This is a genomic window from Carnimonas nigrificans ATCC BAA-78 (assembly GCF_000526695.1).
Classification (GTDB): domain Bacteria; phylum Pseudomonadota; class Gammaproteobacteria; order Pseudomonadales; family Halomonadaceae; genus Carnimonas; species Carnimonas nigrificans.
Genome location: NZ_JAGO01000011.1, coordinates 115,343 through 346,028, shown reverse-complemented (window position 1 = coordinate 346,028; position 230,686 = coordinate 115,343). Strand labels below are relative to the sequence as shown.

The 230,686-nt window shown below is 56.5% G+C and carries 199 protein-coding genes, 9 tRNA genes and 1 riboswitch (2 of these 209 cut by a window edge); of the genes, 76 read left to right on the top strand and 132 right to left on the bottom strand.

Annotated features, from left to right (window positions below):
- Positions 1-648, top strand: the 3' end of a protein-coding gene (ydiJ, locus tag L881_RS0105280) for a D-2-hydroxyglutarate dehydrogenase YdiJ (RefSeq protein ID WP_025732666.1). The gene continues 2,484 nt to the left of window position 1, outside the view; the window shows 648 of its 3,132 coding nt (coding positions 2,485-3,132); its start codon lies off the left edge, out of view; the stop codon is at positions 646-648.
- Between the two features lie 6 nt (positions 649-654).
- On the opposite strand, the gene L881_RS0105275 is transcribed toward ydiJ, so the two are convergent.
- Positions 655-1,443: an SIMPL domain-containing protein gene (locus L881_RS0105275; protein ID WP_025732665.1), complete on the bottom strand. Its 789-nt coding sequence runs from the start codon at positions 1,441-1,443 to the stop codon at positions 655-657.
- Between the two features lie 307 nt (positions 1,444-1,750).
- Between L881_RS0105275 and L881_RS0105265 the strand changes: the two genes are divergently transcribed.
- From L881_RS0105265 to L881_RS0105250, 4 genes are all read left to right on the top strand, one after another.
- A tRNA-Asn gene (locus L881_RS0105265) sits at positions 1,751-1,826 on the top strand.
- Positions 1,827-1,855: 29 nt separating this feature from the next.
- A tRNA-Asn gene (locus L881_RS0105260) sits at positions 1,856-1,931 on the top strand.
- Between the two features lie 477 nt (positions 1,932-2,408).
- A complete protein-coding gene (locus tag L881_RS0105255; protein ID WP_025732663.1) occupies positions 2,409-3,632 on the top strand; it encodes an NAD(P)/FAD-dependent oxidoreductase in 1,224 nt (407 codons plus the stop codon).
- A gap of 5 nt (positions 3,633-3,637) precedes the next feature.
- Positions 3,638-4,162, top strand: a complete 525-nt coding sequence (locus tag L881_RS0105250) for an RrF2 family transcriptional regulator (protein ID WP_025732662.1) — start codon at positions 3,638-3,640, stop codon at positions 4,160-4,162.
- 250 nt (positions 4,163-4,412) lie between these two features.
- Here the strand turns inward: L881_RS0105250 and L881_RS12870 are convergent, their stop codons facing one another.
- From L881_RS12870 to L881_RS0105215, 5 genes are all read right to left on the bottom strand, one after another.
- Positions 4,413-5,573, bottom strand: a complete 1,161-nt coding sequence (locus tag L881_RS12870) for an ABC transporter ATP-binding protein (RefSeq protein ID WP_034578632.1) — start codon at positions 5,571-5,573, stop codon at positions 4,413-4,415.
- Positions 5,573-6,223: an ABC transporter permease gene (locus tag L881_RS0105240; RefSeq protein WP_025732661.1), complete on the bottom strand. Its 651-nt coding sequence runs from the start codon at positions 6,221-6,223 to the stop codon at positions 5,573-5,575. Before L881_RS0105240 ends, L881_RS12870 begins: the two co-directional genes overlap by 1 nt.
- 7 nt (positions 6,224-6,230) lie before the next feature.
- Positions 6,231-7,154 (bottom strand): glycine betaine ABC transporter substrate-binding protein, encoded by a 924-nt coding sequence (locus tag L881_RS0105235; protein ID WP_025732660.1) that lies wholly within the window; start codon positions 7,152-7,154, stop codon positions 6,231-6,233.
- Positions 7,151-7,882 (bottom strand): ABC transporter permease, encoded by a 732-nt coding sequence (locus tag L881_RS12865; RefSeq protein WP_051464797.1) that lies wholly within the window; start codon positions 7,880-7,882, stop codon positions 7,151-7,153. The genes L881_RS0105235 and L881_RS12865 overlap by 4 nt, the downstream gene beginning before the upstream one ends.
- Before the next feature lie 855 nt (positions 7,883-8,737).
- Positions 8,738-9,643 carry a LysR family transcriptional regulator gene (locus tag L881_RS0105215; protein WP_025732657.1) on the bottom strand — a complete coding sequence of 302 codons (906 nt, stop codon included), beginning with the start codon at positions 9,641-9,643 and terminating at the stop codon, positions 8,738-8,740.
- Positions 9,644-9,817: 174 nt separating this feature from the next.
- Between L881_RS0105215 and budA the strand changes: the two genes are divergently transcribed.
- From budA to lldD, 3 genes are all read left to right on the top strand, one after another.
- Positions 9,818-10,603: an acetolactate decarboxylase gene (budA, locus tag L881_RS0105210; protein ID WP_025732656.1), complete on the top strand. Its 786-nt coding sequence runs from the start codon at positions 9,818-9,820 to the stop codon at positions 10,601-10,603.
- A gap of 75 nt (positions 10,604-10,678) precedes the next feature.
- A complete protein-coding gene (gene alsS, locus L881_RS0105205; RefSeq protein WP_025732655.1) occupies positions 10,679-12,364 on the top strand; it encodes an acetolactate synthase AlsS in 1,686 nt (561 codons plus the stop codon).
- 173 nt (positions 12,365-12,537) lie between these two features.
- Positions 12,538-13,680, top strand: coding sequence for an FMN-dependent L-lactate dehydrogenase LldD (gene lldD / locus L881_RS0105200; RefSeq protein WP_025732654.1), 1,143 nt, complete (start codon positions 12,538-12,540; stop codon positions 13,678-13,680).
- Between the two features lie 291 nt (positions 13,681-13,971).
- Here lldD and L881_RS0105195 read toward each other — a convergent pair whose 3' ends face one another.
- Positions 13,972-14,295 carry an SMR family transporter gene (locus tag L881_RS0105195; RefSeq protein ID WP_034578746.1) on the bottom strand — a complete coding sequence of 108 codons (324 nt, stop codon included), beginning with the start codon at positions 14,293-14,295 and terminating at the stop codon, positions 13,972-13,974.
- Between the two features lie 5 nt (positions 14,296-14,300).
- Entirely contained in the window at positions 14,301-14,645 is a 345-nt protein-coding gene (locus L881_RS0105190; RefSeq protein ID WP_051464796.1) for a DMT family transporter, read from the bottom strand.
- Between the two features lie 119 nt (positions 14,646-14,764).
- Between L881_RS0105190 and L881_RS0105185 the strand changes: the two genes are divergently transcribed.
- Both L881_RS0105185 and L881_RS0105180 read left to right on the top strand, forming a co-directional pair.
- Entirely contained in the window at positions 14,765-15,625 is an 861-nt protein-coding gene (locus L881_RS0105185) for a LysR family transcriptional regulator (protein WP_025732651.1), read from the top strand.
- Positions 15,626-15,827: 202 nt separating this feature from the next.
- Complete coding sequence (locus L881_RS0105180; protein WP_025732650.1) at positions 15,828-18,026, top strand: OsmC domain/YcaO domain-containing protein; 2,199 nt, start codon at positions 15,828-15,830, stop codon at positions 18,024-18,026.
- 530 nt (positions 18,027-18,556) lie between these two features.
- On the opposite strand, the gene L881_RS0105170 is transcribed toward L881_RS0105180, so the two are convergent.
- Entirely contained in the window at positions 18,557-20,107 is a 1,551-nt protein-coding gene (locus L881_RS0105170) for an APC family permease (protein WP_025732648.1), read from the bottom strand.
- Between the two features lie 607 nt (positions 20,108-20,714).
- On the opposite strand from L881_RS0105170, the gene L881_RS0105160 reads away from it, so the two are divergent.
- The gene (locus tag L881_RS0105160; protein ID WP_025732647.1) at positions 20,715-22,298 is read left to right on the top strand and encodes a gamma-glutamyltransferase family protein; all 1,584 of its coding nucleotides are present in this window, start codon (positions 20,715-20,717) and stop codon (positions 22,296-22,298) included.
- 148 nt (positions 22,299-22,446) lie between these two features.
- On the top strand, positions 22,447-22,839 hold the full coding sequence (hpxZ, locus tag L881_RS0105155) for an oxalurate catabolism protein HpxZ (protein WP_025732646.1): 393 nt from the start codon (positions 22,447-22,449) through the stop codon (positions 22,837-22,839).
- Between the two features lie 170 nt (positions 22,840-23,009).
- Here the strand turns inward: hpxZ and uraH are convergent, their stop codons facing one another.
- From uraH to L881_RS0105140, 3 genes are read right to left on the bottom strand one after another with little or no spacing between them, the layout of a single operon-like run.
- Positions 23,010-23,336, bottom strand: a complete 327-nt coding sequence (uraH, locus tag L881_RS0105150; RefSeq protein ID WP_025732645.1) for a hydroxyisourate hydrolase — start codon at positions 23,334-23,336, stop codon at positions 23,010-23,012.
- On the bottom strand, positions 23,333-23,833 hold the full coding sequence (gene uraD / locus L881_RS0105145; protein ID WP_025732644.1) for a 2-oxo-4-hydroxy-4-carboxy-5-ureidoimidazoline decarboxylase: 501 nt from the start codon (positions 23,831-23,833) through the stop codon (positions 23,333-23,335). Before uraD ends, uraH begins: the two co-directional genes overlap by 4 nt.
- The gene (locus tag L881_RS0105140; protein WP_025732643.1) at positions 23,811-25,202 is read right to left on the bottom strand and encodes a nucleobase:cation symporter-2 family protein; all 1,392 of its coding nucleotides are present in this window, start codon (positions 25,200-25,202) and stop codon (positions 23,811-23,813) included. The genes uraD and L881_RS0105140 overlap by 23 nt, the downstream gene beginning before the upstream one ends.
- Before the next feature lie 357 nt (positions 25,203-25,559).
- Between L881_RS0105140 and hpxO the strand changes: the two genes are divergently transcribed.
- The 3 genes from hpxO (at position 25,560) to L881_RS0105130 (ending at position 28,363) form a co-directional block, all read left to right on the top strand.
- On the top strand, positions 25,560-26,714 hold the full coding sequence (gene hpxO / locus L881_RS0105135) for an FAD-dependent urate hydroxylase HpxO (RefSeq protein WP_025732642.1): 1,155 nt from the start codon (positions 25,560-25,562) through the stop codon (positions 26,712-26,714).
- Between the two features lie 235 nt (positions 26,715-26,949).
- The gene (locus L881_RS14045) at positions 26,950-27,084 is read left to right on the top strand and encodes a hypothetical protein (RefSeq protein WP_281172169.1); all 135 of its coding nucleotides are present in this window, start codon (positions 26,950-26,952) and stop codon (positions 27,082-27,084) included.
- Between the two features lies 1 nt (position 27,085).
- A complete protein-coding gene (locus L881_RS0105130; RefSeq protein ID WP_025732641.1) occupies positions 27,086-28,363 on the top strand; it encodes an MFS transporter in 1,278 nt (425 codons plus the stop codon).
- Positions 28,364-28,621: 258 nt separating this feature from the next.
- Here L881_RS0105130 and nhaA read toward each other — a convergent pair whose 3' ends face one another.
- Positions 28,622-29,773, bottom strand: a complete 1,152-nt coding sequence (nhaA, locus tag L881_RS0105125; RefSeq protein ID WP_034578629.1) for a Na+/H+ antiporter NhaA — start codon at positions 29,771-29,773, stop codon at positions 28,622-28,624.
- 239 nt (positions 29,774-30,012) lie between these two features.
- Here nhaA and betI point away from each other — a divergent pair, with 239 nt between their 5' ends.
- The 6 genes from betI to L881_RS0105095 all read left to right on the top strand — a co-directional run bounded on the left by betI (position 30,013) and on the right by L881_RS0105095 (position 41,882).
- Positions 30,013-30,624 (top strand): transcriptional regulator BetI, encoded by a 612-nt coding sequence (gene betI / locus L881_RS0105120; RefSeq protein WP_025732638.1) that lies wholly within the window; start codon positions 30,013-30,015, stop codon positions 30,622-30,624.
- 54 nt (positions 30,625-30,678) lie between these two features.
- Positions 30,679-32,148: a betaine-aldehyde dehydrogenase gene (gene betB / locus L881_RS0105115; RefSeq protein WP_025732637.1), complete on the top strand. Its 1,470-nt coding sequence runs from the start codon at positions 30,679-30,681 to the stop codon at positions 32,146-32,148.
- 250 nt (positions 32,149-32,398) lie between these two features.
- Positions 32,399-34,120: a choline dehydrogenase gene (gene betA, locus L881_RS0105110; RefSeq protein WP_025732636.1), complete on the top strand. Its 1,722-nt coding sequence runs from the start codon at positions 32,399-32,401 to the stop codon at positions 34,118-34,120.
- Between the two features lie 327 nt (positions 34,121-34,447).
- On the top strand, positions 34,448-35,641 hold the full coding sequence (locus tag L881_RS0105105) for an efflux RND transporter periplasmic adaptor subunit (protein ID WP_025732635.1): 1,194 nt from the start codon (positions 34,448-34,450) through the stop codon (positions 35,639-35,641).
- Positions 35,638-38,817 (top strand): efflux RND transporter permease subunit, encoded by a 3,180-nt coding sequence (locus L881_RS0105100; protein WP_025732634.1) that lies wholly within the window; start codon positions 35,638-35,640, stop codon positions 38,815-38,817. The genes L881_RS0105105 and L881_RS0105100 overlap by 4 nt, the downstream gene beginning before the upstream one ends.
- A complete protein-coding gene (locus L881_RS0105095) occupies positions 38,814-41,882 on the top strand; it encodes an efflux RND transporter permease subunit (RefSeq protein WP_025732633.1) in 3,069 nt (1,022 codons plus the stop codon). Before L881_RS0105100 ends, L881_RS0105095 begins: the two co-directional genes overlap by 4 nt.
- Positions 41,883-41,953: 71 nt before the next feature.
- Here L881_RS0105095 and L881_RS0105090 read toward each other — a convergent pair whose 3' ends face one another.
- Complete coding sequence (locus L881_RS0105090) at positions 41,954-42,535, bottom strand: hypothetical protein (protein WP_025732632.1); 582 nt, start codon at positions 42,533-42,535, stop codon at positions 41,954-41,956.
- A 195-nt stretch (positions 42,536-42,730) separates the two neighbouring features.
- On the opposite strand from L881_RS0105090, the gene L881_RS0105085 reads away from it, so the two are divergent.
- Positions 42,731-43,522, top strand: coding sequence for a glycerophosphodiester phosphodiesterase family protein (locus tag L881_RS0105085; RefSeq protein ID WP_025732631.1), 792 nt, complete (start codon positions 42,731-42,733; stop codon positions 43,520-43,522).
- 142 nt (positions 43,523-43,664) lie between these two features.
- On the opposite strand, the gene trpC is transcribed toward L881_RS0105085, so the two are convergent.
- The 3 genes from trpC to L881_RS0105070 are packed head-to-tail and all read right to left on the bottom strand — an operon-like array spanning position 43,665 to position 46,195.
- The gene (gene trpC / locus L881_RS0105080) at positions 43,665-44,462 is read right to left on the bottom strand and encodes an indole-3-glycerol phosphate synthase TrpC (protein WP_025732630.1); all 798 of its coding nucleotides are present in this window, start codon (positions 44,460-44,462) and stop codon (positions 43,665-43,667) included.
- A gap of 56 nt (positions 44,463-44,518) precedes the next feature.
- Positions 44,519-45,538 (bottom strand): anthranilate phosphoribosyltransferase, encoded by a 1,020-nt coding sequence (gene trpD / locus L881_RS0105075; RefSeq protein ID WP_025732629.1) that lies wholly within the window; start codon positions 45,536-45,538, stop codon positions 44,519-44,521.
- Positions 45,539-45,571: 33 nt separating this feature from the next.
- Positions 45,572-46,195 (bottom strand): aminodeoxychorismate/anthranilate synthase component II, encoded by a 624-nt coding sequence (locus L881_RS0105070; protein WP_025732628.1) that lies wholly within the window; start codon positions 46,193-46,195, stop codon positions 45,572-45,574.
- A 12-nt stretch (positions 46,196-46,207) separates the two neighbouring features.
- Between L881_RS0105070 and L881_RS0105065 the strand changes: the two genes are divergently transcribed.
- Together L881_RS0105065 and L881_RS0105060 are read left to right on the top strand one after the other, a co-directional pair.
- Positions 46,208-46,387: a hypothetical protein gene (locus L881_RS0105065; protein ID WP_025732627.1), complete on the top strand. Its 180-nt coding sequence runs from the start codon at positions 46,208-46,210 to the stop codon at positions 46,385-46,387.
- Positions 46,388-46,918: 531 nt separating this feature from the next.
- Positions 46,919-48,073 (top strand): porin, encoded by a 1,155-nt coding sequence (locus L881_RS0105060; RefSeq protein ID WP_025732626.1) that lies wholly within the window; start codon positions 46,919-46,921, stop codon positions 48,071-48,073.
- A 20-nt stretch (positions 48,074-48,093) separates the two neighbouring features.
- Here the strand turns inward: L881_RS0105060 and L881_RS0105055 are convergent, their stop codons facing one another.
- Together L881_RS0105055 and L881_RS0105050 are read right to left on the bottom strand one after the other, a co-directional pair.
- The gene (locus tag L881_RS0105055) at positions 48,094-49,830 is read right to left on the bottom strand and encodes an ABC transporter ATP-binding protein (protein WP_034578625.1); all 1,737 of its coding nucleotides are present in this window, start codon (positions 49,828-49,830) and stop codon (positions 48,094-48,096) included.
- Entirely contained in the window at positions 49,827-51,578 is a 1,752-nt protein-coding gene (locus L881_RS0105050) for an ABC transporter ATP-binding protein (protein WP_025732624.1), read from the bottom strand. The genes L881_RS0105055 and L881_RS0105050 overlap by 4 nt, the downstream gene beginning before the upstream one ends.
- 534 nt (positions 51,579-52,112) lie before the next feature.
- On the opposite strand from L881_RS0105050, the gene L881_RS0105045 reads away from it, so the two are divergent.
- Positions 52,113-53,774, top strand: coding sequence for an electron transfer flavoprotein-ubiquinone oxidoreductase (locus L881_RS0105045; protein ID WP_025732623.1), 1,662 nt, complete (start codon positions 52,113-52,115; stop codon positions 53,772-53,774).
- Between the two features lie 168 nt (positions 53,775-53,942).
- Here the strand turns inward: L881_RS0105045 and L881_RS0105040 are convergent, their stop codons facing one another.
- From L881_RS0105040 to L881_RS0105030, 3 genes are all read right to left on the bottom strand, one after another.
- Positions 53,943-54,617, bottom strand: a complete 675-nt coding sequence (locus L881_RS0105040) for a MarC family NAAT transporter (RefSeq protein WP_025732622.1) — start codon at positions 54,615-54,617, stop codon at positions 53,943-53,945.
- Positions 54,618-54,684: 67 nt separating this feature from the next.
- Positions 54,685-56,175 carry an anthranilate synthase component I gene (gene trpE, locus L881_RS0105035; protein WP_025732621.1) on the bottom strand — a complete coding sequence of 497 codons (1,491 nt, stop codon included), beginning with the start codon at positions 56,173-56,175 and terminating at the stop codon, positions 54,685-54,687.
- 242 nt (positions 56,176-56,417) lie between these two features.
- Complete coding sequence (locus tag L881_RS0105030) at positions 56,418-57,098, bottom strand: phosphoglycolate phosphatase (protein ID WP_025732620.1); 681 nt, start codon at positions 57,096-57,098, stop codon at positions 56,418-56,420.
- A gap of 321 nt (positions 57,099-57,419) precedes the next feature.
- On the opposite strand from L881_RS0105030, the gene L881_RS0105025 reads away from it, so the two are divergent.
- A complete protein-coding gene (locus L881_RS0105025) occupies positions 57,420-58,715 on the top strand; it encodes an NAD(P)/FAD-dependent oxidoreductase (RefSeq protein WP_025732619.1) in 1,296 nt (431 codons plus the stop codon).
- Positions 58,716-59,019: 304 nt separating this feature from the next.
- Here L881_RS0105025 and L881_RS0105020 read toward each other — a convergent pair whose 3' ends face one another.
- Positions 59,020-59,400 (bottom strand): carboxymuconolactone decarboxylase family protein, encoded by a 381-nt coding sequence (locus L881_RS0105020; RefSeq protein WP_025732618.1) that lies wholly within the window; start codon positions 59,398-59,400, stop codon positions 59,020-59,022.
- Positions 59,397-60,380 (bottom strand): aldo/keto reductase, encoded by a 984-nt coding sequence (locus L881_RS0105015; RefSeq protein ID WP_025732617.1) that lies wholly within the window; start codon positions 60,378-60,380, stop codon positions 59,397-59,399. The genes L881_RS0105020 and L881_RS0105015 overlap by 4 nt, the downstream gene beginning before the upstream one ends.
- Before the next feature lie 48 nt (positions 60,381-60,428).
- Between L881_RS0105015 and L881_RS0105010 the strand changes: the two genes are divergently transcribed.
- Positions 60,429-61,370: a LysR family transcriptional regulator gene (locus L881_RS0105010; RefSeq protein WP_025732616.1), complete on the top strand. Its 942-nt coding sequence runs from the start codon at positions 60,429-60,431 to the stop codon at positions 61,368-61,370.
- 149 nt (positions 61,371-61,519) lie between these two features.
- On the opposite strand, the gene L881_RS0105005 is transcribed toward L881_RS0105010, so the two are convergent.
- The 6 genes from L881_RS0105005 to ttcA form a co-directional block, all read right to left on the bottom strand.
- Positions 61,520-61,596 (bottom strand) — tRNA-Asp (locus tag L881_RS0105005).
- Positions 61,597-61,639: 43 nt separating this feature from the next.
- Positions 61,640-61,715: transfer RNA gene (locus L881_RS0105000), tRNA-Val, on the bottom strand.
- A 49-nt stretch (positions 61,716-61,764) separates the two neighbouring features.
- A tRNA-Asp gene (locus L881_RS0104995) sits at positions 61,765-61,841 on the bottom strand.
- Positions 61,842-61,884: 43 nt separating this feature from the next.
- Positions 61,885-61,961, bottom strand: a tRNA-Asp gene (locus L881_RS0104990).
- A gap of 68 nt (positions 61,962-62,029) precedes the next feature.
- A tRNA-Val gene (locus tag L881_RS0104985) sits at positions 62,030-62,105 on the bottom strand.
- A 138-nt stretch (positions 62,106-62,243) separates the two neighbouring features.
- Entirely contained in the window at positions 62,244-63,263 is a 1,020-nt protein-coding gene (ttcA, locus tag L881_RS0104980; protein WP_025732615.1) for a tRNA 2-thiocytidine(32) synthetase TtcA, read from the bottom strand.
- A gap of 129 nt (positions 63,264-63,392) precedes the next feature.
- Between ttcA and L881_RS0104975 the strand changes: the two genes are divergently transcribed.
- Positions 63,393-67,355, top strand: coding sequence for a hybrid sensor histidine kinase/response regulator (locus L881_RS0104975; RefSeq protein ID WP_025732614.1), 3,963 nt, complete (start codon positions 63,393-63,395; stop codon positions 67,353-67,355).
- 254 nt (positions 67,356-67,609) lie between these two features.
- Here the strand turns inward: L881_RS0104975 and L881_RS0104970 are convergent, their stop codons facing one another.
- Both L881_RS0104970 and L881_RS12860 read right to left on the bottom strand, forming a co-directional pair.
- Positions 67,610-68,272 carry a response regulator gene (locus L881_RS0104970; protein ID WP_025732613.1) on the bottom strand — a complete coding sequence of 221 codons (663 nt, stop codon included), beginning with the start codon at positions 68,270-68,272 and terminating at the stop codon, positions 67,610-67,612.
- Between the two features lie 322 nt (positions 68,273-68,594).
- Positions 68,595-69,302, bottom strand: a complete 708-nt coding sequence (locus L881_RS12860; protein ID WP_245587927.1) for a SprT family zinc-dependent metalloprotease — start codon at positions 69,300-69,302, stop codon at positions 68,595-68,597.
- Positions 69,303-69,412: 110 nt separating this feature from the next.
- Here L881_RS12860 and L881_RS0104960 point away from each other — a divergent pair, with 110 nt between their 5' ends.
- On the top strand, positions 69,413-70,093 hold the full coding sequence (locus tag L881_RS0104960) for a YecA/YgfB family protein (protein ID WP_051464795.1): 681 nt from the start codon (positions 69,413-69,415) through the stop codon (positions 70,091-70,093).
- Here L881_RS0104960 and L881_RS0104955 read toward each other — a convergent pair.
- The 5 genes from L881_RS0104955 to aceE all read right to left on the bottom strand — a co-directional run bounded on the left by L881_RS0104955 (position 70,090) and on the right by aceE (position 77,386).
- A complete protein-coding gene (locus L881_RS0104955; RefSeq protein ID WP_025732610.1) occupies positions 70,090-70,782 on the bottom strand; it encodes a class I SAM-dependent methyltransferase in 693 nt (230 codons plus the stop codon). The two genes, L881_RS0104960 and L881_RS0104955, sit on opposite strands and share 4 nt — an antisense overlap.
- 3 nt (positions 70,783-70,785) lie before the next feature.
- Complete coding sequence (gene tsaB / locus L881_RS0104950; RefSeq protein ID WP_245587926.1) at positions 70,786-71,514, bottom strand: tRNA (adenosine(37)-N6)-threonylcarbamoyltransferase complex dimerization subunit type 1 TsaB; 729 nt, start codon at positions 71,512-71,514, stop codon at positions 70,786-70,788.
- Positions 71,515-72,171, bottom strand: a complete 657-nt coding sequence (gene adk / locus L881_RS0104945) for an adenylate kinase (protein ID WP_025732608.1) — start codon at positions 72,169-72,171, stop codon at positions 71,515-71,517. It abuts the gene before it with no gap.
- A 380-nt stretch (positions 72,172-72,551) separates the two neighbouring features.
- Positions 72,552-74,627 carry a dihydrolipoyllysine-residue acetyltransferase gene (aceF, locus tag L881_RS0104940; protein WP_025732607.1) on the bottom strand — a complete coding sequence of 692 codons (2,076 nt, stop codon included), beginning with the start codon at positions 74,625-74,627 and terminating at the stop codon, positions 72,552-72,554.
- 77 nt (positions 74,628-74,704) lie between these two features.
- Positions 74,705-77,386, bottom strand: a complete 2,682-nt coding sequence (gene aceE, locus L881_RS0104935) for a pyruvate dehydrogenase (acetyl-transferring), homodimeric type (protein WP_025732606.1) — start codon at positions 77,384-77,386, stop codon at positions 74,705-74,707.
- Positions 77,387-78,017: 631 nt separating this feature from the next.
- Here aceE and L881_RS0104930 point away from each other — a divergent pair.
- Together L881_RS0104930 and ddlA are read left to right on the top strand one after the other, a co-directional pair.
- Positions 78,018-78,644 carry a glutathione S-transferase family protein gene (locus L881_RS0104930; protein ID WP_025732605.1) on the top strand — a complete coding sequence of 209 codons (627 nt, stop codon included), beginning with the start codon at positions 78,018-78,020 and terminating at the stop codon, positions 78,642-78,644.
- Between the two features lie 193 nt (positions 78,645-78,837).
- Positions 78,838-79,965, top strand: a complete 1,128-nt coding sequence (gene ddlA / locus L881_RS0104925) for a D-alanine--D-alanine ligase (protein ID WP_025732604.1) — start codon at positions 78,838-78,840, stop codon at positions 79,963-79,965.
- A 145-nt stretch (positions 79,966-80,110) separates the two neighbouring features.
- Here ddlA and L881_RS0104920 read toward each other — a convergent pair whose 3' ends face one another.
- The gene (locus L881_RS0104920; protein WP_025732603.1) at positions 80,111-80,623 is read right to left on the bottom strand and encodes a hypothetical protein; all 513 of its coding nucleotides are present in this window, start codon (positions 80,621-80,623) and stop codon (positions 80,111-80,113) included.
- A gap of 132 nt (positions 80,624-80,755) precedes the next feature.
- On the opposite strand from L881_RS0104920, the gene tsaA reads away from it, so the two are divergent.
- Entirely contained in the window at positions 80,756-81,517 is a 762-nt protein-coding gene (tsaA, locus tag L881_RS0104915) for a tRNA (N6-threonylcarbamoyladenosine(37)-N6)-methyltransferase TrmO (protein WP_025732602.1), read from the top strand.
- An 18-nt stretch (positions 81,518-81,535) separates the two neighbouring features.
- Here tsaA and L881_RS13375 read toward each other — a convergent pair whose 3' ends face one another.
- From L881_RS13375 to dapA, 5 genes are all read right to left on the bottom strand, one after another.
- Positions 81,536-82,438, bottom strand: a complete 903-nt coding sequence (locus L881_RS13375; RefSeq protein ID WP_025732601.1) for a VirK/YbjX family protein — start codon at positions 82,436-82,438, stop codon at positions 81,536-81,538.
- Positions 82,439-82,770: 332 nt separating this feature from the next.
- Positions 82,771-83,487, bottom strand: a complete 717-nt coding sequence (gene purC, locus L881_RS0104905; protein ID WP_025732600.1) for a phosphoribosylaminoimidazolesuccinocarboxamide synthase — start codon at positions 83,485-83,487, stop codon at positions 82,771-82,773.
- A 58-nt stretch (positions 83,488-83,545) separates the two neighbouring features.
- Positions 83,546-84,328 (bottom strand): MBL fold metallo-hydrolase, encoded by a 783-nt coding sequence (locus L881_RS0104900; protein ID WP_025732599.1) that lies wholly within the window; start codon positions 84,326-84,328, stop codon positions 83,546-83,548.
- Positions 84,328-84,894, bottom strand: coding sequence for a hypothetical protein (locus L881_RS12850; RefSeq protein WP_025732598.1), 567 nt, complete (start codon positions 84,892-84,894; stop codon positions 84,328-84,330). The genes L881_RS0104900 and L881_RS12850 overlap by 1 nt, the downstream gene beginning before the upstream one ends.
- Positions 84,894-85,772: a 4-hydroxy-tetrahydrodipicolinate synthase gene (gene dapA, locus L881_RS0104890; protein WP_025732597.1), complete on the bottom strand. Its 879-nt coding sequence runs from the start codon at positions 85,770-85,772 to the stop codon at positions 84,894-84,896. Before dapA ends, L881_RS12850 begins: the two co-directional genes overlap by 1 nt.
- 231 nt (positions 85,773-86,003) lie before the next feature.
- Between dapA and L881_RS0104885 the strand changes: the two genes are divergently transcribed.
- A complete protein-coding gene (locus L881_RS0104885; protein WP_025732596.1) occupies positions 86,004-86,495 on the top strand; it encodes a peroxiredoxin in 492 nt (163 codons plus the stop codon).
- A gap of 7 nt (positions 86,496-86,502) precedes the next feature.
- Here L881_RS0104885 and L881_RS0104880 read toward each other — a convergent pair whose 3' ends face one another.
- On the bottom strand, positions 86,503-86,754 hold the full coding sequence (locus tag L881_RS0104880; RefSeq protein WP_025732595.1) for a sulfurtransferase TusA family protein: 252 nt from the start codon (positions 86,752-86,754) through the stop codon (positions 86,503-86,505).
- Positions 86,755-86,996: 242 nt separating this feature from the next.
- Between L881_RS0104880 and L881_RS0104875 the strand changes: the two genes are divergently transcribed.
- Positions 86,997-88,100: an oxidoreductase gene (locus tag L881_RS0104875; RefSeq protein ID WP_025732594.1), complete on the top strand. Its 1,104-nt coding sequence runs from the start codon at positions 86,997-86,999 to the stop codon at positions 88,098-88,100.
- Positions 88,097-88,645 carry a BUD32 family EKC/KEOPS complex subunit gene (locus L881_RS0104870; protein WP_025732593.1) on the top strand — a complete coding sequence of 183 codons (549 nt, stop codon included), beginning with the start codon at positions 88,097-88,099 and terminating at the stop codon, positions 88,643-88,645. The genes L881_RS0104875 and L881_RS0104870 overlap by 4 nt, the downstream gene beginning before the upstream one ends.
- A 552-nt stretch (positions 88,646-89,197) precedes the next feature.
- Here the strand turns inward: L881_RS0104870 and L881_RS0104865 are convergent.
- The 11 genes from L881_RS0104865 to radD form a co-directional block, all read right to left on the bottom strand.
- Positions 89,198-89,273, bottom strand: a tRNA-Lys gene (locus L881_RS0104865).
- A gap of 41 nt (positions 89,274-89,314) precedes the next feature.
- Positions 89,315-89,390: transfer RNA gene (locus L881_RS0104860), tRNA-Lys, on the bottom strand.
- Between the two features lie 356 nt (positions 89,391-89,746).
- Positions 89,747-90,718, bottom strand: a complete 972-nt coding sequence (rluB, locus tag L881_RS0104855) for a 23S rRNA pseudouridine(2605) synthase RluB (RefSeq protein WP_025732592.1) — start codon at positions 90,716-90,718, stop codon at positions 89,747-89,749.
- A complete protein-coding gene (gene scpB / locus L881_RS12845; RefSeq protein ID WP_025732591.1) occupies positions 90,711-91,571 on the bottom strand; it encodes an SMC-Scp complex subunit ScpB in 861 nt (286 codons plus the stop codon). The genes rluB and scpB overlap by 8 nt, the downstream gene beginning before the upstream one ends.
- Positions 91,568-92,479, bottom strand: coding sequence for a segregation and condensation protein A (locus L881_RS0104845; RefSeq protein ID WP_025732590.1), 912 nt, complete (start codon positions 92,477-92,479; stop codon positions 91,568-91,570). Before L881_RS0104845 ends, scpB begins: the two co-directional genes overlap by 4 nt.
- A gap of 177 nt (positions 92,480-92,656) precedes the next feature.
- Complete coding sequence (gene pqqE / locus L881_RS12840) at positions 92,657-93,793, bottom strand: pyrroloquinoline quinone biosynthesis protein PqqE (RefSeq protein WP_051464794.1); 1,137 nt, start codon at positions 93,791-93,793, stop codon at positions 92,657-92,659.
- Entirely contained in the window at positions 93,793-94,074 is a 282-nt protein-coding gene (gene pqqD, locus L881_RS0104835) for a pyrroloquinoline quinone biosynthesis peptide chaperone PqqD (RefSeq protein ID WP_025732589.1), read from the bottom strand. The genes pqqE and pqqD overlap by 1 nt, the downstream gene beginning before the upstream one ends.
- Positions 94,071-94,814 (bottom strand): pyrroloquinoline-quinone synthase PqqC, encoded by a 744-nt coding sequence (gene pqqC / locus L881_RS0104830; protein ID WP_025732588.1) that lies wholly within the window; start codon positions 94,812-94,814, stop codon positions 94,071-94,073. Before pqqC ends, pqqD begins: the two co-directional genes overlap by 4 nt.
- A 71-nt stretch (positions 94,815-94,885) precedes the next feature.
- Positions 94,886-95,818, bottom strand: a complete 933-nt coding sequence (gene pqqB, locus L881_RS0104825) for a pyrroloquinoline quinone biosynthesis protein PqqB (protein ID WP_051464793.1) — start codon at positions 95,816-95,818, stop codon at positions 94,886-94,888.
- A gap of 6 nt (positions 95,819-95,824) precedes the next feature.
- Positions 95,825-95,902 (bottom strand): pyrroloquinoline quinone precursor peptide PqqA, encoded by a 78-nt coding sequence (gene pqqA / locus L881_RS14100; RefSeq protein ID WP_084055412.1) that lies wholly within the window; start codon positions 95,900-95,902, stop codon positions 95,825-95,827.
- Positions 95,903-96,039: 137 nt separating this feature from the next.
- The gene (gene radD / locus L881_RS0104820; RefSeq protein WP_084055399.1) at positions 96,040-97,929 is read right to left on the bottom strand and encodes a DNA repair helicase RadD; all 1,890 of its coding nucleotides are present in this window, start codon (positions 97,927-97,929) and stop codon (positions 96,040-96,042) included.
- A gap of 73 nt (positions 97,930-98,002) precedes the next feature.
- On the opposite strand from radD, the gene L881_RS0104815 reads away from it, so the two are divergent.
- Complete coding sequence (locus L881_RS0104815) at positions 98,003-98,485, top strand: DUF2938 family protein (protein ID WP_025732585.1); 483 nt, start codon at positions 98,003-98,005, stop codon at positions 98,483-98,485.
- Positions 98,486-98,703: 218 nt separating this feature from the next.
- Here L881_RS0104815 and purL read toward each other — a convergent pair whose 3' ends face one another.
- On the bottom strand, positions 98,704-102,630 hold the full coding sequence (gene purL / locus L881_RS0104810; protein WP_025732584.1) for a phosphoribosylformylglycinamidine synthase: 3,927 nt from the start codon (positions 102,628-102,630) through the stop codon (positions 98,704-98,706).
- A 385-nt stretch (positions 102,631-103,015) separates the two neighbouring features.
- On the opposite strand from purL, the gene L881_RS12835 reads away from it, so the two are divergent.
- Positions 103,016-103,552, top strand: a complete 537-nt coding sequence (locus tag L881_RS12835; protein ID WP_025732583.1) for a chorismate--pyruvate lyase family protein — start codon at positions 103,016-103,018, stop codon at positions 103,550-103,552.
- 161 nt (positions 103,553-103,713) lie between these two features.
- Here L881_RS12835 and tadA read toward each other — a convergent pair whose 3' ends face one another.
- Both tadA and nadE read right to left on the bottom strand, forming a co-directional pair.
- Entirely contained in the window at positions 103,714-104,184 is a 471-nt protein-coding gene (tadA, locus tag L881_RS0104800) for a tRNA adenosine(34) deaminase TadA (protein ID WP_025732582.1), read from the bottom strand.
- 16 nt (positions 104,185-104,200) lie between these two features.
- Positions 104,201-105,049, bottom strand: a complete 849-nt coding sequence (gene nadE, locus L881_RS0104795) for an ammonia-dependent NAD(+) synthetase (RefSeq protein ID WP_025732581.1) — start codon at positions 105,047-105,049, stop codon at positions 104,201-104,203.
- 318 nt (positions 105,050-105,367) lie between these two features.
- Here nadE and mqo point away from each other — a divergent pair, with 318 nt between their 5' ends.
- Positions 105,368-106,870, top strand: coding sequence for a malate dehydrogenase (quinone) (gene mqo / locus L881_RS0104790; RefSeq protein ID WP_025732580.1), 1,503 nt, complete (start codon positions 105,368-105,370; stop codon positions 106,868-106,870).
- Between the two features lie 404 nt (positions 106,871-107,274).
- Here the strand turns inward: mqo and cls are convergent, their stop codons facing one another.
- Together cls and trhO are read right to left on the bottom strand one after the other, a co-directional pair.
- Positions 107,275-108,690, bottom strand: a complete 1,416-nt coding sequence (gene cls / locus L881_RS0104785; RefSeq protein ID WP_025732579.1) for a cardiolipin synthase — start codon at positions 108,688-108,690, stop codon at positions 107,275-107,277.
- Positions 108,691-108,979: 289 nt separating this feature from the next.
- The gene (trhO, locus tag L881_RS0104780) at positions 108,980-109,927 is read right to left on the bottom strand and encodes an oxygen-dependent tRNA uridine(34) hydroxylase TrhO (RefSeq protein WP_025732578.1); all 948 of its coding nucleotides are present in this window, start codon (positions 109,925-109,927) and stop codon (positions 108,980-108,982) included.
- A gap of 417 nt (positions 109,928-110,344) precedes the next feature.
- Here trhO and mvk point away from each other — a divergent pair, with 417 nt between their 5' ends.
- From mvk to L881_RS0104755, 5 genes are all read left to right on the top strand, one after another.
- Entirely contained in the window at positions 110,345-111,349 is a 1,005-nt protein-coding gene (gene mvk, locus L881_RS0104775; RefSeq protein ID WP_084055396.1) for a mevalonate kinase, read from the top strand.
- On the top strand, positions 111,349-112,329 hold the full coding sequence (mvaD, locus tag L881_RS0104770) for a diphosphomevalonate decarboxylase (RefSeq protein ID WP_025732576.1): 981 nt from the start codon (positions 111,349-111,351) through the stop codon (positions 112,327-112,329). The genes mvk and mvaD overlap by 1 nt, the downstream gene beginning before the upstream one ends.
- 95 nt (positions 112,330-112,424) lie before the next feature.
- Positions 112,425-113,516: a phosphomevalonate kinase gene (locus tag L881_RS13860; protein WP_025732575.1), complete on the top strand. Its 1,092-nt coding sequence runs from the start codon at positions 112,425-112,427 to the stop codon at positions 113,514-113,516.
- A complete protein-coding gene (gene fni, locus L881_RS13855) occupies positions 113,513-114,574 on the top strand; it encodes a type 2 isopentenyl-diphosphate Delta-isomerase (protein WP_025732574.1) in 1,062 nt (353 codons plus the stop codon). The genes L881_RS13860 and fni overlap by 4 nt, the downstream gene beginning before the upstream one ends.
- A 63-nt stretch (positions 114,575-114,637) precedes the next feature.
- Positions 114,638-115,108, top strand: a complete 471-nt coding sequence (locus tag L881_RS0104755) for an acyl-CoA thioesterase (RefSeq protein ID WP_084055395.1) — start codon at positions 114,638-114,640, stop codon at positions 115,106-115,108.
- Between the two features lie 134 nt (positions 115,109-115,242).
- Here L881_RS0104755 and L881_RS0104745 read toward each other — a convergent pair whose 3' ends face one another.
- The 4 genes from L881_RS0104745 to L881_RS0104730 form a co-directional block, all read right to left on the bottom strand.
- Positions 115,243-116,196 carry an aldo/keto reductase gene (locus tag L881_RS0104745; protein ID WP_025732572.1) on the bottom strand — a complete coding sequence of 318 codons (954 nt, stop codon included), beginning with the start codon at positions 116,194-116,196 and terminating at the stop codon, positions 115,243-115,245.
- 179 nt (positions 116,197-116,375) lie between these two features.
- Entirely contained in the window at positions 116,376-117,350 is a 975-nt protein-coding gene (hemB, locus tag L881_RS0104740; RefSeq protein ID WP_025732571.1) for a porphobilinogen synthase, read from the bottom strand.
- A gap of 155 nt (positions 117,351-117,505) precedes the next feature.
- Positions 117,506-117,775: a DksA/TraR family C4-type zinc finger protein gene (locus tag L881_RS0104735; RefSeq protein WP_025732570.1), complete on the bottom strand. Its 270-nt coding sequence runs from the start codon at positions 117,773-117,775 to the stop codon at positions 117,506-117,508.
- A 484-nt stretch (positions 117,776-118,259) separates the two neighbouring features.
- Positions 118,260-118,787 (bottom strand): hypothetical protein, encoded by a 528-nt coding sequence (locus tag L881_RS0104730; protein WP_025732569.1) that lies wholly within the window; start codon positions 118,785-118,787, stop codon positions 118,260-118,262.
- A gap of 169 nt (positions 118,788-118,956) precedes the next feature.
- On the opposite strand from L881_RS0104730, the gene L881_RS13740 reads away from it, so the two are divergent.
- Complete coding sequence (locus L881_RS13740) at positions 118,957-119,103, top strand: hypothetical protein (RefSeq protein ID WP_156926501.1); 147 nt, start codon at positions 118,957-118,959, stop codon at positions 119,101-119,103.
- A gap of 86 nt (positions 119,104-119,189) precedes the next feature.
- Here L881_RS13740 and L881_RS0104720 read toward each other — a convergent pair whose 3' ends face one another.
- From L881_RS0104720 to L881_RS0104685, 8 genes are all read right to left on the bottom strand, one after another.
- Positions 119,190-121,400: an FUSC family protein gene (locus L881_RS0104720; protein ID WP_025732568.1), complete on the bottom strand. Its 2,211-nt coding sequence runs from the start codon at positions 121,398-121,400 to the stop codon at positions 119,190-119,192.
- 6 nt (positions 121,401-121,406) lie between these two features.
- A complete protein-coding gene (locus L881_RS0104715) occupies positions 121,407-122,339 on the bottom strand; it encodes an efflux RND transporter periplasmic adaptor subunit (RefSeq protein WP_025732567.1) in 933 nt (310 codons plus the stop codon).
- A gap of 19 nt (positions 122,340-122,358) precedes the next feature.
- Entirely contained in the window at positions 122,359-122,571 is a 213-nt protein-coding gene (locus L881_RS0104710) for a DUF1656 domain-containing protein (protein ID WP_245587925.1), read from the bottom strand.
- A gap of 103 nt (positions 122,572-122,674) precedes the next feature.
- Positions 122,675-123,538, bottom strand: coding sequence for a ProQ/FINO family protein (locus L881_RS13370; RefSeq protein ID WP_025732565.1), 864 nt, complete (start codon positions 123,536-123,538; stop codon positions 122,675-122,677).
- Positions 123,539-123,685: 147 nt separating this feature from the next.
- Positions 123,686-124,207: a dihydrofolate reductase gene (locus L881_RS0104700; RefSeq protein ID WP_025732564.1), complete on the bottom strand. Its 522-nt coding sequence runs from the start codon at positions 124,205-124,207 to the stop codon at positions 123,686-123,688.
- Positions 124,204-124,998 (bottom strand): thymidylate synthase, encoded by a 795-nt coding sequence (locus L881_RS0104695; protein ID WP_025732563.1) that lies wholly within the window; start codon positions 124,996-124,998, stop codon positions 124,204-124,206. Before L881_RS0104695 ends, L881_RS0104700 begins: the two co-directional genes overlap by 4 nt.
- Positions 124,995-125,831 (bottom strand): prolipoprotein diacylglyceryl transferase, encoded by an 837-nt coding sequence (gene lgt / locus L881_RS0104690; protein WP_025732562.1) that lies wholly within the window; start codon positions 125,829-125,831, stop codon positions 124,995-124,997. Before lgt ends, L881_RS0104695 begins: the two co-directional genes overlap by 4 nt.
- Positions 125,832-125,996: 165 nt before the next feature.
- On the bottom strand, positions 125,997-126,506 hold the full coding sequence (locus tag L881_RS0104685; protein ID WP_025732561.1) for an RNA pyrophosphohydrolase: 510 nt from the start codon (positions 126,504-126,506) through the stop codon (positions 125,997-125,999).
- A gap of 291 nt (positions 126,507-126,797) precedes the next feature.
- Here L881_RS0104685 and L881_RS0104680 point away from each other — a divergent pair, with 291 nt between their 5' ends.
- Positions 126,798-127,454: a histidinol-phosphatase gene (locus L881_RS0104680; RefSeq protein ID WP_025732560.1), complete on the top strand. Its 657-nt coding sequence runs from the start codon at positions 126,798-126,800 to the stop codon at positions 127,452-127,454.
- 158 nt (positions 127,455-127,612) lie between these two features.
- Here L881_RS0104680 and L881_RS0104675 read toward each other — a convergent pair whose 3' ends face one another.
- The 9 genes from L881_RS0104675 to L881_RS0104630 form a co-directional block, all read right to left on the bottom strand.
- Complete coding sequence (locus L881_RS0104675; protein ID WP_025732559.1) at positions 127,613-128,152, bottom strand: disulfide bond formation protein B; 540 nt, start codon at positions 128,150-128,152, stop codon at positions 127,613-127,615.
- Positions 128,153-128,252: 100 nt separating this feature from the next.
- Positions 128,253-129,848 carry a glutamate--cysteine ligase gene (gene gshA, locus L881_RS0104670; protein WP_025732558.1) on the bottom strand — a complete coding sequence of 532 codons (1,596 nt, stop codon included), beginning with the start codon at positions 129,846-129,848 and terminating at the stop codon, positions 128,253-128,255.
- 233 nt (positions 129,849-130,081) lie between these two features.
- Positions 130,082-132,457: a Tex family protein gene (locus L881_RS0104665; RefSeq protein WP_025732557.1), complete on the bottom strand. Its 2,376-nt coding sequence runs from the start codon at positions 132,455-132,457 to the stop codon at positions 130,082-130,084.
- Between the two features lie 177 nt (positions 132,458-132,634).
- Entirely contained in the window at positions 132,635-134,221 is a 1,587-nt protein-coding gene (locus L881_RS0104660) for a phosphoenolpyruvate carboxykinase (RefSeq protein WP_025732556.1), read from the bottom strand.
- Positions 134,222-134,545: 324 nt separating this feature from the next.
- On the bottom strand, positions 134,546-134,812 hold the full coding sequence (gene yfaE, locus L881_RS0104655) for a class I ribonucleotide reductase maintenance protein YfaE (RefSeq protein ID WP_025732555.1): 267 nt from the start codon (positions 134,810-134,812) through the stop codon (positions 134,546-134,548).
- Positions 134,813-134,814: 2 nt separating this feature from the next.
- Positions 134,815-135,945 carry a class Ia ribonucleoside-diphosphate reductase subunit beta gene (nrdB, locus tag L881_RS0104650; protein ID WP_025732554.1) on the bottom strand — a complete coding sequence of 377 codons (1,131 nt, stop codon included), beginning with the start codon at positions 135,943-135,945 and terminating at the stop codon, positions 134,815-134,817.
- A 48-nt stretch (positions 135,946-135,993) separates the two neighbouring features.
- Entirely contained in the window at positions 135,994-138,273 is a 2,280-nt protein-coding gene (gene nrdA, locus L881_RS0104645) for a class 1a ribonucleoside-diphosphate reductase subunit alpha (protein WP_025732553.1), read from the bottom strand.
- 460 nt (positions 138,274-138,733) lie between these two features.
- Positions 138,734-139,636, bottom strand: a complete 903-nt coding sequence (gene hslO / locus L881_RS0104635) for an Hsp33 family molecular chaperone HslO (protein ID WP_025732551.1) — start codon at positions 139,634-139,636, stop codon at positions 138,734-138,736.
- Positions 139,637-139,702: 66 nt separating this feature from the next.
- The gene (locus tag L881_RS0104630) at positions 139,703-140,092 is read right to left on the bottom strand and encodes an RNA-binding S4 domain-containing protein (RefSeq protein ID WP_025732550.1); all 390 of its coding nucleotides are present in this window, start codon (positions 140,090-140,092) and stop codon (positions 139,703-139,705) included.
- A 150-nt stretch (positions 140,093-140,242) separates the two neighbouring features.
- Between L881_RS0104630 and nudE the strand changes: the two genes are divergently transcribed.
- A complete protein-coding gene (gene nudE, locus L881_RS0104625; protein ID WP_025732549.1) occupies positions 140,243-140,806 on the top strand; it encodes an ADP compounds hydrolase NudE in 564 nt (187 codons plus the stop codon).
- A 103-nt stretch (positions 140,807-140,909) separates the two neighbouring features.
- Here the strand turns inward: nudE and ilvD are convergent, their stop codons facing one another.
- Positions 140,910-142,760 (bottom strand): dihydroxy-acid dehydratase, encoded by a 1,851-nt coding sequence (ilvD, locus tag L881_RS0104620; RefSeq protein ID WP_025732548.1) that lies wholly within the window; start codon positions 142,758-142,760, stop codon positions 140,910-140,912.
- 701 nt (positions 142,761-143,461) lie between these two features.
- Between ilvD and L881_RS0104610 the strand changes: the two genes are divergently transcribed.
- Positions 143,462-144,220 (top strand): SDR family NAD(P)-dependent oxidoreductase, encoded by a 759-nt coding sequence (locus tag L881_RS0104610; RefSeq protein WP_025732547.1) that lies wholly within the window; start codon positions 143,462-143,464, stop codon positions 144,218-144,220.
- An 82-nt stretch (positions 144,221-144,302) separates the two neighbouring features.
- Here the strand turns inward: L881_RS0104610 and lon are convergent, their stop codons facing one another.
- The 7 genes from lon to nrdR form a co-directional block, all read right to left on the bottom strand.
- Complete coding sequence (gene lon / locus L881_RS0104605; RefSeq protein ID WP_025732546.1) at positions 144,303-146,750, bottom strand: endopeptidase La; 2,448 nt, start codon at positions 146,748-146,750, stop codon at positions 144,303-144,305.
- Between the two features lie 110 nt (positions 146,751-146,860).
- Positions 146,861-147,895, bottom strand: a complete 1,035-nt coding sequence (gene thiL / locus L881_RS0104600) for a thiamine-phosphate kinase (RefSeq protein WP_025732545.1) — start codon at positions 147,893-147,895, stop codon at positions 146,861-146,863.
- A 9-nt stretch (positions 147,896-147,904) separates the two neighbouring features.
- The gene (gene nusB, locus L881_RS0104595; protein ID WP_025732544.1) at positions 147,905-148,411 is read right to left on the bottom strand and encodes a transcription antitermination factor NusB; all 507 of its coding nucleotides are present in this window, start codon (positions 148,409-148,411) and stop codon (positions 147,905-147,907) included.
- Complete coding sequence (gene ribH / locus L881_RS0104590; protein ID WP_025732543.1) at positions 148,411-148,899, bottom strand: 6,7-dimethyl-8-ribityllumazine synthase; 489 nt, start codon at positions 148,897-148,899, stop codon at positions 148,411-148,413. The genes nusB and ribH overlap by 1 nt, the downstream gene beginning before the upstream one ends.
- A 133-nt stretch (positions 148,900-149,032) precedes the next feature.
- Complete coding sequence (gene ribB, locus L881_RS0104585) at positions 149,033-150,166, bottom strand: 3,4-dihydroxy-2-butanone-4-phosphate synthase (RefSeq protein ID WP_025732542.1); 1,134 nt, start codon at positions 150,164-150,166, stop codon at positions 149,033-149,035.
- Between the two features lie 84 nt (positions 150,167-150,250).
- Complete coding sequence (gene ribD / locus L881_RS0104580) at positions 150,251-151,378, bottom strand: bifunctional diaminohydroxyphosphoribosylaminopyrimidine deaminase/5-amino-6-(5-phosphoribosylamino)uracil reductase RibD (RefSeq protein ID WP_025732541.1); 1,128 nt, start codon at positions 151,376-151,378, stop codon at positions 150,251-150,253.
- A complete protein-coding gene (gene nrdR / locus L881_RS0104575) occupies positions 151,371-151,865 on the bottom strand; it encodes a transcriptional regulator NrdR (protein WP_025732540.1) in 495 nt (164 codons plus the stop codon). Before nrdR ends, ribD begins: the two co-directional genes overlap by 8 nt.
- Before the next feature lie 349 nt (positions 151,866-152,214).
- Here nrdR and L881_RS0104570 point away from each other — a divergent pair, with 349 nt between their 5' ends.
- Positions 152,215-152,475 (top strand): hypothetical protein, encoded by a 261-nt coding sequence (locus L881_RS0104570; protein WP_025732539.1) that lies wholly within the window; start codon positions 152,215-152,217, stop codon positions 152,473-152,475.
- A 131-nt stretch (positions 152,476-152,606) separates the two neighbouring features.
- Here L881_RS0104570 and L881_RS0104565 read toward each other — a convergent pair whose 3' ends face one another.
- Positions 152,607-153,608: a TerC/Alx family metal homeostasis membrane protein gene (locus L881_RS0104565; RefSeq protein WP_025732538.1), complete on the bottom strand. Its 1,002-nt coding sequence runs from the start codon at positions 153,606-153,608 to the stop codon at positions 152,607-152,609.
- Between the two features lie 414 nt (positions 153,609-154,022).
- Here L881_RS0104565 and L881_RS0104560 point away from each other — a divergent pair, with 414 nt between their 5' ends.
- Positions 154,023-155,807 (top strand): sugar phosphorylase, encoded by a 1,785-nt coding sequence (locus L881_RS0104560; protein ID WP_025732537.1) that lies wholly within the window; start codon positions 154,023-154,025, stop codon positions 155,805-155,807.
- 114 nt (positions 155,808-155,921) lie between these two features.
- Here L881_RS0104560 and L881_RS0104555 read toward each other — a convergent pair whose 3' ends face one another.
- The 4 genes from L881_RS0104555 to L881_RS0104540 form a co-directional block, all read right to left on the bottom strand.
- Positions 155,922-157,145 carry a glycosyltransferase family protein gene (locus tag L881_RS0104555; RefSeq protein ID WP_025732536.1) on the bottom strand — a complete coding sequence of 408 codons (1,224 nt, stop codon included), beginning with the start codon at positions 157,143-157,145 and terminating at the stop codon, positions 155,922-155,924.
- A 323-nt stretch (positions 157,146-157,468) separates the two neighbouring features.
- Positions 157,469-158,272 (bottom strand): HAD-IIB family hydrolase, encoded by an 804-nt coding sequence (locus tag L881_RS0104550; RefSeq protein ID WP_025732535.1) that lies wholly within the window; start codon positions 158,270-158,272, stop codon positions 157,469-157,471.
- A 70-nt stretch (positions 158,273-158,342) separates the two neighbouring features.
- Complete coding sequence (locus L881_RS0104545; protein ID WP_034578607.1) at positions 158,343-159,410, bottom strand: glycosyltransferase; 1,068 nt, start codon at positions 159,408-159,410, stop codon at positions 158,343-158,345.
- Positions 159,411-159,470: 60 nt separating this feature from the next.
- Positions 159,471-160,148 (bottom strand): phosphotransferase, encoded by a 678-nt coding sequence (locus tag L881_RS0104540; RefSeq protein WP_051464790.1) that lies wholly within the window; start codon positions 160,146-160,148, stop codon positions 159,471-159,473.
- A gap of 176 nt (positions 160,149-160,324) precedes the next feature.
- Between L881_RS0104540 and L881_RS0104535 the strand changes: the two genes are divergently transcribed.
- A complete protein-coding gene (locus tag L881_RS0104535) occupies positions 160,325-161,362 on the top strand; it encodes an NAD-dependent epimerase (RefSeq protein ID WP_025732532.1) in 1,038 nt (345 codons plus the stop codon).
- A gap of 83 nt (positions 161,363-161,445) precedes the next feature.
- A complete protein-coding gene (locus L881_RS0104530) occupies positions 161,446-162,504 on the top strand; it encodes a glycosyltransferase family 9 protein (protein ID WP_025732531.1) in 1,059 nt (352 codons plus the stop codon).
- 299 nt (positions 162,505-162,803) lie between these two features.
- Here the strand turns inward: L881_RS0104530 and L881_RS13365 are convergent, their stop codons facing one another.
- From L881_RS13365 to glyA, 8 genes are all read right to left on the bottom strand, one after another.
- A complete protein-coding gene (locus L881_RS13365; RefSeq protein ID WP_025732529.1) occupies positions 162,804-163,721 on the bottom strand; it encodes a glycosyltransferase family 2 protein in 918 nt (305 codons plus the stop codon).
- The gene (locus tag L881_RS0104520; RefSeq protein WP_025732528.1) at positions 163,711-165,030 is read right to left on the bottom strand and encodes an O-antigen ligase family protein; all 1,320 of its coding nucleotides are present in this window, start codon (positions 165,028-165,030) and stop codon (positions 163,711-163,713) included. The genes L881_RS13365 and L881_RS0104520 overlap by 11 nt, the downstream gene beginning before the upstream one ends.
- 15 nt (positions 165,031-165,045) lie before the next feature.
- Positions 165,046-166,323, bottom strand: coding sequence for an O-antigen ligase family protein (locus L881_RS0104515; RefSeq protein ID WP_025732527.1), 1,278 nt, complete (start codon positions 166,321-166,323; stop codon positions 165,046-165,048).
- 18 nt (positions 166,324-166,341) lie between these two features.
- Positions 166,342-167,016, bottom strand: a complete 675-nt coding sequence (locus L881_RS0104510; RefSeq protein ID WP_025732526.1) for a WecB/TagA/CpsF family glycosyltransferase — start codon at positions 167,014-167,016, stop codon at positions 166,342-166,344.
- Positions 167,017-167,024: 8 nt separating this feature from the next.
- Positions 167,025-168,395: an undecaprenyl-phosphate glucose phosphotransferase gene (locus L881_RS0104505; RefSeq protein ID WP_025732525.1), complete on the bottom strand. Its 1,371-nt coding sequence runs from the start codon at positions 168,393-168,395 to the stop codon at positions 167,025-167,027.
- A 12-nt stretch (positions 168,396-168,407) separates the two neighbouring features.
- On the bottom strand, positions 168,408-169,706 hold the full coding sequence (locus tag L881_RS0104500) for a lipopolysaccharide biosynthesis protein (protein ID WP_025732524.1): 1,299 nt from the start codon (positions 169,704-169,706) through the stop codon (positions 168,408-168,410).
- Between the two features lie 12 nt (positions 169,707-169,718).
- Positions 169,719-170,453, bottom strand: coding sequence for a glycosyltransferase family 32 protein (locus L881_RS0104495; protein WP_084055393.1), 735 nt, complete (start codon positions 170,451-170,453; stop codon positions 169,719-169,721).
- A 162-nt stretch (positions 170,454-170,615) separates the two neighbouring features.
- Complete coding sequence (gene glyA / locus L881_RS0104490) at positions 170,616-171,878, bottom strand: serine hydroxymethyltransferase (protein ID WP_025732522.1); 1,263 nt, start codon at positions 171,876-171,878, stop codon at positions 170,616-170,618.
- Positions 171,879-172,230: 352 nt separating this feature from the next.
- Between glyA and L881_RS13735 the strand changes: the two genes are divergently transcribed.
- On the top strand, positions 172,231-172,530 hold the full coding sequence (locus L881_RS13735; protein ID WP_156926499.1) for a hypothetical protein: 300 nt from the start codon (positions 172,231-172,233) through the stop codon (positions 172,528-172,530).
- Between the two features lie 103 nt (positions 172,531-172,633).
- Here L881_RS13735 and L881_RS0104480 read toward each other — a convergent pair whose 3' ends face one another.
- A complete protein-coding gene (locus L881_RS0104480; protein WP_025732521.1) occupies positions 172,634-173,299 on the bottom strand; it encodes a hypothetical protein in 666 nt (221 codons plus the stop codon).
- A 175-nt stretch (positions 173,300-173,474) separates the two neighbouring features.
- Between L881_RS0104480 and L881_RS0104475 the strand changes: the two genes are divergently transcribed.
- Complete coding sequence (locus L881_RS0104475; protein WP_025732520.1) at positions 173,475-174,479, top strand: CorA family divalent cation transporter; 1,005 nt, start codon at positions 173,475-173,477, stop codon at positions 174,477-174,479.
- A 42-nt stretch (positions 174,480-174,521) separates the two neighbouring features.
- On the opposite strand, the gene L881_RS0104470 is transcribed toward L881_RS0104475, so the two are convergent.
- On the bottom strand, positions 174,522-174,797 hold the full coding sequence (locus tag L881_RS0104470) for an Rdx family protein (protein WP_025732519.1): 276 nt from the start codon (positions 174,795-174,797) through the stop codon (positions 174,522-174,524).
- A 464-nt stretch (positions 174,798-175,261) separates the two neighbouring features.
- Between L881_RS0104470 and L881_RS0104465 the strand changes: the two genes are divergently transcribed.
- Together L881_RS0104465 and ettA are read left to right on the top strand one after the other, a co-directional pair.
- Positions 175,262-175,450 carry a PA3496 family putative envelope integrity protein gene (locus tag L881_RS0104465; RefSeq protein ID WP_025732518.1) on the top strand — a complete coding sequence of 63 codons (189 nt, stop codon included), beginning with the start codon at positions 175,262-175,264 and terminating at the stop codon, positions 175,448-175,450.
- Between the two features lie 207 nt (positions 175,451-175,657).
- Positions 175,658-177,319: an energy-dependent translational throttle protein EttA gene (ettA, locus tag L881_RS0104460; protein ID WP_025732517.1), complete on the top strand. Its 1,662-nt coding sequence runs from the start codon at positions 175,658-175,660 to the stop codon at positions 177,317-177,319.
- Between the two features lie 98 nt (positions 177,320-177,417).
- Here ettA and L881_RS0104455 read toward each other — a convergent pair whose 3' ends face one another.
- The 9 genes from L881_RS0104455 to ftsB all read right to left on the bottom strand — a co-directional run bounded on the left by L881_RS0104455 (position 177,418) and on the right by ftsB (position 186,868).
- Positions 177,418-177,606 (bottom strand): hypothetical protein, encoded by a 189-nt coding sequence (locus L881_RS0104455; protein ID WP_025732516.1) that lies wholly within the window; start codon positions 177,604-177,606, stop codon positions 177,418-177,420.
- A gap of 533 nt (positions 177,607-178,139) precedes the next feature.
- Positions 178,140-179,054, bottom strand: a complete 915-nt coding sequence (lpxL, locus tag L881_RS0104450; protein ID WP_025732515.1) for an LpxL/LpxP family Kdo(2)-lipid IV(A) lauroyl/palmitoleoyl acyltransferase — start codon at positions 179,052-179,054, stop codon at positions 178,140-178,142.
- A 105-nt stretch (positions 179,055-179,159) separates the two neighbouring features.
- Positions 179,160-180,266, bottom strand: coding sequence for an alanine racemase (gene alr / locus L881_RS0104445; protein ID WP_025732514.1), 1,107 nt, complete (start codon positions 180,264-180,266; stop codon positions 179,160-179,162).
- A gap of 208 nt (positions 180,267-180,474) precedes the next feature.
- Entirely contained in the window at positions 180,475-181,929 is a 1,455-nt protein-coding gene (locus L881_RS0104440) for a TolC family outer membrane protein (protein ID WP_025732513.1), read from the bottom strand.
- 201 nt (positions 181,930-182,130) lie between these two features.
- Entirely contained in the window at positions 182,131-183,168 is a 1,038-nt protein-coding gene (rpoS, locus tag L881_RS0104430; RefSeq protein ID WP_025732512.1) for an RNA polymerase sigma factor RpoS, read from the bottom strand.
- A gap of 156 nt (positions 183,169-183,324) precedes the next feature.
- Positions 183,325-184,503, bottom strand: coding sequence for a peptidoglycan DD-metalloendopeptidase family protein (locus L881_RS12820; protein ID WP_025732511.1), 1,179 nt, complete (start codon positions 184,501-184,503; stop codon positions 183,325-183,327).
- Between the two features lie 177 nt (positions 184,504-184,680).
- On the bottom strand, positions 184,681-185,391 hold the full coding sequence (locus tag L881_RS0104420; protein ID WP_025732510.1) for a protein-L-isoaspartate(D-aspartate) O-methyltransferase: 711 nt from the start codon (positions 185,389-185,391) through the stop codon (positions 184,681-184,683).
- A gap of 80 nt (positions 185,392-185,471) precedes the next feature.
- Positions 185,472-186,503: a tRNA pseudouridine(13) synthase TruD gene (gene truD, locus L881_RS0104415; RefSeq protein ID WP_025732509.1), complete on the bottom strand. Its 1,032-nt coding sequence runs from the start codon at positions 186,501-186,503 to the stop codon at positions 185,472-185,474.
- Positions 186,503-186,868 carry a cell division protein FtsB gene (ftsB, locus tag L881_RS0104410; RefSeq protein ID WP_025732508.1) on the bottom strand — a complete coding sequence of 122 codons (366 nt, stop codon included), beginning with the start codon at positions 186,866-186,868 and terminating at the stop codon, positions 186,503-186,505. The genes truD and ftsB overlap by 1 nt, the downstream gene beginning before the upstream one ends.
- A gap of 301 nt (positions 186,869-187,169) precedes the next feature.
- Here ftsB and L881_RS0104405 point away from each other — a divergent pair, with 301 nt between their 5' ends.
- A complete protein-coding gene (locus L881_RS0104405) occupies positions 187,170-187,841 on the top strand; it encodes an NUDIX hydrolase (RefSeq protein ID WP_025732507.1) in 672 nt (223 codons plus the stop codon).
- Positions 187,838-188,518: a 2OG-Fe(II) oxygenase gene (locus L881_RS0104400; protein ID WP_051464789.1), complete on the top strand. Its 681-nt coding sequence runs from the start codon at positions 187,838-187,840 to the stop codon at positions 188,516-188,518. The genes L881_RS0104405 and L881_RS0104400 overlap by 4 nt, the downstream gene beginning before the upstream one ends.
- Before the next feature lie 107 nt (positions 188,519-188,625).
- Here L881_RS0104400 and L881_RS0104395 read toward each other — a convergent pair whose 3' ends face one another.
- From L881_RS0104395 to L881_RS0104385, 3 genes are all read right to left on the bottom strand, one after another.
- Positions 188,626-189,009: a hypothetical protein gene (locus L881_RS0104395; RefSeq protein WP_025732505.1), complete on the bottom strand. Its 384-nt coding sequence runs from the start codon at positions 189,007-189,009 to the stop codon at positions 188,626-188,628.
- 329 nt (positions 189,010-189,338) lie between these two features.
- Complete coding sequence (locus L881_RS0104390; RefSeq protein WP_156926497.1) at positions 189,339-190,778, bottom strand: MFS transporter; 1,440 nt, start codon at positions 190,776-190,778, stop codon at positions 189,339-189,341.
- Between the two features lie 281 nt (positions 190,779-191,059).
- Positions 191,060-191,545, bottom strand: a complete 486-nt coding sequence (locus tag L881_RS0104385) for a YajQ family cyclic di-GMP-binding protein (protein WP_025732503.1) — start codon at positions 191,543-191,545, stop codon at positions 191,060-191,062.
- A 333-nt stretch (positions 191,546-191,878) separates the two neighbouring features.
- Here L881_RS0104385 and L881_RS0104380 point away from each other — a divergent pair, with 333 nt between their 5' ends.
- Positions 191,879-192,259 (top strand): DUF4870 family protein, encoded by a 381-nt coding sequence (locus L881_RS0104380; protein WP_025732502.1) that lies wholly within the window; start codon positions 191,879-191,881, stop codon positions 192,257-192,259.
- Between the two features lie 88 nt (positions 192,260-192,347).
- Positions 192,348-192,480, top strand: a riboswitch (TPP riboswitch).
- A gap of 82 nt (positions 192,481-192,562) precedes the next feature.
- Positions 192,563-194,482 carry a phosphomethylpyrimidine synthase ThiC gene (gene thiC / locus L881_RS0104375; RefSeq protein ID WP_025732500.1) on the top strand — a complete coding sequence of 640 codons (1,920 nt, stop codon included), beginning with the start codon at positions 192,563-192,565 and terminating at the stop codon, positions 194,480-194,482.
- 90 nt (positions 194,483-194,572) lie between these two features.
- Here the strand turns inward: thiC and L881_RS0104370 are convergent, their stop codons facing one another.
- Both L881_RS0104370 and L881_RS0104365 read right to left on the bottom strand, forming a co-directional pair.
- The gene (locus L881_RS0104370) at positions 194,573-194,851 is read right to left on the bottom strand and encodes a glutaredoxin family protein (RefSeq protein WP_025732499.1); all 279 of its coding nucleotides are present in this window, start codon (positions 194,849-194,851) and stop codon (positions 194,573-194,575) included.
- 113 nt (positions 194,852-194,964) lie between these two features.
- A complete protein-coding gene (locus tag L881_RS0104365) occupies positions 194,965-196,395 on the bottom strand; it encodes a hypothetical protein (RefSeq protein WP_025732498.1) in 1,431 nt (476 codons plus the stop codon).
- Between the two features lie 267 nt (positions 196,396-196,662).
- Between L881_RS0104365 and L881_RS0104360 the strand changes: the two genes are divergently transcribed.
- A complete protein-coding gene (locus tag L881_RS0104360; RefSeq protein ID WP_025732497.1) occupies positions 196,663-198,084 on the top strand; it encodes a DEAD/DEAH box helicase in 1,422 nt (473 codons plus the stop codon).
- An 85-nt stretch (positions 198,085-198,169) separates the two neighbouring features.
- On the opposite strand, the gene fabV is transcribed toward L881_RS0104360, so the two are convergent.
- The 4 genes from fabV to L881_RS0104340 all read right to left on the bottom strand — a co-directional run bounded on the left by fabV (position 198,170) and on the right by L881_RS0104340 (position 203,189).
- Positions 198,170-199,375, bottom strand: a complete 1,206-nt coding sequence (gene fabV / locus L881_RS0104355) for an enoyl-ACP reductase FabV (protein ID WP_025732496.1) — start codon at positions 199,373-199,375, stop codon at positions 198,170-198,172.
- A gap of 218 nt (positions 199,376-199,593) precedes the next feature.
- The gene (locus L881_RS0104350) at positions 199,594-202,140 is read right to left on the bottom strand and encodes a mechanosensitive ion channel domain-containing protein (protein ID WP_169730593.1); all 2,547 of its coding nucleotides are present in this window, start codon (positions 202,138-202,140) and stop codon (positions 199,594-199,596) included.
- A gap of 70 nt (positions 202,141-202,210) precedes the next feature.
- Positions 202,211-202,705 (bottom strand): glutathione peroxidase, encoded by a 495-nt coding sequence (locus tag L881_RS0104345; protein ID WP_025732494.1) that lies wholly within the window; start codon positions 202,703-202,705, stop codon positions 202,211-202,213.
- 13 nt (positions 202,706-202,718) lie between these two features.
- A complete protein-coding gene (locus L881_RS0104340; RefSeq protein ID WP_245587924.1) occupies positions 202,719-203,189 on the bottom strand; it encodes an NUDIX hydrolase in 471 nt (156 codons plus the stop codon).
- A gap of 234 nt (positions 203,190-203,423) precedes the next feature.
- Between L881_RS0104340 and L881_RS0104335 the strand changes: the two genes are divergently transcribed.
- Entirely contained in the window at positions 203,424-203,717 is a 294-nt protein-coding gene (locus L881_RS0104335) for a DUF883 family protein (RefSeq protein ID WP_025732492.1), read from the top strand.
- 151 nt (positions 203,718-203,868) lie between these two features.
- Here L881_RS0104335 and L881_RS0104330 read toward each other — a convergent pair whose 3' ends face one another.
- Together L881_RS0104330 and L881_RS0104320 are read right to left on the bottom strand one after the other, a co-directional pair.
- A complete protein-coding gene (locus L881_RS0104330) occupies positions 203,869-204,693 on the bottom strand; it encodes an aldo/keto reductase (RefSeq protein ID WP_025732491.1) in 825 nt (274 codons plus the stop codon).
- 270 nt (positions 204,694-204,963) lie between these two features.
- Positions 204,964-206,085 carry a YncE family protein gene (locus tag L881_RS0104320; RefSeq protein WP_025732490.1) on the bottom strand — a complete coding sequence of 374 codons (1,122 nt, stop codon included), beginning with the start codon at positions 206,083-206,085 and terminating at the stop codon, positions 204,964-204,966.
- A 327-nt stretch (positions 206,086-206,412) separates the two neighbouring features.
- Between L881_RS0104320 and L881_RS0104315 the strand changes: the two genes are divergently transcribed.
- A complete protein-coding gene (locus L881_RS0104315; protein WP_051464787.1) occupies positions 206,413-207,405 on the top strand; it encodes an alpha/beta hydrolase in 993 nt (330 codons plus the stop codon).
- A gap of 99 nt (positions 207,406-207,504) precedes the next feature.
- Here L881_RS0104315 and L881_RS0104310 read toward each other — a convergent pair whose 3' ends face one another.
- A complete protein-coding gene (locus tag L881_RS0104310) occupies positions 207,505-208,188 on the bottom strand; it encodes a glutathione binding-like protein (RefSeq protein ID WP_025732487.1) in 684 nt (227 codons plus the stop codon).
- A 165-nt stretch (positions 208,189-208,353) separates the two neighbouring features.
- Here L881_RS0104310 and L881_RS0104305 point away from each other — a divergent pair, with 165 nt between their 5' ends.
- From L881_RS0104305 to L881_RS0104275, 7 genes are all read left to right on the top strand, one after another.
- A complete protein-coding gene (locus tag L881_RS0104305) occupies positions 208,354-209,367 on the top strand; it encodes an acyltransferase family protein (RefSeq protein ID WP_025732486.1) in 1,014 nt (337 codons plus the stop codon).
- A 45-nt stretch (positions 209,368-209,412) separates the two neighbouring features.
- A complete protein-coding gene (locus L881_RS14040; RefSeq protein WP_281172168.1) occupies positions 209,413-209,535 on the top strand; it encodes a hypothetical protein in 123 nt (40 codons plus the stop codon).
- Between the two features lie 32 nt (positions 209,536-209,567).
- Positions 209,568-211,115 (top strand): bifunctional GNAT family N-acetyltransferase/carbon-nitrogen hydrolase family protein, encoded by a 1,548-nt coding sequence (locus L881_RS0104295; protein WP_025732485.1) that lies wholly within the window; start codon positions 209,568-209,570, stop codon positions 211,113-211,115.
- Between the two features lie 354 nt (positions 211,116-211,469).
- Positions 211,470-212,240, top strand: a complete 771-nt coding sequence (locus L881_RS0104290) for an ABC transporter ATP-binding protein (protein WP_025732484.1) — start codon at positions 211,470-211,472, stop codon at positions 212,238-212,240.
- Positions 212,241-212,260: 20 nt separating this feature from the next.
- On the top strand, positions 212,261-212,986 hold the full coding sequence (locus L881_RS0104285; RefSeq protein ID WP_025732483.1) for an ABC transporter permease: 726 nt from the start codon (positions 212,261-212,263) through the stop codon (positions 212,984-212,986).
- Positions 212,986-213,714: an ABC transporter permease gene (locus L881_RS0104280; RefSeq protein ID WP_025732482.1), complete on the top strand. Its 729-nt coding sequence runs from the start codon at positions 212,986-212,988 to the stop codon at positions 213,712-213,714. Before L881_RS0104285 ends, L881_RS0104280 begins: the two co-directional genes overlap by 1 nt.
- A 105-nt stretch (positions 213,715-213,819) precedes the next feature.
- Positions 213,820-214,605: a transporter substrate-binding domain-containing protein gene (locus L881_RS0104275; protein ID WP_342664098.1), complete on the top strand. Its 786-nt coding sequence runs from the start codon at positions 213,820-213,822 to the stop codon at positions 214,603-214,605.
- 114 nt (positions 214,606-214,719) lie between these two features.
- Here the strand turns inward: L881_RS0104275 and L881_RS0104270 are convergent, their stop codons facing one another.
- From L881_RS0104270 to gap, 4 genes are all read right to left on the bottom strand, one after another.
- Complete coding sequence (locus L881_RS0104270; RefSeq protein WP_025732480.1) at positions 214,720-215,463, bottom strand: glutamine amidotransferase-related protein; 744 nt, start codon at positions 215,461-215,463, stop codon at positions 214,720-214,722.
- A 677-nt stretch (positions 215,464-216,140) separates the two neighbouring features.
- The gene (copM, locus tag L881_RS0104265) at positions 216,141-216,539 is read right to left on the bottom strand and encodes a CopM family metallochaperone (RefSeq protein WP_245587923.1); all 399 of its coding nucleotides are present in this window, start codon (positions 216,537-216,539) and stop codon (positions 216,141-216,143) included.
- A 42-nt stretch (positions 216,540-216,581) separates the two neighbouring features.
- Positions 216,582-217,529, bottom strand: a complete 948-nt coding sequence (locus tag L881_RS0104260) for a carbohydrate kinase family protein (protein ID WP_025732478.1) — start codon at positions 217,527-217,529, stop codon at positions 216,582-216,584.
- Between the two features lie 417 nt (positions 217,530-217,946).
- Positions 217,947-218,948 carry a type I glyceraldehyde-3-phosphate dehydrogenase gene (gene gap / locus L881_RS0104255; protein WP_025732477.1) on the bottom strand — a complete coding sequence of 334 codons (1,002 nt, stop codon included), beginning with the start codon at positions 218,946-218,948 and terminating at the stop codon, positions 217,947-217,949.
- 451 nt (positions 218,949-219,399) lie between these two features.
- On the opposite strand from gap, the gene glk reads away from it, so the two are divergent.
- From glk to L881_RS0104240, 3 genes are all read left to right on the top strand, one after another.
- Positions 219,400-220,362 (top strand): glucokinase, encoded by a 963-nt coding sequence (gene glk / locus L881_RS0104250; protein WP_025732476.1) that lies wholly within the window; start codon positions 219,400-219,402, stop codon positions 220,360-220,362.
- A 47-nt stretch (positions 220,363-220,409) separates the two neighbouring features.
- A complete protein-coding gene (locus L881_RS0104245) occupies positions 220,410-221,249 on the top strand; it encodes a D-hexose-6-phosphate mutarotase (protein ID WP_034578698.1) in 840 nt (279 codons plus the stop codon).
- 78 nt (positions 221,250-221,327) lie between these two features.
- Positions 221,328-222,224 (top strand): aldo/keto reductase, encoded by an 897-nt coding sequence (locus tag L881_RS0104240; RefSeq protein ID WP_025732474.1) that lies wholly within the window; start codon positions 221,328-221,330, stop codon positions 222,222-222,224.
- A gap of 479 nt (positions 222,225-222,703) precedes the next feature.
- Here L881_RS0104240 and zwf read toward each other — a convergent pair whose 3' ends face one another.
- Positions 222,704-224,179, bottom strand: coding sequence for a glucose-6-phosphate dehydrogenase (gene zwf / locus L881_RS0104235; RefSeq protein ID WP_025732473.1), 1,476 nt, complete (start codon positions 224,177-224,179; stop codon positions 222,704-222,706).
- Positions 224,180-224,474: 295 nt separating this feature from the next.
- Here zwf and hexR point away from each other — a divergent pair, with 295 nt between their 5' ends.
- The 3 genes from hexR (at position 224,475) to L881_RS0104220 (ending at position 227,887) form a co-directional block, all read left to right on the top strand.
- On the top strand, positions 224,475-225,338 hold the full coding sequence (hexR, locus tag L881_RS0104230; protein ID WP_034578602.1) for a transcriptional regulator HexR: 864 nt from the start codon (positions 224,475-224,477) through the stop codon (positions 225,336-225,338).
- A gap of 134 nt (positions 225,339-225,472) precedes the next feature.
- Entirely contained in the window at positions 225,473-226,891 is a 1,419-nt protein-coding gene (locus L881_RS0104225; RefSeq protein WP_025732471.1) for a sugar porter family MFS transporter, read from the top strand.
- A gap of 273 nt (positions 226,892-227,164) precedes the next feature.
- Complete coding sequence (locus L881_RS0104220; protein WP_156926496.1) at positions 227,165-227,887, top strand: glycosyltransferase family protein; 723 nt, start codon at positions 227,165-227,167, stop codon at positions 227,885-227,887.
- A gap of 240 nt (positions 227,888-228,127) precedes the next feature.
- Here L881_RS0104220 and L881_RS0104215 read toward each other — a convergent pair whose 3' ends face one another.
- Both L881_RS0104215 and L881_RS0104210 read right to left on the bottom strand, forming a co-directional pair.
- Positions 228,128-228,685, bottom strand: coding sequence for a DsbA family protein (locus L881_RS0104215; RefSeq protein ID WP_025732469.1), 558 nt, complete (start codon positions 228,683-228,685; stop codon positions 228,128-228,130).
- A gap of 4 nt (positions 228,686-228,689) precedes the next feature.
- On the bottom strand, positions 228,690-230,150 hold the full coding sequence (locus L881_RS0104210) for a SulP family inorganic anion transporter (protein WP_025732468.1): 1,461 nt from the start codon (positions 230,148-230,150) through the stop codon (positions 228,690-228,692).
- Positions 230,151-230,431: 281 nt separating this feature from the next.
- On the opposite strand from L881_RS0104210, the gene L881_RS12815 reads away from it, so the two are divergent.
- Positions 230,432-230,686, top strand: partial view of a hypothetical protein gene (locus L881_RS12815; RefSeq protein WP_025732467.1) — the 5' portion only. 198 nt of this gene lie beyond the right edge of the window; only the first 255 of its 453 coding nucleotides appear in the window; its start codon is at positions 230,432-230,434; its stop codon lies off the right edge, out of view.

Genomic DNA, 230,686 nt, shown 5'->3' with positions numbered 1-230,686 from the left:
GGTGCCAACGGCAAACCGATGCAGGTACACGGCTTCAGCGCCGCGTTCAAACGCACCGCCCAGCGCCAGAGTGAGCGCCTCAATGCACTGGCCGCCTGTGGTGTTGCGCTGGTCGGCATCGACCCGGCCATGACACTTACCTACCGCCAGGAATATGCCAAGGTACTGGGCGCCGATCACGCGCCGCAGGTGGCACTTCTGCAAGAGTGGCTAACCCGCTACTGCGCACAGCACGTCACGCCGCTCGATACAACAATTCTGCCACCTCGCTATCGCCTGCTGGGGCACTGCACCGAGAAGACCACAGCGCCTGGCTCCCAGGCGGCGTGGCAAAAGCTGTTTGCCGCGTTCGGATTAACCCTTGAAATTGAGGGCACCGGCTGCTGCGGCATGTCCGGCACTTATGGGCATGAAACGCGCAACAAAGAGACCTCCCGCACCATCTATGGGCTTTCATGGCAGCCCAGGGTAGAGCAGCAACAGGAAGGTGAAGTGCTGCTTGCGACAGGCTATTCATGCCGCAGCCAAACCAAGCGCTTCTCCAGCGTACAATTGAAACATCCGCTGCAAGGCTTGTTGCAGGCCATCAAGATTGCAGACCTGCCCAGCACAACAGCGGATGAATCAAAACGCCTGACAAGCGCCTGATGCTTGCTAGCGAAGTTGCCAGATAACGTGAACCGATGCCTCGCGGTTCAACTCGCCCTGACGATACTCGGGGGTTGGGGCCGACTCGCTCTTGGCGCTCGCCATGCGAGCCATCATCATGGGGGGACGTGGGCTGACATCACTGCTGGTCTCTTCAATGCTTTGCACCGGCCCCAGCTTGGCTCCCAATGCCTTCGCCATCAGCTCAGCCTTGGCTTGCGCACGTTCAAGGGCCTTGTGCAGCGCTTCGTCGTTCGCCTTGTCGGCATCTGCCAGTGAATAGTCCACACCGGAAAGATTATCGACGCCCGCCTCGGTCAGCGCATTCAGTATGGCTGGCACCTTATCGAGATCACGCACGGTAATGGTGAGGGAGCGCTCTACTCGCGTTCTGCTCATTTGCTGACGATCATCGCTATTAGCGTGCCGATAGAAGATTTCCGGCGCTACATCCAGGGAGCCTGCGGATACATCCCGGGATTTGATTCCAGCCCCTTCAATGGCCCGAATAGCCTCGCCTACCCGACCTTCCAGGCTGTCACGCGCTTGCCTCAGCGCCCTGGCATCCGTCGATGACTGCTGATCGCTTGGCTGCGGCGGCGTCCGCTCCAGCAAGCTGGCGTGAATAGTGGCAATATCAGGCACGACCTCAATGGAACCCTGCGCCTGAACGTCAATCTGACGCGGATGATCGCCGTGATCACCGGGAGGCGGCGGCGGTGCAGAGCACCCCGCTGTCAAAAGCGCGGAGGAAATTGCTACAGCGAGACAGGAACGCTGAACCCATGGGGACATGATCACTTCCTTTTCATTCAAATCAAATAACGCGCAAAGCGTCGAGACGCGAGCTTATCAGCGATTGCTATTCCAGCTAAGCACGGTACAGCGACCAAGAGAAGCAGATTTACGCGCGATTACCAAAAAGATCGTGCAGTGCGAGAGAATTGAAGCAAAAGACGCTAATCCCCATGAAAAACAGCCATTCTTCTGCACCTGAATACGCTCCAATCGCCCTTTAAACAGGACGTTACACCGCTAATTTCATTTCGACGCTTGACGTTGAAAACAGGCCAAGTATACTACGCCGCGTGCTTAAGGCTGTTCCCCGATAGCTCAGTTGGTAGAGCAAATGACTGTTAATCATTGGGTCACAGGTTCGAGTCCTGTTCGGGGAGCCAATCAGCACCGCTGCATCACACATTGATATTCCCCGATAGCTCAGTTGGTAGAGCAAATGACTGTTAATCATTGGGTCACAGGTTCGAGTCCTGTTCGGGGAGCCATTTCAGTCAGTTTCACGTACTTTCCCTGACCTTCAGCCATAGCCAAGAGAATTGCTTCTCTCATTCCGCGTGCTGATATCACTCTCCCCCCTTACTTACGTAGTTCGTAGATTTTCTGCGGTATTTCCCCTCGTTTAGCAGAATAGTTGGCACATCACTGCCAGTCTCCTTCACTTCTTCCCCGATAGCGGGAATGGTAGCGTTTATCCCGATGCCGCCACTGTCAAGAGACCTTCTCACGCCTCTGCCAGCGCCGTGATGCGATAACGGTGCAGTAGTAATGAAGATGCAGAAAGTCCGATCGTCGCGATCACGCGGCTGCTCTTCTGGCTGACCGCGATCAAACCGCCCTCCCCTATTGTGAGGCAAGTTGATTGCGCCGCTTAACTGCGACCAATATAATCGTAGTTAAGCGGCGCGACTGAAATGCCGTGCCAACACCGACGTTTTCAAGCGATCAGAACGGAAGAGATCTCCATGACCACACGTATTCTTGTTATCGGTGCCGGTTTTGCTGGCATGTGGAGCGCTCTTGGCGCTGTTCGCTTACTGGAGCAGCAGGGGCGTAACGACGTTGAAGTGGCACTGGTGGCACCGGAACCGTTTCTTCACATCCGCCCGCGCCTGTATGAAGAGCATCCGGAAGGGCTAAAGGCACCCTTGCAGGATCTGTTCAATACCGCTGGAATACGCTTTATTGCCGGACGGGTACAAACGATTGATGTTGTCGCCCAGGAAGTGAGCATCCAGGCCGGTGATGCGTCAGCACCAACCACGCTGCTGAGTTATGACCGCCTTGTGCTCGCCGCTGGCAGCCAGCTTTTCTGCCCTGCCATTCCCGGCTTGCGCGAACACTCCTTCAATATTGATCAGATTGATGCAGCCGTCAGGCTGGAAGCACATCTCAGGTCGTTGGCCGCCCAGCCTGCAAGCCAGCAGCGCAATACGGTGGTCGTGGCAGGAGCAGGCTTTACCGGACTTGAACTCGCCACTCAGCTTCCAGCCCGTCTCGCGGCAATATTTGGCGCTGCCCCCGAGTGTCGGGTGATGCTGATCGAACGTGACAACGAGGTCGGCCCAGAGCTGGGTGCAGCTCCCCGCCCCACTATTATCGAGGCGCTGACCGCACAAGGCATTAGCTGGAAAGTTGGCGCTGGCGTGACGGAAGTCAACGAGCACGGCGTTATGCTCGAAAACGGGGAGTGGATCGCCGCCAATACGGTGATCTGGACAGCGGGCGCTCGGGCCAGTGCTCTCACTGAACAGATACCGGCACAGCGCGATGAATACGGCCGCTTGCAGGTAGAGCGCAGCCTCAAGGTAACGGGTGTGGAAGCTGTTTTCGCAACGGGTGATTGTGCAAGAGCCGCCACCGATGATGAAGGACACTGCACCATGATGTCCTGCCAGCACGCCATGTTTCTGGGCCGCTCTGCTGGCTATAACGTCGTCGCTGATCTGCTTGGTCTTGACCCTTTGGCCTATTCCCAACCCAAATATGTCACCTGTCTGGCGCTGGGGCCATCCAATGCGGTTTATAGTGAAGGCTGGGGTCGGCAGGTAAAACTGACGGGCAGCAGCGCGGCAAGGCTTAAGCAGCAGATCAACACGGAGTGGATCTATCCCCCGCAGGGCAGCCGGAGCGACATACTGGCAGCCGCCGCTCCACAGCAAGACATTCCAGACGTCATCACGGAATAATCTCCATGTCTTATATGAGCGCCGGGGTCGAATATGGTTTGCATTGCCTGCTTTATCTCACCCGTTCAGATGAAAGTACCATCGAGGCCAGTGTCCGTGATGTGGCGGAACTGCAAGGAGTTCCCGGCGAATACATGGCCAAGCTCTTCACCAAACTGTCCAGAGCCGGCCTGGTCAAGGCCACGGAAGGCTTCAAGGGGGGCTTTAGACTGGCGCGACCGGCCAGCCAGATTAGCGTGCATGATGTCGTGGTAGCCATTGATGGCAGCAAGTCCCTGTTCAACTGTCGGGAAATACGCGGTCGCTGTGCCTTGTTTACCGATGGCGTCCCGAGCTGGGCCACCAGCGGAGTGTGCTCCATTCATGCGGTTATGCTGGCGGCTGAACAAGCCATGCGCGATGAACTGAAACAGCACTCCCTGAACGATCTCTCCCGACAGGTAGCGCAAAAAGCGCCTAACGCCTATGAAGAGCAAGCCATTCAATGGCTAACCGACCGCACCCGGGAGCGTCTGGGAGAGAAAAGCTGATCCAGCCAACAGATCGTTTGCCATTGTTACGAACGCGCAGCAGGCCATACCTGTAAGACAGCCCATCATCATTAAACCGCTGCGCGCCCTGTTATTCATGAAAGATACGCGCGAGGAATAGCGCTGGGCTGAACGTCGGCGCTGATAAAGGCAGACGTGTTAACTGCCTCAACATTTTGTGCGTCAGGCAGCTTTGTATAACGTCGTCAGCCGACTCGCCTCTGCTTCCCCGCCCCTTCTATACTTCCGCCTATACTTCCGCGCCTGGGGCCTTGATCGACGTTTCGCTGGCCCCATGACGAGTGCTCAGATAGGCAGCGATCGACTCCTGGGTCACTTCCCCCATGAACAAACCGTTATCATCCACTACCGGCAACCATGAGGTGTTGCACTCATACATGCGAGACAGCACCACGCGCAGGTTTTCACCGCCTTCCGCGGTAGTGGAAAACTCGCGCAGATAAGTATCAATCGGCGTGGCATCATCCACATGGCGCAGATCATGACGGCGAACAAAACCAACCCCCTTGCCCGCGGCATCCGAAATCACCAGATAGCGGCGATCCTCTTCTTCCATCCGCGCTCGCGCATCCCCCACGCGGGTGCCCAGCGGACTGGAGGGCGAATCATCGGCGGCATCACCGGCAGAGATCAACAGCAAGCGTTTCAAGGTGTGGTCGGCCCCCACGAAGGCGCGCACAAACTCATCGCTCGGATCAGCCAACAGCCGGTCGGGGTGCGCAAACTGCTTCAACTGCCCTGATCGGAATAGCGCGACCTTGTCCCCCAGCTTGATCGCCTCATCAATATCATGACTGACCATGATGACCGTCTTGCCGAGAGTGCGTTGCATTTGCAGGAATTCATCCTGAATCACGCTACGGTTGACCGGATCGACCGCGCCGAAAGGCTCATCCATCAGCAGCAGGGGCGGATCAGCGGCCAGCGCCCGAATCACACCGATACGCTGCTGCTGACCGCCTGACAGTTCACGAGGGTAGCGCGACAAATACTGACCAGGCTCCAGCGCCACCATCGCCATCAGTTCACGGGCACGCTCGCGCATGCGCTGGGCCGACCAGCCCAGCATACGAGGCACCACGGTAATGTTCTGTTCAATCGTCATGTTGGGAAACAGGCCGATCTGCTGGATCACGTAGCCCAGCGAGCGTCGCAGCTCTACCTTGTCCATCTCCGCGGTATCGTTACCGTCAATCAATACACGTCCGGAGCTTGGCTCAATCAGACGGTTGATCATTTTGAGCGTGGTGGTCTTGCCACAGCCGGAGGGGCCAAGGAAGACACACAGCTCGCCCTTCTGGACGGTCAGGCTGACGTTATCCACTGCGGGTGCCCCGCTGCCTCCCTTGGGCGTTGGAAATACCTTACTCAGCGCGTCAAGTTCAATCATTACGCAATCCCTTTGGAGGTCAGAAGACGTTGAATCAGGTTCAACACGGCATCGGTAATCACCGCCAGCAAACTTACGATCACCGCCCCGACGATCAGCAGCGGTATGTTGCTCTGCCCGATGGCGTTCAAAATCAGCAAGCCCAGCCCACCCGCGCCAATAACGGCGGCAATGGTCATTACGCCAATATTCATCACCACTGCGGTACGCACACCGGCAAGAATGACAGGCACCGCCAGCGGCAGATCGACCCGCATCAGGCGCTGCCAGAAGGTCATGCCAATGCCGCGACCTGCTTCACGAATACCTGGGTCAATACCGGCCAGCGCTACGTAGGTGTTACGCATGATGGGCAGCAGGGAGTAGAGAAAGACCGCCGTAATCGCAGGTGCCGCTCCCAGCCCCATACCGAAGGATGAATAGAGCGGCATCATGATGCCAAACAGCGCTATCGCAGGCAGCGTAATCATCACGGTGGCCGCCGTAAGTAGCGGCGTTGCCAGCCAGCGCACCCGCAGCATCAGCACGCCCAAGGGCACGCCAATCAGAATAGCCAGGCCAACCGCAATCGCCACCAGATAGATATGCTGTCCGGTCAGCGTCAGCACCTGCATCCAGTCGAGGTTTTTAAGCGTCGTCGTAAAATCCATGGGCGCCCTAGATCAATCCGTGTTTAGAAAGAAAGTCCCGTGCCACTGTATTAGCGGACTGCTGATCGACATCTACCCGCGTGTTGAGCGAACGTATGGTCTGATCGTCCAGCAGATCCGTGATCCTTTTCATTTGCGCACGAAGCTGTGGGTGCTGTTCAAGGTAATCGGCGCGCACCACAGGGGCCGCGTTATAGGCCGGGAAGAAGTGCAGATCATCGTCCAGCACCCGTAGGTTAAACGCGTTGATGCGCCCATCAGTGGTGTACACCACGCCTCCAAACGCCTGCTGATTGCGCAGCGCCAGATAGACAAGCCCCGGGTCCATCGAGCGTTTTTCTCCACGGCTGAAACCGAAGTGATACTTCTTGTCGAGGCCGGGCAAGCCATCGGCACGACCGGCGAAGTCATAATCCATCGCAAACAGCATGTATTGATCGGGATGCTCACGCGTCCACTTGGCAAATTCGCTCAAGGTGCGCAAATCACCATTTTCTTTCGCGATCTCCTCGGGCATGGCGATGGCGTAGGTGTTGTTGAAGTCGGTCGGGGCAAGCCACACCAGCCCCTGCTTGCCATCCAGTTCACTGACTCGCTTATATGACTGCTCCGAATCCAGCACTTCATCTATATGGTTGTAGGTCAGCAGGGAGGTGCCGGTATATTCCCATACCATATCGAGTTCGTTATTGAGCTGCGCCGGGCGGGAGATCGAGGTGGATAACCCCCAGGTGACATCAACGTTGTAGCCCAAATGCTGTAAATAGAGCTGCGTCATGGTGGCAAGCAAACGCTGCTCGGTAAACGATTTTGCCCCAATGCGAATATTGCCCTGATTGGCCGCCTGTGCCTGACTAAAGGAAACCGCCAGCAGCACCGCGGCCAGCGCAATACGAAGTGCGCCCTGAATCCCCTTCCTGTTGATATTCATGCCGCTTCCTCCACAGCACCATTGCCCTGGAAAGCCGTCAAACAATGAGAGATCAGCGCCGCCAGACCATCCAGCACCAGCGCCAATGCCGCCGTCGCAAAGGCCCCCAACAGCATCTGCTGAGCGTTATTAAGGTAGATACCGGGGAAAATCAGGTTGCCCAGACTGTTGGCACCAATCAGGAAGGAGATCGGCGCACTGCCTACATTGATCGCCAGCGCGATGCGAATGCCATTCATGATGACGCCCCAGGCGTTGGGCAGCTCCACCTTCAAAAGCGATTGCAGTGGGCGCATTCCCAATCCCTTGGCGGCTTCTTTCAGCGCGGGATCCACATTCCTGAGGCCCTGATAGGTGTTGCGCACGATAGGCAGCAGCGCGGCCAGCCATAGCGCCAGCACCGCTGAAATGGCGCCAATGCCGAAGAAGGCGAGCGCAATCGCCAGCACCGCCATGGGTGGCACCGTATTGGCGATATTGAACACCTGCATGAAACGCTCGGCGCTGCCTGCCATGGAGGGGCGGCTTAGCCCGACGCCAGCCGCAATCCCCACCACCAGAGCCGCCGCCATGGAGATCAGCACCAGCAGCAGATGCTGGCCGGTATAAAAGAGCAGGTCTGCGCGAAATTCAACGATAGTGGCCCAGCCGATCCACTTAAGAATCAGCCAGCAGAAGATCACAGCACACAAGATGCCACAGCCACGTCGCAATAATGTTGGGGTCATTGAATAATCCCGGATTGATGCGAAGGACGGGAAGATGACCAGCGACAGATCGCGATAGCGGAGTTATTCAAAAATTATACGTATCGCACTGATACTGACGCCTTTTCCCTCGAAAAACCTTCATTGACTGAAAGGCTTGCCTATATAAAACAGACTTCTACGGAAGAGTCAAAGCGCAAGGAAGGCTGCCAGACGGATAACCGCCTTGATCCAAAGAGAGGCTTTACAAGTAGAGAAAAACCAGCATTGTCATCTTTCTGCCATTTTTTTCTTGTACCACGCGGGGTATTTTTCGAGCTGGCGCAGTGGCTTTTCTACCTGGCGACGCTGGCTTGAAAAATGCGGTGGAATCTCCCTGCCGAACGCTATTCAAAAGCCGCCTGGCTCACCACCGCAGAGCATCAATATAACGCCTCACCTTATCAAAAAATTATATTTTTTCTTAATATTCAGTGAGATAGAAAAGATATAAACGCAACCGCTACCCATAAGACGGGTTAACAAGCGTGCGCGGCAGCCACTTGAACATCAGCTTTATTCTCTCGTTCAGCGCTCATTGGAAACAGGCCCCGGTGATGCCAACGCACATACTCGCTATCGTCGCTGAATGAAGCGTCCCCATTCAATAGCGAACAGCCCTTTTAGCGACAAGCCTGCGCGCAGAAGCACAGGCTAGAGCAGCTATTTACGACTTTAGTCTTTATAGACAATAGTCGCACACCACTCGGATCGAGCAGCAGCCGATGGCCCTCTTCTGCTTCTTTAAAAAGAGCGTCCTCTTCTCTCTTCTTCTCACTTCTACTGCCACAGAACACACTTCACCGCCTCGTGAGTCTCTGGCAACGCTATTCCTGTTTATAGCGTAGCTTCAGCACCTTCAACCGCACTGCGCTTGACCACCTCGATCAGGTTTTTGATGGTCGGCGTCTGGTCGTTGTGGCGCGTCGCCAGCACGATACTGATCGGCGGCGAATAGCCTTTGATACGTGGGTAGACCACCCCTTCGCTGCGCACCTGACAGACAGATTCAGGAATCAGGCTGATGCCAAACCCGCTCGCCACCAGATTGGGGCACGAAGGCACCTGCGGCGCCTGCTGGCTCAGCAGCGGCTCGCCTCCTGAGTGGCGGAACACACCCAGAATCAGTTCGTAGAGCGCGGGGCTTGTCCAGGGCGGCGCGGTAATCAAGGGATCATCGCGCAGATCGGCGGGGTCAACCGCCTTTTTTGCTGCCTGCGCATGTCCTTCAGGCAATACCAGCCGCAGAGCCTCCTCGGCCACCAGGGTAAAATCCAGCCCGGCATCTTCGGGCGGCAAGCGCACAAAGGCCGCATCAAGACGACTCTCGCGCACCGCTTCAATCAACGATGGAGAATCGCTTTCATGAGGAGCCAGTTCGACCTGTGGATAGCGCGCGCGAAAGGCACGCAAGGTTGTCGCGATACTGGCGTGAAACACCGCTGAAGAGGCAAACCCCAGCCGCACGCGCCCGCTGATACCGCGTGCAGCACGCTGGGCATTGGTCAAGGCTTGCTCAGCGGCATCCATGACATGTTGCGCATCAATTTGCAGGCGTTTTCCTGCCTCGGTCAGTTCAACACCACGACTGAAACGGTGAAACAGCGGCGCACCAATCTCTCCTTCCAGTTTGCGAATCTGCTGGCTGAGCGGCGGCTGAGCAATCCCGAGATGCTCAGCGGCACGGGTAAAATGCAGCGTTTCCGCCACGGCCAGAAAGTACCTAAGCTGACGAATATCCATATTAAAATAGTCTCAATATAGCAATACCAATATATTGGAATAATCACACAGGAGTTACCATAATGTACAGATCCCTCAACGGAAGGATGTTCTGAAGCACCAGTGGAACGCAGCGACGAGATTGGCTGTAGGCGCGATGTTTTAGGGCTTGCCGATAATTCTGGAGATATCTTTATGACTAACGCACCTTGTGACTGTGCCGAGCGCATTGCCGCCGCCTATCTCGCTCAGCATGATCACCCCGCCGCCTCCGATAGCGTTGAAATCTACCAGACATCACTGATGAGCGGACTGATTGCAGGCGTCTATGAAGGTGAAACAACCCTGGGCGATCTCTTCACCCATGGCGACTTTGGGCTGGGTACCTTCGACAATCTTGACGGTGAACTGATCGCCTTCGACAAGGAAGCTCACCAGTTGCGCTCGGACGGCTCTGCCAGCGCCACCACTAACGATCAGAAAACGCCGTTTGCGGTTGTGACCGAATTCAATCCCAGCGTCGAAATCACGCTGGATGAAGCCATGGACAGTGACGCCATCGAAGCGTTGATCGATCGTCTGGTGCCCTCCGAAAACCACTTCTGCGCCATTCGCATTGATGGTGATTTCGAATGGGTCAGCACGCGCACCGTGCCGCGCCAGGAGCGCCCTTACAAGCCGATGCTGGAAGCCATCGCCGAACAGCCCACCTTCGACTTCAAAGAGAGCAGCGGCACCATGATCGGTTTCCGCACGCCCTCTTATCTGCAAGGGGTTAACGTTGCAGGCTACCACATTCACTACATTACCGATCAGCGCGATGGCGGTGGCCACGTACTCAATTACAGGGTGACTCGCGGCACGCTTCAATTGAGCGTCATCAGCAAACTGCGCATTGATCTGCCGCGCACCTCCGATTTTCTTGATGCCGACCTCAACCCTGCCGACATCGACGAAGCCATTCGTCAGGCCGAAGCCTGAGTCACTGGCTCGCTCTTATCACGCATTGGCAGTCGCTCGGCGTCTGCCAATGTCCCTCATTGACAGGTATTTATCATGACTACCAACGATAAGCTCAGAAACAGCGGCGCCGATCTGGTCGTCCGCAATCTTGAAGCCCACGGCGTGCAGTGGGTGTTCGGTATCCCTGGCGCCAAGGTAGATCGCGTTTTCGACGCGCTGGAAGACTCCACGATTCACACCATTGTGGCGCGCCACGAAGCCAATGCCGCCTTTATGGCTGCCGCTGTCGGCCGACTTACAGGCAAGGCGGGTGTCGCACTGGTAACTTCAGGCCCCGGCTGCACCAACCTGACCACCGGCCTGCTGACAGCCAATACCGAAGCAGACCCCATGCTGGCACTGGGCGGCGTGGTACCGCTTCAGGATCGCCTGAAGCAGGTGCACCAAACCCTAGATACGGTCAGCCTGTTTACTCCTGTCACAAAATTCAGCGCTGAAATCACCTCACCCAATGCCATTTCGGAAGGAGTGACCAACGCCCTGCGAGCAGCGGTAAGCGACCGCCCCGGTGCCAGCTTCCTGGCACTGCCGCAGGACATCATGAACAGTGAAGGTGTCAGCGAAGAAGTGCTGGTCTCTGGCAAGATTCCGCGTCTGGGTGCCGCCAGCCGCCAGGGTATCGAGCAGGCCGCCGAGTTGCTCAACAACGCCAAACAGCCCGCCATTCTGCTTGGCATGCAGTCGAGCGAACCACGTAATGTCGCTGCCCTGCACCAGTTGCTGAACAAAACCGCTCTGCCGGTAGCGGGCACCTTCCAGGCCGCTGGCGCTATTGATATGCCGCGCCTTGAGCTATTTGCAGGTCGTGTGGGACTGTGGCCGAATCAGCCCGGTGATGAGCTTCTGAAAAACGCCGACGTGGTGCTGACCATTGGCTATAACCCGGCAGAACACGAACCATTCAAGTGGTACGCCGACGATCACAAGGTGATTCACCTTGACTCGATCCAGGCGGAAATCGACAACTACTACAACCCGGATGTAGAACTGCGCGGCGATATTGCCGAAACGCTGACCACGCTGAGTGAACAGCTCGCGCCGCATAGCATTGATGGCGCTGCCGCCGATCTGCTCAAGCGCGTGGCAGAAGAGCGCGCCAGAATCGCAGAGATTGCGCCTGCGCTGGACAATGGTCACTCAGTGCATCCACTGCGCATCGTTCACGAACTACAGCATCTGGTCGATGACAAGGTGACCATGTGTGTGGACATGGGCAGCTTCCATATCTGGATCGCGCGTTATCTCACCAGCTTCCGTGCGCGCCAGCTGCTGATTTCCAACGGCCAGCAAACCATGGGGGTAGCACTGCCGTGGGCAATCGCCGCTGCCCTGGTACGTCCCGATGAGAAAATCATCTCGGTCTCCGGCGACGGCAGCTTCATGCAGTCGAGCATGGAGCTTGAGACAGCGGTACGCCTGAACTGCAACATCATGCATGTGATCTGGGTCGATAATCACTACAACATGGTGCAGATTCAGGAAGATGATAAATATGGCCGCAGCTCAGGGGTAGAATTCGGTGCAATCGATTTCGCCGCCTACGCTGACTCCATGGGCGCCAAAGGGTTTACGGTCAACCGCCCTGACCAGCTGCACGACACTCTGGCTGCCGCCATGGCTACCCAGGGTCCCTCGGTGGTCGCTATTCCGGTAGACTATTCGGACAACGGCAAGCTGATGGCCAAAGAGGGCCTGATGAGCGAGCTGATCGAGCAGTAAACGCTACTGCCCCAGCGCAATAGTGTGTCAGTGGCCCGCCCTTGCGGGCCACTTCCCCATTACCAGAATCGACGACAGCCATAGCGCTGTTTCCCGCCTGTTCTGATAGATCGCTCTGCGTTTCTGCTCTCACGCCCTCCCATCTTCCCGCCATTTATCAAGGAAACGAACAGATGATTATTTCCAGCCCAACTGATTACCGGTTAGCGGCCAAAAAACGCCTTCCCCGCTTCTTGTTTGATTACATCGACGGCGGTGCCGTCACCGAAGGTACCATGCGCAGCAACACTGAAGCGTTGCAGGCGATTGCTCTGCGTCAGCGTGTCTTGCAGGGAGGCGGCAATCCCAACCTGGAATCAGAGATTCTCGGCAGCCAATGGAAGCTCCCCATTGCGCTTGCTCCGGTAGGCGCCACCGGTATGTACGCACGCCGTGGAGAAGTACAGGCCGCGAAAGCCGCCGAACAGGCAGGTATTCCTTATACGCTCTCAACCGTAGGGGTCTGCCCGATCGAGGAAGTGGCCGCCGGCGCGAACGGTGAGCAGTGGTCGCAGCTTTATGTTCTCAAGGACCGTGGCTATATGAAGAACTCGCTGGAGCGCGCGTGGGCAAACGGCATGAAGACGCTGGTCTTCACCGTCGATATGCCGCTGCCCGGCTCACGCTATCGCGATGCCCATTCAGGCATGTCAGGCCCCAACGCGACCATGCGCCAATACCTGCAAGCCTGCATGCACCCGCACTGGGCCATCGACGTAGGTTTGCAGGGCCGCCCACTGTCGTTTGGCAACATCGAGAAGTACACCGGTCATCGCATGACCATGAACGACTACATGGGCTTTCTTAGCAAGAACTTCGATCCATCCATCGCCTGGAGCGAGCTTGAATGGATTCGCGATAGCTGGAAAGGCAATCTGATCATTAAAGGAATTCTCGATAAAGAGGATGCCCGCGAAGCAGTACGCATGGGCGCCGACGGCATCATCGTCTCCAACCACGGAGGCCGCCAGCTCGACGGTGCCAAACCCACCGCCCACGCACTGCCCGAGATTGCCGCAACGGTTGGCGATGACCTGACCGTGCTCGCCGATTCAGGCATCCGCTCTGGCCTTGACGTAGTGCGCATGATGGCGCTGGGCGCCAAAGGCGTACTGCTGGGACGCTCCTATATCTACGCACTCGCCGCCGGTGGGCAGCAAGGCGTTAGCAATCTGCTCAGATTGATAGAAGCCGACATGAAGGTGACCATGTGCTTGATTGGTGCCAACTCCCCTGCAGAAATTACCGCTGACCGTCTGGATCAAGTGGTTCGGTAGTTTTTGTTGGAGATTGTGGGGAAGCCGTTACATTCGCCCCGAATATTCATCCGGGGCTTCTGAATACCACTGGGAGTGCAATCAGTCTCTGGATGCGTTAGCGAAAACATCTGTTTGCTGACAGCTGAAACAATAGCAGCACACTCGCCACACGTTGTCATAGTTGTAAGAGCAGCCCCCATAATCTAACCCACTCACCGCCTGAGCCGACACTTATGCAAAGACCGCCCCCAAAGGACGGTCTTATCTATTTGGTGCTCTTTTTACTATTCCGGCCAATGCGCTCTCCCCCTACCCACTAAAGCTCAGTACCCCTACTGCGGCGATCACCATGATGACACCGACCATGCTACGGGAGCTGATTTTCTGTTTGAATACGACCCTGCCCAGCAACACGGTGCCGAGAACACCGATGGCTCCCCAGGCGGAATAAGCGATCGAGATGTCGATCTCTTTCACTGCAAATCCCAGTGTGAAGAATGCTGCCCAGATCAACAGAATGGAGGCGAATCCCCAGCCAAGGCGTGAAAAGCCACGCGATTTGGCAATGCACAGGTTGGCCACAATATCCAAAAGAGCCGCCATCACCACAAATACCGCCGGTAATACGTGCATGTTCATTACTCCCCTGACGAGATCATCACAATCCCGCCTACCGCTAACAAAAATCCTGCAACCTTGGCCAAAGAGAGTGCTTCACCGAAGCCTAAAAATCCCACCAGTGCGATGAGCGCCAGCCCCAATCCTTCCCAAATGGCGTATGCCAGACCGAGAGGCAATACGCGCACGGACTGAGACAGCAGAAAATAGGAGATTGCGATGGCAGCCGCCATGATCGCGTAGCCCCACAGTGCATCTTCACGCGCGCTGAGTGTCATGAAACTGGTGCCTACCACTTCCATAATGACCGCGCTGAACAGGAACCCCCAGGCAGCGCCCGTGGAGAGGGATTTATTACTTAACATGATGACCTGCACCTTACCTTTGCTACTGAGTGCGGCGCATTATCATCGCTTATTGCTGTATATTAAAAATGGATAGTATCGATTTTATCGATGGATAAGTAAGCTCTGTGGAGAATGTTATGCGCTATTCACCGGAATCCCTTGAAGCCTTCGTCGAAGCTGCGCTACGTGGCTCCTTCTCGGCTGCGGCACGCCAGCTAGGAAAAACGCAATCCACCATCAGCACCGCCGTCGCCAATCTTGAAATCGACCTTGGCCTTACCCTCTTTGATCGCTCCCAGCGCTATCCGCGCCTCACCCCCGAGGGCCAAAAGGTACTCGGCTACGCCCAGGAGGTATTGGCCGCTGACAGCCGGCTGCGCCAGCTCAGCATTCAGCTGACCGCACGAGTCGAATCCCGCCTGACGCTCGTCTTCTCCGATGTGTTTCAGCCTGATCCCGGGTGGAAACTTCTGCATCAGTTCGGCCAGCGCTTTCCCCACACCGAGCTGGAATGGCTGGATGCAGAAGGCGGCGACGTTATCGAATACATCCTCAGTGGACGAGCACAGCTGGGGCTGCTGTCGCGTCGTGCACACTACCCTCCTGAGATAGTGATAGAGCCTCTTACCCACGCCAGTGAAGTTGCGCTCTTCGTCCATCGTGATCATCCGCTGGCCCGCAGCGAACGCCACCTGATTGCTGAACTCAATCGCCACCGCCGTATTCGGATCAGCTACCACGGTATTCCTTCTTCTGCTGGCCCCGTATGGTCGGCGTCTGACTACATTGCCGTACTTGAAATGGTGATGGCGGGGCTAGGCTGGGCGGAGCTTCCCCGTGAGCTGGTGTCACTCTATGGCGATAGCAGCCTGGTCGAACTATCGGTCAGCGGCTGGCCGCGCAACCTGCAAAGCGATGCCGTGCGTCACCGCGATGTGACTCTCGGCCCTGCGGGCTTATGGTGGCTCGACGCCTTCAAGGCGCTGGAATATAGCTGACATCAACAGTGCGGCAGGCCAATGGCTGTTGGCCTTCCTATACACGCAGGAAAGCAAACCGCGCCGCGCTCCCTTCACGATTTTCCAAACAGCCTTCAAAGCTGGATAATGACGCGCATCTCAGCCTGTGTTGCTGCCACTCATTGATTGGCGCTGCCGGCCCCACAAGGTGTCGTTCAGCAGCCAGAACATCCGAGCGCTCATGGAAATCAAGGTCAACTATCTCGACAATCTGCGTCTGGAAGCAAAATTCGACGACTTCACGGTCATCTCCGACCAGCCGATCCGCTATAAGGGCGATGGCTCGGCGCCAGGCCCGTTTGACTACTTTTTGGCATCATCGGCGATGTGTGCCGCCTACTTCGTGAAGGTGTACTGCAACGCACGCGATATCCCTACCGAGAACATTCGCCTGTCGCAGAACAACATTGTCGATCCCGAGAATCGCTACAACCAGATTTTCAAGATCCAGATCGAACTGCCGGAAGACCTTTCCGACAAGGATCGTACCGGTATTCTGCGCGCCATTGATCGTTGCACGGTCAAAAAGGTGGTTCAGACCGGCCCTGAGTTCCAGATCGAAGCCGTTGAAAATATCGACGAAGACACTCAAGCGCTGCTGATGGGCACTCCTGACAGCGGCCAGCACACCTGGATTGAAGGCAAGGATTTACCTCTCGAAGAGACCATCGCCAATATGACGCAGCTACTGGCGAATCTTGGCATGAAGATCGAGATCGCGTCGTGGCGCAACATTGTGCCCAACGTCTGGTCGCTGCATATTCGCGATGCAGCCTCACCGATGTGTTTCGCCAATGGCAAGGGCAGTACGCGCGAGAGTGCGCTGTGCTCGGCGCTGGGGGAATTTATCGAGCGCTTGAGCTGCAACTTCTTCTATAACGATCAGTTCTTCGGCGAACAGATCGCCAACAGCAGTTTTGTTCACTATCCCAACGAGCGCTGGTTCACGTTGAATGAGGATGACACCCTTCCCGAGGGGCTGCTCGATGAGCACTGCCGTGCCCTTTACAACCCGGACGGTGAGCTGCACGGATCGCAGTTGATCGACACCAACTCAGGGCGTCGCGATCGCGGCATTGTCGCGCTGCCGTTTACTCGCCACAGCGATGGCGAAACCGTGTACTTCCCTTCCAATCTGCTGGAAAACCTGTTCCTGAGTAACGGCATGAGTGCGGGCAATACGCTGCCCGAAGCTGAAGTTCAGTGTCTGTCGGAAATCTTCGAACGCGCGGTCAAACGGCAAATTCTTGAGCAGGAGCTGGCGCTGCCCGACGTGCCTCAATCTGTGCTCGACCAGTATCCCTCCATTGTGGCGGGCATTCAGGCCCTCGAAGCACAAGGCTTTCCGGTGCTGGTCAAGGACGCCTCGCTGGGCGGCCGCTACCCCGTCATGTGCGTGACGCTGATGAATCCGAAAACCGGAGGCGTTTTCGCATCGTTTGGCGCGCACCCCAGCTTTGAAGTGGCGCTTGAACGCAGCCTCACCGAGCTGATGCAGGGCCGCAGCTTTGAAGGGTTGAATGACTTCATGCCGCCGACCTTCAACTCGCAGGCGGTGATCGAGCCGAATAACTTCGTCGAGCACTTTATCGACTCATCAGGGCTGGTGTCGTGGCGCTTCTTCAGCGCTCGCGCCGATATCGAATTTGTCGAGTGGGACTTCTCCGGCAGTACCGAGCAGGAAGCCGCTACGCTGTTTGGTATCCTCGCGGAGATGGGGCTGGAAGCCTACGAATTCATCCACAGCGATCTGGGCGCACCGGTATGCCGCATCGTGGTGCCCGGCTACTCCGAGATCTATCCGATTGACGATCTGATCGAAGACAATACCAACAAGGCGCTGGCGTTCCGTGAAGATATCCTCAATCTGCACCAGTTGAGCGATGACCAGCTGGCCGACCTGCTTGAACGTCTGGAAGAGAGTGAATGCGACGAACATAGCGACATCACCACCCTGATTGGAATCGAATTCGACGACAACACTGTGTGGGGGCAGCTAACGCTGCTGGAGCTGAAGCTGTTGATCAATCTCGCGCTGGGACAGTTTGAAGACGCCCAGGAGCGCGTCGCCACCTTCCTGCAATACAATGACAACACCGTTACGCGCGGGCTTTTCTATCAGGCAATGCGCGCGGTGCTGGAAATTGCCATCGACGAATCTCTCGACTTCGATGACTATCAGCACAACCTGACGCGTATGTTTGGCGAAGAGGTCATTAACGCCGTTGTCGGCTCGATTAACGGAGATGTGCGCTTTTATGGGCTAACGCCTACCAGCATGAAGCTGGAAGGACTCGACCGTCATCAGCGTCTGCTCGATAGCTACGCCAAATTGCATCGTCACCGTGCGGGTTTGGCGGGGGCACCTTTGGCGGAATAGCGTATTTAGGGGGAATATTTCGGGAGCCTGTGCAGGGCTTCATTGTTGGCGGCTTTTTTGCTGACTCATTTGAGAGCCTACGCAGTTTTTCACTGTTCGCGTCTTTGCAAACCTGATCTTTTCTTTAAATGCGAGAGGAACCTTGTCCCTCTCGCGCTCTCCCGCTGGTAGATACGCCCCGAATGTGATGACGCTGTGCAAAAGCAGCACAGCGCACACATTCAATGGGCTGTCATCCCTTCATGGTTATCACGGTTTCCATGGATAAAGCATCAACACTGGCCAACGTCGTAATAAGGAAGGCGCGGAATCATCCGCTTGCAGAGTGGTTTTGCAAGTGGATGGCCTGACGCGCCTGACGGCTGCGGGGGTGAAGGGGGCCTGCGAGGCCCCCTTCGAAATCAATCAATAACGTGGGAAAAGATACTAACAGTGAAGCCCTGCGCAGGTTCCAGAATAAGTCACCGACAAGGACGTCATCAGCACCTTCCTGCGCAGGCTCCAGAATGGGGGAACCAGCCCCCACCCCATCAATCATGATTAATACGCGGCACCTTCAAGGCAGAAGCACTTCCCCAGTAGTAGGTAATCAGCGCAATCACCACAACGAGGATATTTTCCGCCGTTCCGGCAAGCTCTCCGCTGCCGTCGAAGGAGCCGAAGCACGACACCAGCAGCAGCGCTACGTAGTAGAACAGCAGCCACCACGCTGAGTGAATATCCCGAGCGCTTTCTGCCTTTTTAGCCCCAAACAGGGCATAGATCACCCATGCTGCGACCAGAATCGGGACCAGCACCGACACTACGTTCCATCCGCTCCAGTACAGCAGATAGGTACAGGCAATCATGGTCAACGGCGATACGACGTGGTGAAACGGCACACTAAACGGTCGCTGCATCTCCGGCATACGGGCACGGAAGGCGGCCAGACTGGTCGAGCCGGGCATATAGGTGAATACCATCGCCGAGGTACAGGCGGAAATCAGCCCACCCCACACCTGAAAATCGGAAGGCAAGGTCCAGGCGATCGAGATAATCAGCGATAGCCAAAGCGCGCCACGCGGTACGCCTGATTTTGGGTCAACCTGAGAGAATATCTTGAACAGATGACCGTTTTTGGCCCATGCAAACAGCACGCGGCTAGCGCCTGCGATATAGATATTGCCGGTACCGGCAGGCGAGATCACCGCATCGACCAGCACCAGCGAGGTCAGCCAGCCAAGCCCCAGATGAATGGCGATATCGGCATAGGGCGAACTGTACAGCGACGCCACACCATCCCAGCCTCTCTCGCTGAGTACAGAGTTCGGCACGGCACCCAGATACGCATACTGCAGCAGCAAATAGACCACGAAGCTGATGCCCAGCGCGATCATGATCGCCAGTGGAATATCCCGCTGCGGATTTCTGGCTTCACTGGCGAAATCGACCGCCTGACGAAAGCCGAGGTAGGAAAATGCAATTCCAGCACCGGTCAGCGATGAAAATATGCCATGCAGGCCACCCGGGGGCGGAGGCGCTACGGCAAGGTTATCCGCCGTGAAGTAACCAAACAGCGTCACGATCACCATCATCGGCACGATGAACTTGAAGAACGTTACCACCGTATTGACCCGCCCAAACGCCTTCACGCTCCAGTAGTTAATCAGGAAGAACAGCACCAGCAAGGCGATCTGAAACGCAAAGCCCAGCGCTGACGGTCCTCCGGATGCGGCCTGAAGTGCAGGCCACCAGGTAACGGCGTATTCACGCACCGCTTCGACTTCAACACCGGCAGTGCTGGTATAGGCAAGCAGAGAGCTTATTCCGATTACAAACCCCACCACGTTCCCGTGAGTGAAGTTGGGATAGCGGAGAAAGCCGCCCGCACGGGGCAAGGCGGCAGCAAGCTCGGCAAAGGTCAGCGCGATCAGCAAAATGATCACTGCTCCCAACAGCCAGGCCCAGCCCGCATCGGAGCCTGCCAGTGCCGCGCTTTTAGCGCCCGCAAACAACCAGCCAGAGCCTATCATTGAGCCAACGCCCAGAAGCGTTAGGTCAAGCAGCCCCAGCCTTTTCTTTAAATCACCAGACGTTTTCATGGTCACCTCTGTGCTTTTCGCTGTTATTTTTAGAACGCAGTAGGGATAGCACGGAATTTTTTATTATTATTGGTTATAAATAGCCGTGCTAAATAAATTAATGACAGATTAAACAGCACAGCGCAATCGCAGATGAGTCATCAGGCGCTACTCATTCACACGCTCATCGGCTTCAGTCACAGCGCCCCGCTTATCCGTGCCGCTCGCTACATGCTGCCAATAGCGCATGTTTTTATTCCTTTCGGCACCCGTATCATCTCCCACTGAAACTCCGTCGCCTGGCCCGCTGCCGCGAGACAAGGTGCTCGATATGGTCCGCACGCCCTCCCCTTTGCAGGAATCGCGCCACCAGTCTTGAACATGGCTCGCCGCGCTGTATTCCTTCGCAGCGGAGTCGCTACACTGCTGGCATTGGTGAAGCGCTGGAAAGGTTTTCAGGCAGGTTTGCTGGGAGGAAGTGGCGCTAAAATAATCGTTATGGCACGCATCACCAGTCGTGCAGAAGGGGCACCTTCCAAAGGCTACACGCTTAAGGGAAGGTGCTTGTGTTTGATGTGGAACAGTTTTTGCAAGCTAGAATCATCATAAAATCAGAAGGATAGCCCATATGCAGAGTAACGTGTCCACGCACGGAATGGTGGTCACTCCCCATCACTTGGCAAGCCAAAGTGCGGTTGCCGTGCTGCGGGAAGGGGGAAGTGCCATAGAGGCGATGGTGGCGGCGGCGTCAACCATCGCCGTGGTCTATCCCCACATGAACGGAATCGGCGGTGACGGCTTCTGGCTGATCGTGCCCCCCGAAGGCGATCCGATCACCATTGATGCCAGCGGTGCTGCGGGCAGTCTGGCGTCACTGGAAGCCTATGCGGATCTCACCCACATTCCCCACCGTGGGCCTCGGGCCGCGCTCACCGTCGCGGGCACTGTCAGCGGCTGGAACGAGGCACTCAACGTCTCGCAGGAGATCACCGGTAAAGCGCTGCCGCTGGCCCGTTTGCTGGAAGATGCCATTGGCTATGCCGCCGACGGCGCGCCGGTTACAGCATCGCAAGCACACGCTACCGCTGACAAGCTGGCTGAACTTCACGATATTCCGGGCTTTGCCGAGACCTTTTTGACCGATGGGCAGCCCCCTGAGATCGGCAGCCGCTTCGTGCAGCCCGAGCTGGCGGCAACGCTCAAACAGCTGGTCGAAGAAGGACTCGACAGCTTCTATCGTGGCCCGCTGGCGGAGCGGATCGCGCAGGGAATGGCGCAGCATGGCCTGCCGATCACCCTGGATGACTTGCACCGTCATGAAGCACAGCGACGCTCTCCGTTGGCGCTGCAACATTCACATGGCGAGCTGTGGAACCTCGCTCCCCCGACGCAGGGGCTGGTCTCGCTGGCGATTCTCGGTATCACCGACCGTTTGGGCCTACAGAATGCCGATGATGCCCAGACGATTCACCGCATTGTCGAAGCCACCAAACTGGCCTTTGGCCTGCGCGACGCCCATATCACCGACCCGCTACATCTTGATGTTGATATTCAGCGCCTGCTGGCTGACTCGTCGCTGGATCAGCTTGCCCAGCAGGTCGATGAGCAGCACGCCGCTCCATGGGGCGCAGGCAAAGGCCCCGGCGATACCGTGTGGATGGGGGCCATCGACAACAGCGGTCTGGCGGTTTCCTTCATTCAAAGCATCTACCATGAATTTGGTAGCGGTGTGGTGCTCCCCGACACAGGCATTGTGTGGCAGAACCGCGGCGCTTCCTTCAGCCTCGACCCCACCCATCTGCTTGCACTGGCGCCGGGCAAACAGCCCTTCCACACCCTCAACCCCGCCGCCGCGCGCCTTCATGATGGCCGCGTGATGGTGTATGGCTCCATGGGTGGCGATGGGCAGCCACAAACCCAGGCCGCCCTCTTCACCCGCTACGCTCTGCAAGGGGTGCCGCTTCAACAAAGCATTGCGCAACCGCGCTGGCTGTTGGGGCGTACCTGGGGACAAACCTCGGATTCGCTGAAGATAGAGAGCCGCCTGGCACCCGACACCATCGCCCGCTTGCAGGGTTTGGGGCATAGCGTTGAGCTACTGCCGGAGTTCAGTGAGGCAGTGGGCCACGCGGGGGCGGTGGTTCGCCACCCCAACGGTCTGCTGGAAGGCGCGTTCGATCCGCGCAGCAACGGCTCGGCAGCGGGTTTCTAGCAGCGCGTTTCATCATCAAGGTTCGGCTGTCACATCGCGCTTGGCTGACTCACGTCAGGCGCTCAATAGCCCGGCAGTCGAACCAGCTTCCCGCAAGGTGCCCGCTCAGGCGTGTATTCCTTTCATCAAAAGAGCATGGAGAGAAGCAGTGAGCAGTCAGATAACCATTAACCAGCCGCAGGTGCTGGCCGAAGTAACCGCGGCTTTTTATCGTTATGAAGAGGCGCTGGTCAGCAACGATATTGCAGTGCTGGACGAGCTGTTCTGGGAGGATGAGCACACGGTGCGGCTGGGTGCCGGAGAAAACCTTTACGGTATCGAGGCGATTCGCGCCTTTCGCAATGCACGACCAACAAAGGGGCTGGCCCGTGAATTACGCCATCCTCATATCGTCACATTTGGCGATGATATGGCCGTATGCAGTACCGAATTTACCCGGGAAGGAAGCGAACGCATTGGCCGCCAGCAGCAAACGTGGGTGCGTTTTCCCTGCGGCTGGCGAATCGTCGCCGCCCACGTTAGTCAGATGAATCAGGGGTGAGAGCAGGCAGAGCGGGCTATGGCTGAGAACAGGTAACCGCCCGCTCCTTCGTGCCTATTTCAGCAAGGGACGTGAATCAAGACCGCGCCGAATGAAATCCGAGGAGCGCCCCTCACAAACAACGGCACGCAACACCGTTAGAGGAGCGCGGATCAAGCGCCATTTCCCGCTTAGCTGCCGCGGTAGGTTGACCAGCCCCCCGGGGCGATCAAAAACGGCAGGTGATAGTGCTCATCCGCCGCGGACGACAGCACCGCATCTATCTGCGCCTGCACATACAAGGTGTCGCGCTCATGACGGGTAAACCAGTCGCCAATTTCTGCCACCAGTTGATAGCGCCCCGCTTCACACTCCCCGAACACCTGTGCGGAGATTCGCCCCTGGGCGTCAGTTGTGCTGGTGGCAACCACCTCACCTTCATGCAGCAGCGTAACAGCCACCCCTTGCGCCGGTTTGCCGGTGGAAACATCCAGAATATGGGTACTTAGTGTGCTCATTCGCCAATCGCTCCTGCCAGCCTCAATAAAGTAATTTCACGCAGTTGTGCCAAAGATTCCTTCACCTCTTCCTCTTCACTGTGGGTGAGTCGTTGCGTGAGTGCTTCCAGAATTTCCTCCCCACTACGACCTTTGGCACGAATCAGAAACACTCGGCCAAACTGCGCTTCATAGCGGGCATTGCCTTCACGAAGGCGCTCGGCGAGTGACGCATCCTGCTGATTCACCGCCGCCTGTTCCTGCCGCGACAGCGCCGCATGCGCCTGCTCGCCCGTGGGCCGCTCCCCGATGCGCGGGTGAGCGCTGAGTGCCTGATGAAGCTCGGCCTCCCCCCACTCCTGCGCACGCTGACTAGCAAAAGCCATCAGCGCCGCGTGATCCGCGTAGGGCCGCTGATCCACCACAGCCTCTGCCCATGCAGGAATGGCGACGCAGGGTTCGACAAGCTGCTGCGCATCGCTGCGCGGCAGATGATTAAAGTGATCGAGCGCGATCATCACTGCTCCTTTCTTCAGGCACCACTTCTTCCGGCGCCACAGCCTTTTTCTGTTGCGGAATAACCAGACTCAGGACAATTGCCACCAGCCCACCGCTGGCTGCCGCTGACCCTAGCAGGTTGCTGATAAATGTCGGGAAATTATCCAAAAACTCGGGAACTGAATGGATAACGAGGCCAACGCCAAAGGTCAGCGCCACGATCAGCACGTCACGGCGATCAAGCGGCGCCTGCATGATAATACGGATGCCAGCCACTGCCACACAGCCAAACATCACCATGGTTGCGCCGCCCAGCACCGGTGGCGGAATCTGACGCAACAGCTCGCCAAATGGCGGAAATAGCCCCAGAAGTACCAGGATGACGCCAATATAGCGCCCGACATAACGGCTCGCGACGCCGGTCATCTGAATAACGCCGTTGTTTTGCGCGAAGGTAGTATTCGGGAAGGCGCACAGCATGGCGGAGATCAGGCAGCTTATGCCGTCGGCCATAATGCCGCCCTTGAGCCGTGAGCGAAATTCCGCGTTACTGATCGAATGCCCCGAGATCATGCAATTGGCCGTCAGATCACCCACCGCCTCCAGCACACATACCAGCGAAATCAGCGCGATAGGCAGGAAAATCGCCCCATTGAACTGCACGCCGAAGGGAAACAGTTCAGGCAAACGAAACCAGCTATCGCCCACGCCTTCAAAGTGAAACTTGCCACTGAGCAACGCCACCAGACAGCCAGCGCCCATGCCGATCACGACCGAAGAGAGCCGTAGCCAGCTATTTTTCGCGCAGCTTAGCAGCACAATTACCGCCAATGTGCCTGCGCCCAGGGCAATGTTGCCAAGTCCTGCAAAATCCTGTGCATTCGTGCCGCCACACCAGTTCACCATGCTGACCTTGATCAGACTGATGCCGATCAGGGCAATTACGCTGCCGGTCACGACGGGGGTAAATATCCTCTTGAGCGGTTCAATGAAGCGGCTGACCACCATCGGTACCAGCGCCGCCACGGCGTTAACACCAAAAAGCATTGCCATGATGTCCTGCGGAGTGCCGCCCTGCTCCTTGATCCACAGGCCGCCGGCAATGGAGACGCCCACAAAGGCGAAACTTGGCCCCTGCATGCAGATCATCCCGGCACCGATGCCGCGTACGCGGTTGGACTGCAAGAAAGTGCCGATGCCGGAGGCGAGCAGCGACATGCTGATCAGGTAGGGCAGCCATTCACCCAGCCCCAGTGCACTGCCAATAATCAGCGGTGGCGTAATCACCCCCACCACTCCAGCCAAGACGTGCTGCAAGGCACTCAAGAAAGCGGGTAGCGGCGGAAGGCGCTGATCCAGACCATAAAGCAAGCCGTTGTTATCAGACATAATCATTCAGACCGTTGTGACCAAGCGTTACCTGTCCAGTGCACAAAGCAGGCCAGAGTGACAAGGAACGTAAAAATCGCCGTGATACGCTGAATTACTCATTTATTTTCAATGAGATAGAAAGTGAAAAATAATTATCCTTCGGAATGCCGGTTTCATCCTTCATCATGAAACCAATGTTTCAATAATATTTGATCGGAAACTTTTGACTCAAAAAAGCGCATTATCCGACGCTTTCGCACTACAAAGGTGCAAAATTAAGTGCTTTTCACCCCTGCGCCCCTTATTGGGCCGCGTTATTCAAAGCTGGTACGTAAATTGCTCTATAGCGTTACAACACATGATGAGGAGAACCCCATGAAAGCATTGGTCATTGGAGCGGGTATCGGCGGTTTGAGTGCAGCGGTAGCACTGAAAAACGCAGGCATAGCGTGTGAAGTGTATGAAGCCGTCAAGGAGATCAAGCCCGTAGGCGCGGCCATTTCCATCTGGCCCAACGGCGTGAAGTGCATGCGCCATCTGGGAATGGGGAAGATTATCGACACCCATGGCGGCCCGATGAATTTTCTCGCCTACAAGGATTACCGCAGCGCAGAGGACATGACCCAGTTCAGCCTGGCACCGCTGATCGAGCAGGCCGGCGAGCGCCCTTCTCCGGTGGTACGCAGTTTTCTGCAAGGCGATATGCTCGACTTCTGGGGGCGCGATGCCGTGCAGTTCGATAAACGGGTGACCCGCGCGGAACAGAATGAAAACGGCGTTACCGTCTGGTTTACCGACGGCACTTCGGCCCAGGGGGATATGCTGATCGCCGCTGACGGCAGCCATTCGGCGCTGCGCCCCCATGTGCTCGGTTTCACTCCCGAACGCCGCTACGCGGGCTATGTTAACTGGAACGGTCTGGTGGAGATTGATGAAGCGATTGCGCCAGCCGAGCAGTGGACCACTTTCGTCGGGGAAGGGAAGCGCGTATCGCTGATGCCGGTGGCCGATGGCCGTTTCTACTTCTTCTTTGATGTGCCGCTTCCCGCTGGTCTGGCAGAAGATCGCAGCACATTACGTGACGACCTTACCCGCTACTTCGACGGCTGGGCAGCGCCGGTGCAGCGCTTGATTGCAGCGCTCGACCCGCAAACCACCAACCGCATCGAAATCCATGACATAGAGCCATTCGAGAAGCTGGTACAGGGCAAGGTCGCGCTGCTCGGCGACGCCGCTCACAGCACCACCCCTGATATCGGGCAAGGAGGCTGTGCTGCCATGGAGGATGCCGTAGTGCTGGGCGCTTGCCTGCAAGAGCACGCGGATATTGAAACAGCGCTGCAACACTACGAACAGCAACGCTGCGAGCGCGTGCGTGATCTGGTGCTCAAGGCACGCAAGCGCTGCGATATTACTCATGGCAAGGATATGGCACTCACTCAGGCGTGGTATCAAGAGCTTCAGCAGGAGAGCGGCGAACATATTATCAGCGGCCTCTATAGCACCATTCAGGGTGGCCCATTGGGGTAACCTGCTGCACGGCCTCGCGATGTTCCGAACCCGTCGCCCCACGCCATAGCGTCGGGCGGCTGATTGTTCCCCTTCCGCCTGCGAGCGCTGTATTCCCTGGCTTCATGTTGATGATGCACGGAGCCAGGCCAGCCCGTTTTTCATCCTCAGTCGCCCCACTCTCCCTTCATGGGCTATCAGCGTTTAGTGGTGAATACGCCGTCATTGCTTGTCATGCAGATGCAGGCGTCACAAGATGAAAGTTCGTATCAGTGACAATACACCGCAGCAAGTGGCTCAGAAAGCCGTGCGGTTGATTCACTGCGAGATGGGGCTGGCGTACTTCAAGGCGTCACGGCACCTCTCGACCCGTCCTCTGGATCGGAGTTGACATGGTTGAATCCAGCGCAGCACATGCCCTTCCACCTACTTCCGTTGCTCGTGTTTCCCGTCTGTTTATTCTGCTGTATTGGCTAGCGGATATCGGCATTTTTCTCGCCGTGATGACGCCGGTCAGCATCACCATGGCGATTCGGGTCGCGGATCTGTTTCCTGACCATAAAGCGGCCTATCTGGGCATTATCCTCGGGATAGGTTCTCTGGGAGCGATGATTGCCAACCCGGTGTGCGGCTATCTGTCGGATCTGACCCGCACCCGATGGGGGCGTCGCCGCCCCTGGATACTTGGCGGCATGTGCATGGCGACACTGGCGCTCTGGGGACTGGGCGTTGCCACCTCGCTGCTCTCGCTGATTCTCTTCTGGTGTCTGGCGCAAACTGCCATTAACGCCGCACTCGCATCGCTGGTGGCCGTTATTCCCGATCAGGTGCCCAAACAGCAGCGCGGTTTTGTCTCGGCGCTACACAGCATGTCCACCACCCTTGCCATTATGGCGGGAGTGGTCGTCATCAACGTGGTCGGCACTGCGCAGGTGAGCATGTTCCTGATTCCCGCGTTGATTGGGCTGGCGTGCGCGCTGGTATTTGTGTGCTTCTTCAAGGAACCTCTGCCGGATGCCCTCCCGCCTCAAGAGCATCCGCTACTGGATATGAAGTCGGCCATTCTCAGGTTTCGGCGCCATCCCTTCTCGCACTCCGCCTTCTCTCTGGCATGGCTGAACACCTTCTTGCTGTTTTTCGGCAGCTCCATGGTGGGGGCTTATCAGGTCTATTTTCTGACCGACCGGCTAGGGTTTAACGCAGTCGAGGTAGCGCGCGGCATTTTTATCTCAACGGCGGTCACCGGTGCCTGCGTGGTGATGGCATCGTCGCTGACCGGCTGGCTATCCGACCGCATGGACCGGCGCAAACCGTTTGTGATGGGGGCGATTCTGATCTTCGCGGTGGGCGTGCTGATGCTGATTCTGACCCACAACTACTGGGGCTTTCTGCTGGCGGTTACCACTACCTCGTTAGGTTCAGCGATCTATGCCGCGGTAGATCAGGCAATGGTGATCGACGTGCTGCCTGACCATGAAACGAGCGCGGGGAAGAACATGGGGATTTTCAATATGGCGGTCATGGCACCGCAAGTGGTGTCACCCATCATAGCGCCATGGTTTTTGGATATCGGCGGTGCCGGCAACAACTTCAATGCCCTGTTTAGTGCCGCCATTGTCGTGGTACTGGCCAGTCTGGTGCCGATTTTCTGCATGAGGGGAGTGCGCTAGGGCAAGAGAAAAGGCGAGAGCGAGCACATGCCTTCTTCTACGTGCCTCCCTCGCCCGACTTCCTTGATACCGCTCCGCCTCTGCAACTTCTCAGCGGTGCGGTGTTATGCGCAGCCAGTCGTTGAGCGGCAAAATAGAATAAACCGGCTCTATCCCTCCCACGACTGACTCGATAACCAGAATTTATAGAAGACAAACAGAAACCAGCAGCACGGCAGGAAGGGGCACACAGCCTGCAGATCCCCCTTCCTGATACGTTTAGCTATCTGTTGCCGAAGCGCGACTGAAAAAGCGCAATAGTCCCCAGCCGAGCAGCCCCGAGAGCAATGAGCCGATAAAGACGCCCAAACGCGCATGCTCCTGTAGTTCAGGATGTTCAAAGGCCAGAAGGTTAACAAACAGGCTCATGGTGAAGCCGATACCACACAGCACTGCCAATGCGTATACCTGCAACCAGTTGGCCCCCTCGGGTCGTGGCGCGATACCAAACAGCGCGCAGGCCCGAATGGTCACAAAGATGCCCAGCTGCTTGCCCACAAACAGTGCCACCGCCACCCCCAGTACCACCGGTTGTGTCAGCATGGCGCCATCAAGTCCGGCTAACGATACTCCTGCATTGGCGAAGCCAAACACGGGAATAACGAGAAACCCGACCCATGGCCCCAGTCCGTGTTCAAGCTTCTCAAGGGGAGATTCCTGTTGACTGACCTTTTTGCCCTGCAGCGGAATGGTCAGTGCCAGCACCACCCCGGCCAGCGTCGCATGCACACCGGACTTGAGCACCAGCCACCACAGCACCACGCCCAGCAGCAGATAAGGAGTGAGCTTCACCACACCCAGCGCGTTGAGCAGAATCAGTACCAGCGTTACCAACCCCGCCAGCCCCAGGTAGAGCATTTCGATGTGGGCCGTATAAAAGAAGGCGATAATCACCACCGCAATCAGATCGTCGATCACAGCGATAGCGGTCAGCAACACCTTGAGCGATAGAGGCACGCGCGGCCCTGCCAGCGCCAGTACCCCCAGCGCAAAGGCAATATCAGTCGCCGTAGGAATGGCCCAACCATGCAGCCCTTCAGCGGAGCGGGCATTGAACGCCACATAGATCAAGGCGGGCACGATCACCCCACCGGCAGCCGCCAATCCTGGCAGTACCCTAAGCGACCAGCTATTGAGCTGACCGACGGCAAATTCACGCTTTACCTCCAGCCCCACGGTCAGGAAAAACAGCGCCATCAACCCATCGTTGATCCACTCTTCGATGGAAAGTCCTGCCGCATGGAATTCCAGCAGTGAATGATAGCCTTCACCCAGTGATGAGTTGGCGACGATCAGTGCTGCTAGGGCTGCTACCATCAATATGACGCCGGGGGCGCTTTCACTCTCCTTGAGTGCCGTCAATACGCGCATTAGCAAGTCATCCTTTACTTATGGCGCGGGCGCCACCACGGCGTCCCACTGGTTTATAAACAAACCATCATGGTAGCGAAAAAAAGCGGCACTTACTTCCCCCGTTGCGCTACCTGTCCCAACGTGCGCCATTTGACGAAGGAGTCTCTCGTTTTCCTTCCGTCATCTTTATTGATTGAACGTTCAATAAAAATAAACTACACTGCCTGCCATCTGAGTCGCACCATCGGGAGTGCTTCATGCCAAAGACAGGAATGGAACCGATTCGCCGCCGTCAGTTAATTGACGCCACCCTGGTCACCATCGACCACTTCGGTCTGGAAGACACCACCATTGCACGCATCGCTAAAAGTGCAGGGGTATCGGCTGGCATCATCAGCCACTACTTTGGCGGCAAGGATGGCTTGATCGAAGCGACTATGCGGGAAGTGTTGAGCCAGCTCAGCGCAGCGGTCGCCGAACGCCGCCGCATGACCGCCCCCGATGACGTTGAAGGCCATCTCAACGCCATTATTGAAGGCAACTTCGATCGCAGCCAGGTCAGCGAATCCGCCATGAAAACCTGGCTGGCATTCTGGGTGTCCAGCATGCACCGCCCGCAGCTCAAACGGCTGCAAAGCGTCAATGATCGACGCCTTTTTTCCAATTTGTGCTACCAGTTCAGCCGGTGTTTGCCGCCTGAAAAGGCACGCGACGCGGCCCGTGGTCTGGCTGCTCTAATTGACGGCCTGTGGCTGCGCGGAGCACTGATGCCGGAGCGCTTCGATATCGATGCTGCGCTCCGCATTGCGCGCCACTTCGCCTACGAACAGCTTCATTCATGTGACGGCCATTACGCGCTGGCACAGTAACGAATTCGCATTCAACGATTGACGCCGCACTCTTCATCTACCAGGAGACGTTTCATGAGCACTCTGCCGATTATTCAGCAATACATCGACGGTAAACTGGTTGACGCCACCTCAGGCAGCACCTTCGACACCGTGAACCCCGCCACCGGTGAGGTCATCGCTCAGGTGCAGGAAGCGTCCAGCGCCGACGTTGATCGCGCCGTCACCGCAGCACGCAAGGGCCAGCGGGAGTGGGCCGCCAAAACCGCCATCGAACGTGCACGTATTCTGAACCGGGCCGTGGCATTGCTGCGCGAGCGCAATGACGAGCTGGCCAAACTCGAATCCATCGACACCGGCAAGGCTCTCAGCGAAACCAGCGCGGTCGATATCGTGACAGGGGCCGATGTTCTGGAATACATGGCAGGTGCATCGCTCTCCTTTGAAGGTATTCAGCAGCCGCTGCGCAGCGACGCATTCTTCTATACCCGTCGCGAACCGATTGGCGTATGCGGTGCCATTGGTGCCTGGAACTACCCGATCCAGATCGCGCTGTGGAAGTCGGCACCTGCGCTGGCCGCGGGCAACGCGATGGTCTTCAAACCGAGTGAAGTCACGCCGCTTACCGCCATGAAGCTGGCCGAAATCTATACTGAAGCGGGCCTGCCCAACGGTGTTTTTAACGTGGTACACGGCGCAGCCGAGGTAGGCATCGCGCTGACCGATCATCCGCACATCGACAAGATTTCATTCACTGGCGAAGTCGGCACCGGCAAAAAGGTGATGTCCGCTTCTGCGGCTTCCTCACTGAAAGAAGTCACCATGGAGCTGGGCGGCAAGTCACCGCTGATCGTGTTTGCTGATGCTGATCTTGATCGCGCGGTTGAAGGTGCCATGGTGGCAAACTTCTTCTCGACCGGTCAGGTATGCACCAACGGCACCCGCGTCTTTGTCGAAAGCGCCATCAAGGAGAAGTTCGAGCAGAAAGTGCTGGAGCGTATCAAAGCACTCAAGGCAGGCGACCCGCTTGACGCTGCAACCAACTATGGCCCGCTGGTCAGCTTTGAGCATCTCGACAAGGTGCTGTCGTACTTCGATATCGCCAAACAGGATGGTGCCAAACTCCTGACCGGCGGCGAGCGCATGATTAACGGAGAACTGGCCAAGGGCGCTTATGTCGCGCCGACGGTCTATACCGATTGCAGCGATGAGATGCGTATCGTGCAGGAAGAGATCTTTGGCCCGGTCATGTCGATTCTCTCCTTCGAGAGTGAAGAAGAGGTTGTACAGCGCGCCAACAATACCACTTACGGTCTGGCGGGCGGCGTCTTCACCGAGAGCCTGAATCGCGCTCACCGCGTGATTCACCAGATCGAGGCCGGTATCTGCTGGGTCAACACCTGGGGCGAATCCCCTGCTGAAATGCCAGTAGGTGGCTACAAGCAGTCCGGCGTTGGCTTTGAAAACGGCGCTGAAACCCTCAAGCACTTCACCAAATCGAAGTCCATCCTGATAGAAATGGGTGAATTCCCCCCCGCGTTCTAAGCACGCGACCCGCGAGCCACGACAGCCTGAAAGCGTCGTTTGAACACGGCGCTTTTTTAAGCCCTCAACTGCGCCTCAACACCTAATGTGGCGCGGTGCTGTCATTCCGCTCGCGGGCACAACGCTTAAGTTCTGGCACTGCACTCTTCATGGCACTGCCCTCCCATCTTCCGGCGCAAACAGCGCCGGCCCCGACGATCTTGATGCCGTGCCTAACAAGGTGGCGGCACCTTTGACAAGGAGTTACCTGATGGCTGACCGCGAGATTCGAGAGTTCGATTACATCATCGTAGGCGCAGGTTCTGCGGGCAACGTGCTCGCTACTCGACTGACTGAAGACCCTTCGGTGACCGTATTACTGCTGGAAGCAGGCGGCCCTGACTACCGCCTGGATTTCCGCACCCAAATGCCCGCAGCGCTGGCGTATCCGCTGCAAGGCAAACGCTACAACTGGGCCTTTGAAACCGACCCTGAGCCGCACATGAACAATCGCCGCATGGAGTGCGGACGCGGCAAGGGGCTGGGCGGTTCGTCCCTGATAAACGGTATGTGCTACATCCGCGGCAACGCCATGGACCTTGATAACTGGGCGCAGCAGCCTGGCCTTGAGGACTGGAGCTATGCCGATTGCCTGCCCTACTACCGCAAGGCTGAAAGCCGCGATATAGGTGCCAATGATTACCACGGCGGCGATGGCCCGGTGTCAGTCGCCACGTCCAACGTCAACGACAACCCGCTCAACCGCGCCTTTGTAGAAGCGGGCAAGCAGGCAGGCTTTGCGGAAACCGACGATCTTAACGGTTATCGGCAGGAAGGTTTCGGCCCCATGGATCGCACCGTCACCCCGCAAGGGCGCCGTGCGGCGACCAGCCGTGGCTATCTCGACACGGCCAAACAGCGTGCCAATATCACCATCGAAACCCACGCCACTACCGACCGCGTACTGTTCGAAGGCAAGCGGGCGAGCGGCGTTGAGTATCTGCGCAACGGCACGCGCCAGCAGGTACAAGCGCGTCGTGAAGTGCTGGTATGCAGTGGTGCCATCGCCTCTCCAGCCTTGCTGCAACGTTCAGGGGTGGGCGATCCAGCGTGGCTTGCCGAGCTGGGCATTGATGTCGTGCATGAACTGCCGGGAGTAGGCAAGAATTTGCAGGATCATCTGGAAATGTATATCCAGTACGAGTGCAAGGAGCCGGTATCTCTCTACCCTGCGCTGAAACTCCAGAATCAGCCCAAAATCGGTATGGAGTGGATGCTCAAGGGCACCGGTCTTGGTGCAAGCAACCACTTCGAAGCGGGCGCCTTCACGCGTACCAATGAAGCAGAGCCATGGCCCAACGTGCAGTACCACTTCCTGCCGCTGGCGATCAGCTACAACGGCAAGAGTGCCGCTGAAACCCACGGTTTCCAGGTACATGTTGGCTCCATGCGTTCGCGCAGCCGAGGCCGCATCAAGCTGACTTCGCGCAATCCTGAGGACGCACCCAGCATTCTGTTCAACTACATGAGCGACCCACAGGACTGGGTTGAATTCCGCGACTGCATTCGTCAGGCCCGCGACATCATCAATCAGCCAGCGTTTGACAGGTTCCGTGGCCCTGAAATTGCACCAGGTGCCAGCGCACAGAGCGATGCCGAGCTGGATGAGTTTGTCAGAAGTCATGCTGAAACGGCCTATCACCCCTGTGGCTCATGCCGCATGGGCAACGACGACATGGCGGTGGTCGATGGAGAGGGGCGCGTACACGGCATTGAAGGTCTACGCGTGGTGGATGCCTCGCTGATGCCGCTGATTGTGACCGGCAACCTCAACGCTACCACCATCATGATGGCCGAGAAGATCGCTGACCGCATTCGTGGCCATGAGCCCCTCGCCAGGAGCACCGCCGACTACTTCAAGGCGGAGACTCAGGGTGAAGCCGCCAGCGATCTTGGCCCCATTCCTGGCAGAAAACTCACTTCCGCCTACTAAGACCGTGCAGGCTAGCCGGTTGTCCCCGATATCGCGCTCCTCTTTGGAGCGCGATATTTTTGCACACGAGACGACGCTGTTGCTCTTGTCACGGCGCACATTTTTCTCCCGCGCGCTGATGATTCCCTTCCCAAGTGATACGCTATAACCTTAAGTTTTAGATGATAATTGGGCAGCGTCCGCCTGAATTGCCTAAATTCTTAATTTTGAGGCGCTTTTGGAAACCGGACAGGTCTGGCACGGTCATAGTAAACGGTCAGCAGTTAAACCATGATTCCCCTCGCATTCACTAGCTGCCTTTCTGGCATGAAATGAGTTCACTCCCCTATGAGCAACAGTGTGACGAGAAAAAAACGGCTATGGCTGGTGCTGGTCATTGCAGTGCTAATCGTGATTGGCGTTGCGTGGTTCACTCATCGTGACGATAGCAGCTCAACTGCCGACAGCACCCACCAGAGCGGTGATGCCGTTTCGGCCATGGCAGCTACGCAAGAGGATTTTCCGGTCTATGTATCGGCCCTGGGCACCGTGACTTCGCTGGCCACCGTCAATGTGGTGCCGCAGGTAGAAGGTACGCTTGAGTCGATCAATGTGAATGAAGGCGATTATGTGCGGCGCGGCGATCTGATTGCCCGCATTGATGACCGCACCTCCAATGCCTCGCTGCAACAGTCGCAGGGGGAGCTGGCGCAGGCTCAGGCGCAGTTGAACAACGCACGCCAGAACCTTGAGCGCAACCGTCAGCTTTATTCCCGCGGAGCCATTTCTCGGCAGACATTTGATGATCAGCGCGATCAGGTGAACCAGTATCAGGGCACCGTTGATGCTCAGCAGGCGGCGGTCAGAAATGCCCGCGCCAATCTCAGCTATACCGCGATCACGTCTCCGGTGGATGGTGTCGTCGGGGTGCGCAATATTGATCCCGGTAACCTGGTTTCATCGGGCAGCAGCTCACCGCTGATGACCATTACCCAGCTCGACCCTATCTCGGTGGTGTTCTCGCTGCCCACCAGCTATCGCCAGAAGATCGCCACACGTCTGAAACAGGGTGTGGTGGTCAATGTGTTTGAAAGCGGTGAAAAACAGCAGCTCGCCCAGGGGCACTTGCAAAGCATCGACAGCCAGATTGACAGCGATACCAATACGCTGCGCATGCGCGCCCACTTCGAGAACGCCAATACAGCACTCTACCCCGGTCAGTTTGTCAATGTACAGGTAGAGCTGACGCGCCTTCCCAATGCCGTTGTAGTGCCTGAGACAGCGGTACAAAGCGCACAGGACGGCTCCTTCGTCTATGTGGTCGGCGAGGATAACAAGGTACAGCGACGCAAGATTGTCGAGCAGGCCACCAGCGCCGAGCGGGTTGCCATTGCCAGCGGTCTCAAGGAGGGAGAACAGGTTGTCGTTGATGGCGTTGACCGTCTGCGCGACGGCGCTACCGTGAATGTAGTGAGCCATAGCTTGCCCGGCGATCAGCAGATGACGCCGGATACTCAGGCAACCGATAGCGACGCCTCATGAATCCATCGCGGCCGTTTATTCTCAGACCTGTCGCCACATCGCTGGTGATGCTGGCGATCATGATCGCTGGCGTACTGGGCTATCGCATGCTGCCGGTCGCTTCGCTGCCGGAAGTCGAATTCCCGACCATTCAGGTGCAGACGCTTTATCCGGGTGCTGGCCCGCAGGTCATGCAGTCCAACGTAACAGCACCGCTGGAGAACGAACTGGGAGAAATCTCGGGGCTACAGGACATGAAGTCCAACAGCACCGGCGGTGCCTCGATCATTACCCTGCGCTTTTCGCTCGATACCGATATAGGTGTGGCTGAACAGGACGTGCAGGCGGCGATCAATCAGGCGCAGTCGCTGCTACCCTCCGATCTACCCATGCCCCCCGCCTACCGCAAGGTCAATCCGGCGGATTCCCCCATTTTGAGTCTGGCGATCACGTCAGACAGCCTGCCGCTGTCGAGGGTCTATGACCTGATTGATACGCGCATTGCCCAGCGCCTGAGTCAGGTGCAGGGTGTTGGCATGGTTAACCTGGAAGGTGGTAACAAGCCTGCGGTGCGGGTCGATATCGACCCACGCAAGGCTGCCTCGGCAGGCATGAGCCTTGAGGATGTGCGAGAAGCGGTCAACAACGCCAACGTCAATCTTGCCAAGGGCAGCATTTACGGACGCTACCGCACCCTAAGCATTGATGCCAACGATCAGCTCGCGTCCGCCGATGAATACCGCAATCTGATCATCAAATATCGCGATGGCGCGGCGTTGCGTCTCTCCGATGTCGCTGACGTCAGTGAGGGGGCCGAAAACCGCTATCTGTCTGCCTACGCCAATGGTCAGGAAGCGCTGATTCTAAACGTGCGGCGTCAGCCCGGTGCCAACGTTATCTCTACCGTTGACCAGATTCAGCACATGCTGCCACAGCTACCGCCCAGTGTCCATATCGAACCGCTGGCGGATCGTACCCAGACCATTCGCGCTTCGATCAAGGATGTACAGTTCGAACTGGTGCTGGCGATCGCGCTGGTTACGCTGGTAACTTTCCTGTTCCTGCGCAATCTGCGCGCCACGCTGATTCCCAGTCTGGCGGTGCCGCTCACGCTGATTGGCACCTTTGCGGCGATGTATCTGTTCGGGTTCAGTGTGAATAACCTGAGCCTGATGGCGCTGACCATTGCGACCGGCTTCGTGATCGACGATGCCATTGTGGTGCTGGAGAACATCATGCGCCACCTGGAGCGCGGCAAGTCGCCTCTGAAAGCGGCACTGGAAGGCTCCCACCAGATCGTCTTTACGGTGATCTCGCTGACCATCTCGCTGATTGCGGTGTTGATCCCTCTGCTGTTCATGCAGGATGTGATTGGCCGGCTGTTCCGGGAGTTCGCGCTCACGCTGACCTGCGCCATCGTAATCTCCGCCTTTATTTCGCTCACCCTGACGCCGATGCTGTGCGCCAAACTGCTGAAGCCTACCCGCCGCCACGCTGATCACACCACAGCACACGAAGGCGATGCTGCGCCTGAAAGCAACGATCCTCATGCACCCCAGCCAGCCGCCAGCCGTGATCCAGCGCACCAGGAGCAGGACAGCGCCAACAGCCGCATCGAGCGCGGCTACGGCAAGACACTGGGCTGGGTGCTCAACCATCAGTTTGCGACCTTGCTGGTAGCGTTGGCGGCCTTTGGGGTAACTGCCCTTCTCTACATGTCGATCTCAAAGGGCCTGTTGCCCAGTGAAGATACCGGCATGTTACAGGGCATCACCGATGCCAGCCAAAACACCTCGTTCGAGGCCATGGCGAAGCGCCAGCGGCTGCTGGCGCAGGTAGTGCAGGATGATCCGGCAGTCCAAAATGTCAGCTCGATGATCGGGATTGATGGGACCAATGCCACCCTGAATTCAGGCAGGCTGTCGATTGTGCTCAAGCCCATTGGCGAGCGTGACAATACGCAAACCGTGATGGAGCGCATCAATCTCAAGGCGCAGCAGGTTGCCGGCATCAAGCTCTATCTTCAGCCGGTACAGGAGCTGGTACTGGAGGATCAGATTGGACGCGAGCCGTTCCAGATGAGCGTAACGCATCCTGAGCGCAGCGTACTGGATAGTGAAGTCACCGCTCTGCTGGCGCGCATGAATGCGTCGGATGCGATCAGCAACGCTACTTCCGACATGCAGAACAAGGGCACCGAACTTTATCTTGACGTCAACCGCGATACCGCCAGCCGTCTCGGGGTGAGCATGAATGATATTGATGCGATCCTCTACAACGCCTTCGGCCAGCGGCTGGTATCGACGATTTTCAGTCAGTCAACGCAGTATCGCGTGGTCTTCGGCCTGAAACAGTCGCTGAGCCGCGATGCCAGTACGCTGGAACGCCTCTATCTGAGCGGTGAAAACGACAAGATGGTGCCGCTGACCTCACTGGTCACCGTCAAGGAGCGTGAAGCGCCGCTGGCGCTGACTCAGGATAACCAGCTGCCATCGGCGCAGCTCGCCTTCAACGTCGCGCCGGGCTACTCCCTCTCCGACGCCTTTACCGCCATCGACCAGGCCCGTCAGGATGCTCATCTGGACAGCGACACGCGCCTCGATTACCAAGGCTCGGCCCAGGTCTACGCCAACAACAACAGCTCGACGCTATGGCTGATTGTGGCAGCCGTGGTGGCCGCCTATATCGTGCTGGGGGTGCTGTATGAAAGTTACATCCACCCGCTGACGATCCTTTCGACCCTGCCCTCGGCAGCCATCGGTGCGCTGCTGGCCCTCAAGCTGGGCGGCATGGATCTGGGCATGGTGGGAATTATCGGGATTATTCTGCTGATCGGGATCGTCAAGAAGAACGCCATCATGATGATCGACTTTGCCCTCGATGCGCAGCGTCATCAGCATCTTCCACCACGCGAAGCGATTTTCCAGGCCGCTCGACTGCGCTTCCGGCCGATCATGATGACCACCTTCGCAGCACTGCTCGGGGCGCTGCCCTTGATGTTTGCGTCAGGCTACGGTGCCGAGTTGCGTAAACCGCTCGGCTTCTCACTGGTGGGCGGTCTGCTGGTCAGCCAGCTACTAACGCTCTACACCACGCCGGTGATCTATCTCTACTTCGAGCGGCTGTCCGACTGGTGGAAAGTCTCACGCCAGAAACCGCACGAGCAGCACGATAGTGGCGCGGGGCCATCAAGGTGAGTATCACTGCGCCCTTCATCAAGCGCCCCATCGCCACCGTTTTGCTGTCGGTGGCGCTGCTGCTGCTGGGCGGTCTGGCATGGTTCAAGCTGCCGGTGGCGCCGCTGCCCGATATGCGTATTCCTGTCATTATGGTCAACGCATCGCTGAGCGGTGCCAATCCGGACACCATGGCATCCACCGTGGCGGCACCGCTGGAGCGCTCCCTCGGGCAAATTTCCGGTATTGATCAGATCAGTTCCACCAGCGCCGAAGGCAGCACCCAGATTGTGGTGCAGTTCAAGTTCGGCAAGAACATTGATGAAGCCGCGCGAGAAGTACAGGCAGCAATCAACTCGGCGCAGGCGCTGCTGCCTTCTGCCATGCGCAGTCGCCCCAGCTATCGCAAGGTCAATCCTACTGATGCGCCGATCCTCTTGATGAGCCTAAGCTCGCCAAGGCTTTCGCAAGGCGAGCTGTATCAATTGGCCGATCGCACCATTTCACCGCGTTTGCTGCGTATCGCCGGTGTTGGTTCGATCAGCGTGGGCGGTAGCTCCTCTCCTGCCATTCGTGTGGGCGTTGATCCTTTCGCCCTGCAACATGCCGGTATCTCTCTCGATACCGTGCGCAACGTGCTGGATGATGCCAATTCCCAACAGCCCAAGGGCAATATCGACAGCGGCGATAACCGCCTGATGCTGGGCACCAATAGTCAGCTGTTTGACGCCGCTGATTATCGCTCACTGATCGTACATAGCAGCGACAATGGCCGCCGTATTCTGCATTTGGGTGATATCGCCGAAGTCAGTGACGGGGTGGAGAATCCTTACAGCGCGGGATTTTATAACCAGCGCCGCGCCGTCATTCTGGTCATCAGGCCAACGGCGGAAGCCAATATCGTCGAAACCGTCGATCAGATTCGCGCCGAACTGCCCAATGTCACCTCGCTGTTGCCGGAAGCGGCTGATCTGAATATCACCATGGATCGCTCCCCCGGCATACGCGCCTCGCTTGCTGAAACCCAGGTGACGCTAATCATCGGGGTACTGCTGGTGGTGGGGGTAATCTTCCTGTTCCTGCGTTCGCTGCGCCCTACCCTGATACCCGGCGTTGCCATTCCTCTTACCTTGATCAGTACCTTCGCCGCCATCTATATGTGCGGCTTCACCCTCAACACCATGACGCTGATGGCGCTGATTGTCTCGGTCGGGTTTGTGGTCGATGACGCCATTGTGGTGGTCGAGAACGTCGCGCGACATATCGACGATGGGCAGCCGCCCTTCGCCGCCGCACTGAAAGGCAGTGCCGAGATCAGCTTCACGGTGGTGTCGATGACGCTCTCGCTGGTCGCCGTGCTGGTGCCGGTGCTGCTGCTCCCCGATATATTAGGGCTGCTGTTTCGCTCCTTCGCTGCCACCCTGATTATCGCGCTACTGATTTCGATGGTGGTGTCGCTGACGCTGACGCCGATGATGTGCGCCTATCTCTTTGCGTCGCGCCATACCCATAAAGTGCGCCGTCCGGAGCAGTGGCTGATCTCCCTGGGAAATGCGGTACAGCGCGGCTATGCGACCACTCTGGCGATCGCGCTTAATCATCGTCGGCTGACCCTGCTGTCGCTGTTCGCGGTGATTGGCTTCAACGCTTACCTGTTCGTCGTGGTACCGAAATCCTTCGTACCGACGCAGGATACCGGGCGCATTCAGACCTCCATTCGCCCCGACCAAAGCCTCGGTTTCAGCGCAACCCGCGACAAGATTGAGCAGTTGCGTACCGTATTGCTACAGGACCCTCGCGTGGAAAATATCGCTGGCTACGTGAGTGCCGGCAGTCGTCGGGGCGGCGGTGCCAGCGCCTTCATGTCGCTATCGCTGAAGGATGATCGCGATGCCGATACGCAAACCATTGCCAACCAGTTGACTCAGCGGGTCAGCCATTTTGCCGGTATGCGGATTGCCATGTTCGCTTCACAGGATATGGGCGGCGGCAGCGGCAATGGTCAGTACGATCTGACCCTGCGCAGCGATAACGTGACGCAGCTCAATAAATACGCCGATCAGGTGACTCGCGCACTAGGCAGCATGCCGCAGCTTACTGGCGTTACCAGTGACCGCAGCGCCAACGGTCAATCCCTCAATCTGGTGGTAGACCGCGAGCGCGCCAGTGCGCTGGGGATCAGCATGCGCGATATCGACACCCTGCTCGAAAACAGCTTCGCGCAGCGTCAGGTCTCCAGCGTTTATCGCGGCACCGATCAGTACTACGTAATCATGAATGTGAAGGAAAAGTACCGCTCAACTCCGGATGCGCTCTCCCGCCAGTATTTCATTAACAGCGATGGCGAACGCATTCCGCTGACCGCCTTCGCTCATGTGGAGCGTTCGGTGTCGCCTGTTGAGGTGAATCACCTCGATCAGTTTGCATCCACCAGTATCTCGTTCAACCTGGCCGATGGCGTGGTGCTGGGCGATGCCATGAGCGCCATCAGGGCGAAGGTGAATAGCCTGATGCTGCCGGGCGATATCATCGTGGATTTCAATGGCTCGGCGTCTGACTTTGAATCGGGGACACAAGCGATGCCGTGGATACTGCTGGCAGCGCTGGCAGCGGTCTATCTGGTACTGGGCATGCTGTATGAAAGCTATATTCACCCGTTGACCATTTTATCGACGCTGCCCTCGGCGGGGGTCGGCGCACTGCTGGCGCTGCTGTGGGTCAATGAGCCGTTTTCGATGATTGCGATGATCGGCATTGTGCTGCTGATTGGCGTGGTCAAAAAGAACGCTATTCTGCTGGTGGATTTCGCTCTGAATGCCGAACGCCACTACGGAAAATCGCCCACCGAGGCGATTACCGAAGCCGCGCTGGTTCGCTTCCGTCCGATCATGATGACCACGCTGGCGGCCATTCTCGGGGCGGTGCCCCTACTGATCGGCCACGATGAAAATGCCGCCTACCGTTATCCGCTCGGAGTCACCATTGTGGGCGGGCTGATCGTTAGCCAATTGCTGACGCTTTACACCACACCCGTGGTCTATCTCTACTTTGACCGGATGCGCTATTGGTGGCGCTCAAAACGGTAACGGCACCGCTCAGTAGTGAGCGGTACGTTATCGCTGGGCGCCCAGCATAAAAGCACCCAACACAGCACGCTTCAGTGCATTACAGCAAAATGGCGTTCGGCGCGCGCAACACCTTCCACGAACTGCTGCTTAAAACGCTCGAATGTGGCGGGATCATGCTTGAAGGTGCGCACGATACGCTCGTCATCAATGGCGATGACCTCATCAAGCTGAGCCGCACTCTGCGCAGGGTGCTGCGCATTCAGCCCCACTCGCCCCGCGTCGGCAGAAGGCACATCCAGCCAGCGCGTGAAGCCCGCTGCCGAGAAAAACGGTTCAAGCTCTGGTTGCAGAGGCGCTACCCGCAGCGCAGTCGATGCGGTAATCCGCTGCACCAGCGCGGTGCCATACCCCTGATGGCGTAGTGCCGCCGGTGTTGCCAACAGCGCCAGCTCAGCGGCACGCCCCTGCTCTTCCAGAATCAAGAGCGCAACGCTTTTAAGCACACCCTCCTCGGCCAGCGCCACTACGCGCGCCGCATGGTTTGGCAACAGTTCGCTGGTGATAGCGGCAAAACGCACCAGCGGCGTTAGCCCTGCGGAAGTGCCGTAGACTTCTGCACATAGCAGCGCGACGCAATCGTCACGCCGTTGCCCGGCTGCTACCTCGATCATTCTCATCATAATTCCATCACAATAGGGTGATTAACTCGCGTGTAGCAGGCACTATAACGGGGTTGCCGCGGAAAATCAGGCACGCCTGACGGTTGCGCCAGCCTCGCGCTCTTTTTATTGTTGGCAACTACGCCAACGGCTCGCTGCTGGACGATAGGCGCGCTATCCGTTTTCACTCTATGTCAGGAAGTACCAATGCTACTGCCACGCTTGATGGGTCACCGTGGGTTCGCTGCAAGAGCGCCGGAAAATACCCTCTCAGCCCTTCGTGCGGCCGCCGAGGCCGGTATCCGCTGGGTCGAAATCGACGTTCAACTGCTGGCCGATGGCACGCCGGTTATCTGGCACGACGCCCATATGGCGCGCTGTAGCAATAGCCGCGCCTTTCTTTCTCAGGTAGGGCTTGCCGAGGCGCGCCGTTTCGATGTGGGTAGCTGGTTCTCGCCTGAATTTGCAGGTGAGCGTATCGCGACCCTGGAAGAAGCCCTCGCCACCGTCAATGAGCTGGGACTGGGCTTAAATCTTGAGATCAAGGTGAGCACCGCTCGCGACCCTCTACGCCTCACCGAAGCAGTGGTTCCTCTTCTTAACGGCGCGCTGCCGAGTGATCGACTGCTGCTCTCAAGTTTCAGCCAGGAAGCGCTCTATCGGGCGCACCGTCTCGATCCCTCGCTAAATCTTGGCATTCTTTACGATGAAAAGGTGCCGCGTGTCTGGCAGTGGGATGTCGAGCGCGTTGGCGCAGTCAGCATTCACGCCAATTGGGAAAACCTCAATCCCAATATCGTCAAGGAGATGCGCCAGAAAGGTCTTGAAGTCGTGTGCTATACCGTGAACGATCCCGAAGCCTTCTCCCCCTGGTGGGAGTGCGGGGTCAATTCCGTTATCTCGGACGACCCTACGCTGTTCAGTCAGCTCAGCGACGCTGCCGAATATCCGCAGGGGGAAGACAATGAGCACCAGCCCAGCGATCCCATTGCCGATTAAGCTACTGTTCAATCAACTATAAAAACAAGCGCCGCGCCCTTTGCACAAGACGCGGCGCTTTTACTGCTGGGCCTTGAATCATCTGCCCAACACACCAGCGAAGAACAGCGGGAACTATCCAACCACTCTATCGACGTAAGGCTTAGAAAAACAGCTCATTGAGGGCCTTGCCGGGTTCTTCTTCACGCATAAAGCGCTCGCCTACCAGAAAGGCGTTAACGTTAGCGCTGCGCAGTCTATCGACATCTTCACGGTTCATGATGCCCGACTCGGTGACCAGCGTAACGCCTTCAGGAATACGTGGCAGCAGATTGAAGGTGACATCCAGAGTGGTATCGAAGGTACGCAGATCGCGGTTATTAATGCCCACCAGATCAATATCGAGCGCCAGCGCCCGCGTCAGCTCTTCGGCATCATGCGCTTCAACCAGTACATCGAGGCCCAGCGCTACGGCGCGTTCGTGCAGCGCCGCCAGCTCACTGTCGCTCAGCGCGGCGACAATCAGCAGTACACAGTCGGCACCCAGCGCACGCGCTTCATAGAGCTGATATTCGTCAATCACGAAGTCTTTGCGCAATACCGGCAGTTGGCATGCCTCGCGCGCTTCCTGCAAATAGGCATCGCTGCCCTGGAAAAAATCAACATCGGTCAGCACCGACAGGCAGGCAGCGCCGCCTTGCTGATAACTGCGCGCAATCTCTGCGGGATCAAACGCTTCACGAATCACGCCCTTGGAAGGCGACGCCTTTTTGACTTCCGCAATAACCGCCGCCTCACCTGCGGCAATGCGCTCCCGCAATGACGCAACAAAGCCGCGTGGCGCAGGCGCTGTTTCAAGCGCCTTGATGACCTGCTCAAGCGGACGCTCTGCCTTGCGTGCGGCTACTTCTTCACGCTTGCGCGTCAGGATATTGCCAAGAACCGTGGGGATAGTGCTCATGCTTTACCTCGTTAACGCTGTCGCTGCTCTCTTCTTCACAAAAGAGAACGAGAACTTCATGAAAGAGAACGTGTGAATTCGCCCAATTGTTCAAGACGCGCCTCAGCCTTGCCCGACGCCATCACCTCAAGGGCCAGCGCCACACCCTCTTTCAGCGTAGCAACGCGATCGGCGGCATAAATGGCAGCGCCTGCATTCAGCGCCACCATATCACGCGCCGCGCCCTGCTCATTACGCAAGGCCTCCATCACGCGGGCCAGACTCTGTTCGGTATTCTCGACGCGCAGGCTATCAAGCGAGGCGCGCTCAAGGCCAAGCTGTGCAGGGGTGACGCTGTAGCGGTGCAACTCACCCTGACGCAGTTCACACACCTGTGACGGCACCGCAATCGACAGCTCATCAAGGCCATCATCGCCGGTAACGACCAAAGCGTGTTGGCTGCCCAGCTTCTGGAAAGATTCAGCAACAACCTCAAGCAGATGCGGCGAATAGACACCGATTACCTGATGCTTCACGCCCGCGGGGTTGGTCAATGGCCCCAGGATATTGAACAGCGTCTTGATGCCCAGCTCGCGGCGCGGTTGTGCAGCGTGGCGCATTGCCTGATGGTGATTGGGCGCGAACATGAAGCCGATCCCTACTTCATCAATGCAGCGCGCTACCTGTTCGGCATTCAGCGCCAGATTAACGCCCGCCTTCTCAAGCAGATCGGCACTGCCCGACGACGACGAAACGCTGCGATTGCCGTGCTTGGCGACAGGCACTCCCGCTGCCGAGATCACGAAGGCAGCCGCTGTCGAGACATTGAAAAGATTCGCGCCATCACCACCGGTGCCAACAATATCAACTGCCTGTGTCGCCTTGATGAAGACCGGCTGCATCACGTCGCGCATCGCTTGAGCAGCCGCCGAAATTTCAGTGCTGGTCTCGCGTTTGGTAGCGAGTGCCGCCAGCACCGCGCCAATTTGCGTATCGCTCAGTTCACCCGCCATCAGCTGCTGCATCACCTGATGCATGGTCGTGAAATCAAGTGACTGCCCTGCGGTCAGCCGCGCCAGCGCTTCACGTATAATCATGCTCCACCCTTTTTGATAGTACCGACCGACAGCCTACAGCGCTGCTTCTGCCACGTTGCCATCGCGGGTCGCCGAGCGCCGCTTGAGGAAATTGCCCAGCATCTCGTGGCCCTGACGCGACAGAATCGACTCCGGATGAAACTGCACGCCCTCTATTTCCAGGGTCTTATGACGCAGGCCCATCACCAGCCCCGGCGTTACATCGTTATCGGGGGTGACTGCCGTTACTTCAAGCTCACTGGGCAGCGACGCCGCCTCTACCACCAACGAGTGATAACGGGTCACTTCAAGCGGATTATCCAGCCCCTCGAAAACACCCTGGCCGGTATGTTCAATCAGCGACGTTTTGCCGTGCATGACCTGCGGCGCACGAATAACCTTGCCGCCAAACACCTGACCGATGGCCTGATGTCCAAGGCATACGCCAAGAATCGGCACCTTACCGGCAAAATGGCGAATCAGCTCCATCGAAAGGCCCGCTTCATCCGGAGAACAGGGGCCGGGGGAGATCACCAAATGGCTGAACTCAAGCGCTTCAGCCTGCTCAATCGTTACCGCATCATTGCGCAACGTTTGCACCGTAGCGCCAAGTTCGCCCAGATACTGCACGATATTGAAGGTGAAACTGTCGTAGTTATCTATCATCAAGACGTTCACAGGGATCCCCTTATGGATGTCATTGGCCCGCAGAAAGCGGTGTTTCAGGTCACGCTACCCACCTTTGCCAGCCAAAAAAATGCCGCCTCGGTGGGCGGCATCTTCTTCTATACAGGCTCTATCTCGGTACTGATAGGCAGACAAGCGAAGGCGCCGCGCTCAGGGAGCGCGCCACCAACCAAAACCGAGTGAAGAGACGTATATAATGTGCATGACGTTTATTCTGCTACCCGCGCTCACCGGCGTCAACTGTCTGTCGTTGCTGCATCGTATGGCAGCCGCAGCGACAGCGCTTCTTGTGAAGGCGCTTCACCCTGCTTCATGTTCATGCTTGGCAGCGTGCCGATCTCTCTTCGGATTTAAAAAATCTGCTCCTGCACGCGGGGTGGAATCCATCAAGAGAAGTGCCTGTTCAACTGGCCGATGATGATTGCAGCAATACCGCCCTCTGCGCCCCTCCCACTCCCCTGATCTATGAAAGATGCCCTACCCCCAACAGTTCACATCCACGCTAGCAGCGAAGAGATTGCATCCGCTTCACTACCGCGAAAACAGCAAGAAATATACGCTTCGCCCATTTGGTCATAACTGCTTAATACCAAAGGCTTAACATTCCTTGGTCTAGTGATCCTAAGTCCTATGTCATTAGAAAATCATTCAGTTAAAATTGGCCGCCCTTCGAGTGGCCAGGATAAACGCAACGTGAACCGGACTACATATTGAATGAAAACATTTAGAGCGTCGGCAGTCAGCGCGACACTACTCGGCACTGTACTGTGCGCCCCGATAGCGAACGCCGAAATCACTCTGCTGGAGCGTGATAATGGCACTCATTTGCTAAATGATCTGGAAGTCAGCGTTGGCGGCAGCGCGCGTGTTGGCTTCAGCAACAAGATGGGCAGTATTGATGATGGCGCTCGCTCCCATCGCGGCACCGACGACGGCTCACGCTTGCGCGTCAATGTGAACTATTACCTGCCCGATGACTGGCACCTGCTAGGGCGCTATGAGATGGGCACCGATATTTTCAATGATGTGGGCTGGAAGCATCACCAGACACCGGGCAAGGATAATACCACTCGCCGCAAGCTCTATTTCGGTGTTGCCAACCCCACCTACGGTACCTTCACCTTCGGTAAACAGGACAGCGTGTTCTATAACGTAGTGGGCAAGCCTACCGACAAATGGGTCATGGACATGAAGGGCCAGGGGCCAGCCAACGGTATCAGCGGCGATTACGACGGTTCGTACCGTGCGCGCGATATCTTCATGTATACCAATACCTTCGGGCCGGTACAGATTTACACCAGTGGCAACCTTGCGGATTCCGACTATCACAAGGGTAACTTTACCTATCGCCGCAAGGGTGGTGGCGCGCTCGGCGCGATCTACGCCATTGAGCCTGACCTGAAAGTGGGCACGGCCTACAGTTACAACAAGGCGGATCTGCGCAAGGATGGCAATCCCGAGAAATCGACCTGGGATCAGCAGTCATTGGGAACGTCTATCTCCTGGGCGCCAGGCAACTGGTATCTCGCTGGCATGATCGGCTACTACAAGGACTTCATTCCGGCAGATCGCGCTGGCGGGATCTCCTCGGCGGCCCTGAATCCCGACCAGTACTTCAGGGGCAATGCCCACGGCTGGGAAGGTTACGCAGGCTATACCATCCCGGTGGCAGGCGGTTGGGTGACCGGCATTCAGCCCTATATCGCAGAGAGCGCCCTTCGCTTCCAGCACTACAGCGAAACCCTCAACTACGTGGGGATGAACATCGCCTTCGCCTACGGCTTCAGCATTTCGCTTGAGCATCAGTTCAGCAACACTTCCGATCATCAGCCGGATATCAGCAAGGCGCGTCTACGCTACGACTTCTAGGCACCTTGCGACACACGCTATCAGGTATCGCTGGCGGCACTCTGCCACAGCTGCCGGTAGCGTCCTTCAGGCCGCTCAAGCAGCGCTTCGTGGCGGCCTTCTTCAGCAATCACTCCGTTCTCCATCACCAGGATATGATCCGCGTGCGCAATGGTTGCCAGCCGGTGAGCCACTACGATCAGCGTGACCTTGCCGTGCAGCGCATCCAGCGCCTTGCCCAGTTCCGCTTCGGTAGCGCTGTCGATACTCGCGGTAGCCTCATCGAGCATCAAAATGGCCGGCTTGCGCAAGAGCGCACGGGCCAGCGCCAATAGCTGCCGCTCACCACTCGACAGCGACAAACCGCGTTCCCCCAGCGGGGTATCCAGTCCCTTCGGCAAGGTAGCAACTACGTCATCAAGGCGCGCCGCACTCACCGCCTCGGCCAGCGCGTCATCTGATACTTCTAGCCCCAGCAGAATATTGTCCCGCAGCGTGGTGGAGCGCAGAAACGGCTCCTGAGGCACCACTGCAATGGTGTCACTCAACACCGCCGGCGCAATGCCGGACAGCGTGCGTCCATCAAGCAATAGCTCGCCATCACTGATCGGCTTCAATCCACACAGCACATCCAGCAGGGTCGATTTGCCGCTCCCCGTGGCCCCGACAATTCCCACGAAGGTGCCGGGCGCAATCACGGCAGAAATACCTTGCAAGGTATCCCGCGCAGCGCCCTGATGACGAAAGCGCAGCTCACGCAGCTCTAGCTGCGGCCATTCGATCGGTCTCTGATCGCGCCCTACCCTGGCAACAGGTGTTTCCAGCACATTAATCAAGCGCTGTCCCGCAACACTGGCGCGCTGATAGAGCGAGAAACGCTGGCAGATATCCATCAGCGGTTCCGAGACACGCCCCAGATAGGCAATGAAGGCGTAGAGCACGCCAATGCCAATGGCCTGATGTTCGCTTCCCAACTGGGTAATACCGAAGCCATAGATCAGCCCCGCCAGCACCAGGGTGCTCAGCAAATCAACGCCGGAACGCAGCAGCAAAGCGTTGAAGCGAACAATATTCAGCCTTAGCCGATACTGCTGCCGACCAATCCGATCGAAGCGCTCCAGAAACTGCGGCCCCTGACGGAACATCTGAATGATCGGCATGCCCTGAATGGCTTCGTTAAGCCGGGCGCTCTGCTGCGCGCGTAGCTGGCGCACTCCCATCGCGGCAGCATTGGAGAGACGCTGAAATATCCAGATCAGTACCACACCAGCCGGAATCAGCAGCGCAGACATCAGGGTCAAGCGCACATCAATCAGCGTCATGGCGATGAAAATGCCCACCAACAGCACACTGCTTTTCAATACCGAAGAGAGGAACCCTACATAGAAATCACGCATTGCATCGGTATCGCTGGTGACGCGATTGGTCAGTTCACCAATGGGCGTTGCGTCGATGCGATGCTGAGGAAGGCGCAGCAGATGGGCAAACACTCGCACACGTAAATCACGTATCGCATCCGCGGCTACCCGAGCAAACAGCACGCTTTGCCAATAGCGCCCACCGGCAGCCGCGAGCTGCGTGGTCATATAGGCCAGCGCCAATAGCACCAGCGCCTGCTGCGGAAAATAGTGCGGCACCAGATGGTGATCTATATAGAACTGCACCAGCCAGGGGCCTAGCACATCGCAGCCGGTGGCGAAGATCAGCAGGATCAGCGCTCCCCACGCGCGTCGGGGGTGCTCCTTGAGCGGCCCCAGCAGCAGATCACGAAGCTTCATGGATATGCCTCCCCGCTGCCATTGCGGCGCGTCGCCTGATGCTCCCACAGGGCAGCATAATGGCCGCGCAGGGCAAGCAACTGCGCATGACGCCCCTGCTCCACGATACGACCTTCTTCAAGCACCACAATGTGATCGGCGGGGGCCACTGCCGACAAGCGGTGGCTCACGATCACCAGCGTGCGCTCGCCATGCTGCTGGGTCAGGGTGTGCAGCAGGCGCTGCTCGGTGGTGTAATCCACCGCCGAGAGAGTATCGTCCAGCAGCAGGATGGGAGCGTCACACAGCAGCGCGCGGGCCAGCGCAATACGCTGCCGTTGACCGCCCGATAAGGTAACGCCGCGCTCGCCGATCATCGTCTCAAGCCCTTCTGGCAGCGCCCCGATATCGCTTGAGAAAGCGGCGCGATCAAGAGCTTCATACAGTTCATCAGTAGTGGCATTCGGCTTGCCCAGCCGCAGATTCTCCGCCAGCGTGGCGGCAAACAGGAAAGCATTCTGCGGTACATAGGCAAAGGCGCTGCGCAACGTATCCAGACGGTACTCCTGCAAGGCATGGCCGCCCAGCGTAATACGGTGAGTCTGCGCCTCATATTGCCGTACCAGCAGTTTCAACAGCGTTGATTTTCCGCTTCCGGTAGCGCCCACGATGCCCAGCGTGGTGCCGGCATTGATCGTAAGGTCGATATCCTGAAGCACCGCTCGCTGGGTATCGGGATAGCTAAAGTGCGGTATCGACACCGCCAGATCACTTCCCTCAAGGTGCTCAAGAGTGCCACTGTCCTTGATATCCACCTCGGCATCGAACACTTCATTCAAGCGACGAGCGCCCGCCTCCCCGCGCTGAAGCAGATTCAAGCACCAGCCAATCGCGAACATCGGCCAGATCAACTCGACCAGATAGAGGGTGAAGCTGGTGAGATTGCCAATCGTGATGGCGCCGCTCTGATAGCGCAGGGTGCCTACTATCAGCGTCAGCAGCATGGCGGCCCCCATCGTTATAAATACGATGGGATCGTAGCGAGCCTCAGCGCGCTCAACGCGATAATCCGCCTCGGAAGTAGCGCTGGCCTGCTGCGCAAATGAGGCAATTTCCGCTTCGATCAGGTCGTGATTTTTAAGCGTGCGAATGCCGGACAATGCTTCCTGACTGTGCTCGCTCAGGCGCGAAAAGTGATTAAGGGAGATCGTAAAGCGTTGCTGAACACGTTTTGCGGTCTTGTAAAAAAGCCACGCCAACAGCGGAAATGGCAGGATCGCCAGTAGCGTCAGCGGCGCATCCACGACGAGCACCATCGACACCAGCACCGCTACCAGCATCAGCGAACCATCAACGCTGGATAACACCCCTTCGCCAGCGGCCATTTCAATGGCATCGCTATCCTGGGTAGCCCGCGCCAGCAGATCGCCACTGGAGTGATGATGGAAGAACTGTGGGCTTAGGGTGAGCAGAGTGGCATAGAAGCGGCTGCGCAGCCTGACTCCCAGCGTGTAGGCAGTCCCGAACAGTAGCCGCCGCCATAAAAAGCGCGTCACATAAATTGCCAGCCCCATGACACCAATCAGCGCCACGCTTTCTGCCAACTGCGCCGCAGAGAGCTGCCGCACGCTGAGCGCATCGACGGTGCGCCCTATCCACCACGGCAACAGCATCGCGATCGTATTGGTAACGAGCAGCATCAGTACCGCCAGCGTGTAGGTGCGGCGATGTTCCAGCATAAAAGGACGAAGCAAGCGCCACAGCGACATGAAGCATTCCCAAGGTTGACATGATAAGAAGTGAAGGTAAGGAATACGCCCGCCCAGCGAGCCTGCGCTCTCCCTATCGCTCACTGTTATGCAGCGCCGCACTGCCCCGTTCCACCTTAACAAAAAAGATAGCACTGCCTGGCAGGTGTCGCGAACGCACCGCGCATTATAGGCAGAAGAGAGAGTGAAGGGATGAGAGAGATGATGGCTTCAGCTTCTCCAGCCAGTCCACCATTCACTCCGTGAGCGCTATCCACTCCCCTGCACGGCTCGCAATGCTTAAACGTAATGGCAATCAACGTTAAACTAACCGAATACATACGCAATTGTCGGCGCACTTCCCGCTTTGGCAACCTTTTATGGCAGCGTTGCTCACTGCTCCTGACGCGCTGTCAGAAAGCGGGGCTGATAGTGTTGCCACTCTGGAATGAGTGCCACCAAGCCCCTGCTATCGCTGGGCGCTGGCCTTTCACTACACAGCAGAATCACTATCCCCGTGATAGAAACGCCGCATCCGCTGGCAGGAGACACGTTATGACACAAGCGGTTGAGCGAGACGTCATGGAGTTCGACGTTGTTATTGTCGGTGCTGGCCCAAGTGGGCTGGCGGCGGCGTGTCGCTTGATGCAGAAGGCCCACGACACCCAGCAGACGCTGAGCGTGTGTGTGGTCGAGAAAGGCGCCGAGGTGGGTGCACATATTCTCTCCGGCGCAGTGTTGGAGCCACGCGCACTCAACGAACTGTTTCCCGACTGGCAAACTCGCGGCGCACCGCTATCAACGCCGGTCACTCAAGACGATGTGTATCTGCTCAATAGCAGCACCAAAGCATTCAAGGTGCCCAATGCGCTCGTACCGGCCAGCATGCACAACACTGGCGGCAACGCGCCTAACTACATAGTGAGTGCTGGCGCGCTGTGCCGTTGGCTCGCTGAGCAGGCAGAGCAGCTTGGTGTCGATATTTTCCCCGGTTTTGCGGCTCAACAGGCGATTATCGAAGACGATACCGTCAAAGGTGTACTTACTGGCGATATGGGGGTGGGCACCGATGGTCAGCCTACCGCCAACTACATGCCCGGCATGGAGCTGCGCGCCAAATACACCCTTTTTTGTGAAGGCGCACGCGGCCATATCGGCAAGCGCTTGATCGAACACTTTGAACTCGATGCGGGCTGCGACCCCCAGCATTACGGCATAGGTTTCAAGGAGCTGTGGGAAGTACCGGCCAAGCAACATTCACCCGGGCTGGTCATACACGGCTCTGGCTGGCCTCTCGCCAACAATGCCGACGGCGGCTGGTTTCTCTACCACGGCGATCAGCGTCAGGTGATGGTCGGCCTGATTGTCGATCTCAACTATCGCAACCCGTATCTGTCACCCTTCGACGAATTTCAGCGCATGAAGCACCACCCGCTGCTCAAGCGTCATCTCGAAGGCGGCACACGTCTGGCCTACGGTGCTCGCGCCATTGCCAAGGGCGGAGCCAATAGCCTTCCTGATATGGTGATGCCCGGCGCCCTGCTGCTCGGCTGCGATGCCGGTACGCTCAATTTTGCCAAGATCAAGGGGCTGCACACGGCCATGAAGTCAGGGATGGTCGCCGCCGAAAGCGTGTGTGATGCGCTTGCCGCTGGCAGCGCCGGAGGCGCTCGGCTCGATGACTTCACCCAGCGCTGGCAGCATAGCTGGGCATGGCAGGAGCTTCAGCAGCATCGCAGCTTCGGCCCCGCACTGCACAAATATGGCGCGCTGCGTGGCGGTGCCTATAACCTGCTCAATCAATGGCTGAAAGGAAGACTTCCTGCACTTCGTGACACCGCCCACGATGCAACGCTAAACCTCGCGAAAAACGCCACACAGCCTGACTATCCCAAACCGGACGGCACGTTGTCGTTCGACAAGCCCTCGTCGGTATTTCTCTCCAGCGTCAGCCACAAAGAGAATCAACCCTGCCACCTAAAGCTCGCTGATCCTGCTATTCCGATAGAGCACAATCTGCCGGAATACGCCGAACCCGCCCAGCGCTACTGCCCTGCCGGTGTTTACGAAGTGGTTCAGGGTGAGAATGGTCCACGCTTTCAGATCAACTTCCAGAACTGTATTCACTGCAAAAGCTGCGATATCAAGGACCCCGCGCGCAATATTACCTGGACTGCTCCCGAAGGCGGCGGTGGCCCCCACTACCCAGATATGTAACGCGCTGAAGGCCATGGGCGTTGTCGAACGCTCATGGTCTTGGAGATAAAAAAGCAGGGAAAAGAAAGAAGAAAAGGAAGCCGAGCAGCGGAACGAAACCACGACTTCGTTATATCTCAGGAAGGAGCCACTTACGCGCCTCTGACATATCCCGGCAAGACCGCGCTTTTATCCAGCCTGAAAATTCAGTATCGCTTCGGAAATTCCGTTAATACCGAACTGGACACCCATACCGATCAGCAGGAAGCCCACCAAACGCGAAATTGCATCAAGCCCGGACTCTCCCAGCGCCTTCATGATGACGCCAGAGCTGCGCAGTACCAGCCAATATACACCGGCCACAATCAGGATCGTCGCAAAGACGCTTAGATTCAGCGCGAGGGAGCCACGTTCCTGAGGGTTGATGCTTGAAGCCATGCTAATCACCAGCGCAATAGCCCCCGGCCCCGCTGTACCAGGCAGCGCCAATGGCACAAAAGCTATGTTGCGCACATAAGGTCTGGCCTTCTCTTCATCGCTTAGCATCGCGTGCTGAGCATCTTCCTCACTGGGCTGATCGGAAGGAAACAGCATGGTAAAGCCGATGTAGCAGACAATCAGTCCGCCCGCCAGGCGCAACCCCGGTAGAGAAATACCGAAGACGCTCATTATCAGACTGCCGCCATAAAAGCACGCCAGCAGGATAACGCCGACATAGATGGCCGACTTGAAGACCTGCCGGTTACGTTCCGCTGCGCTCAGGCCATGTCCCAGCGATAACAGCAGCGACATGCTGGTGAGCGGGTTTGCAACGGGCAGTAGCGACAGCACGCCCAGAGAAGTGTAATGAAAAAACTGGCCCACGGTAGGTACTCCCTATCAGCCCCGGCCAGCCTCTACGATGGCCGGGCCACTGGATACGGGCTAAACGCTACTCCTGCCCAAGGTTATCGAGACCCCGCTCAGCCATGGAGGCTGCTCGGAACATTGCACGACGCTTGTTCAGCGTCTCCTGCCATTCATCTTCAGGGTTGGAATCCGCGACGATACCGCCACCGGCCTGAACGTGAAGCTGGCCATCCTTGATGACGCCGGTACGAATGGCAATTGCGGTATCCATATTGCCCTGCCACGAAATATACCCCACCGCGCCGGAGTAGACCCCGCGCTTGACCGGCTCGATTTCATCAATCACTTCCAGCGCACGCACCTTGGCCGCACCTGATACAGTGCCTGCCGGGAAGGTAGCGCGCAGTACATCAATGGGGCCAAGCCCCGGCTTTATCTTGCCGGTAACGTTGGAGACGATGTGCATCACATGAGAATAGCGCTCAATGGTCATGGTATCGGTCAGTTCGACACTGCCATCAACGCTGATACGCCCCACGTCGTTGCGCCCCAGATCAATCAGCATCACATGCTCGGCGCGCTCCTTGGGATCGTTGAGCAGATCCTGCTCCAGCTCAGCATCTTCTTCAGCCGTAGCGCCGCGCTTACGGGTGCCGGCGATCGGACGCAAGGTGATCTCTTCTCCCTCAAGGCGTGCCAGAATTTCCGGCGAAGAACCCACCACATAGTGATCGCCCAGATTGAAGAAAAACATATAGGGAGAAGGATTGAGCGTGCGCAGCGAGCGATAGAGATCAAGCGGTGCGGCATCGAATGCGATGCTCATGCGCTGCGAAGGAACGCATTGCATCAGATCCCCTGCCTTGACGTACTCCTTGATGGTCTCGACAGCGCTTTTATAGCCTTCTTCAGTGAAGCTGGCGAAATAGTCGTTTTCGTCGATATCACGGCCAGTACCCGGACTTTTCAGCGACAGCGTGCGTTCGCGCAGCTGCTGTTCAAGCTCGTCGATACGACGATGCGCCTGCGCCAGTGCATCCGTGGTGGTGGGGTCTACATGGGTCAGCAGCGTTACACGTCCCGACACATTGTCGAAAATCAGTGCTTCTTCACACACCAGCAGCATGATATCGGGCACGTCGATCGGGTCAGGCTTTCTCACTCCCTGCAAGCGCGGCTCAATGTAGCGCACCGTATCGAAACCGAAATACCCCACCAGACCACCGGCAAAAATACCCGCACGCTCAGGTTCGGCCACCTTGCGACGCATTCTGAACTGATCAATCCACGCCAGCGGGTCCTCGACTTCAGTCGCACCGCCCAATTCGTTATCGACATAGTGGCGCACCTTGAAACCGCGCACTTCAATACGCTCACGGCAGGGCAAGCCAATAATCGAATAACGTCCCCACTTGTCACCACCGGTCACCGATTCGAGCAGGAAGCTCCACGGCTCGTCAGCGAGCTTCAGGTAGGTAGAAAGCGGTGTATCAAGATCAGCGAGAATTTCACGCGACACAGGAATGCGGTTATAGCCCTCAGCGGCGAGCTGAGCGAAGTGATCGGCGGTCATCATAAGGGTATCTCTTGGCAACGGTGAATAAGGCAATGGCGGTCATTGAAATAGGGCCGCCGCTCACCATCGCGTCGAATGCGTTTCACGCATTAGGCAGTACGGCTGGCAATCGCAGGACATCGGTTTCCCTATTGATCGACGAAAACATAATAAAACAGCCCGATAAGGCGAACCCAAGAGTACCGCAATCGGTGTCTGAGCACACGGCGAATCTCTGTGCCGGCACGGCTCACGGAGAATTAATCGCTGATCAGCTCGGCCAGCGAATCGACAATCCAGTCAGGCTCGCTTCGCGCGATGGGCTCGCCGTGGTTATACCCATAGCTCACCGCCAGGGTCGCTACTCCAGCCGCCTTCCCCGCACGAATATCACTGCGCGAATCTCCTACCATCAAGGCGTTATCCGCCGCGATATCGAACCGCTCCAGTACGTGCAGCAAAGGGGCTGGATCAGGCTTCTTGCGAGCTAGCGAGTCACCCCCCAGCGCCATGGCAAAATGCTCTTCAATGCCGACGGCCTTGAGCACCGGACCGACGAATTCATTCGGCTTGTTGGTCACCAGTGCCACTATGACCTTCGCCTCCTTGAGCCATTCAAGGAAACGAAGCACCCCAGGGTAAAGCCGAGAGTAGCGGCTCGGTGAATCAGCATAAGCACGAGAGAAGCGCCCCAGCACCTGGCTCAACTCAAGATCATCCACCTGCTGCTCGTCAATTTCATGGGCATCGGCGAGTGCTCGCTTCACCAGCATTTCAGTGCCGTTGCCCACCCAATGACGCGCCTTGCTCTGCCCCGGTGGCACAAGCTGGCTCTGCTCGAAAGCGGTATCGAGAGCAGCCGCCAGGTCAGGGATAGAATCGACGAGCGTGCCATCCAGATCACAGATCACGAGTTGGGTCCGGGCAAGCGCAGGGTGCATAAAGGCTCCTTGACGGCGATAGAAAACGGGTAGTGGCTCCACCCTATCACGCAAGCGGTGAATAGCCACGAGCGTGACAGCGTACCATTTGTCGCCAGGTGGAAATGGCCGAGGGTTATTTTCCTCATAAAAGGAAAGACACTTTCAATAATCAGAAGCAGATATTCCCAAAAACTCCGCAATCCGGGTGTCACGTTCAGCTACCCGACCTGCTAACATGCGATAAATTCCTGTTTAGGGTCTGTTTCCGTTTCGAATAGGCAACGAGATGGCAAGCCCCCCTGATCTTTTCATCGTTGAAGTGAATCCCGAGGAGGCAACATGGCGTTACCCCGTATCGTAGTGGTAGGCGGCGGCGCTGGTGGCATTGAGCTGGCTACCAAGCTGGGCCGCACGCTGGGCAAGCGTAACAAGGCCGACATTGTGCTGATCGACCGTAACCCTACCCATATCTGGAAACCGCTGCTGCACGAAGTGGCGGTGGGCGCCATCGACACCGAGCTGGATCAGGTTTCCTATCTTAGCCACTCGCGTGCCAACGGCTACCGTTTCCAATTGGGCAATTTGAGCGCGCTTGACCGCCAGCAGCAGAAGCTCACCCTCTCGGCCATTACCGATGAAGAGGGAGCAGAGGTGCTTCCTGAGCGTCATTTCGACTACGACTACCTGGTGCTGGCACTCGGCAGTGTCTCCAACGACTTTGGCACGCCAGGCGTAAAAGAGAACTGCTTCTTTATTGATAGCCCCCAGCAGGCCGAGCGTTTCCGTCAACAGATGCTGAATACCTTTTTGCGCACCACCGCCGACGTCAATGCCGATAATGACCTGACCGTCGCTATCGTGGGCGCTGGCGCAACAGGGGTAGAGCTGTCAGCGGAGCTTTATAACGCGATTGATATGCTTTCGAGCTACAACGCCAACGGTTTCTCACGCAGCCGCTTGAAGGTGCATATCATCGAAGCAGCCCCTCGGATGCTACCGGCTCTGGGTGAGCGCATTAGCCAGAATGTTCATCGTCAGCTTGAGTCGCTGGGCGTCAAAATCCATGTGAACACTCAGGTCGCCAAGGCCGACGAGCATGGTTTCGAAACAGCCCAAGGCGAGCGTATTGATGCCGACCTGATGGTATGGGCCGCCGGGGTGCGTGGCGCTGACCTGCTCTCAACCCTTGGGCTTTCTACCGAGCGCAACAATCAGATCAAGGTCGAGCCGTCGCTGGTCAGCATTGATGATCCCCGAATTTTTGCCATTGGTGACTGTGCAGCCTGCCCGCAGCCCAACGACAAGAGAGTGCCCCCCCGTGCTCAGGCGGCGCACCAAATGTCATCGCACCTGGTCAAAAGCTTCAAACGGCTCCTCAATGGCGGAGAACTGGCTCCCTTTGTCTACAAGGACATGGGATCGCTGGTGTCGCTGTCACGCTTCCAGACCTTCGGCACCCTGATGAACGGCTCCTCGGTGCGTGGGCTTTTTGTGGAAGGATGGCTTGCCAGAATGTCCTACTCATCGCTCTACCGCATGCACCAGATGGCGATCTACGGCTGGCTGCGCACCGGTGCCAAAGTGATTGTTGATCGTCTCAACCGCTGGCTGCGCCCCAAACTCAAACTGCATTAATCGTATTTTCGGCTGGGCAATGAAATGAAAAAGCCACTCTGGTCTAGCAGAGCGGCTTTTTTGTGGGCGTTTGGCTTCTCTCACATGCTGGAATGATATCAGCCCCCATGTTCCCTAAAGATGTTGAAGATCACATTCCAAATACGACCTGCCAAGCAACTGAATACGGAGAATTATCATCAATAGCGACTTATTATCGCTAACTGTGATTTTTCCTCGACTACGACGCAGGAAGTGTGCCTCTTATTCAGGAAACATCTTGCGGGGTATTCATCTGCTTTTCCTTATCCTATAAAGATATTTATCAAGTCGTTGCAAATGCCTTCCGTGCGGAAGCAACTGCATTAATCGCGGCAGGAATGCCTGCATAGACGGCGACCTGGTAAATAATTTCGATGATCTCCTCGCGGGAGACTCCGGTGTTGAGTGCTGCTCGCATATGAAAATCAAGCTGGCCCGGCGTGGTGCCCATGGCAGCCAGCATGGCGACGGTGAGCATTTCTCTACAAGGAAGGCTGAGCCCAGGACGTGAGACAACATCGGCAAATGCAAAGCCGAGCAGCAGTTCTATGGCATCTCTATCCAGGGCATCGAGATTATCGGCTACCTTTTCAGGGGCACCTTGTTCCAGCTGGTTTAGCAGTGCCAAGGCGCTTTCCCGCCGGCTGGAGGAGGAAGCTGTCATGTGTTTACTCCCTTCATTCCTTCAGGGGTATACCGCTCTCCCATGACAGGAAGCTGCTCAATGGCGGCTTCCAGTGCAGCACTTTCGGACTCGGATAACGTGATTGCCGAGACCTGGGCATTCTCTTCGAGATACTTCAGACGCTTTGTTCCGGGAATAGGCACAATGTGATCCCCCTTGGCCAGCAACCAGGCCAGTGCCAACTGCGCTGATGTGCATCCTTTCTCTCGGGCCATATCTGCGATGACATCAGCAATACGACGATTGGTGCCAATGGCCGATTGGGCAAAACGCGGCAAGCTGGCCCGGAAGTCACCACCTTCGAATTCTCTATCTTCCTGAAAGCGGCCGGTCAGGAATCCTCGTCCCAAAGGAGAATAGGGAACAAATCCGATACCCAACTCCTGACAGGTCGGCAAAACATCGGCCTCCACACCGCGCGTCCAGAGCGAATATTCGGTCTGAACTGCCGTGATGGGGTGAATGGCATGCGCCCGCCGAAGTGTCTCTTCACTGACTTCACAAAGTCCGATCCGGGCTATCTTGCCTTCTTTGATTAGTTCGACCAGCCCTTCCATGGTCTCTTCGATAGGATGATGAGGATCGACTCGGTGCACGTAATAAAGGTCAATCTGTTCCACGCCCAAACGTCGTAATGATGCTTCGCAACAGTGACGTGCATAAGTCGCACGGTTATTGAGATCACGTTTGTATTCGTTGGGCTTGCGAACAATCCCGAATTTGGTGGCAACCTTGATACTGGCACTGCTGTGGCGAAGAAAGTCGCCGATCAGTTGCTCATTGTGATGAGGCCCATAGATGTCGGCGGTATCAAAAAAATTGATGCCGAGTTCTACGGCTCTCGCCAATACGTTCAATGACTCCTCATCATCCCTGGGGCCATAGAATTCACTCATCCCCATACACCCTAACCCGATGGCTGATACTTCCAGATCAGCTCCTAGTGTTCTTTTCTGCATGACGGTTTTCTCCTGCGATGGTCAGCGCTACAGTGACATAATCCATTAATGAAAAAACCGGAGAAAAATAAAAACGTGGTTTCCAAAAATGAAAACAAGACGACACAAAAACTCATCTGGGATGATATCGCTGTATTTCTGGCTATCGCCCGTCACGGGACACTAAGCGCGGCCTCTCTTCGTATGGGTACGGGAATTGCCACACTCTCAAGACATATTGATCGGTTGGAGAAAGCGCTGGGCGTACCGCTGTTCCTGCGTCAGCAAAGTGGCTACACCCTTACCAGGGAAGGCTGTGACCTCATTGAAAAAGCGGAGGCAATGGAATCTGCTGCCCTCGCCCTGACATCCGATGCGCATTTCTCGGAACAGGTATCAGGGACTGTGCGGCTGGCGACGGCTGAAAATCTTGCCACCGGGCTTATTCTTCCCAATCTGACCAAATTTCAAGCGACTCATCCGAATATATTGGTAGAAGTCATCACCAATATATCCACCGTCAATATCCATCGACATGAAGCGGATTTAGCCATTCGGATGGTGAAACCTCAGCGAGGTAACGTTAGTTTTCGGCGGCTTGGCATCATGGGCTACGGCCTGTATGCCAGCATTGATTATATCCGTAGGCAATCGAGTTCAGCAGAGTATGGTAGCCATGAAAACGCTGCCTTCATTGCCTGGTCGGATATGTTCGCCCATCTTTCCGCTGCTCAATGGATAGAACGCATATTGAGGGGCAGGCGCCCTTCCCTGGTCACCACTTCACTGACCGCACAAATTTCTGCCGCAACGGCAGGGCTGGGGATGGCCGTACTACCGCACTTTGCTGCGCGGAATGCAGGGCTTGTCTGTGTTGATTCAGATATTGGCGTAGATCAACCCATTTATCTGGTTATTCAATCGGATCTGGCCCAGTCGCGCCGAACGAGAGCTGTCGCTGATTTTCTCAGTGAGCTGATTATTGATAACCGGGAAGTTCTGGAAGGCTGAGGGGTATCAAGAGCTAAACAAGGCTGCCCTTCTTCTGCCACCTCTGATGTTGTTTAGAGGCGCGTAGATACCAGGCCAACAAATTTCAGGCATAAAAAAACGCCTTGCGGCGTCTTGGGAGTAACGGAGCATTCATTTCCGTTAAAAAGTGGCGGACCGGACGAGACTCGAACTCGCGACCTCCGGCGTGACAGGCCGGCATTCTAACCAGCTGAACTACCGGTCCACTGTTTGATGGTGCTGTTCAGGCGCTCCATCACACTGATATGTGGTGGGTGGTACAGGATTCGAACCTGTGACCCCCTGCTTGTAAGGCAGGTGCTCTACCAACTGAGCTAACCACCCAATATGTAAGCTGTGCTTCATTTGACAGCGTACAAGAAGAAAGGCTGTATGGCGGACCGGACGAGACTCGAACTCGCGACCTCCGGCGTGACAGGCCGGCATTCTAACCAGCTGAACTACCGGTCCGAATCAAACAACGCTCCTTTTACTGCTCTATCACTTCACAGAATGGCGGACCGGACGAGACTCGAACTCGCGACCTCCGGCGTGACAGGCCGGCATTCTAACCAACTGAACTACCGGTCCGCAATGTACTGCGTGTGATACCACAACCCTATGAAAAAGCTCATCCCGAAGAACTTATGCTTTAACAATGGTGGGTGGTACAGGATTCGAACCTGTGACCCCCTGCTTGTAAGGCAGGTGCTCTACCAACTGAGCTAACCACCCGTTACCCGTGTCGTGTGGCTGCGCATTCTACCTATACCCCCATGAAAGTCAAACACTTTTCTTCATCAGGTTAAGACAGGATGCGCGAAGGTGATGCTTAGGCGTTTCTCGCTGCCCTGACCGCCGGAATGAACACGATCAGCGCACCACCTTCCATTCCAGCAGTTCGTTGCCGTCGCTTACCGACGTCACGTCGATACGGTCTCGCTGACGCCGTTCACGTTCGGCTTCCAGCCCCTTGAAGTCGAACAGTTCGCGGTCGCCTAGTTGCGAAGGTGCCACGTTGGTCACCGCCTTGAACATGGTCTCGATACGCCCCGGGTGAGCACGCTGCCATTCGTTCAGCATATCCTTGACGTTCTGGCGCTGCAGGTTTTCCTGACTGCCGCACAGATTGCAGGGAATAATCGGAAACTCCATGGCGCTGGCGTATTCGATAATCGCCGACTCAGGCACATAGGCCAGCGGGCGTATCACGATATGGCGACCATCGTCTGATAGCAGCTTGGGCGGCATGGCCTTGAGCGATCCACCAAAGAACATGTTGAGAAACAGCGTTTCAAGAATATCGTCACGGTGATGGCCCAGCGCAATCTTGGTCGCGCCAATTTCCTCGGCAAAGCCATACAGGGTGCCGCGTCTCAAGCGTGAGCAGAGTCCGCAGGTCGTTTTTCCTTCCGGCACCTTTTCCTTGACGATGGAATAGGTATCCCGCTCGACAATGTGAAAGCGCAGACCTGTTTCACGCAGATATTCAGGCAGCACATGCTCTGGAAAACCGGGCTGCTTTTGATCAAGATTGACCGCTATCAGCTCAAAGTTGACTGGCGCACTGCTCTGAAGATTGCGCAAAATCTCCAGCATGGTGTACGAATCCTTGCCTCCCGACAGGCACACCATGACGCGGTCGCCCTCTTCGATCATGCCGTAATCAACAATCGCGTTGCCGACCAGACGCCGCAGGCGTTTTTGCAGTTTGTTGAATTCACGTTGCCGCTTGGGCGCGTCAGCATCGCTGCCAAAGTCGGGAGTGCGTAGTGCCGGCGTCTCACTGGCAGCGTCGTTGCGCTCGTGGGAATCGAAGGTATCGCTGGAAGACTCGGCAGTGCCAGCAGCATGGCCGAGCGGCGCATCCTGCGCGGAAGCGTTGGTAGACATGGAAACTCTCTGAATATCGAGATCAAGAAATGGCGCTAATGATACCATTGGCGCCAATAAAGGGTGAAACAGGGCGTGGCTCGCAAGCGTTCATGCACGCGATATCACGCCTGTTGCAAGGGGAAAAGCATGTTTCAGGGCTGGCTATTAAGCGTTATTGCATTTTGCTATATCGCGCTGCTGTTCGTGATTGCCTGGCGCGGTGACCATCGTGCCACGGTGAGCGGTGCTGCGCGTAGAAGACCGATAGTCTATAGCCTGACGCTCGCCGTGTACTGCACCTCCTGGACGGTGTTTGGCGCGGTGGGCGATGCGGCTCACTCCTCTTACGGCATGTTCCCCATCTTTGTTGGCCCCTTGCTGGTGGCACTGCTGTTCTGGCCAGTGCTCAACAAGATGATCCGCGTTGCCAAGCTCCAGAACGTGACCTCGCTGGCCGACTTTATCGCTTCCCGCTATGGCAAGTCACAGGCGCTGGCGGCGTTTACCGGGCTAGCGGCCTTGATCGCCACCCTTCCCTATATTGCCCTGCAAATCAAAGCCATTTCGCTCAGTGTCGATATTTTCACCAACGCCAATGGGTCGCTCGATTTTTCGCTTCGAAACGACACTGCGTTCTACCTCGCACCGCTGCTGGCGCTGTTTGCCATTCTCTTCGGTACGCGCCACACCAACGCTACCGAGCACCATGAAGGCATTATCCAGGCCATTGCCTTCGAATCTATTTTCAAGCTGCTGGTGCTCTTGATTCTAGGCGCCGCGGCGGTCTGGCTGGCGTGGAATGGCAGCCACCTGTTCAGCACACCGGTCGATCCCAGCACCCTGCCCTCAACGTATTCTTCACACAATGCTGTCACTCATCACGACAGCCGTGGCAGTTGGGTACAGGTACTGCTGGCGATGGCCGCCGTGTTTTGCGTACCACGCCAATTTCACGTCACAGTGGTGGAGCATACCCACGAGGATGATGCGCGGCGCGCCCGCTGGCTCTTTCCTGGCTACATGCTGCTGGCGATGCTGTGCCTGTTGCCTCTGACCCATATCTGCCTGGCGCTGTTTGGCAACACTGCAATCGACCCCGACACCTATTTGATGATGCTACCCATCGCGATGGATAGCCATTGGCTGGGGATGCTCACCTTTATCGGCGGTTTTGCGGCCGGCAGCGGCATGGTGGTGATGGCCAGCGTCACGCTGTCGATCATGATCTCCAACGAGGTCATTATTCCGCTGCTGCTGAAGCTGGGGCATTTCGAGCGTGCCGGGCGCGGCTACACCACCTGGTTACTGCGCACACGACGCCTGATTATCGTGCTGGTGATGGCCGCCGCTTATGGCGTCTACAGCGTGATGGGCGCCAGTAGTTCGCTGGCTGATCTCGGCTGGCTATCGCTGGCGGGCCTGGCGCAGCTAACGCCTGCACTGCTGGGAGGGCTTTACTGGAAAAATGCCACTCGCCTTGGGGTCAGCATCGGGATGACGGCGGGGCTTGCCATCTGGGCCTACACCCTGCTGGTGCCATTACTGGTACACGCCCATGTACTGCCTCAACCCCTGCTCTCCGAAGGGCCTTTCGGTATTGGCTGGCTCAGCCCCATTCACCCCTTTGGGATCGCTATCTCTGCGCCGTTCACCCAGGGTGTGATGCTCTCCATAGCGGTCAACCTGTTCTGCTATATCTTTTTCTCGCAGCTTAGCCGTCCGGGCGTAGTGGAGCGCATTCAGGCATCGCTGTTTGTCGAAAGCGCCAGCGTTCAGCCAAACTTCAACCGTCCGTGGGCTGGCACCGCCACCATTGATGATCTGAAGGCGTTGTGCCAGCGCTTTCTCAGCAGCGATCAGGTCGAACGTGCCTTCAACGATTATGCCACCCGCCAGGGCGCTCCCCTGCCGCCGGGAGCACACGCCTCGATTGATGCCATCCAGTTCAGTGAGCGGCTGCTCGCGTCAGCGGTAGGCTCCTCTTCGGCGCGTATTCTGGTCAATTCGGCGCTATCCCATCGCGGCATCGAGCTTTCCGATGTAGTTTCCATCGTCGATGAAGCCTCGCAAGTGCTCGATTTCAACCGTTCACTGCTGCAATCCACGCTGGAAAACCTGCACCAGGGCATCAGTGTTGTCGATCACACTCAGCGGCTGGTGGTCTGGAACCGTCGCTATCTTCAGCTTTTCAGCTTCCCCGATAACCTGATTCGGGTGGGTACTCCCTTCGAGAAGGTCTTCCGCTATAACGCTCAGCGCGGCGAATATGGCCCTGGCGACCCTGAAGAGCACGTTGCCCAGTTGATGGAGAACCTGCACTCGGGCAAACCCCACCACTACCAGCGCTATCGCAAGGATGGCACGGTGCTCGACATTCAGGGCTACCCTATGTCGAGCGGCGGTTTTGTTTATACCTATCAGGATATTACCCAGCAGAAACGCACCGAAGAGGCGCTGATTCGCTCCGAGAGCAACATTCGCATCTACACCGATAATGTGCCCGCGCTGATCGCTTATTTCGATCCCGAGTGCCGCTATCTGTTCACCAACCGCGCCTACGAAACGGTGATGCACATCGACCGTACCGAGGTGATCGGCAAACGCGCCAATGACATCATGTCAGCGCGTGAATGGAAATCCCGCGCGCCCTGGATGCGTCGCGCACTGGCAGGAGAGCGTGTGACCTTCGAGCTATCCATGGATGATCGCGAAGGCGGCATGCGCTATATGCTGGTGACCTACACCCCTCACCTCGGCATCGGCTCGCGCGTGCTCGGCTTCTTCGCGCTCTATCAGGATATTACCGATCGCCGCCTGGCCGAAATGGCGCTCAAGGAGACCAACGAGCATCTGGAAGAGCGCGTCCGCGACCGTACCCGTGAACTCTCCTCGGTGAACGAAGCACTGCGCAATGAGAACGAAGTGCGCGCACAGGCCGAACAGGCGCTGCGGCAGGCGATGCAGATTGCTGAAAGTGCCAACGCCTCGAAAACGCGCTTCCTGGCGGCGGCAAGCCATGACTTGCTACAGCCTCTTAACGCGGCACGGCTGTTTACCTCCGCGCTGACCCAGCGCCTCAGCGAAAGCGAACATTTAAGTACACTCAACCATATCGACTCCTCGCTACAATCCGCTGAAGAGCTGCTGAGCACCCTGCTCGATATCTCCAAGCTGGATGCTGGCGCGCTGACGCCAAAACGTCGCCAGTTCAGTCTTAGCCAGGTTATTACCCCGCTGCAATCGCAGTTCGACGTAATGGCGGGCGAACGGGGGCTGGAATTCCATGTCGTGATGTCACACGCCATGATCGACTCTGACCCTCAAATGTTGCAGCGCATCATTCAGAACTTTATCTCGAACGCCCTGCGCTACACCCAACAGGGCCGTGTATTGCTGGGCTGTCGGCGTCAGGGCGACAGTATCCTGATTGAGGTCTGGGATACCGGGCCTGGCATTCCTGAGTCGAAACAGTCGGAAATCTTCCAGGAATTCCGTCGCCTCGATCAGCAATCCCGCCATCGCGAGAGCGAGAAAGGGTTGGGGCTGGGGCTATCCATCGCGGACCGTATGGCCAAGGTGCTTGAACACTCGCTCAGCCTTCGCTCCGAAGTGGGCCGCGGCACGGTATTTTCACTACGCGTGCCGTGGCTTAAAGGGGTGGTACAGAGTGAAGCTGCCGCTGAACCCAAGCGCCCTACCGCCGCCAACAAGCTGAAGGGCACCAGGGTCATTTGTATTGATAACGAAACCCTGACCCTTGAAGGCATGCGCGCGATTCTGGAAGGCTGGGAGTGCGAAGTGCATACCGCCACCACCATCGGGGGGGCCAAATCGGTGCTGCGCCACCTGCACGGCGCGCCCGATGCCATTCTGGCCGATTATCACCTCGATAATGAAGTTACCGGTTTGATGGCGCTGGATGCCCTTGATGAACGAATGGAAGGCGATGTGCCCGGCATCGTGATTACTGCCGATCGCACTGAGGAAGTCGCGGATTTGGTCAAACGGGCCGGATATCACTTGCTGAACAAGCCCGTGAAACCAGCGGCATTGAGGGCACTACTGACCCGCCTTCTGCAAGCCCAGCGTAACAAGAGCCGCCTGGGGTAGCCGCATTTATCGTGATTGCAGGTTGATTCAGCTGTGCTGCACAGAATGTCGAATCAGCCTGCAAGCGGCCAGCAATCTGAGCGCCACGGATGACTCACGCAAACAGCGGACGATGTGAATGCCAGTGATCGGCACTCCTATCGTCCGCTGTTTAATAACTCGCTGGAGAAGAGCTTTACATAGCGCCCTTCCCCACGCTCAAGAATATGCGCTGATAGCCCGTAAGCTCTTGCGCAATATCAATGCGGCGGCGGTTAGCCTTCGACCTTGGGCGGTTCCAGCTCAAGACGCTGCGCGGCGATCACAGCCTGGGTACGTGAATGAACGCCAAGCTTGCGTAGAATGGCTGTGACGTGGGCCTTGATAGTGGCTTCCGAGACATTGAGATCGTAAGCGATCTGTTTGTTCAAAAGTCCTTCATTCAGCATGTTCAGTACGCGGAACTGCTGCGGCGTCAATGAAGCGATGGCTTCTGCAAAACGAGACTCCTCCTCGTTGGCTTCACCCAGCGCATCAGCGATGTGCTCGGGCAACCACACTTCTCCATCAAGCACCGCGCGAATGGCATCACCAATAACGCTGAGCGAGGCTGACTTGGGAATAAAACCGGAGGCACCGTAATCAATGGCGCGGCGCACGACATGAGGCTCTTCGCTACCGGAAACGACCACCACAGGAATATCGGGCACCTGACCTCGCAACTGAATCAAGCCAGAGAAACCGTGCGCTCCGGGCATATGCAGATCCAGCAGAATAAGATCGGCATCGGAGTGCTGTTGGACGGCTTCGGTCGTTGCCTCCATGGTGTCTGCTTCTACGATATCTGTCTTGTCTACTACATTGGCGAGCGCCTGGGTGAGCGCAGCGCGAAACAGCGGATGATCATCGGCAACAATAAACTTTTGAGCCAGAGCCATAAGGTAATCTCCCAACATCCTGCGACGGCAGCTTTTTTATACACGCTGCTATATTAAATCAACCGATTGGCAACACTTCCCTGATGTGCTGCCACCGCCAGTATTTAGAAAGTAACGATGAATCCAATAACGCCAGCATACCCGCATCAAACACCCCAAAAGCGGCAGCCAGCGGAGCTATAGACGATTACGCGACATTGTCACTGACACTTTCGTATAGAGGCTTACACTACACCTTTTGTCGCATTAAGCCATTCAACTTTTCGCGCAGAGCATCTTAATCCATGATTACTCTGCGTTAATGCAGACAAGTAGACCACAATCAGGTGTGAGCTTCGTCTTCAATACCTGCCTTGCGTATGAAATAGAGCGATTGGCGGCAGCGTTTACAGAGATAACGACGCCCTTTGCCCACCCCATTGTGGCGACGCAGACTAAATCCGTGAAGGCGCAACTGACCGTATTCATCGCGACATCCACAGCCGTAGAGATAAGGAGCAGGGCTTGCGACACTGGTGTCGAATCGGTGCGTTACCGCAGGCGGCAATCCAAACATCACCACCATCACCCTGCGCCACTCCTTGCCATGCGGAGCGACGCGCGCCGAGATGCCGTGATACACAACCCAGTGTGCAATTTCGTGGGGCACCACTTCGTTGATAAAGATACGCGGCTGCTCGCTCAGCAGCACTTTATTGAAACGCACACCGCCACGCCCAAAATGCGCCTGCCCCGCACTTTTGCCGCGCAGATCGCCCCACACCTTCGGGTCGGGTAGTCTGGGAAACCAGCGTTGGGCATGTGCCATACAACGCCCTACCTGGCGCTCAACCTCCGCCATTAGCTCAGCAGCACTCAATTCAGCCAGCACGTCATCATCAGCCGGAGAAAAAAGCGGCGCTAACGCATCTCCAGGGTCCAGAGTTGGGATCATGCTTGATAGAATACCCTTCAGCGACAGGTGATCGGGCAATGCGAGATGTTCGCGCCGCACCGAATGACCGGGGGATGCCTCGTGTGACCGCAGCAACGTGTCTAACCGTATTGGCGCGTTCTTCGGTAGACGGCAACACACAGCCACCGCTCAACGTATCAGTAGCAACCGCTGCGCCTACTTTAATGACTCACAGGATCAACGCAATGACGCCTTCTCCCTTTTCGGAAACAGACGACGCACGCGAAATACCGCTACTCGACGATGAATCGCTCGAACAGTTCGACGAGTTTCTCGACTCGGATCAGGTGGATGCCGAAGCACTGGGCGTCTTCGAGGCACATGGCTTTCTTGTGGCGCTGGCGATCGCTCCTGAACCCGTTGATGCTGCCGTGTGGGTGTCAGTGCTGTTCAACGGTGACCCAGCCTTCAGCAATGAGGCGCAGCGCCAGCATATATTAGGACTGTGCGAAACCCTGCAACGCAATGCAACGCTTGCCTTTGAGCGCGGTTTGCTGCCCGAGCTGCCGTTCGATCCCGAGATCGAAGGTCATCCTCTTGATGCCCCTGCCGGTGAGTGGTGTGCAGGTTTTATGGAAGCGGTGTTCCTGAATGAAGAAGCCTGGTTCGGCAATGATGAAGAGCAGGCGGCTCAACTATTGCTGCCCTTCATGGCGCTGTCAGGGCTTTTCGAAGAGGAAGACCCTGATCTTGCCGAGCTGGCGAGTTCGCCACGTCGCGCCACGGAGCTTTCGAACCAGCTTGCGGAACTCTGCCTGGATCTGTTCCTGCTATTCCGTGCTCCCAAGGAAAAGAAAGGCGCGCCCTCGGCACGCCCTTCCTCCGGCGGTAATGGCCGTCAGCGCGGTAAAAAGAAAAAACGTTAATCAGCCCGCAACGACCGATGCACGTAGAGATCGTAACGGCTATTCTTCTCTAGCACGGTATGCTGGGGGAGCGGCCCCTCAATGGGCGGCGCGCCCTTGGGGCGCTTGACCACCACGCGATGGGTCGCCACCTCCAGTGCCGCCTCCAGTAACCGGGGGGCGTCATCATCACTGCCGGCCAGTTCACGGAACAGGCGCATTTCTTTTTTCACCAGCGCGCTTTTCTCGCGATGAGGAAACATCGGATCGAGATGCACCACCTGCGGTGCAACGCCGCTGGCTTCTACCATCTGCGCCAAATGACGGGTGGCATCCCCTGTTTGCAGATACATTCTGGCGGCAATGTCGCAGACATCGCTGTGCGCTCTTGCTCGCGCCAGACCTTCTTCGAGAAGCGCGGCGATTTCAGGCACGCGCTCGATCATCAGCACCTGAGCCCCCAGTGAAGCGAGCACGAAGGCATCGCGCCCGAGGCCAGCGGTAGCGTCCACAACGCTGGGGGTAACCCCCGCTTTGAACCCGCAGGCCCGCGCAATCAGCTGCCCTCGTCCGCCCCCAAAGCGACGCCGATGGCCCGCCTTGCCAGCGACGAAATCAACGTGCAAAGGATGCCCAAAAGAGGGTGGATCGCAGCACAGCACCAACCCTTCAGGGCGTTTTTCAAGCGTAAAGACAGCCGCAGCACTCATTATCTAGTCCAGCGGCCCGCGCGTTGAACGCTGGGCAACGTTGTTACGCAGATAGACCGGCTGTACCTCGGCGGGGGCATTCAATCGCTGTGCGGCCAGCTCAAGTGCCGCCAGCTGCGCAATCTCCCGCGCATCAGGCTCGACATCCTTGCTGTGCAGCACAAGTTGCTGCTGCACTTGCTCAGGCATTCGGTCGAGGTAGTTGAAACCGGCACCGATGGCCATGAAACTGCCTTCCGGCAAGCCCAAATGCTGCGGCGCAATCACTCGTTCCTGGTCAAGCGCTGTCACGCGGGGGCTGCCCGAGGCACTATCGACCGCAAAACACCCCACGTAGATTTCATCCATGCGAGCATCAAGGGCAGCACATACCTGCCCGCTTGCGCCGTCACGACAGGCCTGAAGCGCCAGCGCTGCCAGAGTAGAGATACCGATCAATGGCTTGTCAGCACCGAAGGCCAGCCCCTGTGCCGTACCCGCCGCAATACGCAGCCCTGTAAACGAACCGGGGCCAACGCCATACGCCAGGGCATCGACTTCATCAAGCGTGATGCCCGCTTCTGATAGCACCGCATCGACCATCGGCAGCAGCTTGCGCATGTGCTGGCGAGGCGCCACCTCGTAGTGTCCGGAGAGCGCGCCAGCGCAGCCCGCCTGCCCCTGCCATAACGCCACCGAACAGGCACTGGATGACGCATCCAGCGCCAACACGCGTAGTGGGCGCATGCTCATTCAGTCCTCAAGCGCCTTGACCAACTCGGCACGAATCTCTTCGAACTTGCCGACACCGTTGATGCTGCTGTATTGCGGTGCCTGCTGGGGTTCAGCGGCGGCCCAATCCCGATAGTAGCCTACCAGCGGCTCGGTTTGACGGTGGTAGTTATCGAGGCGCTTGCGCACGGTTTCGGGCTTGTCATCATCGCGCTGGATCAGCGCCTCACCGGTCACGTCATCCTGTCCCTGGGTGGCGGGAGGATTATGCTCGGTGTGATAGATGCGGCCAGAACCGGGATGCACGCGACGGCCAGAAAGACGGTCGATGATCTCTTCATCGGGCACTGAAATTTCAACGACGTGATCAATTTTTACACCAGCGTCCTTGAGGGCATCAGCCTGCGGAATAGTGCGCGGAAAGCCGTCCAGCAAGAAGCCATTGGCGGCGTCGGGCTGCGCGATGCGCTCTTTGACCAGCGCCACGATCAGGTCGTCGGAGACCAGTTTGCCTTCGTTCATTACCTGCTCGACCTGGCGACCCAGCTCGGAGCCTTCCTTGATGGCGGCACGCAGCATGTCACCGGTAGAAATCTGGGGAATAGCGAAGCGCTCGCAGATAAAGGCGGCCTGAGTACCTTTACCTGCGCCGGGGGCGCCCAACAGAATCAAACGCATGGATGCGGTCCTTGATAGATCAAATGGAATCCGGCGCTTGGCTGGCCGGACAAATGCCTGAAAACGTGTCGCCGGGCGGTTTTCCCTGTGCAGGGCAACCGCTCTGGCACCGCCTTACAAGCCTGAATAGCAGACAGTTTGCGCGACGGCTTTCGTGTAACGAAAAGCGGCCCGAAAAGGGGCCGAAGCATGTGGTGGCGTCTCGCCAACGTCACCAGAGCGATAAGTATCAGCGAAGACGCCGCCAGGGCGCCTTCACGGAATCAGGTTAGCCATCGTTCGCCAGCAAATCTCTGGCAAGACGAAAACTATACAGCGTGCAGGAAAACAACGCGACCCCCAACCCCGCTTCAACGGGCGGTGAGGGCCGCGCTGCTCGATTACAGCGTCAGACGACGAATATCGGCCAGCACCTTGGCAAGATACGCCGTAAAGCGCGCTGCATCGGCACCGTTAACCGCACGGTGATCGTAGGAGAGGCTGAGCGGCAGCATCAAGCGCGGCTTGAACTCCTTGCCATCCCACTTCGGTTTCATCTCGGAGCGTGACAGCCCCAGAATAGCCACCTCAGGTGCATTGACGATAGGTGTGAAAGCAGTACCGCCAATCGAACCAAGGCTTGAGATGGTGAAGCAGCCGCCCTGCATCTCTTCGCGCTTGAGTTTCTTCTGCTGCGCACGCTTGGCAAGATCAGCAAATTCCAACGCAATCTGGATGATGCTTTTCTTGTCGGCGTCACGCAGTACCGGCACCATCAGCCCATCAGGTGTATCCACGGCAATACCGATGTGCACATACTTCTTCCAGATGATCTTGTCGCCATCCGGATGCAGTGACACATTGAACTGCGGGAACTTGTGCAGGGTATGCGCCACCGCCTTGATCATGAAGGGCACCGGCGTCAGCTTGGCACCTTCACGGAAGGCTTCTTCCTTGACGCTCTTGCGGAACGCTTCAAGCTCGGTGATATCCGCTTCATCGAACTGCGTTACGTGAGGCACGTTGAGCCAGCTGCGATGCAGATTGGTGGCTCCTGCCTTGAGCAGACGCCCCATCGGTTTCTCTTCCACTTCACCGAAGGCGCTGAAATCCACTGCGGGAATGGGCGGAATACCGGCACCGGAAGCAGCAGGTGCCGCAGCAGCCGGTTGCGCGCCTGGGCGCCCTTTCTGGCTCATCACCTGCTTGACGTGCTGCTGAATATCTTCTTTCACTACGCGACCGCGCGGGCCGGAAGGCGTTACGTCAGCCAGATCAACGCCAAGTTCGCGCGCCATCAGACGTGCCGCCGGGCCTGCATGCACACTAGGACGCTGGTTACGCTGCTCTTCGCTAAGCGCTTCGGTGCTGGGCTCATGACCTTCACGTACCGCAGCTTGCGGTGAATGAGGTGCAGAAGGCGCTACTGGCGCAGCATTACGGGAAGGCTCGGCCTGCTCTACCGATTTCTCCGCTTGCCCTTCAGAGGCGCTCTCAGCCGCAGCAGCACCTGCTACTTCAATAAAGCCAATCAGGTCGCCCTGTTTCAGTGCATCGCCTTCTCTCACGCTGACTTCCACAACCTTGCCAGCGTAGGGGCTTGGCACATCCATGGAGGCCTTATCGGATTCAAGGGTCAGCAGCGTATCTTCTGCGGCAATCTCATCGCCAGCCGATACAGCCACCTCGATGACCGGCACCGCACCATCGCTGCCGATATCCGGAACACGTAGCTCCTTGCGCTGCGGCTCGCTGGAGGCATTCGATGAAGGCTGGTTTTCCTGCTTCGCAGAAGCCGCTTTCTCGTCACTGGCAGATGACTCGGAAGCTGCTTGCTGAGGCGCTTCTTCAGCATCAGTCGCCTGGCCACCAGCTACCTTGAGACGGCCAATCACGTCTCCGGTCGATACCTTGTCACCCTCGGCTACCGTCAGCTCAATGACCTCACCGCTGTCGGGGCTGGGGATATCCATGGACGCCTTGTCGGATTCCAGCGTAATCAGTGTCTCTTCTGCTTCCACCTGATCGCCGGCCTTCACGGCCACCTCAATGATTTCAACTGCGTCTTCGCCGATATCAGGCAGTTTGATCTCGATCTCGCGACTGCTTGCCGCTGAGGAAGAGTGGCTCGCTGCACTCGCCTCGGACGGTGCTGCTGCCGGTGCTTTCTCGGCTTCGGCTGACGCCTCGGCCTCTTGCTCTACCGTGTCGCCTTGTGTGTCGGCGGTATCGCTCTCGGCGACTGTTTCCAGCTCAAGAATAGCGTCGCCGGTGGAGACCTTGTCGCCTTCGGCCACCAGCACATGCTTGACCTTGCCGCCCTTGGGCGCCGGAATATCCATCGACGCCTTGTCGGATTCCAGCGTAATGATGGTGTCTTCTGCCGACACCTCATCACCCTCTGCTACCGAGACTTCGATAATTTCGACCGCCTCGTCGGACCCGATATCGGGTACCTTGATGATTTCGCTGCTCAAGTTCGCGCTCCTCTCATCAGCATCACGCCATAATCAATCAGCCGATGCTCACAGGCATCGGCGCTACCCAGTCTCTCTTATACGTACTGGGGATTGGGTTTGCTGACGTCGATTCCGTATTTTTCGATGGCCTGTTTGACGCTTTCACGCTCCACCTTGCCTTGATCGGCAAGCGCTTTCAGCGCCACTACCGTGACAAAGTAGCGATCCACTTCGAAGAAATGGCGCAGCTGCTCGCGGGTATCAGAGCGGCCAAAGCCATCCGTGCCGAGCACATGATAGTCGCCCGGTACCCAGGCGCGAACCGAATCTGCAAACAGCTTCATATAGTCGGTGCTGGCAACCACCGGCCCTTCACGCCCTTCAAGGCATTGGGTAACCCAAGGCTTGGCTGGCGTCTGGCCGATATTCAGGAAGGACTGGCGATCAATCTCCAGCGCTTCGCGACGCAGTTCGTTGAAGCTGGTGACGCTCCAGATATCAGCACTGACGCCGAAGTCATCGCGCAGCAGCTCTGCCGCCACCTGGACTTCACGCAGAATGGTGCCGGAACCCAGCAACTGGACACGCGGAGCGCTACTGTTGCTGTCATCTTCCTTGAGCAGATACATGCCGCGAATGATGCCCTCTTCGCTGCCTTCCGGAAGTTCAGGCTGAGCGTAGTTCTCATTCATCAACGACAGATAGTAGAAGCAGTTTTCGTTGTCCTGCGTCATGCGTTTCAGGCCGTCGCGAACGATCACCGCTACTTCGTGCGCGTAGGTCGGATCATAGGAGCGGCAGTTGGGAATGGTGCTTGCCAGAATATGGCTATGACCATCCTGGTGCTGCAACCCTTCACCGTTGAGCGTGGTACGCCCTGCGGTACCACCGAGCAGGAAGCCGCGCGCCTGCATGTCGCCAGCGGCCCAGGCCAGGTCACCGATGCGCTGGAAGCCGAACATCGAGTAGTAGATGTAGAACGGCAGCAGTGCGTGCCCATAGTTGGCGTATGCCGTCGCAGCCGCCATCCACGAGGCCATGGCGCCGGCTTCGTTGATGCCTTCCTGCAGAATCTGGCCGTTCTTGTCTTCACGGTAGAACATGATCTGGCCGTGATCCTGCGGTTCGTACTTCTGCCCTTCGCTGGCATAGATACCAATCTGGCGGAACAGACCTTCCATACCGAAGGTACGCGACTCATCCGGCACAATCGGTACAACACGCGAACCAAGCGTCTTGTCCTTGATCAAGCCGCTGAGAATGCGCACAAACGCCATGGTGGACGAAAGCTCGCGATCACCGGAGCCTTTGATTTGGCTGGCGAATATCTTGCTGTCGAGTTCAGGAATCTCAAGCGCATCGTGAGTGGTGTCACGCTTCGGCAGATAGCCGTGCAGCGCCTGACGACGCTCGTGCAGGTAGCGCATTTCCGGCGAATCATCAGCAGGCTTGTAGTAAGGCATCTGCTGTTCGATCTGCTCGTCGGTCACCGGAATATCGAAACGGTCACGCAAACCTTTCAGCGCTTCCACGTTCATCGACTTGGTCTGGTGCGCGCCCATTTCGGCTTCACCATGCCCTGCACCCATGCCGTAACCCTTGATGGTATGCGCCAGGATCACGGTAGGACGACCGTTCGCGTTGTGGAACGCCTCGTGATAGGCCGCGTAGACCTTCTGCGGGTCGTGACCACCACGATTGAGCTTGAAGACGTCTTCGTCGGACATCTCCTCCACCATCTTGAGGGTCTCTTCGTGCTTGCCGAAGAAGTGGTCGCGCACGTATTTACCATCATGCGCCTTGTAGCTCTGATACTCACCATCGACAGTCGTGTCCATGGTGCGTTGCAGGAAGCCTTTCTTGTCGAGGGCAAACAGACGATCCCACAGGCCACCCCACACCACCTTGATGACGTTCCAGTCGGCGCCGCGGAACATGCCTTCCAGCTCATCCATGATGCGACCGTTACCGCGTACCGGGCCATCAAGACGCTGAAGGTTACAGTTGATCACGAAGATCAGGTTATCAAGACCTTCGCGGCGCGCTACGTGAATAGCACCCAGTGTTTCGACTTCATCACACTCGCCATCACCGAGGAACGCCCAGACCTTGCGATCACCTGCCGGCTCAATGCCGCGATGATCCAGGTACTTCATCATGCGTGCCTGATAGATGGCGGTGATCGGCCCAAGCCCCATGGAGACGGTCGGGAACTGCCAGTACTCCGGCATCAGATAGGGGTGCGGGTAGGAAGAGAGACCGTTGCCGTTGACTTCCTGACGGAAGTTATCAAGCTGCTCTTCGGTCAGGCGCCCTTCCATGAAGGAGCGCGCATAAATGCCAGGCGCAATATGCCCCTGGAAGTAGATCATGTCGGCCTTCTGCTGTCCTTCACCACCGCGGAAGAAGTGGTTAAAGCCCACTTCATACAACGTACAGCTCGACATGAAGCTGGCGAGGTGCCCACCCAGGCCCTTATGCTTGTCATTGCTGCGCAGCACCTGCGCCACACTGTTCCAGCGGATCGCCGAGCGCAGTTTGCGCTGAATGAAAACATCGCCCGGCATCTTGGCTTCGCGGTGCACCGGAATGGTATTGCGATGGGGAGTGGTCGGCGAAACCGGTGGCTGCATACCGTCACGCCGCAAACGATCGGCCAGGCGACTCAGCAGATAGCGCGCCCGGTCATCGCCCTCGCGGTCCATCACCGATACCAGTGAATCAAGCCATTCCTGGGTTTCGATGGGGTCGATGTCTTCTGTTGCCTCGAACTTCATGGGCTTCTCCGAATGGGAAACAGGGTCCAGCTACTCATACGCTGATAGCTCTGAGCGAACGCGCTCGGGAAATTTACCTGCTGATTATTGGATTCCCTGCGCGGCAACTGCGGATAGCGTCACCTGGACCGGTCTGGGCTTACAACGCCCGCTTCATAATGTGTGAGAAAGATACCGTAATCGTGCTGCGCTGCCAATTGAATGGCACCTCATCCAATCGCCGTAGGCAGCCTGCTCCATCAAAACGGATGCAGTTTCCATTTTGTTTCATACGCCTGTTCGGACAGTTTATTCAGCCGTGTCAACAGACTCACTTGCATGGCTGACATATCCCTCTATTCCGCTACTTGAAAGCTTGTGTTTCCACTATAAGAAAAGCGTTTCCATAACACCTTTTAAGGCGTTGCAGGCAGCGCATAGAACTTTGGTATAAGACTTGCGACATTTAAACCTATCGCCCCGCTATCAGAGGGCTGCACCGCCTTCTGGTCAATTTTCCAGCAAGCACGAACGTTCGGCTGAAAATGACATATACTCGTCGCAAGCGGCTAATATGGTGAGAAGTAACGACATAACATAATATCCAGGAGCATCGCTTTGGCGTGCAGCTCATCCACCGGGGAGAGGCGTTATGCTGACCATTTGGGGCAGGAAAAACTCCAGCAATGTAAAAAAGGTGCTGTGGTGCGCCGAAGAGTTGGAAATTCCGTTTGATCAGGTTGATGCAGGCGGCGCATTTGGCGTCGTCGATAGCGATGATTATCGCTCCAAAAATCCCAACGGGCTGATTCCCTGCATAGAAGATGACGGCTTCGTACTGTGGGAATCCAACGCGATCGTGCGCTATCTGGTGGCCCGTTACGGCGACCAATCGACCCTGTTGCCGCCAACGCTTGAAGATCGTGCCAGCGCTGATCGCTGGATGGACTGGTGCAGCACTACACTGGCGGCGCCTTTCACCGTCATGATCCAACAGCTGGTGCGCACTCCTGAAGCTGAGCGCGATATGGCGAAGATCAATGCCGCGACCAGGCAGTTTGCCGACGCTCTCCACATAGCCGAAAGCGGCCTCGCCTCCAATCAATGGTTCAGCGGCCCGTCGTTTGGTATTGGTGATATTCCTCTGGGAGTGTTGATCAATACCTGGTACGCCATGCCCTCCATCGAGCGGCCAGTACTTCCCGCTATCGAAGCGTGGCACCGGCGCTTGAAACTGCGCCCCGCGTTTAAGCAGTGGGTCGCCATTCCCTTGACCTGAATACGCTCATTCGGGACATTCGCTGCCTGAGAACAAGAAGAAGTAGCTGTCGAGCAAGCGGCAGCACACCGGCATCAGCGTTTACCTGACAGGTGTCAGGAAATTCGATCCTGCTTTGGCTCCAACAAAAGGTTGGGGCCAAAGGATGGGCCGTGTAGACTTCCTGCTACGAACACTGACGCCAAGCGACACCATGAAAAAACTACGTATTGCGCTGATTTTCGGCGGTAACTCGACTGAACATGAAGTTTCCCTGCAATCAGCAAAGAACATCGCCGCAGCACTCGATTCGTCACGCTTCGAGATTGTCCCCATCGGCATTACCAAGCAAGGCCAGTGGCTAGTGGCCGAACGCGAAGATGACTTCCTGCAAAATGCGGATGATCCTGAACGAATTGCGCTGGCGCCATCCACAAAAGCGCTGATGCTTGCTCCTGCCCACTGTGAGGGCCAGTGGCGTCTTAGCGGCACATCCTCTAGCGCCCTCGACGATATTGATGTGGCACTGCCCGTGGTGCATGGCGGTCACGGTGAAGATGGCTCGCTGCAAGGGCTGCTTAATATCCTCAATGTTCCCTACGTGGGCAGTAATGTGCTGGGATCTGCGGTGTGCATGGACAAGGATATCGCCAAGCGCCTGCTGCGTGACGCGGGCATTCCGGTCGCGCCATCGGTCACCGTGACGCGACAGTCACGCCGCCACCTTGATACGCAGGCGATGATTGATGAGCTGGGGCTGCCGCTGTTCGTGAAGCCAGCCAGTCAAGGCTCTTCGGTAGGCGTTACCAAGGTCAAGCAGGCCAACGATCTCGCCGCCGCCCTTGATGAGGCATTCATCTACGACCACAAGGTACTGATCGAGAAGGCCATCAATGGCCGGGAAATCGAGTGCGCCGTGCTTGGCAACAGCGGTGGCCGTGAAGTCCCCAGGGCAAGCGTGTGCGGCGAAATCGTACTGCACGATGAGTTCTACTCTTACGCCACCAAATATATCAGTGCGAGCGGCGCGGGCCTCGTCATTCCAGCGGAGCTGGAGACAGGCGTAGCCGAAAAGGTACGCCAGACCGCGGTGGAAGCCTTTCAGGTGCTCGAATGCCAGGGCCTCGCCCGAGTTGACTTCTTCGTGTGTGAAGATGGCGGGCTCATGATCAATGAGGTCAATACCCTGCCAGGCTTCACCCGTATCAGCATGTACCCCAAGCTGTGGGAAGCCACCGGACTGCCCTACGACAAGCTGTTGACGCGCCTGGTAGAGCTGGCGCTGGAGCAGCATCAGGATAATGCCGTGATTCATCACAATGTTTCCCTCGCCAGGGAATAGGCCGCTTCCGTACCAGAGTTGAGCGTCCAGCCTTCCTGCTCCAACGACAGCGGGCCAGCAATCAATGCTGGCCCGCTCTCTTTCTTCACACTCTCTTATTCATCCACCGATAAAGAGAAGTAGCGTTATCGCCCCGCTGTCACATTCAAGCGGCAGTTTTCTTGCGTGGCACGGTAGGAAGGCGCTCACGTACCGCTTCCAGAAAGCGCTTTCGCTCTGTGCGCGACAGCATACCTATCGGAATCGAGCGGTACTTGCCACTGATCAACCGCAGGCGCAGCGTCGAAGATACCGATTTCGACACAATGCCTTCGATATCTGCATAGCGCAGTGTTTGCATGCTGGGGGCCAGCGGATTTCCGCCAATGTAGCGTAGCTGTTCTGCTTCAAGACGCAGCGCAGGCGAACAGCGCCGACGACGGTGAATATGGAACACCAGCAGCATTCCCCACACGCCCATCGCCAGCACTACGGGCAGCCCCGAAGGCAGCGCATGCTGGTGGTAGGTGGTGAGCAGAACCACTACCATACCGGCCAGCAGCACCGTCAGCCCAATCGCCAGCAACCATAGGTTACCGCGCCGCTCACTGAAAAACTGATCACCTTTACGGTAAGCAGCTGATTTTTCATGAGCGGCATGCGCGTTTATATCAACCATAGAAAAATGCATTCCGTTTTACATCAATAGCCAGGTAGACAAAGCCTACCGGTTCACATCAACTTACGCCATCGCGATAACACTCGTGCGCCTGCTACACTACCCGCCCTTTTATGACAGGTTTGCCTTGCAATGTGCAGCACCTCTTTCAGCCTTACCCCGATCGCCACTATTGACGGCTGTTACCCCGATAAGTTCGGCGTTCCGCGCCAGCCGGGGCTTGCTCCATCGGCGCAGGCACGGGTCACACTGAGAGAAGAGTTCGCTGATCCTGATGCGGTGCGCGGGCTGGAAAACTTCAGCCATCTGTGGCTCACCTTTATCTTCCATCTGAACCCCAGCCAGTGGCGTCCACTGGTTCGCCCGCCCCGTTTGGGGGGAAATCGCAAGATTGGCGTCTTCGCCTCACGCGCCACATTTCGCCCCAATCGCCTGGGGCTGTCGCTGGTCGAGCTGCTTGAAGTGAAGGTTGATCATGGGGTGCAGCTACTTATACGCGGCCACGATCTGGTCAATGGCACCCCGGTAGTCGATATAAAACCCTATCTTCCCTGGAGTGAGAGCATTCCCGATGCTCGGGCTGGCTTTGCGCCCGCACCGCCTTCCCTCTGTCCGGTCACCTTTAGCGCAGCTGCCAGACAAACCCTGGCGCAGCAACCTGACCCTACCACGCTGGAAGTGCTGATTACTGAAGTATTGGGACAAGACCCGCGCCCTGCTTACCATTCGATAAAAAACGAACGGCGCTATGCTGTTCGTTTGGGGGAGTATGATATCGGCTTCAGGATCATTGCCCTGACAGCTCCTCATCAGGAAGGAGAAGAGCGCCCGATTGCCGCGCCTGCTGTCGAAGTGCTTGATATCACCCGCCTGCCGTCGGCAAACGCCAGCTAGCCACTTACGGCTCAGCCATCACATCCCATGAGGAGCCGCCGCCGAAGTCGCGGTCTGCACATTGTCAGCGTCACTAAGGCGCCCCAGCAGAGCATTCTGCAAGGCGCTGGTGGCCGCATCACGCAGCGCTAGCCGACGACGGTATTCTCTGCGATGCTTGCTTTTGACATCGGCGATATCCTTGACCAGCTCATGACGCGGTAGCTGATAGAAACCGTCAGAGTGCGCAACACCGCCCAGCTCCTGCCACAGCTCGTCATAACTCGATTTGATGTGCTTGTGCTTGATATGTGCGGCGTTGCTGATAGCGAGCAGTTGCGCAATATCGTAGACATCAACAAATGCATAGATCATCGACAGCACAAAGTTCTTGGGACGGAAGCCATACATTTGTCGCGCCGCCACCTTGATCGCATCCTTGCCCAGCACCGGATCAGCTCCTTGCAGGCCACCGATCGACAGCGTCATGACGCCGTTACTGCGATGGATGCTGAAGATCACCATGCACAGGCGACGCCCTTCCTCATCGTTCAGAGACATTGCCAGTTCACCTTCCCGAGGAAAGGAGGACGGTGCCAGCGTCGTGGTGTAGTAACCACCGCCTTTCAGCTCCACACGATTCACTTCGATGCGATGGTTTTTGACCAGTTGCTGACGCAGTGGCTGCGTTTTTTCTGAATCCAGGTACCAGTCGTAGTGATCGCGCACCATTGCCAAGCGAGCCTGTTTGCTCCACTTCCTGTGGCAATAGAGGTAAAGCGGCCGATCCACCAGCTCACGATTGAATTTTGCCGGCTCCACAATCGGCTGCTGGCTTGCCAGCTTGCTCTGCCATTCCCTATAGGCGCTACCCAGCATAAAACGACGCATCGCCAGCTTGAGCTGACGACGCTTTCTTTTAAAGAGAGATTTTTGGGACATAATTACTTACTCGCGACAACCAACTATATATCCACGATATTTACATATTATAAAACAGTGTTCGAAAATCATTTTACGCGATTTTATGACAATACCCCAACCCATATTAAAAATTCCTTAATTTTCATGGATTGAAATACGTGCACTCAGCGCTGCGCGGATCGGGCAATATTCATTCACCAAGCGCTGCGTCGGATGGAAGGAATAACTACTGAAAAAGGGAGAACCAGTAGGCGTAACGTGGTCTGGCTTGCATCTTTTAACATCAGAAAGACCCGAACCCGCTATAGCCGGCCCGGACCTTTCAACATGGCGTATAAAAGCGTCAGACGTTATTCGTCAAACTTGACCCCAATACGACGTCCAACCTCTTCATAAGCCTCGATCACGCCGCCCAGCCCTTTACGGAAGCGGTCCTTATCGAGTTTTTCGCGGGTTTCAGCATCCCACAGGCGGGCACCATCGGGCGAGAACTCATCCCCCAGCATCAGTTGGCCGTTGTGTACACCGAACTCAAGCTTATAGTCGACCAGCAGGATGCCCGCTTCACGGAAGATGGCGGTCAGCACCTCGTTAACCTTGAACGAGAGCGCCTTGGCCTCCGCCAGCTGCTGATCAGTGGCATAGCCTAGCGTAATGGAGACCGATTCATTGATTAGCGGATCATGCAGCGCGTCGTTTTTCAGGAACAGTTCGTAGGTAGCCGGTGTCAGCTCGCGCCCTTCCTCTACTCCCAGACGACGCACCAAGCCGCCCGCAGCGTAGTTGCGCACCACACATTCGACGGGAATCATCTCAAGGCGTTTGACCAACGACTCCTGATCGTTCAAAAGACGCTCGAAATGTACCGGTACGCCAGCATCGCGCAGCCGTGACATGATGAAGGCATTGAATTTGTTGTTAACCAGCCCCTTGCGCTCAAGCTGCTCAAGCTTTTCGCCATCAAAGGCACTGGTGTCATCACGGAAATGCATGATCAAGAGATCAGCGTCGTCGGTGGCGAAAATTGACTTCGCCTTGCCTGCATATAATTCGTCGCGTTTTTCCATTGCACCTTCTCCGGGAACGCTTCTGCTGACAAAAGCGCGGTAAGTAATATCACAGGGGCTAAAGTGCGGCCACCGCCGTGCGCTCAAGGGTTTGCCACTCCACACCAAGCCATTGATCGGCCACCTTGAAGCGGCGGCTGTCGTGGTCGAACAGCGGCGCCAGGGCTTCGTGAGCACGCTCGGGCAGGTTGTTCTTTTCTGACAGATGCGCAGCAACAACCTGCTGAAGGTTATCGGTGCCCCACTGCTTGAGAAGCTCCACCGCCTGACAGTTGGAGAGATGCCCCCAGCGCCCTCCAACCCGACGCTTGAGCGACGGCGGGTAAGGCCCTTCTGCCAGCATCGTGCGGTCGTGGTTGAGTTCAAGCATCAGGGCATCGCAACCGGCAAAGCGCCGATATACATGCTCGCTCACATGCCCGATATCGGTAAGCACACCGAGTCGACTGCCGCCACTTTCAAACAGATACTGCACCGGTTCACGGGCGTCGTGAGGAACGGTGACCGGGTCGATCGCCAGATCCTTGATCTCGAAACGCTGTTCTGGCGTTACCAGATGAATACCTTCCAGACCATCAAGACGACTGGCGATCCAGGTACCCGCCGTCAAATGGACCGGCAGCTTCAAGCGTTTTGCCAGTGATTTGACGCCGCGCAGATGATCGCCATGCTCATGGGTCATGACCAGCGCATCAATATCGGTCGGAGTAACCCCCAGACGCTCCATGCGCGACAACGCATCGCGCATGCCAAATCCACAATCGACCAGCACCAGAGCTTCATCACTCTGGATAAGCGTAGCGTTGCCTTTGCTGCCGCTACCTAACGATGCAAATCGCACTACTGATTAGAACTGGAAGAGAGCGTGCTCTGGAGATCAGTAACGCACTGCTGGTTAGTGGTGTTTCTGGTCAGGCAGTACACCTCGGTCGTACCGGGGCGCTGCCCCTGACGCACAGCGATAGTGAAATCGTCGGCTTCAATCTGGCCCTGAGCCGGGGTAAGTGCCTGGATATTGCTGGAGTTTTGCGCAAAATCAACCAGACGCGGCCATACCTGAGAGGGCGTGCCCGGCACAATCAGCCAGCGCTGGCCATTGGCCTCCTGGTCGCGCACAGTACCACCAGCAGCAGGCTGCTCGCCTCCCGGGGTGTTGGGACGCGGCACCTTGAACTTGCCTTCTGGCGCTACGAAAGCCTGCGCCGCATTGGGCACCGGCATCAGATCCTGATACTGAGTGTTATCGCGTGTTGCCGGCAGCTCCAGCGGTGAGGTCATGTCTGCATGGTAATACTCGTAATTACGATCGGTGTACTCACCACCACCGAAGAAACTACAGCCGCTCAGCAGCAGCGCAAACGCGGGAGCGGCATATAGACCGCGACTAGCAAAAGACTTCAGCACCATTAGTTCACCACTTTGGCCAGGGCGAGGGACTCTGCAACCACCGCGTGGTGTTGCTCGGAAAGCCGGGTCAAGGGAAGGCGGATGCCTTTGCCCGCCAGGCCCATATAGTTAAGCGCCCATTTTACCGGGATAGGATTGGGTTCAACGCCCATTGCATCGTTGACGGGCGCCATTTGAGCATCAATTTCGCGCGCGCGCTCAGGATTGCCCTGTAGGGCGGCTGCGCACATTTCGTGCATCAGACGCGGAATAACGTTGGCAGATACCGAGATAACGCCCTGACCGCCCGCTGTCATGAAGTCACATGCGGTGGGGTCATCGCCTGAATAGAGTGCGAAATTGCCGCCCTTGAAGTGCTCCACCAGCACAGCGGCACGCGCCATGTCGCCTGTCGCTTCTTTCAGGCCAACAATATTGTCGAGTTCAGCGAGGCGGAATACCGTCTCATTGTCGATATCAACGCCGGTACGCTTGGGCACGTTGTAGAGGATGGTGGGCAGCCCCACTTCCGCTACTGCCTTGAAATGCTGGTACATGCCTTCCTGCGTGGGACGGTTGTAATAAGGCGCCACCGAAAGACAGTAATCGGCGCCCAGCTCTTGCGCACACTTCGTCAGCTTGACCGCTTCCCAGGTGGCATTGGCCCCCGTGCCGGCAATGACAGGAATACGCCCATTCACTTGATCGACGATAACGCGTAGCACCTCGACGTGCTCATCGAAAGACATTGTAGAAGGCTCGCCGGTAGTGCCAGCAGCAACGATGCCTTCAGTGCCCTGCTCAACATGAAAGTCCACCAATCGCCGTAGCGCTTCCCACTCTATTTCGCCGACGTCGTTCATCGGCGTCGCCAGCGCAACAATGCTGCCCGTGATCATGTAAAAAGCTACTCCCTATTTCGCGGCTGGGTAACGGTAGTGCGGCGCACGCCCACTTGCAAGTATGGCCTTGGGGAGCCGTACTCGCCTTTAATGCACAAAGCATTCCGAGCGCTGACTAGTATTGAGGGTAAATGGTACTGTTGAGCGCGTTGACTGTACAGCAGCCTTTATAGGTAAACCGATCTGTTGCTGCACTTCCCCTTCACTTGATTCCCAAGGAAAGCGTTCATGAGCGTTAGCCTGCACCGCCCCATCGACGATTTTACCGCCACTGCCACCCACGGAGATTCATCCGATCCGGCGACCGTGCGGCTCTCCGATTTTACCGGTAAACAGCTGGTGATCTACTTTTATCCGAAGGATTCAACCCCGGGCTGCACCACGGAAGGATTGGATTTTGCTGCGCTCCATGACCAATTCAGCGCTGCCAATACCTCGATTCTCGGCGTATCGCGGGACACCCTCAAGCGCCATCAGAACTTCAAGGCCAAGCAGCAGTTTCCCTTCGAACTTATCAGCGACGAAGACGAAACGCTGTGCCGTGCCTTCGACGTTATCAAGCTGAAAAAGCTCTACGGAAAGGAGCACTACGGCATCGAACGCAGCACCTTCCTGATTGATGCCGAAGGCAAACTGGCACAAGAGTGGCGCAAGGTGAAGGTCAAGGGGCACGTAGAAGAGGTGCTGACAGCCGCTCAGCAACTTGCCGCCCACTCATGAAAACGCGCTAACCGCGCACCAGAATATAGTGATAATCGCCTTCCAGTTTTTCTCTAAGCGCGAGCTGGTGGGCGGAGAGCGTGGCGAAACTGGCGATATCTTCCCACGAACCAGGATCGCTCGCCCACAGTTCAAGACGCTGCCCCGCTTCCATGGCCGCGAGTGCCTGCTTGGCTTTCAGCAGCGGCAGCGGACAGGCCAGACCTCGCGCATCGACCATCTTGTCCGCCTCTAACGGCGTTTGATCCACAGTTGCCATGATTCCCCTTCCCTCCATTTTGATCATGCTGGAACGTGAGTATCTCCGATGCAGCGTGCATCATGACGTGATGCGTCACAGTATCGCACCTCCCTGCGCCCCTGCGAACGTCGCGGTGTCTCTATCACGTTATCCACCGTACCGGTAACCACCGCCAATACCGCGCAAGCCCCCTCAACGCACAGGGCTGGCAACCTTGATACACTGGGCGCTTTCCTACGTTCGCACTCAGGGAGGTTCTGATGACAGCGCCATTGTCGGTCGCATTGATCGGATTCGGTTTCGTGGGCAGCACATTCCATGCCCCCTACCTGGTCACCACCCCCGGTCTGGAGCTGAAGGTGGTGGCGTCGCGCCATCCGCAGAAGGTAGAGGAGGCTCTCGCTCCCTTTGACGCTACGGCTCGGGTCATCGCTTCACCGCTTGAGGCTGCCACCTGTGACGGCATTGACCTCGTGGTAATTGCCTCGCCCAACGAGAGCCACTTTGCGCTGGCAAAAGCGGCGCTGGAAGCGGGCAAGCACGTAGTGGTCGATAAACCCTTCACTCTGGATAGCATTGAAGCCCGGGAACTGGCACGGCTTGCCAGAGAGCACAAGCGGCTGCTCTCCGTTTTCCAGAACCGGCGTTGGGACAGCGATTTTCTGGCGATGCGCAGCGCGCTTGAAAACAACCTCATCGGCGAAGTGGTGGAGTTCGAGTCTCGCATCGACCGCTTTCGCCCTCAGGTGCGCGACCGCTGGCGCGAGCAGGCGTTGCCCGGCTCGGGGCTGTGGTTCGACCTCGGCCCCCATCTCGCCGACCAGGCTCTGGTGCTGTTCGGCCCGCCTGCCGAGGTATCGGCCACCATCACCACCAACCGCCCAGCGGCGCAGGTGAATGACTGGGCTCAAGTGATTCTTCACTACCCCGCGCAAGAGCAGCAGCCAGCGCTGACCGTCACGCTGCACGCCAGCATGTTAAGCGCCGTGCCTACCCCCCGCTTTATGGCTCACGGCGTCACAGGCAGCCTGCTGAAACGAGGCGCAGATGGGCAGGAGGATCAGCTCAAGGAGGGCGCGTCACCTCTTGATGAGCATTTTGGTGTCGATAATGACCCCCTGCTTCACTATCAGAGTGAAGGCGAACCAGCCGCCCTTGCGACACCGCGCGGCACACAGGCACGCTATTATGCCGACGTGCGGGACGCCATTGCAGGCACGGCGGCAAACCCTGTATCGCCGACACAGGCAACAACGCTGATGGTACTGCTGGAAACGGCGCAGCAGGCCGCCGTGAGCGGCAAGCGTTTGCCCCTCGCGCTCAACGATGATGAACGGAATGCATGGAGTCAGAGAGTCAGGTGAGTAATCAAGAGCTCGAATTCATTCAAAGCGGCAAATATTCCGACGTGCACTACGATCGTGCCCGCAAGGTATTTATCAAAACCTTCACCCCCAAGGCGTTTGATCGCTTTCGCTATATCACCGGCATTCGCCCTGCCCCTGGCACCAATTTCCTGAAGGTAGCGCAGCGTCTGACCCTGCTGGGCATCAAAGTACCGGAAGTGCTGGTCGCCAGACCCTACTATCTGGAGATGCGCGATGTAGAGGGCGTTCAGCTACGCGAACTGCTGCCCGATAATCCTGACCTGCAACAGAAGTATGTCGATTTGATCGTGACGCTGTACCGCCATCACGTCTACTGCCGAGGTCTGCATACCAAGAACTTTCTGGTCAAGGATGGCGAGCTGGTCGCCATTGATCTGGACGCCTACAAGCTGCCGCGCCTGCTCAAGTATTCAGGCAGGGATTTTCTGGAGAAGTTGAAGCGCTCGCTCAATGGCGAAGTACCGGAGAATTACCTCTATCTCCGTATCGTGAAAACCCTCGGCATTACCGACGCCCCCTGACGGGAAATAGTGATGCCTTCCATGCGCTACCGCAGGTTGGTAGAAGTATCATGCGGCGTACTGAAGAAGGTGGGCAGGCTCACGGGGCGCTCCCAGCCTTCATGGGGGCTGGCATGGCGTAATAGCGATTAATCACCAGCAGGGAAGGATTCACGCCCCTGCCGAGGCTGGCTTGATCGTCGCCACACTGCCAGCCTCTTCCCAATTACCGCCTATCAATCTTGCTCACCATGGCCCTTGTGCAAAGCGCAAATGGGCCATTTACTGAGCTGACTTCTTATGAAGTTTTATGAAGCTGACGGCGCCCACACCTTCAGGAATCAGGCTTTGTTAGGCCCTGCTCAACGTCTGCGGCACATCGGCGCTACTGCGTTACAAACAGGCGTTTGGCTCAGCGCCAGCACGCTGTCGGATCAGAAAACAATGTCTGCTCCATGCTCGCGCGCGAAGAGATAGCTGTCGGCAGAGAGTACGCACACGATCGGGCGAGATAATCATTCACGCAAAGAAAAACCCGACCGCTATCAAGACGATAACGGTCGGGTTCAAGACTGGTGGGTCGTGTAGGATTCGAACCTACGACCAATTGGTTAAAAGCCAACTGCTCTACCAACTGAGCTAACGACCCTCAGAGGCAACTTGCCTGGTACACCGAGGGGCCACGAAACGTGGTGGGTCGTGTAGGATTCGAACCTACGACCAATTGGTTAAAAGCCAACTGCTCTACCAACTGAGCTAACGACCCTTGCTCAACGGGCCGGTACTATACTTCGCCACCTTCCTTTATGCAAGCACAACGCGATAAGAATGTGAGATTTCAGGCTTTTAACGATCTTCAAGGCATCACCTCGATGCGCCTTCATGCGCAGCTTTCCTGCACAATCAGTGAAGCAGCTGCGCTGCGACGACATATATCTGCGCGTCGGAGCCGAAGCCTCACTCCCCCTCGATGCCAGCAAGGGCAGGCGTTCGGCGCAAACTTTATACAGTCCCCCACACGCAGCGCAGGCGCGATCCGTTAACCCGAATCGCGCCTGCGTTGGTCTCTTTAGCACCAAACGCCCTGCCCACTCAACGGGCTACAGGACGCTGCACACTATGCTACTTCTGGCGTGGTGAACGTGGCTTTTGAGGACGCGCCTGCTTGCTCCGGGCGTCTTTATCCTCTTTTCCCTCTTTGCCGAAGCGACGCGCCTCGCGTTTATCATCGACGCGCGAGCGTGTGCCCGGCTCACGCAGCCCGCGCACAGGACGGCGTTTGTTCTTGTCGCGATTCCAGCGATTCTTTTCCTCTGGCGTCAGCTCGGGGGCGCTGCGTAACGGCACGCCTGCGAGCTGTGCCAGATCGTCGATCTCTTCCTGATTCAGCTCGGTCCACTCGCCAGCACGGGCGCGCTTGTCGAGGAACACGTTGCCGTAGCGCACGCGCTTAAGGCGGCTGACCGTCAGCTCCTGCGATTCCCACAGGCGGCGCACCTCACGGTTGCGCCCTTCCAGGATCACGACGTGGAACCAGGTATTGATGCCTTCACCGCCAAACTGCTGCACGTCGGTGAAACGCGCGGGGCCATCGTCGAGCATCACCCCTTCGACCATGGCACGGATATTGTCCATGGAAGGCTCGCCCATCACGCGCACGGCGTATTCACGCTCGATTTGGGTAGAAGGGTGCATCAAGCGGTTCGCCAGCTCACCATCGGTCGTGAACAGCAGCAAGCCGCTGGTGTTGATATCAAGACGCCCAATCGCAATCCAGCGCTCGCCCTTGAGACGTGGCAAGCGATCAAATACCGTGCGACGGCCTTCGGGGTCCTTGCGCGTGCACAGCTCCCCTTCCGGCTTGTTGTACATGATGACGCGCCGTGGTGTCTCTTCATTGCTGCGCAGCGTGACCGGGCGACCATCCAGCGTCACCTGGGCATTGCCGTCGATACGATCACCCAGCGTGGCCACCTGACCATTGACGCTGACGCGCCCTTCGGCGATCACCGTCTCCATTTCGCGGCGCGATCCATAGCCGGCACGCGCCAGTACTTTCTGCAGCTTCTCGCTGTCAGCAGTGTGATTACTCATCGTTAAACGACCTCTCGTCGTGAATGGGTTGAGCGCTGTCGTGGTCAGGATCAGCGGAGTGGCTCTCCTGAGCGTCGTCAGCGTCATTAGTATCATGGGCTTCAGCGCTACCGCCAGCGCGTTTCTGAAGCCGTTCATCGAGTCGCTCGGTCAAATGACCGAAATCCATTGTTGCTACCTGCGGTAGCGGCTCGTTCAGAGGATCGCCGGTATCATCCAGCGCATCGGCGTCCTCCTCGGAGGTTTGCAGTAATTCCAGCGTCGCCTGCCGCGCGGCATTGGCTTCGGTATCTTCCTGCTCATGCTGCGGCTCTTCGCCAAAGCGCTCTGCCAATTCAGACATCGGCGGCAGCTCTTCCAGCGTTCCCAGACCAAGATCGTCAAGGAAGCTGCGGGTAGTGGCGTATACCGCCGGACGCCCGGGCACATCGCGGTGCCCTACTATCCGAATCCAGCCGCGCTCCAGCAAGGTGCGCATGATGGTGGTACTGATCGAGACGCCGCGTATCTCTTCGATATCGCTGCGCGTCACCGGCTGACGGTAGGCAATCAGCGCCAGCGTCTCCAGCAGCGCCCGCGAATAGCGCTGTGGCCGTTCTTCCCACAGCCGCGACACCCAGCGTGACAGCCCGTGATCAATGGCGAGGCGAAAGCCGGAGGCGCTTTCAAGCAGCGTCATGGCGGAATTATCAAGGCGACGTTCGAGCTGCCCCAGCGCCGCCCGTATTTCGCCGCGCGCGGGGCGCTCGTGCTCATCGAACAACTGCTCGAACTGTTCGAGCGACAAGGGTGCCGAGCTTGCCAGCAGTGCGCCCTCTACAATGCGATCCAGCGTAGCTGTCGAATCACTCATTGAGACGCTCCCCACTCACCGTCAAAGGCCGCTTCGCCTGCCTCATCACGTTCCATTCCATCATCGTCGAAGGCAGACTCCTGCTGCTGTCTGCGCGCCCGCACATGAATCGGCGACAGCGCTTCATTCTGTACAATCTCAATCATCTGCTCTTTGGCGAGTTCCAGCAGCGCCATGAAGGTGACCACCACGCCTGGACGACCTTCATCAAGGCTGAACAACGCTTCGAAAGGCACGAAATGCTCAGCATTGAGGCGCGCCATCACCATGCTCATGCGCTCACGGGTAGATAGCGTTTCACGCTCGATCTGGTGACTTTTTTGCAGCTCTACCTTCGACAGCAGCCGCCCCAGCGCCTTCAACAGGTCATCCAGCGCCACCTCAGGGTAGACCAGCCGCTCCTCAATAGGCGGCAGTTCGGGGCTGGGCGAAAACCAGTCGCGCCCGAAACGCGGCAAGGTATCCAGCGTTTCCGCCGTACTCTTCAGCCGTTCATATTCGCGCAGCCGCTCAAGCAGTACCGCCGTCGGATCTTCTTCATCGTCGGACTCACCTTCACGGGGCTGGCGCGGCAGCAGACTGCGTGATTTGATCTCGGCCAGCATCGCCGCCATCAGCAGGTATTCTGCCGCCAGATCAATGCCGCTGGTCTCCATCATCTCCACATATTCGATGTACTGATGGGTGACCGCCGCCACATTCACCGCCAGAATATCGAGATTTTGGCGACGAATCAGATAGAGCAGCAGATCAAGCGGGCCTTCAAAGGTTTCCAGAAAAACGCGCAGCGCTTCCGGCGGGATATAAAGATCCTGCGGCAGCTCCTTGACCTCCTGCCCTTCCACCCGAGCGAAAAACAGGCTTTCAGAGGCGTTGGGGGAAGCCTGGGTGGGCGCTTCAAGGCTCATTCGGCGGGAAATACTCAGTTGGATGAAGAAACACAGGAGCAACGGTACAGGAGAACGGGCGAAACAGGCCGTGCAGTGCGCGGCTCACTCTGGCGCCAAGTGTAGCAACCACAGCGAGCGCCACCAACTTATTAGCGTATTTGGGCCGCGTTAAACGGCAACGTGCCCGAGATGCTGCTAACCGCCCGGACGACGGTAGCGGAACGCCTGCTGCTCCATGTCGATCAGATGAACGCTCTCTTCTTCAGCAATCTGCTTGACCTCATCATGCCAGGGCGAATGCACGCAGACCGGATCGGTTTCGGCGGCATCTCCCGTCAGTGCCAGCGCCTGACAGCGGCAGCCGCCCCAGTCGATCTCGCGCCGGTCGCAGCCATGGCAGCGCTCCGGCATCCAGGAGGTACCACGGTAGGCGGTAAAGGCCGGCGATTTTTTCCAGATATCGACCAGGCTATGCTCGGCCACATTCCAGAACTCAAGCCCAGGAATCGTTTCTGCCGCGTGGCATGGCAGCACCTTGCCTGCTGGCGTCACATTGAGCGTTTGCCTGCCCCACCCCTGCATGCACGCCTTGGGATAGCGCGCGTGGTAGTCAGGTACTACCGAGTCGATCACCAGGCGGCCATGATATTTTTCACGCGCGCGCTCCACCTTATCCACCGCACGCATGGTCTGCTCACGGCTCGGCATCAGCGCCGCGCGATTGGCAAGCGCCCAGCCGTAATACTGGGCATGGGCTATCTCGATACGTCGTGCACCCAGCGTGATAGCCAGCTCGATAAAGTCATCAATCTGCTCAATATTGGCGCGGTGAATCACCGCATTAAGGGTGAGCGGCAGTCCGAATTGGGCAACTTCATGAGCAAATGCCAGCTTGCGTGAATGGGCGCTCGGCATATGCGATACCAGCGCCGTCGTAGCTTCCGTTGCGCCCTGAAACGATAGCTGAACATGATCAAGACCGGCATCGACCAGCGCCGCCAGCCGTTCACGACTGATATTCACCCCTGCCGTAATCAGATTGGAATAGAGGCCAGCGTCATAGCATGCCGCCACGATCTGTTCGAGATCGCGACGCGCAGCCGGTTCACCGCCGGAAAGATGCACTTGCAGCACGCCCAGCTCAGCGGCTTCGTGCAACACTCGCGTCCATACGGAAGTGTCGAGCTCCTCATTCTTGCGCTCAAGCTCGATCGGGTTGGAGCAGTAAGGGCACTGTAGCGGGCAGCGATGGGTCAGTTCACACAGCATCCCGATAGGCACGGGGTTGCCTGCCTCGGCGAAGGCGCGTTGGGCATCGGTTTGCATAGCCATCAGTGAAACTCAAGTACCCGGCGCTGGCTCAAGCCATCGAAAAACTGCGCCACATCGCTGGCAATCTGCGCTCTATCGGCGCTGTAGCGGGCCGCCAGCAGATCAATAATCTCCGCCTCGCTGCGTACACCGTCGGTATACTCGAGCACCGCACGGCCAATATCATCGAGCTTGAAGACGCGCTCAGGCGCCAGCAGCACCCAGCCACCGCGCGCTTTATCTTCACGCATGCGCACTCCGCGGGAGAGTGCCGGCACTCGTGATGGCGTTTGATCGCTCATACATCCCTCTTCGGATCGAAAGCGCCCGGCGGAAGATTGCCTGGCACTACATAGGCGTAATCCAGCGCATCGAGCAGTGACCACAACACGCCACACTTGAAGCGCAGCGCATCAAGCACCTGCTGCTGCTGTTCCCGGGTGACCGCGTGCTGCTTGACATAACGCAGCGCAAAGTCAGCATCGCGCGGTGCCTGTGTCAGGCGCGGTTCGAAGTACGCCAGAGTGTCGCGCGAAATGAAATCATAATGGGCCAGCATGCCCTGCATGCGGATCGGGATCACGATAGGTGAAAACAGCTCGGTCAGCGATGACGCCACCGCTTCCAGCAGCGAACGCTCCGCCACATAGTGCACGTAGGCATCCACCGCATGGCGCGTTTGCGGCAGCAGCTTGCGGGTCGATTCAACCATCTCCCGATCGAGGCCAAGGCCATCGGTCAGCGCCAGCCAGCGGCGAATACCACCATTTTCAGGAGAGTCGCCATCGTGATCAATGATGCGCTGACGCCATTCGCGGCGGATGGCGGGATCAAAACAGCGCGCCATAAAGCTGGCGTCCTTGATCGGAATCATCGCCTGATAGTAATAGCGGTTAAGCGCCCACGCCTGCACCTGCGCCTTGTTCAGCTCACCGTTTTGCAGCCTGAGCTGGAAGGGGTGACGATGGTGGTAGCACTCTTCGCCAATCCTGCGCAGCGCCTGCTCCAGCTCATCTGGCGTCATTGCCTGTTGTTGCGTCATCGTACTTGCCTCACCGGGGCTGCCTGAGTGGAATAGCGCAGAAACCGTACTATTCCCCCTTCTGGAAAGCGCTATAGCGTCACGCGCATACCGTCGAAGCCGACTTCCCATCCGGCTTCTTCCAGCATGTGCCGCTCGGGGCTTTGCTCAAGCAGCGCCGGGTTGCTGTTATTGATATGAATATAGATACGTCGTTTGATCCCAAGATCAGCGAGTGCCGCCATCGAGCCGTCTGGCCCTGACATCGAGATATGCCCCATGCGCGCGCCGCTCTTGTGGCTCAGCCCCGCTGCGATCAGTTCGTCATCGCGCCACAGCGTGCCATCAAACAGCACCACGTCAGCACCGCGAATGCGCGCCGCCAGCGCCTCGGAAAGATGGGCGCAGCCGGGAATGTAGTAAAGCCGCTTACCAGCGTGGCGCAGCTCTACCCCAATCGTGGTATCACCCTCGGCGCCAATGTTCTCGGCTTCGTTGGGCTGATACAGCGGTGCCTTGCCCGGTACGGCGAAGGTGGTCGCCTGAAGACCGCCCGGCAGCGTAAACGGGGTGCCGCTCTCCACGCGCGTACGGCGCACCACGTCGGGCCGCAGCACATCGAAGACGCTGTTGGCCGAGAGCGTCTGGTGCAGCTCGCCCGTCGCCAATAGTTCGAACGGAGTGCCTTCCCGCAGACTCAGCAGCCCAGCGATATGGTCGATATCGCCACCGGTCAGCACTACGGCTTCGATGGGCGAGTGGCGCAATTGAGCTGGCGCAAGTTCCGGCACATTCTGGAGCTGGGTCAATATTTCGGGGGCACAGTCGATCAATGACCAACGCGTGCCATCCACCGATACCGCCACCGATGCCTGGGTACGCGGCGCGGTTACGCCATCACGCACCTGCTGGCACACCGTGCAGCCGCAATTCCACTGTGGTGAACCACCGCCGGCACCCGCGCCGAGGATCAATAACTGAAGGGCGGAAGAGGTAGCCTCTTCCGCCCTGATTGCCGTGACCATGGCGACTTAGAATTCAGCCGGCAGGTAGTCGTTGATTTCCATGGCAACACATACTTCTTCAATTTTGGGCGCAGTCCAAGCCATTGGTGTACTCCTTCAGTGAGAGGTTTGACTTTACCGCCCCACTATAACCATTTTTCCCACTTACTACACGTCAGAGAAGATAGAAAAGCTCTATATAAAGGCCGTGCTGACCACCATAAATGTCGAACCCGCCTTCTTCATTCGGCAACTACTCGCGACTCACCGGCTGAATCCGAGAGACGCGAACGTCCACCGCGGGAGTGGTAATCAAAGATCTTTTCGGCAATCTGCCAGTAACGGCCGGTTTTGCGCGCCACTACAATATCGGGAGCGCGCAGTCGCTGAGGCGAGGCCAGCACTTCACCCAGCGACTCAGGCTGCCAGCGCACACCTGGCGCAGCGATATGAAGATCAACAAAGGCGCGGTAGAAGGCGAAGCGCTGTGCTGCCGTTTCCAGTGCAAACCACTCGCTCAGCCCTTCGCCCTGCTCATCAAGATACTCCACCTTCAAGCGCTCAAGGCCCCGCCCGTTCAGCGCTCGTGTGAGGCGCATCGCCGCAACCTTGACGATGCTGGCTCCGCGCAGCTTCATGATCTGTTTCAGATGATCGTCGATGTCGATCAGAGTGGCGCTACAGCTCCCACAACGGCGTGCTGCAATATCATTGGCGGCATCGCAATGGGGGCAGCTTTTGAAACGGAAGCGGAAGTCACACTGCCGGGAGCTGCCCTCTTCGTCTTCAATCAGCCCCTGACAGCGCCGCCCGAAGTGTTCGATGACCAGCTCTCCCTCCTTGCGCCCCCAAAACAGGTTGGCGAAGCCGCATTCAGGACACTCGACCTGCACCGGTTCGGTATCGGCGGCCGGACGCGGCTGCCCCACCTCAGGGGCGTAGATATCCCAGGGATTACCGGCATAATCCAGAATCAGGCATGAATGCTTGTTAGGCGCCAGACGTAGCCCGCGCCCCACGATCTGCTGGTAGAGTCCCACTGACTCGGTAGGACGCAGAATCGCGATCATATCGACGTGCGGTGCATCGAAGCCGGTAGTCAGCACGGCCACATTGACCAGATACTTGAGGCGCTGCTCCTTGAATGCCTGAAGCAGCCGCTGGCGCTCACTTGACTCAGTGCCGCCGGTAATCAGCGCCGCCTGGCCTTCCGGCAGAAGCGCCATCACCTCCTCGGCATGCTGTACGGTCGCCGCAAAGATCATCACGCCAAGGCGCTCCTGCGCGCGCTCGATAATCTCGCCAACAATCGCGGGAGTAGCGCGATTGCCCTGGGTACGTTCTGCAAGCTGCTGCTCGCTGAACATGCCGTTGCGTTCAGGCATCAATGCCGAGAAGTCGTAACCGGCAATCGCCGCGTCGATGCGCTTAGGTTCACTCAAATAACCGTTGCGCACCATCCAGCGCAGCGGCATTTCATAGACACATTCGCGAAAGAAGGCGTGCTCGTCGCCGCGCACCATGCCATGGTAATGGCGATGGTAAATGAACCCCGTGCCCAGCCTGAACGGTGTTGCGGTCAGCCCCAGCACTTTCAGTCGCGGGTTAGCGTTTCGCAGCGTTTCGATCACCTTCTGATAGCTGCTGCGTTTTTTGCGCGCTGTTTGCACGGTGGCAACATCGACACGATGACATTCGTCGATCACCAGCAGTGTGAAGGAGCCATCGGCGAAGGATGGCAGCGCATTCACCACTGACTGCACCGAGGCGAACACCACCTGACGGCTACTCTGCTTGCGACCCAGCCCTGCGCTGAAGATATCCGCCTCAAGGCCATAGGCTTCATACTTGGCGTGATTTTGCTCCACCAGTTCGCGCACATGTGCCAGCACCAGTACGCGACCACGCGCCAGGCGCGCCAGTTCGGCAATTACCAGCGATTTACCGCTGCCGGTAGGCAATACCACCACAGCGGGTTCATCAGAGTGGCGAAAATAGGAGATAACGCGCTCGACCGCCTGCTGTTGATAGGGGCGAAGCTGGGGGACTGAAGAAGACACACACGACCATTGGCGATAAGGATTCAATGCCCCATGGTAGCTCACACTGTGGTGTAATGTCGGAGATTTCATTCATTGCCATCCCGTTTCCTTCACCTGTCATCAAGAGAAGGAAAACGCCTCAGTATGATAGCCAGGAGTCGTTATGTTGATTGTACTTGCCTACAGCCTTGTAGTTGGTTGTATTGCCACGCTACTGCTCGATGCGTGGGCACTATTGCTTCAGGCCGCAGGCATGGGGGGCAGTAACTGGGGCGCGGTGGGACAGTGGGTAAAAGGACTTGGCAAGGGTGAATTCTTCCACCCTGGCAGTGCTGCTCCCGCCGTTAGTCAGCAGGACAAAGCGGTGGGCTGGCTGTTTCATTATGTAGTGGGCATCATTTACGCCCTGCTGCTGGTGGTTATTGGCGGCACTCACTTTATTGAAGCGCCCACCTGGGCACCGATCATCTGGGTGGGGTTCGTCTTGAGCACTCTGTGCGGACTGCTGATTCTAGTACCAGCGCTGGGTGGCGGGCTGCTGGCCTCGAAAACGCCCAATCAAGCCAAATCCATCGGGCTGATGCTGGCGGGCCACGCGGTCTTTAGCATTGGGCTTTATCTTGGCGCACAGCTATTTGCCGCCTGAGGTCATCGGCGTCGCACAATAACGTTACCGAATACCCTCGATCGCAGGGGCTACAAACGCTGATTTCTATAGACTCGCGCTCTTCCTGCCCTTCTCCTTTCCCATCAGCCATACAAAATCACCCCGCCGGCTTTTTCCATGCAGCCAGCGGGGTGATTCATGAAGACGCCGCGCACAGCGCGACGTACTCTTTCCAATAATGCGAGAAGCGGCCCTTCTTAGTCGACGAACACCCGCGCGTTGCGGAACATTCTCAGCCAGGCACCCTCATCCTTCCACTCTGCCGGACGCCACGAGTTGGTTACTGCGCGGAACACGCGTTCGGGGTGCGGCATCGTGATCAGCACTCGACCATCGCGAGAAGTCAGCCCGGTAATCCCGGCTGGGGAGCCGTTAGGATTCGCCGGATATTGCGTGGTCGTGATGCCGTAATTATCCACGTAGCGCAGCGCTACCTGACCTCTGGTTTGCACGTCACGCATCACGGCATCGCTTTCAAAGCGCGCCAGACCTTCACCGTGTGCCACCGCAATCGGCATCCGCGAGCCTTCCATACCGGCCAGCATCACCGCGTTGCTCTTCTCCACCGCGACCATCGACACACGCCCTTCGAACTGCTCGGAGCGATTGCGGACAAAACGGGGCCAGTTGTCTGCGCCGGGGATTAGCTCGGCCAACTGGGAGAGCATCTGGCAGCCGTTACACACGCCCAGCGAGAAGGTGTCGTTACGCTCGAAGAAAGCAGCAAACTGATCACGCACGGCAGCATGGAAGAGCACTGACTTGGCCCAGCCGCCGCCTGCGCCCAGCACGTCGCCGTAGGAGAAGCCGCCACAGGCAGCAAGCCCTTTGAAGCTCTCCAGCGCCACACGTCCTGCCAGAAGATCGGACATGTGTACATCAACGGCCTCAAAACCTGCACGGTCAAAGGCCGCCGCCATTTCGATCTGGCCGTTGACGCCCTGCTCACGCAGGATCGCCACACGCGGACGCGTATCAAGATTCAGGTAAGGTGCGGCGACATCTTCGTTAACATCGAAGGAAAGCTGCGCATGCAGGCCGGGGTCCTTGGTATCGAGCAGTGCATCAAACTCCTGCTCGGCACATTCAGGATTATCACGCAGTGCCTGAATGCGATGACTGGTATCGGCCCACAGCCGCTGCGCCGTTACACGCGGCATATCGAGCAATTGGCTGCCGCGATGCGCCACGACCAGCCGATCATCGCTGCGCGGACGCGCTATATCCTTGACGGCATCACTCAAGCCAGCATCGGCTAAACGTTGACGCACGTCGTCAAGCTCCGCATCGCGCACCTGAATCACCGCCCCCGCTTCTTCGTTGAAGAGCGCCTGCAATGCATCTTCCCTGGCGTCAATTACATCGTCCAGACGAATATCCAGACCAAGATGGCTCGCGAAGGCCATCTCCGCCAGAGTGACTGCTACGCCGCCATCGCTGCGGTCGTGATAGGCCAACAGCTTGCCATCGGCGTTGAGCGCTTGAATAACGGAGAAAAACGCAGCCAGATCTGCGGCAGAGTCGATATCCGGGCACTGATCTCCTACCTGATCGAACACCTGCGCCAGCGCCGACGCGCCCAGACGCTGTTGCCCACGCCCCAGGTCGATCAGCAGCAGGGTAGTGGCCTCATCGCGCTGAAGCTCAGGCGTCAGCGTCTGCATGGCGTCAGCAACCGGTGCGAAGCCGGTCACGATCAGCGACAGCGGTGCCGTCACCGCCTTCTGTTCGCCTTTCGCATCGCGCCACTGGGTGCGCATCGACATTGAATCCTTGCCCACCGGAATCGCCATGCCCAGCGCCGGACACAACTCCATGCCCACCGCTTTTACCGCTTCGAACAGCGCCTGATTCTCACCGTCATGGTCAGCCGCGCTCATCCAGTTGGCCGAGAGGCGGATATCAGAGAGCGCCGCCACACGCGCTGCGGCCATATTGGTCACGACTTCAGCGACGGCCATGCGCGCCGAGGCAGCAGCATTGATCAGCGCCGACGGCGTACGCTCGCCAATCGCCATCGCTTCACCCGCGTGGGTGTCATAGCTGGCGGTGGTTACGGCGCAATCGGCCACCGGCGTCTGCCACGGGCCAACCATCTGGTCACGCGCCACCATACCGGTAATCGAGCGATCACCGATGGTAATCAGGAAGCTCTTGGAGGCCACCGCAGGCAGTTGCAGCACGCGCTCGAACGCATCGCGCAGCTCAACCCCATCGAAACGCAGCCCTGCATGGGCGACGGTTTGCTCCTCATAGCGACGCGACATTTTTGGCGGCTTGCCAAACAGTACGTCCATGGGCAGGTCGATAGGCGTTGCTTCACGCTCACTCGGGGCCGCGCCTGTCTCGATACGGCCATCCTTCACAGTGAGGGTATGGGCTTGCAGCGCTTCCCCCACCACCGCATAGGGCGCACGCTCGCGCTGGCAGATGGCGTCGAAACGTTCAACATCATGAGGCGCAATCGCCAGTACATAGCGCTCCTGGGATTCGTTGCACCACAGCTCCAGCGGACTCATGCCCGGCTCGTCACTGGGCACCGCCGCCAGATCGAACAAACCGCCACGCTCGCCATCCTTGACCAGCTCCGGCAACGCATTGGAAAGCCCGCCAGCGCCCACATCATGAATGAAGCAGATCGGATTGTGCTCACCCAGCGCCCAGCAGCGGTCGATTACCTCCTGCGCGCGCCGCTCCATTTCGGGGTTATCACGCTGTACCGAGGCGAAATCAAGCGCCGCATCGGAGCCGCCGGAGGCCACTGACGACGCTGCTCCACCACCAAGACCAATCAGCATGGCGGGGCCACCCAGCACAATCAGCTTGGCACCAACCGGAATATCGCCCTTCTCGACGTGCTCGCTGCGAATATTACCGTAGCCGCCCGCCAGCATGATGGGCTTATGGTAGCCACGGCGCTCGGTGCCCTTCACTGAAGGCGCATCAATTTCGAGGGTGCGGAAATAGCCTGCCAGATTGGGGCGACCAAATTCGTTGTTGAATGCAGCGCCCCCAATCGGCCCTTCGATCATGATATCGAGAGCGCTCTTGATACGCTCAGGGCGTCCATAATCCACGGCTTCCCAGGGCTGCACATAGCCGGGAATACGCAGATTGGAGACGCTGAAGCCTGTCAGCCCCGCCTTCGGCTTGCCTCCAATGCCCGTCGCACCTTCATCACGAATTTCACCGCCAGCACCGGTAGCGGCACCAGGATGCGGAGCTATAGCCGTCGGGTGGTTGTGGGTTTCCACCTTCATCAGAATATGGATCGGCTCGCGCGTGGCGCCATAGACATGACGCTGCGGATCAGGGAAGAAGCGCCCTGCCGTGCTGCCTTCGATAATGGCCGAGTTGTCGCTGTAGGCGGAGAGCACGCCGTCAGGGGAGCACTTGTGGGTATTGCGGATCATGCCGAACAGCGAGTGCGGCTGGGCTTCACCATTGATGGTCCAGTCAGCGTTGAAGATCTTGTGGCGGCAGTGCTCGGAGTTGGCCTGCGCAAACATCATCAGCTCAACATCGCTGGGATTACGCCCAAGACGGGTGAAGGCATCGACCAGGTAGTCGATTTCATCGTCGGCAAGCGCTAAACCAAGACGGCCATTGGCCTCTTGCAGCGCCGTTTGCCCTCCTCCAATCACGTCGATCTCACTGAGCGGACGCGGCTGATGCTGGGCAAACAGCTGGGCGGCTTCGGCTTCATCAAAGAGTACCGTTTGCGTCATGCGGTCGTGCAGCAGCTCAACAATACGCTGGCTCTGCTCTACCGACGGCATTTCAGTCGTAACCAGATGGTACGCAATGCCGCGCTCGATACGCGCCACATTCTCGATACCGCAGTTGCGTACAATATCGGTGGCCTTGGTTGACCAGGGCGATAGCGTACCCAGACGCGGCACCACCAGATAGAGCGCCCCATCACGGGTACGGCGCTGCTCACGCGCATCGAGCAGCTCATTCAGCCGCTGGCGCGTCTGCTCATCCAGAGCATGGGGCGTATCAATGAAATAGACAAAATCGGCAGTGAGCGATTCGATGGTGGGGACTGATTGACGCAGTTGATCAATCAGCTTGGCGTGACGGAACTCAGAAAGTGCTTCAGCACCTCGCAGTTCGAGCATGACAACGCGGCCTCTTTGCATTGGCAGTAGAAGTCAGGCATGGGCACATCATTGCGCTCGGCCCACCGCCCAGGAAGGAGTGCACATGATACTGGAAAGTGAGCGGCCAGACGATGGCAATTGCACACATAATGCGAGGAAGGCTGCTCAACATAGAGCGTCAACCGTCTGACCCGCCCTTGCGACACTAATAGTGAATGCTCTGATAACCGATGAATCACGCGGGTCACGTAAAGAAAGCTGACTGACCAAAGAGCACTTTGGGCTGTTCCAGCAGCCATGACAACGAGCTACAGCAAGGCGGTACATAAATCCAGTGAATGCGAGTGAAGTAAGCGCTTAGGCTCGCTACAATCGAACTTTTTCTGCCATGGGAGCTGATGTTATGTACGCGATTGCGCGCCGCTGGCAGCGCCACTGTATTGATCGCCCTGTTACGGAACGCCAGTGGCTAACGCTCCCCGGCTCGCTGACCCAGGCATTGCGCCGCTGCGGCGCTTTTAGCCTGGAGGTGACGGCAGAAGGCTGGTGCCGCTTGCGGCATGACGAAACTCAAGCGCTCCGGCTTCCCGCCAATACCCGCGGCTGGGCACGCGAGATCGTAATGAGCATCGACGGTACTCCATGCGTTGCCGCACGCAGCGTGACCACCGCCGCCGGTTTGCACGGCCCATGGCGAGCACTCCGCCATCAAGGACAGCGTCCCCTCGGCGATATTCTCTATCACAATGGCGCCATCCGCCGCACCCCCTTCACCTTCTCGACCAGCCAGGCTAACCATACTGGTTCAGCACGGCGCTCCGTGTTTTATCACAGCGGCGCGCCACTGCTGATCAGCGAACGCTTCCTGCCAGCATTTATCGAGCGCCACGGAAAAGGCTCACCACGGTGGCTGCCACCGCGCTGGTCGTCAGCGGGATAATTGCTTTGTTTAGTTATGGTCAACGCTGTGCTGGGTACAGAACGGAAGAGGGGTTGGTTTCCTGTGAGGAAGAAGCCACCCAATACCGCCCCCTCTCAGCGTTGCGTTAACCCCTGCGCGCAACGCACCAACCTCACCGCGCCCCGATGAAGCGCGGCGTATCATGACTCGTTGGAAGCACGACGTCGTTCGCTGAAAAAGCGTTTAAGCAGTTGAGAGGAGGCTGAGGCGAGCACGCCGCCCTGAATCTGCGGGTGATGAAAATGCCACGGTTGCGCGGCCAGGTTGGCGCGTGATTCGATCATGCCCGATTTCGGCTCTGCGGCGGCGTAGACCACCCGCGCCACGCGAGCCTGAAGAATGGCACCAAGACACATCATGCAGGGTTCCAGCGTCACAAACAGCGTACAGTCAAGCAGCCGATAGTTGTTCAACTGCGCTGCGGCGGCGCGAATTGCCTGTAGTTCGGCGTGAGCGCTGGGGTCATGGCAAGCGATGGGGGCGTTATACCCCGCTCCGATAATCGCGCCCTGGGCCGAAACCACTACTGCTCCCACGGGCACTTCCCCTGCTGCAAATGCCAGCCGCGCCTGATCCAGCGCTCGGTGCATGTAAAATTCATCGCTGCGCAGCACCGGTTCAGACGCTTCACTCACCCTGCTGCCACCACTGATCCTGCGGCGTTACCGGCACGGTACGCTTATGGCGAGTTGCCAAAAACAGCTGTTCAATGCGCTCGGCCACCGTATCGCTCACGGCCAAACCTTCCAGATAATCGTCGATATCGGCATAACGCACGCCAAGTGCGTCTTCATCGGGCAGTGCCGGACGGTCATCCTCAAGGTCGGCAGTGGGCACTTTGAAGGTAATGCTGTCAGGGGCATCAAGCGCTTTCAGCAGTGCCGCGCCCTGACGTTTGGTCAGACCGGTCAGCGGTGTAATATCGACCCCACCATCGCCATACTTGGTGAAGAAGCCGGAGACCGCCTCGGCAGCGTGGTCGGTGCCCACCACCAGACAGCCAAGCTGCCCTGCCAGCGCATACTGTGCCACCATGCGCTCACGCGCCTTGATATTGCCACGCACGAAATCGCGCAGCCGATCCGGGGCCTCATCAAGGGGGGCCAGGGCAGCAGCGGCCGCTTCCGCGCTGGCATCTGCCGCCGCCTTGATATTCACCACCAGACGGTGATCCGGCGCAATAAAATCGAGCGCAATTTGCGCATCATCTTCATCGGCCTGTTCACCATAGGGAAGTCGCACTGCATAAAAGCTGACATCATCGCCCTGCTGACGCAGCCCTTCCACTGCCAGCTGACATAGCCTGCCAGCCAGTGCTGAATCCTGCCCACCGCTGATGCCCAGCACTAGCCCCTTGGTGCCAGTACGACGCAAATAGCGCTGAATGAAGCGAATCCGCTCAGCAATTTCATGATCGGGGTCAATGGAGGCGTTCACGCATAGTTCTTTGATGATGGCATTGCGCAAGGTTGTCATTGGTCGCAGGCTCGTCAGGATGGCTGAATTTGGACTGCTCCCAAGAGTAGCTGATGCATCGCCTTGTGCCTATAGGGGGCAGGCACCGCAGCGTGCTGGCAAAATCACGATCCAACGCCCCCTCTGCCACCATGGCGCCAGAGCAGAGAGAAATTCACACGACATTATGTGACACTAGAGGGCAACAAGGTTGCCTCGGGAAGGCGACGCGATGGCTCCTTATTACAGCCACCTTCCATGCGGCAACCAGCGCCAGGCCCCAGCGGCCTGCGGCAATGACACATAATGAAATAACACCAGGCATTCGGGAGAGCAGGAATGAGTGACGAAAACATTGAACAGGTGGATGTACTGCTAATAGGCGCGGGCGTGATGAGCACCACCCTGGCGACACTGCTGCACCAGCTTGAGCCGGGGCTTTCGATTGAAATTGTCGAGCAGCTCCCTGGCGCTGCGCAGGAAAGCTCCAATGCGTGGAATAACGCGGGCACTGGCCACGCGGCCATGTGCGAGCTGAACTACACTCCGCGCGCAGCAGACGGCTCGGTCAATATCGACAAAGCGGTCAATATCAACACCCAGTTTGAAGAGTCGAAGCAGTTCTGGAGCTATCTGGTGGAGCAAGGCGCTCTCAATGCACCAGAGAACTTCATTCATCCTGTGCCCCATATCAGCTTTGTGCGCGGCGATGATGATGTCGCCTTTTTGAAGAAGCGCTATGAAGCCATGAGCGCCCACCCCTGTTTCGCCGACATGACCTTCAGTGAAGATCACGAGGAGATCAAGCAGTGGGCACCCCTGCTGTTTGCAGGACGCACCGGCACGCAATCCCTGGCGGCCACCCGTATGCGCCAGGGCGCGGATGTCGATTACGGTGCTCTGTCACGGGATCTGATCAGCCATCTTGAGAAAGAAAATGCGGTCAAGGTCGCCTACCGTCAAAAAGTGACCGGCCTGGTGCAGGACGCCAACGGTCGCTGGTATGTCGATATCAGGGTTAACGACGGCATAGAAAAACGCACTGTTCGCGCTGGCTTTGTGTTTGTGGGGGCTGGCGGCGCCGCGCTGGGGCTGCTGCAAAAAAGCGGTATTGAAGAAGCCAACGGCTACGCCGGCTTCCCGGTCAGCGGCCAGTGGCTGCGCTGTGACAAGCCTGAAATCGTCGAACAGCACAACGCCAAGGTATACAGCAAAGCCTCGGTTGGCGCGCCGCCGATGTCGGTGCCGCACCTTGATACGCGCGTGGTCGATGGCAAGAAATCGCTGCTGTTTGGCCCTTTTGCAGGCTTTACCACCAAGTTCCTGAAAACCGGATCACTGTTCGATTTGCCTGCCAGCGTGCGCTTCAACAACCTCAGCCCCATGCTCTCGGTAGCCAAGGATAACTTCCCGCTGGTGAAATACCTGGTGCAGCAGGTCATGCTTTCGCAGAAACAGCGCGTCGAAGAGCTGCGTGATTTCTATCCTGATGCCAAGGATGACGACTGGAAGCTACAGGTAGCGGGCCAGCGTGTGCAGGTCATCAAGAAAACTGCCGAGAAAGGCGGCACGCTGCAATTCGGTACGGAAGTGGTCGCTGCCAAGGACAACAGTATCGCCGCCCTGCTGGGCGCCTCCCCCGGTGCTTCCACAGCGGTATCAATCATGCTGGGGCTATTGGAACGCTGCTTTGCCGAGCGCTTCTCAAGCACTGAATGGCAGCAGAAACTCACGACCATCTTCAGCGCCCGCGCCTCGGCCCTGGCAAGCGATGGCGATCTGCTCAACAAGGTGCGCACGCATTCGCATTCAGTGCTGAAACTGGCAGCGCCCGGCGAATAATGCCACACCAGTCTTTACACCTCGGGTAAACGCCACCCCGCCGCTACGCCCCTCCTGGAAATTGGGAGATGCGCAGCGGCGGAGCTTTTTGTCTTTCAATGAATATCGAGCAGGAGCGCGGCCCCCTTTTGCAAATGCGCTCCTCTTCACATAACACGCTCTATTGAGCGTCCTGCGCCATCATTCCTTCGTTCTCCGTCGTCATGCAGTTATCCATGCAGGCGTGGGGATCACTTGCGGAGCCGTACTTCCCCCACCAGCAACTCCCTTCCCATGGAAAGCCCTACTCGCCAGCTTTTAACGACAAGAGCGCGAATACTGGCATCATCGCGAATAAAGCCTGAAGGAAGGCGCACCGTTCGGATGAACAGAATTCACTCCCTTCACCATGAGTCGCAATCAGGTCAGAGCACCGGAGCGACCAGATTCGCCAGCCGTGAAGCGATCTGGCGCCAGCGCGGTATCTGATCAAGCGCCTGCTGGGTAAGTTCACGCGACTCATAGAAATCATGCAGCAGCATTTGCTCGACTTCGGCAGCAAAGCCGTTATCAAAGGTAGCAACCATCAATTCAAAATTGAGACGCATCGAGCGGTTATCGAGGTTGGCACTGCCCACCACGGCATAATCATCATCGACAAGCCATACCTTCTGATGCACAAACCCATGGCGGTAATTGTAGACGCGCATGCCGCTGCGAAAGGCTCGCCGCATAAACAGACAGCTGGCAAAGAAAACCATCTGGTGGTCAGCCTGCCCGGGCACCAGAATGCGCACATCAACGCCACGATTGACCGCCAACTGCAAGGCTGCAAATACGGCATCATCCGGCACCAGATAGGGCGTGCTGAGCCATATGCGTCGGGTTGCCCGGCCAATCAGCTCCAGCAGTTGCATGACACAGATATCATGCCCATCCGCTGGGCCAGTGGGCAGCGCCTGGCACTTCATGCTGCCGACCGCTTCGATATCCGCCATGCGCAGGTCGGGCAACTGCTTGGTACTCCAATACCAATCTTCGGCAAAGGAGTAGTGAAGGCAGTTGATGATGGGGCCACGCAGCTCAATATGAGTATCGCGCCAAGGGGAAAGCGGCGGCTCCTGGCCGGTATAAAGGTTGCTGATGTTGTGACCGCCCACGAAGGCGCGCTCGCTATCGACCACTACCAGTTTGCGGTGGTTACGGAAGTTGACCTGAAAACGGTTGAAGCCAATCCCCGATGAAGTCACAAACTTGTGCGCCTTGATGCCGCCCTGCCGCAGCCGCTCCAATGTCGTGTGTTTGAGGCCGTAGCTCCCGACACCATCACACAGCACCATAACGTCAACGCCATCAGCGGCGCGTGCCAGCAGCTTGTCGAACAACTTCTGCCCCAGTTCGTCCTCCACGATAGTGAAAAACTCCACCACAATCTGATACCGAGCGTGATCAATCGCATCGAACATGGCGTCGAATGTCGCTTCGCTATTGATCAGAAGGCGAACCTCATTGCCTCCCAGCATTGGCATCTGGGTAAGCTTCACGGCAGCAGGCAACCCTTGATCGCCCTGCTCTGAAATCAATGCCCGCCAGGGAAGCTCGCCAATCCGGTGGCTTACCTCATGACGCTCATCACGGCGCGCCTTGACGTAGGATTCAAAGCGATTGCTGCCAAACATGAAATAGGGAACCAGCGCCAGATACGGAAATACCACCAGCAGCACGGCCCACGCCACCGCTCCTTGCGGAGTGCGCGCACGCCAGATGGCATCAATGGCAGCCGCGATACCGCCCAGGTGAAACAGAAACACGATAATGCCGAGGATCGAAACAGTGCTCATAAGCAGGAATATTCACCTTGATGGACGATATGCGGGTATGACTGCGCCGACTGATATGAACACCAGCCTCAGGCCAGCCAGCGATAAAGCGCCCCGACAACGCATTTGCCTTTCAGCAGGCAGAGAAATGCACGAACTTCAGACCTCATGGCAGAAGCCTACATCTCGCTCCGCGCCTGCTGCTCATCCTTTAAACCTTGCCTTAAGGCGGCAGGGCTAGCAATACGACATCGCGTTAAACGTCAAAACCCACCGTAAGGTGGGTTTTGGTGACCGTGAGCGGCTGATGTTAGCGCTGCGTATGCCCGATGGGATGTGGCTGGTGGCGCTGCCTTGCCAGTTCGATCTGCTTCTGGCGTTCGATGGCGCGCTGGCGCGTCTTTTCGCTCAACGTATTCCAGCAGTGGGGGCAACTGATCCCCGGCACATAGTGCGCTGATTCACGATCCTGATGCGATACCGGATGGCGGCACGCATGGCACTGATCGAACTCGCCTTCACTCAGGTCGTGCTTGACGGCAACCCGGTTGTCGAACACAAAACACTCACCGCGCCACTTGCTCTGCTCTTCAGGGATCTGTTTCAGATAATTCAGAATGCCGCCCTTCAGGTGATAGACCTCTTCGAAACCTTCATTGAGCATGAAGCTGGACGCTTTTTCACAACGAATACCGCCGGTGCAGAACATGGCGACCTTTTTGACCTTCTCGGGGTCATAGTGCCCGCGCACATAGCCCGGAAATTCGCGGAAGGTTTTGGTTTTAGGGTCAACGGCGCCCTCGAAGGTGCCAATATCCACCTCGTAATCGTTGCGCGTATCAATCAGCACCACTTCAGGATCATCCAGCAGCCGGTTCCACTCTTCCGGCTCCAGATAAGTGCCTACCTGCTGATTGGGATCGACGCCGGGCACGCCCATGGTCACGATCTCTTTCTTCAACTTGACCTTGGTGCGATAGAAAGGATGCTCGCTGGAAAACGACTCCTTGTATTCCAGCGCTGTCAGACGCTCATCCCGCGCAAACCACTCAAGCAGTGCATCAATGGCATCACGACTTCCTGACACGGTGCCGTTGATCCCTTCAGCGGCCAGCAGCAGCGTGCCCTTGATATCGTGTTCAAGCATGAAGGAAAGCAGCGGTTCGCGTAGCTGCTGGTAATCATTGAGGGTGACAAACTTGTAAAGCGCAGCAACGACAATACTGTCGCTCGGCTGCTCGGCGGCAACTGATGACATGGCGAGTCTCCACAGTGGTCGCCCGCGTAAAGGGCGGACCGTGAGTAATAAAGGATACCCGCTGAGGCGGGCGCGCATAGTATAACAAGCTTGCCAGCGGCGATGCGATCCCCACGATACGGTGCGATCATGCGTCGCTTGTCCGCACGCCTATTGCGTATTGCTACCCCCTGAACGCTATTGTGGGTGCGAAATCCCCCCTTTCTCGTGTACTCTATGCGCCGCGATGTGGCTCATGTTGTACGGCAATATCGCCTTGAATAATGGTCCCGCGCTACTGGCGAAGATGCGGGTAACAGTTAAGTATTCGCCACTTTGATCTAACCGCTATGGCTTTATTGCAAACGGAATGAGCGCGGCTAACACCAGGTGCCGTGCCGTTCGCCATAAGGCTTAAGCGACCTATCTGGAACAGCGATGATGGAACGCGAGCAGCAGCCCGACTCTTTCCGCTCTGGTAACGGCACCTCCTGCGGAAAATTCATTTTGATTGGCGAACATTCGGTAGTGTTTGGCCATCCGGCCATCGCCATTCCGCTGCTGGGGGTTACCATGCACGCCCAGGTTCATCGCGAAGCGGTCGAGCCATGGTTTAGCAGTGAAGTCTACGACGGCCCCCTGGCGGCACTCCCCGACCAACTGGCAGGCATCCAGGGGGCACTTGCCGCAACGCTTGAGGCGCTGGGTGAATCTACCGAAGGACTTTCGATCACCCTTGAAAGCGATGTTCCCGTCGAGCGCGGCATGGGGTCGAGTGCAGCGTCAGCCGGGGCGATCATTCGTGCGCTGTTCGATTATCACCGCCGCGAAGCCAGCGCCGACCAGCTCTTCGAACTGGTTCAGGTCGCCGAACGTATAGCCCACGGCAGCCCCAGCGGTCTTGATGCCGTGGCGACCTCTGCGCGCGCCCCCGTCCATTTTCATCAGGGCACTTTTGCCGATCTCGATATCACGCTATCCGGTGCGGTGGTGATTGCCGATACCGGCATTCGCGGCGGTACACGCCACACCGTCGCGGCGCTGCGTGCTCGCCATGCAGCCACGCCCACTGAAGTAGAGCCTGATCTTGAGCGACTGGCAGCGTTAACCAACGACGCCAGCCGCTGCCTGCGCGATAACAATCTGATCGAGCTGGGTACCATTTTCGATCAGGCCCATGCGGCACTGAGCCGTTTGGGGGTCAGCAGCCACGAACTTGATCATCTTGTCACCAGCGCGCGTCGTCACGGCGCGGTAGGTGCCAAGATGACCGGCGGTGGTGCTGGTGGCTGCATGCTGGCGCTGTGTGACAGTGTTGACAGCGCTCAGCGTGTCGCCAAAGGGCTGCGCAGCGATGGTGCCGAACGCACCTGGATTCACACCTTCGATGCCCATAACAATAGCGCTCTTCCCCCTTACAACGACGGCGAGGTACTGTCCTGATGGCTCATCATGCGCGAGCCAAGGCTCATACCAACATTGCCCTGAGCAAGTACTGGGGCAAGCGTGACAACGAACTGATCCTGCCGATGAACGGTAGTCTGTCGCTGACGCTGGATGCCTTCCACACCACCACGGAAGTGCGTTTTATTGAGGAGCGCGGCAGCGATACCGTACTTCTCAATGAGCAGCCTCTCGATGACAGCGCCACTGCCAAGGTCAGCCGCTTTCTTGATCGCGTGCGGGCACTCAAGGGAGTCGATTGGCGCGCTGAAGTACATTCACATAACCAGGTGCCTACCGGTGCTGGGCTGGCTTCTTCATCCTCGGCATTTGCTGCGCTGGCAGGAGCGGCCTCTCGGGCACTTGGCCTGGAACTTGATGAGCGCGCACTATCCATACTGGCACGCAAGGGGTCAGGCTCCGCCAGCCGTTCGATCTTCGGTGGTTTTGCGCTATGGCAGGCTGGCGAAGACGATCTCAGCTCTTACGCTTACCCGCTGCAATCGCCGCTGTACGATGACATCGCCATGCTGGTGGTGGTCATCAACGCGGCTCATAAGCCAGTGACCAGCCGTGAAGGCATGCGCCGTACCGTCGATACGTCACCTTACTATTCGGCCTGGGTGAAAGATGCCGAGCAACGGCTTGGCGAGATGAAGCACGCGGTCACCCATGGCGACTTCACGCGCATGGGAGAACTGGCAGAAATGAGCGCAATGCGTATGCACGCCAGTATGCTGGCCGCAGAACCGCCCTTCTGCTATTGGGAGAGCGGCAGTCTACAGGTGATGCAAATCGTGCGGGAACTGCGTGCGCAAGGGTGCCAGTGCTACTTTACGATGGACGCTGGCCCCAACGTTAAAATCATCACCAGAAACTCTGAACTTGCCGTGCTAAAACGTGCGCTGGCAGCTACAGTGGATGAGCAGGCGTTACTGACTGCCCGTCCTGGCCCCGGCCTCCTTGTCGAGAATTGCTGAACATCTGACAAAGGCACAGCATGACCACTGGCCGTGACGGTTATTTCACGCAACCGCCCCAGGTTGATATTGATTCAGGTAACGGAGAGGCGTAAGTGTCAGTCATTGAGGAGCAAGCTCCCGGCAAGCTCTACATCGCGGGAGAATACGCGGTGATCGAGCCGGGCAATACGGCCATTCTGGTGGCCGTTGATCGTTTTCTGCGAGTGCGCCTGACCGCCTCTGAAGAAGTAGGCTCACTGACTTCCAGCCAGTATGGTCATCTGCCGGTACGCTGGCGGCGCAGTGGCGACCATAAACTGGTGCTTGAGCGCGAAGAGAATCCCTTCGACTACGTACTTTCCGCCATTGCGGTTACCGAGCAGTACGCCCGCGAGCAGGGCCGCGAGCTGGCCTTTTATCACCTTGATATTGATAGTCAGCTGGATGACGCCTCGGGCCGCAAGTATGGTCTCGGCTCCAGCGGTGCCGTCACTGTCGCCACCATCAAGGCACTGGCGCGCTTCTATGCCCTGGCACTCTCACCGCTGATGCTCTTCAAGCTGGCTGCGCTTGCACAGGTCGATATTCAGCCCAATGGTTCGTGCGGTGATCTGGCGGCAAGCGCCTATGGCGGCTGGATTGCTTATACCTGTTTTGATCGTGAATGGGCGCGCCGCGAGCGTGCAGCCCATACCGTCACCGAGATGCTTGGCCGCGACTGGCCCCATCTGGAAGTGCGCCGCTTGAGTGCGCCCAGCGATCTGCATCTGGTGATTGGCTGGACGGGAGCACCCGCTTCCACACCAGCGCTGGTCGCCATGGTGCAGGCGCGCAAAAGCGACAGCGCCACCCATTACGATGACTTCCTGAACAGTGCCAAAGAGTGCATGAAAGCGATGGTGGCAGCCTTCGAAGCCGGTAATACCAAACGCATTCAGGCTGAAATCCGCGTTTATCGCCGCTTGCTCCACTCACTGGGAAAAAGCGCCAATACGCATATCGAGACCCCTGAGCTTGACCTTTTATGTGCCGAAGCAGAGCGCTACGGCGGTGCAGCCAAGACCTCGGGAGCGGGTGGTGGCGACTGCGGCATCGCTATCTTTAACGCCGACAACGATGTGTCTGCACTGCTCGACGCCTGGACCCGCAACGGCATCCTTCCCCTTTCGCTGAAGGTTCACAATGAGAAGAGGCAGGTCGCATGAGCCAATCACAGCGCAAGGATGATCACGTTGCCCATGCCGAGGCTCTGTTCAAGGAGAGCCGCCACAACGAATTCGATGATCTAGAATTCGTCCACCACTCGCTGCCCGGCATTGATTGCGATCAGGTTGCCCTGGAAACATCGGTCGGCAGCTTCGAGTGGTCACTGCCCTTTTATATCAATGGCATGACCGGCGGCAGCCAGAAAACCGGCGAGATCAATCGTCAACTGGGCGAGGTTGCCAGCGCAACCGGCCTGGCGATTGCAACGGGGTCACAAAGCGCCGCTCTCAAGAATCCTGAACTGCGCGACACCTTCAGCACCTTGCGGAAGCACAATCCGCACGGGTTTGTGATGGGCAATGTAGGCGTCGATACTTCCCCTGAGCTGGCTGAGCAAGCGGTCGAGATGCTGGATGCCGATGCGTTGCAGGTGCATATCAATGCGCCGCAAGAGCTGGTAATGCCCGAAGGGGATCGCCACTTCAGCGCCTGGCTCGATAATCTTGCCGCCATTCGTGAGCGCGTGGGGGTACCGGTCATTGCCAAGGAGGTGGGCTTCGGCATGAGCGACACCACCATTCGCCTGTTGCAGGAGCGCGGTATCACGCTGATTGACGTGAGTGGTCGTGGTGGCACCGATTTCATCGCCATCGAAAACCTGCGCCGTCCTGTCGCCGAGCTGGATTACATCAAGGGTTGGGGGCAGTCAGCGGCGGCTTCCCTGATTGAAGCGGCACCGGTAGTGAATAGCGCGCAGTTGCTGGCTTCAGGAGGCGTTCGCACTCCCCTTGATGTGGTCAAAGCGCTTGCGCTTGGCGCAAAGGCCGTGGGGGTTTCCGGACAGGTGCTGCATACGTTAATGAATCAAGGTCCAGAGGCGTTGATTGCCATGCTCGAAGAGTGGAAGCAGCAGCTACGCACGTTGATGACCATGATAGGCGCCGCTAACGTTGCCAGCCTGCAACACAGCGATCTGCTGTTGCGCGGGCGCTTGCGTGAATACTGTGAGCTGCGCGGCTTGAATCCTGCGGGCTATGCACGGCGTTCGCGCTCTTAAGGGTAACGCAAGGCGGCCAGGCAAACATTGCGCCACTAATAGAGACGACAAGACGATACCTTGATGAGTATCGCCACCTCAGGCGCAGTCGAGGAGAGAAAGATGGCCCATAGCTGTCATTTGAAGGTACGCGGTAACCATATCGACATTTATCAGCATGTTAATAACGCCATGTACCTGACGTACATGGAAGATGCGCGCTGGGAGATGTTTGAGGAAACCGGTGGCCTTGAGTGGATGACCCACAACAATTACGGTTTTGTGGTGGTCAATATCAATATTGCGTTCAAGGCAGCCGCCTATATGAGCGATCGCATTGAGGTACGCACTACCTTCGATCCCATTGTGGCAGGCAAGCGGAGCGGCATCCTTCATCAAAGCATCTATCGCGGTGACACCGAGCTTGCCAGCGCCGATATCGTCTATGTATGTATTGATCTGGCGAAAGAGCGTTCGCTGCCTTTCGAGGGAGAGTTGCTGGAAAAACTCAATGAGTGGTATCAGCATTATCAGCCCATGCAAGCTACCAGCTAAAGATATTCTCCCGGCACGATAATCAGCCCATCATCGGCGTGTGCATCGTGCAAACCATAAAGAATGCCCCAACGGATAACACCGTGGGGCATTCTTTGTTTCCAGCGCCACTATGTAGCGGGAAGTAGTACTTTTTACTCAGCGCTGGCCTGATCGAGCAATGCGATATCTTCACTGGAAAGCGTCAACTGAGCCGCCTTCGCAAGGCTCTCAAGCTGCTTCAGACTAGTCGCACTGGCAATCGGCGCTGTAACCGCCGGACGCGAGATCAGCCACGCCAATGCTACCTCAGCAGCGCTGTGCTGCGTTTTCTCGGCCACCTGACGCAACGCCTTGAGAATGTTCAAGCCACGGTCATCAAAGTATTTGCCAAGGAACTGCTCGCGCTGAGTGCCGACAATATCCTGTTTCGACTGATACTTGCCCGAGAGGAAACCGGAAGCCAGGCTGAAATAGGTGATAACACCGATGTTTTCCTTGCTGCACAACTCGCTGAGAGGGCCTTCGAAGGCTGAACGGTCATACAGATTGTATTCCGGTTGCAGCACATCGTAACGCGGCAACTGCTCGCGCTTCGCCACTTCAAGTGACTCCTGCAACTGGGCAGCGTCCAGATTGGAGGCCCCCACCGCGCGAATCTTGCCAGCCTTGAGCAGCGTTTGGTAAGCCTCAAGAGTTTCGTCATAGCCGGTATCAGGATCAGGCCAGTGCGACAGGTAAAGGTCAATATAGTCGGTTTGCAGACGGCGCAGCGAATCCTCTACCGCTTCGCTGATCCAACGCTTCGACAAGCCTTTCTTGCCATCACCAAGATCAGCACCCACCTTGGTAATCAAAACCGTTTGCTCGCGCTTGGAAGGATTCGCCTTGAACCACTTGCCAATCACCGACTCCGAAGTGCCCGCCGCGTTGCCATCGGCCCAGATCGAATAGCAGTCGGCGGTATCAACGGTATTGAACCCGGCGTCCAGCCACGCATCCAGCAGCGAGAATGATGTTTTTTCATCCGCTGTCCAGCCAAACACGTTGCCGCCAAAGACCAGCGGCGCGACCTGCAAGCCTGTGTTACCCAGTGCTCGACGTTCCATCATCATGCTCCTTGGAAACAGTATCACCATGGTGTGTTGCCAGACGCAGCGCCCGGCAACATTGAAGATAGCCACTCTAAACGCTGAAATGCACCAGTGCCAACGCTGGTGCATGGCTATCATTCTCGACAACCAACGCCGCAGGATTGCGACGTTGATTCTCCCAGCCTATCGCGCTATCAAAGCCCGCGCTCAAGCAGATAAGGCGCGAAATAGCTCATAATGATATCGGCGCCCGCGCGGCGAATAGAGCCTAGTGTTTCGCGTACCACAGCTTCTTCATCAATTACGCCCTGCTGAGCGGCAAAACGAATCATCGCGTACTCACCGCTGACCTGGTAAGCCGCCAGCGGCAGCAGGCTCTCGCGTCGAATATCCGCCAGCACATCCAGATAGGCCAGCGCAGGCTTGACCATCAGCATATCTGCGCCCTCTTCTGCGTCGAGCAAAGACTCCCGCAGCGCTTCACGGCGATTCATCGGGTCCATCTGATACTGCTTGCGATCGCCCTTCAGCTCACTGCCCGCTGCTTCGCGGAAGGGGCCATACAGAGAGGACGCAAACTTGGTCGAGTACGCCATGATCGGTGTTTCATTGAACCCGTCACTATCCAGCGCCTTGCGAATGGCGGCAATCTGACCATCCTGCGCCGCCGAAGGCGCAATGATATCGGCACCCGCGCGGGCTGCCAGTACCGACTGCCGCCCCAGGTTTTCGATGGTGGCGTCGTTATCGACCAGGCCATCGCGGATGACGCCGCAATGCCCATGAGAGGTATATTCACAGAAGCAGATATCGGGAATCACCGTTATCTCAGGCACCGCGTTCTTGATGATGCCGGTCATGCGAGCAACCAGGCCATCTTCCTTCAGTGCATCACCGCCCACTTCATCCTTGTGGTGGGAGATACCGAACGGCATGATGGCCGTCAGCCCCAGCTTTGCCAGTCGCTCTACTTCCTGCACCAGCTTCTTCTCGGGGATTCGGAACTGACCTGGCAGCCCTTCAATGGGGGTAGCCTCATCAATGCCTTCTTCAACAAAAATGGGGTAGACCAGTTGCTCGGCGGAAAGATGCGTTTCGCGCAGAGTGGCGCGCAGCTGCGGGGTACGACGCAACCGGCGCATACGCATTTCGGGGAACATTGCCGACATCAAAAAACCTCCTGAAGGGCAGGATGAGCGCGTAGCGCCCTACCCTGATACTTAAATGTAGATGGCGCCGATATTAACACGCGAAGATGTTTGCTCGCAGAGCAGGTGTTTACGCTTCATGGAAAATAGCCTTGCTCAGCGGTGTTACAGCCGCCTCAGCGTAGCTGGCTATCCTTGCTGCCACGGCGGTTATAGCCTGCCGAGTGAGCCTGAGTCCTATCACGCTCCGCCTGACAATCAACGCACAGCCTTCCTCCGGCTATCGCCTTGCGACGCGCTTCAGGAATCGTCTCACCACACTCTTCACATTCGGTAAGGCCAGGCCCCTGTTGCTGCAAGCGGCGGCGCACTTCGTTAACGCCATCTTCAATGGTGCTATCAATCTGATCCTGAACAGCACCGTCTTTTGCCCATCCACCCGCCATGATAGCCTCCTTCGAGAAAACGCTTTCCCAGAGATTCATTGAATAGACGGTGGGGGCAGATAGCGACAAACCAACCCTGTTTCCTGTCTGCTATCCCCCTTTTGCCCCCCCTTTCTTCTATCACCCTTTCTGCTATCTCCTGTCCGCTACCAGTTAACGGCATCTGCATATCATGGGGGCCAGCACGCGACTGGCTTGTCATGGGGACTGAAAAAAGTCGAGGAGATAACGGAGAGAAGCAGATGAACGGCGGCCCTTAGCGCCTGCTCAACCTCTCGTGAGCTAGCGCAGGGCAAAAACAGGCGAGAATGCGGCATTTACGCGCTGCAAATGCCCAATTCGAGCCTGTTTTAATGCGTAGAGCCGACGGAACAGGCTCCTGGAAGGTGGGGCCGCTTTCATTCAGACAGCACGCTGAAGGCAGAATGCCCAACCTCAGCCGCTATCGACAGCAGCCATAGAAAATAGCCCTTACTGGGCCGGCTTATTGGGTGGCTCGATAGGCACGCAGGTACTCGGTTTCACTGCGCAGCTCATCCTGCATGATATTGAAGCGCTTCATGAGCTGTGGATCGACACTGAAGGTATCGCTGGGGCGTGGCGTATCCGACTCGATCTCCTTCTGCCTGGCCGCCAGGTTTTTAAGCCCACGATCAAACTGATCGCACACCTTTTTATCAGCGCTGTTCTGCTCCAGCACCGCATGGCAGTTACGCCCCAGATCGCGCGCCACCGTCAGCGCGGGAATCAGCGCATTGACGTATTCAGTAGGCGATAGCTTTGGCTCAGGCTGCGGGCGACTCTCCTCACTGTTGTCAGAAGCACTATCGGCGGCACTGCTGTTATCGCTGGCGCTGGCCGTAGTCTGCTCGTCGGCAGCAGCTTCTTGCTGCGCCTCGGCTGCGCCGCTGACCCGCTGTTCGTGACCATTGGCTGCCGGCTGCTCAGCCGCCAGCGCACTACTCAGAGGCATCGCAAGCAGCAAGAAAAACCACAGGCTCCGTTTGCTCATTACCTACTCCGTTTCAATCGACGCATGTCGGCACGGCTCGGCAATCAAGCGCACCTTTTGTGGATGACAATAAGCGATTCAGTCACATTCGCCTATACGGTCACGATTTTGCAATGGCTCCATCTTACCATCAGCGGCATAAGCGCGTTACTCAACAAGGAGCACCATCATGTACCACTCTGCGACTCAAGCACCCGCAAGAAAATGGTTATCCGAGGCCGAGCTGATTAACGTGATGCATCAGGGCCAGGACAACCCTCTACTCACCGCTCTGGAAAAGCGCCGCAAACGCAAATGCCTTAAGGCCACTGCATAATCATAATAAAGCGGGTGCCCTGTATTACCGCTGGTCACAGGACACCCGCCATACCGTTTTTCTATCTTGCTGCTAGATTCAGGGAATTAACGGCCATTATTTGGCGGTAGATCGTCGTCATCACTACCGCTACCTTCCGGCCCTTCCTCGTCGCGCGCGCTATCAGCGTCATCATTGGTGGATTGCTTGCCCTCTCCGGGGAATAGCGCAGCGTGCAGCTGCTCCAGCTGATCATCACTGACTCCCGCATTACGGCGTAGCGACAGCATGATGCGATAGCAAAGCCCCTGGAATGCCTTGAGTTTGGCATCATCGAAGTGGTCCGAGTGTTCCATCATATCGAACATCCCACGACTTACTTCCACAAAGCGCTGATCGTTATTGACGCCCCAGGCACTCGCCAGATAAGCCTCCGAGAGCGCTTCCTGCCACTGTTTCATCGACTCGCGCAAACGTGGGTCGTCACCATCCAGGGCAAAACGGTGCGCCTGCTTGATAATGGCGTGCCCCAGGTTCAACCCCAGCAACCCCTGTTCAATCAGGCTGTGCTGAGACTCGCTGTCCTCAATGGCGGCCAAACGCTGAATCCTGACAATCAAACGGCCATTCAGCCATGACTCGCTGTCATCCTGACTGCGCAGCCCTAACATCGCCAGGTCAGCCGCAGTGGCGCTAATCAAGCGCTTGCGCATAATCAGAGGCCCCGGCGCAGGCACCAGCCTGAATAGCGTATAAAGCAGCGATATGCCCAGACAAATCGCTAGACCGCGCTCAACCGAACTGACCAGATCGAAGGTCATGTGATTGCCTGGCAGAGTGGTAATAATATAGGTCAGGCAAAAGCCCAGGGAGTAACCCAGAGTTTCCCGAACACAAAAGCCCAATAGCGGAATCGCCATCGGCAAGATAAAGCAAAGCACGATCAGCTCGTAGAAACCTGGCGCCACCATCAGAATCAGGCCGTTAATCATCAACGACACGGGAATGGCTATCAGGTTGCCTATTAGCACGGTTCTCAATAGCGGTTTGGCCGGTAGCTGGGCAAACATGATGCTAAATACTACCGGCAAGATCATCATCAGGAAGGCAACGCTCCAGCCCGTGGCGAGCCAGAGAATGGTGCCGCCGGTGAACATCAGGGCCGAACGCATCCCAATGGTGATCGAGGAGAGCATGTCATAGGTGCGCGAAAGGGGGCGTGCTCGCAACTTAATGCTGCGATAGTTGGCCACCCCGCTACATGCGTCATGCATCACCACAAGCTGCTGCAATACTTCCTTCACCCCTTGCAGGGCTCGCATCTGCAAGGGGGTGCTCATCTCCTTGCTGTCAACGCCATTGACGATCTTTCTAAGCTCGGAGAAACACTTGCGGCTCTTCGCCAAATCCGGTTCCTCACGGGCCTGCTGTATGGCTGCCTGCAACCTGTCGAACACGTCCTGCAACGCCGGGTTGATCCAGCCTGGCCGCTCACGTATCAGGTGACCAATCACCTGCATCTCCGCGATAAGGCTCAGGGTCTTCTGGGAAAGCATATGCGCTGCACGTGCTCGCCCCAGCCCAGTGGGGTCCTCGTAAACAACAGGATTAGCGTCAGCTTCCAGCAGTTCTACTGCCCCAATGGCGGCCATCAGTGAGTCATGGCGCTCCTTGCGCTTGTCTTCCGCAAGCAGATGCATCTCCATTGAGTCGAGGGTTTTGGAAATGACATCGCGTGCATGAGCGGTAATAAGACGTTCAACATGCTGCGGCCACATCAGCATACTTGCCAGGGTAGCGCACACCGCCCCGATGCTGATTTCACTCACACGCTGTATCGCTACCTCAAACACATGGTTGCTGTTGACATCGCCCCCCGACAGCGAGATCAACACAACCAGGTTCATGGTGATGGCGGACATCGCACAGAAATACGTGACATTAAAGTTGTGCGTCATCGACGACAGGGTCGAGAAGGCGAACACCATCAGTCCCATGCACGCTAATGCCAGTGGCGGAATCTGTATATAAATGCCCAGCATGGTGAGCCCTAACAGACCGCCCAGTATGGTACCGCTGATCTGGAACAGCCCCTTCTCGATCACCTGCCCGCTTTGTGGACGAATCTGCAGGAAAACTGCCGAGATGAGTGTCCAGTAGGGGCGATCAAAGTCGAGGTAGATAGCGATATAAAGCGCTGCCGACATTGCCACCACGGCTTTGATGGCAAACTGGATCGCAGACAGCTCTGGTATCAGGAACGCTGCCAGTTTCGGAGGAAGCGAAAAGTCTTTGAGCCGCTCAGACAGAGAGGACATTCACAATTACTCGGTGTCGTGCAGACTGGTAGGCTCAGTCCGGGAGTCCTGAAGATCAGCCTGCTCATTGTGTTCGCGGTGCCTGTCGTTATAGACACGCACGGTTGCTGTCATGCCCGAGCTGAGCACTACGCCTTCAGGCACATGGTCAATGTGAATATCCACCGGAATACGCTGCGCCAGCCTGACCCAGGTAAAGGTGGGAGAAACCGTGGGAAGCTGGTCATTGCCCTTGGAAGTATCGCTATTGGAGATACCGCGACCGATACTGACCACATGCCCGTTCAGGCTTTTCGAGTGACTCATCAGCCATACCCGTGCCTCTTCGCCCGGCTTGATCCTGTCGATCTTGGTCTCTTCGAAATACCCGGTAATGTAATAGGAGTGATCGCGTACCAGCGACATTTGCGGGGTGCCCTGAGAGACATAATCACCCTGACGCAGGCTCAGATTGACGATGTGGCCGGAAGCAGGCGCGCGGTACTCGGTACGGGACAGGTTGATCTTGGCGGTCTCTACCTGGGCCTGGGAAGCGTGGTAGGAGGCTTCAGCCGCCGCCGCAGAGAGTCTGGCGTTCTGCAAATCCTCACGCGAGATCGACTGGCTGGAGAGGCGCTGACGACGCTGATATTCATCAAGCGCCTGCTGCCATCTGACCCTGGCCTGCTCGGCGGCAGCGTTTGCCTGATCCAGTGAAGCCTGATAGCGAACGCGATCAATACGGAAGAGCACATCACCTTTATTAACGTGCTGATTGTCCTGCACGTTAAGCGTGTCGATCCACCCCGAGACGTCAGGGGCAATCGTGGTGACATCCGCACGCACCCTTCCATCTCGAGTCCACGGTGTATAGCTGTAATAGTTCCACACCCATACACCTGCTGCGATCACCAACGCCAGCATGCACAATGTGAACAAAAGTCGAATGAGTGTCCGCATTAGCCTTTCACCAAGATTATCAGAAGGTTGCCGAGAAGGAGCCGGCCAACCAGGTCACGCCCGCCAGCAAGCAGCAAAACAATGCCACATCGAACCAGGCTTCCTGTAAAACAAAACGCCCCAGGGGCGATTTGAAAATGATGAGACGCAACACAACGGCCGCCACCAGGCTGATCAACACAAAGAACAGCATAGGGCTAAAGTACACCCCACCCCAGTTGATCTCGCGCATGAACATAGTGATCTCCCTGATCGCCCAGCCCTAGCATAGAAAGCCGACGGCCGCTATTGGCATTTCGTTAGACGGCAAATATTATCACAACCTGAAGAACACTTCAGTGCCCTAATCGTGCGTTAAGCTCTGCCAGCTTGCGCGCCATGCGCTCGGCCTTTACCTTCTCTTCGCGTTCGCGACGATGCTTTTGGAGAGTAGACAACTGTTCTCTGGCGTGCTGCACATCCTGCTCACCGATATCACCTGCCGGCTGACCATCCAGGTCAACACGCTGAACACCCACACGAACCGATTTCAGGTAGCGCGGCAAATTGACATAGTTGGCAAGCGCTCGCCTGATCAGCTTGGCAGGCCATGGTTCACGCGCGATCAAATCTTCATGAATGCCAATTTTCAGCGGCTTGGTATGCGCCGTGAAGAAGGCGTTGGGATATTGGGAATACCAGTGTTTCAGCAGCGCCTGCGGGGAAGGCGGTGGCTCGCTGGGAGCTGCGGCGCTGCTCTCTTCTTGCTGAGGCGATGCCGAGACATCGTGTGACGTTTTTGTCTCAGCGGCTTCGGCCAGCTCTGATGTCTGTTCGCTCATGGGGCTTTCACCTCGGGAATCACCCTCATCTGGCTGACTGGCACTGCTTTTCTCCTCGGTAACGCTATCGCGCTCACTCATTGAAGGTTCATCCTCGACCCGCAGGTTCGCCTCGGCAGCGTGGGGCTGCGATGTAACAGGCGCAGCATCACCCACAGGGCTGCGGGAAGGCTCAGCGTCAGCGAGTGCGGCACCTGCAACGCTCACCTCCTGAGCAACGACCGGCGTCGCGGCTTGCTGCTGTTCGAGTTGTTCTTTCAGTGCGCTGTTTTCACCTTCAAGCAGCTGTAGCCGCTTGCGAACATGATCCAACTCACGAAGGGTTGCTTCCGATTTTTGATCGAGCGAGTCGATCAACGCTGTTAGCCGGTCACTCACCTGGACCGTTCCCCCATACTGCTTGACTGTTATTGAATACTCGTGGGTGATGCCGCCAGACCTGACTAACGCTCAGTGCCTGCGCCTCACACAGCAATAATAGAGCAAATCCACCAAACGACAACTATTAGGCCGTTGGCGGTTTGTCTACTGTCGGCGCTGATAGCAAAGGAAACGATAAGGCGGCTGACCAGCGGCTGGCTCGCCTTCTACCTGCTCATCCAGCCGCCACTGCTGCTCATCAATGGCGGGAAAGAAGGTGTCGCCCTCCAGCGCAATATCCACCTGTGTGATGTAAAGGCGCTGCGCCAGCGGCAGTGCCAGCGCGTATATCTCCCCGCCCCCAATCACCATGACTTCGTTTGCGCCATCAAGAGATGCCTGTTCGGTGGCGACCTCCAGTGCGCTCTCCAACGAGTGAACCACTTTCACTCCCGCGGCCTGATAGGAGGTATTGCGCGTGATCACGATATTGCTGCGATTGGGCAGTGGGCGACCAATCGACTCGAAAGTGGTGCGCCCCATCACGATCGGCTTGTGGCTGGTCATGCGTTTGAAAAAGCGCAGATCCTCGGGAAGATGCCAGGGCAGCTTGCCTTCAACGCCGATCACACCGTTACTTGAACGGGCCACAATTATGGCGATCGCGACTTCGCTGTCCGTACTCATACGGCCACCTTCGCCTTGATATGCGGATGGGGGTCATAGCCTTCGATAGCGATATCGTCAAAGCTGAAATCAAACAGATTGGTGATCTCTGGATTGAGCTTCAGTCTGGGCAGCTGACGCGGAGTGCGGGAAAGCTGCTCGTGCGCCTGATCCAGATGATTAAGGTAGAGGTGAGCGTCGCCCAGCGTATGCACGAAGTCACCTGCTTCAAGATCACACACCTGCGCGATCATATGGGTCAGCAGCGCATAGCTGGCAATATTGAACGGCACGCCCAGGAAGATGTCAGCGCTGCGCTGATAAAGCTGACAGGAGAGCTTGCCGTCAGCAACATAAAACTGAAACAGCGCATGGCACGGCGGCAGCGCCATATCGTCCACCAGCGCAGGATTCCATGCCGAAACCAGCAGCCGACGCGAATCCGGCGTGCGCTTGATCGAATCGAGCAGGGTGGCAATCTGATCAATATGACGACCATCGGGTGCCGGCCAGCTACGCCATTGGTAGCCGTATACCGGCCCAAGATCGCCATTTTCATCGGCCCATTCATCCCAGATGCGCACGCCATTTTCCTTGAGATAAGCGATATTGGTATCGCCCTTCAGGAACCACAGCAGTTCGTGGATGATGGAGCGCAAATGCAGTTTTTTGGTGGTCACCAGAGGAAAGCCGTCGGCCAGATTGAAACGCATCTGATGACCAAACACGCTAAGCGTACCGGTGCCAGTGCGGTCGGATTTTTGCGTGCCTTCGTCGAGCACGCGCTGCATCAGTTCCAGATAGGGTTTCATCGGCTATGTTCACTCTGTTCGGCAGTGGAAGGCGCGGCGGCATGGGGGCCAGTCAGATCCAGCGGCTGGCGACGCGACCAGATGAGCAGCGCTCCTCCTATCAAAATCATGGGCACGCACAGCAACTGCCCCATGGTCAGCCAGTTGAAGGCGATAAAGCCAAGCTGCGGATCAGGGCGGCGGAAGAACTCGGTAAAGAAGCGGAAGCAGCCGTACAGCAGAACGAAAAGACCCGCCAGCAGTCCACGGCGACGCGGCTTGCGCGATACCCACCACAGCACAACGAACAGCAGCAGCCCTTCGGTCAGACACTGATAGATAGCAGAGGGATGGCGCGGTTCGGGGCCATATTTAGGGTAGTCAATTGCCCACGCTACATGACTGATGCGCCCCGGCAATTCCTGATTGATAAAGTTGCCAATACGACCGGCTCCCAGCCCTATCGGGACAATAGGAGCGATAAAGTCACACAGCTCCATGAAGTGCAGTTGGTGTTTGCGAGCGAACAGTACAATCGCGATCAGTACGCCCAACAGACCGCCGTGGAAGCTCATGCCACCATCCCATACCCGGAATAGCCACAGCGGGTCCGCCACCAGGTAGTCCCAGCCGTAAAAGATCGCGTAGCCAATACGCCCCCCCAGCACAACGCCCAGTGCGCCGTAGAAGATCATATCGCCGACGGCCTGCTTGCTGATGCCAATCCGCTCGGCCCGCAGCCGGGCAAGCCACCATGCCCCCAAAAATCCAATCAGGTACATCAGGCCATACCAGTGAATCGCGAATGGCCCGATGGAGGCCAGCACCGGATCGAAATGGGGATAATGCAGCATAGTATTTTCCAGGATGAGGTCGGAGGCGTATTTACCGTGCGTTAATCGCTCAGCTTCTCTAACGAAAGAGGTGGTTGCGCGCCATTCTAGCGGTACGAACGCGCCCAGGCGAGCGCGCCTTACACCTTGCACAATAATGCCGCACCAGAGTGCGGCATTCTCTCATCAGCGCAATAGCGATCTGGCTGAGCCATGGGTCATCGCCCCGTGCAGGCGTGGTGCCAGCTCCTGAAGCGCGCGACGATACACTTCGCGCTTGAACGGCACCACTTGCCCCAACGGATACCAATAGCTCACCCAGCGCCAGCCATCGAATTCAGGTTTGGGTGTCGAATCAAAACAGATACGCTTTTCATGGCAGCGCATCTGCAACAAAAACCACTTTTGTTTCTGCCCTATACATAAAGGCCGCGAGTGGGTGCGGATCATACGCTTTGGCAAGCGGTAGCGTAACCAGCCCCGCGTGCAAGCGATCACGTCAACATCATGTGCGCAAAGGCCTATTTCTTCCTCAAGTTCGCGAAACAGCGCCTGCTGCGGTGTTTCGCCAGCGTTGATGCCGCCCTGGGGAAATTGCCAGGCATCCTGCCCCACCCGTCTGGCCCAGAGCAGCTGCCCCCCAGGGTTGGCAATGATGATGCCAACGTTAGGGCGAAAGCCATCAGGGTCAATCACGGATATACCCCTTGTTTATCAGCCTGCACGAGCGCGCTTGATGTCGAGAGCCGCGTACCCGTCAGGCAATTTAATAGAGGAGCGATAGCCAACTATCGCCATTACCTCCATTCTTCCACAAAGCGCGAAAGCGCTTCAACAACCTAACGGCCTGACGACACGCCGCCAAAGGTCTTGTCTGCGCAAATCATCATGCCCAAGCGCAATGCCGCACAATCCGGTAGCATGAGCCCACTGTGTGGTTAGGTAACGCCGCCCATGCGCGGCACCGTTCTGGTTACGGAGGCTCTCTTGCAGCTGGCAATTTTCGATTTGGACAACACTCTCATCGGTGGCGATAGCGATCACTGCTGGGGCGAGTATCTGATTAGCATTGGCGCTGTCGATGAAAGCGCCTATCGTGAGGCCAACGATCGCTATCTGGCGGCGTATCAGGCGGGCACGCTGGATATCAATGAATATCTGGAATTCTCGCTCAAGCCGTTGGCAGACAACTCGCGAGCGCAGGTGGAGCAGTGGCGCAGAGACTTCATGCGCGACGTAGTGGAAAAGATGGTGCTGACCAAGGCCGAGCTGCTGCTGAACAAGCACCGTGAGGCAGGCGACTATCTGCTGATTATCACCGCCACCAACCGCTTTGTAACCGCTCCTATTGCCGAGCGGCTGGGCGTCGATGATCTGATTGCCATCGAGCTGGAAGAACGCGACGGCCACTACACCGGCCAACTGGCGGGCGTTCCCAGCTTTCGTGAAGGCAAGATTACACGCCTTGAGCAGTGGCTGGAGCAGCATCCGGAGATTACCCGCGACGGCGCCTGGTTTTACAGCGACTCCCGCAACGATCTTCCCTTGCTTGAACGTGTGGATCGCCCTGTCGCTGTCGATCCCGATGACGTGCTGGCCGCCGAGGCCCGCTCACGAGGCTGGCCGATCATCAGCCTGCGCTAACGCACACGGGCCTTGCGCTACCAACAAGGCCGTTACTCACGTCCTGACACAACAACACCCCGAACACTGGCAGGGCCAATCTTCGGGGTGTCGTTTATGTGCCGAGCAATATATTTGCTTGTTTCGCCAGCAATACGCGCTGGCGAAACATCACGCCATTAGAGCAGACGGCTGCTCGGCTTGCGGCGCATACGGCTGAAGGCACTGGTAATCAGCAGCAGCGAAATCAGCGCCAACACCACAAAGCCCATCATGGTCCAGCCCGGCAGCGTAATTCCCAGCCAGACACCATGAATCTCGGCGCACTCTCCCGAGCCATGAAGCACTTCCTGCACCACATATTGCAGCGGCATCACTTCCAGCATGTAGTCGAGACCAGGGCCACACGAAGGTGCGGCACCGGGCGGCAGGCTTTGCAGATAAAGATGTCGCGCAGCCAGCGCAATACCTGCTCCACTGGTGATCAACCCCAGCAGGCCATACACCACACCGCCCCACTTTTTCGGGTTGTGAAAGATACCGGGCAGCAGCACCACAAAGGTGGCGATCACGGCTACACGCTGGAAAATACAGAGCGGGCAGGGGTCGAGTTCGCCCACATATTGCAGCAGCAGCGCTACCGCCATCATCGCGACACACAGCAGCGCCCCCAGCAGGCACCAGCCGCGTGCAACGATCTTGTTCACATTCTTCATCATGTTACTGCTCACTCAATGACATTCGCACGGCACTCTACGACGAGTTGCGCAGTTTGCATAGGGCAACGCGGCACACCACCGTGCCGCCGTGCAGTGTGGATTAACGCGGCGCGGCGTGTTCCTCGGCGCAGGCAAAGTAGCGCTGCACGTATTCATCAAACGGAATCGTCGTATCCTGCTCAAGCTCGCGCTGCTGCTGCCATGACTGCTCGGCCAGCTCTTCCAGGCACGCATCCCGCGCAGGGTCGATAAGCGAGTCGGCAAACCACGCAGCATGCTGATGCGCCTTGGCCAGCGCCCAGTCAACGAAATCGCGCTGCTCCGACGCCAGGGCATAGACAATTTGCCCCGCCGGAGTAAGAGATGAGTCGCGCAGACGCTGAATCAAGACATTCAAGGCGTCGGTGTGCGGTGACTCCTCCTCGCTGGCATCCAGCACTTCAGCGACCGGTTTAAGCCCCCGGAACAGCGCTTCACCCGCATCGGCCAGCGACAGTTCGCCCTCTTCGCCTTCCAGCATCAGGTATGGCTCAAGCCCGTGGGAGACGACACGTCTACGGTTCTCGACGATGCGTTGCTCCTCTTCATCGCTGATCACATCGCCGCTGTCCAGCAGGCAATAGAACAGCAATGTATCGAGAAAGCGCGTTTGCTGCTCATCAATCCCTAGCGGCAGCAGCGGGTTGATGTCTAGGCAGCGTACTTCTATATATTCGACACCTTCAACTTCCAGCGCCTGTGTGGGCGTTTGATGATGGCGCACCACACGCTTGGGGCGAATGTCGCTGTAATACTCATTCTCGATTTGCAGAATGGTGTCACTCAACTGCCGCCACTCGCCATCCACCTCGGTGCCCACCTTCTGATAGGCGGGCCATGGCGTGCTGACTGCACTGCGCAAGGTTTCAACGTAGTGGTTCAGGGTATCGAATCGTACCTTGAGCTGATCCTGCACCTTGTTCTGGTAACCAAGATCGCTCATGCGCAGCGAAGCGGCCTTGCTTGCCAGCAGGGTACTTTTGCCCACTGCCTCGAAGCCCTTCACTTCGCGACCATCAAGAAAGCTCTTGTCGATGGCAGGCGACGCGCCAAACAGATACATCAGCAGCCAGCCATGGCGACGGAAGTTGCGAATCACGCGGAAATACTTCTCCGAACGATAGTCGCTCATGTCTACTTCCGACTGGCCTTCGGCCTCCGCCAGTATCTGCCACAGGGCATCGGGGAACGACACGTTGTAGTGAATTCCCGCGATCGACTGCATGATCCGGCCATAGCGCACATCCAGACCGCGCCGATAGACGTGCTTCATGCGGCCACTGTTCGAACTGCCGAAATCGGCAATGGGCACGCTGTCATTACCATCGAGTCGGGCTGGCATACTGGCCGGCCACACCACCTCATCACCTATATAGCGGTAGGTGATGCGGTGCAGATCTGCCAGAAAGTTGAGTGCATCGACCGGGTTCGAAAACACCGGGGTGACGTACTCAAGCAGCGACTCTGAATAATCGGTCGTAATGTACGGATGCGTTAGCTTCGACCCCAGCTTGTGCTGGTGCGGCTGCTGGCTGATGCGTCCTTCGCCATCGACCCGCAGCCCCTCCTTTTCTATGCCGCGGCGAATATGCCCAAGGCGACCTTCGCGCGCACTGCGCAACAGGGCGGAAACTACCCCCTCAAAATAATCTGTCACAGATACCTACCCTTTGTCGGTCGGAGTGCCTAACGCCCTTTTCCTGCTGGCGACAAGCCCTGCGTGTCGCCATAACATATCACGCGAGACGGTGCCGCGACGGCAGCAAACAGCCCCCGCCCTGGCACCGTTACTCGGATACTCGGCCAATGGTGAATGAGTATGGCGAGCCTATCGCCATTTGATCAAGGCGTGCGTGATCACGCCACCACGTTGCTCCGACGCGGCCGTAATCAGCGTCGCCCTTTCGCCTTCGCTTTCAGCAAGGCTTCCCCCAGCGCGCCCATGGGAGCCGCCGGTTCGGCAACCGATCCACGGCGCTGGCGCGTTGCACGCGGCTCTCTGCTGGCAGTGCCTGTCTCCTGCGGCGCCGCAGCGCTGTCGGAAAGACGCATGCTGAGGCCAATACGGTTGCGCGGCACATCAACTTCCATCACTTTGACCTTGACCACATCCCCCGCCTTGACCACTTCGCGCGGGTCCTTGACGAAACGCTCAGAGAGCGCGGAGATATGCACCAGGCCATCCTGATGCACCCCGATATCCACGAATGCACCGAAGTGCGTGACGTTGGTAATGACCCCTTCGAGGATCATCTCGGGGCGCAGATCGGTGATCTTCTCTACCCCTTCCTTGAACTCGGCGGCCTTGAACTCGGGGCGCGGATCGCGTCCTGGCTTGTCCAGCTCTTTGAGGATATCCGTCACGGTGGGCAGACCAAAGCGCTCATCCACGAACTGCTGCGGCTCCAGCTTGCGCAGAAAGGCGCTGTCACCAATCAGGCTGCCCTGCTCACGCCCTGCGCTGGTAGCGATGCGCTCGACCACCGGATAGGCTTCAGGGTGCACCGCGGAGGCATCCAGGGGGTTGTCGCCGTTCGAGATGCGCAAAAAGCCTGCACACTGCTCGAAGGTTTTCGGCCCGAGACGGCTCACCTCTTTCAGCGCTTCTCGCGAACTGAACGCTCCCGCGGCATCGCGCCTGGCGACAATGTTTTCTGCCAGCGTGGCATTGAGGCCCGACACCCGTGCCAGCAGCGCAGGTGAGGCCATATTCAGCTCAACGCCCACGGCATTCACGCAGTCCTCCACCACCGCATCGAGCGCACGCGCTAGCTGTAGCTGCGATACATCATGCTGATACTGCCCTACACCAATGGATTTCGGCTCGATTTTGACCAGCTCGGCCAGCGGATCCTGCAAGCGACGGGCAATGGAGACAGCGCCACGCAGCGTTACGTCGAGTTCAGGAAATTCCCGTGCGGCAAACTCTGAAGCGGAGTAGACCGAGGCGCCCGCCTCACTGACCACCACCTTGGTCACGGCACGTCCATTGACCGGCGGTAGCTGGCGCTGCAACGCCTGCGCCAGACGATCGGTTTCGCGGCTGGCGGTGCCGTTGCCAATTGCGATCAATTCAACGCCATGTTTCTGACAAAGTGCCGCCAGCACCGTCAGCGACTCATCCCACCGGTTATGCGGTGCATGCGGATAGATGGTGGTGGTATCGACCAGCTTACCAGTGGCGTCAACCACCGCCACCTTGGTGCCGGTACGCAGGCCCGGGTCAAGCCCCAGGGTCGGGCGTGGGCCAGCAGGCGCGGCCAGCAGCAGATCCTTGAGGTTATCGGCGAATACGTCGATGGCCCCCTGTTCGGCTCGCTCACGCAGGCGCATGAAAAGTTCGGATTCAAGGCTGGTGTAGAGTTTTACTCGCCAGGTCCAGCGCACCACCTCGGCCAGCCATTTATCCGCGGGACGACCTTCATCCTGAATCTGTACACGTCGTGCAATCTCGGCTTCCGCAGGATGACGCACGGCCTCTTCTTCGTCGGGCAGCTTGATCGCCACGGCCAGCACGCCTTCATTGCGGCCACGAAACATCGCCAGCGCACGATGGGAAGGTGCCTTGGCGAGCGGCTCGCGATGATCAAAATAGTCGGAGAACTTGGCGCCCTGCTGCTCCTGCCCCTTGACTACCGTGGCGTGAATGTCACCTTCCGACCACAGTCGCTCACGCAGCCGCTCCAGCAGCTCGGCATCTTCCGCAAAGCGCTCCATCAGAATCTGTTTGGCGCCATCAAGCGCCGCCTTGGTATCCGCCAGCGCCAGCGAATCACCATTTTCACCGACCAGTGCCTGCGACGCTTCTACGTAAGGCAGCGCTGTCGTGGCTGGATCAAGAGTGGGATCACTGAGCAGCGCATCCGCCAGTGGCTCAAGCCCCGCTTCGCGCGCGATCTGTGCCTTGGTACGGCGCTTCTTGCGATAGGGAAGGTAAAGATCTTCAAGGCGCTGCTTGGTATCAGCCGCACGAATCGCACTTTCCAGCGCCGCATCGAGCTTGCCTTGGGCAGCGATCTCTTCAAGCACGCTGGCCCGGCGCTGCTCCAGCTCGCGCAGGTAGCGCAGTCGCTCATCCAGGGTACGAAGCTGTGAATCATCAAGCCCGCCTGTCACCTCTTTACGATAGCGAGCGACAAAGGGCACCGTGGCGCCTCCGTCCAGAAGCTCAACAGCGGCCTTTACCTGCTGCGGACGAACGTTCAATTCGTGAGCGATTTTCTCAAGAATGACACTGGGAAGATCGGGAGAGTGCGAATTATCCATGGGCCTGTCAGCGATTCGTTGCACAAGGGAGCGCCGATTAGACCACTTTTAATGCCGCCAGACCAATTCGGCTCGGCCCCAAAAAGCCTGTATCAGTAAACGTGGCTGATACAGGCGGAGTGAACCCTTTATACCCAGACTCAGCATAGGCGGTTGTTCAGCGAACCGAGCGGAGCGCTAGAACCGTTGAGGCCCTGCGGCCACGATGGCGGGGTCGATGCCATCAAAGCGCGCAAAATTGTGCTGGAACTGCTCGATCAACTGCGCGGCGTGGGCTTGATAGGCGACTTCATCTCCCCACGCTTCACGCGGGTCCAGCAGCTCTGGTGCTACCCCTGTCACTGCCGTGGGCACCTCAAGATTAAGCCCAGGCAAATGGGTAGTCGGTGCATGATCCAGCTCCCCCTTCTGAATGGCGCGAATCACCGCCCGTGTAGTGGGAATACTGAAACGCGTACCACCCTGCTGATAAGCACCGCCCGTCCAGCCGGTATTGACCAGATACACATGGGTATCGAAACTATCCAGGCGCTTGCGCAGCAAGTCAGCGTAAACGCTGGGCGGCCTTGAGAAGAACGGCGCGCCAAAGCAGGTAGAGAAGGTAGCCGACAGCGCGGCATGGCTGCCCATCTCCGTAGACCCTACCTTGGCGGTATAGCCTGACAGGAAGTGATAGGCCGCCGCCTCCCGCGATAGTCGCGCCACCGGCGGCAGCACCCCCGTCATATCGCAGGTCAAAAACACGATAGCGCTCGGTTCAGGGCCACTGTTGCTGTCAGCACGACGCTCAATATGCTCAAGCGGATACGCCACACGGCCATTTTGTGACAGACGGGTATCGCTGTAGTCAGCAACACGCTGCTCATCGAGCACCACGTTTTCGAGCACAGCCCCAAAGCGAATGGCATTCCAGATCAGCGGCTCATTGGCTTCGGAAAGGTCAATGGTCTTGGCGTAGCAGCCGCCTTCAAAGTTGAATACCCGCCCTTGCGTCCAACCGTGCTCATCGTCGCCGATCAGGTAGCGTTCGGGATCGGCGGAAAGCGTGGTTTTACCGGTGCCTGATAGCCCGAAAAACAGCGTCGTTTTGCCGTCGTCGCCCACATTGGCGCTACAGTGCATCGGCAGTACATCTTCTTCCGGCAGTAAAAAGTTAAGCACCGAAAACATCGCTTTTTTCAGCTCGCCCGCATAACGCATACCGGCCAGCAGCACCCGCCTTCCTTCCAGATCAATAATGGTACAGCCATCACTGTGAGTGCCGTCACGTTCGGGATCGCATTCGAAACAGGGCGCGCTGAGAACAGTCCACTCCGGCTTTTGGCGGGGATTATAGGCTTCAGGGCGAATGAACATGTTGGATGCAAAGAGCGCGTGCCAGGCGTTCTCGGCAGTTACGCGCAGCGGCTCATACAGCGCTGAATCAGCGCCTGCGTGGAGGGTACTGACAAACTGTTCGCGCACTTCCAGATAGAGGGCAACGCGCTCCCATAGCTGCTCGAAACGGTCGGCAGGAAAGGGCTGGTTGACTGCGCCCCAATCGATGCTCTCGGCACTGGTGACGTTGTTGACGATAAAACGGTCAGCAGGCGAGCGCCCGGAGCGTTTTCCGGTGGCTGCGCAGACTGCCCCCGTCGAGGCCAGCGTGGTTTCGTGACGAGCAAGGGAGTGTTCCACTAACTCGGCACGGGCAAGGTTGAGATAAACGGTGCCTTGCTCACCGTGAATGGAAGCCGTTTCTCGCATCAGTACTTTATCCGTCATGGCCATAGCGATAGATGGCGCCTCTTTTAACTAACGCCCGCAAAAATATAAATGCAGAAATAAATCCACATGGGTGAAATTCGCGAATGAGTATTACAGAAAAAATATCATTAAAAAATGCCTTTTAAGATATATTTATGAAGTTAATAAAGTCTACGTGATTAAAGATCATGCAATTACTTAAATGATGAAAAAACGTTGTTTTTATCGTTATTTTACTACTTCTTGCCCCAAGGCTACTTTTTGGCAGCCGCCAGCACGTCATTTGCCCACGAAGGAAAGCTGGCCGCCTGGCTCTTGTCTTACGCTGGCCTTACGCTTATCTCAGGGGGGATGCTCAAGAGCCAGCGTAATATCGCTCTCGGGCACACAGCAGCATGGCAGAATTTCGCCCTTGCTCAGACAGGCCAGCGGTGGCTGCCGATAGCGTACCCGACCTGCCAGCAACCGCACCCGGCAAGCGCCGCAAAAACCCGAGCGGCACTGATATTCGACGGGCAGGCAATTGTCCTCCAGCAGCTCCAGCAAGGTGGCCAGACGCCCCTGCCAGGCCAATTGAGTGCTGCCCGTGGAGACAATCAGGTCAGCCATGGCTATAGCTCGAAGCTGCCGAGATCATCGGCAGTAATAGTGGCATCAATCTGCCCCACCAGATAAGAGCTGACTTCAACCTCTTGCGGTGCCACCTGCACATTATCCGAGGCCAGCCACGCATTAACCCAGGGGATCGGGTGTGAACGTTTTTCAAACGCAGGCTCCATTCCAATCGCCTGCATCCGAATATTGGTGATGTACTCGACATAGTGATGCAGAATCTGGCGATTCAGGCCGATCATCGAACCATCCTTGAACAGATAATCCGCCCACTGCTTCTCCTGCTGAGCCGCCAATAGAAAAAGTGCGCGGCTTTGCTCATGACACTGCTGGGCAATCTCGGCCATTTCCGGATCATCAGCACCAGAACGCATCAGGTTAAGCATATGCTGGGTACCGGACATATGCAGCGCTTCATCCCGTGCAATCAGGCGAATGATCTTGGCATTGCCTTCCATCAAACCGCGCTCGGCGAAGGCGAAGGAGCACGCGAAGCTGACATAGAAGCGGATGGCTTCCAGCACGTTGACACTCATCAGGCAGAGATAAAGGGCCTGTTTCAACTGACGCAGGGATATCTCCTTATAGCGCCCGTTAATATAATGCTGCCCTTCGCCCAGCAGATGATAATAGTTCGACATTTCAATTAATTCGTCATAATAACGTGAAATATCACGAGCGCGTGCCACGATATTTTTATTTGTCACGATATCATCGAATATCAGCGCCGGATCATTCACGATATTACGAATAATATGGGTATAAGAGCGTGAATGGAGGGTCTCCGAAAAGGCCCAGGTTTCAATCCAGGTTTCCAGCTCGGGAATCGACACCAGAGGCAGCAGCGCCACATTGGGGCTACGCCCCTGAATGGAATCAAGCAGCGTCTGATATTTCAGGTTGCTGATAAAGATATGCTGCTCATGGGCCGGCAGTCGCTGATAATCAATGCGATCGCGGGAGACATCCACTTCCTCGGGTCGCCAGAAGAACGAAAGCTGTTTTTCGATGAGTTTTTCGAAGATAACGTGCTTTTGCTGGTCATAACGGGCCACATTGACCGGCTGCCCAAAGAACATCGGCTCCTTGAGCTGATCATTATGCCGCATTGAAAAGGTGGTATAAGCCATGACGATTCCCTCCTTGTGCCAAATCCATCGCAATGTGATGAGCGCTCTTTAAAGCTTGCAGGCGCCGCCTTCACAGTCACTGCCCACCGCATCTGTACCCATGACCTGAGCGTCGTCGGCACCATCACGGGTGTTGTGGTAATAGAGGGTTTTAATGCCCAGACGGTAGGCAGTAACCAGGTCGCCCAGCAGCTGCTTCATCGGCACCTTGCCGCCGGCAAAACGCGCAGGGTCATAATGGGTATTGGCCGATATTGCCTGGTCGATAAACTTCTGCATGATGCCCACCAGGCGCAAATAGCCCTCGTTGCCGGGCATCTCCCACAGCCACTCATAGCGGCTGCCAAGCTGCGCCAGCTCCGGCACCACTTGCCGCAAAATGCCATCTTTCGACGCCTTGATACTGACCGCTCCCCTCGGTGGTTCTATGCCATTGGTCGCATTCGAAATCTGCGATGAAGTTTCAGAGGGCATCAGGGCCGAGAGCGTCGAGTGGCGCAATCCATGCTGCTGAATGGCAGCGCGCAGCCCTTCCCAGTCATAGTGTAGTGGCTCGTCGCATAGCTCATCCAGCTGCCGCTTGTAGTGGTCGATGGGCAACAGGCCCTGTGCATAGCGGGTCTGATCGAACCAGGCGCAGGCGCCCTGCTCTTGCGCCAGACGCTGGGACGCCTTGAGCAGATAGAACTGAATGGCTTCAAAGGTGCGATGGGTCAACGCCATGGCGCGGTCATCGGAGTAGCGCACGCCGTGTTTGGCAAGATAATAGGCGAAGTTGATCACGCCGATTCCCAGCGGTCGCCGGTTAAGCGCACTACGCTGGGCCTCGGGCAAGGGATAGTGCTGGTAATCGAGCAGCGCATCGAGCGCTCTGACGATCAGTTCCGCCAGCTCTTCCAGTTCATCCAGCGCGTTAATGGCCCCCAGGTTAAAGGCCGAAAGCGTACACAGGGCAATTTCCCCTTCCTTATCACGCTCTCCCAACGGCGCTGTGGGCAATGCAATCTCCATGCACAGATTGGACTGCCGCACCGGTGCCTGCGCCGGATCAAACGGGCTGTGCGTGTTGCAGTGATCCACATTCTGGATATAGACACGACCGGTCGAGGCGCGCTCCTGCATCAACAGCGAAAACAGCGCCACAGCACTTACCGAGCGCTGGCGAATCGACACATCCTGCTCGTACTGCGTATACAAGCGCTCGAACTCATCCTGATCGGCGAAGAACGTCTCATACAGGCCAGGCACATCCGAGGGGCTAAACAGGGTAATTGAGCCGCCCGCAATCAGGCGCTGATACATCAAGCGATTGAGCTGCACGCCGTAGTCGATATGGCGCACACGGTTATCCTCAACGCCGCGATTGTTTTTGAGTACCAGCAAGCTCTCGACCTCAAGGTGCCATAGCGGATAGAAAAGCGTTGCCGCGCCTCCGCGAATTCCCCCTTGCGAACACGACTTCACCGCACTTTGGAAATGCTTGTAGAAGGGAATACAGCCGGTATGAAATGCCTCACCATGCCGGATCGGGCTACCCAGAGCGCGAATACGCCCGGCATTAATGCCAATACCGGCACGCTGGGAGACGTATTTCACGATGGCGCTGGCGGTCGCATTGATCGAATCGAGGCTGTCACCGCACTCGATCAGCACACATGAACTGAACTGCCGCGTGGGGGTGCGTACCCCTGCCATGATCGGCGTGGGTAACGATAGCTTGAAGGTGGAAACAGCATCGTAGAAACGCTGCACATAATCGAGCCGCGTCTCGCGCGGATAACCGGCAAACAGGCAGGCCGCTACCAGCACATAGAGAAACTGTGCGCTTTCAAACAGTTCTCCGGTGGTGCGATCCTTGATGAGATATTTGCCTTCCAGCTGCTTTACCGCTGCATAGGAGAAGCGCATATCCCGCCAGTGATCAATAAAACTATCCATCCGCGCGAACTCTTGCTCGCTGTAATCCTCAAGCAGATGGCTATCGTAGCGCCCCATCCCCACCAGACGTTGGACATGCTGATAAAGCGGCGGTGGTTCAAAGCGGCCAAAGGCTTTCTTGCGTAGATGGAAGACGGCCAGCCGCGCCGCCAAATACTGATAATCCGGCGTTTGGGCAGAGATCAGATCAGCGGCGGCAGTTATCAGGGTATCGTGAATATCGCTGGTGCTGATGCCGTTATAAAACTGAAGCCGCGAACGCAGCTCTACCTGCGATACCGACACATCCTCCAACCCTTGCGCTGCCCAATCGAGCACACGATGAATTTTCTCAAGGTCGATGGGCTGCTGCTCACCGCTACGTTTGGTCACCCATATAGGCTGATTCATGGACACCGCCAGGCAAATAGTCGAAATATGTGATGCCCCTGAGACCTCTCAGGAGCTGTTTCGACGCAAAACACTATATGTGGTGTTAAAAATTTTCCATCCAACTACATATTGATTAAAGGTTGCCTCTTGCCTTTGAATCCAAGCCTTGACAAGGCGCCTTCCTCGAACATGCCAGGTTCATCCCTCACCACTCCCGCAACGGCGGTGTCATACCGTGTCGCTGGCCTTTGTCTCAGTGCCGTACAGCGTCATACACCACGCGAAAATCACGTCAAAAAGAGCGGGAAGGTGCCGGTTTCCCGCCTTTTTAATTAAGACAAGTTTCAGATAACCGCCTCCACCCACAGCACTGGATAGCTTCGCCAGCTCATGCCCCTTGGGTGTCATTCCTTGTCAGAAGCGCATAAAAAAGCCGCCAGTGCTTCTCGGCGGCTGGCGGCTGTTGAGCGGCGATGAATCAGTGCAAGGTCGGCGAAGATTCGTCGGGGCGCTCGATCAGGCTCTCGGCATCAGCGGCGCTGAATTCATAATGGGTATTACAAAAATGGCACTGGGCATCTATCTTGCCCTCCTCTGCCACGATAGAGCGAAGCTCCTCGGCCCCCAACCGGTGCAGGGCCAGCGCAAAGCGCTCGCGCGAACAGGTGCAGCCGAAGGCGATGGCGGAAGGCTCGAACACCCGCGCCTGCTCTTCGTGGAACAAGCGGTGCAGCACTTCCTCAGGCGCCAGCGACAGCAGCTCTTCATCGCTAATGGTATCGGAGAGCGCGACAATGCGATCCCACGCGTCCTTGTCATGCTGGCGTTCATCTTCAGGCAGTTGCTGCACCAGCAAACCCGCTGCACGCTCACCATCGGACGCCAGCCATAGTCGGGTAGGAAGCTGCTCGGAGCGCTCGAAATATCCTTCAAGACACGCCGCCAAGCTTACCTGATCCAGCGCCACGATTCCCTGATAGCGCTGCCCGTGGGTGGGGTCCAGCGTAATCACCAACTGACCATTGCCCATCAGGGTGCGGAAGTCGCTCTCCTGCAAACGGTCAAGCTGTTCCTGGTCATAGCGAGCGATGGCGCGCAGCTGCTGGGCCACGTCCTCAGCCCCGGGGTTGGATTCAGCCATTAACAGGGAAATTGGCCCTTCGCCCCGCAGCTCCAGACTCATGATGCCATCCAGCTTGATGGTCGCAGTCAGAAGCGCGCTGGCTGCCATCAGCTCACCTAGCAGCCGCGCTACGGGCGCAGGATAGTCATGGCGCTTCAGCACCTCACGGTAGGCGGCGTGCAGTTGGGTCAATTCACCGCGCACACGGGTGTCGTCAAACATGAACCGCTGCATGCGGTCGAATTGGGGTAGTTGCATATCGGATGTCCTGAATCGCTGGCAGCGTGCTGCTGTGCCAGTAAAAATAAGGAGAGCGGCTCGGGATTACTCCTCGAAACCGTGACGCTGAAAGCGCTGAATATCGCGACGCGCTTTTTTGTCGGGGCGCTTGGGCGGCGCCTGCATGACCTTGCCTGCGTCACGGCGTAGCTGGGTTTCGCGTTCGCGCCGCTCGCGACTGACGTCGGTTTCGGCGTAGAGCATCTGGGCCTCGAGAGCACCACGGCGCTGATCGCTCAGCTCCCGCACTTCGACTTCCAGCGTATTGAAGCCTTGCGGAACGCGCAGCAGCGCACCTACTTCCACCTGTTTACTGGTGCGCGTGCGCTCACCGTTGTAATGCACCTTACCGCCTTCAATTGCTTTCTTGGCCAGTGCGCGGGTTTTGAAAAAACGGGCAGCCCACAGCCATTTGTCGAGACGTACCTGCTGCATGGTCTCTCCTTGCCGGTTGATTCCCCAGAGATGGGGGTGATCCGCCAATAACCAAGAGCAGGCGCTCATTTGCGTACACTATGTGCGCATTATCAGAGACACAATGATACCGTTGGTACTCTTCTTCCGTTGAACGCTGGTGCCTCTCTTATGCCTACCACGCCTCCTGTTATCCATCAGCGCAATGAAATCGCCCGTTCGCGGTTGTTTTGCGTGGAATCACTCGATATTGAATTCAGCAACGGCACCCAACGTACCTTCGAGCGCTTAAAGAGCAGCGATACATATGGGGCAGTGATGATGGTGGCGATGCAGGATAGCGAGCATTTTTTGCTGGTGCGCGAATATGCCGCCGGTTTTGAACGCTACCTGCTGGGGCTACCGAAAGGCTCTGTCGATTCAGGAGAAACCCTCGAAGAGGCAGCCAATCGCGAACTTCAGGAAGAGTGTGGCGTTGGCGCGCGACGCATTACCCCGCTCAAGGAGGTCAGCGTGGCGCCCAACTATATGTCGCATCGGATCACGGTGCTGCTGGCGCAGGATCTATACCCTGCCCGACTAACCGGCGATGAGCCTGAACCGCTGGAAGTGATCCCATGGGCACTGAGCGAGCTGCCGAATCTGATCGCCCGCGACGATTTCCATGAAGCGCGCAGCATCGCGGCCCTCTACCTGGTACGGGATTATCTTCAGCAGGCCACACAGCACGAGTAGGAAGCGCGCTGCTCCGCCGCTTGCCAGCATTCCCCTGACACAACAACGCCCCGCATAAGACGGGGCATTGGCTGTACGCAGTGGCACAAGTGAAGTACCAGCGTTAGCGGGATTCCAGCTTGTCGAGGTCGCGCACTGCGCCACGGTCAGCGGAAGTAGCCAGCATTGCATAAGCCTTCAGCGCAGCAGTGACGTTACGAGCGCGCTTGATCGACGGTTTCCACGCCTGCTCACCGCGAGCTTCCATTTGCTCGCGACGTGCGGCCAGTTCGTCATCAGAGAGCACTACGTCAATACGACGCGCCGGAATATCAATACGGATCATATCGCCGTTTTCCACCAGCCCGATCGCGCCACCAGAAGCCGCCTCTGGCGAAACGTGACCAATCGACAGCCCGGAAGTGCCGCCGGAGAAGCGACCGTCGGTCATCAGCGCACACTTCTTGCCCAGCCCTTTCGATTTCAGGTAGGAGGTGGGGTAAAGCATCTCCTGCATGCCAGGGCCGCCTTTGGGGCCTTCGTAGCGAATCACGACGACTTCGCCTTCCTTGACCTTGCCATCCAGTACATGCTCAACCGCTTGATCCTGCGATTCGACCACATGAGCCGGACCTTCAAATACCAGAATCGAGTCATCAACACCGGCGGTTTTCACGACACAGCCGCTTTCCGCAATGTTGCCGAACAGCACCGCCAGGCCACCCTCTTGCGAGAAGGCGTGGTCGATGCTGCGAATGCAGCCCTGAGCACGATCACCATCGAGGCTCGGCCAGCGCGCACTTTGCGAGAATGCCTGCTGGGTACGAACCCCGCCCGGCCCCGCCTTGTAGAATTCGACAATCTCAGGCGCAGGGTTGCGCATGATGTCGAAACGCTCCAGTGCGTCCTTCATGGTCGGGCTATGGATGGTAGGCAGAGAAGTATCGAGCACACCCGCACGATCCAGTTCACCCAAAATACCCATGATGCCGCCGGCGCGATGGCAATCTTCGATGTGGTATTTCTGCGTGTTGGGCGCCAGCTTGCATAGCTGCGGCACCTTGCGTGACAGCGCATCAATATCGTTGAGGGTGAAATCGACCTCGCCTTCCTGCGCTGCTGCCAGCAGGTGCAGGATGGTATTGGTTGAGCCACCCATCGCAATATCCAGGGTCATGGCATTCTCGAATGCCGCCTTGGAGCCGATATTACGCGGCAGCACGGATTCATCACCCTGTTCGTAATAACGACGAGCGATCTCGACAACGGTACGCCCTGCTTCTTCAAACAGACGCCGACGGTCAGAGTGGGTTGCCAGCGTAGTGCCATTACCCGGCAGCGAGAATCCTAGCGCTTCGGTCAGGCAGTTCATCGAGTTGGCGGTAAACATGCCGGAGCAACTGCCACAGGTGGGGCAAGCGCTGCGCTCGACTTCGGCCAGCTCTTCGTCGCTGACCGAGTCATCCGCCGCCATGACCATGGCATCAACCAGATCAAGACCGTGGTCAATCAATTTGACCTTACCGGCCTCCATGGGGCCGCCTGAAACGAAGACCACCGGAATATTCAGACGCATGGCCGCGTTCAGCATCCCGGGGGTGATCTTGTCACAGTTGGAAATACACACCAGCGCATCGGCGCAGTGCGCATTCACCATATACTCGACGGAATCAGCGATAATATCGCGTGATGGCAGCGAATACAGCATGCCATCGTGGCCCATGGCGATGCCGTCATCCACGGCGATGGTGTTGAACTCCTTGGCCACACCACCCGCTTTCTCGATTTCGCGTGCGACGAGCTGGCCCATGTCCTTCAAATGGACATGGCCCGGCACAAACTGGGTAAAGGAGTTGGCAACGGCGATGATCGGTTTGTCAAAATCACCGTCTTCCATGCCGGTAGCTCGCCACAGCGCGCGAGCGCCGGCCATATTGCGGCCACCGGTAGAAGTTTTGGAACGATATTGGGGCATGAAGCTCTTCCTCATCAGGCAAAGTTAGCGCGATGAAATTCGTATAGAAATTTCTTGTTGGCATATCGGCCGCGTGCGGCGCCGATAGGCAAGAGCGGGAAACCCTGAACACGCCTTATTGATAACAAGGCGGGTCGAGCCAGCAAACAACTGCGGGGTGGTGCAGCAATAAACGCCCAGCAAGCAAGCGGATAGACTTGCCAACATTCGGCTGGGTTATTAACACGGTATCCAGAGATCAATAAGGCCCGTGAACCCGATGCGCCTCGCTCTTTCGTTAGCCCTCTGACTAGAGAACGGTGAGCGTAGAATACTTTCTAGCCTGCCAACAAACGGTCAAACACATAATGCCACATTAGCACATGTTCGCGCCATAATTCATTCACCATTACCCATTCAAACGGCACTATATTTCACATTTATAGATATATTTGAACGAATAACCTAAACACTCTCAATCCAGCGGAGCAACGCTGCCGAGCATCACCACTTTCAGCAGCGATTATTGCAGTTTGCCACGCTCTCCCGCAGCCAGCCCCTTATCGACAGTACTCATCATCCCTTCAAAAGATGGAAAGACGCGCATATGAGGCTCCTTCTGCACAGCGCCGCTTTTTTCTTGCCGCTCAATCCATTACCGTCAAGGGCACACGGCGACAGGTTTCACTGCCTGACACGGCTGAAAACAACAGGAGAGCATGATGAGCAAGACAGCATTTATTACGGGTGCCACTTCAGGCTTCGGTCGTGCCGCTGCACGCCGCTTTGCCGCGGAAGGATGGCAACTGGTTCTGACGGGTCGCCGCGAAGAGCGCTTACGTGAGATCGAGCGCGAGCTTGGCGACAAGGTGGCCGTTCATATCGCGCCTCTCGATGTGCAGGATGCCGAGGCCGTAAAAGAGGTGGTAAGCGCCCTGCCCGAGCAGTTCCGGCAGGTGACTTCGCTGGTCAATAACGCGGGGCTGGCGCTATCGCCGACATCGGCTCAGGAGACCGATCTTCAGGATTGGCACACCATGGTCGATACCAACATCAAGGGGCTGTTGAATGTCACCCACGCTCTGCTGCCTACCCTGATTGAAACAGGCGCAGGTGCCAGCATCATCAACCTTGGCTCGGTCGCTGGTGCCTGGCCCTACCCTGGCAGTCACGTCTATGGCGCTACCAAGGCATTTGTAAAACAGTTCAGCTATAACCTGCGCTGTGACCTGCTCGGCACCGGTGTGCGCGTGACCGACATCGCTCCCGGCATGGCGGAAACCGAGTTCACCCTGGTACGCACCAAGGGAGATCAGGCCGCTTCCGACAATCTCTACTCTGGCACCACGCCACTCAGCGCCGAAGATATTGCAGACCAGATTGTCTATGTCGCCACGTTGCCAGACCACGTTAACATCAACCGTCTTGAGATCATGCCGGTACGCCAGGCCTGGCAAAACTTCGCCGTCGATCGCGATTGAGAACCAGATGAGAGCCTGAAAAAAGCGGGCCTTCCCACCATGGGGAGGCCCGCTCTTGTGTCAGCGTATCGAAGAGAGCAACCTACACGAAAACGACCTTGGTTACGTCGCTATAGCGCGCGGCAAAGTGCACCGTAACGCCTTTCTTCACGTAGTCGGGCAGTTCGTCGTAATCACGCTGGTTAGCCTTCGGCAGTACCAGTTCGAAGATATTGCTGCGGCGCGCGGCAATCACCTTTTCACGAATCCCGCCTACCGGTAGCACCTTGCCTGTCAGCGTGAGCTCGCCCGTCATTGCAACGCCGGGCTTGATGGCGCGCTTGCGTGCCAGCGACAGCAGCGCGGTTGCCATGGTCACCCCCGCCGAGGGGCCATCCTTGGGCGTTGCGCCCTCCGGCACATGCAGGTGAATGAAGGTTTTATCCCACGCATCTGCGGAAAGGCCGAAGCCTTTCAGGTTGGACTGCACAAAGCTGTAGGCAATATTGGCCGACTCCTGCATTACATCGCCCAGCTTGCCGGTCAGTTTCAGCCCGCGATCCAGCGCGTGCACCTGGGTGGCTTCAATGGGCAGCGTAGTGCCGCCCATCGAGGTCCATGCCAGGCCGGTAACAACACCGACTCCCTTCAGCACCTGCTCCTGCTGGAATACCGGCGCGCCGAGGAACTGTTCGAGATTATTGACCGAGACCTTGACCTTCTCCGCGCCTTCAATCAGCTTGACCGCCGCCTTGCGCACAATACGGTGCAGCTGCTTTTCAAGCTGACGCACGCCAGCTTCACGCGCATAGCCCTCGATTACCTGACGCAGCGCGGTATCGGTCAGCGTAATACGGCTCTTGGCGATGGAGTCACGACGCAACAGCTTGGGCCACAGATGGTGCTTGGCGATGCTGACCTTCTCTTCGGTGATATAGCCCGAGAGACGAATATTCTCCATGCGATCGTAGAGCGGGCCGGGAATGGTATCGAGCTGGTTGGCGGTGCACACAAAAAGCACTTTCGACAGATCAACACGCACATCGAGATAGTGATCGAGAAAATCGACATTTTGCTCAGGGTCGAGCACTTCCAGCAGCGCAGAGGCAGGGTCGCCCTGATACGACTGGCTCAGCTTGTCGATCTCATCAAGCATGATGACCGGGTTTTCGACCTCGACTTCCTTGAGCGCCTGCACAAACTTGCCGGGCATGGCGCCGACATAGGTACGCCGATGCCCTTTGATTTCGGCTTCGTCACGCATGCCGCCCAGCGAGAAGCGATAAAACTTGCGGCCCAGCGCTTCGGCAATCGAGCGCCCCACCGACGTTTTACCCACCCCCGGCGGCCCGACCAGCAGCAGAATCGAGCCACCTACCGAGCCTTTGAAGCTCCCTTCCGCCAGAAACTCGACAATCCGCTCTTTGACTTCATCCAGGCCGTCATGATCGCGGCTCAGAATACGGCGCGCATTGTCCAGATCGAGCTGATCCGTGGAGGTAACGCCCCATGGCATGTTGGTCAGCCAATCGAGGTAATTGCGCGTCGTGCTGTACTCGGGAGAGCCGGTTTCAAGCACCGATAGCTTGTTCAGCTCGTCATCAATACGCGCCTGAATATGCTCGGGCACCTCTTTGTCTTCGAGGCGATCACGGAAGGTATCGACATCGTTCTCGCGGTCATCCTTGGAGATACCCAGCTCTTTTTGAATCACCTTGAGCTGCTCGCGCAGGAAAAACTCACGCTGGCGCTTCTCCATTTGCGCGTTGACCTGCTGCGAAATTTCGCTTTGCAGCTGCGCCACGTCGATCTCTTTATGCAGCAGCGGCAACACCGCTTTCATGCGATCAATCACCGGCAGCGTTTCAAGCACCTTTTGCAGCTCTTCGCCTTTCGCCGACGTAATTCCCGCTGCAAAGTCGCACAGAGGGCCAGGCTCGTTGGGGCTGAAACGGTTCAGGTGATTTTTAAGCTCTTCACCATAGAGAGGATTGATCGGCAGAAGCTGCTTGATGCCGTTGATGACCGACATGGCGTAGGCGCGTGTCTCGTCGTCTTCACGATCCACAGGTTCGTCGGGATATTCCACATCGACAATGTAGGGCGGCTCATAGGTCAGCCACTGCACGATACGAAAGCGCTTGACGCCCTGCGCCATAAACTGAAGGTTGTCATCGCCCGCCTCAGCACGATGCACCTTCACCGCTGTACCGATCTTCGGGAAGTCCATTTGATTTGGCACTTCCTTGTCGAGATCGCCGACAAATGCCAGCCCCACGGTATGGTGGGCAGTTTCGGCCACCTGACGCATGGTCTCTTCCCAGCGCTGCCGGTGAATCATCAGCGGTTGCACCTGAGCAGGGAAAAACGGGCGGTTATTGATGGGCAGCAGATAGAGCCTGTGAGGAAGCGCGTCATCGGCCTTGATCACCTGGCCCGAATTAGCGTAGGCACTGCCCTGTCCGGGCTGGGAGATATTGTCTGCTTCGCCTGACATTACCAGGTTGTCGTGCGAGCCATGGGAAGGTACATCGGGAGAGCGCTGGGTCATGGAGTTTTCCTGAAAGCGTAAGGCAACCTCTATGCCGCTTTGAGCTGGCCAATAGCGACGACGAATGTTTCAGGAATGTGGGCGTTCGCTCCCATTATCAAGAGGAGGCGCTAACGCTCGGTGCGATCACCATGAAAATGCTGCCAGCCGTTGGGCTGCAAGAGCTCGCCGCCCAGCGTTCGAACGATATTAGGTTCAGCAATCACTCGGCCAATAACGGTCAGTGTTTCACCGCTTTGCGCAAGCCGTTCACGCGCTTCCCCCAGCGCTGATGGTGTGAGCGTAACGAGTAGCTGATAATCATCGCCACCGTAAAGGGCCGCGTTCATTGCTTCCTGGCTGCCCAGTTCGCTCACGGTCTCAGGCGCAATGGGAAGATGTTCAAACGCAAGCTCGGCACCTGCCTGGGACGCCGCACAAAGATGATGAAGATCAGCCGCCAGTCCATCGGAAATATCCATGCCTGCATTGGCATACCCAAGCAGCACACGCCCAGCGGTAACCTTTGGAGAGGGATAAAGATAGGCACCCAGCAGCGCATCGTGTTCGATACGACGACAACCGCGCTGCCAACGCTTGAGACCGGCGCAGGCACTGCCCAGCGGCCCCGTGACCGCGATCAGATCGCCCGCTCTGGCGCCGTCACGACGCAGGGCGTGGCGCACGGGCAACTCGCCCATTACCGTCACGGAGACCGAGAGTTCACCACGCGTTACATCGCCCCCTACCAGGGCCAGCCGGTGCTGATTTGCCAGGTGATGAAAACCACGGCTGAACGATGATGCCCAGTCTTCATCGACCTCTGGCAGGGTAAGGGCCAGCAGGCACCAGCGCGGCGTTGCCCCCATCGCAGCCAGGTCGGAAAGACTTACCGCCAAACTGCGATAACCAATGGCATGGGCCGGAGCATCGGCAGGAAAATGGACATCGGCGACTGACGTATCCACGCTTACAACCACCTGATGGCCCGCTGCCGGTACCAGCAGCGCCGCATCATCTCCGGCACCCAAGGCGACCCCTGATCCACTCTCTCTGCATGGGCCGTTCGGTACTTCCGATACACCTTCCAGCGGATAACCGTCAGCGCGCGTACCCTGGGTGGGCGCGAGCAGATAGCGCTTGATAAGATCGAATTCACCGAGCATGGGCAGGGCTTAGCGCCGGCGCGCCTCAACTTCGGCGCTACGCAGCGACACCGCCAGCTTGTCGAGCACACTGTTGATATATTTATGCCCGTCGGTCGCACCGAACTCCTTGGCAAGCTCCACGCATTCGTTGATCACGACGCGATACGGTACTTCCAGCCGCTCTTTCAGCTCGTAGGTGCCCAGACGCAAAATGGCAAGCTCTACGTAGTCGAGATCGGTAATGGCACGGTCGAGCAGCGGGTCAATCAATTCATCAACGCGCGCATACTGTTCACCAATGCCCTTGAGCAGGTCATGGAACAGGACCAAATCGGCCATCGCCATCACCTTCACCCAGTTTTCCGCGTCCGGCGCATCTTCATCCGCCAACTGGCTGCGAAACTCCGCCTCTACCGTGGAGAGCGCTTTTTCACGATGCTGAAGCTCCCACTGATAGAGCGCCTGAACGGTTAGCTCACGGGCAGCATGACGAGCGACCTGCGATTTGGAAGGCTGTTTTTGCGCATTGGCCATTACGCTTCTCCTTCGGTGTCGATCTGACGCAGCAGCGAGACCATTTCCAGCGCGGCCATCGTGGCTTCAGTGCCCTTGTTGCCCGCTTTGGTGCCAGAACGTTCGATCGCCTGATCAATGGTATTGACGGTCAGTACGCCATTGGTGATCGGCGTATCGAAGTCGATTTGCAGACGATTCAGGGCAGAATTGCATTGCCCCGCGATATGCTCAAAATGGGGCGTACCGCCGCGAATCACCGCGCCCAAGGCGATAACTGCATCAGGTGCGTGACGTTCAAGCACACGCTTGACGGCCAGCGGCAGCTCCCACGCGCCGGGCACATGCACGATGCGAATGTTTTCTTCGTCAACGCCATGGCGTACCAGCGTATCAACAGCGCCCTCCACCAGTGAATCAACGACGTGGTGGTTAAAACGGCCCACAACAATGACATAGCGTCCGTTTACATCAACGAAGCGGCCTTCCAACTGCGCAATAGGTTCCATAGTACTCTCTGCTCGCACCGCGAGCCTTGTTTCATCACATAAACAGAGCCACCGAGGCCCTGAGTCAACTGCGCCCGCTCAGGCAGAGGGCCAAAGCGGGCGACGATGTTCGGTCAAGTGCGCATGGTACAGCTTACTGGCTCGAAACGGTATCGCAACCGATCTGCTCGACCACTTCCAGGCCGAAGCCAGCCAGCGCCGAGAAGCGCAACGGTGAGCTTAATAGCCGCATTCGCCCTACTCCCAACGCCCGCAGAATTTGCGCGCCCGTGCCGATGGTCAGGTACTGACCGCTACCGTTCAGGCTGCAATCACGCGGCACCTGTCGGCGCCCGAAGAAAATGTCGAGCTGCTCCTTGTAATCGAGCGGCGCGCCCCCTTCATCAAGCAGCACCAGCACTCCACACGGCTGCCTGCTCAGCGCTTCCAGTGCCTCGCTGCCCGCCCAGCTACGCGCGCCAGCAGTGCCTTCCAGCATCAGAATATCACGCAGGCTATCGGGCACATGAACACGCACCGTCACTGTCTCCTCGCGGCACGGCTGTCCATTCACCAGTGCAAGATGGTGACGCCCGGTAATGGAATCCTTGAAGGTATGCAGCGTAAATTCGCCGAATGCCGTATTTACCGGCTCGGCGCTGACTTCCGTGATGGTTTGCTGATGGTGAATGCGGTATTCGATCAGGTCGGCAATAGTGCCGATACGAATGTCGTGTTCGGCGGCAAAGGCTTCGAGATCCTCGCGACGCGCCATTGTGCCGTCATCGTTCATCACCTCACAGATCACCCCGGCTGGCTCGAAACCGGCCATCTCGGCAAGATCACAGGCCGCTTCGGTATGCCCTGCCCGGCGCAGCACGCCGCCATCTTCACTGATAAGCGGAAACACATGACCTGGCTGCACAATATCGCTGGCATTGGCACCACGAGCGGCTGCCACGCGAATGGTGCGCGCTCGGTCAGCCGCAGAAATGCCGGTGGTGATGCCGTTGGCTGCTTCAATGGACACGGTGAATTTAGTACCGAAGCCCGAGCCGTTCTCACGCACCATAAGATCCAGCCCTAGCTGCCTGGCACGCAGGCGACTCAGTGGCATGCAAATAAGGCCGCGCGCGTGACGCGCCATGAAATTGATGTGTTCGGCTTCGACGCATTCGGCGGCGATAATCACGTCACCCTCGTTTTCACGCCCTTCATCGTCGAGCAGAATAACCATCTTGCCCTGAGCGATGTCGCTTACCAGATCTGCTATGGATGATAACGCCATGTCGCCAATTCCTTTCAAGCATTGCTAAATAGGGCCACCCGCCAGGAGGCCATTATACGGGCAACTGCGCCCGTCGGCTGTACGTCAGACGGGGCGGGCTATGATTTGCCAGTCGTCGCCTACCGCGCGAACATCGCTGATCACCAGCCGCTGCTGTTCGCTCATCTGTGTCAGTTGCATATCGAAGAGCGGCAGCGCCGTGCTGCCAAGCAGTGTTGGAGCCATGAATATCACGACTTCATCGACAAGATGCTGCCCCATGAAGGCTCCTGCCAAAGACGCGCCGCTTTCAACGAGCACCTCGTTACAGCTCTCTTCGCTGGCCAAATAGGAGAGCACCGCCGCCAGCGACACATGCCCATCGTCGCTTGCCGTCACTTCGATAATTTCAGCGCCTGCGCTCGACAGTGCCTGGGCCTGCGGTTCACGGCGCGCAGTGGTAAACACCAGCGTGCGCCCTTCCTCGCTCAGCATGCTAGCGGTGGGCGGCAGACGCAACCGTGAATCAATGACAACACGTAGCGGCAGTGGCCCCGCTTCGCTGGAAGAAAGACCGGACTCGCTCTCACGTACCGTCAAGCGGCTATCGTCGGCAAGAACGGCAGCAACGCCGCTGATAATGGCGCTGGAGCGCGCGCGCAAACGCTGTACCTGACGACGCGCCGCGGGGCCAGTAATCCACTTTGACTCACCGCTTGCCATCGCAGTGCGCCCATCCAGGCTAGCTGCCAGTTTGACGCGCACAAAAGGCCGCTGCTGGCGCATGCGCTTGACGAACCCTGCGTTCAACTGCTGCGCCGCCGCTTCACACACGCCCACCTTCACCTCTATACCTGCTGCTTCACAGAAGGCGATACCGCGCCCAGCCACGTCGGGATTAGGGTCCTGCATGGCTACAACCAGCCGTGAAATACCGGCATTGACCAACGCTTCGCAGCAGGGGCCGGTACGTCCGTAGTGGGAGCATGGCTCCAGACTCACATAGGCGGTCGCACCACGCACACGCGCGGCATCCGCAGAGGCCAGCGCATTGACTTCCGCATGTCCCTCACCGGCGCGCTGATGGAAGCCTTCACCGATCACTTCACCATCACTAACCAGCACGCAGCCCACGCGCGGGTTGGGCATGGTGGTATAGAGGCCACGCGCCGCCAGCTCGATGGCGCGCGCCATAAAATGCTCATCCGATAGTTCAGGCTGAAGGTTACTCACTGGTCGCTCCCGCGCCTTCTTCATCGTTATCGCTGGTGGGGTGAGTAAGGCGCTCGATTTCAGCCCGGAATTCGTCGACATCTTCAAACCGACGGTATACCGATGCGAAGCGAATATAGGCAACCTGATCGAGCAGCTTGAGCTGACGCATCACCTCTTCGCCAATCACCCGCGCCCCCACTTCCCGCTCTCCACGAGCACGCAGGCGCTGACGAATCTGCTCCAATGCCGCTTCGATACGTTCAGAAGCCACGGGGCGCTTTTCCAGCGAACGCATTACGCCCGCCCTCACCTTGGCAGGATCAAAGGTTTCACGGGTGCCGTCGCTTTTCACCACACGCGGCATCACCAGCTCAGCGGTTTCGTAGGTCGTAAAACGTTCGCCACAGCTCAGACACTGGCGACGACGGCGAACCTGGTCGCCCTCTGCAACCAGTCGCGAGTCACTGACTTTTGTTTCTTGCGTCCCACAAAATGGACAGTGCATAAAAAGGCCACTTCGGTCGAATAGCTGGCTGGCGGAGAAGTGTGCTAGCCAAGGAATCAGGGCTGCTTATAGTGCGCCCGACGTTCACCAGCGGGCACTGCGATCCACCGCAGCACGTGCATTTGCCATGAAAAGCCCTACTTTACCAGTAGTTTAGCGAACACTCATGAGGAAAAGAGAAAGAGTGCGTAAAATCGCCGCAGAGACAGACGCTCTGGGCTACTTAGGCTACACTTGATACTTTCATTTCATGACATTGCAGCGCTTGACCAGTCCCGCGTTGGCGGGGTACGGCAAGGCGATGCGCACTAGCAGATTCATCGAATAGCCAACAAGAAGGAGCCGTACCGTGGACCTTATTTCCTGGATAGTCACTGGCGCACTGGTGGGAGGCATATTTAATATTCTCGTGCCTCAGCAGATAAGCGTCGGCTTCCTGGGCGCAATGGGGGCAGGCGCTCTGGGTGGCGTAGTCGTCAGCTTTATCTGCTCGATCTTCGGAGTGTTACCGGAGCTTGCCTTCAGCGGGCTGGGCGTAGGCACCGCTGTGGTGGGTAGCGTTATCGCTCAGCTTGTTGTGCTGGCATATCGCAAGGCCGCTCACGTATAGCAAGCGGCTCCTTGACCCTGTGCCGATCATTTCCCGGCACAGGGGAATTCCTGATACCGCACACAGCCCCACTATTCCCCTTCGTTACTTCTCTTCCCTCTTCATTTATTCCTTCTTCACTTCTTCTCTTATCATTTTTCTTCGCCGCCCTGGCGATACTTCGACTTCCACAGGCTTGCAACTGTTGTCACCAGCAGTACGGAGATGATCACTGTCAGTGACAGACCCGTCGATATTTCCGGAACGCCTGTTAATGGCTCACCGTTATTGAGAAATGGCAAACTGTTTTCGTGCAGCGCTTCAAGCACCAGCTTAACGCCGATAAATGCCAGCACCAGCGATAGCCCCGCCCCCAGATAGACCAAACGCTCCAGCAGCCCTTCCAGCAGAAAAAACATCTGCAACAGCCCCAGCAGGGCAAAGACATTGGCGGTAAACACAATGTAGGGAGCTTGCGTCAGCCCATAAATGGCCGGAATCGAATCCAGCGCAAAGACGATATCGGTAAGCCCCAGGGCCAGGATCACCAGCGCCATAGGGGTCAGCACTCTTTTGCCATTCACGCGGGAAGTCACACGATTGCCGTCAAACGTATCGCTAATGGGCAAGTGGCGCTGGGCAAACCGTATTACCGCGTTGGGCTTGTAATCATCTTCGCTACTGCTGTCAGAGTGAGAGAAGCTCTCGATCGCCAGCTTGACCGCGGTATAGAGCAGAAAGGCGCCGAAGATATAGAACACCCAACTGAATTGATGAATGGCCGCCGCCCCTGCCGCAATGAAGATACCGCGCAGCAGCAGCGCGACCACGATACCGATCATCAACGCTTTCTGCTGGGCCTGAGCGGGCACATTGAACTTCGCCAGAATAATCGAAAAGACAAACAGGTTATCGACGGAGAGGCTCTTCTCCATCACGAAGCCGGCGAAAAACTCGGTGCCATGCTTGCTGCCCCACACCCACCACACACCTGCGCCAAAAACGCACGCCAGCAGCACATACACAATCGACCAGCCAAGCGATTCACGGAACGTGGGCACATGGGGGCGACGCACATGGGCGAAGAAGTCGAACAGGAAGAGAAAGACAACAACAGCGAGGGTAATCCCCCAGATCCAATCGGGAACGTGCATACGAAGGCTCCGGCAAACGAGGAGAATGTCCGGGCAACATTGCCAACGGACAGGTTTACCGGAGGTCTCTTCCGCGCAGATTCACGCGCCGCTGCCTCCGGAGCCATGAGGGCTCGTGATGACGAAGACAGCATCAAGGCTCCCGCAGGAGCGATGGGGAATACTCCCCTCCATTGCGCGCAGTGTGCGCGAGCGCCGCAAATAAATCAACTGACATCTTGCGTATGTGCTCTGGCGCTTGCTCACCAATGGCGTATGCTTGAAAAAACGCTGAGTGAAGTCCCGTTATTCGCTCGGGTGCCGCTGCGCAGCGTGCGTGCATGCGTGCATGACAAATCACAAGAAGCGCCACCTTCGCTTCCCGGATTCAACATTTCTTAAGCCGAATACTCTCCTACACAGTTGAGGCCATGTATGACATCTGGATACCTTCAGAACCTGCCCACCGTTGCGCCACTGTCGCCAGAAGAGTTCCAGCAGCGTGCGCTTGATGAACTGAATTTCGTTTATGGTGAACAGCAAGGCACTACGCTATTGAAGCGGCTGTTAACCCTTATCGAAGAGCACCCGATTCACTCAGCCACTGCACCGCCTGACACCTTGTGGAGCGAGCGCTCGCAAGTGCTGATCTGCTATGGCGACAATCTGCTGGCAGAGGCCAATAGTGGCGAAATGCCGCTGCAAACACTGGCCCGCTTTCTGGATGACCATCTCGCTGACACCTTTAGTAGTGTCCACATTCTGCCGTTTTTTCCGTGGAGCTCCGATGACGGCTTTTCAGTGGTGCACTATAGAGAGATCAATCCTGACCTGGGCGACTGGGAGGATATTCACCGCATAGCCCAACGCTATCAACTGATGGCGGATTTGGTCGTTAACCATGTCTCGCGAGAGTCCCTGTGGTTTACCGACTACCTGTCGGGCACTGAACCGGGCCGCGACTACTTTATCGAACTGCCCAAAAACACTGATGTGCTGATGGTCACGCGCCCCCGCGCCAGCCCCGTGCTGACGCCCGTCTACACGCGCCGTGGCAAGCGCTACGTGTGGGCCACCTTCTCCAAGGATCAGATTGACCTTAACTACGCTAACCCCGACGTGCTGCTTGAGATGACCGGCATTCTGATCAACTACCTGCAACAGGGCATCAGGCTGATTCGTCTTGATGCCGTCGCTTATTTGTGGAAAGAGCTGGGCACCGCCTGCATTCACTTGCCGCAAACCCACGCGCTGGTGCGCCTGATGCGGGCGATTATCGACTATCTGATGCCGGGAGCGCTGCTGATTACGGAAACCAACGTGCCGCACCAGGAGAATCTGAGCTACTTCGGTCACCTTGAGGCACGACAGGCGCCTGAAGCGCATATGGTGTACCAGTTCACCTTACCGCCATTGCTGGTACACACCCTCACCTCAGGTGACGCCACACCGCTCTCGCAGTGGGCAGCGTCGTTGCCCGAGTTGCCGCCCGATTGCACCTTCTTCAACTTCACCGCCAGCCATGACGGCATTGGCGTGCGCGCACTCGAAGGGCTGCTGCCCCAGCATGACATCGACCAGATGCTGGAGCTGATGAAGCGCTTCGGCGGCTATATCAGCATGAAGGCGAATCCGGACGGCACAGACTCTCCCTATGAAGCCAACATCACCTATTTTGACGCCATGAAAGGCACTCGAGGCGGCGAGGATGCCTGGCAAATCATTCGCTTTCTGTGCAGCCAGTCCATCATGCTAGGGCTACAGGGCATTCCCGGCGTTTACTTCCACAGCTTGACCGGCACCACTAACGACTACGCCAACGTGTCGCGCAACGGCGGCCTGCGCGCCATCAACCGCAAGAAGTGGCGCATTCAGGAACTCGACGACCAGCTTGCCGCCGTTACCCCCACCCGCTTTGTACTGAAGGCGATGACGCAGCTGCTTAACAAGCGCCGCCAGGAGCCTTGCTTCCACCCCTCTAGCCCGCAAAAAGTGCTCAATTTCGGTGAAGGTATCTTCGCTTTCCAGCGTGGGCCACTGGATGATGGCCGTTTACTGCTCGCCATTCATAACGTAACGCGCCAGCCCATTAACGTCAGGCTGCCAGCGGAATTTGCGCAGCGTGAATGGCGTGAGCTGATGGGACATCTTCAGGTTCAGGATGGCTGCTTCGAACTCAAGCCCTACTACAGCGCCTGGCTGGTGAGCAAAAGCGCCTAACGACGCAGGCGCAACGCAAAAGCCCTGCGGCTTGCCAGATAGTGGTGGCAAACCGCAGGGCCTTTGAATATCGCAGAAGTTACTGTTCAGGAAGCGTATATAGCGCTAAAAACGCTAGACTTCTCCTTTGTTGTCCAGCTCAACTGCTTCATACATTTTCTGGAGATGATCCGGCAAGGCCGACTGAATGCGGTTCCAGCTTGGGATAAACGGCTTGTCGTCGCGCGGCGTTTCAAGAAACTCTACGCCCGCGTCGGAGACCACCTGAGTGAACAGCTCCACCGTGGCTTCTTCTGCATGACGATCAAGGGTCAATCCATTGATCAGAGCGTCGTGGTAGTAATTCTCGATCATATCAAGGGCCGTACGATAGTACGTCGCTTTCAGTGTGCGCAGCGATTCAACGGGAATTTGCACTCCCAGCGTCGATAGCTTGCGAAACAGCGCCTTGGTGATGTCCTGCGCCATGCGTGAAAGCCCCGCACTGCGATCATCTTCCGAGAGTGGCTGGTGCTTGTGGTCATAGTTGTCGGCGATATCAACCTGACACAGGCGCCGCGAGCCGTAGTTACGATGCACCTCTGACAACACCCCGATCTCCAGCCCCCAATCGCTGGGAATACGAATATTGCTTAACACATCGGTGTGCATTGCAAATTCCCCTGAGAGCGGATAGCGATAGCTCGACAGATAATCAAGGTACTCGGAAGGCCCATAGATGGACTGCATGGCGCGCAGCAGCGGCGTAACCAACAGCCGCCCCACCCGCCCATTCAGCTGGCCGCCAGAAACTCTGGCGTAGTAGCCTTTGCAGAATTCGTAATTAATGCGCGGATGCACGATGGGGTATAAAAGCCTTGCCAGCATGTCACGGCGGTAGGTCAGAATATCCGCATCATGCAGTGCCACAGCCGCCGTGCGTCGGGAGGCCAGAGTATAGCCGGAACAGAACCACACATTACGGCCTTTGCCTGGCTCGGTGGGCGAGAGTCCTTCCGATTGCAGCTCTTCATCAAGCTCTCGCAAACGCGGGCCGTCGTTCCATAAAATGCGATGACGCTGCGGCAGGCGCGAAAAGAATTCACGGGCGTAATTGAATTGATCGCGATCAGCACGATCAAGACCGATGGTGATTTCAGTCAGGTACGGCACCTGAGCCAATTCATCCACAATGCGGGAGAGCGCAGGGCCTTCCAGCTCGGAGAAGAGCGACGGGATAATCAGCCCCATCGGGCGACTACGGGAAAAGCGTTTCAACTCCTCTTCCAGCGATTCTACGGGGCGATCTGCCAGGCTATGCAGCGTGGTAATCACACCATCCTGATGAAAATCACTCATAACGCTTCTCCTCTCGATCAACGGCTGATAGCGGCGATAGAGACGCAATGCCGCACACGGGGGTGTCGGTGCTCGTGATAACGCGTTTGTTCTTTATAGCACAATGGAGAGCGATGCCTTGCACTCGCTGTGTTCTAAAATATGGGATCGACACGGCGATTGTTATTATGCGTGTCTCTGCGCGGCAACTCGCCTTGCAGTGATTTAAATAAACAGGCAATGAGCAAGGTAGCTCAATTCAAAGACCGGCGAGCCAGACTTTTTACCCCCATCTCTGGGGTATATAGCCAGCCAGAAGCTGCCCGCTACTCAGAGGGCGTCTTTCATGCACTACCCAACCAATGATCCAGCCCCTCATTCCACCCACTCGGCCCGGCCTGCTGAGTGAGGTAGCAACGTGTCTCCAGTTCGGCAGGAAGCTGCACCAGAGAGGCATCGTTACGAATCAGTACCGGCATCTCGGCGGCGTTCAGCATGGGGATATCATTGGCACCATCGCCCAATGCCACACAGCGACACTCGTTGCCCGATAGCTGCGCAAAACGCTTTTTAAGCCAGAGAAGCGCCCGCCCTTTATCTGCCTGAGCCGCCATGACATGGACAAAACGGCCGCCCCGCGTCGTTGTCAGCTGATGTTGCGCGAGCGCTTGAGTAAATGCGTCAAGACGCTGCTCATCTTCATGCCAGAACAGAGGCTCGGTAGCTTCGCGCTGCCAGGCAAGCTGCGCCTGCGCGAGCGGCAAGCCAGTCCATTCAGCCACCCGCTGCGGCGATACATCGCCAAATCCTTCGAATGAAAAGCCTTGATCGCGAAGCTGCGCCAGTGCGTGACGAATATGAGCGATATCAGCGCCCAGGGTAATCATGTCGCCCTCGCCCGGCTGCTGCCAGCGCGGCGGAAGCAGGATAGCGGCACCATTTTCAACGATACAGGGCGCATCGCAGATCCCTAGTTCAAGGGACAGTGCGGATACCTCGGCGCGCGTTTTGCTGGAGTTGATAATGAGGGGCACCTGGGCGCGGCGCAGCTTTTCCAGCCAATGCGCCGCCGGTGCCCAGGAATAGCTATGATGGTCAAGTAGTGATCCATCCAGATCGGTGAATACCAGCAGCGATGACCCGTTCATGCAAGACTCCCGGTAACCTATGTAGGTACAAAGGCGAGAACATGCCCGCCCCGTTCTCTATTCCAACGATCTACAGCGCCTCATACTGCGGTAATACCGTGCTCGCCAGGAAAGGCGTGATATAGCGCTCATCAATCACAACCGGTTGCTCGTCCATGCGCTTGATGGCATCCGCCATGGCCGCATCGTCATCCAAAGGCACCAGAAAATCCTGTAATTCATGGGAAAGAATCTCTTTCGGCCCCGAAGGACAGTCGGTGCTGACCAGCGGAGTGCCCAGCAGCAAGGATTCGATCAAGGCGCGCGGCAACCCTTCGGCATCAGAAGCCGATACCAGGAACTTGGCCGCTGCAATATAGGGGTAAGGATTAGTGCGATAATCCATCATGCGCACCCGTTCCTCAAGACCAAGCGAGCTGATCAACCCTTTGACTCTGGTGACATCCTCGGGCTGCCCCTTGCCGAGAATCACAATGGGCGTTTGCACACCACTTTCCTTATAGGCACGCAGCAGACGATCATGGCGCTTACGCTGCTCAAGTGACCCCAGGCTCAAAATGAACTCGCCGGCTGGCAGATCATCCACCGGCTCGGCGGCCATATCGCGAAATGGCTGGGGGTCATAAGGCGTGTAGATCGCCTTGCACACACTCGGGGTGACTCCCACCTTGTTTAACAGGTTATCGCGCACTCCCTTGGAGACCGCCAGCACCTGACGGCCATCATAAAATTTGTGCGCCTTGGCATAGCTTTTCCTGCGTTCTTCTTCCGACATCGGAGTGGAAGACATATCACTTCGAATCATGAAATAGAGATTGGGGTGGCGAACATGACGGGTGATCTTGTCAGCGGAGCAGGAAAACACGATATCGGGATTGAACGTCGCAAACGCCTTTTCGAGCTGACGCGCCTGCCACTTCTCGATCAGCACATTATTGAGCGCCCGCGTAAACTGGCTATGGATACCTAGATTGATCACTTCCAGGCCGTCTGGGATTCGATGCTCGATAAAATCGCGCATGATGTAGAACTTCACCTGATTGCCGCGCTTGCGCAGCTCATCAGCGGTATACAGAAGCGATTTTTCAGCGCCTCCGCCGTATAAATCCTTCATCACGAAGGCCAAACGCTTTGCCATACTGTTCTCGCTTGCTTTATCCATTGAATAGCCGCACAACACCGGCATCGCCTACTGCCGTTACGCCTTGCGATACTGCGTTACTTCAGGGAAATCCGCCGCCAGAATATCCAGCGCCTGTGCCGCGTAAACTTCACCATCCAGTTTGGTAGGAGAAATGGAGGCGGCCAGCAGGCGTGCCCGCTTGTGCGCATTGGCGGGCAGCTTGCGCAGATGGGTATCAATCCAGATGATGGCGCCCTGTGGGTCGATCAGCAGATTATCCAGATGAAAATCACGATGCAGATACCCATGCCGAGCCAGTGCAACGGCCTGCTCCATCATCTCCGCAATGAATGCCTGGCGGGCAGGCTCCGCAAGACGGTGAAAATGGTGCCGTCCTGACGTTGCCGCGGTGATAAATTCTAGCACATACACCGAACTCAACACGTTCAAGGGATTGAGCGAGCAGCCGTACCCATGGCTCTTTACTGTTGCCTGCCCCAGTGATGCCAGAATCCGCGCACTCTTGCTTTCATGGCGTGCGTCATAGCGGCCTACAAGGCGCTTCGAGAGTACATCCCGGCCCAGCCAGCGCCAAAAATGGGTGCGCCAGTGGTATTTGTCCGCCACAAACTTGAACAGCAGACGCCCATCGCTACTGCGCAAAAACGTGCTACTGCCGATCGTCGAAAAGTGCGTTGTGTCGTTATCGGAGATCAGCTCAAGAGTGGCTGACAGCGATTGCGCCCCATGCATCAGGTAACAACGCCGCCTGGATAACATCAGAAGGTGCATCAAGCGCATGGCACAACCAATCATCAAAACGGATAAAAATGCAGCGGCTCACTATAAAGTAATCCGCTGCGAGTGTCGTTTACCGAGCGACTCGGCTAGAATACGCCCACTTTTATGACGTCAGGATGTAGAGTCAAGTGAAATACCTCGTGACCGGCAATGCAGGCTTCATCGGCTTCCACGTAGCCCGGAGGCTACTTGAGATGGGGCATGATGTGGTCGGCTTCGACAATGTCAACGAATACTACGATGCCACACTGAAGGAAGCCCGCCTGGCCGAACTGGACAAGACAGCCGTTCATGCCAAGGGGCAATACACCTTCGTGCGAGCAGACCTGGCCGACAGTGATGCGTTGAACCGCTGCTTCGCCGAACACGCCTTCGAGCGCGTGATACATCTGGCAGCACAGGCAGGAGTACGCTATTCGCTGAGTAACCCCAGCGCCTATGTGCAAAGCAATCTGGTGGGCTTTGCCAATCTGCTGGAAGCGTGTCGTCATGGCAATATTGCCCACCTGGTGTATGCCTCCAGCAGTAGCGTCTATGGCAGCAATACCAGCATGCCCTTCTCCGAAGATCAGGAAGTGGGACACCCTCAGCAGCTTTATGCGGCCACCAAGCGGGCCAATGAAGTCATGGCCCATAGTTACGCCCACCTTTACAACATCCCCACCACGGGCCTGCGCTTCTTTACCGTTTATGGCCCCTGGGGACGCCCTGATATGGCGCTTTTCAAGTTCACTGACAAGATATTGAAAGGCGAACCTATCCCTGTCTTTGGCTACGGCAAGCAGTCGCGCGACTTCACCTATATCGACGACATCGTTGAAGGTATCCTGAAGACTGCCGAGCAGATCGCCACACCCGATAGCCACTGGGACCCGGCTCAGCCTGTTCCTGACAAAAGCGACGCCCCTTACCGTCTCTATAACATCGGCAACGGCCACCCTGAAAAATTGACGGGTTACATTCAGGCGCTGGAAAGTGCTCTGGGTGTCAGCGCCGAACAGGAACTTCTTCCCATGCAGCCCGGGGATATTCCCGACACCTTTGCCGATACCAGCGCATTGCGCAAAGCCACAGGCTACGCCCCCGATACGCCTATCAATGTGGGGGTAGCGCGCTTTGTCGAATGGTATCTGGATTTTTATAAAAGCCACACAGCGAAGGTTTGATATGCAAACACACGCCTGGCTATCATTTACATAATCAGTAGATTGCGTGTAACCCGGTTGAGAATCTCAGAAACGGATAATCAATGAAGCAGCAAAAACTCAGCCGACGCATGGCAAAATGGCTACTCCACCGACTGCATGATTACACCCCAGCCCCCTATGCCCCCTCGGCTATCCGTACGGCAGTCATTTTCATTCCACGCTTGATCGGCGATGGAATGGCGACTTTTCCCGCGCTGCGCGCACTCCAGGCACGCGGTGTCGAGCGTATCATCGTCATTGCTTCAGAAAGCAACAAAGCGCTCTTTCAACCACTTGCCACAAACGGAGATATTGAGCTGCACTCAGTGCCTGCCCTGCGCGATACCCGCACATTGAAAACGGTAGCACGCCAACTGCGCCAGCAATATGGTCGTGTCGACCTGTGTATAGATGCATCACTGAAAGACAGTACCGCCACTATCTCCTTTATTGGTGCATTGAAGGCACGCAATAACATTCAGATGAGCGGCTCCCCCATGCGCTGCTATGCCCAGGTGTCACAGCGTGCCGTTAACATGTATCAGGCGGGAGAGTCGGTGCCTATATGTTGGGCCGCACTTATGCACGACGCAGACATTGCTGATGTTGAAGCACGTTTCGAGCTCCCTATCCCCCAGCCCATAGTGCAACAGGTAAAGGCGTTTACCCGCCCTTTAGGGCGTTATATTGCACTGAACCTCGATGGAAGTACCGCAGATAAACAGCTAAGCATTGAGAAAGGCGCATTACTAGCTCAACAGCTATGGGAATACTATCAGTTGCCGATGATAATGCTGTGTAGCCCTCAGGGAGAAGGTAAAGCACACGCATTATCACAGCACTATGAACACGTCATCGTGCCCGACCTCCCCCGTTCGCTTCACCACAGCGCAGCACTAGTAGCGGACTCCGCCCTTACCGTTACACCAGACACTTCATTGCTACACGTGGCTTCCGCTCATAATATCCCGGTAATAGGCATCTATCGCCGTTATAACGGGCACTGGGTGCCTCTTTCCGAGAGTAGTATCATGATTATCACCGAAGGTAGCGTGGATCAAGTGACTACAGCAGATATTCAATATGCTATGCATAAGGTCAATGCCGGCGGCCACACGTAACCAAAAACAAAGGCGTCGCCAGCAACGCTAGATATTTGTTCTACTGCGATAATGCCCGACTTTGGATAGTCACACCGCCTCCAATTTCAGGATATTGCCCTCAACAGGGAGCCACTTCTCGCGTCAATGGTCGTCACACCAGATACATCAGTACGGCATTATGCCAAGTGCTGTCAGATAAATGACATATAAGGCCCTATCGAGAAAATGATGGGACAGCTGAGAGAAGAGCTGACTTACTCAACCATCATGGCCTTGGACATAATCATGCAGATACCGGGAACATATAAACCTCTCAATTACTTAATTTTATTGATAATATAGTTATAAATAATAGAGACCAGTTTAAGCCAATGGCCTGACTTCATGGCAAGCAATACCAGGTCAGCAAACTCGGCATACTGAATATCGCTACCCCGACGGGACTTCCAGCGGAAAAACTTATACTCTCGGCGGAATTCTATCCTTCTTCGAACAACTGCTGGCACTCGCTTCAGTAACCTGTTCTGCTCCTCACAAAATCGCCGATGAACAAACCTCTCCTTCTCTACTGACCGCTCTATCTTGGATAGCCTTTCTTTTACATGCGAGCGATGTTTAAAAAGCGGTTGGTGCACAATCTCAAACGAGCCCCCCAGCGCGAGGACCCTAAATACGAGGCATGTATCTTCACGAAAAGACATATCTTCCGGAAAACCACCGGAATGCAGAAAATCGTCACGCCTGACTACCAAAGTCGACGCTTGGGTGTATACCTTCCGTGTTAGGAGTTCAGTCAAAGAGTGGATCTCTGGCTGCAGCATCTTAGCGCTTACATTCAAAAAAGCATCAGTTTGATAGTAGCCACACATCGATAGAGCAACATCACTACGTTGCATTGCCGCAAGCTGGACAGCCAACTTTTGTGGCTCCATCACATCATCATCATCAAGAAAGGTCAGATAGTGACCAGAAGCAACCGCGGCTCCGCGGTTGCGAGAGCAGGCCACACCAGCATTAACATCGTTAACAAGGTACGTTACTCCTTTGAAACGATCCAACTGCATCACAGATGCCGTTGCCAGCTGGTCTTCACTACCACGCCCATTATCGTCGACCACAATCAATTCGATCCGGGGATACTCCTGCACTAGCACACTCTGAATGGCCTCAAGCAGAAAGTCCGACCGTCCGAAAGAAGGGATAATGACGCTGATAAGCACTGTTTCACTGGACATCAACAGATTCTTCTCTGGTCTGATGATGCACAGGGATTGAAAAGAAGATTAGTAGCGGCAACATGAAAGCAACACATAGCTGAATCTTGTCTGAATTGAACAACGGGTCCATCACGCCATAAAGTAGCATGGCGATAACAAATATACCAAAGCAAATATTCACGATAGCTCTTCTTATAGCGACCCAAAGCAGTGCCATGTAATAAAGAATCAGTGCACACAAACCTGGAATGCCTTGCAACGAGGCTACTTCTACAAATTCATTATGCAGATTGTAGAAGGAGACATACCGCAACGTCTCCATGGCATTGGGATCATTCCTAAGTAAAATATTCAACTGTTCGAGGACGACGTTATATCGATTATTTGCTGAATACCCCCAGGGCCAATGAGCAAAAGTCATCCACCCTGCTTTCCACATCGTAAACCTGGCACCCAGTGAACCTGTGACATCACCATGCAAATAGCGTGTTAAATCACTATACAGCCAAGAAAAACGCGTATTCAACAGCATACCAGCAACTGTGATAAGGCATAAAATCATCACTATATAAGGTATCAGGCATTTTTTGCCGGGCTGTGAAAACAGAGTAGATTGGAGATAGCACACACCGACAAGCAAAGTAAGGCCATAAATGACAAGAACACTTCGCGTTCCTGTCCATGCAATGAGCCCTCCCCCCAGAATGGCTACCATCACAATTAGATACCTGGATATATACATATCCATATTACGGACGAGGACCAGCAACATGGCTAGTGTAAAGGAATACAATACAAAAGCGGCGGGCACAGGGTTTCCCACTTTGAGGACTATGCGCTCATGACCTACATAGTATTCATACATCCCTAAATAGAATATATAGAGGTAAAGTAACCCCATTAAAACCATCAAAATACGGTCAAGAGAACGTCCCGTTCCTTGATAATACCGCAACAGATAAAAAATAATAATAAAGGATGAAATCCAATAGGTCATGTTATGAGCAACGTAGCGGTTCATCCATCCGTACTGTACATACCCCCCCAAATAGCACCACCAAAAGAACTGAGAGACAAGCATGACACCAAGGCCAATGCCCAGAATGGACAAATCCACCCCGGCTCTAGGACGAAGACCCAGAGAGTATTTACCAAGGTGCACGATAACCATATGCATGGTAGCGATAAATGCAGCGGTGTACAACATATGTGCACTTGCATTTCTGTCCAGCCCCATAAACAGTAAACCTACCCCTACCAGCAACAGCACCAGCATGTTTACCAGTCGACCACTACTTAGCATGTTATTCCTGGCTTCATTATTCATGTTATGAATCCTGACTCATGGGGTACTCTGCCGATGCAGCATCAAATTTTCCTTGGAAAAAAACTTGAATATCATAATAAAAAAGACCACATTTAACACGCTGGTAGATTTCAATATATCTGATTCTGTAATATTACCACACACATAAATAATTAAAAAAAGAAAAAAACACATATTTATTTTTCTATCAATAATAGAACGCACTGGTGTGGCCCACACCATCAGGGAAACCAAAATCCCTATATAGAGAGCACCTCCGATAACCCCCATGTTGACCATCAAATCAACCAAGCCATTATGAGAATCATTGGGATAAAAATTATTGGTCGGGAAAATGGCCCCATATTCTTCAAAATGCCGTGGGGTCCAAAAACCATCCAGGCCATAGCCAAAAAGCAGGCTGTGATCAGCCAGATGTGACAGCGCGTAAGCCCAGATTGTCAAACGTCCAGTAAGAGAAATATGCTTGCCGAATAGAATGATACCATCATAACCAGTCTGCAGATTATAAGGCGTTGACAAGGCAGCAATAGCACCTAGACATACAACCAACAACAATAACGAGAGGAGAACAAACTGGTTGCTAAACCAGTTTTTAAAAGCCGCCAGCAATTGACACATTTGTACGAAGGCGAATATTACCACGGACAGAAAGCATAACATAAGCGACGTGCGGGAGTCAGAATTCAAACAGCACCAAATAGCCAGCGCCACGATAATTATCGTTACCAGATAGCCTTTTTTGAGACAGATAGTACGCATTAGGGCAGTGATCGTTGCGAATACAGTTAAACGCCCCAGAATGTTTTTCTGATCGAATACTCCTTCCCAGCTACCATAAAACTTTCCATGATCAACACCCAGAGCAGGATACCAAAGACACAACAGGATATTGAACAGCAACAGTACGGCGGCCCCTGCAAATAAGGCATTGATGATGGTTTCAAAGCGAAGTTTGGTAGAAATGGCTGCTGTCATACAAACCATCAAGGTGAAAATAACACCCTTGATCAACATATGAGTATTGCCATCATTCAAAAATCCATGAATGCCAGATATTATAATCATCACTCCCAAAACAACAACCGGCCTAATCGGGTAGTGTTCAACATCAATATTAATAATCAGTAGAGCCAACATACAAAACAGGATGATAGCATACTGCATTCCCTGGTAAGCAATGAGCTCCGGCTTGAATATGCCAGAGGCAAAAAAGACTAATCCAGCCAACAGAAAAAAATTGAACCGTTCAATTCCTTTCTCCCTGTTGAACAAATAACGTTGTTCACTCATTATTATTCCACTATAAAATTAGCCGACAAATTTAATATACTTAAAACATCTTACTGGGTACTGCACAAAATATCGGGCAAGGAGCCGCCGAGGCTCTTTTTTGAGGCGATATAGCCAACGCAGATTATGCCGATCATAGAAGTCGGGATAGTAGTCTTCGCCATCAGCATCAACCAATTGATCAAAATAGCCACCGCAGGTAAAGCCAGTACCCTGCCATCCCTTATCACGCAGCTCAAGCAACATGCGTTCCTGACGCCCCCCCCCCATGGCAATCACGATAATATCAATCCCCTGAGCCTCGGTGATCACCTTTTCTCGTTGATTAGAGGTCTCGAAATAGCCCGGCGACACCAGCCTGATATTTAACTCGGAATATTTGGCCTTAAGGACATCACGTATTTTTGCGGCCGTAGCATTGCCACCACCAATCAACCCCACAGAAAGTTTTTCCTCCACCGCCTTTTGAAATACCAGGGGAGCAATAGAGGTATCGTCGAAGCTGGTACGCTCAACCGTCTTCCCTCTCAGGAACCTGAGAGCCTTCACCATCAGCATGCCATCGGCATAAAAACGGAAATGCTCGATTTGTTGGTCGGTCAGCTGCTCTTTCACCTCCCCCAGTGAAAAGAGGTTGATGAAAGAGGTATCACTGCCCGTTTTCCACGTGTATGTATGCTGTATGAATATCATAGAGTCTCTTAGTAGGCATTCTTTCCAACGAACCCCTTGAAGAAGGTCATCGCGATAATCTTCAAGTCAAAGGTGAGCGACCAGTTTTCGATATACCAAAGATCAAAGCGAACACGCTTTTCCATCTTGTCGAGCGTATCCGTTTCCCCTCGGAAACCGCTGACCTGAGCCCAGCCGGTAATTCCTGGCTTGACCTTATGCCGTTGCATGTAGGATTCCACTAGCTTCATGTAATACTCATTGTGAGCGAGTGCGTGCGGCCTGGGCCCCACGATGGACATACGCCCCTGCAATACATTAAAGAACTGCGGCAGTTCATCAATGGAGGTTCTGCGCAGAAACGCGCCCACACGGGTGACACGAGGGTCACCTTTAGTGGCTTGCTCTACCTTGCCATCCTGCTCGTCATGCAGACGCATGGTGCGAAATTTATAAATCTTGAAACGACGACCATCAATCCCGGTTCGGTACTGTTTGAAAAGCACCGGCCCTGGCGATGACCATTTGATCATGAGGGCGACAACCAAACATAGCGGAGAAATCAGCAGCAGGATCAACAGCGAACCAATGACATCTTCAAGCCTCTTCAATGCTTTGTATTCACCACGTATGGGCGACATATTCAAGTCGAGCGAATAGAAGCCAAACATTTCACTGACGTGATGATTCAAAAGTGGTAGGTCGGTCAGTTCGGGGAAAAAGCGGACCTCAACCGTCAGAAAACGCAGTGAGTGCATCAGACGATTGACATCACTGCCCATTGAAAGAGGGAGGGCCAGCCACAGTTCTCTGAATCCATGCTGTTCGACCTGCGAGACGATCGCATTCAGATCTTTATCAGAGATGTGACGCTCAATACGGTAGGTTCCTCCTATTGAGTAACTCCTGGTCTTGTCGTTACGCATGCCTCGTACAATATTCAATAGAGCATCACTTCTGCCCACCATTAGTACACGACTCTTGGTACGGTGTCGTACCAGATAAAGGCGATTAGCCCAGCTCATTAGACACTTGAAGAGTAATGAGAGAACGAAACTGCCCGCGAGGGTTGCCACATACCACAAACGTGAGTATTCAATGGAAAAGTGCAGAATATAAATGAGTGCCGCACCCACCAGCGTTGCGATCATCCAGATGGCAATCCCCCTGAAGATGATCGAATGAAAACGCATACGCAACCAGTTCTGATAAAGATCGAAATGCCATGAAAAGACCACAATCAGTAGCGAGATAATCAACATCGCAATACTAAAGCGGTCGTGCATTTCCCCCGCTCCATACCGGGCATAGTGGGCGATGGTGCCCGCACTCCACACAGACACTATATCCAGCACCGGGCCTAAAATGCGCATGAACTTGTAAGATTCTACTTTCAGCATTTTTAAAACCCATCAGCCATGCTGTACCGGTGACTTTTTCCACCAGCTCAGCAAATTGATATTCATTTTATTATTCACCGCCCAGGCTGCGACGATATTCTGAAACGCCATGATGATGAATATGGCCAGTGCCGCCCCCAAGACCCCCAGCGCTGGTACCAGCACGACATAACATAGTACGCCAATGACAGAGGCAATCAGCAAAATGTTTTTCATCAGAGTGTGATAACCCGACATGGTCAGTATGAAAACGGCCGGACCTGTCAACACATTCACGAACTGAGCCAGTGCCAGCAAAATCAGACTATATTTACCAGCCTCAAATCCTTCTCCGAAGAACGCTAGCACCCAAGCGGGCGCGAATACCAATAGAGCCACAATCGGCGCTGCAAACCACGTCATGTACCGGGTGGTGTCCAATGCCAGCTTTTTGATACCGGCATGATCATTGGCGCTGCTCATATGGGCGAAGCGCGGCGCCACTATGCTGTCGAACACGGTCAGGATGAAGTTAACCGTAAAAGCCAGCCGATGGGCGATTGAAAATATCCCTACCGCGAAGCTGTTAACAAAGTATCCCAACGTCACCAGCCCTCCCCATTGTGTCAGATAAAACACAAGATCAATCTGAAAATAGGTCCACAGGGACTTCATGAAAGGATGGATCGTTGTGATACTGGTTGGAATACGAACACCATGCCAGCCAATGACCCCCAATCCAATCAGGATCATGACAAAAGTCACTACCACCAGGGCATGCATGCAGAAGCCCGCGCTCAAGGAGAGACCCACGAAATAACTGCACCAGGTCATCAGTGATGTAAACAGCGATAACATCCCAATCTCGAAAAATGAGGACACTTCCGACAAATTGAATGCACGCATCCAGGCACAGATCAATAAGGACACCACCAGCAGAGGGAACTCGATAGCTACCCAATGAAATACCGCAACCAGATCATGATTATGGAAAAGAGCATCGGATATCCAACTACTGCCTAGGAAAACGGCAACAGCCAGCGGTATCGAGATCAGCAGTGCGACGAGAATCGAGCAAAAAAAATGTGTATTGACGTTATCCTGATCTCGTTCTCCTACATAGACACCGCCGAACCTGAGCACCGCATTTTCCATGCCGAAACAGCCGAAGACCTTCATGCCCATGAGGCATGAAAGCCCCGTCATGAAAATCCCCGTCTGATAGATCCCCAGCAACCCCCCCAGGGTGAAGGTCAATCCGAAAGTGCCCGAGGCAGACAGCCCGCGTGTTGCGAATGTTCGCAACGATTTACGAAGGAAAGCGACATTCATCGTAGGTTCCCATTACTTCGATACCAAAACACGTCTCAGCTTGGACAAGAGGCCCATTTTCCAGTTTTTCTCCCAATGGTGAACGGCATAGGTCGACCCGGTAATATCCGCCACCATCAGCTGTTTCACCTGTCGCACGTCATCGTAGGGGTTATAGGGATAAAAGTACGTTTCGGGATAGCAGGTCACTTCTTGAGAATGCTTGAGACTTTCATTAGCGAGCTCTGGAGCAATCAAAAAAGGTTTGCTCTGGCTGAAGCGCTCTTCCATGAGCTTCATGCAGCAACTCACGAAGGAATTATCAGGCTCGGCACCCACTACCGCACTGTTAAGACGATTCTTCGCTTCATAACCAAGAAAACAGCGGTTATCGAGCAATGGATCAAAAGAGCGTACGACCTCAACATCGACATCCAGATAAATACCGCCGTGTTGCGACAGTACATAATAGCGGGCGTAGTCGCTGGCAAACGCGTATTGCTTCTTCTCCAGCAACTTCCATGACAGAGCAGCCTCGCGTGGCAGGTTGTCTTCATTCCAAAGAATGATTTCATATTCAGGCAAGTGACGCTGCCAGCTTTGGATACACCTTTCGGTCAACGCGCTTTTCGGGTGGTTGCCAAACCAAATATAGTGAATTTTTTTAGGAATCATTGCATTTAACTTATATTTATAACCAGTATATGTATGACGTTCTTGGCACCCTTCGGCCAAGAACCCCCTTGCACTTGTCAGAACAACATCCATTCAGGCTCACGGGAGATACACGAGCTGTGCGACAGGATAAATGGATAATATCTCTATCATATCCTCTGCTTGGCCGCTGTTCCCTCCTTCATCAACAACAAAAAAGCCACACCGTACTCCATGTGGCTTTCCATACATTACTTGTCGTAGATAAAGTGAAGCTTAACTATAAACCGGCAGGCGTTTGCATACTTCAGCCACTTTCGCTTTTACCTGCTCTTCTGCGGCGGAGCTGTCGCCGCTCTCGAGGGCGTCGAGGATGTCGCAAATCCAGCCAGCCAGCAGCGTACACTCTTCTTCACCGAAACCGCGGGTTGTTACCGCTGGTGTGCCGATACGCAGGCCAGAGGTGACAAACGGGCTTTGTGGATCGTTAGGTACGGCGTTTTTGTTCACGGTGATGTGAGCGCGACCCAGTGCTGCGTCGGCGTCTTTGCCCGTGATGCCCTGTTTTACCAGAGAGAGCAGGAACAGGTGGTCTTCGGTGCCGCCGGAAACCACGTCATAGCCGCGGTCGAGGAAGACTTTCGCCATCGCTTTGGCATTCTTCACTACCTGGCGCTGATACACCTTGAATTCAGGTTCCAATGCTTCCTTGAAGCACACTGCCTTGGCGGCAACTACGTGCATCAACGGGCCGCCCTGCTGGCCGGGGAATACGGCAGAGTTCAGCTTTTTGTAGAGGTCGGCATCGCCCGCAGCCGAAAGGATGAGACCACCGCGAGGGCCACGCAATGTCTTGTGCGTCGTGGTAGTCACGACATGAGCATGGGGCAGAGGGCTGGGGTATTCGCCAGCAGCAATCAGGCCAGCCACATGGGCCATGTCAACGAAGAACCAGGCGCCTACCGCATCAGCGATTTTGCGCATGCGTGCCCAGTCAACAATCTGCGAGTAGGCAGAGAAACCGGCAATAATCAGTTTCGGCTGATGTTCTTTTGCCAGCGCCTCGATTTCGTCGTAGTCAATCAGGCCCTCATCGTTCAGGCCGTACTGTATGGAGTTGTAATGCTTACCGGAAAAGCTGGGCTTGGCACCGTGAGTCAGGTGACCACCCGCGTCCAGGCTCATGCCGATGACGGTATCGCCCGGCGTTACCAGCGCCTGAAATACGGCAGCATTGGCCTGTGACCCGGAGTGCGGCTGGACGTTGGCATAGTCAGCCCCGAACAGTTCGCAAGCGCGTCGAATGGCCAGCTCTTCCACTACATCAACAAATTCGCAGCCGCCGTAGTAGCGTTTACCGGGGTAGCCTTCTGCATACTTGTTGGTGAGCTGACTGCCCTGCGCTTCCATTACTCGTGGGCTGGTATAGTTTTCCGACGCAATCAGCTCAATGTGATCTTCCTGACGCTGAACTTCCTTCTGAATCGCGCTGAGAAGGTCGTCGTCGTAGCCCGCAATAGCCATGTCACGTGTGAACATGCAGATTCCCCAAAGTAGCAATTAAAAACGAGGTGATTAAAACGCTGCCGTTACGTACTCCAAGAAACATCGAATACCGCTATCAGAAGCCAGTGAATGGCTCGGAAGATACTGCGAAACGAGCTCAAGAAGAGAAGGATGTGCAGCCAATTTCCAGCAAAAATCGAATTGTCATCATGATACCGCAGAGTGCCAGCGTTTACAGTAACCGTGTCATGTGGAGATAAAGCGCAGCGGAACCATTCGGTCGTGGCGTAGTCGAATGAAACAGAGCTGAAGATGGAAGATGCTGCTCTTCACGCTGCCAGCATCAGGCTCGCCGAACAGGTTTCACCTAATGAGAGGGATCAATATGCGTTCACGCACTTCCCCCCGTGGGAAACGCCACCGATGGCTGCAACACGCCCGTGCTCAACTGAAAAAGACAACCCTGGCAGTTTCAATACTTGCCGTCACCATGGGCATCATCGTTGGCCCCTACACCCATGCAGGTCAGCAACTCTCCCACCACGCCAATCACGTTATCGCTGAGATTGCGCCGGTCACGACCGCTGATAGCAGTGGCGGCCCTCCGCAAAAGGTCATTGCTGAGGTCGCTGACAGCCACGCGACCAAACCACCTCCCAGGCTACCTTCCAAGGCTCCCGCGTAAGCGGTTTTCCGCTATCAGTTCATAGAGCATCTGGCAGCATCATATCGTTCAACACAGGATACCAACGGCGTGATGCTGCAAATGCCAAAGCGCAAAGGCGCTCTTATGCCTCGGACTGGCGGCGCAATTTACGCACCAGCAAAGTGAACTCGATGGTAGAAAAGAACATCAGCAGATAGCCAAGCGACTCGGAGCACTCCTCCACCGCATCCTTGACGATTCGGATGTAATGATCGCCCAGCGCTGCTTCCCACATGATGCTTCTTCCCAGCAGGCGCGAGAAAACGTAAGTCGCCAGCACACCAGAGAGAAACATCCCGAAGGCGCGCGTATTGAAATAGAGGCGCATTTCGGTGAACAGTGCCGAACGCTGGGAAAAGGTGTAATAAATGGTACCAGCCCCCATTATCAGCACTGGCCATTTCCAGAACCCATGGGAAATGAAATCGAAAAAGTAATCATTTTCACGTATTAGCGACGCTAACAGAAACATTGCCACGAGCATTGCGCCCACAGGGAACACCTGGAAGCGTTTGCGGGCCACTAGCATAATCACTGCCGACACGCCCAGCACAAAGCTCTGGGAGAACTCGGTAAATGAAAACTCGGAAAATTTCCATTCGACGGAGACATCGCGTGAGGCATCCCATAGCATGCCTTCGCAGTATCCGAAAACAATGGCTATATAGATGACGACGCGCAACAAGACGCTGCCACATTCTGCACTGGATAGCGGAGCAATGTGGCTTTTGAATGGTTTGGCAGACATGGCATTTGACTTCAAAAAGGTTAAATGGCTGACTTCAGGTCACGTACTTCAATGACGGTAACGCATTTTGCCATAACCAGAGGGTGTACGGGGAATTTGACTTTACTTCACGCTCAAGGCGAGACCTCGTTGGGGCTTGATGGGCGGCTTCCACCACATATGCAGACCCCTTGCCATGACGCCAGAACCCACTGATGCCCTCATCACAGCCATGCGCCTTGATGAGGCCGGAGGGGCTGACACGCTCTCTCCCGCCGAACTCAAGCAAGCATGGCAAAGTGATGCCAGCCTGCTGTGGATGCACCTCGATTTTCGGCAAGACAATATCAATGAGCTGCTTTCCACGCTTGCCGAGATGGACCCTGCGGTTATTGATGCCCTGCTGGAAGAAGAAATACGCCCACGGGTCGCTCGCTTCCCCGGCGGCCTTGTTACCACGTTGCGGGGTGTGAATATCACTCCCGGTAGCGAGCACGGCAAGCTGATCTCCCTGCGCGCCTGGCTAACCCCGAACCGTCTGGTAACGCTGCGCAGGCAGCCCCTTGATGTTATTCAGCAGATTCACGATGAATTCGCTCAGCATCAGGGAGCCACCAATCTCACCGAAATATTGGCGCGTATTGCGGATCATCTGGTCGATCAGACCGGTACCCTACTGGCACAAATGAATCAGTCGCTGGCGCAGTACGAAGAAGCCATGCTCAGCGATAGCAGTGTCACGACACGCACACTGGCACAGCTACGACGGCCGATGATTATGCTGAATCGCTTTATTCGGCCTCAATATGACTGCCTCTCGCGGCTGGGCGATGCCTCGCTGCAACTCGATGAAGCCAATCGCATTACCTTCCGCGAATCGGCCAACCACCTCTCTCGCTATCTGGAAGATTTGCAGGCGATGCAGGACCGCGCGCTCATGCTGCAAGAGCAAATCTGGAGCATGCACAGCGACCGGCTCAACAGCCGCATGTATCTGATTTCCGTGATTACCGTTCTTTTTATGCCGCTTACGTTCCTGACCGGACTGCTCGGTGTAAATGTCGGTGGAATTCCCGGCGCGAGCAATGCCCATGGTTTTTTGTGGGTGCTGGTGATCTGCCTGCTGATCAGTTTTTTGCTGACGCTAGGCATTGTCGGCTTCCAACAGCTTCGGCAGCGACGTTATCGCGCCAGGCATTAGTCCCGCTGCTCGCTGCTGTTACGGATCACTTCCGCCAGATTTTTATGGACGATCGCGATCAACATGACCTAGATCACGTTCAGGGTCGAGGCGATCCCGAACCAGACGCTTCAATACCTTGATCTCTGGAAAGCCGCCATCCCGCACTCGCTCCCATAGAACTTCCTGATCCAAATGAATCTCGAAACGCCCTCCGTGGCTGGGGGCCAGGGCCACCTCCTCCAGCGACTCACCGAAGGTTTGCAGAAGCTCCTGCGCATACCAGCCTGCCCGCAGCAGCCAACGGCACCCGGTGCAGTAATATATTGTGACTTTCATCGTCATCCCCCGTCGTTTTTCCTGTTGAGTGAGCCGTCAGCCCAAGCGTGCGCTCGCTATCTCGTGCAGCAATCAAAGCGCCCTTCTTTCCTCTTATCCTGCGCAGCAAGCGGATAAAGAGGAAATAGCTTGCCTTCGTAACCCGCCCTATTTCTGCACTCTACGGTACGTGAGCAAAATCTTCACAATTCAAGCAGACAAAATGCTTGTCAGCCAAATTCAACAGCGCTATATAGCGCAATGAAAGGGCACAACACGCCAAACAAGATAGTGCGGAGTGCCCACCCATCGCTGGCTGGCGTACAACGATAGACAAGTGCTCCCTTGTACAGAGGCCAGAATCTGAAGAGGCATTACCGATCCTGATGTCACACCGGTAATGGATAACTTGTTTTTTTGGAAGGCACCCGGCACAACGCTGCTGTTATCGGCGCTTTCCAAATCGGCCTGATGAGAGGTGTACCGTGAGCTCTGAACTGTATTCGACTGACAGTGAGAACGAAGAAGAATTCGATGCCGTCAATGATGATGAATTCTCTCCCAATACACGCACCAAAAGCGATCCCGCTACCCGTCGCAGGGTAGAAGCGCTGCTGGAAGAGCGTCGCCTCAAACAGTTGATCGAGGACTGGGACGATTGGGACGAAGAGTAAATCTTCACGTAGCCATCGTCGTTAAGGAGCTGCTGGCACCTCTTTTTCAGGTGTCAGCGCTTATCTCTCGCTTCTGCACTGGTGCATTGCGACTTCCCTCTTTATCATCTCGCCTATATCGAGCCGCCGTCAGACTAGCGATTGTCACGCAATGACATGAATAGCAGCGGCTATCGACCATCCAATAGAAGAGGCATATACCCCGCTATGGCGCAATACGTCTACTCGATGAGCAGGGTCGGCAAGACCGTTCCCCCCAAGCGCGAAATCCTCAAGGATATCTCGCTCTCCTTCTTCCCTGGCGCCAAGATCGGCGTGCTCGGCCTCAATGGTGCAGGTAAATCTTCACTGCTGCGCATCATGGCTGGCGTCGATACCGAATATAACGGTGAAGCCGTTCCGATGGCAGGCATCAACGTCGGCTACCTGCCCCAGGAGCCAGCGCTTGACGACAGCAAAAATGTTCGCGAAACGGTGGAAGAAGCGCTGGGCGAAGTGAAGGAAGCTCAGGCAGAACTCGACAAGGTGTACGCTGCCTACGCAGAACCTGATGCCGATTTCGATGCCTTGGCAGCCAAACAGGCGAAGCTGGAAAACATTATCGAAGCTGCCGACGCGCATAATCTGGAGCGCAAGCTCAACGTGGCCGCTGAAGCGCTGCGTCTTCCCCCCTGGGAAGCGTGCGTAGGCAACCTGTCGGGGGGCGAGCGTCGCCGCGTGGCACTGTGCCGCTTGCTGCTCTCCAACCCTGACATGCTGCTGCTGGATGAGCCTACCAACCACCTTGACGCTGAATCGGTAGGCTGGTTGGAACGTTTCCTGGTCGAGTACCCCGGCACTGTTGTCGCTGTTACCCACGACCGCTACTTTCTGGATAACGCGGCGGGCTGGATTCTTGAGCTTGACCGCGGACGTGGCATTCCCTTCGAAGGCAACTACTCTGACTGGCTGGAAGCGAAAGAGAAACGTCTTTCTCAGGAAGCCAAGCAGGAGGCTTCCCATCAGAAAGCCATCAAGCAGGAGCTTGAGTGGGTACGTCAGGGTGCCAAGGGGCGTCAGGCCAAGAACAAGGCGCGTCTGGCGCGTTTTGAAGAGATGCAGTCGAGCGAATTCCAGACTCGTAACGAAACCAACGAAATCTACATTCCGCCCGGCCCGCGTCTCGGCGACAAGGTCATCGAATTCCACAATGTTGCCAAGCGGTTCGACGGCAAGCTGCTGTTTGAAGACCTCTCCTTCACCGTTCCCAAAGGGGCCATCGTGGGCATTGTGGGCGGAAACGGCGCAGGTAAATCGACACTGTTGAAGCTGGTCAACGGCACGGAACAGCCCGACGCTGGCGAAGTAGTGCTGGGCGATACGGTCAAGATTGCCTATGTCGAACAGCTTCGCGATGCTCTCGACAATAATCAGACGGTATGGGAAGCCGTGTCCGATGGTCAGGATATTCTGAACATCAATGGCTACGAAACGTCGTCGCGCGCCTATGTGGGCCGTTTCAACTTCAAAGGCAACGACCAGCAGAAGTTCCTCAAGGATCTGTCAGGCGGTGAGCGTGGCCGTTTGCAGCTGGCGCAAACGCTCAAGCAGGGCGCTAACGTACTGCTGCTCGACGAACCCTCCAACGATTTGGACGTTGAGACTCTGCGCGCGCTGGAAGAAGCGTTGCTGGCCTTCCCGGGGTGCGCCATGGTAATCAGTCACGACCGCTGGTTCCTGGACCGCGTAGCGACTCATATCCTCGCTTATGAAGGCGACTCCAAAGTGACCTTCTTCGAAGGGTCATACAGCGAGTATGAAGTGGATTATCACAAGCGCGTTGGCAGCGACACTCCCAAGAAAGTGAAGTACAAACGCATCGACGCTTAATGCGTTAGAGCAGTTGGATAAATAAAAGCGCGGGGCTGAGCTATCAGCCTCGCGCTTTTGCTATTCACGAAAATACGGTGCTGCAAGGATCGTTTGACCTACTCAAAGCGCAACGCACTTACCTGTTTAACGCTAAGCTCGGTAATAAACGCGATGCGTTCATCCGAAAAATGGGTTTGTAGTAACAGATTGCGCGCAATTCTAAGCTGGCTTTCAATTCTGCCTGCCCGATAGTCCTGCGCTTGCCACACCTGCCCCACTTTTTGCTTTTGCTCTACCGCCAGCATGTTGTGTACCTCGCTCGGTTCAAGAAGAGCCTACCCTGCATCATTGTCGTGATACTTCGGTCGGTTTGGCAACAGCCCCTACCTTATCCATTGGGCTAACCTTCGCTCTAACCCGCACTTCTGCTACAGAAAAGATCAGAAACGCGCCGTCGAGTGCTGCACAAGGTAGAAAGGCAAGGCCACCAATCTGTTCAATAACGACCATTCGCATTGCGAAAGATGCGACACAAGCCCAGCCCGATCAAGCGAAACATGACGCGGGCATGGAGGAATTCAGCCAGGCCACGGATAGCAATACCCACTCGCTGCTCGGTAGCGGTAGCAGCCTTCCAGGCAAGGTAACAAGAGTATTTCGCTGAAGGAGGTTCTACTGCCGCAATAAGGCGGCAGCATTATTTGCTGGCGGGTAATCTATTGAGGCACCGCCTGCCCACGGCAGGTCTGCGAGCATCTGCCCATTCATTCACATTCACAACCACAACACATTCATCGTTAAAGGTCGTTGGATTATTGTGCGAACAAGGCAGCCATGTTCAATAAAGCGAAGCTTCCCCCCGAGGACGGGTTTTGAAGCGGCGATGCAGCCACAGATATTGCTCAGGATGGCGACGAATGGCCTGTTCGATGAACTCATTTACCTGCGTGGCGTCAGCAACGTCATCACCACTCGGGAAGTTTTCCAGCGCGGGAAGATATTCGAGCGTATAGGTGCGATTGTCGTCATTGCGGTGGAACATCAGTGGCATAACAGGCGCCCCTGTCATGCGAGCGATTTTCGCGGTGAGCTTGATGGTCGCGGCATTAATGCCAAAAAACGGCGCAAAAACACTCACCGAGCGACCGAAATCCTGATCGGGTGAGTACCATACGGCATGACCCGACTTGATTCGCCGCACAACGCCACGCAAATCGTGACGATCAATGGCCTGACCAAAAATATGGTTGCGGGCATTGGTCATAAAGGATTCAAACAGGGGATTGTTATGCGGGCGATACACCACATCCGCATCGAAAAACAGCGAGTGCAAGGCCCCGCCCAAATCCAGCGTCGAGAAGTGAATACCGATAATCAGCACGCCTTTGCCCTGCGCCTTGGCGCGCTCCATATGCTCGGTGCCCTTGAAGGTAACGCGATGGCGCAGGTGCTCAGGATCACGACACCAGCCCGTGGCAGTTTCAAACACGCCGATTCCATTGGAGTGGAAGATACGCTTCACCAGCGCCTGCTGTTCGCTCTCATTTAGTTCAGGGAAGCAGAGCCGCACGTTGGTCTCGGCAATATGACGCCGCCGCTTGATAAATCGGTAGCCGAATTCTCCCAGTGCACGCCCTAGCCATAGTTTGGCTTTCCAGGGCAGAAAGGCACTTGTACGCAACCCGGCAATCATCGCCCAGGTAGGCCAATAGGTGGGGTGCCATAAATGTTTGGGGAAATTCTTCTTTGCCATTAAACCCTAACCATTACCAGTAAAGAGAGCCGCTCAACCATTTCATGAGAAACGCAGCGCCAAAAGCGAGCATCGCGCCACACTCCATGTCTTACGTATTATGTCTTATGTGCTAAAAATTCGAGGAACTCGCGGCGTTACACCAGTCAGCAGCGTGTAATTGATGGTATCGCACCAGTTGGCTACCTCGGATACGCTCAGCTCAGCACCGTCGGGCGCTCTCCCCCACAGGGTAACGCGAGAACCGACATGAGCGTCTTCCAGATGCGAGATATCAACCGTCATCATATCCATGGAAACACGCCCTGCCAGTGGCGCACGTTTGCCCCCCACCAGCAGCGGCGTGCCTTCGCGCGCATGGCGGTCATAACCGTCACCGTAGCCACAGGCGACAACGCCAATACGCGTGGCGCGCGGTGCTACAAAACGCCCGCCATAGCCGACCGGCTCACCGGCGGCCACTTCACGCACTGCAATCAATTCACTCTCAAGCGTCATGACAGGCCGTAGCGTCTGACTATAGGGATTGGCCTGCTCAAGCGGGTCAGCGCCGTATAGCATCACGCCTGGCCGGTGCCACGTTCCAGCGCCTTGCAACGTGAGCGTTGCCGGTGAATTGGCGAGGCAGCAAGGCACCTGAAAACCTTCGCTCTCAAGCTGAGCGCGCAGCGCAGCAATATGCTCAAGCTGAATATCGCGATAGCGATGGTCAACGAGATCGGCGGTCGCAAAGTGGGTAATAAGGTGCATATCCATCGCTTTACCGCTGGCTGCCAGCGCTCTCCAGTTGCTCATGAACTCCTTCGCACTGAATCCCAGGCGATGCATACCGGAGTCGAACTTCAGCCAGGCGTGGACTGGTGCGGGCAAATCAGCATTGAGCAGAGCATCCACCTGCCACTGACTGTGTAGCGCTGTCCAGAAGCCCTGGCGCGCTATTTCAGGCAGCTCATCCGCTTCAAAAAAACCTTCCAGCAGCACAATCGGTTGCTGGATGCCGCCAGCGCGCAACGCCAGCGCTTCCTCAATGGACGCCACTGCAAAGGCCGGCGCCTGCCCTTCCAGCGCTTTGGCACACCGCAGCGCATCGTGACCGTAGGCGTTCGCTTTCAACACTGCAATCGCCCGGCTTTGCGGGAACAGGTCGCAGGCACACTGATAGTTATGGCGCAGCGCCGCAAGATCAATCAGGGCGCGTAATGGGCGGGACATGGCAGAAACCGACAATATCTGTAAACGAAGAGGAAGTCGCTGAAAGTACACGCGAGGCGTATAACCAGACGGTTGGCTATAAATGTACCAGAGAGAAACGCCCACCGTCGCAAAAACTGCTGGGCGGACATAAAAACACCTTCTGCCAACAGAATTTTCGGCAGAAGGTGTTTCATTGCTAGCGCATCATCAGCTAACTGCTGGAGTCTCAGGAACCCAGCTTGTTAACGTCGATGGAGGCATCGCCAATGGCCGGCACCAGCGAGTCGCCTTTGCCATCAAGACGAACCGGGGAGTTATCCTTGACCAGCCAGCTATTCAACGATTGCAGCGAGCCAACATCGAGGATACCGGCATTCTGGCGCAGCTGTAGCATGTTCAGCACATAGTCATAGCGAGCCGAGGAGTAAGCCTGCAAAGACGAGTAGTAGCTGTTTTGCGAGTTCAGCACGTCGAGAATGGTACGCGTGCCCACTTCATAGCCATCCTGGGTTGCCTTGAGTGAAGCACGGTTGGAGATAACTGCGCGCTTCTGCGCTTCAACCGAGAGCACATTGTTGTTCGACTGGGCAAAGAAGGAGCTGATGTTCTGTACCGTGCGACGCAGCTGCTCTTCCGCCTGGAACTGGGCCTGTTCAAGCTGATAGGTATTCTGATTGACCTGAGCGGAGGTAGAGCCACCAGAGTAAATCGGAATAGAGGCTTGCAGGCCGATCTGGTTTTCCTTGTTGAAGCCACGGTAACGGCTGGTACCGCCATAGCTCCAGGAAGCGACCGCATCAAGGGTCGGCAAGTGCCCTGCACGGGCAATCGCTACGTTGGCACGCGCAGAATCTATACCGGCACGCGCTGTTTTCAGGGCAAGGTTCTGGGAGTTACCCATTTCAACCCACGCTTCGCGATTGGCGGGCTTGGGCGACTCGATTGGCATGTCTTCGGAGAGCTTGTCGATACTGGGGTACTGCTTGCCAGTCAGCGCGGTCAAGGCATCAAAATCAACCGTCAGCGTGCTCTCCTGAGAGATACGAGTAGCACGAGCGGAGTCGTATGAAGCTTCTGCCTCGCGGAGATCGGTGGCAGCTACCACGCCCACGTCAAACTGCTCGCGAACCTGTTCAAGCTGGCGCTTGTAGGCCGCTTCAGCCGCGCGGTCGGTATCCAATAGCTCCTTCGCCCGCAATACGGTGAAATAGGCGTTGGCAACGTCAAACAGCAGCGTTTGACGGTTATTGGAGAAGTTTAGAATCTGCTGGGCAGTCTGACGCTTTGCAGCAGCCAGAGAGTACCAGTTGGTCGCATTGAAAAGCGATTGCGTCGCCTGAATGGTGACCGAGGATTCGTTATGCGTTTTATCCTCGGAACCACTGCTGGATGCGCCCGACACTCCCAACTCTTGCAGGATCTGCGAAGTATTTCCGCCGGTTTGCTCAGAGTTGGAGGTGTGGTTGCGGGAGACGGAAGCGGTTGCATTCACCTGAGGCAACAGCGCGCCCCGGGCAACGCCTTCACCCTCTCTGGTCGCATTCACACCAGCCTGATCACCCAGCAAACTGGCGTTATTGGTCAGCGCATCCTGCGCAATGGAGATGAGATCCGCAGCGCTAGCCACCTGCGGCACTAGCGAAACTCCCAGCACCAGAGGCAGCACTCTAAACTTCAGCATTGAGACTTTCCTGTAGAATATGAGCCTTGATTATCGTCAGCACTATAGTAATGGCTGTTCCTACTGCAAAACGACCTGCCAAGATGGGCGAATTCGCAGTTTCGATGGCGTTAATGTACCACAGATTATACAGATACATACATCGGCGCATGTAACAGGTTGAGCGCTGCCTGCCATCCACGCGCACCCAACCGCCTACAATTACTGATTGAAAATAGTGTCCAGCGAGAGCCCGCGCATCTCTAGCACGCGCCGCAATTTCTTCAATGCATCGGCCTGAATTTGCCGCACTCGCTCACGAGTGAGCCCTATTTCTTCCCCCACCTGCTCTAGCGTCGCAGCTTCGTGACCGCGCAAGCCAAAACGCCGTACCACCACTTCCTTCTGCTTCTCGGGCAATTCGTCAAGCCAGCCATTTACCTGTGACTTAACGTCGCTATCAAGCAGATTCGACTCTGGCCCCAGTTCATTGTCATCCACCAGAGTGTCGAGCAGCGGTTTATCGTTTCCACTACCAATAGGCAGATCCACCGAAGAGATACGCTCGTTTAACTTGAGCATTTTTTCAACTGCGGCTACCGAACGACGATCCAGATGGGCTGCAATGTCATCAGCGGTAGGCTCATGGTCGAGCCGCTGCGCCAGCTCGCGGGAAGCCCGAAGATAAACGTTAAGCTCTTTCACTACGTGAATGGGCAGACGAATGGTGCGCGTCTGATTCATCAAGGCACGCTCAATGGTTTGCCTGATCCACCAGGTAGCGTAGGTGGAGAAACGGAACCCCCGCTCAGGATCGAACTTCTCTACGGCGCGAATCAGGCCGAGATTACCCTCTTCAATGAGATCCAGCAGGGTCAGGCCACGATTCAGATAGCGTCGCGATATCTTGACGACCAGCCGAAGGTTGGACTCGATCATACGCGCCCGCCCTTCGGGGTCCCCTTTGCGCGCCAGGCGCCCGTAATAGACCTCTTCTTCCGGCTTCAACAGAGGAGAGCCGCCGATCTCGCTCAGATAGAGCTGGGTAGCATCGGGGCTGCCACTGATATTGCTCCGCCTGCCTTGAGAGGAACGCCGACTGCTTTCCTCAGTCGGCTCATCCCCTACAACGCTACCAACCTCGATCTCTTCCTCAAGAAGCTCATCCTCCGCGACGCCATCGTCATAGACGCCCGGTACTGCTTGAGCGTACTCGGGTACGCGCCCGGTGGTGAAGTTACTCTTGGCAATTGCGCACATAACGCCCCCCTTCATCCTTGAAAGCAGCGGGAGCAGAACAGCATGCTCCAGTCATATGTGTTGGTTAATTACACAACTTACACAATTCACACAACTAAACTTCTGGCCTACGTCTTCGGATCACATGCCTGTCAGGCACTTTCTTTCAACGGGTTACTATTGTTGTTTGGGCAGGTAGTTAAGCGGGTCCCTGGGCTTACCGTCCTGACGCACTTCAAAGTGCAGGTTGACCTGATCGGCCTCGGTACTGCCCATCGTGGCAATCTGCTGCCCGGTAACAACCACATCGCCCTCTTTCACATTGAGCGCGTTGTTATGCGCATAAGCACTCAGGAACGCATTGTTATGCTTGATGATAACCAGGTTGCCGTACCCTCTTACGCCATCACCTGCATATACGACCAGACCAGGCCCGGCTGCATGTACCGGTGTGCCCTGCTGCCCAGCGATGTCGATACCGGCAGTAATGTTCGACGAGTCAGAGAAGCGCTTGATGAGCCTGCCTTGAGCGGGCCACTGCCAATTGATGGTTTTGGCTGGCGTATACTTGCGATTCGGATCAGCCTGGGGTGCCTGCGACGCCTTGGCCACCTGCCCGGCACTGTTGTTCTGCGTGCTATTGGAGGCAGAAGTGTTGTTTGCTGAACTGCCACCATTCGCATTCGCCGCAGCCGCCGCTCCAGCAGCGCCTGCATTAACAGTAGCGCCCTGTGCCGCGTTGTTACCGGACTGGGTCGCGTTTACCTGCTGACCGCTGCTGTTGGCACCCGTATTGGAGGAAGGCAACAGCCAACTGTCATCCTGACCACTCCCCTGCTGAGCCTGACCGGACTGCCCTGCCGACTGACCGGCATTGGTATTACTGCTCTGAATGGGAGCTGAATCATCCCCCAGTCCTTGCGTTTGTGTACCGTTAGCAGCCGCAGTAGCACCACTGTTGCCTGACGGCGCACCTTCACTCAGCTTAAGCTCCTGCCCAACATGGATGGCGTAAGGAGGCTGAATATTGTTGATGCGCGCCAGCTCGTCGTACTTCATGTTCTCGCGCCATGCGATGCTATAGAGCGTATCGCCGCTACGTACCTGGTACGTGCTTGGCTGGCTGGAAGTACCGGCATTGCCTGCGCTGGAGGAGCCATCTGATGCCGAGGAGGCACTTCCGCCTACCGAGGCCCCGTTGCTGAAAGAAGCATTTTCGATGGAAGGGTTATTCATGTTGCTTTGACAACCGGCCAATACCGCTGCCAATGCGATGGCACTTACTGCGCCCACTTTTTTGTGCGATCGCCACTGCTGTACGAAAGCCGGCTTGTCCATACCTTTCATCTTCGCCATCAAAAACTCACTCCTTGTCACCACATCAGCCGAGGCATCCCGCCAGCCCGATCACTCAACCATACTTATCGTGTCACGATGATGGTCCAACAGTATAGGAAAAAGCAATACACAGGAAAAAGGCGGGCTTTCAGGCTAACGTTAACATGCTGTTCATTTATGTCGTAGCGCTATTGGCTATTCCACCACACCGTCCAACAGAGGGACGAATCTCACCGGCTCAAGGTACGCGGCCCTGACGCCTTTCGCTGTCTTGCGCACCCTGACCAGCCGCTGCTCACCATGCGCTGGATCACCATGCGCTGGATCACCATCAGGAGAGTCCAGCACCGGTGCTATCACCACCCCACCGAGCGCGAGTTGATCGACCCATTCTGAGTGAATTCCTCGCGCACAGGCGGTTACCAGAATGACATCGAAGGGCGCCTGGGCAGGCCAGCCTTCGCGACCGTCAGCATGACGCAGCCGGACATTCGTAATGCCAAGACGCTGTAGCCGCGTGCGTGCGCGAATGCTCATCGCCTCGATACGTTCAACGCTGAAGACGCTCTCAAAGCGTTTTGCCAACAGCCATGTCTGGAAGCCCGAGCCAGTGCCGATCTCCAGCACACGACGGGGCGCTTCCTTGCATACCAGCTCCGTCATCCGCGCCACGATCCAGGGCTGCGACAGCGTTTGCCCATATCCGATTGGTACCGACTCGGCCCGATAAGCGTGGTCGCAGAACGCCTGTTCAACGAACAGATGACGCGGGGCCTGCGCCATCAACTCCAGCACCGATTCATCACGAATTCCCGCTCCCCTGAGCGACTCAACCATACGGTCTCGTATGCGCTGAGAGGTAATGCCTATCCCCGAAATTTCGGCACTACTAAAGCGACCTGCCATTGACTGACGATCCCTGTAAGTCATCCAAAAAGAATACGAGTTAACCCAACGCTCAAGGGCGCACCGTCTACGCGCCGCGACTACAGTCCTGGCGCAGCGATCAGCTCACGCAGCACCGCCGTAGCATAGCCGCCTCGCATCAGGCCAAAGCCCAGCAGCGCGCCCTGCTCGGTACGCTGCCAAACGGGTTCGATCAATCGTAGACGCAGCGCTCGGCGCGCCATCGCGACGCCTGCGCGCTCCAGCCCGGCGATCATATCCTGTTCCTGTGTCACGCTATGCAGTTCAACATCACGCGCCTGAGCAGCGCTCTCCAGCTTCCCTTTACCCCACAAGGGTGCAGTGGGGTGAATATCCTGAGCAGCAGCGCGTTCCGTCAATTCATCCATCGACGCATCGGCTCCCGAAAAGAAGCTGGCGCTGCCATCCAGATTAACGACCTCTCCCTCCAAAGGCGTGCACCAGCTACCCGAGGAGATACGCTCTGCAAGAGTAAGATTGAATAAGTAGCTGCGCGCCGAGGAGAGCAGCATTCCATGCCGATCAGCGCGCTTATGCCAGCCTTTTGCCAGCAGAGTGCGCGCCCGCTCAACATTAAGCCCGGCATGACCGAAACGCTGCGCCCCGAAGTAGTTGGGAACGCCGGTTTGCTGCACATGCTGCCAGCGCTCGAACACCTGTTCCTCATCACAGGCATCAAACTCGATGGCGATCTCGAAGCGATTGGTACGGTGACTCCCCCGCTTGAGCTTGCGCGGGTGCGGCACGGCCTTGAGCACCTTAACGCCCTGACTGGCAAGGCGTTCAAGGCTCTGCTGCGTTGGCGGTTCGGACAGCGGAAATGACAGCCATTGACGCGTTAGCGCCATCCGATCCTTGAGGCCGCTGTAGCCTACATCGCGCTCGCGCACTCCGAATTCCCTGGCGCATAGCGAGATAGCGCGGAGCGTTTCCACCCCCTCTTTCTCAATCCAGCACCACAGGTGATCGCCGTGCTGTTCAGGCTCGAATCCCAACTGTTCGATCACCACGAACTGCTCGGGAGATTGCTTGAACTGGCCGGCAGGAGGATTGGCCCGAGCGTGCGCCCAGTCAGGCAAAGATGTGGACATCACTGGCGCTGCGCGCTGCTATTGCCAGCGCCCCCACTGCTATCGACATCGCCTTCGTTGTCGTCAGGCTGCGCGTCCTGCGGGGTATTGGCGACATCAGGCACCCACATGAACTGCTCATCGTTGCGCACCATGCCAAGATCATTGCGACTGCGCTCTTCAATCGCATCGAGGCCGTTTTTCAAATCGACCACTTCGGCAGCCAGCTGATCGTTGCGATCGCGGAGCTGGTCATCGTTCTGCTGCATGACATCCACTCGCGAAGTGATATTGCGCAGCTCAAAAATACCGCCTTCTCCCATCCACAGGTGATACTGCAATAGCGCAAGCAGCACCAGCAGCGCCAAAGAGACCCACTTCAGCATTGATTTACATCCATTAGGTTGTAGCCCGGTTGCACCGTTTCGGACGGTAATTGCCAACACATGATGCCAGACGACATAAACACCACGGCGCGATCAGATCAGAAATCCAGCCACAATGGTACCCAACAAGCGAATAAGACTCCACGCAAACTCGTGCTATCACACCGCTCATCGGCACAAGACAGCGTCACTTCACCTGGGCTTCATATCGAACCGTTGGCACCTGCAATACGATATGGGCCGAACTGGGCCGAATCGGTGTAGCATGAAGCCTGTCTCTCAGGCCGCTCAGGTAACCATCATGAATCAGCCATCCCCTGCTGCCCTTCCCTCCCTTGACGCTATTGTCGCGCGCATTGAGCGCTATTCACCGCGCATCCTGGAAGGAGAATGGCAGCGTGCAGCGGTGCTGGTGTGCCTGCTGGACAAGGCTTCGCCCACGCTGCTGTTCACGCAGCGCCACTCGGGGCTAAGCAGCCATGCGGGGCAAGTGGCCTTTCCCGGCGGCAAAAGGGATGGTCAGGAAAATCTTGAGCAGTGCGCGCTGCGCGAATCCTATGAAGAGACGGGGCTTGCTGCCGAGAACGTCACCGTGATCGGTCGGTTAAGCGAGGTGGTATCAATGCACGGTATCGCTGTCACCCCCTTTGTTGCCGTTGCCACGGGCGCCTGCGACCTCTCTCCGAACCCTGGAGAAGTAGCCCACATTTTCGATATTCCGCTGCAATTTCTGGCCTCGGACCCGCGCGAAACCACCGACATCATGCGCTTCAGCGATCAGCCGTCTCTCTTCATTCCGCGCTATCGCTATCAGGACTATACCTTGTGGGGGCTTTCGGCGATGATAACCGCCGAATTCATGCGCGTCGGGCTGGGAATGAATGTCTCCCTTCTCCGCGCCCCCGCCTTTGCGCCAACGAGAGAGCTTACCACCGTAAGTGCCTCTCGCTATCCTTCGGACTATTGGACGTGATACAGAATCCTGAGGCTCCCGCCGCCCTGAATGCAGCGGTAGTGGAGCAGTTGATCGACGGTTTGGCTGAATCGGGCTACGCCGTGATCCCCAATGCCTTGCCCATTGCGGAGTGCCGGGCGTTAGCCCTTGAGCTCAATACGCTACGCCACCAGCAGGAGCTGAACAGTGCGGGCATTGGCCGTGGTCGCCAGCATGTACAGCGTCGTGATATTCGCGGCGACCGTATCCACTGGCTGGATCGCTCCAGCGACGCTCAGCGCAACTACTTTGCGATGATTGAATCACTGCGTATCGAAATCAATCGCAGCCTGTTTCTGGGCCTGTTTGAGCTTGAAGCGCACTTCGCCTTCTACCCACCGGGCAGCTTTTATAAATGCCATTTCGATAGCTTTGAAGGCCGCAGTAACCGCGTCGTCTCAAGCGTTCTCTATCTCAATGAAGAGTGGCCCCAGGGCAGCGGCGGTGAAATGGCGCTCTACCCTCAAAGCGAGCGGTTACCCGATGCCAGCGTCGCGCCGCTTGAAATCGTTACGCCGAAACTCGGCACCCTGACGTGCTTTCTTTCCGAGCGCGTGCCTCATGAGGTGCTACCGACACGGCTGCCGCGCCTCAGTATCGCCGGCTGGTTCAGACGCAATGCATCAATTGGCGGCACCATCGACCCTGAGTTTTAAATCAAGGGGGCGTTAATCAACGATGATTGCAAGTCATCATATAGAAAGAGCAAATAGCAGGAAGAGAAAATAAAAGAAATGGCACACTCAACGGTGTGCCAGATGATTTATGGTTCGGGAAGGCGTGTTGTATTCGAGGATGACAGATAATTCTCCCAGAGTTCATGCATTCTTTTTTGCAGGGCTGAATTAACGCACTCCTTGTATGCGCCGTTCGAAGTACGTCTTGCCGTATTTTTACACTCTCGTTTTGTTACCGATATAAACTTGCCATTCTCGCGAAATAAATTGGTGCCGCCAGAGTGCCCTTTCCCCTGCGCATCGAGCTGCCCTTGAGCCTCACGCGTATATACCTGAAGCTTCGCTATATTTTTCCCTATTGGGTCGCTTATGTCAGGAGGGGTCACCTCTTCTGCCACAACGCTGTTGGACAGTAACAAGGCGCAACAAAGAGAGAATACAGAAAGAATATTAACGTAGCCTTTAACCATAAACATAGCTCCCTATATGATAGTCACCGGCTAATCCTACTGGTTTTTTTATCGTTATGCAGCCACTCGCCTGTTGCTCCCAGGAGTGGCTTTTCCATCTGGCATGTCGCCTTTTGTTACTTGACCTACCCTTCATCGCGAAATGACAGAAGGGTAACGTAATGCTTCTTTTAGCCATGTGGACCTGTCATTTTATAGGCTTGCCATACAGGAAAAGGCTGGCGCAATTCTGGCTAAAACGGCAAAAACAGGAAGCCGGTTAAAGCAAAGCCCCAGCGATAAGCCGGGGCTTTGTCAGTAGCACGAATACCCTTTCAGACAGCCGCTGATTACTCAGGAGCACGCTTCGCGTTGGCAGCGCCCATATCATCCTGACGCGGCGCAGGTATTTCTTCCTCTTCGGACAGCATCCGTAGCTCCTCCAGCGGCGTCCCTTCCCGCGCCAACTGCCGCTCAATAATCAGCGCCTGCTCTTCCGCGATTTCACGCTCGGCATCTTCTTCATGAGCATCCAGCTCAGCCTGCGCTTGCTGCGATGCCTCAATCAGTTCCTGAGTTACCCCTAGCTCAGCCCCCACTGCCGAATGTGCAGGAGCGGGGAAGAACGGAGCCATCGGTTGCGGAGCGGGTCGCTGCGAACGTCGCCAGCCGAAGAAGACAAGCAGCACAGCCAGCACCGCGCCAATTCCGACAAAAAGGCCATTATTGCCCATACCACTCATCAGCGGCGTAATCAGCGGCGCAGAAACTGCCGCGCCCAGCGAGTTAATCAGCAACATGCCCTGGGTCATGCCCACCAGCGTTTCAGGGGGCGCACGATCCGCCGAATGGCTCATGGATACGGGATATAGCGCGAAGAGGCACCCTCCCACCAGAAACAGGGCCACCATCAGCGTTATATAGCCAACGGCAGCCAAGGGAGCCAGCAGCACCAGCACCAACATCACCGCCGCAATAATAATCAGCACCCACTGCCGGTCATGCTGATCAGACCAGCGCCCGATCGGGTACTGAAGCGCCATCCCACCGATAATCACCATCGCCATCAAGACCCCGATCTGATCGAGGCTATAACCACCACCGCTTTGCAGATAGAGCGGCAACAGGCTATACACCGCCCCCATCAGAATGCCCGACCCGAAGGCCCCTGCCACCCCTGTGGGAGTAATGCGTGCCAGTTTGAATGGCGATAACGGCTCAGCGAAGTCGATCAAGGGAGAGAGGCGCGGAATAATCGCGATGGGCAACAGCGACAGCGCTGCCAGCATGCCGATCACCACAAACGGCATTACCGCCGCTGCCGTGCCAGGGGTATCGTCGAATAGCCCGATAAAAAGCTGGCCCATGGCCAGAGCGCCATAGTACGAGATCATGTAGAAGGCGAGAACGCGCCCGCGCTGATGCTTGGCAGCACCGGTCAGCAGCCAGCTTTCAATCACCAGATAGACGCCCACCGTTGCCAGCCCGCACAGCAAGCGCAGCAAAAACCACCAGTAGACATTTACCCAGAGCGCCTGCGCCAGCGAGGAGACCGCCACAATCGCAGCGAAGCAGGCATAGGCCCGAATATAGCCGATGCGCAGCAGCAAACGCTCATTGAACAGCGCCCCAATACAAAGCCCCGCGTAATAGGCGGCAGAGATAAGCCCGATGGCCCCTACCGAGACGCCGCTAGAGGCGAGACGCAGCGGCACCAGGGTAGACAGGAAGCCATTACCCAGCGCAATGATGAAAAGCCCTAGCAGGGGGGGAAATATCAACGCAAGCATCTGACGCGCCATTTGACAGCCTCACACAGTCAACCAGAAACGACGAACTACATACGAAAAATAGCGGCTGGCGGTGATACCACAAGGCCAATCGCAGCGCCTCTCCACCGCCTGGGCAAAAAGTGCGCGGACTATACGCCCGCGCCCCTGGGTTGCCAACTAAATTATTGCGCTGCCGAGGTATTCACTGGAAAGGTGTGAGGTGCGGGGATTGCGGAAGAGCGTTAACACTGCTGATCGGTCGCAACATTTGGCCTGTTTGCGCCGATCAGACAGTGCTGTCAGTCTCGAAAATTGGTGTACTGAAGGGGAATTTCCAGACTTTCGTCACCTTTCAACAACGCGATAGCGGCTTGCAGATCGTCACGCTTCTTGCCTGTTACGCGCACCTGTTCACCTTGAATCTGTGCCTGCACTTTCAGCTTGGCATCCTTGAGACGCTTGACCAGCAACTTGGCATCAGCCTGCTCAAGCCCCTGTTTGAGCTTCACTTCCTGCCGCGCGCGCACGCCTGACAACTGCGCTTCCTGTTCGTCCATGCAGCGGGCATCAATGCCACGTTTGATTAGTTTGGCGCGCAGAATATCGAGCATCTGCTTGAGCTGGAAATCCTGATCGGCTTCCAGCCGAATCGACTCCCCTTCAATCTCAAAGCTCGCCTTGACGCCGCGAAAGTCAAAGCGCGTTTCTACTTCACGGTTGGCCTGATCGACGGCGTTAGTAGCTTCGTGACTGTCGAATTCGGATACGATATCGAACGATGGCATAAACTCTTCTCATCTGTTGGTCAATGTGTGGCGCAATGGCTAATACCGCCCGCTGCGCCGAGCAAAAGGCCATTCTATTACGCAGACCGGATGGCGGCGATCCCTGATAGTCGTGAGGTGGCCTCAAGAGGCTAGTCCGCATCAAGTATCTCTATCGTTTCACCAGAAACAGTACAGCGCCGGTGATTTTGCTAGAATAACGCCCCCACAGCGGGCACAGGTAAACAAGGAGAGTGCATTTCCCGGCATTTTCTCTGCCATCAAGGTGTCCGGCACCCATATTCAGCGGCCAGGGTATCCGGCCTTGCCGTACCATTGTTAAGGAAGTCATTCATGGCATCTACCAAGCAACTGCCTCCTTCATCATCTACACCGGCAGTTCAATCAGAAGGCAGCATTATCGTTCCACTGCTGGTGTACATACTTTATCTCGTGAGCCTATGTAATGGCGTTACCGCCATCATTGGTGTAGTGATCGCCTATGTTTACAAAGGTGACGCACAGCCCTGGCAACAGCAGCATTACCGCTTCCTGATTCGTACCTTCTGGCTCAGCATACTGTATGCGGTGATCGGCTATATGTTCTCCCTGATGCTGGTCGGCTTCCTTGTGCTGGCGCTGATCCCCCTATGGATGATTATTCGCTGTATTCGCGGGCTAAAGAACCTGACCGAGAAACGCGGCCCGAATAATCTCACCACCTGGCTCTATTAAATTTCCCGGTTGTCATCATACGTGTGGCTGCGCGATGCCATTCGGCGCTTGACCGCTCATCATTAAGGTCACACACTCACTACTGCAACAACGCTTGACGGGGCGCCGGTGAATGCCGGCTGAGATCGCATCCGGGCCAACGCCTTTTCAGGCGTCCCAAATGCAGTCCCGCTGAACCTGATCCGGTTAGTACCGGCGTAGGAATCAAGCGGTGCGCTGCCATGGCGAGCGACGCACTCCCCGCACTGCGGGTACTCATCTCCTTACGCTTGGTCACCGGTTTCTCCATATTGCGGAGCTACCATGACTACACCCGCCACACCAGCAAAGACACACAGCGACAACGCTTCCAAAACACGCCACTTCCTGGCTGAAAACGCCACGGTTGATCGTGCCGTGATTGCTCCCCTGCCTGCATCAAGAAAGATCTATGTGGAAGGGCCGCGCCCGGATATTCGCGTGCCCATGCGCGAAATTACCCAAACGCCTACCACGACCAGCGATACCCCAGAGGAAAATCCACCGCTGCTGGTGTATGACACCTCAGGCCCCTATACCGATCCTGAAGCGCATATCGACATTCGCAAAGGGCTACCTGCGCTACGACGTGCATGGATAGAAGAGCGTGAAGATACCGAGCAGCTTGAGCGTCTCAGTTCGGAATACGGTCAACGCCGCGCTTCCGACCCACTGCTGGCACCGTTGCAGTTCGAGCTAAAGCGCCTTCCACGCCGTGCCAAGGCAGGGCGAAACGTCACCCAACTGCACTATGCACGACAAGGCATTATTACTCCTGAAATGGAATATATTGCCCTGCGCGAAAATCAGCAGCGCCATCAGCTACGCAGCCAGTACGCCGAACACGAAATGGCGCACCAGCACCCTGGGCACTCTTTCGGTGCCAACATTCCTGACGACATCACTCCTGAATTTGTACGCCAGGAAGTAGCGCGTGGCCGTGCGATTATTCCCGCCAATATCAACCATCCCGAACTCGAACCGATGATTATCGGGCGCAACTTTCTGGTGAAAATCAACGGGAATCTCGGCAACTCGGCGCTCTCTTCCTCTATCGAAGAGGAAGTGGACAAGATGACCTGGGGCATCCGCTGGGGTGCCGATACCATCATGGACCTATCGACCGGCAAGAATATTCACGAAACCCGCGAATGGATTGTGCGCAACTCCCCGGTACCGATTGGTACGGTGCCGATGTATCAGGCGCTTGAGAAGGTCAAGGGCGTGGCCGAAGAGCTGACCTGGGAGCTGTTCCGCGACACTTTGATTGAGCAGGCCGAGCAAGGCGTTGATTACTTCACCATTCATGCTGGCGTGCGTCTTCATCACATTCCACTGACCGCTGAGCGCACTACCGGTATCGTCTCGCGCGGTGGTTCGATTATTGCCAAGTGGTGTCTGGCCCATCACCAGGAAAGCTTTCTCTATACGCACTTCGATGAAATCTGCGAGATCATGAAAGCCTACGATGTCTCGTTTTCACTCGGGGATGGGCTGCGCCCTGGCTCCATTCGGGACGCCAACGATCAGGCGCAGTTCGCCGAACTGGAGACGCTGGGTGAACTGACGCAGATTGCCTGGCAACATGACGTTCAGGTGATGATCGAGGGACCCGGACATGTACCGATGCAATTGATCCGAGAGAACATGACCAAGCAGCTTGAATGCTGCGACGAAGCGCCCTTCTACACGCTCGGCCCATTGGTAACCGACATAGCCCCTGGCTACGATCATATTACCTCGGCGATCGGCGCTGCCCAGATCGGCTGGTACGGCTGCGCGATGCTGTGCTACGTAACGCCCAAGGAGCACCTTGGTCTTCCCAATAAAGATGACGTTAAAACCGGCATCATCACTTACAAGATTGCCGCCCATGCCGCCGATCTTGCCAAGGGGCACCCCGCCGCACAACGCCGCGACAATGCACTATCGAAAGCGCGCTTTGAGTTCCGTTGGGAAGATCAGTTCAATCTGGGCCTTGATCCTGACACAGCCCGATCCTTCCACGATGAAACGCTGCCCAAGGAATCGGCAAAGGTAGCGCACTTCTGTTCGATGTGTGGTCCCAAATTCTGCTCAATGAAAATCACTCAGGAAGTACGCGAGCGTTACAGCCAAAAGGCGCTCAAGCAGCACGACGAGGGTATGAACGAGCAGGCGCAACGCTTCAAGCGTGAAGGGAGCGAACTCTACAAGGAAGTATGACGCCCTGTAACGCACAAACCCCGCATTGGGCCGGCCTGAGAGCCGGTGCCTGATGCGGGGTTTATTGATATTGCGGCGAATGGCGTTCGCTTATCCGTAGTGCTGTTCCAGATAGCGGTTGATATCGCTGGATTCATACAGCCAGTGTTCCTGACCATCACTCTCGGTGATATGCAGGCACGGCACCTGCTGCTTACCACCGCCCTGGATCAGCTCCTGACGGTAGGCGGGTTCTTCACGAATATTGCGCTGTTCGATATCGAGTCCGAGCTGCTCAATTTTGCGATGAACCATGATGCAAAACGGGCAGCTCCGGAAGTGATAAAGCACCAGCGTGCGCGGGGCTGCGGCGTTCTGAGCGTTGGACATAACATAAACCTCTTGATGATTGAGTACCCTTGATTGCCAGCCCCGGAGTGACACGCACCGATGACGGCTGACAATAAAACGTTCCTTCCGTTATCGGGGTGACCCGGAAAACTTCAAGGATACTCGACCATTTCATTGGCCTTGCGGCTCTTCTCGCCAACTCGTGCGCTGTCGTCGTCAAACAGCGGAATTTCCTCGATATCCAGAATACGCGACCGATTCAGAACGATTTTCCAGCGCTGAATATCAGCGTCGTGCTCCCCTTGCTGACTGCGTGCGATCAGGTTGAATTGATAGCGTTTTTCCACCTTGCGGTTGGTGACTTCCCCTTCTTCGATCAGAAAGATGCGGTGACTGCCCGGCTCCATCAGGCTGGTCAACAGCTCAAGATCAAGGGTCAAGGTTTCACGAGTCTGGTGATAACCACTCAGAAAGCGGGTCGGCAGCATTTGCGCGCGGCTGCGATAATGCAGCACGGTTTCGCTGCGCTGGCTGACATTGGAGCGTCGGGCGCGACGAATCTCTTCAGGCATACGGTTGGATTTCTTGAAATCGAACCACTCGCGCTGACTGCCCACCACAGTTCCCCGTTCAGGATCACGGTAGCGCCGCCGCCATTTAGGACGCCCCTTACGCAGCCAGCGCCATAAGGTTTGGCGCAAATCATCCTTGAAGACCTCTCGCACGGCATAGAGCACCGCCAGGGCCAGCAAAAACCAGATGGTCACATTGCTGAACACGACGTGCAATTCGATCACCAGCGCAGAGATCACCATCATCACCAGCCCGGTGACCAGCGCCTTGACCGCACGCTGCTCACCGCCGCCCAGCTCCTTCGGCTTGTCCTTGAGCGTGACCGGAAATTCAATCAAGCGCCGCAGCAGCCGCATTTTATTGGACATGCGCGTGGGGCTTGCGGTGGCACGTTCAGAGTTGTACTGCCGCTCGGTGCGATAGCTCTCCTCGCGTTCACACAGCGCCATAATTTTCTGGCGCACCTGCTGATAGCCGGTTTCATCAGGCAGTTCCGCACTAATGGCCAGCATCTCCTGCTGAGTAAACCACGAGATATAGTTATCAATATTGGCGAAATAGCGGGTCAGGTTATCCTCGGTCGGCTGATTGCGCCGCACCCGCCGCAGAATGCTTTCAATCAATTCGATATGTTCGAGAAGCTCCTGGGGAGTGGCATCGTTTTCGCTGCCTTCATCGTGAAAGCGCTCGATAATATCGCGCGCCGATTGCTCCTGGGCGGTCACAAACTGGAAGGCGTACAGGCTCATGCTGAGTCGGTAGCGCTCAGGATCAAGACGGCCACGTCCTTCAAGGCGACTGCGCACCAGCGGTAGCTGATGCTCGGCGCTGAAATAGGTACGCCGACTGTGGATGGCCGAGTGATAGAAGAGATCTTCGGCGACCACGTTGGTGTTCAGCCCCAATTCATCGGGAACGTAGAGATAGAGATCGAGAGAGTCTTGGGTTGGCTCGCGCAACACCCGAGTAATACGCAGGATAAATCCTTCCTTACGCTTTACCTTGATCACTGCGTTACTCCCAGGTGAACGGATGAATGGTGCGACTATGATACAATCGCTCGCATTAACACTGGCAGGATTGATTGTAGCGGTGCGCCGGAAATGCCGTTTTGGAACAGATTGAAGGAAAATTGAAGGCAACCAGCCACCGAACTCCCACTCATCCTCATCGCACAACGGTTGCGGCGCTATACTCCGCCCACTATTCAGTGCTGCCCTTGCCGGCAGCTTTCACGATTTTCCCGTTAACACGGGCTTCAAGGTTACCGACTCTACATGTCCTTTGCTTCTCTCGGCTTACTGCCCGCCCTCAAGCGCGCAGTCGATGACGCCGGCTATACCACCCCTTCTCCCATTCAGGCCAAGGCGATTCCCGTTGCGCTTGAAGGGCGCGATGTACTTGCAGCCGCTCAAACCGGCACCGGCAAAACTGCCGGCTTTGCGCTGCCCATACTACAACGTCTGGCGCTGACGCCGGAACGCCAGGGCAAGTCACCACGGGCACTGATACTCACCCCTACCCGTGAGCTGGCCGCCCAGATCCATGAATCGCTCGTCGCTTACAGCGAGCACCTGTCGCCCAGGCTGCGCAGCGATGTGGTCTTCGGTGGCGTCAAGATCAACCCGCAAATCGAACGCTTGCAGCGCGGCGTTGATGTGCTGGTGGCCTGCCCTGGTCGTCTGCTGGATCTGGTCAGCCAGAAGGCTGTCTCGCTGAATCACATTGAAACCCTGGTGCTGGATGAAGCCGACCGCATGCTCGACATGGGCTTCGTGCACGATATCAAGCGCATCTTGAAACTGCTGCCTGCCAAGCGCCAGAACCTGCTGTTTTCTGCGACCTTTTCGGCCGAGATTCGTACCCTCACCGAGTCGATTCTGCACAATCCCGTCAGTATTGATGTAGCACCGCGCAACTCGGCTGCCGAAACCGTTGAGCAAGCGGTCTACAAAATCGACAAGCCGCTGAAATCGGCACTGCTTATCCATCTTATCAAGCAGCAGTCGCTGACCCAGGTGCTGGTCTTTACCGCCACCAAGCACATGGCGAACCGCGTGACTCAACGCCTTGAACGCGCGGGTATCAGTGCGGCCGCCATTCACGGCAACAAGAGCCAGAATGCGCGTACGCAAGCGCTGGCCGGCTTTAAGTCCGGCACCATCAACGTGCTGGTCGCTACCGATGTGGCTGCCCGTGGGATTGATATTGCGCAGCTTCCCAATGTGATCAACTTTGAATTGCCCAAGGCAGCACCCGACTATGTGCACCGCATTGGCCGCACCGGACGCGCGGGCGCGGAAGGCAAAGCGGTATCGCTGGTGTGCAATGAGGAAGACAAGCAGCTGAAGCAGATCGAGCGCCTGATCAAGCGCCGCATTACCGTGCTGACGCCAAGCGATTTCGATGCCAAGGCCATCGAAGCGCAGCTTCAGCACAGCGAACCACCGCGCCAACCGCAGGCACCCCGCGGCAATGGCAAGCGCGGCAACGCCAATAGCAGCAATCGCTCCAACACTCGGGGTGGCGCTCGCAATGGATCAGGCAACCGCCCCCAGCGCGCTGGCGGCAAGTCGTCGGGAAACAGTGCACAAAAGGCGTCAGCCGATGCTGCACAGCGTGACAATCGCCGTGAAGAGCAGCCGCGCAAGCGCCGTCGCCCGGCACGCAAGCCGCGCCAGCACTCGCAATCAAGCTGATTCATCGCGCACATTGTTCACGTATTAAACCAAAGGCCCGCCGTAGATTACGGCGGGCCTTTGGTTACTGGCTAAACTGCTGAAATTAAAGCGAGATAACGTCGAATTCGACCGCAGGATTAACGTCCTGATCGTAATCAACGGCATCAATCTCGAAGCCGAACAGTTTCAGGAACTGATGCTTGTAGCCTGCGTAGTCGGTCAAATCGAACAGGTTTTCAGTTGTCACCTGTGGCCACAGCGCCTTGCATTCATTCTGAACGTCGTCACGCAGCTCCCAATCATCGACGCGATAACGGTTTTCCTCGTCGGTGGCGCCAGCGCTGCCATCTTCACAATACAGACGCTCGCGGAACAGACGGTTCAACTGCTCGATCGGGCCTTCTTCAAGCCCTTTCTCTGCCATGATCTTCTGCACCATGGAGAGGTACAGCGGCATAACGGGAATGGCGGCACTCGCCTGAGTGACCACTGATTTCAGCACCGCCACATTGGCGCTACCGCCTTGAGCACTCATGCGCGTGTTCAAGCGTGCAGCCGTGGCATCAAGATCCGCCTTGGCCTTGCCCAGCGCTCCATGCCAGTAGATCGGCCAGGTGATGTCCGTACCGATATAGCTGAACGCCACGGTTTTGGCGTCGCTGCTCAGTACGTCAGCCTCGCTGAGCGCATTGATCCAAAGCTCCCAGTCCTGGCCGCCCATGACCGTGACGGTGTCTTCGATCTCCTGCTCGGTTGCCGGTTCAACCGATGCTTCGATAATAGTGTCCTTGTTCGTGTCGATGGCGGTGGACGTGTAGGTTTCACCGATCGGCTTGAGAGCAGAACGCTTCACTTCTCCGGTATCAGGCAGTTTGCGCACCGGCGATGCCAGCGAGTAGATCACCAGATCAACCTTGCCGCCCATCTCGTTCTGGATGAGTTCGATCACCTGATCGCGTGCTTCGTCAGAGAAGGCATCGCCATTGATGGATTTGCTGTAAAGGCCCTGCTGTTTGGCAAACTTGTCGAATGCCGCAGAGTTGTACCAGCCCGCAGTACCCACGCGTTTTTCAGTACCCGCCTTCTCAAAGAATACGCCAAGGGTATCGGCACCATAGCCAAAGGCAGCAGTAATACGCGCAGCCAGGCCATAACCGCTGGAAGCACCAATCACCAGCACCTTTTTGGGGCCGTCGTTGCGCACGCCCTGATGCTGGGTGACCTTGATCTGCTCGGCAACATTGTGCTCACAGCCAGTGGGGTGAGTGGTCGTGCAGATAAAACCACGAACCTTGGGGTGAATGATCAATTGTATTACCTCAATAATGAACGTCGCGCGTATTTTAGACGCTGACGCTTAAGAAGAAAATTGCGCCCAGCCTCTGCAAACATGTAACGGAAAGCAGACAGTTGAGCGCAGTAGAACATGGGTAGGCTGGTAACCAGCCAAAAGGATCAGACAAGTTCTGTTCTCAGCCTACCGCCACGGGAATCTTCCCCCGCAGCGACTATCAGGCGTAAAGAGCATCAGTGACCTGGTTTGGTGCTGGTTTGACCAGCTTCTCCAGTCTGCTGAACGTTCTCTTCCTCGGACTCAGGCTCTTCACCTTTCTCCGACTGGCCCTGGTCGCCGGTTTCATGCTCGTTGCCCAGCACTTCATCACTGAACTCGGAACGTTTGAAATGGCGCGGCGTTTGACCAGGTGCCGGAGCCTTGCCATGCGCCACCTGAGGTTTATCACCACGTACCACACGCATAGGAGCAGCATCGCCATTTTTATCCTGCGCGAAGTGCAGCACCGTCTGCGGGTATGGCATTTCGATGCGGGCTGCGTCGAAGTGGCTTTTCACCAGACGATCGTAACCGCGCTGCACTGCCCACTGCATGCCTGGCGTGGTTTTGATCAGCACCCTGATCCTAATGCCTTCCTGACCAATACCCACTACCCCAGGAATTGAGAACTCTTCGCGAGTCACTTCAGGAGAGAGGATCGGATCGGTCATCAGCTCCTCGAACGCATCACGCAACCGCTCGATGGCCTCGTCCACATTCTCGCGATGCCCGATGGTGTATTCACCCAGATGGTAGGAGAAATCACGCATATGGTTGGTCAGCGTCGTGACCGTCGAGAACGGGATCAGGTGATAACCACCATCCAGCGTACGAATGCCTACGGAGCGAATGGTCAAGCGTTCAACGGTACCAAACACGCCCGCCGCTTCCACGACATCGTTCTGGTTCATGCCATTTTCAAGCTGAATGAACACACCGGTAATGATGTCCTGTACCAGCTTCTGCGCACCAAAACTGACTGCCAAACCGATCACACCGGCACTGGCAATCAGCGGGCCAATGTTGATACCGATCTGGGAGAGCACAACCAGCAGCGTGATTACCACAATGACGATCAGCATGGCATTGCGCAGCAGGGTAAGCAGGGTTTGCTCACGCGCGCGTGAAAAATCGTTATTGTTGCTGGTGAGACGATGCTCGATCACGCTGGCAAAAATGACCCATACCGCAGTCGCAATCAACAGCACCACCAACACATGCAAGCTGTTGAAGATGAGCGTCTGCCCAATGCTGGAGTGCATAATGCTGCTGGTCGAGATCAGGTGCCAGCCATCAAGAATAACCACCAGTGTTGCTATTCCGATGATAATGCGGCTGACCGTAAGGGCGATGGGTGCATAGGAGTTGAGGCGTTGCTCAAGCTTCGGCAAACGTGCCCTGAGATTATCCGACAGCGAATAGTGCCGCCCCAGGAACGCCATGGCGAGGGCCGAAAGGAACAGCGCCACCAGTACGGCAATGCCGGTTTGCAGGGTAGCCCGCAGAATAAACGGCAGCGCAGTGGCCGGCGATAGCTGCGACATGACCAGCAGTACAGTGAAATAGATGATGGCCAGAATGGACCAGCTACGCGCCAGCATCCACGCCAGTCGTGCGGCGGGTGACGGGCTGGTGCGTTTGCCATTGCGCTGGAAGTGCTCGGTCACATTGCGGCGGTTCTGGATAATCAGTTTCAAGGCGTAGATGTATACCGCCAGCATCACGACCAGATTGACCACCTGCCCCGCTGCCGGAGAAAACATCAACCGGATCAGCGGCACCAGGACCATCAACCCATAGCCTACCGTTCCAACCAAACGGCACAGTACCTTCGTCCAGTAAGCCGCACTTTCATCCTCGATGGGAATCAGGCGCAGGCTGGGATAACGGCTGGAGAACAGGGTACGCACCAGCGCCTTGCAGATTTCGACACCAAAGAATGCAGAAGCAACAGAGGAGACAAGGCGCACCATGCCCTGATTATCACCCGCCAGCAGAAGCCCGACACCGTAACCGATGAAGGCCGATACCAGCACGATAAGCAGATCAATAATCAGCGTGCCGACAATGGCCCCGACACGACCATAAAGCGCACTCAATGCGGAGAAATTACGACGCTGACGCTGCTCAAGATGAGAGTCATCCTCGTACGGTTTCACCTGATCGAACGCCCACTGATTGACGCGCCGGTAGAGCACTGCGCCAAGCCTGCGCAGCAGCGCAATGGCAACCAGCGATACCGCCAGCACTACAAACAGGTGGAGTAACGCATTGAGCCACTCTTGAACGCTCACGTTATGCAGCCCTTCACCCTGTGACAGCGCCTTGAGACGGTTGCCGGCTTCTTTAAGCTCGGCTACCAGGCTGTCGCCAAAGTGCTGGGTAGCATCCACCACCCCTCCAGACCACGGCTCATTCTCTTCATCGCTGGCAGCAGCGCCCGATGCCTGATCGGCAGCGGCGCTACCGTCAGCGCCTTCGCCCATGTCACGAAGATGCGCCACCAGGCGTTCTCGTGTATCGGGGTTATCCAGCGCATCTGCCAACGCCTGATAGCTTTGCCTGTCCTGGGCAGAGGCAGTGGACGTGTCATCGGCTGCGCGCGCGCCACCACATACCAGCAGAAGTGCCAGCAGAAGCGCTAACCACGTCATCAGAAGAGGAATAAGACCTCGGCGCTTGCGCTGAGGGAAGGAAGGTGCTGCTACCATGGGGACCTCACTGTTTTTGATCAAGCTCATCAACCCAACCATTTACCGCCTGATCAGGGCAAACGGATAAAGCTCCAATATGTATATCGCCAGACGCTGACTAATGCGCCGGCACCTCACTATCCAATACCTGCTCGATGGCATGTCTAATGGCCATCGGACGAACGCGCGGGCCAAAACGCTCTATCACCTGGCCATGGCGGTTCACCAGAAACTTGGTGAAATTCCATTTGATGGCAGCAGAGCGCAGCAGCCCCGGCGCTTCTCTCTTCAATTGTTTGAACAACGGATGGGCATCACTGCCATTGACCTTGACCTTCTCAAGGAGCGGGAAACTCAAGCGGTATACCGAACAAGCCTCCGCGAAAGCCTCACCTTCTTCTGGCGCCTGATGCCCAAACTGATTGCACGGAAATGCTAACACTACCAGCCCCTGATGACGGTAATGCTGGTAAAGCGCCTCCAGCTCCTTCAATTGAGGCGTAAAACCGCAGCGGCTGGCTACATTGACGATCAGCAGCACCTGCCCCTTGAGCGCCTGAAGGTTGAACGGCGCACCATCCAGCGTCTTGCACGAATGATCTAGCAAAGTCACCTGTTACGCTCCTTCATAGCCATCCTTCGTCCAAAAGCCGTTGCAAGGCGGCAAGGCTGTCCGGGGTTACCGGTGTCAGGGCCAATGCCTTGTGAGGCGCTAGCCAATCGACCGCAGCCACTTCGCTTTCCTGCAATTCAAGCGGCCCGTCATAGGTCGTCAGGAAGACGCCTGCGCGGGCGCAAATGGCGGCATCGGCATACACCTGCTCAAAACAGAAGGTCAGCGGCACGCCTTTTACGCCCAGCTCCTCCGCCACTTCACGACGTGCGCCGCTGGCAACCGTTTCACCTGCGGCGACCACGCCACCCGCGGCGAGATCATAGGCACCGGGAAAGACATCCTTGCACTGGGTACGCCGTTGTACGCACAACAATCCCGCAGAATTGCGCACAAATACCTGACTGGTAAGGTGCCACAATCGCAGTTTACGCATCCGCGCCCGTGTCGTCGCCCCGCAAGGCGCGCCAGATGCATCAATCATTTGTACCCATTCGCGCGCCGATGACATATTCTCACTCTCAGCGTTGACATTAAATACCGTGCATACATCGTTCGGTAGCGCCTGCCCTCTGATAGCGTTAGGCTGGCAGCGTACAGCTGCAAGGCTGCTACCCAATAGCCGCCGCGCTCTGCAAGGCAAGGGCATTACCAACAGAGTCTAGCGTAACGTAATTGCCACCATGACATACTGTGGCCGAGAGCCAAGGAGAACGCCATGTTTGGATTATTTTCTTCACGCGACCGACGCGAGCAGGAAAGACGCGTTAGAGCGAGGCTGGAAGAGGGCCGCCGTCACGGTCTTCAGCATCTTAATGACTTCAGGCAGCAGGCTCGCCAGCAGACCCAGCGCGCTTCTGAATACTTTGAAGATGGCTCACGTCGTGCCCGCGAGCTAACCTGCGATAGCGCCAGACGCATCGACGACAGCGCCCGTGAAAACCCCTGGGCCTATGTCGCTGCGGGTACCCTGACCGGCATCGCTCTTGGTTATCTGCTGGGGCGCAAATAGCAGCTTCCCTGCCCCGCACTATCGACGGCCCGCTTCTGCGGGCCGTCGGCACTTCAGTAGGAAGCCAGGCCGGAGATCATTAAAAAGCACGCCAATCTCTGGCGTGCCTTCTGCTCAAGAGAGGCTGCACTCGGCAGCCATCTCATCGCACTTAGCCATCCGCAGGGTCAGGGCCAAGGCGCTTGCCTTCATCAAGTGTCGCGATGGTAGCCATGTCGTCCTGAGTCAGCGTGAAGTCGAAAATATCGGCATTCTCCTTGATGCGCGACGGCGTCACCGATTTGGGGAAGATCACGTTACCCAGCTCAATGTGCCAGCGCAGAATCACCTGGGCGGGGCTTTTGCCATGCGCTTCGGCAATAGCCTTCAGCTTGTCGTTGCCGAGCAATTCGCCGCCTTGTGCCAGCGGACTCCAGGCTTCCGTCACAACATCGTGCTGCTGGTGAAATTCCCGCAACGCTTTCTGCTGTAGCAGCGGATGCAGCTCAATCTGGTTGATGACCGGGCGCTCGTTGGCTTCATTAAACAGCCGCTCAAGATCCTGTTCACGGAAGTTGGAGACGCCAATGGAGCGAATACGTCCATCGCTTTTCAGCTTCTCGAAAGCCTTCCACGTATCCAGGAATTTGTCTTTGCCAGGCAGCGGCCAGTGAATCAGATACAGATTGACGTAATCGAGGCCGAGCTTCTCAAGGCTGGTATCGAATGCCTTGAGAGTAGAGTCGTACCCCTGCTCTTCATTCCATAGCTTGGTGGTAATAAACAGCTCATCACGCGAGATACCGGAATTGGCAATGGCACGGCCAACGCCCTCTTCATTACCGTAAATCGCTGCCGTATCAATGTGGCGATAGCCCAGCTCAAGCGCGGTGCCAACCACTTTCTCGGTCTCCTCCGCTGGCGTTTGCCAAACGCCCAGACCGAACTGAGGAATGTGTTGACCATCACTTAAACGAATAGTGGGAATTGCAGACATCGTGCGCTCCTCTTTGATGGACGTATATAACCAGGATCTGTCATCTATGGTGAAGCATCGAAGTACCGGGCACGCGGCCCGGCACACAGCAGTTCAGGTCGCCTTCTGGCCGGTTGCCCTGCAACCAATGCCTGGGCACCATTTGGATAGATGCGTTCAGCATGATCGAAACTCAACCCCGGAAATTAAAATGGACCGCCATCGGGCAACATAAAAATATCCCGATAGCTCTCACTATCGGGATATTGAAGGTGGCAGCGTTTACCGAGATCACGGCACGGAGATTTCGTACACTCTATCGCGCTTGTCGCTGTCGCTGGCATCCTTGGCATTGGAAGGACGGCTGGTAACAAAAGCACGGTTATGTTCACTGTCGAGCGCAACGCTATTGGGCATCGGCGGCGCGGGTATCCGCTTGATGCGCTGATAAGTGCTGCTGTCGATCACATCCACATCACCGCCCTTGCGGTTCGCCACATAGAGACGCTGATGGTCGGCGTCGTAACTGACACTGATGGGCATCTCGCTGGTGGAATAGGTGTAAATCGGTTTACCGCTTTGGGAATCCAGCACCGCCAGCGTATTGGAGCCTGAATTCACCACAAACAGCCGGCCACCCTTGGCGTCATAGGCGATATTCAGAGGTTTCTTACCGCCGCTGCTGAAGCGCTTGAGCACCTTGCCGTGCTGATCGAGCGTAAGCACTTCATCGCTACCCATTGCAGTGGCAAAGAGCTGCTTGCCGTCGGGAGCTACCGCCAGCCCGGTCACGCTCTTGCCCACCTGCTCGAAGGTCTCTTCGACCTGGAGCGTGCGGCCATTTACCTTCCAGATGGCACTGTTGCCGTCATCACCGAAGCCCACGCCGGTAACGTAAATGGAATCCGACCCTGGCACTGCCACGATCTCGCGAGGCTGCACCGGATGCTCTCCTTCACGGGCCTGCTGAGGGTCTACCAGTTGCACGGTGGATGAACTCAGGTCATTGCCCAGACGAACGGCGGTAAGCTGACCGCTGCGCGAATTGGTGGTGAACAGTGTATTGAGCTGGGCGTCGAAATATAGCCCGTGATTTTTGGTAGGCGTCACAATCGAGCGTTTGATGGCAAGCGTGGAAGCGTCCAGTTCAATAATACGCCCCTGTCCGCTCTCTCCCTTCGCTCCACCTACCGCTACGTAGATGGAATTACTGGACGCATCGTGGGCAAGTTCGTAAATACTGCCGCTCAGTTCTACCTGATGGGCAATGCCCGAAGTAGCGTCTGAGGCCGCTGACGTTTGTGGGGATGGTGCCGCTTGTGCCGCCGCCATTTGAGTGACTCCCATCAGTGCAGCACTCGATGCCGTTAACCCTGCCAGTAGTAGCGCAACGCGCGCGCTTTGAGCCTTCACAGAGATACCTCCTTTCCAGTGATTGAGTTCAACCGAAAATCAGCCCATCAGTTGGGGCGCTTCAGCCATTGGCGCAATCCGCTTGTACCAAATCCGAATGAAATCAGCGTAATGAAGCGCTATGCTTTTCTCAATCGAAAGCGTTCTTATTCTTATTGTTAGCATAAAGCCAGGATTCAGAAAGCCTGGTCTTTCTGAATCCGTATGACAAACACCGTGGAAAAACATCGCCTTCACTCGCTGAAACAATACGCAGTGCTAACCTCACGCTATCCGTCGGCTTTGTCAGAAAAGAGCCGCCTGTCCCACTACCATATGAGTCCTGTCATGAGAACTTCCCCACTGGGTCGCTGGCTAGCGCTGGCCTTGCTGCTGATACTGGGCACAGCCGCATTCAGCGCAGGCGCCCAGCCGCAGATGAAACCACTTGGCCGCAGCATCGCGGACACGGGGTCGGCCTACTATCGCTTTCGTCACTTCGACGTGGATTCACAGGATCACCAGCGCCATTATCGGGTATGGGTGGCAATCCCCCGTCAGGCAGCTCCTTCCGGCGGCTATCCCATTGTCTATGCGATGGATGGCAATTCTGCCTTGCACAACCTCAACGAGCCGCTGCTTGAACGCTTGAGCAAGGGCCAGCCTCCCGTCATTGTGGCAGTGGGCTATCAGACTGATCTTCCTTTTGACGTAACAGCGCGCGCTTATGACTATACTCCACCGGTAGAGGCCGACCATGGCGCAGACCCATGGAATCCGGATCGCCGCAGCGGTGGCAGCGATACATTCCGCACGCTGCTGCATGACACCATTCAACCGCGTGCTGAGCAGGAGCTGGCGATCAACGCCCACCAGCGCTCGCTGTGGGGGCACTCATACGGTGGGCTGTTTGTGCTCGACACCCTGTTTAGCGCCCCTAGCAGCTACGCCCATTACTATGCCGCCAGCCCCTCTCTCGGCTGGAGTCAGGGCAAGGGGCTGAACCGAGAAGAGCGTCTCGGCAAGGCACTTGCCGAACCCGCGAGCCTCACGCTGTTTCATGGTGGCGATGAAGTGGCCCGTCACCGCCGCGAGGGCCGTACACTGGGAAATGTCACCAAAGGTTCCGAACTGCGCGCGCAGCAGTCTCCCACCGCCGCACACGATCTCGCCCAACGTCTGAAGCAGATCCAGGGGATGGATACCGATTACCGCAGCTACCCTGCATTGAGTCATGGCCCGATGTTCGGAGCCTCACTGACCGATACGCTGTTGAATATTGCCGGACTGCCGATGAGCGACTCCGCCAGTCTGAAAGCGCCCTCTGACCACTCTCACTGAAGGGCAGCGGGCTGAAATCACAAGAAGTGCATGAAAAAAAGGCGAGCCTCACCGTGAGTGCTCGCCCCTTTCCTTCATTTACGACAGCCCGCCAACAGATTAACGTCCCTTGAACAGATGCCGACGCGCTTCTTCATCCATCGGTTTGCCCTGATCGGGATTGACTGACTCCGCCAGCGCGTAGGCACGCTTCACCGCATCGCGCTCGCCGATGCGCTCAAACCACTGCGCCACATGGGGAAAGTCTTCCAGTTGCTGGCCCTGATCCTGATGCGGTTTGATCCACGGCCAGATGGCAATATCGGCAATGCTGTACTCGTCGCCGCCCACATAGGCAACATCACGCAGGCGCGTATCCAGCACCCGATAAAGACGTGCAGTTTCGTTGACGTAGCGCTCAATGGCGTAAGGCACCTTCTCTTGCGCGTAATTGCGGAAATGGTGGTTCTGCCCCGCCATGGGGCCAAGCCCCGCCATCTGCCAGTAAAGCCATTGCAGGGTCACATAGCGCGCCGCGCCCTGAGCAGGCAGCAGCTTGCCGGTCTTGTCGGCCAGATACTCAAGCATTGCGCCAGACTCAAACAGCGCCAGCGGTTCGCCTTCCACATCATGATCGACCAGCGCAGGAATTCGATTATTGGGCGCTATCGCCAGAAACTCAGGCGTGAATTGCTCTCCTTTGCCAATGTTAATAGGCATCAGGCGGTACTCAAGCCCAAGCTCTTCAAGGGCAATGGTGAGCTTGTGGCCATTGGGCGTTGTCCAGTAATACAGATCAATCATCGTGATTCTCCCATCCAGGTAAACCTGCCGATTCCTGTATCAAGCAAACACTGCTGATGGAAATGGTCAACAATTATCATGTCTGAGGAACCTCACTGTTGCAGTGTTGTCGGCTACTACAATGGTCGTAAAACACACATTCCTCATGATCTGCACGGGAGCATTATGACAGCGGGAAATTCGTCGGGCACCAACGTCTCTGCTATTGATCTGGTGCGCGGCGTGGGCATTTTGATGATTGCCTTCGGCCACTACCAGCCGGGTGCCGCTGCCAACGTACTATTTCTTTTTCACGTTCCCCTGTTTTTCTTCCTGAGCGGCTATTTGATGCGCTTGAAGGATCACCCCAGCCACTACTTCATGCGTAAGAGTGCTGCCCATCTGCGACCTTATGTGACTTATCTGCTCCTACTGGGTGTGCCGGCCATGGGGTACCTGCTTTCAGAGCATGAAGCAGCCGACGCGCTGAAGAGGGGCCTGACAGCCGCCCTTCTCGGCGGAGAGGCGCTTACCGGCATTTTTTCGGCATTCTGGTTTGTGACCTGCTTCTGGATCAGCCAACAGCTGCTCTATTTTTTACGCTGGCACCTGACCTCGCTTCCCCTCGCCCTGGTGATGGTAGCGATGGCTTCCCTCGCCTTCCTCAATGACGCTCTATTGCCCGAGGCGTGGCTGATGGGGAGTGCCAATGTTGCGCTGCTGGGCGTCCCGATCATGTATGCGGGTTATATGGCCGCGCGCTATACGGCTTTCATGCGTTCACCGATACTGCTCTGGTGTGCATTTGCGCTTATGGCGGGCACTGCCGCCGCCATCTACCAAGGTGCTCCGCTTGGCATGAACATGAAGTACAACCACTACGGCGTGCCGTTTATCACCCTGATCGCATCACTGGCGTCGATTATCGTGCTCATCAATGCCGCCGAATGGCTGGCTTGCTGTACCTGGCTGACCTCCTTCAGTAAACAGCTGGCCTGCATCGGCCAGGCGTCGATGACCATCATGTATCTGCACCTTGTCATTCAGTGGCAATTTGGCCACAGCCATAGTGTTGCAATAGATACGCTGGTGCTCGCGGGGAGCATCGCAGTGCCGCTGCTATGGCACCGGCTGACCCACCGTTTTACCACGAGTGCCTTTTTGCTCCATGGTCGCAGCCCCGCTGCGCAAAGAGTCTGAGTGCGGCGACTGCCCAAAGTGTCGCCATGAACAGGCTCGCCCCAAATGCCACAGGTTCGCCACGAGCACATACCCGACAACCTGCCGACGGCGCTTGCACTGCATGTGCCAGCGGCTGAATACGCACTGATCGTGCTATCCTATGCGGCTTTCATCATCGAACGATGAGCCATTTCACTGACCAAGCGGTGTTTTTTGACATGTCCCGAGACGCCCTGCACCTGAATATCCGTAATCTTGTTTCCACCGATTATCCTCAGCTCAAAGCGCTGATGGATTCCGTTTACAACGATATTGGGGGAGCCTGGCCCAAGCTGACCATTGATCGCCTGATCGCCGAGTTCCCTGACGGACAGCTCGTTATTGAAGACGATGGCAAGCTGGTGGGGCTGGCGCTCAGCGTGCAGGTGAACTACGAGCGTTTTTCAAACCAGCACAAGTACGACGATCTGATCGGGCAGCGTGAGATCATTCTCAATGATCCCAACGGCAACGCCATTTACGGCCTCGATGTACTGATAGCCCCCGACTACCGTGGCTATCGTCTGGGGCGGCGTCTTTACGAAGCACGCAAGGACGTGTGCCGCTCGCTCAATATGCAGGCCATTCTGGCGGGCGGGCGTATTCCCCACTACCACCAGTACGCCGACGATCTCTCCCCCACCGAATACATCAATGAGGTGGCGCGCAAGGAGATCTACGACCCGATTCTGTCGTTCCAGCTCTCCAATGACTTTCAGGTCAAGCGCCTGCTGCGCAACTACCTGCCGGAAGATGACGACTCGCGCGGTTATGCCACCCTGCTTGAGTGGAACAATATTCTGTATGAACCTGCTGACGCGGTAATCAACTGGCGTAAGCAGGAGATCCGTGTGGGTGCCATTCAGTGGCAGATGCGCGAGTTTGCCTCGGTAGAGAAGGTACTTGAGCAGGTCGAGTTCTACGTCGATGCGATTTCAGACTATCAGTCCGACTTTGCTGTATTGCCCGAGCTTTTCAATACGCCGCTGATGGGGCTGACCAACCAAAGCGATCAGATTGAGGCGATTCGCTTTCTGGCCAGCTTCACCGATCGTTTCAAGAAAGAGATTTCGCGCATGGCGGTCTCTTACAACATCAATATCGTGGCCGGCTCGATGGTTGAGGAAGACGAGGATGGCGAGCTGTATAACGTCGCCTATCTGTGCCACCGCGATGGCAATATTGACCGTCAGCCCAAACTCCACATTACGCCCCAGGAACGCAACGACTGGATCATTCAGGGCGGCGATAGCCTCAATGTGTTCGAAACGGACGCCGGGCGCGTGGGCATTTTGATCTGCTATGACGTGGAATTTCCGGAGCTGTCGCGCGTACTTGCCGATCAGGATATGGACGTGCTGTTCGTCCCGTTCTGGACCGATACCAAAAACGGTTATCTGCGTGTGCGCCACTGTGCTCAGGCTCGCGCCATCGAAAACGAGTGCTACGTCGTGGTATGCGGCAGCGTCGGCAACGTGCCTTCCATCGAAAATCTCGACGTGCAGTACGCGCAGTCGTCCGTATTCTCGCCATCGGACTTCGCTTTCCCTCATGATGCCGTGATGTCCGAATCAACGCCCAATACCGAGATGCTGATGTTCTCTGATCTCGACCTGCGCAAGCTCAAGGTCGTGCGCAATGAAGGCTCGGTGACCAACCTTAAGGATCGTCGTATGGATCTCTTCGATTTGCGCTGGCGTGACCGTTCGCTCAAAACCGGCGACTGAGCGCTTGGCGTGCGCCCCCACAAATAGGCACCGCTGCTTGCGAGACTCTCTGGTAAATTGGCAGCACCTTGTGTCAGGAAGGGGGCGCTGTGCGCCATGCTTTGGTAGAATCCCTCGCATAGCGCATGCAAGATAGTCGAAAGCGGCCTGAAGCAGCTCTCCGTTCCCATACGAATGCCGTCTACCGCCTTAAAATGCGCCTTTACACACGGTAAACTAGGCGCGCGCCACGGTAAAGCAGGCTTCCCGCCGCTTTCATTTACCGAGCAGTACCCAACAACTACAACGTGTTCAATACTCAATCCTTTAACCGGGCCCGCTGTGCAACGCTCAGGCTGCCCCGAGAGAACGCAGATGTCAGACACAACTCCCCCACTGGTGGTCAGCAATATTCACAAGCGCTTTGGCGACAATGAAGTACTGCGCGGCTTGTCCCTGACCGCCAGCAAGGGAGATGTCATTACGCTGATCGGTTCTTCCGGTTCAGGTAAAAGCACCTTTCTGCGCTGCATGAATCTGCTGGAGCGGCCCGATAAAGGCAGTATTCAGGTACATGGCGAAGAAATTCGTTTCAAGGAGAGCCGACGCGGGCGGGAGCTGGCCGATCTGCGTCAGGTAGAGCGCGTTCGTGCGCGGCTCTCGATGGTGTTCCAGAACTTCAATCTGTGGTCGCACATGACGCTGCTGCAAAACGTGATCGAAGCGCCCGTGCATGTGCTGAAAGTGCCCAAGGCTGAAGCTCGCGAACGCGGCATGGCTCTGCTTGAGCGCGTTGGTCTGGCTGAGCGGGCGCAGTACTACCCCTCACAGCTCTCCGGAGGTCAGCAGCAGCGTGGCGCTATTGCTCGTGCGCTGGCGATGGAGCCGGAAGTGATGCTGTTCGATGAGCCTACCTCAGCCCTCGATCCTGAGCTGGTGGGGGATGTGCTCAAGGTGATGCGTGAGCTGGCTGACGAGGGCCGCACCATGATTGTGGTGACTCACGAAATGAGCTTCGCCCGCGATGTCTCCGATCAGGTGGTGTTCCTCCATCAGGGGCTGATCGAGGAAGCCGGCGTACCCGCCCAGGTGCTGGAGCAGCCCACTTCCCCCCGTTTACGCCAATTTCTGGCGCCCAAACACTAATTCAGCCGGTGGAGAACCCTATGTTGCCTGCCTGGCTTGATTTCATGGGCTACGGCCCACGCCTTTTCATCGGTGGTCTACTGACCCTGGAAGTAGCGCTGCTGTCCCTGCTCATCGGGCTGGTGCTGGGGCTGCTGGCCGCCAGCGCCAAATTGTCGCGCTCAGCCTTCCTGCGAGCCATCGGCACTGCCTACACCACGCTGATTCGTGGCGTTCCTGATCTGGTGCTGATGATGCTGCTGTTTTACGGCGGCCAGATCGGTGTCAATGCCGTTACCGACTGGCTGTACAGCGTGAGCGGTGGCACCATTGATATGTATATCAATATCAATGCCTTCACTGCGGGCAGTATCACCATCGGCTTTATTATTGGGGCCTATATGGCAGAGACCTTCCGCGGCGCTTTTCTGGCCGTTGAAAAGGGCCAGATGGAAGCCGCTGAAGCCTACGGCATGCGCCCCTTGCAGACGTTCTGGCGCATCCGCTTCCCGCTGATGATGCGCCACGCCCTGCCCGGCATCGGCAATAACTGGCTGGTTCTGCTGAAAATGACGGCGCTGGTTTCCATTATTGGACTCAGCGATATGGTTCAGGTGGCTGATGAAGCTACCCGCGCCAACCATGCTCCCTTTCTGTTTTTAATACCGGTAGCGCTGGGCTATCTCATTATCGCGGGGCTTTCGGAAATTGTCTTTCAGTGGCTTACGCGCCGCTATAACACCGGCGTGCTGGAGGGCGATGAGTGATGGATGGATTACTTTCTCAGCTCGGCGATTATCTCAACGGTAATCAGGTCTTTACCGTCAGTACGCTAGCCATGTATTGGCAGGGTCTGGTCAATACCGTCCAATTGGTATTTATCGCCCTCATCATTGGTTTGCTGCTGTCACTCCCCTTTGCTGTTATGCGCAGCTCCAAAAAGGCGTGGCTCAAATGGCCTGTGTGGGCATTTACCTATCTGTTTCGTGCGACGCCGCTGCTGATTCAGCTCTACATTGCCTACTACGGTTTCGCCTTTATTCATCCAGCGGAAGGCAGCCTGCTCAGCACCTTCAGCAATAATGCGCTATATCCTGCGCTGCTGGCCTTCACGCTGAATACGGCTGCCTATACCACCGAAATCTTCCATGGAGCCATCAAGGCAACCTCTCGCGGTGAGCTGGAAGCAGCACGCGCTTATGGTATGTCGCGCTCATTGATGATGCGGCGAATCATTCTGCCCAGCGCCTTTCGCCGCGCCTTGCCCACCTACGGCAATGAAGTCATCTTTATGCTGCACGCCAGTGCCATCGCCAGTACGGTCACCATCATGGATCTGACAGGGGCGGCCTATTACGTATATTCACGCTTCTATACGCCCTTCCCCGCATTCATTTTTGTCGCATTACTTTATATGGTGTTGAGTTTCGGCATTCAGGGACTTTTCAAAATGCTTGAGCGCAAGCTGCTGGTGCATCAGCGGCCACGCAGCTAATATCACCGTGATCAACAAAAAACAGGGTACGGACAGTGCCCCGCTTATCGAGTGCGGGGCAGCACTGCTACCTGATCTTCGCTCATGCCTGCAAGGATATTTATCATGATGTTCAAACCTGTTGCCCTCAGCGCCATCGGCCTGCTCGCTGCCTGCGCGATAACCGCTTGCAGCCACGGCGATGACAACTCCAATCAAGTACGTTTTGTACTGAATACGCCCTATGCACCCTTTGAATTTACCGATTCAAACGGCGAGCTGAAAGGCTTTGATGTCGATCTCGGCAAGGCATTGTGCAAGCAGGCTGACCTTCAGTGCAGCTGGAAAACCCAGGCGTGGGACAGCCTGATTCCCAGTCTGCTCTCACGTAAAGCGGATGCGATCATGTCCACCATGACCATCAGCGACGAGCGCCGTCAGCAGGTACTCTTCTCCGATCCCTATCTGGTGCTGCCGTCGGGCTGGTTTGTACCGCAGGCTTCCACTATCTCGGATATTTCCAGCGACGGCTTGAAAGGCAAGCGTATCGCCGTTCAGCGTGGCACCTTGCAGGATAGCTACGTCACCGATAACTATGCGGCTGACAACACGATCGTGCGCTACGCGAGCCTGGATGACATCACGATTGACCTACAGGCTGGCCGCGCTGACATCTCCTTTGTCGATGTAGCGACAGGGCAGGAAACCTTCATCAAGGGAAATCAGGACAAGTTCAAGCGTGTGGGTGATCTGATCAGCGAGCCCAAGAAATACTTTGGTGACGGCATCGGCATCGCCTTCCGTCCGCGCGATCAGGAACTGGCGGATAAATTCAACAAGGCGCTGGCGGAGTTGAAGAGCAATGGCGAGTATGACCAGCTAGTGCAGCACTACTTCCCTGAAGGTGAATAAGCGCTAAGCACAGAGGATGAGTCGCAAGTTGTCATCCGTTCAAGGGCTGCCATTCGGCAGCCCTTTTGCTTTCCATACGTCGCGGCCTCTACCCCATCACTTCCTTCTTGCTGATTAGCCTGAACGGACCAGTGCAAAGCTCTGCGCTTCAACCAGCGCATGCTCGATGAATTCCACGATCCAGCAGGCAACCAGGCGCTCGTCGGTAGGTTTCTCAAGGGAGGCCAACCATACCGGCACCTGATCAACGTTCAGTAATGACTGACGCTCGTTGACCAGTTCACGCGCCAGCTCGACGGAAAATTCGGGGTGTCCCTGAATGCCAAGAAAGCATTCGTCATACTGAATCATCGCGTTGGCGCAATGGGGAGCGCTGGCCACCACTTCCGATACCGGCGGCAGTTGTGTCACCTGATCCTGATGAACAACCACCAGACGCACATCTTCGCGCGGCGGTACCATCCAGTCAGCGGCAACTTCTACATGGTTAAGGGCGGTACCCAGCCCCCATCCCTCAACGCTGCGCTCCACCTTGCCGCCCAGCGCTTGCGCAATCGCCTGATGACCAAAACAGACGCCTATCAGCGGACGGCGCTCTTCCCACAGCAGGCGAATAAACCCCAGTAGACCCGCAATCCATTCGTTATCGTCGTACACGCTAGCCTTGCTGCCGGAAATTAGCCAGGCATCCATTGCCAGCGTATCGTCAGGAAGCTCGCCTTCATGTATACGCCAGGTTTCAAGTTCAATGGTCTCATCTACGCCCCGCAGCAGCTTCCCATAAAGTTCGGGATAATTGCCAAAACGCTCGGATTGTCCGGTAGCGAGATCATCACACTGTAATAGCCCTACTCTCATGTGCTGTTCCTATAAAGTGAGCCGCATTGCCGTGCGGAGGCTGCACCAGTAGTGCCGCGAGCCACAGGAAATGTGCTCTCATGCCAGGATTATTGTGTTCGTTGTCGGCACAGATACCGCCTAGACACGGTACGTCCCGAACAACCAACATACCTTAACCGTCGCAGCGACAACAGTGGGCACCCCGTCAAACGTGCATTGAACATTCGTCGTTCAAGATAGCCAAAGCGTTCCCGACACGTTCTGCTTCCATAAGAATGGCGGCGTGCAAGCGGGCAATCATCGTGTTAAACACGCGCTATATGGGCGTAGTTAGAAAGGCTACTCAGCAAGTGCTCCAACTGGCAGACCCGGTCGCACTACAGGCAGCGAACACCACGTTATCCGCCGGATTACAGGGAAGTCTTGCCATAACGATGAGAGCAATCGGTGAGGCAAATAAGAGAAGATCAATGCGCTCTCTCATTCCTTCCTTGAGAAGAGGAAAACCGTAAGGCAGTCGACGAAGTAGCCGCTAGAGGTGGAGGAAAGCGCTGTTCACAAGATGGGAAGCGGGTTAAGCAGTGCTAACAAGCCGTGATGGCGACGCGCATCGCTTAAGAAGAAGATCGGGCGCTGCGCAGCAAACTGCCGTTCAGCGCCCGATACAAACAAAGATAATCTTACCGATCAGTGCACTACTCGGCCTGATTGGCCTTGAGCCAGCGCTGCATCAGCTTGATTTCGCCTTGCTGAGCTTTAATGATGCGTTCAGCGAGGCGCCTCATTTCATTATCCTTGCCGTACTTAAGCTCCACCTTCGCCATATCAATGGCACCCTGATGGTGAGCGATCATCCCACGCACAAAATCGACATCAGCGTCGCCACTATAGTCCATGGACATGTTGTGGTGCATTTTTTCATTGGCAGCCATATAAGCCTGGCTGGAAGGTGCTTCAGATGAGTGCGTGGACATCTGGGAAGACCCCATTTCATGCTGACCATCAGCATCATCCGCCGCCAGCGCTGGCCCTGCCAGTGAGATAGCGGCACTTGCCAAACCCAGTGTTAGTAGACGCGCAATTGTACGTGACACGATCATCTCCTTAATCAGTCGAATAGCGGAGCATTCCAGACCTTACTCGCCGTCAGCCAGCTCTCGACGATAAGGAAGATCAGGCCCCTGGCGAGTACAGGTTACCCCGGCAGCACGGTTGGCGAAGGTAACCATGTGACGAATATCATCATCGGTCAGCGCAGCAACCCCTTCCTGGCTGGCGCCGTTATGCTCATCAAGCCAGCACAGCAGCGCAGCCTGGAAGGTATCACCAGCACCAACCGTATCAACCGCTTCAACAGGTTCAGTTGGCAGATCAATACGTCCTGAACGAGTAAATGCACTCACGCCGTTCACACCGCGCGTCACAATCACGAGCTGCGTGCGTCCAGCCAGCCACTCCTGCGCTTTATCACTTCCTTCACCACTATCGTAGAGCGACTCCAGATCCTCATCGCTGACCTTGATAATATCGGCGTGAGAAGCAAAGAAGGCAAGACGTTCACGCCAGCGATCCTTGTCCTTCTCGATTTTCAAACGCACATTGGGATCGAGGGTTACCAGGCGGTTTTTACCTTCCCGCTCAATCAGGGTGCCCAGCGTTTCAGAGGTGGGAGAGACCACCAGAGAATAGGAACCTACGTGAATTGCCTTGATGGAGTCATCAAGCTCCGGCAGGCTGCTGAAGGCCAGTGCGCGATCGGCACCTTTCTCATGATAGAAGGAATACTGTGGCGAACCGTTGGGGTCCAATGCCACCATTGCGATGGTGGTCTTGCAATCGCTTTCGCGCACCAGGTACTGGCAATCCACGCCTTCCCGCTCCAGCACCTTGATTAACCGCTCACCCAGAAAATCGCTGGAGATGCCTGTCAGCAGCGCAGACTGGCCCCCTAGTCGAGACAGACCAAAGGCCACATTGAACGGTGATCCTCCGGCTACTGCGCGAAAATCAATCGCTGCCGCAGAATCGTCATCACCAGCATGGGCAAACACATCGAACAGCGCTTCGCCACAAATCAAAAACATGGTATTTCCTTAACATACGGGCAGCCATATAAAACGATCATGCGCTGCCTTACGCCTATATAAAGCGGGAATTTCAAGAGCACTGCTGCGCTCTGTTTCAAATAACGGTACGAGAGTTTCATCAAACGCTTTCCCAAGGCCCTTTCACACCCAAACAGTGGCGTTAGGTACCCAGCATCTCAGGCTCCCCCTATCGGATCAGGAGATGAAGCCAGCAGACCTTACAAGCGTCATTTAGAGAAATCTATCCAAAAAATAACCGCACCAGGCGGTTTGAAACATACACTCTCTTGAGGCTCGGGAATGCGACTACTGCCGCTATTTTTTGGATATCATTCCAGGATGAAGCGCCTACCCACGAACGTTACAACACAGGGCTCGGCACTGCCGAACCCTGACATTATCAACAGCCTGCGATTAAAGGAACTTGCCCATCGCCAGCGCGTTGTCGAGCATACGGTTGGAGAAGCCCCACTCGTTGTCGTACCAGGAGAGGATTTTCACCAGCTTGCCGGAAACACGGGTGTGGTTCTTGTCAAAGATCGACGAATGCGAATTGTGGTTGAAATCCACTGACACCAGCGGCAGCTCGTTCACTGCCAGTACGCTGGAGCCTTCTGCCGCCTTGTCGATCAGCGCGTGAATCTCTTCCTTGCTGGTTTCACGAGACGCGGTAAACGTCAGGTCAACCACCGACACGTTGATGGTCGGAACGCGCATGGCGAAACCATCAAGACGCCCTTTCAGTTCAGGAAGTGCCAGCGCAACCGCAGAAGCAGCCCCTGTTTTGGTCGGGATCATCGAGTGAGTGGCGCTACGCGCACGATAGGTATCCTTGTGATAAACATCACACAGGTTCTGATCGTTGGTATAGGAGTGGATGGTGGTCATCAATCCGGTTTCGATACCGATACCGTCGTTAATGGCCTTCGCCACGGGCGCCAGGCAGTTGGTAGTGCAGGACGCATTGGAGACGATGTGGTGCTCTGCGGTCAGCTTGTCGTCATTGACGCCAAATACGCAGGTCAGGTCAGCATCACCGCTGGGGCCAGAGAGAAGCACTCGCTTGGCACCCGCTTCCAGATGCTTGGCTGCATCGGCACGCTTGGTGAAGATACCGGTACATTCGAACACGATATCAACGTTCTGCTCTTTCCATGGCAGTTTGGCCGGGTCGCGCTCAGCCGTGATGGCAATCTTGTCGCCATCTACACTGATGGTATCGCCGTCGTGCTTGACCTCGAAGCCGAAATGACCATGAGTAGTATCAAATTCCAGCAGGTGAGCATTCAGGGCCGAGTCGCCCAGATCGTTGATTGCCACTACCTCAAGCTTGTCGCGATAGCCGTTTTCATAGAGCGCACGCAGAGTGTTACGTCCGATACGTCCGAAGCCATTGATGGCAATACGCAAAGTCATTGATATCTCCTTGAGCAGAGTGTCTGTTGAACACAACCTGATGCTTTCCATACATAAGAGGCACAGAAAGCATTGCTGATTCTCTATAACGAGGTCGGCTGATCGCTAGCATACTGCATCGCTTTCACGAGAGCATCCTGCGTTACTGATGAATCCGTGGATGTAGCAAATATTGCTAAATTTACGCACATTCTGACGTTTGACCAGCGACTCCGATGCCCACCTTTAGTCTAATACCACGCCGCACCGGTTGACTATATGAAGGGTTAACCTGACTTAATACAAATATAAGCCGCGTCTGAATACATTGGTGCTGTCTGGCTACAGTCCGTTACCATAGCGATATAGACGCTCGATTTCTGTTGAGCAATCACGGCAATATCCGGTGGGGCAGCCACCAATGTGGTGACACTTTTTTATGCCCAGCCAGGCAAGTTACGGAGAACAAGTCATGTCTCGAATGGCCCTTGTTGGCGATATCGGCGGAACCAATGCACGTTTCGCTCTGGTAACTCCCGGTGAATTCGAACTTCACCATATTGAGGCGCTGCCTGCGGAGGAGTATCCAACGCTGTCTGATGCCTTGAGGGCCTACATCGAGAAGGTCGGCTGCAAGATGCCAAAGGAAGCGTGTCTGGCGTTCGCGTGCCCGACACACGAAGACGAAATAAAGATGACCAACAACCCCTGGGTGCTGAGCAAAAAAGCGCTCAAGGAGGAGTTCGCCTTTGAGACCTTCAAGGCTATCAACGACTTCACGGCACAGGCGCTGGGGCTGCCCCACATTGGCAGCGACGATCTTCATCAGGTGGGGAAAGGCGGTTCTGCCGAAGGGTGTGCTCGTCTGGTCATTGGCCCTGGCACCGGCCTGGGCGTTGCAGGGCTGGCACCCAGTCAACGCTACTGGATTCCGCTTACCGGTGAAGGCGGTCACGCCAGCTTCGCCCCTACCGACGATATTGAGATGAAGCTGCTGGCGTGGTTCCGCGCGCGCTATGACCGCGTCTCTGTCGAACGCATGCTGTGCGGCCAGGGGCTGCTTGACCTTTATACGGCGCTGGCCGAGTTCGACGGGCTTACTCCTACCTGCACTACTCCCCCTGAAGTCACCGAAGCCGCCAAACAGGGCGACCCACTGGCGCTCAACGCAGTTCTGCGTTTTTGCCGCATTCTCGGCCATACAACGGGGGATGTAGCACTGACTTTGGGCGCGCGCGGCGGAGTCTATCTGGTCGGTGGCATTTTACCGCGACTGCTCGACATTCTTGATGACAGCGATTTCCGCATTGCTTTCGCCGACAAGGGGCGCATGGGTGGATACACTGCCGGAATCGCTACCTGGGTGGTCACTGCCAAATGGACGGGGCTGCTCGGGGCCGCTGAAGCGTTATATAACGAGGAGGTATCCACGTGAGTGCATCCAATGTACTGAGCAGGTCCATCCCGGCAGATCTTGCCGAGATGGTAGCCGCGACCGATGGGCAGCGTGAGGTTGACTGGCATGGTCGCAAGGTTGTGGTCATTCATGAGCAATGGGGATCGCTTGCGGTATCGCTACAGGGAGCGCAAGTGCTTCACTTTGCCCCGCGCGGCCAGTCACCATGGCTGTGGCTAACCGCAACGCCCTACGAAGCGCCTCAGGCCATTCGCGGCGGCATTCCGCTGAGCTGGCCATGGTTTGCCGATCGCGAAGATGGTCAAGGCCCGCAGCATGGCTATGCGCGTATCGCCGAATGGCGTCTGGATGCGAGTGAGGAAGAGAACGACGGTATCGAGCTGCACTTGTCACCGCTGCAACCGCTGGATGAGCAACTTTCCCCGCGTGTCGTTATCAAGGCCAACCACCAGCGTCTGCGTGTAGAGCTGATTACCGAGCATACCGGCGATACACCGGTACGTTTCACCCAGGCCCTGCACAGTTACTTTGCCGTCTCCAATACTCACTCCAGCCGGGTTGAAGGGCTGGCAGGGGCCACTTTCATTGATAAAATGAATGGTTTTCGCGAATCCGAGCAACAGGGTGAACTGGCCGTCAGAGGAGCGCTTGACCGCATGTATCACTCCAATCGTGCCCTGACGCTGGTTGATACCCGTGCCGAGGGAGATCATCGTCTGCGTATTGCCAAAGAAGGCAGCGATTCGAGCGTGATCTGGCACCCCGGCGACAAGCGTCCCAACGATATCCCTGCCGACCATCTTTACGGCTTTCTATGCGTTGAAGCCGCGTGTACCCAGCTCGATCCCATCTGGCTGGCACCAGGCAGCCAACATTTGCTGGCCCAGCAGATTACTCTCGACTAAACGCCCTGTTATTCTATGACGCGGGGCGACAACGCTCGCCCCGTGCGATCTTCGACTTCTCCATAAAGGATCTTTCGCGTGGCTGAACCCAGGGCAATCGACAGTCCATTTATCCTCGGAATGCGTAACCTTCACCAGCGACCGGAGCTGGATACCCCTTCTACCCTGGCTGACTGGATCGAGCAGCGTGTCGATGAAGGACTGCACTGGTTCGACCATGCAGACATGTACGGCGATGGTTCCCGCATGGGAGATGCCGAGGCGCGTTTTGGTGAGGCGTTGGCTCTACGCCCGGCGCTGAAAGACAAGGTGGGGATTATTGCCAAAACGTCGATTATTCCCGCTACCCTCGATACCTCCCCCTTCGCCGTCAAGCATTACAACAGCTCCCCTGACTACCTGACTCAAAGCATTGACGATTCGCTCAAGCGTCTTGGGGTCGAGCGGCTTGACCATCTGCTGCTGCACCGCCCCGATCCATTGCTTGACCCCGAAGCTACCGCTCGGGCGCTGGAAGACGCCATGCAGGCAGGCAAGGTGGGAGCCATTGGTGTCTCCAATCATCTGCCAGCGCAATGGCGCCGTTTACAGGCGGTACTCTCCACTCCCCTGATGCTCAACCAGTTCGAGCTGTCCATCGCACGCAGTGCGGCACTGTTCGACGGGCGTTGGGACGCCTCCTGTCAGGATCAGCTACAGACAGTTGCCTATTCGCCGCTGTTCGGTGGTCGGCTATTTGAAGGTGCGCTTGTCAAAGAGATGCTCTGCCAGCTGGCGGAAGAGCACGGCTTGTCGCCTGCCGGTATCGCACTTGCGTGGCTGACCCGGATTCCCGGCAAGCCAACAGCGATTATTGGCTCGTTGAAAGCCGCAAGAATTCAAGCGCTGCTGGAGGATTCAGCCAAGTCATTTACGCTGGAGCGTACTGCGTGGTTTGCATTGCTTGAATCAGCCCGCGCTCATCGCGTGCTGTAACTTCCGGCAAACCATCGTTTGGGGTAGGCCAACATTTTGGGCGGGCTAACCATGCGCAGCTCGCCCATAACCGCTTGATGCAGGTTATTTTTGCAGAGCATTTTCCCGCCAGCGCTGTAAAAACATGTAAATAAAACAAAAAAAACCCGCCTCAGGGAGGCGGGTATAGAAAAACAGCCGAGGCTGTCGAGAGAGACTTTGACCACTTCGTGCCATGCACGATGCGGCGCAAGGAGTTGATGTAGAAAATTGTAGCCAGAGAATTGTGTAGTAACAATCCTACTTTGCGCTTTTTTTGCTAATTGCGACCATATGCCACAGGTAGCGCCGCTTCTCTCATGTGCGTTTTATAACGACATTCGACAGCAAGATACCCCCGCGATAGCGCACATTTCTTATAAAAATAGCCCCGACCAGACAGGCCGAGGCTACTGTGATGCTGACCATTCCCGCTTGGTCGGCTGATCTTTCAGGGGTGTTTAATACTCTTCGTACCAGGAGTAACCATCGCGGGTAATCATGGCGATAGAAGAGACCGGCCCCCAGCTTCCTGCCGGGTAACGCTGCGGCGGCACACCACGCGAGGTCCAGCCGTCGATCAGCTTGTCTACCCAGCGCCATGACCATTCCACTTCATCGCGGCGCACAAACAGGTACTGACGTCCCTTCATCACTTCGAGAATCAAGCGCTCGTAAGCATCGGGGATACGTTCGGTCGGGAATGCCTTGTGGAAGTCGAGATCAAGCGGCCCAGGGCGCAAACGCATGCCTTTATCAAGGCCGGAATCCTTGGTCAGGATTTGCAGATTGATGCCTTCATCAGGCTGCAAGCGGATAACCAGCTTGTTGGTCGCAAGGCCACGCTGATCGGGGTCAAAGATGTAGTGAGGCTGCTGGCGGAAGTGAATGACAATCTGCGCCAGACGCTCTGACATGCGCTTGCCGGTACGCAGATAGAACGGCACGCCCGCCCAGCGCCAATTGGCTACTTCTGCCTTCAGGGCAACAAAGGTTTCAGTGTGCGAATTGACATTGGCGCCCTCTTCATCGAGATAGCCGGGCACCTGCTTGCCACCGGACGTACCTTCAGTGTACTGACCGCGTACCACGTCGGTCGCCAGACGCTCGCCTTCGATGGGACGGAGCGCTTTCAGCACCTTGACCTTTTCGTTACGAATACTGTCGGCATCCAGACTGGTGGGCGGCTCCATGGCGATCATGCACAGAAGCTGCATCAGGTGGTTCTGGAGCATATCGCGCACCTGCCCCGCCTGATCGTAATAGCCCCAGCGCCCCTCTACGCCGACCGTTTCCGCCACGGTGATCTCAACGTGAGAGATATTGGCCTGGCTCCATTGGTTGCCGAACAGCGGGTTGGCAAAACGCAGCGCCAGCAGGTTCTGTACGGTTTCCTTGCCAAGATAATGGTCGATGCGATAGATCTGGTTTTCAGCAAATACCTTGCCGATGGCATCGTTGGTCTCAATGGAGGTCTCAAGATCGTAGCCGATCGGCTTCTCAACAATAACGCGGCTCTCCTCATTGAGCGCCTTGCTCTTGTCGAGATTCTCGCAAATAACCCCGAAGATGCTGGCAGGCACCGACAGATACACCATCAAGGGTGAGCCACTATCCTTGTTCCACTTGGTGATGGCGGTGTAGCCCTTGGTATCCGAGAAATCGAGTTTCAGATAGTCGAGGCGCGCCAGAAAGCGCTCAAGCACCGTGTCATCGAGTGACTTCTTGTCAACATGCTTGTGCAGGGCATCGCTGACAAGTTGCGTAAAGCTGGCAGCGTCATGTTCATGACGCGCCAGGCCCAGAATGCGTGTGTTGTCCGCAAGCAGACCGCCATGCTCAAGAAAGTACATTGCGGCATAGAGCTTGCGCACGGCCAGATCACCAAGTGCACCGAATAAAGCGACATCCACCGCCGGCGTCTGTTCTACTGCCATTGCGGGCTCTCCTTATGAATACGGGTAGTAAGCGACAACATTAATCATCGCAACGCATGTAAACAACTCCAACAAACGTAAATTTACAACATTTGCGAATTGTCCTTCGACCTCGGGCAAGAATATCACACCGTTTTGGGCAAACTGACATCGCATCCGCAGCCGCCACCAGATAGCGTATCCCCTACGACTTGCTGCCCCTGTGCTGCTCAACCCTCTATACTGTGGCGTGAGAGCGATGGTAAAGCAGTGATATTTCCATCTTGTAAACAGATAAAGCGGAACGACAACCCACATGGTGGCACACGATTTATTAAGCAAGCTCCGTGAACGCTTGACCGATCTTAACCGATCAGAGCGCAAGGTAGCTGAAGTCATTCTCAAAGATCCCGCATCAGCGACAGGCATGAGTATCGCTACACTGGCGCAATCCGCCGGTGTCAGTGAGCCGACGGTCAATCGCTTTTGCCGTAACTTCGATGCCAAGGGATACCCCGACTTCAAGATCAAACTGGCCCAAAGCCTCGCCGGAGGCACGCCCTACGTCACCCGCTCGGTGGAGAGCGATGATGATGCCAAGGCATATACCGGCAAGATATTCGGCGCAACCATCGCTGCACTGGATACATTCAGTCGGCAGCTATCCCCTGAATTGATCGAGCGCGTGGTCGATCATATCTCTCAGGCGCGGCAACTGTTCTTCTTCGGGCTGGGCGCTTCTGCCCCCGTTATCGTCGATGCCCAACACAAGTTCTTCCGCTTCAACATGCCGGTGGTCGCCTACGAAGACGTGTTGATCCAGCGCATGGCTGCCGCCGCGATGACCACGGGAGACGTGGTGGTAGTCATTTCGCATACGGGCCGCACACGAGAACTGGTGGAAATTGCCGCCAGCGCGCGCGAAAACGGTGCCGTGGTGATCGGTATTACCGAGGATGATTCGCCACTGGCTGCCCAGTGCAGCGCCGTGCTGGGTGTTGAGTCGCCGGAAGATACCGAACTCTACATGCCGATGACTTCACGCATCGTACATCTTGCGCTTATCGACGTGCTGGCAACAGGAGTAACGTTGCGCCGCGGCGAGGATTTCCTGCCTCATCTCAAGAAAATCAAGGATAGCCTGAAGCCGACAAAATATGCGCGCGGCGAGTCGCTATAATTCCCGGGCAGTGACAGGAAAGATAGGCTCTACTTTGGTCGAATTTGTCTTCAAAACAGTGCGTTAACAATTCCCTAACGAATAAGTTAGGTGCAAGCTAATAGCACTTACGGCAAGTTCTCTGGAGAAAAACAATGGCAAATACCCCATTGGACGGCACTTCATCGTCGTCGTCCTCATCCAGCGCCGATATTGTTCCATTGGTATGGCTAAGTGCATCGCTGGCGGCTCTGGCCGGGCTGATGTTTGGCCTCGACATTGGTGTTATATCGGGCGCATTAGGGCTCATCAAGGAAGAGTTCCACGTCAGCACGCTTACGGAGGGCTGGATCGTCAGCTCCATGATGGGCGGTGCAGCAGTAGGCGCGCTGGCCGCAGGCTGGGTATCCAACCGTCTGGGGCGCAAGAACGCACTGCTGCTGTCGAGTGTTCTCTTCTTTATCGGCGCCCTGGTGGTTGCCATGGCCCCCAGCGTAGAGGTCATTATTGTTGGACGCATATTTCTGGGGCTGGCGGTAGGCGTTGCTTCCTTCACCGCACCGCTCTATCTCTCGGAAATTGCGCCTGAGCGTATCCGCGGCACCATGATCTCGTTCTACCAGCTAATGGTTACCGTGGGCATCCTGGCGGCCTTCGTCTCAGGGCTTGCTTTCAGCTATATCCATAGCTGGCGCGGCATGTTTGGCATATTGTGCGTGCCCTCTGCCGTTCTGTTCATTGGCGTGCTACTGGTCCCTAATAGCCCTCGCTGGCTGGCTTCCCGTGACCGCTTCGATGAAGCCAAGGAAGTGTTGGGCAAGCTTCGCGCCTCGCGTGCAGAAGTGGAAAAAGAGATGAATGAGATCACCGCTGCGGTAAATAGCGATGATCACACCAGTGGCTGGAAACTGCTCGCTCGCAACCGCAACTTCCGACGCTCCGTTGCACTCGGGATCGGGCTACAGCTGGTACAGCAGTTTACCGGCATGAATGCGATGATGTATTTCGCACCGCGCATCTTCGAGCAGACCGGCTTTGGCAGCGAAGCCCAGCTCTGGAGTACCGTGCTGGTCGGCCTGGTCAACGTGCTCGCCACCATGATTGCCATTGGCTTTGTTGACCGTCTTGGCCGCAAGCCCATGCTCTACATTGGTTTTGCGGTCATGGCAGGGGGCCTTGCCGTAGTCGCCGCCATTATGGGCATTGGTGCCAGCACCTCCTTCCTGCAATTTACTGCACTCATCGCGTTGCTGGTCTTTGTGGCAGGTTTTGCCATGTCGGCAGGCCCGCTGATCTGGACCCTCTGTTCCGAGATTCAACCGCTGGCAGGGCGTGATTTCGGCATCAGCTGCTCAACCTTCGCCAACTGGGCGTCGAACATGGCACTGGGAGCGTTCTTCCTGCTGATGCTCAACAACCTCGGCGGTCCGGTAACCTTCAGCATCATGTGCGTCTGCAACCTGCTCTACATTGTCTTCACCTGGGCCTTCGTTCCCGAGACAAAAGGCGTATCGCTTGAGCACATCGAACGCAACCTGATGGCCGGCAAACCGCTGCGCCAGATCGGTCGATAATCTCGCCGATAGAAAAATCAGTGCAATACTCTGCCGGGGCGAGGTTATGCCCCGGCATTTTTGTCTTATAATGTCGGCAGTTTTTTCGACAGAAAGAGAGATGGCTATCAACTGCGCCCCTCTTGCTTCGCTGTCGAATTCATCCAATCGCCACACCTGGCCGTCGTTCGATCCAAATGATGACTGCCAGCAGCGTGACGGCGCGATTAGCTTTCCACACACCTGAAACCGTCGAACGACACGGTTTCGAGCACAATCGTTAGAGGCCTCGGCATGCGCACTTGCTTACTACTGGTGTTGCGTAATCATGGATCACAGCTACCCGACGCACTTAAGCGACTACGGCCACTCGATCTTCCCGTTCTTGTGGTGGATGACGGCAGTCATCCGGTGGAAGCCTCGCGCCTCAACGATGCGGCATCACAGCACAATATTGACCTGATCCGTCTGGTGCGTCGCAGCGGGCAAGGTACAGCAACCAGAGTAGGTCTTGATGAAGCGCAGCGGCTTGACTACACCCATGCTCTTCAATGCGATATCGAGACCGAATTTGATATTGATGATCTAAAAGCGCTGCTCAAGGAAAGCGAGCAGCGTCCTGATACGCTTTTTTATCTTTCGAATAGCGATACGGCATCCAAACTTCCGCCTTTCGCCTCCATTATCGCCCGCATTGCCACGCTGCATCGTCCGTTCCTGCAAATGCGCAGCGGATTACGACTGTATCCCACCACACTTGCCAACCAACTCTTGAGTGGCTGTACATGCAGCAGCAGTCGCGGCTTCAGCACCGAATTTTCAGTGCGCTGGTACTGGAAGAACCTGCCTATCGCGGGCTGCCCCGCCACGGTAACAAAGGAGGCATCACCGCCCCGCGTTAACCTTGGCAGAGCTGCCACTATCAGTGCCCGGTTGATGCTGGGAATGGTACTCAGGCTACCGTTTTTGATGCGGCGCTATTGGGTAAATAAAGAGAAGGAAATGGAACAGGCATAAGGTACGCGGCCCCTTTGCTTTGGGCATTTTTCAGTGGCCTGTCCCTGTTCCGGAAAGAGGGCATGATGCCCTTATCACGCAGGCAGCATCTCTTGTAAAGGGAAGGTTGGGCGAGAGGGAAATCAGCAAGATACCCCTCGCCCTTCAAGGAAGGAAAGGGTCAACGCCCACAGTAAAAAGCTGCGCAGGCTTCAGAACAGTGCCAGATAAGGGCACCTCACCTGCGCAGCAGCTTTCCCGCTAGATGCCCATCTTCTCGATCCACTCGGCTATGCTATCGCCGCTTCCGATGCTGGCATTCGCCAGACCATCGACCATAAAGGTAGGCGATACATGAATACCGTTCTGCCGCGCATATTTGGTGTGCCGCTTCACCAGCTGTTCCAGGGCAGGCTCATCGAAAGCCTGCCGCATATCCACACCACTGACAGCGACCAGACGATCAAGAATATCATTGGGCGTCGCATCGCGGTTGGGGCCGGTGGCGTGATCTTCAAATTCAAACTCTTCACGATGCGCACCAATCGCCGTCAGTAGCTGCAATACCTGCTGCTTGCCGTCTTCAAGTGTCGAGGCAGCCAGGATCGCGCGCGTAATCACGCCCGAGTACATGTGCCAGGGCTGGGAGTGAAGCCAGATACGCACACGCACCTTGTCCTCGCCCGCCTGCTCGACCAATGCTGCCAGCTTGTTGAATGCCTTGACCGAGAAGGGACAGGTAGGCTCCAGAAAAGCTTCTATGAGCCGCGCCCCGCTGCCCCATTCCAACTGCGTTTCCTCAAAACGATCGGTCACCATGTGTTCACTCCTTGATATCAAATACGTCGCTACGCGCGTAACGATCCAGCATGCCATGTTTCAATGTACTGGTGCCACGTACTTCAACCGTCACACCATGACGTTGAAGCCGCGCCACGATATCGTCCAGCGCGCTGACCATCGTGATGTCGTGCACCACCGCATGGCGAATATCAATGACAACACGGCGCGCATCAGTGCGCACATCAATGGCTTCGCGCAGCATATCGGAGGAGGCGAAAAAGAGCTGCCCTGCCACCATGTAAACGTCACTATCGCCTTCACGCTGGTGCGTAATGCGTACCCGTTTCATCGCCTGCCAGGCGAAAATAATGCCGCTTAACAGCACGCCCACCGCAACTCCCGCCGCCAGATCCTTGGTAATAATGGTCACAGCAACAGTGGCAACCATCACCAGACTAGAGAGCTTGGGCGCAATCACCAGCCCCTTCAGCGAACTCCAGTCGAAGGTGCTGACCGATACCATAATCATGGTAGCTACCAGTGCCGCCATCGGCACCATAGCGACGTAATCATGTAGCACCACCATCAGCACCAACAGAAACGCGCCAGCAGTAAATGTCGACAAGCGCCCTGCGCCGCCGTAACGCAGGTTACCTACTGTTTGCCCCACCATACCGCAGCCCGCAATTCCGCCGAACAAGCCTACCGCGATGTTGGAGATCCCCTGACCGGTACACTCCATGCGCGGACTGGTGCGGCTATCGGTGGCGTTCTGTACGACTTCCGCCGTCATCAGTGATTCCAAAAGCCCCACCACCGCCATCGCCAATGCGTAGGGGGCCACCGTCAGCAGCGTCTCCCAGTTCCACGGTACAGAGGGCCAGACCAGAGAAGGCAGGCCGGAAGGAAGTTCGCCCAAATCAGATACCTGCGCCACAGGCATGGGATGAAGCGCAACGATGGTGGTCAACACCACGATGCACACCAGCGGTGAAGGGATAAATGAAACCACGCGAGGCAACAGGTAGATAATAACCAGCCCCAGCGCGATCAACAGATAGGTATGCCAGTCCACTCCCAGCATTTGAGGAAGCTGGGCAGCGAAAATCAGAATCGCCAGCGCATTCACAAAGCCCGTTTTCACTTCCCGAGAGACAAAGCGCATGGCTACATGCAGCTTGCACAGCCCAAACACGATTTGCAGCACGCCCGCCAGCAGCGTAGCTACCAGCATGTACTGAAGGCCATGACTGTGCACCAGCGGCGCGACGATCAGAGCCACCGAACCCGCCGCCCCCGAGATCATGCCGGGCCTGCCGCCAAACAGCGCAATACTCACAGAAATAACAAAGGACGCGAACAGCGAAACGGCGGGCGGCACGCCAGCCACATAGGAGAAGGCAATCACTTCAGGGATCAGTGCGAACGTACCCACCATGCCGGCCAGTACTTCGCGCACGGGGTTTTCACGCCATTGAGCCCAGTATCGAGCAACACGCACAGGCATTATCCTTGTCACGGCAAGCTGAGAAAGCGCAAGAATACGCCAAATGAACGCTTAAATCTAGCTAAACCCCAGGCTTTATGGCGTACCCTCAAGGCCATAAAACCATGCTTTACGCTTATTCCTCACCGCCCTTCTCCTGCCAGGCTGAACCAGGTATCAGCGCCTGCACATTGCCCGACTGCGTCGAGAAGTATTAGTCTTATGCGCTATTCTGGTGGCTTCTGCCGCTACGATTCGTGTATCAGGCGAGACACCACATGGAGGAGATACCCATAATGTCACGCTTCATCCGTACCCTGCTGGGGGTGGCAGCCATGCTGTGCACCACCACGTTAGTACCGCAAGTGGCCCAGGCCGACGAAATGATCGCCGTGCCTTACCGTGATGTGCTTGCCGTTCCTCTGGCAAAGGAAAAGCTTAGCCCCGCCGTGCGCCTCTATTTCGGGGATCAGCTGTATCCTCAACCGGACAAGGAGGAAGGCGGCTTCTACTTCACCCGACGAGTCAACAAAGCGTTCAAGTCTGGCGAA

What these genes read in the sequence shown, in the direction of transcription:
- L881_RS0105275 (WP_025732665.1), bottom strand. Translation starts at nt 1,443, where the DNA reads ATGTCCCCATGGGTTCAGCGTTCCTGTCTCGCTGTAGCAATTTCCTCC.
- L881_RS0105255 (WP_025732663.1), top strand. Translation starts at nt 2,409, where the DNA reads ATGACCACACGTATTCTTGTTATCGGTGCCGGTTTTGCTGGCATGTGG.
- L881_RS0105250 (WP_025732662.1), top strand. Translation starts at nt 3,638, where the DNA reads ATGTCTTATATGAGCGCCGGGGTCGAATATGGTTTGCATTGCCTGCTT.
- L881_RS12870 (WP_034578632.1), bottom strand. Translation starts at nt 5,573, where the DNA reads ATGATTGAACTTGACGCGCTGAGTAAGGTATTTCCAACGCCCAAGGGA.
- L881_RS0105240 (WP_025732661.1), bottom strand. Translation starts at nt 6,223, where the DNA reads ATGGATTTTACGACGACGCTTAAAAACCTCGACTGGATGCAGGTGCTG.
- L881_RS0105235 (WP_025732660.1), bottom strand. Translation starts at nt 7,154, where the DNA reads ATGAATATCAACAGGAAGGGGATTCAGGGCGCACTTCGTATTGCGCTG.
- L881_RS12865 (WP_051464797.1), bottom strand. Translation starts at nt 7,882, where the DNA reads ATGACCCCAACATTATTGCGACGTGGCTGTGGCATCTTGTGTGCTGTG.
- L881_RS0105215 (WP_025732657.1), bottom strand. Translation starts at nt 9,643, where the DNA reads ATGGATATTCGTCAGCTTAGGTACTTTCTGGCCGTGGCGGAAACGCTG.
- budA (WP_025732656.1), top strand. Translation starts at nt 9,818, where the DNA reads ATGACTAACGCACCTTGTGACTGTGCCGAGCGCATTGCCGCCGCCTAT.
- alsS (WP_025732655.1), top strand. Translation starts at nt 10,679, where the DNA reads ATGACTACCAACGATAAGCTCAGAAACAGCGGCGCCGATCTGGTCGTC.
- lldD (WP_025732654.1), top strand. Translation starts at nt 12,538, where the DNA reads ATGATTATTTCCAGCCCAACTGATTACCGGTTAGCGGCCAAAAAACGC.
- L881_RS0105195 (WP_034578746.1), bottom strand. Translation starts at nt 14,295, where the DNA reads ATGCACGTATTACCGGCGGTATTTGTGGTGATGGCGGCTCTTTTGGAT.
- L881_RS0105190 (WP_051464796.1), bottom strand. Translation starts at nt 14,645, where the DNA reads ATGTTAAGTAATAAATCCCTCTCCACGGGCGCTGCCTGGGGGTTCCTG.
- L881_RS0105185 (WP_025732651.1), top strand. Translation starts at nt 14,765, where the DNA reads ATGCGCTATTCACCGGAATCCCTTGAAGCCTTCGTCGAAGCTGCGCTA.
- L881_RS0105180 (WP_025732650.1), top strand. Translation starts at nt 15,828, where the DNA reads ATGGAAATCAAGGTCAACTATCTCGACAATCTGCGTCTGGAAGCAAAA.
- L881_RS0105170 (WP_025732648.1), bottom strand. Translation starts at nt 20,107, where the DNA reads ATGAAAACGTCTGGTGATTTAAAGAAAAGGCTGGGGCTGCTTGACCTA.
- L881_RS0105160 (WP_025732647.1), top strand. Translation starts at nt 20,715, where the DNA reads ATGCAGAGTAACGTGTCCACGCACGGAATGGTGGTCACTCCCCATCAC.
- uraH (WP_025732645.1), bottom strand. Translation starts at nt 23,336, where the DNA reads ATGAGCACACTAAGTACCCATATTCTGGATGTTTCCACCGGCAAACCG.
- uraD (WP_025732644.1), bottom strand. Translation starts at nt 23,833, where the DNA reads ATGATCGCGCTCGATCACTTTAATCATCTGCCGCGCAGCGATGCGCAG.
- L881_RS0105140 (WP_025732643.1), bottom strand. Translation starts at nt 25,202, where the DNA reads ATGTCTGATAACAACGGCTTGCTTTATGGTCTGGATCAGCGCCTTCCG.
- hpxO (WP_025732642.1), top strand. Translation starts at nt 25,560, where the DNA reads ATGAAAGCATTGGTCATTGGAGCGGGTATCGGCGGTTTGAGTGCAGCG.
- L881_RS14045 (WP_281172169.1), top strand. Translation starts at nt 26,950, where the DNA reads ATGAAAGTTCGTATCAGTGACAATACACCGCAGCAAGTGGCTCAGAAA.
- L881_RS0105130 (WP_025732641.1), top strand. Translation starts at nt 27,086, where the DNA reads ATGGTTGAATCCAGCGCAGCACATGCCCTTCCACCTACTTCCGTTGCT.
- nhaA (WP_034578629.1), bottom strand. Translation starts at nt 29,773, where the DNA reads ATGCGCGTATTGACGGCACTCAAGGAGAGTGAAAGCGCCCCCGGCGTC.
- betI (WP_025732638.1), top strand. Translation starts at nt 30,013, where the DNA reads ATGCCAAAGACAGGAATGGAACCGATTCGCCGCCGTCAGTTAATTGAC.
- betB (WP_025732637.1), top strand. Translation starts at nt 30,679, where the DNA reads ATGAGCACTCTGCCGATTATTCAGCAATACATCGACGGTAAACTGGTT.
- betA (WP_025732636.1), top strand. Translation starts at nt 32,399, where the DNA reads ATGGCTGACCGCGAGATTCGAGAGTTCGATTACATCATCGTAGGCGCA.
- L881_RS0105105 (WP_025732635.1), top strand. Translation starts at nt 34,448, where the DNA reads ATGAGCAACAGTGTGACGAGAAAAAAACGGCTATGGCTGGTGCTGGTC.
- L881_RS0105100 (WP_025732634.1), top strand. Translation starts at nt 35,638, where the DNA reads ATGAATCCATCGCGGCCGTTTATTCTCAGACCTGTCGCCACATCGCTG.
- L881_RS0105090 (WP_025732632.1), bottom strand. Translation starts at nt 42,535, where the DNA reads ATGATCGAGGTAGCAGCCGGGCAACGGCGTGACGATTGCGTCGCGCTG.
- L881_RS0105085 (WP_025732631.1), top strand. Translation starts at nt 42,731, where the DNA reads ATGCTACTGCCACGCTTGATGGGTCACCGTGGGTTCGCTGCAAGAGCG.
- trpC (WP_025732630.1), bottom strand. Translation starts at nt 44,462, where the DNA reads ATGAGCACTATCCCCACGGTTCTTGGCAATATCCTGACGCGCAAGCGT.
- trpD (WP_025732629.1), bottom strand. Translation starts at nt 45,538, where the DNA reads ATGATTATACGTGAAGCGCTGGCGCGGCTGACCGCAGGGCAGTCACTT.
- L881_RS0105065 (WP_025732627.1), top strand. Translation starts at nt 46,208, where the DNA reads ATGGATGTCATTGGCCCGCAGAAAGCGGTGTTTCAGGTCACGCTACCC.
- L881_RS0105060 (WP_025732626.1), top strand. Translation starts at nt 46,919, where the DNA reads ATGAAAACATTTAGAGCGTCGGCAGTCAGCGCGACACTACTCGGCACT.
- L881_RS0105055 (WP_034578625.1), bottom strand. Translation starts at nt 49,830, where the DNA reads ATGAAGCTTCGTGATCTGCTGCTGGGGCCGCTCAAGGAGCACCCCCGA.
- L881_RS0105050 (WP_025732624.1), bottom strand. Translation starts at nt 51,578, where the DNA reads ATGTCGCTGTGGCGCTTGCTTCGTCCTTTTATGCTGGAACATCGCCGC.
- L881_RS0105045 (WP_025732623.1), top strand. Translation starts at nt 52,113, where the DNA reads ATGACACAAGCGGTTGAGCGAGACGTCATGGAGTTCGACGTTGTTATT.
- trpE (WP_025732621.1), bottom strand. Translation starts at nt 56,175, where the DNA reads ATGACCGCCGATCACTTCGCTCAGCTCGCCGCTGAGGGCTATAACCGC.
- L881_RS0105030 (WP_025732620.1), bottom strand. Translation starts at nt 57,098, where the DNA reads ATGCACCCTGCGCTTGCCCGGACCCAACTCGTGATCTGTGATCTGGAT.
- L881_RS0105025 (WP_025732619.1), top strand. Translation starts at nt 57,420, where the DNA reads ATGGCGTTACCCCGTATCGTAGTGGTAGGCGGCGGCGCTGGTGGCATT.
- L881_RS0105020 (WP_025732618.1), bottom strand. Translation starts at nt 59,400, where the DNA reads ATGACAGCTTCCTCCTCCAGCCGGCGGGAAAGCGCCTTGGCACTGCTA.
- L881_RS0105015 (WP_025732617.1), bottom strand. Translation starts at nt 60,380, where the DNA reads ATGCAGAAAAGAACACTAGGAGCTGATCTGGAAGTATCAGCCATCGGG.
- L881_RS0105010 (WP_025732616.1), top strand. Translation starts at nt 60,429, where the DNA reads ATGAAAAAACCGGAGAAAAATAAAAACGTGGTTTCCAAAAATGAAAAC.
- ttcA (WP_025732615.1), bottom strand. Translation starts at nt 63,263, where the DNA reads ATGTCTACCAACGCTTCCGCGCAGGATGCGCCGCTCGGCCATGCTGCT.
- L881_RS0104975 (WP_025732614.1), top strand. Translation starts at nt 63,393, where the DNA reads ATGTTTCAGGGCTGGCTATTAAGCGTTATTGCATTTTGCTATATCGCG.
- L881_RS0104970 (WP_025732613.1), bottom strand. Translation starts at nt 68,272, where the DNA reads ATGGCTCTGGCTCAAAAGTTTATTGTTGCCGATGATCATCCGCTGTTT.
- L881_RS0104960 (WP_051464795.1), top strand. Translation starts at nt 69,413, where the DNA reads ATGACGCCTTCTCCCTTTTCGGAAACAGACGACGCACGCGAAATACCG.
- L881_RS0104955 (WP_025732610.1), bottom strand. Translation starts at nt 70,782, where the DNA reads ATGAGTGCTGCGGCTGTCTTTACGCTTGAAAAACGCCCTGAAGGGTTG.
- tsaB (WP_245587926.1), bottom strand. Translation starts at nt 71,514, where the DNA reads ATGAGCATGCGCCCACTACGCGTGTTGGCGCTGGATGCGTCATCCAGT.
- adk (WP_025732608.1), bottom strand. Translation starts at nt 72,171, where the DNA reads ATGCGTTTGATTCTGTTGGGCGCCCCCGGCGCAGGTAAAGGTACTCAG.
- aceE (WP_025732606.1), bottom strand. Translation starts at nt 77,386, where the DNA reads ATGAAGTTCGAGGCAACAGAAGACATCGACCCCATCGAAACCCAGGAA.
- L881_RS0104930 (WP_025732605.1), top strand. Translation starts at nt 78,018, where the DNA reads ATGCTGACCATTTGGGGCAGGAAAAACTCCAGCAATGTAAAAAAGGTG.
- ddlA (WP_025732604.1), top strand. Translation starts at nt 78,838, where the DNA reads ATGAAAAAACTACGTATTGCGCTGATTTTCGGCGGTAACTCGACTGAA.
- L881_RS0104920 (WP_025732603.1), bottom strand. Translation starts at nt 80,623, where the DNA reads ATGGTTGATATAAACGCGCATGCCGCTCATGAAAAATCAGCTGCTTAC.
- tsaA (WP_025732602.1), top strand. Translation starts at nt 80,756, where the DNA reads ATGTGCAGCACCTCTTTCAGCCTTACCCCGATCGCCACTATTGACGGC.
- L881_RS13375 (WP_025732601.1), bottom strand. Translation starts at nt 82,438, where the DNA reads ATGTCCCAAAAATCTCTCTTTAAAAGAAAGCGTCGTCAGCTCAAGCTG.
- purC (WP_025732600.1), bottom strand. Translation starts at nt 83,487, where the DNA reads ATGGAAAAACGCGACGAATTATATGCAGGCAAGGCGAAGTCAATTTTC.
- L881_RS12850 (WP_025732598.1), bottom strand. Translation starts at nt 84,894, where the DNA reads ATGGTGCTGAAGTCTTTTGCTAGTCGCGGTCTATATGCCGCTCCCGCG.
- dapA (WP_025732597.1), bottom strand. Translation starts at nt 85,772, where the DNA reads ATGATCACGGGCAGCATTGTTGCGCTGGCGACGCCGATGAACGACGTC.
- L881_RS0104885 (WP_025732596.1), top strand. Translation starts at nt 86,004, where the DNA reads ATGAGCGTTAGCCTGCACCGCCCCATCGACGATTTTACCGCCACTGCC.
- L881_RS0104880 (WP_025732595.1), bottom strand. Translation starts at nt 86,754, where the DNA reads ATGGCAACTGTGGATCAAACGCCGTTAGAGGCGGACAAGATGGTCGAT.
- L881_RS0104875 (WP_025732594.1), top strand. Translation starts at nt 86,997, where the DNA reads ATGACAGCGCCATTGTCGGTCGCATTGATCGGATTCGGTTTCGTGGGC.
- rluB (WP_025732592.1), bottom strand. Translation starts at nt 90,718, where the DNA reads ATGAGTAATCACACTGCTGACAGCGAGAAGCTGCAGAAAGTACTGGCG.
- scpB (WP_025732591.1), bottom strand. Translation starts at nt 91,571, where the DNA reads ATGAGTGATTCGACAGCTACGCTGGATCGCATTGTAGAGGGCGCACTG.
- L881_RS0104845 (WP_025732590.1), bottom strand. Translation starts at nt 92,479, where the DNA reads ATGAGCCTTGAAGCGCCCACCCAGGCTTCCCCCAACGCCTCTGAAAGC.
- pqqE (WP_051464794.1), bottom strand. Translation starts at nt 93,793, where the DNA reads ATGGCTATGCAAACCGATGCCCAACGCGCCTTCGCCGAGGCAGGCAAC.
- pqqD (WP_025732589.1), bottom strand. Translation starts at nt 94,074, where the DNA reads ATGAGCGATCAAACGCCATCACGAGTGCCGGCACTCTCCCGCGGAGTG.
- pqqC (WP_025732588.1), bottom strand. Translation starts at nt 94,814, where the DNA reads ATGACGCAACAACAGGCAATGACGCCAGATGAGCTGGAGCAGGCGCTG.
- pqqB (WP_051464793.1), bottom strand. Translation starts at nt 95,818, where the DNA reads ATGGTCACGGCAATCAGGGCGGAAGAGGCTACCTCTTCCGCCCTTCAG.
- pqqA (WP_084055412.1), bottom strand. Translation starts at nt 95,902, where the DNA reads ATGGCTTGGACTGCGCCCAAAATTGAAGAAGTATGTGTTGCCATGGAA.
- radD (WP_084055399.1), bottom strand. Translation starts at nt 97,929, where the DNA reads ATGAAATCTCCGACATTACACCACAGTGTGAGCTACCATGGGGCATTG.
- L881_RS0104815 (WP_025732585.1), top strand. Translation starts at nt 98,003, where the DNA reads ATGTTGATTGTACTTGCCTACAGCCTTGTAGTTGGTTGTATTGCCACG.
- purL (WP_025732584.1), bottom strand. Translation starts at nt 102,630, where the DNA reads ATGCTCGAACTGCGAGGTGCTGAAGCACTTTCTGAGTTCCGTCACGCC.
- L881_RS12835 (WP_025732583.1), top strand. Translation starts at nt 103,016, where the DNA reads ATGTACGCGATTGCGCGCCGCTGGCAGCGCCACTGTATTGATCGCCCT.
- nadE (WP_025732581.1), bottom strand. Translation starts at nt 105,049, where the DNA reads ATGACAACCTTGCGCAATGCCATCATCAAAGAACTATGCGTGAACGCC.
- mqo (WP_025732580.1), top strand. Translation starts at nt 105,368, where the DNA reads ATGAGTGACGAAAACATTGAACAGGTGGATGTACTGCTAATAGGCGCG.
- cls (WP_025732579.1), bottom strand. Translation starts at nt 108,690, where the DNA reads ATGAGCACTGTTTCGATCCTCGGCATTATCGTGTTTCTGTTTCACCTG.
- trhO (WP_025732578.1), bottom strand. Translation starts at nt 109,927, where the DNA reads ATGTCATCAGTTGCCGCCGAGCAGCCGAGCGACAGTATTGTCGTTGCT.
- mvk (WP_084055396.1), top strand. Translation starts at nt 110,345, where the DNA reads ATGATGGAACGCGAGCAGCAGCCCGACTCTTTCCGCTCTGGTAACGGC.
- mvaD (WP_025732576.1), top strand. Translation starts at nt 111,349, where the DNA reads ATGGCTCATCATGCGCGAGCCAAGGCTCATACCAACATTGCCCTGAGC.
- fni (WP_025732574.1), top strand. Translation starts at nt 113,513, where the DNA reads ATGAGCCAATCACAGCGCAAGGATGATCACGTTGCCCATGCCGAGGCT.
- L881_RS0104755 (WP_084055395.1), top strand. Translation starts at nt 114,638, where the DNA reads ATGAGTATCGCCACCTCAGGCGCAGTCGAGGAGAGAAAGATGGCCCAT.
- L881_RS0104745 (WP_025732572.1), bottom strand. Translation starts at nt 116,196, where the DNA reads ATGGAACGTCGAGCACTGGGTAACACAGGCTTGCAGGTCGCGCCGCTG.
- hemB (WP_025732571.1), bottom strand. Translation starts at nt 117,350, where the DNA reads ATGTCGGCAATGTTCCCCGAAATGCGTATGCGCCGGTTGCGTCGTACC.
- L881_RS0104735 (WP_025732570.1), bottom strand. Translation starts at nt 117,775, where the DNA reads ATGGCGGGTGGATGGGCAAAAGACGGTGCTGTTCAGGATCAGATTGAT.
- L881_RS0104730 (WP_025732569.1), bottom strand. Translation starts at nt 118,787, where the DNA reads ATGAGCAAACGGAGCCTGTGGTTTTTCTTGCTGCTTGCGATGCCTCTG.
- L881_RS13740 (WP_156926501.1), top strand. Translation starts at nt 118,957, where the DNA reads ATGTACCACTCTGCGACTCAAGCACCCGCAAGAAAATGGTTATCCGAG.
- L881_RS0104720 (WP_025732568.1), bottom strand. Translation starts at nt 121,400, where the DNA reads ATGTCCTCTCTGTCTGAGCGGCTCAAAGACTTTTCGCTTCCTCCGAAA.
- L881_RS0104715 (WP_025732567.1), bottom strand. Translation starts at nt 122,339, where the DNA reads ATGCGGACACTCATTCGACTTTTGTTCACATTGTGCATGCTGGCGTTG.
- L881_RS0104710 (WP_245587925.1), bottom strand. Translation starts at nt 122,571, where the DNA reads ATGCGCGAGATCAACTGGGGTGGGGTGTACTTTAGCCCTATGCTGTTC.
- L881_RS0104700 (WP_025732564.1), bottom strand. Translation starts at nt 124,207, where the DNA reads ATGAGTACGGACAGCGAAGTCGCGATCGCCATAATTGTGGCCCGTTCA.
- L881_RS0104695 (WP_025732563.1), bottom strand. Translation starts at nt 124,998, where the DNA reads ATGAAACCCTATCTGGAACTGATGCAGCGCGTGCTCGACGAAGGCACG.
- lgt (WP_025732562.1), bottom strand. Translation starts at nt 125,831, where the DNA reads ATGCTGCATTATCCCCATTTCGATCCGGTGCTGGCCTCCATCGGGCCA.
- L881_RS0104675 (WP_025732559.1), bottom strand. Translation starts at nt 128,152, where the DNA reads ATGATGAAGAATGTGAACAAGATCGTTGCACGCGGCTGGTGCCTGCTG.
- L881_RS0104665 (WP_025732557.1), bottom strand. Translation starts at nt 132,457, where the DNA reads ATGGATAATTCGCACTCTCCCGATCTTCCCAGTGTCATTCTTGAGAAA.
- L881_RS0104660 (WP_025732556.1), bottom strand. Translation starts at nt 134,221, where the DNA reads ATGACGGATAAAGTACTGATGCGAGAAACGGCTTCCATTCACGGTGAG.
- yfaE (WP_025732555.1), bottom strand. Translation starts at nt 134,812, where the DNA reads ATGGCTGACCTGATTGTCTCCACGGGCAGCACTCAATTGGCCTGGCAG.
- nrdB (WP_025732554.1), bottom strand. Translation starts at nt 135,945, where the DNA reads ATGGCTTATACCACCTTTTCAATGCGGCATAATGATCAGCTCAAGGAG.
- nrdA (WP_025732553.1), bottom strand. Translation starts at nt 138,273, where the DNA reads ATGAATCAGCCTATATGGGTGACCAAACGTAGCGGTGAGCAGCAGCCC.
- hslO (WP_025732551.1), bottom strand. Translation starts at nt 139,636, where the DNA reads ATGCAACTACCCCAATTCGACCGCATGCAGCGGTTCATGTTTGACGAC.
- L881_RS0104630 (WP_025732550.1), bottom strand. Translation starts at nt 140,092, where the DNA reads ATGCAGCAGGTACGTCTCGACAAATGGCTGTGGGCTGCCCGTTTTTTC.
- nudE (WP_025732549.1), top strand. Translation starts at nt 140,243, where the DNA reads ATGCCTACCACGCCTCCTGTTATCCATCAGCGCAATGAAATCGCCCGT.
- ilvD (WP_025732548.1), bottom strand. Translation starts at nt 142,760, where the DNA reads ATGCCCCAATATCGTTCCAAAACTTCTACCGGTGGCCGCAATATGGCC.
- L881_RS0104610 (WP_025732547.1), top strand. Translation starts at nt 143,462, where the DNA reads ATGAGCAAGACAGCATTTATTACGGGTGCCACTTCAGGCTTCGGTCGT.
- lon (WP_025732546.1), bottom strand. Translation starts at nt 146,750, where the DNA reads ATGACCCAGCGCTCTCCCGATGTACCTTCCCATGGCTCGCACGACAAC.
- thiL (WP_025732545.1), bottom strand. Translation starts at nt 147,895, where the DNA reads ATGCTCGGTGAATTCGATCTTATCAAGCGCTATCTGCTCGCGCCCACC.
- nusB (WP_025732544.1), bottom strand. Translation starts at nt 148,411, where the DNA reads ATGGCCAATGCGCAAAAACAGCCTTCCAAATCGCAGGTCGCTCGTCAT.
- ribH (WP_025732543.1), bottom strand. Translation starts at nt 148,899, where the DNA reads ATGGAACCTATTGCGCAGTTGGAAGGCCGCTTCGTTGATGTAAACGGA.
- ribB (WP_025732542.1), bottom strand. Translation starts at nt 150,166, where the DNA reads ATGGCGTTATCATCCATAGCAGATCTGGTAAGCGACATCGCTCAGGGC.
- nrdR (WP_025732540.1), bottom strand. Translation starts at nt 151,865, where the DNA reads ATGCACTGTCCATTTTGTGGGACGCAAGAAACAAAAGTCAGTGACTCG.
- L881_RS0104565 (WP_025732538.1), bottom strand. Translation starts at nt 153,608, where the DNA reads ATGCACGTTCCCGATTGGATCTGGGGGATTACCCTCGCTGTTGTTGTC.
- L881_RS0104560 (WP_025732537.1), top strand. Translation starts at nt 154,023, where the DNA reads ATGACATCTGGATACCTTCAGAACCTGCCCACCGTTGCGCCACTGTCG.
- L881_RS0104555 (WP_025732536.1), bottom strand. Translation starts at nt 157,145, where the DNA reads ATGAGTGATTTTCATCAGGATGGTGTGATTACCACGCTGCATAGCCTG.
- L881_RS0104550 (WP_025732535.1), bottom strand. Translation starts at nt 158,272, where the DNA reads ATGAACGGGTCATCGCTGCTGGTATTCACCGATCTGGATGGATCACTA.
- L881_RS0104545 (WP_034578607.1), bottom strand. Translation starts at nt 159,410, where the DNA reads ATGGCAAAGCGTTTGGCCTTCGTGATGAAGGATTTATACGGCGGAGGC.
- L881_RS0104540 (WP_051464790.1), bottom strand. Translation starts at nt 160,148, where the DNA reads ATGCATGGGGCGCAATCGCTGTCAGCCACTCTTGAGCTGATCTCCGAT.
- L881_RS0104530 (WP_025732531.1), top strand. Translation starts at nt 161,446, where the DNA reads ATGAAGCAGCAAAAACTCAGCCGACGCATGGCAAAATGGCTACTCCAC.
- L881_RS13365 (WP_025732529.1), bottom strand. Translation starts at nt 163,721, where the DNA reads ATGTCCAGTGAAACAGTGCTTATCAGCGTCATTATCCCTTCTTTCGGA.
- L881_RS0104520 (WP_025732528.1), bottom strand. Translation starts at nt 165,030, where the DNA reads ATGAATAATGAAGCCAGGAATAACATGCTAAGTAGTGGTCGACTGGTA.
- L881_RS0104515 (WP_025732527.1), bottom strand. Translation starts at nt 166,323, where the DNA reads ATGAGTGAACAACGTTATTTGTTCAACAGGGAGAAAGGAATTGAACGG.
- L881_RS0104510 (WP_025732526.1), bottom strand. Translation starts at nt 167,016, where the DNA reads ATGATATTCATACAGCATACATACACGTGGAAAACGGGCAGTGATACC.
- L881_RS0104505 (WP_025732525.1), bottom strand. Translation starts at nt 168,395, where the DNA reads ATGCTGAAAGTAGAATCTTACAAGTTCATGCGCATTTTAGGCCCGGTG.
- L881_RS0104500 (WP_025732524.1), bottom strand. Translation starts at nt 169,706, where the DNA reads ATGAATGTCGCTTTCCTTCGTAAATCGTTGCGAACATTCGCAACACGC.
- L881_RS0104495 (WP_084055393.1), bottom strand. Translation starts at nt 170,453, where the DNA reads ATGGATGTTGTTCTGACAAGTGCAAGGGGGTTCTTGGCCGAAGGGTGC.
- glyA (WP_025732522.1), bottom strand. Translation starts at nt 171,878, where the DNA reads ATGTTCACACGTGACATGGCTATTGCGGGCTACGACGACGACCTTCTC.
- L881_RS13735 (WP_156926499.1), top strand. Translation starts at nt 172,231, where the DNA reads ATGCGTTCACGCACTTCCCCCCGTGGGAAACGCCACCGATGGCTGCAA.
- L881_RS0104480 (WP_025732521.1), bottom strand. Translation starts at nt 173,299, where the DNA reads ATGTCTGCCAAACCATTCAAAAGCCACATTGCTCCGCTATCCAGTGCA.
- L881_RS0104475 (WP_025732520.1), top strand. Translation starts at nt 173,475, where the DNA reads ATGACGCCAGAACCCACTGATGCCCTCATCACAGCCATGCGCCTTGAT.
- L881_RS0104470 (WP_025732519.1), bottom strand. Translation starts at nt 174,797, where the DNA reads ATGAAAGTCACAATATATTACTGCACCGGGTGCCGTTGGCTGCTGCGG.
- ettA (WP_025732517.1), top strand. Translation starts at nt 175,658, where the DNA reads ATGGCGCAATACGTCTACTCGATGAGCAGGGTCGGCAAGACCGTTCCC.
- L881_RS0104455 (WP_025732516.1), bottom strand. Translation starts at nt 177,606, where the DNA reads ATGCTGGCGGTAGAGCAAAAGCAAAAAGTGGGGCAGGTGTGGCAAGCG.
- lpxL (WP_025732515.1), bottom strand. Translation starts at nt 179,054, where the DNA reads ATGGCAAAGAAGAATTTCCCCAAACATTTATGGCACCCCACCTATTGG.
- alr (WP_025732514.1), bottom strand. Translation starts at nt 180,266, where the DNA reads ATGTCCCGCCCATTACGCGCCCTGATTGATCTTGCGGCGCTGCGCCAT.
- L881_RS0104440 (WP_025732513.1), bottom strand. Translation starts at nt 181,929, where the DNA reads ATGCTGAAGTTTAGAGTGCTGCCTCTGGTGCTGGGAGTTTCGCTAGTG.
- rpoS (WP_025732512.1), bottom strand. Translation starts at nt 183,168, where the DNA reads ATGTGCGCAATTGCCAAGAGTAACTTCACCACCGGGCGCGTACCCGAG.
- L881_RS12820 (WP_025732511.1), bottom strand. Translation starts at nt 184,503, where the DNA reads ATGGCGAAGATGAAAGGTATGGACAAGCCGGCTTTCGTACAGCAGTGG.
- L881_RS0104420 (WP_025732510.1), bottom strand. Translation starts at nt 185,391, where the DNA reads ATGGCAGGTCGCTTTAGTAGTGCCGAAATTTCGGGGATAGGCATTACC.
- truD (WP_025732509.1), bottom strand. Translation starts at nt 186,503, where the DNA reads ATGTCCACATCTTTGCCTGACTGGGCGCACGCTCGGGCCAATCCTCCT.
- ftsB (WP_025732508.1), bottom strand. Translation starts at nt 186,868, where the DNA reads ATGCTGAAGTGGGTCTCTTTGGCGCTGCTGGTGCTGCTTGCGCTATTG.
- L881_RS0104405 (WP_025732507.1), top strand. Translation starts at nt 187,170, where the DNA reads ATGAATCAGCCATCCCCTGCTGCCCTTCCCTCCCTTGACGCTATTGTC.
- L881_RS0104395 (WP_025732505.1), bottom strand. Translation starts at nt 189,009, where the DNA reads ATGGTTAAAGGCTACGTTAATATTCTTTCTGTATTCTCTCTTTGTTGC.
- L881_RS0104390 (WP_156926497.1), bottom strand. Translation starts at nt 190,778, where the DNA reads ATGCTTGCGTTGATATTTCCCCCCCTGCTAGGGCTTTTCATCATTGCG.
- L881_RS0104385 (WP_025732503.1), bottom strand. Translation starts at nt 191,545, where the DNA reads ATGCCATCGTTCGATATCGTATCCGAATTCGACAGTCACGAAGCTACT.
- L881_RS0104380 (WP_025732502.1), top strand. Translation starts at nt 191,879, where the DNA reads ATGGCATCTACCAAGCAACTGCCTCCTTCATCATCTACACCGGCAGTT.
- thiC (WP_025732500.1), top strand. Translation starts at nt 192,563, where the DNA reads ATGACTACACCCGCCACACCAGCAAAGACACACAGCGACAACGCTTCC.
- L881_RS0104370 (WP_025732499.1), bottom strand. Translation starts at nt 194,851, where the DNA reads ATGTCCAACGCTCAGAACGCCGCAGCCCCGCGCACGCTGGTGCTTTAT.
- L881_RS0104360 (WP_025732497.1), top strand. Translation starts at nt 196,663, where the DNA reads ATGTCCTTTGCTTCTCTCGGCTTACTGCCCGCCCTCAAGCGCGCAGTC.
- L881_RS0104350 (WP_169730593.1), bottom strand. Translation starts at nt 202,140, where the DNA reads ATGAGCTTGATCAAAAACAGTGAGGTCCCCATGGTAGCAGCACCTTCC.
- L881_RS0104340 (WP_245587924.1), bottom strand. Translation starts at nt 203,189, where the DNA reads ATGATTGATGCATCTGGCGCGCCTTGCGGGGCGACGACACGGGCGCGG.
- L881_RS0104335 (WP_025732492.1), top strand. Translation starts at nt 203,424, where the DNA reads ATGTTTGGATTATTTTCTTCACGCGACCGACGCGAGCAGGAAAGACGC.
- L881_RS0104330 (WP_025732491.1), bottom strand. Translation starts at nt 204,693, where the DNA reads ATGTCTGCAATTCCCACTATTCGTTTAAGTGATGGTCAACACATTCCT.
- L881_RS0104315 (WP_051464787.1), top strand. Translation starts at nt 206,413, where the DNA reads ATGAGAACTTCCCCACTGGGTCGCTGGCTAGCGCTGGCCTTGCTGCTG.
- L881_RS0104310 (WP_025732487.1), bottom strand. Translation starts at nt 208,188, where the DNA reads ATGATTGATCTGTATTACTGGACAACGCCCAATGGCCACAAGCTCACC.
- L881_RS0104305 (WP_025732486.1), top strand. Translation starts at nt 208,354, where the DNA reads ATGACAGCGGGAAATTCGTCGGGCACCAACGTCTCTGCTATTGATCTG.
- L881_RS14040 (WP_281172168.1), top strand. Translation starts at nt 209,413, where the DNA reads ATGCCACAGGTTCGCCACGAGCACATACCCGACAACCTGCCGACGGCG.
- L881_RS0104295 (WP_025732485.1), top strand. Translation starts at nt 209,568, where the DNA reads ATGTCCCGAGACGCCCTGCACCTGAATATCCGTAATCTTGTTTCCACC.
- L881_RS0104290 (WP_025732484.1), top strand. Translation starts at nt 211,470, where the DNA reads ATGTCAGACACAACTCCCCCACTGGTGGTCAGCAATATTCACAAGCGC.
- L881_RS0104285 (WP_025732483.1), top strand. Translation starts at nt 212,261, where the DNA reads ATGTTGCCTGCCTGGCTTGATTTCATGGGCTACGGCCCACGCCTTTTC.
- L881_RS0104280 (WP_025732482.1), top strand. Translation starts at nt 212,986, where the DNA reads ATGGATGGATTACTTTCTCAGCTCGGCGATTATCTCAACGGTAATCAG.
- L881_RS0104275 (WP_342664098.1), top strand. Translation starts at nt 213,820, where the DNA reads ATGATGTTCAAACCTGTTGCCCTCAGCGCCATCGGCCTGCTCGCTGCC.
- L881_RS0104270 (WP_025732480.1), bottom strand. Translation starts at nt 215,463, where the DNA reads ATGAGAGTAGGGCTATTACAGTGTGATGATCTCGCTACCGGACAATCC.
- L881_RS0104260 (WP_025732478.1), bottom strand. Translation starts at nt 217,529, where the DNA reads ATGTTTTTGATTTGTGGCGAAGCGCTGTTCGATGTGTTTGCCCATGCT.
- gap (WP_025732477.1), bottom strand. Translation starts at nt 218,948, where the DNA reads ATGACTTTGCGTATTGCCATCAATGGCTTCGGACGTATCGGACGTAAC.
- glk (WP_025732476.1), top strand. Translation starts at nt 219,400, where the DNA reads ATGTCTCGAATGGCCCTTGTTGGCGATATCGGCGGAACCAATGCACGT.
- L881_RS0104245 (WP_034578698.1), top strand. Translation starts at nt 220,410, where the DNA reads ATGGTAGCCGCGACCGATGGGCAGCGTGAGGTTGACTGGCATGGTCGC.
- zwf (WP_025732473.1), bottom strand. Translation starts at nt 224,179, where the DNA reads ATGGCAGTAGAACAGACGCCGGCGGTGGATGTCGCTTTATTCGGTGCA.
- hexR (WP_034578602.1), top strand. Translation starts at nt 224,475, where the DNA reads ATGGTGGCACACGATTTATTAAGCAAGCTCCGTGAACGCTTGACCGAT.
- L881_RS0104225 (WP_025732471.1), top strand. Translation starts at nt 225,473, where the DNA reads ATGGCAAATACCCCATTGGACGGCACTTCATCGTCGTCGTCCTCATCC.
- L881_RS0104220 (WP_156926496.1), top strand. Translation starts at nt 227,165, where the DNA reads ATGCGCACTTGCTTACTACTGGTGTTGCGTAATCATGGATCACAGCTA.
- L881_RS0104215 (WP_025732469.1), bottom strand. Translation starts at nt 228,685, where the DNA reads ATGGTGACCGATCGTTTTGAGGAAACGCAGTTGGAATGGGGCAGCGGG.